Annotated in this window: 219 protein-coding genes, 1 other RNA gene and 1 pseudogene; 108 read left to right on the top strand and 113 right to left on the bottom strand. The window is 70.1% G+C overall.

What is annotated here, in order from left to right:
• Both P0084_RS09135 and P0084_RS09130 read right to left on the bottom strand, forming a co-directional pair.
• Positions 1–744, bottom strand: a 744-nt coding sequence (locus P0084_RS09135; protein ID WP_308916522.1) for a type VI secretion system-associated FHA domain protein, incomplete at its 3' end; no start/stop codon positions are given.
• Between the two features lie 3 nt (positions 745–747).
• Complete coding sequence (locus P0084_RS09130; RefSeq protein WP_308916521.1) at positions 748–1,350, bottom strand: DUF6931 family protein; 603 nt, start codon at positions 1,348–1,350, stop codon at positions 748–750.
• 197 nt (positions 1,351–1,547) lie between these two features.
• On the opposite strand from P0084_RS09130, the gene P0084_RS09125 reads away from it, so the two are divergent.
• The 5 genes from P0084_RS09125 (at position 1,548) to P0084_RS09105 (ending at position 7,753) form a co-directional block, all read left to right on the top strand.
• Complete coding sequence (locus P0084_RS09125) at positions 1,548–3,575, top strand: serine/threonine-protein kinase (protein ID WP_308916520.1); 2,028 nt, start codon at positions 1,548–1,550, stop codon at positions 3,573–3,575.
• Between the two features lie 9 nt (positions 3,576–3,584).
• The gene (locus P0084_RS09120; RefSeq protein WP_308916519.1) at positions 3,585–4,373 is read left to right on the top strand and encodes an FHA domain-containing protein; all 789 of its coding nucleotides are present in this window, start codon (positions 3,585–3,587) and stop codon (positions 4,371–4,373) included.
• Positions 4,357–5,178, top strand: coding sequence for a PP2C family protein-serine/threonine phosphatase (locus P0084_RS09115; protein WP_308916518.1), 822 nt, complete (start codon positions 4,357–4,359; stop codon positions 5,176–5,178). Before P0084_RS09120 ends, P0084_RS09115 begins: the two co-directional genes overlap by 17 nt.
• Positions 5,175–6,068, top strand: a complete 894-nt coding sequence (locus P0084_RS09110; RefSeq protein ID WP_308916517.1) for a hypothetical protein — start codon at positions 5,175–5,177, stop codon at positions 6,066–6,068. Before P0084_RS09115 ends, P0084_RS09110 begins: the two co-directional genes overlap by 4 nt.
• 116 nt (positions 6,069–6,184) lie before the next feature.
• The gene (locus P0084_RS09105; RefSeq protein WP_308916516.1) at positions 6,185–7,753 is read left to right on the top strand and encodes a phosphate ABC transporter substrate-binding/OmpA family protein; all 1,569 of its coding nucleotides are present in this window, start codon (positions 6,185–6,187) and stop codon (positions 7,751–7,753) included.
• 6 nt (positions 7,754–7,759) lie between these two features.
• Here P0084_RS09105 and P0084_RS09100 read toward each other — a convergent pair whose 3' ends face one another.
• The 3 genes from P0084_RS09100 to fsa are packed head-to-tail and all read right to left on the bottom strand — an operon-like array spanning position 7,760 to position 10,092.
• A complete protein-coding gene (locus P0084_RS09100; RefSeq protein ID WP_308916515.1) occupies positions 7,760–8,686 on the bottom strand; it encodes a tyrosine recombinase XerC in 927 nt (308 codons plus the stop codon).
• On the bottom strand, positions 8,683–9,378 hold the full coding sequence (locus P0084_RS09095; protein ID WP_308916514.1) for a DUF484 family protein: 696 nt from the start codon (positions 9,376–9,378) through the stop codon (positions 8,683–8,685). Before P0084_RS09095 ends, P0084_RS09100 begins: the two co-directional genes overlap by 4 nt.
• Before the next feature lie 60 nt (positions 9,379–9,438).
• Positions 9,439–10,092, bottom strand: a complete 654-nt coding sequence (fsa, locus tag P0084_RS09090; protein WP_308916513.1) for a fructose-6-phosphate aldolase — start codon at positions 10,090–10,092, stop codon at positions 9,439–9,441.
• Positions 10,093–10,157: 65 nt separating this feature from the next.
• On the opposite strand from fsa, the gene P0084_RS09085 reads away from it, so the two are divergent.
• Entirely contained in the window at positions 10,158–10,787 is a 630-nt protein-coding gene (locus tag P0084_RS09085) for a LysE family translocator (protein ID WP_308916512.1), read from the top strand.
• A 42-nt stretch (positions 10,788–10,829) separates the two neighbouring features.
• On the top strand, positions 10,830–13,028 hold the full coding sequence (locus P0084_RS09080; RefSeq protein ID WP_308916511.1) for a primosomal protein N': 2,199 nt from the start codon (positions 10,830–10,832) through the stop codon (positions 13,026–13,028).
• On the opposite strand, the gene P0084_RS09075 is transcribed toward P0084_RS09080, so the two are convergent.
• A complete protein-coding gene (locus tag P0084_RS09075) occupies positions 13,025–14,533 on the bottom strand; it encodes an alkaline phosphatase (RefSeq protein WP_308916510.1) in 1,509 nt (502 codons plus the stop codon). The genes P0084_RS09080 and P0084_RS09075 overlap by 4 nt on opposite strands.
• 170 nt (positions 14,534–14,703) lie before the next feature.
• On the opposite strand from P0084_RS09075, the gene hisC reads away from it, so the two are divergent.
• The 3 genes from hisC to P0084_RS09060 are packed head-to-tail and all read left to right on the top strand — an operon-like array spanning position 14,704 to position 17,562.
• Positions 14,704–15,798, top strand: coding sequence for a histidinol-phosphate transaminase (gene hisC / locus P0084_RS09070; protein ID WP_308916509.1), 1,095 nt, complete (start codon positions 14,704–14,706; stop codon positions 15,796–15,798).
• Positions 15,788–16,708 (top strand): prephenate/arogenate dehydrogenase family protein, encoded by a 921-nt coding sequence (locus tag P0084_RS09065; RefSeq protein ID WP_308916508.1) that lies wholly within the window; start codon positions 15,788–15,790, stop codon positions 16,706–16,708. Before hisC ends, P0084_RS09065 begins: the two co-directional genes overlap by 11 nt.
• Positions 16,705–17,562 (top strand): extensin-like domain-containing protein, encoded by an 858-nt coding sequence (locus tag P0084_RS09060; protein ID WP_308916507.1) that lies wholly within the window; start codon positions 16,705–16,707, stop codon positions 17,560–17,562. The genes P0084_RS09065 and P0084_RS09060 overlap by 4 nt, the downstream gene beginning before the upstream one ends.
• Here the strand turns inward: P0084_RS09060 and P0084_RS09055 are convergent.
• From P0084_RS09055 to P0084_RS09005, 11 genes are all read right to left on the bottom strand, one after another.
• On the bottom strand, positions 17,550–19,445 hold the full coding sequence (locus tag P0084_RS09055; protein WP_308916506.1) for a beta-galactosidase: 1,896 nt from the start codon (positions 19,443–19,445) through the stop codon (positions 17,550–17,552). The two genes, P0084_RS09060 and P0084_RS09055, sit on opposite strands and share 13 nt — an antisense overlap.
• Positions 19,446–19,455: 10 nt before the next feature.
• A complete protein-coding gene (locus P0084_RS09050; RefSeq protein WP_308916505.1) occupies positions 19,456–20,313 on the bottom strand; it encodes an SMP-30/gluconolactonase/LRE family protein in 858 nt (285 codons plus the stop codon).
• Positions 20,310–20,912, bottom strand: coding sequence for a 2-dehydro-3-deoxy-6-phosphogalactonate aldolase (locus P0084_RS09045; protein WP_308916504.1), 603 nt, complete (start codon positions 20,910–20,912; stop codon positions 20,310–20,312). The genes P0084_RS09050 and P0084_RS09045 overlap by 4 nt, the downstream gene beginning before the upstream one ends.
• Positions 20,909–21,793 carry a 2-dehydro-3-deoxygalactonokinase gene (locus P0084_RS09040; protein WP_308916503.1) on the bottom strand — a complete coding sequence of 295 codons (885 nt, stop codon included), beginning with the start codon at positions 21,791–21,793 and terminating at the stop codon, positions 20,909–20,911. Before P0084_RS09040 ends, P0084_RS09045 begins: the two co-directional genes overlap by 4 nt.
• A 121-nt stretch (positions 21,794–21,914) precedes the next feature.
• Positions 21,915–24,026 (bottom strand): alpha-galactosidase, encoded by a 2,112-nt coding sequence (locus P0084_RS09035; protein ID WP_308916502.1) that lies wholly within the window; start codon positions 24,024–24,026, stop codon positions 21,915–21,917.
• A gap of 331 nt (positions 24,027–24,357) precedes the next feature.
• Positions 24,358–25,206, bottom strand: coding sequence for a carbohydrate ABC transporter permease (locus P0084_RS09030; RefSeq protein WP_308916501.1), 849 nt, complete (start codon positions 25,204–25,206; stop codon positions 24,358–24,360).
• A 135-nt stretch (positions 25,207–25,341) separates the two neighbouring features.
• The gene (locus P0084_RS09025; protein WP_308916500.1) at positions 25,342–25,692 is read right to left on the bottom strand and encodes an MmcQ/YjbR family DNA-binding protein; all 351 of its coding nucleotides are present in this window, start codon (positions 25,690–25,692) and stop codon (positions 25,342–25,344) included.
• Entirely contained in the window at positions 25,689–25,850 is a 162-nt protein-coding gene (locus tag P0084_RS09020) for a hypothetical protein (RefSeq protein ID WP_308916499.1), read from the bottom strand. Before P0084_RS09020 ends, P0084_RS09025 begins: the two co-directional genes overlap by 4 nt.
• 274 nt (positions 25,851–26,124) lie before the next feature.
• On the bottom strand, positions 26,125–27,105 hold the full coding sequence (locus tag P0084_RS09015; protein ID WP_308916498.1) for a carbohydrate ABC transporter permease: 981 nt from the start codon (positions 27,103–27,105) through the stop codon (positions 26,125–26,127).
• A gap of 113 nt (positions 27,106–27,218) precedes the next feature.
• A complete protein-coding gene (locus P0084_RS09010) occupies positions 27,219–28,469 on the bottom strand; it encodes an ABC transporter substrate-binding protein (RefSeq protein WP_308916497.1) in 1,251 nt (416 codons plus the stop codon).
• Positions 28,470–28,566: 97 nt separating this feature from the next.
• Positions 28,567–29,583, bottom strand: coding sequence for a fatty acid desaturase (locus P0084_RS09005; RefSeq protein WP_308916496.1), 1,017 nt, complete (start codon positions 29,581–29,583; stop codon positions 28,567–28,569).
• Between the two features lie 286 nt (positions 29,584–29,869).
• Between P0084_RS09005 and P0084_RS09000 the strand changes: the two genes are divergently transcribed.
• From P0084_RS09000 to P0084_RS08960, 9 genes are all read left to right on the top strand, one after another.
• Positions 29,870–30,928 carry an ABC transporter ATP-binding protein gene (locus tag P0084_RS09000; RefSeq protein ID WP_308916495.1) on the top strand — a complete coding sequence of 353 codons (1,059 nt, stop codon included), beginning with the start codon at positions 29,870–29,872 and terminating at the stop codon, positions 30,926–30,928.
• 228 nt (positions 30,929–31,156) lie between these two features.
• Positions 31,157–31,978, top strand: coding sequence for a chromate resistance protein ChrB domain-containing protein (locus P0084_RS08995; protein WP_308916494.1), 822 nt, complete (start codon positions 31,157–31,159; stop codon positions 31,976–31,978).
• Entirely contained in the window at positions 31,975–33,279 is a 1,305-nt protein-coding gene (gene chrA / locus P0084_RS08990; RefSeq protein WP_308916493.1) for a chromate efflux transporter, read from the top strand. Before P0084_RS08995 ends, chrA begins: the two co-directional genes overlap by 4 nt.
• A 489-nt stretch (positions 33,280–33,768) precedes the next feature.
• Positions 33,769–34,353 (top strand): TRAP transporter small permease, encoded by a 585-nt coding sequence (locus P0084_RS08985; protein ID WP_308916492.1) that lies wholly within the window; start codon positions 33,769–33,771, stop codon positions 34,351–34,353.
• Positions 34,354–35,646 (top strand): TRAP transporter large permease, encoded by a 1,293-nt coding sequence (locus tag P0084_RS08980; RefSeq protein ID WP_308916491.1) that lies wholly within the window; start codon positions 34,354–34,356, stop codon positions 35,644–35,646.
• A 61-nt stretch (positions 35,647–35,707) separates the two neighbouring features.
• Positions 35,708–35,917, top strand: coding sequence for a hypothetical protein (locus P0084_RS08975; RefSeq protein WP_308916490.1), 210 nt, complete (start codon positions 35,708–35,710; stop codon positions 35,915–35,917).
• 332 nt (positions 35,918–36,249) lie between these two features.
• Positions 36,250–37,509, top strand: a complete 1,260-nt coding sequence (locus P0084_RS08970; RefSeq protein ID WP_308916489.1) for a PQQ-dependent sugar dehydrogenase — start codon at positions 36,250–36,252, stop codon at positions 37,507–37,509.
• Positions 37,509–38,087: a c-type cytochrome gene (locus P0084_RS08965; protein ID WP_308916488.1), complete on the top strand. Its 579-nt coding sequence runs from the start codon at positions 37,509–37,511 to the stop codon at positions 38,085–38,087. Before P0084_RS08970 ends, P0084_RS08965 begins: the two co-directional genes overlap by 1 nt.
• 107 nt (positions 38,088–38,194) lie before the next feature.
• Positions 38,195–39,259 (top strand): TRAP transporter substrate-binding protein, encoded by a 1,065-nt coding sequence (locus tag P0084_RS08960; RefSeq protein WP_308916487.1) that lies wholly within the window; start codon positions 38,195–38,197, stop codon positions 39,257–39,259.
• A 58-nt stretch (positions 39,260–39,317) separates the two neighbouring features.
• Here the strand turns inward: P0084_RS08960 and P0084_RS08955 are convergent, their stop codons facing one another.
• Entirely contained in the window at positions 39,318–39,839 is a 522-nt protein-coding gene (locus tag P0084_RS08955; RefSeq protein ID WP_308916486.1) for an SRPBCC family protein, read from the bottom strand.
• Between the two features lie 13 nt (positions 39,840–39,852).
• Positions 39,853–40,050 (bottom strand): tautomerase family protein, encoded by a 198-nt coding sequence (locus P0084_RS08950; protein WP_308916485.1) that lies wholly within the window; start codon positions 40,048–40,050, stop codon positions 39,853–39,855.
• A gap of 92 nt (positions 40,051–40,142) precedes the next feature.
• On the opposite strand from P0084_RS08950, the gene P0084_RS08945 reads away from it, so the two are divergent.
• Together P0084_RS08945 and P0084_RS08940 are read left to right on the top strand one after the other, a co-directional pair.
• The gene (locus tag P0084_RS08945) at positions 40,143–40,721 is read left to right on the top strand and encodes a TetR/AcrR family transcriptional regulator (RefSeq protein WP_308916484.1); all 579 of its coding nucleotides are present in this window, start codon (positions 40,143–40,145) and stop codon (positions 40,719–40,721) included.
• A gap of 63 nt (positions 40,722–40,784) precedes the next feature.
• A complete protein-coding gene (locus P0084_RS08940; RefSeq protein WP_308916483.1) occupies positions 40,785–42,218 on the top strand; it encodes an exopolysaccharide biosynthesis polyprenyl glycosylphosphotransferase in 1,434 nt (477 codons plus the stop codon).
• 139 nt (positions 42,219–42,357) lie between these two features.
• On the opposite strand, the gene P0084_RS08935 is transcribed toward P0084_RS08940, so the two are convergent.
• Positions 42,358–42,837, bottom strand: coding sequence for a tetratricopeptide repeat protein (locus P0084_RS08935; RefSeq protein WP_308916482.1), 480 nt, complete (start codon positions 42,835–42,837; stop codon positions 42,358–42,360).
• On the opposite strand from P0084_RS08935, the gene P0084_RS08930 reads away from it, so the two are divergent.
• From P0084_RS08930 to P0084_RS08895, 8 genes are all read left to right on the top strand, one after another.
• Positions 42,826–44,127, top strand: a complete 1,302-nt coding sequence (locus P0084_RS08930) for a cytochrome-c peroxidase (RefSeq protein WP_308916481.1) — start codon at positions 42,826–42,828, stop codon at positions 44,125–44,127. The two genes, P0084_RS08935 and P0084_RS08930, sit on opposite strands and share 12 nt — an antisense overlap.
• A complete protein-coding gene (locus tag P0084_RS08925; RefSeq protein WP_308916480.1) occupies positions 44,124–44,969 on the top strand; it encodes a PfkB family carbohydrate kinase in 846 nt (281 codons plus the stop codon). Before P0084_RS08930 ends, P0084_RS08925 begins: the two co-directional genes overlap by 4 nt.
• A complete protein-coding gene (locus P0084_RS08920) occupies positions 44,966–46,318 on the top strand; it encodes a hypothetical protein (RefSeq protein ID WP_308916479.1) in 1,353 nt (450 codons plus the stop codon). Before P0084_RS08925 ends, P0084_RS08920 begins: the two co-directional genes overlap by 4 nt.
• Positions 46,315–47,406, top strand: a complete 1,092-nt coding sequence (locus P0084_RS08915) for a Gfo/Idh/MocA family protein (protein ID WP_308916478.1) — start codon at positions 46,315–46,317, stop codon at positions 47,404–47,406. Before P0084_RS08920 ends, P0084_RS08915 begins: the two co-directional genes overlap by 4 nt.
• Positions 47,407–47,741: 335 nt before the next feature.
• Entirely contained in the window at positions 47,742–48,281 is a 540-nt protein-coding gene (locus P0084_RS08910) for a hypothetical protein (RefSeq protein WP_308916477.1), read from the top strand.
• 64 nt (positions 48,282–48,345) lie between these two features.
• Positions 48,346–49,245 carry a hydroxyacid dehydrogenase gene (locus tag P0084_RS08905; RefSeq protein WP_308916476.1) on the top strand — a complete coding sequence of 300 codons (900 nt, stop codon included), beginning with the start codon at positions 48,346–48,348 and terminating at the stop codon, positions 49,243–49,245.
• A 2-nt stretch (positions 49,246–49,247) separates the two neighbouring features.
• Positions 49,248–50,924 (top strand): cis-3-hydroxy-L-proline dehydratase, encoded by a 1,677-nt coding sequence (gene lhpI, locus P0084_RS08900; RefSeq protein ID WP_308916531.1) that lies wholly within the window; start codon positions 49,248–49,250, stop codon positions 50,922–50,924.
• A 161-nt stretch (positions 50,925–51,085) separates the two neighbouring features.
• Positions 51,086–51,433: a hypothetical protein gene (locus P0084_RS08895; protein WP_308916475.1), complete on the top strand. Its 348-nt coding sequence runs from the start codon at positions 51,086–51,088 to the stop codon at positions 51,431–51,433.
• Between the two features lie 108 nt (positions 51,434–51,541).
• On the opposite strand, the gene P0084_RS08890 is transcribed toward P0084_RS08895, so the two are convergent.
• Positions 51,542–52,198 carry a TetR/AcrR family transcriptional regulator gene (locus P0084_RS08890; protein WP_308916474.1) on the bottom strand — a complete coding sequence of 219 codons (657 nt, stop codon included), beginning with the start codon at positions 52,196–52,198 and terminating at the stop codon, positions 51,542–51,544.
• Between the two features lie 77 nt (positions 52,199–52,275).
• On the opposite strand from P0084_RS08890, the gene P0084_RS08885 reads away from it, so the two are divergent.
• The 5 genes from P0084_RS08885 to P0084_RS08865 are packed head-to-tail and all read left to right on the top strand — an operon-like array spanning position 52,276 to position 55,848.
• Positions 52,276–52,560, top strand: a complete 285-nt coding sequence (locus P0084_RS08885; protein WP_308916473.1) for a DUF3817 domain-containing protein — start codon at positions 52,276–52,278, stop codon at positions 52,558–52,560.
• Complete coding sequence (locus tag P0084_RS08880) at positions 52,560–52,955, top strand: CopD family protein (RefSeq protein WP_308916472.1); 396 nt, start codon at positions 52,560–52,562, stop codon at positions 52,953–52,955. Before P0084_RS08885 ends, P0084_RS08880 begins: the two co-directional genes overlap by 1 nt.
• Positions 52,956–53,009: 54 nt before the next feature.
• A complete protein-coding gene (locus P0084_RS08875; protein WP_308916471.1) occupies positions 53,010–53,972 on the top strand; it encodes an aldose epimerase family protein in 963 nt (320 codons plus the stop codon).
• Between the two features lie 5 nt (positions 53,973–53,977).
• The gene (locus tag P0084_RS08870) at positions 53,978–55,432 is read left to right on the top strand and encodes an NAD-dependent succinate-semialdehyde dehydrogenase (protein ID WP_308916470.1); all 1,455 of its coding nucleotides are present in this window, start codon (positions 53,978–53,980) and stop codon (positions 55,430–55,432) included.
• The gene (locus tag P0084_RS08865; RefSeq protein WP_308916469.1) at positions 55,432–55,848 is read left to right on the top strand and encodes a PPC domain-containing DNA-binding protein; all 417 of its coding nucleotides are present in this window, start codon (positions 55,432–55,434) and stop codon (positions 55,846–55,848) included. The genes P0084_RS08870 and P0084_RS08865 overlap by 1 nt, the downstream gene beginning before the upstream one ends.
• Positions 55,849–55,858: 10 nt before the next feature.
• Here the strand turns inward: P0084_RS08865 and P0084_RS08860 are convergent, their stop codons facing one another.
• From P0084_RS08860 to P0084_RS08835, 6 genes are read right to left on the bottom strand one after another with little or no spacing between them, the layout of a single operon-like run.
• The gene (locus P0084_RS08860) at positions 55,859–56,131 is read right to left on the bottom strand and encodes a CcdB family protein (protein ID WP_308916468.1); all 273 of its coding nucleotides are present in this window, start codon (positions 56,129–56,131) and stop codon (positions 55,859–55,861) included.
• Entirely contained in the window at positions 56,131–56,379 is a 249-nt protein-coding gene (locus tag P0084_RS08855; RefSeq protein WP_308916467.1) for a type II toxin-antitoxin system CcdA family antitoxin, read from the bottom strand. Before P0084_RS08855 ends, P0084_RS08860 begins: the two co-directional genes overlap by 1 nt.
• 60 nt (positions 56,380–56,439) lie before the next feature.
• Positions 56,440–57,384: a 2-hydroxyacid dehydrogenase gene (locus P0084_RS08850; protein ID WP_308916466.1), complete on the bottom strand. Its 945-nt coding sequence runs from the start codon at positions 57,382–57,384 to the stop codon at positions 56,440–56,442.
• A gap of 2 nt (positions 57,385–57,386) precedes the next feature.
• The gene (locus P0084_RS08845) at positions 57,387–57,725 is read right to left on the bottom strand and encodes a tRNA-binding protein (protein WP_308916465.1); all 339 of its coding nucleotides are present in this window, start codon (positions 57,723–57,725) and stop codon (positions 57,387–57,389) included.
• Complete coding sequence (gene proC / locus P0084_RS08840) at positions 57,722–58,519, bottom strand: pyrroline-5-carboxylate reductase (RefSeq protein ID WP_308916464.1); 798 nt, start codon at positions 58,517–58,519, stop codon at positions 57,722–57,724. The genes P0084_RS08845 and proC overlap by 4 nt, the downstream gene beginning before the upstream one ends.
• Complete coding sequence (locus P0084_RS08835) at positions 58,516–59,022, bottom strand: type III secretion system chaperone family protein (RefSeq protein WP_308916463.1); 507 nt, start codon at positions 59,020–59,022, stop codon at positions 58,516–58,518. Before P0084_RS08835 ends, proC begins: the two co-directional genes overlap by 4 nt.
• A 281-nt stretch (positions 59,023–59,303) precedes the next feature.
• On the opposite strand from P0084_RS08835, the gene P0084_RS08830 reads away from it, so the two are divergent.
• Complete coding sequence (locus P0084_RS08830) at positions 59,304–60,077, top strand: SDR family oxidoreductase (RefSeq protein ID WP_308916462.1); 774 nt, start codon at positions 59,304–59,306, stop codon at positions 60,075–60,077.
• 19 nt (positions 60,078–60,096) lie between these two features.
• Here the strand turns inward: P0084_RS08830 and P0084_RS08825 are convergent, their stop codons facing one another.
• Positions 60,097–60,810, bottom strand: a complete 714-nt coding sequence (locus tag P0084_RS08825) for a glutamine amidotransferase-related protein (protein ID WP_308916461.1) — start codon at positions 60,808–60,810, stop codon at positions 60,097–60,099.
• A gap of 357 nt (positions 60,811–61,167) precedes the next feature.
• Between P0084_RS08825 and P0084_RS08820 the strand changes: the two genes are divergently transcribed.
• From P0084_RS08820 to P0084_RS08810, 3 genes are read left to right on the top strand one after another with little or no spacing between them, the layout of a single operon-like run.
• On the top strand, positions 61,168–62,055 hold the full coding sequence (locus P0084_RS08820) for an ROK family protein (RefSeq protein WP_308916460.1): 888 nt from the start codon (positions 61,168–61,170) through the stop codon (positions 62,053–62,055).
• Positions 62,052–63,920, top strand: coding sequence for a beta-N-acetylhexosaminidase (locus tag P0084_RS08815; RefSeq protein WP_308916459.1), 1,869 nt, complete (start codon positions 62,052–62,054; stop codon positions 63,918–63,920). The genes P0084_RS08820 and P0084_RS08815 overlap by 4 nt, the downstream gene beginning before the upstream one ends.
• Positions 63,917–64,582 (top strand): GNAT family N-acetyltransferase, encoded by a 666-nt coding sequence (locus P0084_RS08810; RefSeq protein WP_374213628.1) that lies wholly within the window; start codon positions 63,917–63,919, stop codon positions 64,580–64,582. The genes P0084_RS08815 and P0084_RS08810 overlap by 4 nt, the downstream gene beginning before the upstream one ends.
• Here the strand turns inward: P0084_RS08810 and P0084_RS08805 are convergent.
• Positions 64,575–65,270: a response regulator gene (locus tag P0084_RS08805; RefSeq protein ID WP_308916458.1), complete on the bottom strand. Its 696-nt coding sequence runs from the start codon at positions 65,268–65,270 to the stop codon at positions 64,575–64,577. The genes P0084_RS08810 and P0084_RS08805 overlap by 8 nt on opposite strands.
• A 125-nt stretch (positions 65,271–65,395) precedes the next feature.
• Between P0084_RS08805 and mce the strand changes: the two genes are divergently transcribed.
• Entirely contained in the window at positions 65,396–65,803 is a 408-nt protein-coding gene (gene mce, locus P0084_RS08800; protein WP_308916457.1) for a methylmalonyl-CoA epimerase, read from the top strand.
• Positions 65,800–66,069, top strand: coding sequence for a DUF1467 family protein (locus P0084_RS08795; RefSeq protein ID WP_308916456.1), 270 nt, complete (start codon positions 65,800–65,802; stop codon positions 66,067–66,069). Before mce ends, P0084_RS08795 begins: the two co-directional genes overlap by 4 nt.
• Here the strand turns inward: P0084_RS08795 and P0084_RS08790 are convergent.
• From P0084_RS08790 to truA, 5 genes are all read right to left on the bottom strand, one after another.
• A complete protein-coding gene (locus P0084_RS08790) occupies positions 66,066–66,773 on the bottom strand; it encodes an EI24 domain-containing protein (RefSeq protein WP_308916455.1) in 708 nt (235 codons plus the stop codon). The genes P0084_RS08795 and P0084_RS08790 overlap by 4 nt on opposite strands.
• Positions 66,770–67,363, bottom strand: coding sequence for a nitroreductase family protein (locus P0084_RS08785; RefSeq protein ID WP_308916454.1), 594 nt, complete (start codon positions 67,361–67,363; stop codon positions 66,770–66,772). The genes P0084_RS08790 and P0084_RS08785 overlap by 4 nt, the downstream gene beginning before the upstream one ends.
• 59 nt (positions 67,364–67,422) lie before the next feature.
• The gene (locus tag P0084_RS08780; RefSeq protein WP_308916453.1) at positions 67,423–67,632 is read right to left on the bottom strand and encodes a cold-shock protein; all 210 of its coding nucleotides are present in this window, start codon (positions 67,630–67,632) and stop codon (positions 67,423–67,425) included.
• Between the two features lie 172 nt (positions 67,633–67,804).
• Positions 67,805–70,165 (bottom strand): hypothetical protein, encoded by a 2,361-nt coding sequence (locus tag P0084_RS08775; RefSeq protein WP_308916452.1) that lies wholly within the window; start codon positions 70,163–70,165, stop codon positions 67,805–67,807.
• Between the two features lie 60 nt (positions 70,166–70,225).
• A complete protein-coding gene (truA, locus tag P0084_RS08770) occupies positions 70,226–70,993 on the bottom strand; it encodes a tRNA pseudouridine(38-40) synthase TruA (RefSeq protein WP_308916451.1) in 768 nt (255 codons plus the stop codon).
• A gap of 101 nt (positions 70,994–71,094) precedes the next feature.
• On the opposite strand from truA, the gene P0084_RS08765 reads away from it, so the two are divergent.
• From P0084_RS08765 to P0084_RS08740, 6 genes are all read left to right on the top strand, one after another.
• Positions 71,095–72,492, top strand: coding sequence for a YcjX family GTP-binding protein (locus tag P0084_RS08765; RefSeq protein WP_308916450.1), 1,398 nt, complete (start codon positions 71,095–71,097; stop codon positions 72,490–72,492).
• Between the two features lie 55 nt (positions 72,493–72,547).
• A complete protein-coding gene (locus tag P0084_RS08760) occupies positions 72,548–73,573 on the top strand; it encodes a YcjF family protein (protein WP_308916449.1) in 1,026 nt (341 codons plus the stop codon).
• Positions 73,573–75,222, top strand: a complete 1,650-nt coding sequence (locus tag P0084_RS08755; RefSeq protein ID WP_308916448.1) for an FAD-dependent oxidoreductase — start codon at positions 73,573–73,575, stop codon at positions 75,220–75,222. The genes P0084_RS08760 and P0084_RS08755 overlap by 1 nt, the downstream gene beginning before the upstream one ends.
• Before the next feature lie 368 nt (positions 75,223–75,590).
• Positions 75,591–76,166 (top strand): HdeA/HdeB family chaperone, encoded by a 576-nt coding sequence (locus P0084_RS08750; protein WP_308916447.1) that lies wholly within the window; start codon positions 75,591–75,593, stop codon positions 76,164–76,166.
• 239 nt (positions 76,167–76,405) lie between these two features.
• Positions 76,406–79,423, top strand: a complete 3,018-nt coding sequence (gene ileS, locus P0084_RS08745) for an isoleucine--tRNA ligase (protein WP_308916446.1) — start codon at positions 76,406–76,408, stop codon at positions 79,421–79,423.
• Positions 79,420–79,656: a DUF3253 domain-containing protein gene (locus P0084_RS08740; protein ID WP_308916445.1), complete on the top strand. Its 237-nt coding sequence runs from the start codon at positions 79,420–79,422 to the stop codon at positions 79,654–79,656. Before ileS ends, P0084_RS08740 begins: the two co-directional genes overlap by 4 nt.
• 38 nt (positions 79,657–79,694) lie before the next feature.
• On the opposite strand, the gene P0084_RS08735 is transcribed toward P0084_RS08740, so the two are convergent.
• The 3 genes from P0084_RS08735 to P0084_RS08725 are packed head-to-tail and all read right to left on the bottom strand — an operon-like array spanning position 79,695 to position 81,498.
• Positions 79,695–80,768, bottom strand: coding sequence for a 5-(carboxyamino)imidazole ribonucleotide synthase (locus tag P0084_RS08735; RefSeq protein WP_308916444.1), 1,074 nt, complete (start codon positions 80,766–80,768; stop codon positions 79,695–79,697).
• The gene (purE, locus tag P0084_RS08730; RefSeq protein ID WP_308916443.1) at positions 80,765–81,256 is read right to left on the bottom strand and encodes a 5-(carboxyamino)imidazole ribonucleotide mutase; all 492 of its coding nucleotides are present in this window, start codon (positions 81,254–81,256) and stop codon (positions 80,765–80,767) included. Before purE ends, P0084_RS08735 begins: the two co-directional genes overlap by 4 nt.
• Positions 81,253–81,498, bottom strand: coding sequence for a YdcH family protein (locus P0084_RS08725; RefSeq protein ID WP_308916529.1), 246 nt, complete (start codon positions 81,496–81,498; stop codon positions 81,253–81,255). The genes purE and P0084_RS08725 overlap by 4 nt, the downstream gene beginning before the upstream one ends.
• A 137-nt stretch (positions 81,499–81,635) precedes the next feature.
• Between P0084_RS08725 and P0084_RS08720 the strand changes: the two genes are divergently transcribed.
• Positions 81,636–82,061, top strand: a complete 426-nt coding sequence (locus tag P0084_RS08720) for an Hsp20 family protein (protein WP_308916442.1) — start codon at positions 81,636–81,638, stop codon at positions 82,059–82,061.
• Between the two features lie 47 nt (positions 82,062–82,108).
• Positions 82,109–82,339 carry a DUF1150 family protein gene (locus tag P0084_RS08715; RefSeq protein WP_308916441.1) on the top strand — a complete coding sequence of 77 codons (231 nt, stop codon included), beginning with the start codon at positions 82,109–82,111 and terminating at the stop codon, positions 82,337–82,339.
• A gap of 32 nt (positions 82,340–82,371) precedes the next feature.
• Here the strand turns inward: P0084_RS08715 and P0084_RS08710 are convergent, their stop codons facing one another.
• Complete coding sequence (locus tag P0084_RS08710) at positions 82,372–82,743, bottom strand: response regulator (protein ID WP_308916440.1); 372 nt, start codon at positions 82,741–82,743, stop codon at positions 82,372–82,374.
• Positions 82,744–83,053: 310 nt separating this feature from the next.
• Positions 83,054–84,064, bottom strand: a complete 1,011-nt coding sequence (gene trxB / locus P0084_RS08705) for a thioredoxin-disulfide reductase (protein ID WP_308916439.1) — start codon at positions 84,062–84,064, stop codon at positions 83,054–83,056.
• Between the two features lie 154 nt (positions 84,065–84,218).
• Here trxB and P0084_RS08700 point away from each other — a divergent pair, with 154 nt between their 5' ends.
• A complete protein-coding gene (locus tag P0084_RS08700) occupies positions 84,219–84,719 on the top strand; it encodes an Lrp/AsnC family transcriptional regulator (protein ID WP_308916438.1) in 501 nt (166 codons plus the stop codon).
• A gap of 28 nt (positions 84,720–84,747) precedes the next feature.
• On the opposite strand, the gene P0084_RS08695 is transcribed toward P0084_RS08700, so the two are convergent.
• Positions 84,748–85,926, bottom strand: coding sequence for a phytanoyl-CoA dioxygenase family protein (locus P0084_RS08695; protein WP_308916437.1), 1,179 nt, complete (start codon positions 85,924–85,926; stop codon positions 84,748–84,750).
• A gap of 32 nt (positions 85,927–85,958) precedes the next feature.
• Positions 85,959–86,651 (bottom strand): Hint domain-containing protein, encoded by a 693-nt coding sequence (locus P0084_RS08690; protein ID WP_308916436.1) that lies wholly within the window; start codon positions 86,649–86,651, stop codon positions 85,959–85,961.
• Positions 86,652–86,771: 120 nt separating this feature from the next.
• On the opposite strand from P0084_RS08690, the gene P0084_RS08685 reads away from it, so the two are divergent.
• The gene (locus P0084_RS08685) at positions 86,772–88,838 is read left to right on the top strand and encodes a tetratricopeptide repeat-containing sulfotransferase family protein (RefSeq protein ID WP_308916435.1); all 2,067 of its coding nucleotides are present in this window, start codon (positions 86,772–86,774) and stop codon (positions 88,836–88,838) included.
• 18 nt (positions 88,839–88,856) lie between these two features.
• On the opposite strand, the gene P0084_RS08680 is transcribed toward P0084_RS08685, so the two are convergent.
• On the bottom strand, positions 88,857–89,552 hold the full coding sequence (locus P0084_RS08680) for a COQ9 family protein (RefSeq protein WP_308916434.1): 696 nt from the start codon (positions 89,550–89,552) through the stop codon (positions 88,857–88,859).
• 126 nt (positions 89,553–89,678) lie between these two features.
• On the opposite strand from P0084_RS08680, the gene rpsU reads away from it, so the two are divergent.
• Positions 89,679–89,885 (top strand): 30S ribosomal protein S21, encoded by a 207-nt coding sequence (gene rpsU, locus P0084_RS08675; RefSeq protein WP_308916528.1) that lies wholly within the window; start codon positions 89,679–89,681, stop codon positions 89,883–89,885.
• A gap of 316 nt (positions 89,886–90,201) precedes the next feature.
• On the opposite strand, the gene P0084_RS08670 is transcribed toward rpsU, so the two are convergent.
• Genes P0084_RS08670 through P0084_RS08650 form a run of 5 tightly spaced genes read right to left on the bottom strand, consistent with a single transcriptional unit; the run spans position 90,202 to position 95,209 of the window.
• A complete protein-coding gene (locus P0084_RS08670) occupies positions 90,202–91,620 on the bottom strand; it encodes an MFS transporter (RefSeq protein ID WP_308916433.1) in 1,419 nt (472 codons plus the stop codon).
• 25 nt (positions 91,621–91,645) lie between these two features.
• Entirely contained in the window at positions 91,646–92,251 is a 606-nt protein-coding gene (locus P0084_RS08665) for a hypothetical protein (RefSeq protein WP_308916432.1), read from the bottom strand.
• Entirely contained in the window at positions 92,248–92,388 is a 141-nt protein-coding gene (locus P0084_RS08660; protein ID WP_308916431.1) for an aa3-type cytochrome c oxidase subunit IV, read from the bottom strand. The genes P0084_RS08665 and P0084_RS08660 overlap by 4 nt, the downstream gene beginning before the upstream one ends.
• A 59-nt stretch (positions 92,389–92,447) precedes the next feature.
• Positions 92,448–93,491, bottom strand: coding sequence for an MBL fold metallo-hydrolase (locus tag P0084_RS08655; protein ID WP_308916527.1), 1,044 nt, complete (start codon positions 93,489–93,491; stop codon positions 92,448–92,450).
• 44 nt (positions 93,492–93,535) lie between these two features.
• Positions 93,536–95,209, bottom strand: a complete 1,674-nt coding sequence (locus tag P0084_RS08650) for an acyl-CoA dehydrogenase family protein (protein ID WP_308916430.1) — start codon at positions 95,207–95,209, stop codon at positions 93,536–93,538.
• Between the two features lie 137 nt (positions 95,210–95,346).
• On the opposite strand from P0084_RS08650, the gene P0084_RS08645 reads away from it, so the two are divergent.
• Positions 95,347–96,243 carry an L-threonylcarbamoyladenylate synthase gene (locus P0084_RS08645; RefSeq protein ID WP_308916429.1) on the top strand — a complete coding sequence of 299 codons (897 nt, stop codon included), beginning with the start codon at positions 95,347–95,349 and terminating at the stop codon, positions 96,241–96,243.
• Positions 96,244–96,276: 33 nt separating this feature from the next.
• Here the strand turns inward: P0084_RS08645 and P0084_RS08640 are convergent, their stop codons facing one another.
• A complete protein-coding gene (locus P0084_RS08640) occupies positions 96,277–96,846 on the bottom strand; it encodes a YqgE/AlgH family protein (RefSeq protein WP_308916428.1) in 570 nt (189 codons plus the stop codon).
• Between the two features lie 124 nt (positions 96,847–96,970).
• Here P0084_RS08640 and P0084_RS08635 point away from each other — a divergent pair, with 124 nt between their 5' ends.
• A complete protein-coding gene (locus P0084_RS08635) occupies positions 96,971–97,780 on the top strand; it encodes a protein-disulfide reductase DsbD domain-containing protein (protein ID WP_308916427.1) in 810 nt (269 codons plus the stop codon).
• Here the strand turns inward: P0084_RS08635 and P0084_RS08630 are convergent.
• The 3 genes from P0084_RS08630 to P0084_RS08620 form a co-directional block, all read right to left on the bottom strand.
• A complete protein-coding gene (locus P0084_RS08630; protein WP_308916426.1) occupies positions 97,777–98,052 on the bottom strand; it encodes a hypothetical protein in 276 nt (91 codons plus the stop codon). The two genes, P0084_RS08635 and P0084_RS08630, sit on opposite strands and share 4 nt — an antisense overlap.
• A gap of 22 nt (positions 98,053–98,074) precedes the next feature.
• Entirely contained in the window at positions 98,075–98,452 is a 378-nt protein-coding gene (locus P0084_RS08625; RefSeq protein ID WP_308916425.1) for a hypothetical protein, read from the bottom strand.
• An 81-nt stretch (positions 98,453–98,533) separates the two neighbouring features.
• Positions 98,534–99,292, bottom strand: a complete 759-nt coding sequence (locus P0084_RS08620) for a DUF1013 domain-containing protein (RefSeq protein ID WP_308916424.1) — start codon at positions 99,290–99,292, stop codon at positions 98,534–98,536.
• 134 nt (positions 99,293–99,426) lie between these two features.
• On the opposite strand from P0084_RS08620, the gene P0084_RS08615 reads away from it, so the two are divergent.
• Complete coding sequence (locus P0084_RS08615; RefSeq protein ID WP_308916423.1) at positions 99,427–100,071, top strand: ribonuclease T2; 645 nt, start codon at positions 99,427–99,429, stop codon at positions 100,069–100,071.
• Here P0084_RS08615 and P0084_RS08610 read toward each other — a convergent pair.
• The 7 genes from P0084_RS08610 to P0084_RS08580 all read right to left on the bottom strand — a co-directional run bounded on the left by P0084_RS08610 (position 100,068) and on the right by P0084_RS08580 (position 105,856).
• Entirely contained in the window at positions 100,068–101,246 is a 1,179-nt protein-coding gene (locus tag P0084_RS08610; RefSeq protein ID WP_308916422.1) for a bifunctional diguanylate cyclase/phosphodiesterase, read from the bottom strand. The genes P0084_RS08615 and P0084_RS08610 overlap by 4 nt on opposite strands.
• A 116-nt stretch (positions 101,247–101,362) precedes the next feature.
• On the bottom strand, positions 101,363–101,959 hold the full coding sequence (recR, locus tag P0084_RS08605; RefSeq protein WP_308916421.1) for a recombination mediator RecR: 597 nt from the start codon (positions 101,957–101,959) through the stop codon (positions 101,363–101,365).
• A 4-nt stretch (positions 101,960–101,963) separates the two neighbouring features.
• The gene (locus P0084_RS08600; RefSeq protein ID WP_308916420.1) at positions 101,964–102,308 is read right to left on the bottom strand and encodes a YbaB/EbfC family nucleoid-associated protein; all 345 of its coding nucleotides are present in this window, start codon (positions 102,306–102,308) and stop codon (positions 101,964–101,966) included.
• Between the two features lie 84 nt (positions 102,309–102,392).
• Positions 102,393–102,875: a DNA starvation/stationary phase protection protein Dps gene (gene dps, locus P0084_RS08595; protein WP_308916419.1), complete on the bottom strand. Its 483-nt coding sequence runs from the start codon at positions 102,873–102,875 to the stop codon at positions 102,393–102,395.
• A 117-nt stretch (positions 102,876–102,992) separates the two neighbouring features.
• Positions 102,993–104,735 carry a DNA polymerase III subunit gamma/tau gene (locus P0084_RS08590; RefSeq protein WP_308916418.1) on the bottom strand — a complete coding sequence of 581 codons (1,743 nt, stop codon included), beginning with the start codon at positions 104,733–104,735 and terminating at the stop codon, positions 102,993–102,995.
• Positions 104,736–104,760: 25 nt separating this feature from the next.
• Positions 104,761–105,144, bottom strand: coding sequence for a YidH family protein (locus P0084_RS08585; protein ID WP_308916417.1), 384 nt, complete (start codon positions 105,142–105,144; stop codon positions 104,761–104,763).
• Positions 105,145–105,154: 10 nt separating this feature from the next.
• On the bottom strand, positions 105,155–105,856 hold the full coding sequence (locus tag P0084_RS08580; RefSeq protein ID WP_308916416.1) for a hypothetical protein: 702 nt from the start codon (positions 105,854–105,856) through the stop codon (positions 105,155–105,157).
• Positions 105,857–105,936: 80 nt separating this feature from the next.
• On the opposite strand from P0084_RS08580, the gene P0084_RS08575 reads away from it, so the two are divergent.
• On the top strand, positions 105,937–106,659 hold the full coding sequence (locus tag P0084_RS08575) for a hypothetical protein (RefSeq protein ID WP_308916415.1): 723 nt from the start codon (positions 105,937–105,939) through the stop codon (positions 106,657–106,659).
• Positions 106,656–106,811, top strand: coding sequence for a hypothetical protein (locus P0084_RS08570; protein ID WP_308916414.1), 156 nt, complete (start codon positions 106,656–106,658; stop codon positions 106,809–106,811). Before P0084_RS08575 ends, P0084_RS08570 begins: the two co-directional genes overlap by 4 nt.
• Positions 106,812–106,982: 171 nt before the next feature.
• Here the strand turns inward: P0084_RS08570 and ffs are convergent.
• The 4 genes from ffs to serS form a co-directional block, all read right to left on the bottom strand.
• An RNA gene (gene ffs, locus P0084_RS08565) (signal recognition particle sRNA small type) lies at positions 106,983–107,079 on the bottom strand.
• A 383-nt stretch (positions 107,080–107,462) separates the two neighbouring features.
• On the bottom strand, positions 107,463–107,681 hold the full coding sequence (locus P0084_RS08560; RefSeq protein ID WP_308916413.1) for a hypothetical protein: 219 nt from the start codon (positions 107,679–107,681) through the stop codon (positions 107,463–107,465).
• Positions 107,650–108,411 (bottom strand): hypothetical protein, encoded by a 762-nt coding sequence (locus P0084_RS08555; RefSeq protein WP_308916412.1) that lies wholly within the window; start codon positions 108,409–108,411, stop codon positions 107,650–107,652. The genes P0084_RS08560 and P0084_RS08555 overlap by 32 nt, the downstream gene beginning before the upstream one ends.
• A gap of 6 nt (positions 108,412–108,417) precedes the next feature.
• Complete coding sequence (gene serS, locus P0084_RS08550) at positions 108,418–109,710, bottom strand: serine--tRNA ligase (RefSeq protein ID WP_308916411.1); 1,293 nt, start codon at positions 109,708–109,710, stop codon at positions 108,418–108,420.
• A 167-nt stretch (positions 109,711–109,877) separates the two neighbouring features.
• Between serS and yajC the strand changes: the two genes are divergently transcribed.
• Genes yajC through P0084_RS08525 form a run of 5 tightly spaced genes read left to right on the top strand, consistent with a single transcriptional unit; the run spans position 109,878 to position 113,959 of the window.
• Positions 109,878–110,198, top strand: coding sequence for a preprotein translocase subunit YajC (yajC, locus tag P0084_RS08545; RefSeq protein ID WP_308916410.1), 321 nt, complete (start codon positions 109,878–109,880; stop codon positions 110,196–110,198).
• A gap of 4 nt (positions 110,199–110,202) precedes the next feature.
• Positions 110,203–111,867, top strand: a complete 1,665-nt coding sequence (gene secD / locus P0084_RS08540; protein ID WP_308916409.1) for a protein translocase subunit SecD — start codon at positions 110,203–110,205, stop codon at positions 111,865–111,867.
• Position 111,868: 1 nt separating this feature from the next.
• Positions 111,869–112,831 carry a protein translocase subunit SecF gene (secF, locus tag P0084_RS08535; RefSeq protein WP_308916408.1) on the top strand — a complete coding sequence of 321 codons (963 nt, stop codon included), beginning with the start codon at positions 111,869–111,871 and terminating at the stop codon, positions 112,829–112,831.
• A 4-nt stretch (positions 112,832–112,835) separates the two neighbouring features.
• A complete protein-coding gene (locus tag P0084_RS08530) occupies positions 112,836–113,576 on the top strand; it encodes a sulfite exporter TauE/SafE family protein (RefSeq protein WP_308916526.1) in 741 nt (246 codons plus the stop codon).
• Positions 113,577–113,599: 23 nt separating this feature from the next.
• Positions 113,600–113,959, top strand: coding sequence for an Mth938-like domain-containing protein (locus P0084_RS08525; RefSeq protein WP_308916407.1), 360 nt, complete (start codon positions 113,600–113,602; stop codon positions 113,957–113,959).
• Positions 113,960–114,094: 135 nt separating this feature from the next.
• Here the strand turns inward: P0084_RS08525 and P0084_RS08520 are convergent, their stop codons facing one another.
• Positions 114,095–114,529: a VOC family protein gene (locus P0084_RS08520; protein ID WP_308916406.1), complete on the bottom strand. Its 435-nt coding sequence runs from the start codon at positions 114,527–114,529 to the stop codon at positions 114,095–114,097.
• A gap of 527 nt (positions 114,530–115,056) precedes the next feature.
• Here P0084_RS08520 and thyX point away from each other — a divergent pair.
• A complete protein-coding gene (gene thyX / locus P0084_RS08515) occupies positions 115,057–115,923 on the top strand; it encodes an FAD-dependent thymidylate synthase (protein WP_308916525.1) in 867 nt (288 codons plus the stop codon).
• A gap of 19 nt (positions 115,924–115,942) precedes the next feature.
• Positions 115,943–117,229 carry a hypothetical protein gene (locus tag P0084_RS08510; RefSeq protein WP_308916405.1) on the top strand — a complete coding sequence of 429 codons (1,287 nt, stop codon included), beginning with the start codon at positions 115,943–115,945 and terminating at the stop codon, positions 117,227–117,229.
• Positions 117,230–117,992: 763 nt separating this feature from the next.
• Here the strand turns inward: P0084_RS08510 and P0084_RS08505 are convergent.
• The 3 genes from P0084_RS08505 to P0084_RS08495 form a co-directional block, all read right to left on the bottom strand.
• Positions 117,993–119,264, bottom strand: a complete 1,272-nt coding sequence (locus P0084_RS08505; protein WP_308916404.1) for an NAD(P)/FAD-dependent oxidoreductase — start codon at positions 119,262–119,264, stop codon at positions 117,993–117,995.
• Between the two features lie 290 nt (positions 119,265–119,554).
• Positions 119,555–120,916: a glutamine synthetase family protein gene (locus tag P0084_RS08500; protein ID WP_308916403.1), complete on the bottom strand. Its 1,362-nt coding sequence runs from the start codon at positions 120,914–120,916 to the stop codon at positions 119,555–119,557.
• Positions 120,903–121,601 (bottom strand): type 1 glutamine amidotransferase, encoded by a 699-nt coding sequence (locus P0084_RS08495; protein WP_308916402.1) that lies wholly within the window; start codon positions 121,599–121,601, stop codon positions 120,903–120,905. The genes P0084_RS08500 and P0084_RS08495 overlap by 14 nt, the downstream gene beginning before the upstream one ends.
• A gap of 109 nt (positions 121,602–121,710) precedes the next feature.
• On the opposite strand from P0084_RS08495, the gene P0084_RS08490 reads away from it, so the two are divergent.
• The gene (locus tag P0084_RS08490) at positions 121,711–122,358 is read left to right on the top strand and encodes a CAP domain-containing protein (RefSeq protein ID WP_308916401.1); all 648 of its coding nucleotides are present in this window, start codon (positions 121,711–121,713) and stop codon (positions 122,356–122,358) included.
• Positions 122,359–122,363: 5 nt separating this feature from the next.
• On the opposite strand, the gene P0084_RS08485 is transcribed toward P0084_RS08490, so the two are convergent.
• The 9 genes from P0084_RS08485 to P0084_RS08445 all read right to left on the bottom strand — a co-directional run bounded on the left by P0084_RS08485 (position 122,364) and on the right by P0084_RS08445 (position 129,287).
• Entirely contained in the window at positions 122,364–123,434 is a 1,071-nt protein-coding gene (locus tag P0084_RS08485) for an alpha/beta hydrolase family protein (RefSeq protein ID WP_308916400.1), read from the bottom strand.
• Positions 123,435–123,598: 164 nt separating this feature from the next.
• Positions 123,599–124,930: a glutamine synthetase family protein gene (locus P0084_RS08480; RefSeq protein WP_308916399.1), complete on the bottom strand. Its 1,332-nt coding sequence runs from the start codon at positions 124,928–124,930 to the stop codon at positions 123,599–123,601.
• Positions 124,927–125,733, bottom strand: coding sequence for an ABC transporter permease subunit (locus P0084_RS08475; RefSeq protein ID WP_308916398.1), 807 nt, complete (start codon positions 125,731–125,733; stop codon positions 124,927–124,929). The genes P0084_RS08480 and P0084_RS08475 overlap by 4 nt, the downstream gene beginning before the upstream one ends.
• Positions 125,730–126,614, bottom strand: coding sequence for an ABC transporter permease (locus tag P0084_RS08470; protein ID WP_308916397.1), 885 nt, complete (start codon positions 126,612–126,614; stop codon positions 125,730–125,732). Before P0084_RS08470 ends, P0084_RS08475 begins: the two co-directional genes overlap by 4 nt.
• Before the next feature lie 58 nt (positions 126,615–126,672).
• Positions 126,673–126,831 (bottom strand): type II toxin-antitoxin system CcdA family antitoxin, encoded by a 159-nt coding sequence (locus tag P0084_RS08465; RefSeq protein ID WP_308916396.1) that lies wholly within the window; start codon positions 126,829–126,831, stop codon positions 126,673–126,675.
• A gap of 65 nt (positions 126,832–126,896) precedes the next feature.
• Complete coding sequence (locus tag P0084_RS08460; protein WP_308916395.1) at positions 126,897–127,616, bottom strand: transporter substrate-binding domain-containing protein; 720 nt, start codon at positions 127,614–127,616, stop codon at positions 126,897–126,899.
• Between the two features lie 32 nt (positions 127,617–127,648).
• A complete protein-coding gene (locus P0084_RS08455) occupies positions 127,649–128,416 on the bottom strand; it encodes an ABC transporter ATP-binding protein (RefSeq protein ID WP_308916394.1) in 768 nt (255 codons plus the stop codon).
• An 84-nt stretch (positions 128,417–128,500) separates the two neighbouring features.
• Positions 128,501–128,941: a tellurite resistance TerB family protein gene (locus P0084_RS08450; RefSeq protein ID WP_308916393.1), complete on the bottom strand. Its 441-nt coding sequence runs from the start codon at positions 128,939–128,941 to the stop codon at positions 128,501–128,503.
• A gap of 46 nt (positions 128,942–128,987) precedes the next feature.
• The gene (locus P0084_RS08445) at positions 128,988–129,287 is read right to left on the bottom strand and encodes a DUF1330 domain-containing protein (RefSeq protein WP_308916392.1); all 300 of its coding nucleotides are present in this window, start codon (positions 129,285–129,287) and stop codon (positions 128,988–128,990) included.
• A gap of 123 nt (positions 129,288–129,410) precedes the next feature.
• Between P0084_RS08445 and P0084_RS08440 the strand changes: the two genes are divergently transcribed.
• Entirely contained in the window at positions 129,411–130,211 is an 801-nt protein-coding gene (locus tag P0084_RS08440) for a MipA/OmpV family protein (protein ID WP_308916391.1), read from the top strand.
• Positions 130,212–130,284: 73 nt separating this feature from the next.
• Positions 130,285–131,316: an ion channel gene (locus tag P0084_RS08435; protein ID WP_308916390.1), complete on the top strand. Its 1,032-nt coding sequence runs from the start codon at positions 130,285–130,287 to the stop codon at positions 131,314–131,316.
• 127 nt (positions 131,317–131,443) lie between these two features.
• Here P0084_RS08435 and P0084_RS08430 read toward each other — a convergent pair whose 3' ends face one another.
• From P0084_RS08430 to secG, 3 genes are all read right to left on the bottom strand, one after another.
• The gene (locus P0084_RS08430; protein WP_308916389.1) at positions 131,444–131,635 is read right to left on the bottom strand and encodes a CsbD family protein; all 192 of its coding nucleotides are present in this window, start codon (positions 131,633–131,635) and stop codon (positions 131,444–131,446) included.
• Between the two features lie 74 nt (positions 131,636–131,709).
• Positions 131,710–133,359, bottom strand: coding sequence for a CTP synthase (locus tag P0084_RS08425; RefSeq protein ID WP_308916388.1), 1,650 nt, complete (start codon positions 133,357–133,359; stop codon positions 131,710–131,712).
• Between the two features lie 128 nt (positions 133,360–133,487).
• Positions 133,488–133,838 carry a preprotein translocase subunit SecG gene (secG, locus tag P0084_RS08420; RefSeq protein ID WP_308916387.1) on the bottom strand — a complete coding sequence of 117 codons (351 nt, stop codon included), beginning with the start codon at positions 133,836–133,838 and terminating at the stop codon, positions 133,488–133,490.
• A 134-nt stretch (positions 133,839–133,972) separates the two neighbouring features.
• Between secG and P0084_RS08415 the strand changes: the two genes are divergently transcribed.
• The gene (locus tag P0084_RS08415) at positions 133,973–135,268 is read left to right on the top strand and encodes an adenylosuccinate synthase (RefSeq protein ID WP_308916386.1); all 1,296 of its coding nucleotides are present in this window, start codon (positions 133,973–133,975) and stop codon (positions 135,266–135,268) included.
• 4 nt (positions 135,269–135,272) lie between these two features.
• Positions 135,273–135,518, top strand: a complete 246-nt coding sequence (locus tag P0084_RS08410) for a DUF2842 domain-containing protein (RefSeq protein ID WP_308916385.1) — start codon at positions 135,273–135,275, stop codon at positions 135,516–135,518.
• Here the strand turns inward: P0084_RS08410 and P0084_RS08405 are convergent.
• Positions 135,509–136,129, bottom strand: a complete 621-nt coding sequence (locus tag P0084_RS08405; protein WP_308916384.1) for an inner membrane-spanning protein YciB — start codon at positions 136,127–136,129, stop codon at positions 135,509–135,511. The two genes, P0084_RS08410 and P0084_RS08405, sit on opposite strands and share 10 nt — an antisense overlap.
• Before the next feature lie 36 nt (positions 136,130–136,165).
• Positions 136,166–137,056 (bottom strand): DMT family transporter, encoded by an 891-nt coding sequence (locus P0084_RS08400; RefSeq protein ID WP_308916383.1) that lies wholly within the window; start codon positions 137,054–137,056, stop codon positions 136,166–136,168.
• A gap of 55 nt (positions 137,057–137,111) precedes the next feature.
• Here P0084_RS08400 and P0084_RS08395 point away from each other — a divergent pair, with 55 nt between their 5' ends.
• From P0084_RS08395 to P0084_RS08380, 4 genes are all read left to right on the top strand, one after another.
• Positions 137,112–137,624, top strand: a complete 513-nt coding sequence (locus tag P0084_RS08395) for a DUF1643 domain-containing protein (RefSeq protein WP_308916382.1) — start codon at positions 137,112–137,114, stop codon at positions 137,622–137,624.
• A gap of 343 nt (positions 137,625–137,967) precedes the next feature.
• Positions 137,968–138,234, top strand: coding sequence for a spike base protein, RCAP_Rcc01079 family (locus P0084_RS08390; protein WP_308916381.1), 267 nt, complete (start codon positions 137,968–137,970; stop codon positions 138,232–138,234).
• A 1-nt stretch (position 138,235) separates the two neighbouring features.
• Positions 138,236–139,438 carry a hypothetical protein gene (locus tag P0084_RS08385; protein ID WP_308916380.1) on the top strand — a complete coding sequence of 401 codons (1,203 nt, stop codon included), beginning with the start codon at positions 138,236–138,238 and terminating at the stop codon, positions 139,436–139,438.
• Positions 139,428–142,178: a hypothetical protein gene (locus P0084_RS08380; RefSeq protein WP_308916379.1), complete on the top strand. Its 2,751-nt coding sequence runs from the start codon at positions 139,428–139,430 to the stop codon at positions 142,176–142,178. Before P0084_RS08385 ends, P0084_RS08380 begins: the two co-directional genes overlap by 11 nt.
• A gap of 80 nt (positions 142,179–142,258) precedes the next feature.
• Here the strand turns inward: P0084_RS08380 and P0084_RS08375 are convergent, their stop codons facing one another.
• Positions 142,259–142,531, bottom strand: a complete 273-nt coding sequence (locus P0084_RS08375; protein ID WP_308916378.1) for a metal-sensitive transcriptional regulator — start codon at positions 142,529–142,531, stop codon at positions 142,259–142,261.
• Positions 142,532–142,638: 107 nt separating this feature from the next.
• Between P0084_RS08375 and P0084_RS08370 the strand changes: the two genes are divergently transcribed.
• From P0084_RS08370 to P0084_RS08350, 5 genes are all read left to right on the top strand, one after another.
• Positions 142,639–143,427 (top strand): MauE/DoxX family redox-associated membrane protein, encoded by a 789-nt coding sequence (locus tag P0084_RS08370; RefSeq protein WP_459554088.1) that lies wholly within the window; start codon positions 142,639–142,641, stop codon positions 143,425–143,427.
• A 197-nt stretch (positions 143,428–143,624) separates the two neighbouring features.
• Positions 143,625–144,782, top strand: a complete 1,158-nt coding sequence (locus P0084_RS08365; protein WP_308916377.1) for an ABC transporter ATP-binding protein — start codon at positions 143,625–143,627, stop codon at positions 144,780–144,782.
• Between the two features lies 1 nt (position 144,783).
• Positions 144,784–145,665: a carbohydrate ABC transporter permease gene (locus tag P0084_RS08360; protein ID WP_308916376.1), complete on the top strand. Its 882-nt coding sequence runs from the start codon at positions 144,784–144,786 to the stop codon at positions 145,663–145,665.
• 5 nt (positions 145,666–145,670) lie between these two features.
• Positions 145,671–146,465, top strand: coding sequence for a carbohydrate ABC transporter permease (locus tag P0084_RS08355; RefSeq protein ID WP_308916375.1), 795 nt, complete (start codon positions 145,671–145,673; stop codon positions 146,463–146,465).
• Between the two features lie 25 nt (positions 146,466–146,490).
• Positions 146,491–147,714: an ABC transporter substrate-binding protein gene (locus tag P0084_RS08350; RefSeq protein ID WP_308916374.1), complete on the top strand. Its 1,224-nt coding sequence runs from the start codon at positions 146,491–146,493 to the stop codon at positions 147,712–147,714.
• Positions 147,715–147,843: 129 nt separating this feature from the next.
• Here P0084_RS08350 and P0084_RS08345 read toward each other — a convergent pair whose 3' ends face one another.
• Genes P0084_RS08345 through P0084_RS08320 form a run of 6 tightly spaced genes read right to left on the bottom strand, consistent with a single transcriptional unit; the run spans position 147,844 to position 159,525 of the window.
• A complete protein-coding gene (locus P0084_RS08345) occupies positions 147,844–148,383 on the bottom strand; it encodes a PqiC family protein (RefSeq protein ID WP_308916373.1) in 540 nt (179 codons plus the stop codon).
• Between the two features lie 23 nt (positions 148,384–148,406).
• The gene (locus tag P0084_RS08340; RefSeq protein ID WP_308916372.1) at positions 148,407–151,487 is read right to left on the bottom strand and encodes an MlaD family protein; all 3,081 of its coding nucleotides are present in this window, start codon (positions 151,485–151,487) and stop codon (positions 148,407–148,409) included.
• A complete protein-coding gene (locus P0084_RS08335) occupies positions 151,484–152,122 on the bottom strand; it encodes a paraquat-inducible protein A (RefSeq protein WP_308916371.1) in 639 nt (212 codons plus the stop codon). Before P0084_RS08335 ends, P0084_RS08340 begins: the two co-directional genes overlap by 4 nt.
• On the bottom strand, positions 152,086–152,718 hold the full coding sequence (locus P0084_RS08330) for a paraquat-inducible protein A (RefSeq protein ID WP_308916370.1): 633 nt from the start codon (positions 152,716–152,718) through the stop codon (positions 152,086–152,088). The genes P0084_RS08335 and P0084_RS08330 overlap by 37 nt, the downstream gene beginning before the upstream one ends.
• A 4-nt stretch (positions 152,719–152,722) precedes the next feature.
• Positions 152,723–157,681 (bottom strand): translocation/assembly module TamB domain-containing protein, encoded by a 4,959-nt coding sequence (locus P0084_RS08325; RefSeq protein ID WP_308916369.1) that lies wholly within the window; start codon positions 157,679–157,681, stop codon positions 152,723–152,725.
• Positions 157,681–159,525, bottom strand: coding sequence for an autotransporter assembly complex protein TamA (locus P0084_RS08320; protein ID WP_308916368.1), 1,845 nt, complete (start codon positions 159,523–159,525; stop codon positions 157,681–157,683). Before P0084_RS08320 ends, P0084_RS08325 begins: the two co-directional genes overlap by 1 nt.
• A gap of 135 nt (positions 159,526–159,660) precedes the next feature.
• Here P0084_RS08320 and P0084_RS08315 point away from each other — a divergent pair, with 135 nt between their 5' ends.
• Complete coding sequence (locus tag P0084_RS08315; protein ID WP_308916367.1) at positions 159,661–160,548, top strand: formate/nitrite transporter family protein; 888 nt, start codon at positions 159,661–159,663, stop codon at positions 160,546–160,548.
• A 6-nt stretch (positions 160,549–160,554) separates the two neighbouring features.
• Positions 160,555–160,767 (top strand): hypervirulence associated TUDOR domain-containing protein, encoded by a 213-nt coding sequence (locus P0084_RS08310; protein WP_308916366.1) that lies wholly within the window; start codon positions 160,555–160,557, stop codon positions 160,765–160,767.
• Positions 160,768–160,818: 51 nt separating this feature from the next.
• Here P0084_RS08310 and P0084_RS08305 read toward each other — a convergent pair whose 3' ends face one another.
• Positions 160,819–161,547: a Crp/Fnr family transcriptional regulator gene (locus P0084_RS08305; RefSeq protein ID WP_308916365.1), complete on the bottom strand. Its 729-nt coding sequence runs from the start codon at positions 161,545–161,547 to the stop codon at positions 160,819–160,821.
• A gap of 211 nt (positions 161,548–161,758) precedes the next feature.
• Positions 161,759–162,550, bottom strand: coding sequence for a response regulator (locus P0084_RS08300; RefSeq protein WP_308916364.1), 792 nt, complete (start codon positions 162,548–162,550; stop codon positions 161,759–161,761).
• 110 nt (positions 162,551–162,660) lie between these two features.
• On the opposite strand from P0084_RS08300, the gene P0084_RS08295 reads away from it, so the two are divergent.
• The 4 genes from P0084_RS08295 to P0084_RS08280 are packed head-to-tail and all read left to right on the top strand — an operon-like array spanning position 162,661 to position 166,682.
• Positions 162,661–162,849: a NepR family anti-sigma factor gene (locus P0084_RS08295; RefSeq protein ID WP_308916363.1), complete on the top strand. Its 189-nt coding sequence runs from the start codon at positions 162,661–162,663 to the stop codon at positions 162,847–162,849.
• Positions 162,846–163,415, top strand: coding sequence for an RNA polymerase sigma factor (locus P0084_RS08290; RefSeq protein ID WP_308916362.1), 570 nt, complete (start codon positions 162,846–162,848; stop codon positions 163,413–163,415). The genes P0084_RS08295 and P0084_RS08290 overlap by 4 nt, the downstream gene beginning before the upstream one ends.
• A 29-nt stretch (positions 163,416–163,444) precedes the next feature.
• On the top strand, positions 163,445–165,136 hold the full coding sequence (locus P0084_RS08285; RefSeq protein WP_308916361.1) for a sensor histidine kinase: 1,692 nt from the start codon (positions 163,445–163,447) through the stop codon (positions 165,134–165,136).
• Positions 165,126–166,682, top strand: coding sequence for a phospholipase D-like domain-containing protein (locus tag P0084_RS08280; RefSeq protein ID WP_308916360.1), 1,557 nt, complete (start codon positions 165,126–165,128; stop codon positions 166,680–166,682). The genes P0084_RS08285 and P0084_RS08280 overlap by 11 nt, the downstream gene beginning before the upstream one ends.
• A gap of 269 nt (positions 166,683–166,951) precedes the next feature.
• On the opposite strand, the gene P0084_RS08275 is transcribed toward P0084_RS08280, so the two are convergent.
• The 6 genes from P0084_RS08275 to P0084_RS08250 are packed head-to-tail and all read right to left on the bottom strand — an operon-like array spanning position 166,952 to position 171,380.
• Positions 166,952–167,824, bottom strand: coding sequence for a metal ABC transporter substrate-binding protein (locus P0084_RS08275; RefSeq protein WP_308916359.1), 873 nt, complete (start codon positions 167,822–167,824; stop codon positions 166,952–166,954).
• A complete protein-coding gene (locus P0084_RS08270) occupies positions 167,821–168,168 on the bottom strand; it encodes a hypothetical protein (RefSeq protein ID WP_308916358.1) in 348 nt (115 codons plus the stop codon). The genes P0084_RS08275 and P0084_RS08270 overlap by 4 nt, the downstream gene beginning before the upstream one ends.
• Complete coding sequence (locus P0084_RS08265) at positions 168,168–168,932, bottom strand: DUF4198 domain-containing protein (RefSeq protein WP_308916357.1); 765 nt, start codon at positions 168,930–168,932, stop codon at positions 168,168–168,170. The genes P0084_RS08270 and P0084_RS08265 overlap by 1 nt, the downstream gene beginning before the upstream one ends.
• A gap of 14 nt (positions 168,933–168,946) precedes the next feature.
• On the bottom strand, positions 168,947–170,104 hold the full coding sequence (locus P0084_RS08260; protein ID WP_308916356.1) for an ABC transporter permease: 1,158 nt from the start codon (positions 170,102–170,104) through the stop codon (positions 168,947–168,949).
• Positions 170,101–170,760, bottom strand: a complete 660-nt coding sequence (locus tag P0084_RS08255; RefSeq protein WP_308916355.1) for an ABC transporter ATP-binding protein — start codon at positions 170,758–170,760, stop codon at positions 170,101–170,103. Before P0084_RS08255 ends, P0084_RS08260 begins: the two co-directional genes overlap by 4 nt.
• Positions 170,757–171,380, bottom strand: a complete 624-nt coding sequence (locus P0084_RS08250; RefSeq protein ID WP_308916354.1) for a hypothetical protein — start codon at positions 171,378–171,380, stop codon at positions 170,757–170,759. The genes P0084_RS08255 and P0084_RS08250 overlap by 4 nt, the downstream gene beginning before the upstream one ends.
• 199 nt (positions 171,381–171,579) lie before the next feature.
• Between P0084_RS08250 and P0084_RS08245 the strand changes: the two genes are divergently transcribed.
• Positions 171,580–172,329, top strand: coding sequence for a TSUP family transporter (locus P0084_RS08245; RefSeq protein ID WP_308916353.1), 750 nt, complete (start codon positions 171,580–171,582; stop codon positions 172,327–172,329).
• On the opposite strand, the gene P0084_RS08240 is transcribed toward P0084_RS08245, so the two are convergent.
• Genes P0084_RS08240 through P0084_RS08215 form a run of 6 tightly spaced genes read right to left on the bottom strand, consistent with a single transcriptional unit; the run spans position 172,311 to position 177,806 of the window.
• Positions 172,311–173,192 carry an amidohydrolase family protein gene (locus tag P0084_RS08240; protein ID WP_308916352.1) on the bottom strand — a complete coding sequence of 294 codons (882 nt, stop codon included), beginning with the start codon at positions 173,190–173,192 and terminating at the stop codon, positions 172,311–172,313. The genes P0084_RS08245 and P0084_RS08240 overlap by 19 nt on opposite strands.
• A complete protein-coding gene (locus P0084_RS08235) occupies positions 173,189–174,229 on the bottom strand; it encodes a dipeptidase (protein WP_308916351.1) in 1,041 nt (346 codons plus the stop codon). The genes P0084_RS08240 and P0084_RS08235 overlap by 4 nt, the downstream gene beginning before the upstream one ends.
• The gene (locus P0084_RS08230; protein ID WP_308916350.1) at positions 174,226–174,942 is read right to left on the bottom strand and encodes an RraA family protein; all 717 of its coding nucleotides are present in this window, start codon (positions 174,940–174,942) and stop codon (positions 174,226–174,228) included. The genes P0084_RS08235 and P0084_RS08230 overlap by 4 nt, the downstream gene beginning before the upstream one ends.
• Positions 174,939–175,892, bottom strand: coding sequence for an NAD(P)-dependent oxidoreductase (locus tag P0084_RS08225; RefSeq protein WP_308916349.1), 954 nt, complete (start codon positions 175,890–175,892; stop codon positions 174,939–174,941). Before P0084_RS08225 ends, P0084_RS08230 begins: the two co-directional genes overlap by 4 nt.
• Complete coding sequence (locus P0084_RS08220; RefSeq protein WP_308916348.1) at positions 175,889–176,836, bottom strand: LysR family transcriptional regulator; 948 nt, start codon at positions 176,834–176,836, stop codon at positions 175,889–175,891. The genes P0084_RS08225 and P0084_RS08220 overlap by 4 nt, the downstream gene beginning before the upstream one ends.
• Positions 176,837–176,846: 10 nt before the next feature.
• On the bottom strand, positions 176,847–177,806 hold the full coding sequence (locus P0084_RS08215; RefSeq protein WP_308916347.1) for a Bug family tripartite tricarboxylate transporter substrate binding protein: 960 nt from the start codon (positions 177,804–177,806) through the stop codon (positions 176,847–176,849).
• Between the two features lie 139 nt (positions 177,807–177,945).
• Here P0084_RS08215 and P0084_RS08210 point away from each other — a divergent pair, with 139 nt between their 5' ends.
• Both P0084_RS08210 and P0084_RS08205 read left to right on the top strand, forming a co-directional pair.
• Entirely contained in the window at positions 177,946–178,452 is a 507-nt protein-coding gene (locus P0084_RS08210) for a tripartite tricarboxylate transporter TctB family protein (protein ID WP_308916346.1), read from the top strand.
• A 3-nt stretch (positions 178,453–178,455) separates the two neighbouring features.
• The gene (locus P0084_RS08205; protein WP_308916345.1) at positions 178,456–179,943 is read left to right on the top strand and encodes a tripartite tricarboxylate transporter permease; all 1,488 of its coding nucleotides are present in this window, start codon (positions 178,456–178,458) and stop codon (positions 179,941–179,943) included.
• A 453-nt stretch (positions 179,944–180,396) separates the two neighbouring features.
• Here the strand turns inward: P0084_RS08205 and P0084_RS08200 are convergent, their stop codons facing one another.
• Positions 180,397–180,615: a tautomerase family protein gene (locus P0084_RS08200; RefSeq protein ID WP_308916344.1), complete on the bottom strand. Its 219-nt coding sequence runs from the start codon at positions 180,613–180,615 to the stop codon at positions 180,397–180,399.
• 135 nt (positions 180,616–180,750) lie between these two features.
• Between P0084_RS08200 and P0084_RS08195 the strand changes: the two genes are divergently transcribed.
• Genes P0084_RS08195 through P0084_RS08180 form a run of 4 tightly spaced genes read left to right on the top strand, consistent with a single transcriptional unit; the run spans position 180,751 to position 185,410 of the window.
• Complete coding sequence (locus P0084_RS08195; RefSeq protein WP_308916343.1) at positions 180,751–182,265, top strand: ABC transporter substrate-binding protein; 1,515 nt, start codon at positions 180,751–180,753, stop codon at positions 182,263–182,265.
• Positions 182,266–182,271: 6 nt separating this feature from the next.
• Positions 182,272–183,237, top strand: a complete 966-nt coding sequence (locus tag P0084_RS08190; RefSeq protein ID WP_308916342.1) for an ABC transporter permease — start codon at positions 182,272–182,274, stop codon at positions 183,235–183,237.
• Positions 183,234–184,136, top strand: coding sequence for an ABC transporter permease (locus tag P0084_RS08185; RefSeq protein WP_308916341.1), 903 nt, complete (start codon positions 183,234–183,236; stop codon positions 184,134–184,136). The genes P0084_RS08190 and P0084_RS08185 overlap by 4 nt, the downstream gene beginning before the upstream one ends.
• The gene (locus P0084_RS08180; protein ID WP_308916340.1) at positions 184,133–185,410 is read left to right on the top strand and encodes a gamma-glutamyltransferase; all 1,278 of its coding nucleotides are present in this window, start codon (positions 184,133–184,135) and stop codon (positions 185,408–185,410) included. Before P0084_RS08185 ends, P0084_RS08180 begins: the two co-directional genes overlap by 4 nt.
• Before the next feature lie 107 nt (positions 185,411–185,517).
• On the opposite strand, the gene P0084_RS08175 is transcribed toward P0084_RS08180, so the two are convergent.
• Complete coding sequence (locus P0084_RS08175) at positions 185,518–187,170, bottom strand: ABC transporter ATP-binding protein (protein WP_308916339.1); 1,653 nt, start codon at positions 187,168–187,170, stop codon at positions 185,518–185,520.
• 59 nt (positions 187,171–187,229) lie between these two features.
• On the opposite strand from P0084_RS08175, the gene P0084_RS08170 reads away from it, so the two are divergent.
• The 5 genes from P0084_RS08170 (at position 187,230) to P0084_RS08150 (ending at position 192,820) form a co-directional block, all read left to right on the top strand.
• Positions 187,230–189,149: a CocE/NonD family hydrolase gene (locus P0084_RS08170; protein ID WP_308916338.1), complete on the top strand. Its 1,920-nt coding sequence runs from the start codon at positions 187,230–187,232 to the stop codon at positions 189,147–189,149.
• Between the two features lie 160 nt (positions 189,150–189,309).
• A complete protein-coding gene (locus tag P0084_RS08165; RefSeq protein ID WP_308916337.1) occupies positions 189,310–189,480 on the top strand; it encodes a hypothetical protein in 171 nt (56 codons plus the stop codon).
• A gap of 107 nt (positions 189,481–189,587) precedes the next feature.
• Positions 189,588–191,003 carry a circularly permuted type 2 ATP-grasp protein gene (locus tag P0084_RS08160; RefSeq protein ID WP_308916336.1) on the top strand — a complete coding sequence of 472 codons (1,416 nt, stop codon included), beginning with the start codon at positions 189,588–189,590 and terminating at the stop codon, positions 191,001–191,003.
• Positions 191,004–191,012: 9 nt separating this feature from the next.
• Positions 191,013–191,954 carry an alpha-E domain-containing protein gene (locus P0084_RS08155; protein ID WP_308916335.1) on the top strand — a complete coding sequence of 314 codons (942 nt, stop codon included), beginning with the start codon at positions 191,013–191,015 and terminating at the stop codon, positions 191,952–191,954.
• Positions 191,951–192,820, top strand: a complete 870-nt coding sequence (locus P0084_RS08150) for a transglutaminase family protein (RefSeq protein ID WP_308916334.1) — start codon at positions 191,951–191,953, stop codon at positions 192,818–192,820. Before P0084_RS08155 ends, P0084_RS08150 begins: the two co-directional genes overlap by 4 nt.
• Here P0084_RS08150 and P0084_RS08145 read toward each other — a convergent pair.
• Positions 192,787–193,329, bottom strand: a complete 543-nt coding sequence (locus tag P0084_RS08145; protein WP_308916333.1) for a 2'-5' RNA ligase family protein — start codon at positions 193,327–193,329, stop codon at positions 192,787–192,789. The two genes, P0084_RS08150 and P0084_RS08145, sit on opposite strands and share 34 nt — an antisense overlap.
• A 155-nt stretch (positions 193,330–193,484) precedes the next feature.
• Between P0084_RS08145 and P0084_RS08140 the strand changes: the two genes are divergently transcribed.
• Positions 193,485–194,222: a proteasome-type protease gene (locus P0084_RS08140; RefSeq protein WP_308916332.1), complete on the top strand. Its 738-nt coding sequence runs from the start codon at positions 193,485–193,487 to the stop codon at positions 194,220–194,222.
• A 34-nt stretch (positions 194,223–194,256) separates the two neighbouring features.
• Here P0084_RS08140 and P0084_RS08135 read toward each other — a convergent pair whose 3' ends face one another.
• The 5 genes and pseudogenes from P0084_RS08135 to P0084_RS08115 form a co-directional block, all read right to left on the bottom strand.
• Positions 194,257–195,879: an ABC transporter ATP-binding protein gene (locus tag P0084_RS08135; RefSeq protein WP_308916331.1), complete on the bottom strand. Its 1,623-nt coding sequence runs from the start codon at positions 195,877–195,879 to the stop codon at positions 194,257–194,259.
• Positions 195,880–195,944: 65 nt separating this feature from the next.
• A pseudogene (locus tag P0084_RS08130) lies at positions 195,945–197,051 on the bottom strand (ABC transporter permease); the annotation flags it as partial.
• Between the two features lie 4 nt (positions 197,052–197,055).
• Positions 197,056–198,135, bottom strand: a complete 1,080-nt coding sequence (locus tag P0084_RS08125; protein WP_308916329.1) for a microcin C ABC transporter permease YejB — start codon at positions 198,133–198,135, stop codon at positions 197,056–197,058.
• Between the two features lie 3 nt (positions 198,136–198,138).
• Positions 198,139–199,989 carry an extracellular solute-binding protein gene (locus P0084_RS08120; RefSeq protein WP_308916328.1) on the bottom strand — a complete coding sequence of 617 codons (1,851 nt, stop codon included), beginning with the start codon at positions 199,987–199,989 and terminating at the stop codon, positions 198,139–198,141.
• A gap of 174 nt (positions 199,990–200,163) precedes the next feature.
• Positions 200,164–200,685 carry a c-type cytochrome gene (locus tag P0084_RS08115; RefSeq protein WP_308916327.1) on the bottom strand — a complete coding sequence of 174 codons (522 nt, stop codon included), beginning with the start codon at positions 200,683–200,685 and terminating at the stop codon, positions 200,164–200,166.
• A 104-nt stretch (positions 200,686–200,789) separates the two neighbouring features.
• On the opposite strand from P0084_RS08115, the gene P0084_RS08110 reads away from it, so the two are divergent.
• Positions 200,790–201,638, top strand: coding sequence for a prephenate dehydratase (locus P0084_RS08110; RefSeq protein ID WP_308916326.1), 849 nt, complete (start codon positions 200,790–200,792; stop codon positions 201,636–201,638).
• A 490-nt stretch (positions 201,639–202,128) separates the two neighbouring features.
• Here the strand turns inward: P0084_RS08110 and P0084_RS08105 are convergent, their stop codons facing one another.
• On the bottom strand, positions 202,129–202,389 hold the full coding sequence (locus tag P0084_RS08105) for a hypothetical protein (protein WP_308916325.1): 261 nt from the start codon (positions 202,387–202,389) through the stop codon (positions 202,129–202,131).
• Positions 202,371–203,345 carry an MFS transporter gene (locus tag P0084_RS08100; RefSeq protein WP_308916324.1) on the bottom strand — a complete coding sequence of 325 codons (975 nt, stop codon included), beginning with the start codon at positions 203,343–203,345 and terminating at the stop codon, positions 202,371–202,373. The genes P0084_RS08105 and P0084_RS08100 overlap by 19 nt, the downstream gene beginning before the upstream one ends.
• Positions 203,346–203,574: 229 nt before the next feature.
• Between P0084_RS08100 and P0084_RS08095 the strand changes: the two genes are divergently transcribed.
• Both P0084_RS08095 and P0084_RS08090 read left to right on the top strand, forming a co-directional pair.
• Entirely contained in the window at positions 203,575–204,135 is a 561-nt protein-coding gene (locus tag P0084_RS08095) for a hypothetical protein (protein ID WP_308916323.1), read from the top strand.
• Positions 204,136–204,304: 169 nt separating this feature from the next.
• A complete protein-coding gene (locus P0084_RS08090) occupies positions 204,305–205,219 on the top strand; it encodes an OmpA family protein (RefSeq protein ID WP_308916322.1) in 915 nt (304 codons plus the stop codon).
• 233 nt (positions 205,220–205,452) lie between these two features.
• On the opposite strand, the gene P0084_RS08085 is transcribed toward P0084_RS08090, so the two are convergent.
• The gene (locus P0084_RS08085; protein WP_308916321.1) at positions 205,453–206,202 is read right to left on the bottom strand and encodes an EcsC family protein; all 750 of its coding nucleotides are present in this window, start codon (positions 206,200–206,202) and stop codon (positions 205,453–205,455) included.
• A 368-nt stretch (positions 206,203–206,570) separates the two neighbouring features.
• Here P0084_RS08085 and P0084_RS08080 point away from each other — a divergent pair, with 368 nt between their 5' ends.
• The 5 genes from P0084_RS08080 to P0084_RS08060 all read left to right on the top strand — a co-directional run bounded on the left by P0084_RS08080 (position 206,571) and on the right by P0084_RS08060 (position 209,788).
• Positions 206,571–207,281 (top strand): hypothetical protein, encoded by a 711-nt coding sequence (locus tag P0084_RS08080; RefSeq protein ID WP_308916320.1) that lies wholly within the window; start codon positions 206,571–206,573, stop codon positions 207,279–207,281.
• Positions 207,278–208,735 (top strand): hypothetical protein, encoded by a 1,458-nt coding sequence (locus P0084_RS08075; RefSeq protein WP_308916319.1) that lies wholly within the window; start codon positions 207,278–207,280, stop codon positions 208,733–208,735. Before P0084_RS08080 ends, P0084_RS08075 begins: the two co-directional genes overlap by 4 nt.
• On the top strand, positions 208,732–209,142 hold the full coding sequence (locus P0084_RS08070; RefSeq protein WP_308916318.1) for a pentapeptide repeat-containing protein: 411 nt from the start codon (positions 208,732–208,734) through the stop codon (positions 209,140–209,142). Before P0084_RS08075 ends, P0084_RS08070 begins: the two co-directional genes overlap by 4 nt.
• A gap of 300 nt (positions 209,143–209,442) precedes the next feature.
• The gene (locus P0084_RS08065; protein WP_308916317.1) at positions 209,443–209,613 is read left to right on the top strand and encodes a hypothetical protein; all 171 of its coding nucleotides are present in this window, start codon (positions 209,443–209,445) and stop codon (positions 209,611–209,613) included.
• A 37-nt stretch (positions 209,614–209,650) separates the two neighbouring features.
• Positions 209,651–209,788 (top strand): hypothetical protein, encoded by a 138-nt coding sequence (locus P0084_RS08060; RefSeq protein WP_308916316.1) that lies wholly within the window; start codon positions 209,651–209,653, stop codon positions 209,786–209,788.
• Positions 209,789–210,166: 378 nt separating this feature from the next.
• On the opposite strand, the gene P0084_RS08055 is transcribed toward P0084_RS08060, so the two are convergent.
• Complete coding sequence (locus P0084_RS08055; protein ID WP_308916315.1) at positions 210,167–210,637, bottom strand: GNAT family N-acetyltransferase; 471 nt, start codon at positions 210,635–210,637, stop codon at positions 210,167–210,169.
• A 65-nt stretch (positions 210,638–210,702) separates the two neighbouring features.
• Here P0084_RS08055 and P0084_RS08050 point away from each other — a divergent pair, with 65 nt between their 5' ends.
• The 4 genes from P0084_RS08050 to P0084_RS08035 form a co-directional block, all read left to right on the top strand.
• Positions 210,703–211,311: a flavin reductase family protein gene (locus tag P0084_RS08050; protein WP_308916314.1), complete on the top strand. Its 609-nt coding sequence runs from the start codon at positions 210,703–210,705 to the stop codon at positions 211,309–211,311.
• 61 nt (positions 211,312–211,372) lie between these two features.
• Positions 211,373–212,023: an ABC transporter ATP-binding protein gene (locus tag P0084_RS08045; protein WP_308916313.1), complete on the top strand. Its 651-nt coding sequence runs from the start codon at positions 211,373–211,375 to the stop codon at positions 212,021–212,023.
• A complete protein-coding gene (locus tag P0084_RS08040; protein ID WP_308916523.1) occupies positions 212,023–214,401 on the top strand; it encodes an FtsX-like permease family protein in 2,379 nt (792 codons plus the stop codon). Before P0084_RS08045 ends, P0084_RS08040 begins: the two co-directional genes overlap by 1 nt.
• Positions 214,391–214,874 (top strand): lipocalin-like domain-containing protein (locus tag P0084_RS08035; protein WP_308916312.1); only part of this gene is annotated, 484 nt, incomplete at its 3' end. The genes P0084_RS08040 and P0084_RS08035, both read left to right, overlap by 11 nt.

Here is a 214,874-nt window from a genome sequence, read left to right as displayed (position 1 = left end):
CGCCACCGTGCCCCGCAGGGCCGCCCCGACCTCGCGCGCCAGGGCGAGGGCATCGACGTCGCCGTATTCGCCCGGGTCCAGACCCGCCCCCTCGCAGAAGGCGGCGACCACGGCATCGGGATCGGCGGGCGGACGCGGGGCGGGGTCGGGGGCGGGTGCTGCGCGGGGGGGTGCCTCCGCCGGCGGGGGGCGGAGGACGAGCGACGGGTCGGGCCGCGGCAGGGCGGACAGGGGCGGCAGTTCCGGGTCGACGCCGGGATCGTCGTCCGGCGCGGGCCAGGGCGCGGGGATCGGGGGCGGGACGGGTCCGGGCACGGGGGGCGCCGGGACCCGCGGGGGGGGGGCGCCCACCGCCCAAGGGTCGTCGTCGACGGGCCAGGCGTCCCGCAATCCGTCGCCGCCCGGCGCATCCGGGGCGGGCACCGCCGCGACCTGCCGGCAGGCCAGGATATAGGGCCCGGCCTGGAACCGGTCGCCGGGCTGCAGGCGGTGCGGCTCGTCCAGCCGGTAGGGACGGCCCAGCAGAAACGTGCCGTTGGTGGACACGTCGATCAGCCAGTGCGCCCCGTCCCGGAAGCTGACGTCGAAATGGTGGCTCGACAGGTGGCGCGTGGGGTCGGGCAGCTGCCAGTCCATCGCCGCGCCGCGTCCGACCTGGATGTCGCGCCCCGCGTCGAGCGGCACCGCGACGGGCCCGCCGTCGGGCAGGCGGTCGACGTTGTCCAGGTGCAGCTCCAACGCCATGGCTCAGGCGCCCCGGCAGATCGTCTCGGCCACGGCGATGACGCCCGCCAGGTGGACGGACCGCCGGCCCGACGGCGCGCGGGCCAGCGCGGACAGGATCGCCGACGCGATCGATCGGGGCGCGCGCGCGGGCGGCACGGGCGCGGTGTCCATCGGCGCGATCGATCCGCCCGACCAGCCCACCGCGAGGCCCAGCATCACGGCGGGGCTGCGGGCGGGGGCGAACAAGGCGCGCTGCATCGTGCGGTGGCGCAGGTCGTCGGTCGGGGTGGACGTCCAGGCCGCGACGAGCCCCATCAGGTCGCGGTCGCGCGGACCCACCGCCTGCGGAAGCTCGCGCAGCGATTCGTAGCCCCACCAAATCGCCATGTGCGGCACGGCGGCGAAGGCGGTGAAGGTGACCGCGTCCTCCGGGGTGGTGCTGGACCGGAGCCGCGCCAGATAGGCCTGCGCGTCCTCCTCCCCCCGGGGGCGGTGCTGCGTCAGTTCGGCCAGTTCGGGCAGTGCCGCGTACAGGTCCCGCGGCATCCGGTATCGCAGCGCGTCGACGGGGGGGCGGGTCTTGTCCTCGACGTCGATGGCGGCCTCCCTCGGTGCGGGGCGCATCTTAGCGGTCGGGCCCGCGGGGTGGCAAGCGCGGGCGGGGTCCATCGCGCGCCGCGGTTAACGCGTCCGCGCCGATCCGGTGCCCGCCCCGCATCGGCGGCACGGCACCCACGCGGCGGAAACGTTAACGCGGGTTCTTGAGAATCGTCACCTTTCGGTTAGAACCGTTTCCGACGACCGGGGGGAGGGGTCTGCCGGTGGACCACGCGCGCAGCGACACGGACGGGACCGGCAGGGCCTTCGCGCTGCCCGCGGGGACCGTTCTGGCGGGCGGATCGTTCGCCGTCGAAGGGTTCCTCGCCGCGGGGGGGTTCGGCATCACCTATGCGGCGCGGGACGGCCTGGACCGCCGCGTCGTCGTAAAGGAATGCTTTCCCGCGGCCCTGTGCCGCCGCGCGAACGGACGGGTCGTCCCGCGCGACGACCGCCACGCCGCCACGCTGGAGCGCATCGCGTCGCTGTTCCTCGCGGAGGCGCGCCACCTGGCCCGGCTGCGCCATCCCGGCATCGTCGGGGTCCATCAGGCCTTCGAGGGGAACGGCACGGCCTATATGGCGATGGACCATGTGGGCGGGACCGACCTTCAGGATCTGATCGACGCGGGCGCGCCCGTGGATCCCGACTGGACCCTCCGGGTGGTGCGCGGCCTGCTCGATGCGCTGTCGCATGTTCACGCGCACGGCATGCTGCACCGGGACGTGGCCCCCGACAACGTGCTGGTGGACGGCGACGGCCGCCCCGTGCTGATCGACTTCGGCGCGGCCCGCCACGTCCACGCCCCCGGCGGCGCGGGCGACGCGATGCGGGCCGTCAAGGACGGCTACAGCCCGCCCGAGTTCTATCGCGCGGCGGCGCGGCAGGATCCCACGGGCGACCTGTACGGCCTGGCGGCGACGCTGCACCACCTGATCGGCGGTACCCTTCCCGCCGGGGCGGAGGACCGGCTGGACGCCGTCGCCGCCGGCCGCCCCGATCCCCTGCGCCCGCTGGCGGGGCGGGTGCCGGGGCACGACGCGGCCCTGCTGCGGCTGCTGGATCGGGCGTTGGCGCTGGAGCCGGCGGACCGGCCCCGGCGGGCGGCGGACTGGCTCTCGGCGCTGGACGCCCCCGTGCCGCGGCCCCGCCGCGTGGGTCGCCTGGCCGGCCTGGCGCTGGTTCCCGTCCTGGCGGTCGGGGCGGGCCTGGCCTGGCAGGTCGGCGCGTCCGGCGACGTCGCGGCACCGGGCGCCCTGCGCGCCGCGCCGTCCCCCGACCCCGCGATGGCGACGGTGGTGCAGGTCCGCCGCGACCTGGCGCCGGCGGACGCGGTGGAGCCCACCGCGCCGGAGATCGGCCTGCGCGGCGGGGCCACGGCGCCGGCCCCGCCCCGTGCGTCGTCCGCGCCGCCCTCCCCGCGCGCGGTCCCGGCCCGGTCGCCGTCGGCCGTCCGACCCGTCCCCCTGCGCGCCGCGGGGGTGACGGACGGGTTCGGCGCGCCGCCGCCGCCGTCCGCCGCGCCGCGGCCCGGGACCGTCTTCGCAAGGCCCGCCGTCGTGACCGAACCGGTTCCCGTCCGCGTTGCGTCGCTGCACGGGACCGTCCGTCCGAGCGCGGTTCGCCCCGTCGCGCCGGGCCGACCGGATGGGCCGGCGGGTTCCATCCCCGCAATGGTCCGGGCGGCGCCGGCCGTTCCGGTCGTGCCGCGGGTGGACGGCATGCTGACGGGTTGGCAGGCAATCCTGCCGCCGAACCTGGGGCTCGGCCCCGGCGGCGGCACCCGCGTCGTGGCGGTGGCGGGGCGACCCGCGCCGGACCGCGCCGCCTTCGACGCCGCCGCGCGCGCCGCGGCCCGGCCCGGTCCGGACGGGACCGTCGCCCTCGCGGTGACGGTCGTCCGCCCGAATGGGGCCCGGACGGCGCGCGTCCTGACCCTGCCGGTCCGTCAGCGAACGATGCTGATGAACGGGTTGGCCTTCGAGACGCGGCGCGACGACGGCGTCTGGGTCACGCGCGTCACCCATGTGCCGTCGCGCCTGCGCGGCCTGGTGGCGCCCGGCGACGTCGTGCACGGACGGGTCGCGGGCGACCTGCGCCTGACGGATCGCCTGTCCCTGCCCCGCGTCGTCGCCGAGGCCGCCCGGGCGGGGCGGGCCCGGATGGCGCTGGCCATCCGCCGCGGCGACGCCCTCCACGCCGTTTCGCTGCCCGGCGTGGGCGTCGGGCCCCGACCTTCGACGACCGAGTAGGATAGAGCCATGGGTGTCTTCTCCGCCCTCTTCGGGGGCCGCGCCCGCAAGCGCCGCCGCATCGCCGCGTTCGAGGAGGGCCGCGCCGCCTTCGCCTCCCGCCCAGGCGACGGGGGGGCCGCGCCGCCCTTCAGCCGCTTCCCCGCCCCCGTGCGGGATGCGGCGGCGCCCGGCACCGGGGATGCGACCCCGGAGGCCGCCCCGCGCCGCGACATCTGGGACATGGAGCCCCCCGCAGAAGCGGAGGATCCGCCAGAGGGGCCCGGGGACGACACCGAGCCCCCGTCGGACCACGACCCCCTTCCCACGGCGCGCACCCGCCGCAGCCGGACCCGGCTGATCGGGTTCGACGGGGCGGTGGACGAGTCCGGCGACCCCTTCGCGGCGGCCCCCGTCCTCGGCGGCGCGGGGGCTGCGGCGCGGTTCCCCGTGGGCTGGCTGGTCGTGCGCGACGGCCCCGGCCGGGGCCATGCCTTCGCGTTGCAGGCGGGCATGGCGCAGATCGGGCGCGGTCCCGACCAGGCGGTGCAGCTGGATTTCGGCGACACCGCCATCTCGCGCAGCAACCACGCGGCCGTGGTCTACGACCCCGCCTCGCGCGCGTTCCTGCTTGGGCACGGCGGGCATGCCAACATCGTGCGCCTGAACGGCGCCCCCGTCCTGTCGAACGAGACGATGGCCGACGGGGACCTGATCGCCATCGGCGAGACGGTGCTGATGCTGCGCACCCTGTGCGGTCCCAACTTCGACTGGTCCGAAGCGCCGGCGGAGGGGCGCGAGGATGTGGCGATCGTCTGACGGCCGGGCGCGGTTCGACGCCGCCTGCGGCCTGTCCCGTGGTGCCCGCGCCGTGCAGGAGGACGCGGTCGCGGTGGACGTCGCGCACGGATCCGAGACGGGCTTCGCGGTGCTGTCCGATGGGATGGGGGGGCACGTCGCGGGGGCCACGGCGTCCCACCTGGTCGTGGCGGAGGCGTTCGGCGACCTGAAGTTCCATGCCCCCGGGATCGCCGCCCGCCCCGCCATCGCGCCCGCCTGCCTGGGCCGGGCGGCGGACGCGGCCAACGATGCCCTGGCGCGGCAGGTGTCGACCGACGCGGCGATGCGGGGGATGGGAGCCACGCTGCTGGCCGTGGTCCTGGCGGGCGACCGGCTGCATTGGCTGTCCGTGGGCGACAGCACGCTGCATCTGCTGCGCGGCGGGGCGCTGCGGCGGCTGAACGCGGACCATTCCATGGCGCCCCGGATCGATCGCATGGCCGAGGCCGGGCAGATCACGCGCGAGGCGGCGGCCCGCCATCCGGACCGGTCGGCGCTGACCTCCGTGGTGATGGGACGGCCGATCCCCGCCCGCGACGCGCCGACCGAGGGCATGGCCTTGCGGGACGGCGACGTGGTGCTGCTGGCTTCCGACGGCCTGGCGAACCTGGGCGAGGCCTGCGTCGCGCGCCTGCTGCATCGCGGGCGGCGTGGCCGGGCGGGGTCCATGGTCGACGCGCTCCTGGACGCGACGGCGCGGCTGGGGGATCCGGACCAAGACAACCTGTCGGTCGTCGTGATCCGCGTGCTGCGCGCCGCGCCGGTGCCGGAGGGGGGCGCATGACGGACAGGGTGGGGCAGGCGGCACTGGTGCGGGCGCTGCGCATGGCGGTGATCCGCGGCACGCTGCGCCCGGACGTGCGCGACCGGGCGAAGGGGATGATGGCGGCGCTGCTGCAACCCGCCTCCGTCGCCCTGATCGGGCCGTCGGGCGTGGGAAAGACCGGGATCGCGAACCTCCTGCTGGACGCGCCCCTCGTGCCGGACGGGCGCGACCTAGGCGTGGTGCGCGTGATCCACGGCACCCCGGGCCGCGCCACGCTGACCCGCCCGGACGGGACGCGGGTGCAGGTGGGGGACGTGGGCGCGCTGTTGGACGCGCTGCGCGACGGTCCGCCCGCGATGACCCAACTGGAATCCGATCTGCCCGCCCTGCGGCGCATCACGCTGCTGGAAGCCACCATCCCCGCGGAGGCCACCGCCGCGGGCCGCGCCGTCGCCTGGGTCGCGGGGCAGGCGGACCTGATCGTCTGGTGCACCGCCGCCTTCGCCCCCTCCGAACGAACGGCCTGGTCGCGCGCGCCGGAGGGGGTGAAGGATCGAGCCGTGCTGCTGGGGACCCGCGCCGACCGCCCGGACGCGTGGTCCCTGGACCGCCTCGCGGATGCGGCGGGGGAGGAGTTCGCGGTCGTGCAGACCGTGTCGGCCCACGACGCACGGGCCGCGCGGCGGCGGGACGGGTTGGACCGGGACGCCTTCCGTGCCGCGGGCGCGACCGCCCTGATCACGCGGATCATGTCCGACCTGAACGCCCGCGACGGCGCGTTGCGCGCGCAGGTGGAAGTGTTCCTCCGGCGGGAAGGGGTTCCCATCCACCCCGTCGCGGAGGACGAGGTCCTGACCCTGACCGATCCGCAGGTGCCGGCCGCCGAACGGCCACCCGGTGCGGGGTGATCGCGTGCCGAATACTTGCATTGCGAAAGAATGAGGATGACCCCTCGACTCGGATGGGGGGAGGCGGTTTGTATCGTGCCCGCGCGCGGGGGGTGCGCGGTCTTCCGGGGGATACCATGACGATACGAAAGACGATCGCGGCCTCGCTGCTGGGCTGTCTGGCCTGCGGCGCGGCCTGGGGTCAGGAGGTCACGCTGCAATCGGCCGACGGCGCCGTCGACGTGTCCGGCGCGCTCGTGGCGTTCGACGGCGACACCTATGTGGTGCGGACCGGGCTGGGCGAGCTTCGGGTCGATGCCGACGGCGTGACCTGCACGGGCGAGGCCTGCCCCGACCCCGGGGAGGCGGGGCCCGTCGCCGACGTGACCTTCGCGGGGTCGGACACGGTTGGCCTGGGGATGATGCCGCTGCTGCTGGAAGGCTATGCCGGCGCCCAGACGGCCGAGATCGTCTTCGACGGGCCGGCGGATGCCCTGACCGCCGAGCTGATCGGAGACGACGGGTTCGGCGATCCGCTGGGCACGCTGTTCGTGTCGTCCACCACGTCCGGCCGGGGGTTCGACGCCCTGATGGCGGGCGGGACCGACATCGCCATGGCGTCCCGCCGGATCCGTCCCGCGGAGGCCCGCGCGCTGCGGGACGCCGGTGCGGGCAACATGGTCCATCCCGACCAGGAGCACGTGATCGCCGCCGACAGCCTGGTGGTGATCGTGCATCCCCGCAATCCGATCGAGCGGATCACCATGGACCAGCTGGCCGACGTGTTCAGCGGCCTGATCACCAACTGGTCCGACCTCGGCGGCGAGGACGCGCCGATCACCGTGTTCGGCCGCCCGGAGGGGTCGGGCACGCGCGCCGTGTTCGAGACCATCGTCTTCGACGGCGCCGAGGTGCCGCTGCCGCCCGGCGCGGTGGTCCAGGACGACAACGTCGCGATGGCGGCCGCGGTCAACGACGACCCGACCGCGATCGGCTTCGTGTCCTATGCGTTCCAGCGGGGCGCGCGCGCGGTCCCCCTGGTGACGTCCTGCGAGCTGGTCGCCGTGCCCACCGCCTTCGCCGCCCGGACGGAGGAGTATCCGCTCCAGCGGCGGCTCTACATGTACAATCGCGCGGATGCGACGTCGCCGGCCGCGCAAGCGTTCCTGGACTATACCCAGTCGGAGGCCGCGGACGGCGTGATCGCCAAGTCGGGCTTCATCGACCTGGGCGTCGACCGTCAGCCCCAGCCGGTGGAATCGGCGCGGGGCCAGATGCTGCTGACGACGGATGCGGATCCCTACGAGGGCGGCATCATGCGCGAGATGCTGGGGCTGATGGTCGATTACGACCGGTTGTCCACGACGTTCCGCTTCCGCACGGGATCGGCCCGCCTGGACGAGCGCGGCATCCTCGACAAGCGGCGGCTGGCCCGCTTCCTGCAGGGCGTCCCCGCGGGGTCGGAGGTCCTGTTCGTGGGCTTCACGGACGAGGTCGGGGCCTTCGACAGCAACCGCGCCCTGTCGCGGGAGCGGGCGGAGCAGGTGCAGGGGGAGCTGGAGGCGCTGGGGGTTCCGGGCCTGGAGGATCTGACGCTGTCCGCCGAGGGGTTCGGCGAGATCGCGCCGTCCGCCTGCAACACCGACGAGGTCGGGCGCCGCATCAACCGCCGGGTGGAGGTCTGGATCCGCGACGCCGAGGGCTGATCGGCATCAGGCCCCGTGCGGGTGGGCCTTGGCGTAGACGTCCATCAGATGCACGGCGTCCACGCTCGTATAGGCCTGCGTCGTCGACAGCGACGCATGGCCCAGCAGTTCCTGGATGGCGCGCAGGTCGCCGCCGGCTTCCAGCAGGTGCGTGGCGAACGAATGGCGCAGGGCATGGGGGGTCGCAGTGGCGGGCAGGCCCAGTTGCATCCGCGTCCTGGCCACGACCTGCGACACGGCGTGCTGCGACAGGGGGCCGCCACGGGCGCCCCGGAACAGCGGCCCCACCGGCGCCAGCGCATAGGGGCAGGCCGCCACGTATCGGGCCACCGCGTCGCGCGCGGCGGGCAGGACGGGGACCAGGCGTTCCTTCGATCCCTTGCCCACGATGCGCAGCATGTCGGGCAGGGGGGATTGCGCGGCGGTCAGGGACAGCGCCTCCGAGATGCGCAGCCCGCAGCCGTAGAGGACGGTGACGACGGCCACGTCGCGCGCGGCGATCCAGGGCGTCGGATGCTGCAGGCCCACCGCCTCGATCAGGTCCCTGGCCGCCGCCTGCGGCAGCGGGCGAGGCAGGGGCTTGCGGAACCGCGGCGCGCGGGTGGCGAGGATGGCGGTCGGGTCGAACCCTTCGCGTTCGCACAGCCAGCGGGTGAAGGACTTCACGGCCGACAGCCGACGTGCCACGGACCGTCCCCCGGTCCCCCGACGGCGTTCGGACGCCATGAACGCGCGCATGTCCGGCGTGGTGATCCGGGCGAAGGCGCTGACCCCCATCGGCCCCCCGTGGTGGTCCGCCATGAAGCCCAGGAAGTGCCGCAGATCGGCGCCATAGCCGGTGACCGTCGCCTCCGCCGCGTCGTCGAGCGCGCGCATGTGGTCCGCCCAGGCCGCGAGCATGTCGCGCAGGCCCGGGCTGATCTGCGTGGTCATGCGTCCAGATGGCGGCGCAAGACGCGTTCGGTCGAGGCACCCAGGAAGGCCAGCAGGTCGGTGGCCTGACCGGGGGCGAACAGGTCCGCGTCGCGTGCGCCCAGCGCCAGCAGGCCCGGGCGCCGGTCCGCGCCGAGATCCAGGCCCAAGAGCGCCTCCGACCCGACGGCGCCTCCGGCGGGCCCGTGCAGCACGGGGTCGACCCCGTCGCGGCGCAGGGTCACGGGGCGCAGATCCCGGGCGTGCAGCCCGCCCAGCCGCGCCGCGATGCCGCCGGGCGGCAGGACCGTGACGGACGGATGGGGCGCACCCTCGCCTTCCGGCGCCTCCAGCACCAGGCGCACGGAATGGATGCCCAGGATGTCGGCGATCGGCCCGGCCAGGGCGTCGAGAAGGTCCGCCAGCGTGGGGTGGTCCAGGATCGCCAGCACGCAGCGGTGGATCTGGTTGGTCCCGGCCAGGTTGTCGTAGGCCGCGGCGACGACGTGCCGGTGGGTGTCCGTCAGGCGGTCCAGCCGCGTTTCCAGCCGGTCCATCGCCAGGCCGCGCAGGTCGACGACGTTCTCGCCGCGCTTGCGGTCGTTGGCGTCCAGGAGGACGCGCATCACGGCGTCGTCCTCCAGGATGGCGGTGGGGTCGGTCAGGACATGGTCCCGCACGTCGCGCGGAAGCGCGGTGTCTGTGATGCTCATCTGTGCCTCGTTCACGGTCTTTTGCCGATTGACGAGGACGCTAGCACGCCCCGGGCGGGGTCAGAGGATTTTCTGACCCGTCGATTCCCAATCCTTCAGGAAGGCTTGCAAACCTGCATCGGTCAGCGGGTGATCCGCCATCTTGCGGATGACGCCCGGCGGTGCGGTGGCCACGTCGGAGCCCGCGAGCGCGGCCTCCTTCATGTGGTTGACCGTGCGGATGGACGCCGACAGGATCCGCGTGTCGAAGGCGAAGTTGTCGTACACCTCGCGGATCTCGCGGATCAGCTCCATCCCGTCGAGGTTCAGGTCGTCCAGCCGCCCGATGAAGGGGCTGACATAGGTGGCCCCCGCCTTCGCGGCCAGAAGCGCCTGGTTGACGCTGAAGCACAGGGTCACGTTGACCTGCGTGCCCGCGTCGGTCAGCGTCTTGCAGGTCTTCAGGCCCGCCCAGGTCAGGGGGACCTTGACGCAGACGTTGGGCGCGATCTCGGCCAGGTGGCGGCCCTCGGCCAGCATCGTGTCGGCGTCCAGCGCCACGACCTCGGCGCTGACGGGACCATCGACCATGTCGGCGATCTCCCTCGTGACCTCCTTGAAGTCGCGTCCCGACTTGTGGATCAGCGAAGGGTTCGTCGTGACCCCGTCGACCATGCCCAGGTCGTTCAGTTCGCGGATGGCGTCGATGTCGGCGGTGTCGACGAAGAATTTCATGGCGGCCCCCAGGTCGGATGTGTTGGGATGTGCATACGTCACGCCCCCGCATAGGAAAACCCGCCATGGATCCGACCCTTTGGCTGGCGTTCGCCGCCGCCTCCGCCGCGCTGCTGATGATCCCCGGTCCGACGATCCTGCTGGTGATGAGCTATGCGCTGGGCCAGGGGCGGCGGGTCGCGATCGCGTCGGCCGCGGGGGTGGCGCTGGGCGACGCGGTGGCGATGACGGCGTCGCTGGTGGGATTGGGGGCGCTGGTCCTGGCCTCGGCCACGCTGTTCACCGCGCTGAAGTGGATCGGCGCGGCCTATCTGCTGTGGATGGGCTGGACGATGTGGCGGTCCGCGGGGTCCGCCGCGTTGCCGGGGATGGCGGACGTGACGCCGGTTCCGGCCCGGCGCGTGTTCCGCCACGCCGCGATCGTGACCGCGCTGAACCCCAAGAGCATCGTGTTCTTCATCGCGTTCGTGCCGCAGTTCGTCCGGCCCGACGCGCCGCTGATGCCGCAGTTCGCGGTGCTGACGACGACCTTCGTGACGCTGGCGACGCTGAACGCGCTGGGCTTCGCGTTGCTGGCGGGGGCGTTGCGGGACCGGCTGCGGCGACCCGGCGCGCTGCGGGCGCTGACGCGGGTGGGCGGCGGCGCGCTGATGGCGATGGGGGCGGCGACCGCGCTGACGCGTCGGGCGGCCTGACGCCCCCTTTTCCCCGACTCGCGGCTGCCCGATATGGGAGGCATGACCGCGACCCCCCGCCATTTCCCCGAAGGCGCGCCCCTGGCCGTGCTGACGACCCAGCCGTTGGACGGGCCGCTGGACTACCGCGCGCCCGTGGGTGGCGTCGACCTGGGGGCCTTCGTGGAGGTGCCGCTGGGGCCGCGCAAGGTTCTGGGCATCGTATGGGGGGACGCCGAAGGGGACTGGCCGATCGAGAAGCTGCGCCCCGTCCTCGGCGTGCTGGACGTGCCGCCGATGCGTTCGGGCATGCGCACGTTCCTGATGCGCGCGGCGGAGTACACGCTGACGCCGCTCGTCTCGATGCTGCGGCTGGCGACGCGCGCCCCGGGTCTGGGCGAGGCCCCCGGCGGCCGCAAGGTGTACGGCCTGGGAACGGGTGATCCGGGCCGATCCACCGAGGCACGCGAGAAGGTGCTGACCGTGCTGCGCGACCGGCCCGACGACCTGTTCGGTCAGGCGGAGCTCGCGGGTCTGGCGGACGTGTCGGCGGGGGTGGTGAAGGGGCTGGTCGCCACCGGCGCGGTGACGATGCGCGACATGCCGCGGGACGCCCCCTATCCAGACCTCGATCCCAGCCGACCCGGCATGGACCTGGCTCCCGACCAGCGGGCGGCGGCGGAGGTCCTGCGCTGTCACGTGGCGGCGGGCGGCTACGGCACGACGCTGCTGCGCGGCGTGACCGGGTCCGGCAAGACGGAGGTATACCTGGAGGCCGTGGCGGAGGCCTTGTCGCGGGGCCGCCAGGTCCTGGTCCTGCTGCCCGAGATCGCCTTGACCGCCGAGTTCCTGACCCGGGTGGAGGCGCGGTTCGGCGCGCGCCCTGCGGAATGGCATTCGGGCGTCACCCAGGCCGAACGCCGCCGCTGCTGGCGCCGCGTGGCGCAGGGACAGGCCAAGCTGGTCGTGGGCGCACGCTCAGCGCTGTTCCTGCCCTTCGCCGACCTGGCGCTGACGGTCGTCGACGAGGAGCACGACAACTCCTACAAGCAGGAGGACGGCGTCCTCTATTCGGCCCGCGACATGGCCGTGCTGCGTGCATCCTGCGAAGGCGCGCGCGTGGTCCTGGCCTCGGCCACGCCGTCGCTCGAATCCTGGGCCAACGTCGAGGCGGGGAAGTACGACCGCCTGGATCTGACCTCGCGCTTCGGGGACGCGGCGATGCCCGATCTGCGTGCGGTCGACATGCGCGCGCAGCAGGTGCCGTCGGGCCGGTGGATCAGCCCCGTCCTGCAGGCCGCCATGGCCGAACGGCTGGCGGCGGGCGAGCAGTCGCTGATCTTCCTCAACCGCCGCGGTTATGCCCCCGTGACGCTGTGCCGGGCCTGCGGGCAGCAGGTGGCGTGCCCCCAATGCGACGCGCGCATGGTTGAGCACCGCTTCCTGAAGCGATTGATGTGCCACCAATGCGGCGACACCGCGCCGATGCCCGCCGCCTGCCCGTCCTGCGGGGTCGAAGGGAAGCTCGCCGCCGTGGGCCCCGGGGTCGAACGCATGGCGGAGGAGGTGTCGGCGCTGTTCCCCGACGCCCGCACGGCCATCCTGTCGTCTGACCTGTTCGGATCCGCCCGGTCCCTGAAGGCCAAGGTGGAGGAAATCGCGTCGGGCGGCGCCGACATCGTCATCGGCACGCAACTGGTCGCAAAGGGTCACAACTTCCCGCTGCTGACCCTTGTGGGTGTGATCGACGCCGACCTCGGGCTGCAAGGCTCCGACCTGCGTGCCGCCGAACGGACGTTCCAGTTGATGCGGCAGGTGTCGGGGCGGGCCGGGCGGGCGGACAGGCCCGGCACGGCGCTGTTGCAAACCTATCAGCCCGAGCACGGCGTGATCCGCGCGATCCTGGCGGGCGACGAGGACGGGTTCTGGGCAGAGGAGGCCGCGCAGCGCCGCATGGCGGGGGTGCCGCCCTATGGCCGCATGGCGGGGATCGTCATATCCGACCCATCGGTCGATGCCTGCTTCGACGTCGGCAACGCGCTCGCACGGAAGGCCGATCCGCTGTTGCGGGTGGGCGCGGAGGTCTATGGCCCCGCGCCCGCGCCCATCGCGCGGATCCGGGGCCGCCACCGCGTGCGCCTGCTGGTCAAGGCCCCGCGGCAGTCACCGATCCAGTCCGCCCTCGCGGCCTGGGTGTCGCAGGTCGAGCTGCCCCGGTCCACGCGCCTGAGCATCGACATAGACCCGCAGAGCTTCCTTTAGGTCCGTGCCTCGATCGCACGGCGGCGTGCCCCGACAGACAGGCCGCCGATCCCTGCCAGCAGCATCCAACCGCTGGCCGGCAAGGGGATCGGTGACGGTCCGGTCAGCCCTGCCGCCGCCTTGATCGCTGGATGAACGTCGACGATGTCGAGGTAGCGGCCATCGTTGAAACCCAGCCGCGACATCAAATAGGGGTCCATCCCATCCGCGCGAGCGGACAACTGCTCCGATCCCGCACCATGGGCCCACAAAAGGGTGTTCTCCGACGTATGGCTGCCCGAATGCCAAGCCACGCCAGGCAGCATGCCCCGGCCGTTGTTCTGGATGCCCTGGAACGCGATCGTCGCGGAATCGGGTCCCATCGGCATGCCGTTGCCGTGGTCGGTCAGAACCACCATCAACGTCTCGTCCCAGGACGACTCCGCCTCCACCCAGTCCACGGCCGTGCGGACCGCATGATTGAAGGCGACCTGTTCCTCGATGATGCGGTCGGTCCTGTTTGCATGCGCCATCCAATCGACAGCGCCCCCTTCGATCATTACGAACAGCCCATCGCCATCTCGCGACAGATGGTTCAGAGCGCCCCGCGTCATGGTCGAGAGGGTCGGTACGGTCTCGATGAAATGGTCGCCATCCGTGACGCTCGTCCGATCCTGACGTGGCCCATCGGGGTCGACGTTCGCCCTGCCTTTCCTGCGGTCCGCCTGCAACGTGCCGGCCGCGCGCGCCACCCCGATCAGGCGGCCCTCGATCTGTAGCGTTCCGTCCGCCAACGCCTCGAACTGGTCGCGCCGGTCGATCAGCGTCATCGGCGCGTCGGCCCCGTTCAGGGCGGCCCAGTCCGACTGGGAAATCCATTTGTGGTCGGGACTCGTATTGAGTTTGCCGTTGCGGTCATAATCAGGATGTCCCGCCCCCATCACGAGGTCCAAGGTACCGTCGTGAATCATCTGCGACGCGATCGTGTTGTAGGTATGGCGGCTGTCGCTGTTGGCGCCGAAGGCGGCTGGCGTGGCATGACTGATCCCCACGCTGGTGACGACGCCCACGGCGCGGCCGTCCTGCTTCATTTCCTCGGTGATCGTGGTCAACCTCGTCCCATCCCTGCCGGTCGAAACGCGGCCGTTCTGCGTCCGCTGCCCCGTCGCGAGCGCCGTCGCAGCGGCAGCGCTGTCCGTCGCGTTCTGCCTGATCTTCCGATATCCCTCGAAATGGCTGTCGGTGCCGGTCGGAGTCGCGTCCCAAGCCGCGTCTGGGTGGTACTCTACCGGTGGGTCAGTCAAACGCTGCGTCGTCATGCCGAGCCGGACGTCGAACGCGTCGTAGGGTTGGCGGCCCTTTGCGCCGAACTCCCAATAGCTGGCCATGTCGAACGTGCCCCAGGACGCGCCATCCGTTATCATCAGGATGACGTTCCGAGCCGTCGCGGCCGGGCTCGGTGCGGTCAACGCCAAGACGCCAGCGATGGTCAGCGCCCCGAGGCGCGGCAGGTGAATCGGTGTCAAGGTTCGCTCCATCGTCGGGATCAGATTCCCGCGTCGGTTCGGGACCATGACGCGGCTTCGGCTCCCACGCTTGGCGGAAACTGGTTGATGGATGGTTAACCGCCGGATCGTCCGCCTTTCCCTTCCTCCCTCTGACGGCTACACCCGGCGCGTTCCAACGGGGATCCACCATGACGACCGCACCCGCGCCGCAGCCCGGCATCATGGGGATCGACCTCTATCAGGGCGGCGCGTCGAAGATCGCGGGCCGGGACGACGTGCTGAAGCTGTCGTCGAACGAGAATCCCTATGGCGCCCCGCCTTCCGCCGTAGAAGCGGCCCGGGTGGCCGCGGCCGACATGCATCTGTACCCGCCCACCGACCACGCGCCCCTGCGCCGCGCCATCGCAGAGGTTCACGACCTGGACCCGGAACGCGTCATCTGCGGCGTGGGGTCCGACGAGGTGATCCATTGGCTGTGCCAGGCCTATGCCGGGCCGGGGGATCAGGTTCTGCACACCGAGCACGGCTTCCTGATGTACGGGATCAGCGCGCGGGCCGCGGGCGCGGCGCCGGTGAAGGTGCCCGAACGGGATCGGACCGTGGACGTGGACGCGCTGCTGGACGGCGTCACGGACGCGACGAAGCTGGTCTTCATCGCCAACCCCGCCAATCCGACCGGGACCCTGCTGAACGGTCAGGACGTCACGCGCCTGGCCGACGGCCTGCCGGATGGCTGCCTGCTGGTGCTGGACGGAGCCTATGCCGAGTTCGCCGACGACTTCGACGGGGGCCTGCGCCTGGCCGAGACGCGGGCGAACGTCGTCGCGACGCGGACCTTCAGCAAGCTCTATGGCCTTGGGGGGATGCGCGTCGGCTGGGCGTATGGCGCGCGGGACGCGATCGACGTGCTGAACCGCATCCGGGGACCCTTCAACCTGTCGAACGTGGCCCTGGCCGCCGCGGAGGCGGCCGTGCGCGACCGGGACTTCGCCGCCATGACGCGGGACGGCAACGCCGCGCAGCGGGCGCGACTGATCTGCGGGCTACGCGCGCTGGGCCTGGGATGCGACGACAGCCAGGCGAACTTCGTCCTGGCCCGGTTCGCCGACCGCGCGACGGCGGAGGCCGCGGATGCCCACCTGCAGGCGGCGGGCATCGTCGTGCGCCATCCCGTCGGCTACGGCTTCCCGGCTGCGCTGCGGATCACCGTGGGCGACGAGGCGGGGACGACCCGCGTGCTGGACGCCTTGCGGGCCTTCGCGGAGCGCGACGATGATCTATGACCGCGTCGCGCTGATCGGGTTGGGCCTGATCGCCGGGTCGATGGGCCTGCGGATGCGGCAGGACGGCCTGGCGGGCGAGGTGGTGGGGTATGCCCGCAGCGAACGGACGCGCGCGGTCGCGGCGCGGCGCGGCCTCGTCGATCGGACGGTGGACGATGCGGCCGCGGCGGTGCTGGACGCGGACCTCGTGGTGCTGTGCGTGCCCGTGGGCGCGATGGGCGCCGTCGCCGCCGCCATCGCGCCGCACCTGAAGCCCGGCGCGACCGTCAGCGACGTGGGATCGGTCAAGCGGGACGTCATCGTCGCGGTGGGACCGCACGTGCCGGACGGCGTCCATTTCGTCCCCGCCCATCCCATCGCGGGCACGGAGCAATCGGGACCGGAGGCGGGGTTCCCGGAACTGTTCGACAACCGCTGGTGCCTGCTGACGCCCGCGGCCGACACCGAACCGGACGCCATCGACCGCCTGACCCGACTGTGGCAGGCGCTGGGCTCCACCGTGGACGTCATGGATCCCGACCACCACGACCTCGTCCTGGCGGTCACGTCGCATGCCCCGCACCTGATCGCCTATACGATGGTGGGCGTGGCGGACGACTTGCGGCGCGTCACGGATTCGGAGGTCATCAAGTATTCCGCCGCGGGGTTCCGGGACTTCACCCGCATCGCCGCCAGCGACCCGGTGATGTGGCGCGACGTGTTCCTGAACAACAAGGACGCCACGCTGGAGGTCCTGGGCCGCTTCACGGAGGAGCTGTTCGCGTTGCAACGCGCCATACGGACGGGGGACGGGGACATGCTGCAGGACTATTTCACGCGCACGCGGGCCATCCGCCGCGGCATCATCGAGGCGGGGCAGGACACGCCGGACGCCGACTTCGGGCGCCATCCGCGCAAGGTGCCGTCGTGACCCCGTGGGCCGTCGCCCTCGCCGTGCTGCTGGCCTGGCCCGCCGGTGCCGCGGTTGCACCGCCGCCCCCGTCGGACGCGCTGGCCCAGCCCCGCCCCGAACAGCGGCCCGGCGGTCTGGTCGAGGTCCTGTCCAGCGCAGCCCGGCCGTTGGCCGACGCCCCGTTGGAACGCGCCTTCCGGCCCCAGCGCCGACAGGATCCAGAGGTCGCGGAAGCGCGCCTGGTGCAGGCCATTCTGGCCAACCCTCTGCCCGCGATAGAGGACGACGGCACCGTGCGCCTGTCGGACCGTCCCGTGTTGCGCCAGGCCATGGGCCGCCCCCGTCCCCAGGGCGGCGGCCTGTGCCAGCGCCCCGGCCTGGTGGGCGAGGCCATCGGCGAGGTGACGGGCCGTGGCGCCTGCGGCATCCCCAGCGCCGTGCGGGTGCGCGCGGTGGCGGGCGTCACGCTGTCGCAACCCGCGCGGATGGACTGCGCCACCGCCCGGGCGCTGGACGATTGGGTGCGTGGCGGGGTCATACCCGCCATCGGCGGCACCGGTGGGGGGGTGATGCAGCTTCGCGTCGCGGCCGGCTATGTCTGCAAGACCCGCAACAGCCGTCCCGGCGCGCGCTTGTCGGAGCATTCCTATGGGCGGGCCATCGACATATCGGCCTTCGTGCTGGCGAACGGCACGGCGTTGACTGTGCGCGGCGATTGGGGCAACGGCGCGCGGGGGCGCATCCTGGAGACGATCTGGCGCGCGGCCTGCGGCCCGTTCGGCACCGTCCTGGGGCCCCGGTCCGACCGGTTCCACCAGGGGCATTTCCACGTGGATACCGCGCGCTATCGCTCCGGCTCCTATTGCCGGTAGCGCAGGACCCCCGCGGGGGGCAGGTCGTAGCCGTCGAAGCGGCGCGGCTCGGACGCGTAGTTGAACAGGAACGTGTCCGCCCCCGCCCGGGTGCGGCGCAGGCCGTCGGGCATATCGGCCGTGTCCAGCCCGGCCCCGCGCGCGAGGTCGCCCAGGATGCGGCGCGCGCCCTCCCCGTCGGGCCAGCCGGCCAGGTGCAGGCGGTTCCCCGACCGGATCAGCGCGGGCAGGCCGTCGGAGGTGCGTTCGACCACGTCTGCCGTCGTGTCGAGGTGTTCGATCCACAGGCCCAGCGTGCCGCCCCCTTCCAGCGCACGAGGCGCGTCGGGGGGCAGCGTCTCCACCAGGGTCGCGGTGGCGTCCAGGCCGGGCAGGTCGGGGCCCAGAGCGACGCGCATCGACAGGTCGGGGTCGCGCAGGTCGGTGCGGGGGCCGGTCATCACCAGACCCGGGGCGGCGTCGATGGCCCCTCGCAGAGGGTCCGCCAGGTGCAGCAACGACGGCACGAGGGTCAGCGCGTAGGGCGATAGGTCCGTCGTGCCGGAACCGACGACGTCCACGTCCAGCCCCAGGCTGCGCAGGGCGCGATAGAGGTGGAAGGCCAGGCCGAAATGGTCGAACCCCGCCCCCTGCGGCTGGACCCGCCACGCCCATTGGCTGGGGTAGTCGAAGACAAGGGCCACGGGCGCGGTCCCGCGTTCCACGTCGGGCGCATCGGCCAACTCGGCGGCCACGGTCGCGATCTCGGCGAAGGCGGGGGCTTCGGCGTTGTCGGGGCGTAGCAGGCCCGCGTGGTGGCTTTCCTGCGCGAAGGGGGCCTGCCGCCAGCGGAACGGCATCACCGCCTCGGCCCCGTGGGCGAACGCTTCCCACGCCCAGAGCCGGACCATGCCGGGCAGCGGGGCGGGGTTGTAGGGGGCCCAGTTCACGGGACCGGGCTGCTGTTCCACCACCCACCAGCGTCCCTTCCCGACGCTGCGGTAGAGGTCGTGGTGGAACGCCTGGAAGTCCGGGTCGCCCTGACGGTGAAAGCGGCGGCGGTGGTCGTCGTCCGCGTACACCCGGTCCATCAGGAAACCAAGCGGATAGCTGTCCCAGGACGCGATATCGAGATGCTCGCCCAGGGCGAAGTGATCGAAGTCGGTTTCGCGCCCCATGTAGTTGTGCGCGATGGGCGCATCGGAATGGGCCCGGATCGCGTCCACCTGCGCGCGATCGAAGCGGATGACCTGATCGCTGCTGAACCGCCGGAAGGCCAGCGCATGGGCCGGATTGGGTTCCGTGACCGTCAGGTTGGGCAGGTCGATCTGGTCCCAATCGTCGTAGTCCATCGACCAGAACACGTTGCCCCAGGCCCGGTTCAACGCCTGGGGCGACTGGTACCGTCGCGCGAGCCAGTCGCGGAACGCCTGCCGGGCGGCGTCGGAGTAGCTGAGGACCGTGTCGTGGCAGCCGTACTCGTTGTCGGTCTGCCACGCCTGCACGCGGTCGCCGAACCGTTCGGCCAGGATCGTGGCGATGCGGACGGATTCGTCCCGGTAGCCATCGTGGCTGAAGCAGTAATGGCGGCGGCTGCCGAACCCCCGCGGTCGGCCGTCGCGGTCCACGGCCAGCATGTCGGGGTGTCGGTCCAGCATCCAACGTGGTGGCGTGGCGGTCGGCGTGCCCAGGGCGACGGACAGGCCCGCGCCTTGCAGCGCATCCATCGCGCGGGCCATCCAATCCAGGCGCAGGTCGCCGGGCGCGGGCTCCAGGCGGGACCACGCGAATTCGCCGATGCGGATCCATGTCAGGCCCAGGTCGGCCATGCGGCGGGCGTCGTCGCGCCAGACCGCTTCGTCCCAGTGTTCGGGGTAGTAGCAGGTCCCCAGCGTCCGCTTCATGGGAGCGCCATCACAGCACGACCCTGTGTTCCGGCTGACCGGCCACGTTGAGGTCCACCGCGAAGGTCCGGCCCGCCTGGCCGTGATGCGGTGCGTCCGGTAGGTCGGTCGTCGCGGAGGTGACGAACAGCGTGCGGCGGTCCGGACCGCCGAAGGCGGGGCAGGTGACGCGGGCGGCGGGCAGGGCGATGGAGCGGCGGAACCGCCCGTCAGGGCCGTGGCAGGCGACGCGCCAAGCGTCCCATTGCGCGACCCACAGGTCGCCGGTCTCGTCCACCACCGCGCCGTCGGGGTTCACGCCCACGGCGCTGTAATCGCAGAACATCTCCGGCGCGCCGGACGGCCAGCCCGCGCGGTCGAGGTGCTGCGACCAGATCGCGCCCTTGGCCGTGTCCGCGAAATACGCGAGATCGCCGCCCGGCGCGAAGCAGATGGCGTTGGGGATCGTGACCTGTTCGTAGAGCAGCCGCACCTCGCCCCGGAAGTAGCGATAGATCGCGCCGCGCCCGGCCTCCGCCCCCAGACCCGTCGTGCCGATCCAGAAGCCGCCCAGGGGGTCGGCGCGGCCGTCGTTGGACCGGGTGCCCGGGTCGCCGGCTTCCAACGGCGCGACGCGGTCTCGGATGCCGCTGGCGATGTCGAAGGTCCACAATCCGGTGGCGGTGGCGACGAACAGCGTGGCATCGTCGGTCCACCCGGCGGCCGAGGGATGGTCGTCCCAGTCCCAATGGATCGGCGCCCCGTCACCCGACTGGGACATGAGGCGCTTGCCCAGGATGTCGAACCAGAACAACTGGTTGCGGGTCGGGTGCCACAGCACCCCTTCGCCCAGTGCGCAGGCGCGGTCGTCGTGGATGCGGGGCGTCACGCCAGGGCGTCCCAGGTGGCGACGACCGCCCGGGCGCGGGCAGCCATGTCGTCGGTGGACAGGCCGGGAGCGAAGAGCGCCGTGCCCAGCCCGAAGCCGTCGGCGCCGGCCGCGACCCACTCGCCGAAATTGTCCGCGCCCGCGCCGCCCACGGCATAGACCGGAACCTCCGCGGGCAGGACGGCCTTCATGGCCTTCAGGCCGGACGGGCCCGCCATGGAGCCCGGGAACAGCTTCAGGCCCGTGGCGCCTGCGCGGATGGCGGCGAAGGCTTCCGTGGGCGTGAAGACGCCGGGCCAGGATTGGAGGCCGCGTTCGACGGTACGGCGGATGACGCCTTCGTCCGTGTTCGGAGACACGATCAGGCGCCCGCCCACATGGGCCACCTTGCCGACCTCGGACGGGGACAGGACGGTGCCCGCCCCGATCGTCGCGGCGTCGCCATGGGCGCGCACCATGGCGGCGATGCTGTGATAGGGGTCGGGCGAGTTGAGCGGCACCTCGATCACGGTGATGCCGGCCTCGATCAGGGCGGCGCAGGCATCGACGGCTTGGTCCGGTCCGATGCCGCGCAGGATGGCGATGAGGGGGCGGGTCATCGACATGTCCTCCGTGCGACGGCGAGGCCCGCCAGCGTGGCGTCGGCCGCGGACAGGATGTGGGTGGATATTCCCTGCGACGTCAATGCCTTGTCGTAGGCGGGCGTGGTGGTGGCGGAGCCCGTTATCACGACCTCGCGGCCCAGCCACCAGGGTTTCGTGGCGGCGAGCTCCGCGCCGATCAGTAGGCCGGACAGGGTCGCGCGGGCGACGGCGGCGGGTTGCGCGTGCAACAGGTCGGCGGCGCGCAGCTGGAACAGCTTGGCGGTCAGGGTCTCCGGCCTGGACAGGGTCGCATCGACGGCCTCCGCGAAGGCGTCGTCGTCCCAACCGTCCGGGGCGATGGAATGACGCAGAACGGAATGGCGGGTCAAGGCCGCGAACAGCTCGCCCGTCATGACGGTTCGGAAGCTGACGACCTCGCCCGCCGAAAGGTGGACCCATTTGGTGTGGGTGCCGGGCAGGCAGGCGCAGCCGTCGAAGCCGTCGAGGCGCGTCAGGATGCCGGAAATTTGCGTTTCTTCCCCGCGCATTACGTCCGGGTGGGGGTCGGTCTGGGACAGGCCGGGGAGGATGCGGACGCGCAGGCGGGGATCGGTGCCGGGGACCGTGACTGCGCCGCCAGCGGGGGTGGCGGGCACCGTGCGGTAGGGGGCTTCGTGCCAGCCCTGGCGCGCGCCGACCATGCCGCAGGCGAGGATGTCCGTCGGTCGGTCGAGCCAGTCTTCCACAAGTGATATCAACGCGTTCTGGAACCCATCGCGCGCCAGTCCACCCATGCCCGCGTCGCTTTCGCGCGTATCCCGGGGGGTGTAGCCGTCCATCCGCGTGGCCCGCAGCGTGGAGGTGCCCCAATCGACCGCGATCCAGGGATCGGTCATCGGAACACCGGGGGGATCCACGTCGCCCCGTACGTCGCCCTGCCCGTCGTGACGTCGGTCATGACGCAATCCCCGCACGTATCACAGTCGATCCCCTCCGCATGGTTCCCAGGCGCGCAGACTACAACCTATGCCCTTCGACCACCCACATCGAGTCCGGGTAGGTCCAAGGCAAGACGATCCCGTGATGCATCAGCCACGTTCCGGGCAGATCGACGGGACCGTCCTTCAGGAGCGGCGTCCCCCGGCTGAGGGCGGGCGCGTCGGCGCGGTTCGCGAGTTCGATCCGATAGGTCGCGTCCGGGTCCAGCGCCGTCAGTCGCAGGGGTCGCGGCGCGATCTGGGCGCTCGTGGCGGCCTTGCCCGCGAAGACCACGAAGCGGCCGCCGTCGCGCGCCATCTGCTGTTCGGCCAGCACGGCCGGGTCCGCGCTGTCGAGGCGCAGGATGTCGGCCCCCGTCATCCAGCCGCGGTTGCGCTTCCACCAGGCGGTGACGTCGCGCAGGACGCGAGCCTCGTCCTCGGTCAGTTCGCGCGGATCCATCTCGAACCCCATGTGGCGCTGGGCGGCGACCCAGGCGCGGAAGCGGATGTCGAGCACCCGGCCCGAGGTGTGGCACCGGCGCGGCCCCACATGGCTGCCCGTCACGGCCAGGGGCAGGAACAGTGCGGCGTCGTGCTGGATGCGGAGGCGTTCCAGCGCGTCGTTGCTGTCGGACAGCCAGACGCGGTGGGTGCGGGCCATGATGCCGAAGTCGATGCGCCCGCCGCCGGAAGCGCAGGACTCGATCTCCACCCCCGGGAAGTCGCGGCGCAGGCGGTCGATCAGGGCATACGAGCCGCGCGTCTGGTCGGCGTCGGGCATGGGCAGGACGCGGTTGTGGTCCCATTTCACGTAGTCGATGTCGTGCGCGCCCAGGATCGCGGCCATGCGGGCATGGATGAAGTCCCGCACCCGGGGATTGCCCATGTCCAGCGCCTTCTGCTGGCGGCCCAGGGTCTGATCCGCGGCGCCCAGCGCCCAGTCGGGATGGGCGCGGTGGATGTCGCTGTCGGGGTTCACCATCTCCGGTTCGAACCAGAGGCCGAAGGTCATGCCGCAGCCGTGGACGTGGTCGATCAGGGGCCCCAGGCCGTCGGGATACTTGCGGGGGTCCACGGTCCAGTCCGACAGGCTGCGCGTGTCGTCGTCGCGCTGGCCGAACCAGCCGTCGTCCAGCACGAAGCGTTCGGCGCCCAGGTCGGCGGCGCGGCTGGCGATGTCCTTCAGGACGGGCAGCCGGTGGTCGAAATAGACGGCTTCCCAGCAATTGTAGTGGACGGGGCGCGGGCGGGACCGGTCGGGCCAATCGACGATGCGGTCGCGGACGTGGCGTTGGAAGGCCACCGCGCAGCCGTTCAGGCCCGTCCGGCTGTAGGTCGCATGGAGCGTGGCCGTCTCGAACCGGGTGGCGGCGTGTGTCTCCATCCGGGCGGCGTGGCCCCATTGGATCTGGCGGCGGCCGTCGGGCAGCTCCTCCGCGATCATGCGGTGGCCGCCCGACCAGCCGTAATGGAAGGCGTAGGCTTCGCCTCGGGTGTTCGTCGCGCCCCGGCAGGGGACAAGGAGGCCGGGGAAGTGTTCGTGCCCCGTCCGCCCGGTCCGGTTCTCGCGGTAGCGGATGCCGGGGGACCAGGGGGTGCGGTTCAACTGGAACTCGCCGCACCAGCGGCCCGAGACGTCGATCATCTCGTCCGATAGCTGGGGGGCGGGCAGGACGGGGGCGGCGAGCCAGTGCAGGTGGACGGGGGCGTCGGCGTCCAGGATCGTCCTGGCGGTGACGATGTGGGTGGACGGGTCGGTGGCGAAGCGGAACGTCAGGCGCAGGCCATGGTCCGCATCGGCGTAGCGCAGGTCGAGTGCGTCGCCGTTCCGGTCGTCCGAGACGTAGAGGAATCTGGGCAGGATGGGGGTGCCGTCGCGAGTGCGCAGGATCAGGCCGGGTTGGCCGGGGAAGGTTCGGGCCGCTTCGGGGCAGAGCGACAGGTCCGGGTTCTCGTCCAGCATGCCGCCCGTGACGTCGATGGCGTGGGCGGCGGCGAGCGTCGTCAGGTTCGCGTCCGGGGGCAGGGGGTCGCCCCAATAGACGCATTGCGGCAGGCGGTCGCCGGTCGCGGCGAGGACGAGGGTCTGGCGGGCGGCCGTGCCGTCGTGATCGTCGAGGCGCCAGGTGCGGGGGGTGGGGGTTGTCATGGTTGCGGCTTCTATCTCGCGGATTGGGCGGCAAGCAGGCCCCGCGGCGGACCGGAGGGTTGGCGCTGCAGAGGTCCTGGCTTGGTCGTTTATCGTGCGGCCTGCATCCGAGAGGGTGGCGCGGGTATGCTGACGTCGCAATGCGCCGACCCTGCCGGGCCGGTCCGGGTCCTGCCGAAGGCACGCTTTGCAGCGTGACGGCCCTGCGGGTCTGCGACCCGCGCACCCGCCCCATGGCCTGCGGCCGATCGGATCGTACAACCGTCACGCCATATGGAGGGGGATCCTCGGGTCGAGCCCGAGGATGACGGATCGCGCTTGCGCGGATCCGTCACTTCACGGCCCCCAGCGTCAGGCCCGCGATGAAGTGGCGTTGCATCAGGAAGAACATCAGCACGGGCGGCAGGGCGGCGACGATGCTGCCGGCGCTCATCAGGTGATAGGCGGCGCGGAACTGGCTGTTGAAGGCGGTGATGCCCGCGGTGACGGGCTGGCTGTCGGGGCCCTGGGTCAGCACCACGGCCCAGAAGTAGTCGTTCCAGATGAAGGTGAAGATCAGCACCGACAGGGCCGCGAGGGCGGGCTTCATCAGGGGCAGGACCACGTACCAGAAGATCCGCCATTCGGCGACGCCTTCGACGCGCGCGGCCTCGATCAACGGATAGGGCAAGGCGCGGATGAAGTTGCGCATGAAGAGCGTGCAGAACCCCGTCTGGAACGCGATGTGGAACAGCACGAGGCCCGTCTTCGTGTCGTAGAGGCCCGCATCCACCGTCAGGTCGCGCACGGGCACCATCAGGATCTGGAACGGCACGAAGTTGCCCGCGATGAACATGAAGAAGATCAGTAGGTTGCCCTTGAACCGATAGATCCCCAGCGCGAACCCCGTCATCGCCGACAGGGCCACGGCCCCGATCACGGTGGGCACGGTGATGAGCACGGAGTTAAGCAGGTAGCGCGGCATGTCGGATTCGAAGAAGACCTTCGAATAGTTCGGGATCAGGTCGAAGCTGGTGGGGATGCCCCAATAGTTGCCCGACACGAAGTCGCCCTCGGGCCGGATCGAGAAGGCGGCCACCGCGATCAGGGGCAGCAGCCACAGGATCAGGGCCACGGGCAGAAGCGTCTTGTAGGCGATCTGCGCGGGCTGCGGGCGGGACTGGATCGGGGTGGGGAACATGTCAGCGGTGCTCCTGGGCGGCGCCCCGTAGGGTGGGTGAAACCCACCATTGCAGGACGCTTCGTGTTTCGGCGCGTCTGTTCCGTCCGGGAACGGGCGTCGGAGTGCGGTGGGTTCCACCCACCCTACGGCGCGTCACGTCAGCCCTCCCCGCATCTTCTTGGGCAGGCCCTCCGCCACCGTGCCGTAGCTAACGGCGATGCGGTGGGCAGCCTCGTCCGCGTCGAGCGCTGCCAGGTCCAGCGCGACCCAGGAGCGGTGGAAGTACTTGGCCCGGCCGGCGGCGCCCGCGTCGATCAGCATGGCCGCCGTCTCCACGTCTGGGCATTTTACGGACGCGGTCTCGGTGTTGGCGTCGCGGGTGTCGGCATGGCCGAAGCAGGCGAACATCTTGCCGCCGACCTTCCAGGCGTCGAGCTCGCCGGGGCTGGAGAGGACGGCGCCGGGGTGGGTGGCGCAGAGGGTGTCGAAGTCGGGGCGGGTCATATTCCCAACCCCGTCGTGACGACAGCGACCGCGCACAGGCCAAACATGATCAGCCGGGCTCTTTCCGCGTCACGAAAGATCGAGCGGAAGACCGGATATGGCGCATCTCGGGGCAACATGACGTCGATGATGCCCATCAACACGATGACGATGATCAAGACGATAGAGATCATAGCGTAGGCCGGTCATCATGGACGCCCCGAGGCCGAAGCGCGGGCCGCAGGCCCGCAGGCCTCGCGCCGGTCCGGTCCCGCAGGGCCGGCGCATTGCGACGTCTCATCTGGCCACTGCCGGTCGGAGGCATGTTGCACCATAAAGTGTCAGGCCACGACCGTCCCGGCGCCAACCCTCCGTCCCGGCGCAAGCCCTGCTTCGAGCCTCGACCAGCGAGGCCCCGGCGCAAGGCCGGTGCGGCGGTGCGATGATCGGCGCTCATCGCGCCGCCGCCTTCTCGTCGCGGTACATCGACCACAGGAAGTAGGCGATGAAGACCAGCATCAAGAGGAACAGGACGACGGCGATGGCCGAGCCGTAGCCCATGCGGAAGCCGAACTCCGACAGCGCCTCCTCGAACATGTAGAACGACAGGACGCGGGTGGAGCCGAAGGGCCCGCCGTTGGTCATCACGGATATCAGGTCGAAGGAGCGCAGCGCGCCGATGATGGTGACGACGAAGGCGATGAAGGTCGCGGGCTTCAGTTGCGGCAGGATCACGTACCACAGCATCCGCCAGCCCTTGGCCCCGTCCAGGCGGGCGGCTTCGACCTGTTCGGGGTCCACGGCGTTCAGGCCGGTCAGGTAGAGGATCATGCAATACGCCGTCTGCGGCCAGAGGCCTGCGGCGATGATGCCGTAGGTCGCCATGGACGGGTCGCCCAGGATGTTGACCGGGCCCGCGCCGAACAGCGCCAGGCCCGCGTTGAGCAGCCCCTCGCGCGGCAGGTAGAACCACGAGAAGACCAGTCCCACGACGACCTGGGACAGGACGAAGGGGAAGAAGAACAAGGACTTGTAGATGCGGATGCCGCGCACGGTCTGGTTCAGGAACAGCGCGATGAACAGGCCCAGCGGGATCGCCAGCAGGTAGAGGACGAGCCAGCGGATGTTGTTCCAGAAGCTGACCTCGAACTTGCGGTCCCCGCCCAGCAGGCGTTCGTAGTTGCCCAGGCCCACGAACTCCCCGTTCGCATGCAGGTCGCCCAAGCCGTCCCATTCGTAGAACGAGATGTAGAAGGACTGGAATATGGGGACGATCACGTAGACCGCGAAGAACAGGACGCCCGGGATCAGGAACAGCCAGGGGGTCAGCGCGATCTCGTTACGCTTGTACCAGGACCGGCCGTCGGGTCCGGGTGCGCCGCCGCCCTCCACGGGGGGATGGGTGTCGGGGACGACGGGTGCGACGTTGGCCATGGCTGCGTTCCTCCCCGAAACGGCGCGGTCGGCGCATGCGGAAGCCCATGGGCTCGCGGATGGACCAGCGATGCCGCGCCCCCGCCGATCGGACGGGGGCGCGGGTGGTCAGATCACTCGTAGATGCGCTGGCGGGCGTCTTCGAGGCGCGCCAGGATGTCCTCGAGGTTGTCGGGGAAGACCATGAACTCCTGCAGGCCCTCCATCCCGATGGACGCCATCTCGGCGTCCAGGTCGCGGTCGAAGAACTGCATGATGCCGCCCGGCGCGTCGTTGGACAGCATCTGGAAGCCCTGCTGCAGGAACTCGTCGTCGTCCACGCTGGACCCGGCGTTCACGGGCAGCTGGCCCAGGGCGTCGCCCGCGTTGATGCGGGTCTGCACCTCCGCCGAGGTGACGTAGCGCAGGAACTCCTTCGCGGCCTCGGGGTTCGACGCGTTCGCGGGGATGTGGAACGTGTCGGTCGGCGCGTCCTCCGCCCGCTCGACGTCCGGGGCGATGATCGGGAACTGGTAGAAGTCCAGCTGCTCGTCGCTCAACCCGCCGTCGCGCATGGCCGCGACCGCGAAGTTGCCCATCAGGTAGGACGTGGCCTCGCCGTTGACCATGAAGGGCAGGGCTTCCTGCCAGGAATAGTTCTGGTGGTCGTCGATATAGGCGCCCATGTCGATGAGCTCGCGCCAGTTGCTGAACGTCTGGCGCACGCGCTCGTCGGTCCAGGGCACCTCGCCGCGGGCCAGCTCCATGTGGAAGTCGTAGCCGTTGGTGCGCGCGTTGATGTAGTCGAACCAGCCGCCGGCGGTCCAAAGGAACTTGGTCCCGATCGTGTAGCACTTGCGGCCCGAATCGAGGATCGCCTGGCAGTTCGCCAGCTCCTGCTCCCAGGTCTCCGGCTCCTCGAGGCCCAGCTCGTCGAAGATGTCCTCCCGGTAGTACACGCCCCACTGGTAGTAGGTGTAGGGCACGCCCCATTGGGCATCGTCGATGGTCATGGCGCCCTTCGTGGAGGCGAGCGCCTCGAACTCGGGCTCGGCCCACAGGTCGGACACGTCCATGAACAGGCCGGCGTCGACGTAGGGGCGCATGCGGTTCGCGGCGTACCAGTTGACGAGATCGGGCGCGTTCGCGGTCAGGGCGTTGCGGATCTGGGTCTTCCAGGCCTCGCGGTCGACGACCGTCAGCTCGATGTCCAGGTCGGGGTGCAACTCGCCGAAATCCTCGACCAGTCCTTCCATCACCGCGCGGGGCGCGGGGTTGGACATGTCGGAGATGATGCGCAGCTCGCCGGACAGCTGGTGGCCGTCGGCGAAGGCCGCGCCGGAAAGCATGGTGGTGGCGGCCAACGCCGCGGTCAGGGTCTTCATGGTGTTCCTCCCTTGCGGGCGGCCCTTTGGTGGCCGCTCCTCAGGGCGGAAGGATGCACCCATCTTGCCGTCGGGGGCAAGCGGATCGGCAGGGGCCTCAGGCCGGCACGGCCGCCTCCCTGAACGACACCAGCCGGCGCGCGCCCTCGTCCCACAGGGTCAGCTTCACCGCCGCGAGGCTGTCGCCCACGGTGACGCGGCTCATCCCCGCCAGGTCGGGGTGGTCGGCCAGGACCTCGGGCAGGCGGTAGAAGGGGATGCGCGCCGCGAGGTGGTGGACGTGATGCACCCCGATGTTGCCCGTGATCCAGCGCAGGGGCGCGGGCAGCACGTAGTTGGACGACCCTTCGAGCGCGGCCTCGGCGAAGCGCCATTCGTCCCCGACGGTCCAGTGCGTCCCGTCGAACTGGTGCTGCACGTAGAACAGCCACACCCCCGCCGTGGCCGCCATCAGCGTCGTGGGAAGCTGCACCGCCAGGAACGGCCCCACCCCCATGGCCCAACACAGGAGCGCGGCGGGCACGAGGATCGCGAAGGTGGTCGCCACGGTCGACACCCAGGGCGTTGCGCCCGAGCGCATCAGGCCCATGGGCACGCGGTACTGGCACAGGAACACCCAGGCCGGCCCCAGGCCGAACATCACCGCCGGATGCCGGTAGAGGCGATAGCGCAGGCGGCCCCCGGGCGGCAGCGCACGATACTCGGCCACCGTCAGCGTGGTGATGTCGCCGATCCCGCGACGGTCCAGGTTGCCCGCGCCCGCATGGTGCATCGCGTGCGAGCGGCGCCAATAGTCGTAGGGCGTGAAGGTCAGCACGCCCAGCACCCGCCCCGTCCAGTCGTTGACCCGCCGCGACGCGAACAGCGCGCCGTGCCCGCAATCGTGCTGGAGCACGAAGAGCCGCAGGAGGAACCCAGCCGCGGGCACCGTGAAGAGGAGCCCCCACCAGTGGCCATGCGTCACGGTCCACGCCGCGAGGGCCCAAAGCAGGACGAAGGGCACCACCGTGATCGCGACCTCGCCGAGGCTGCGCCGGAGGCGGGGGCGGGCGTAGGGCCGGAGGCGGCGGGACCACGCGTCGGGGGCGGGCACGGTCTGGGGGGCGGAGCCCATGGGCGGCGTTCCTTTGGGGCGGGGCAGGGGCGCCCGCGGCGACCAGCCGGGATGGACGCGGAAGGCGGGGCGGAGGCGGTGCCTTCGCGGTCCGGTGGGCCGACCTTTCGTCGGAGGAGGTTCAGCACGGGCGCAATCCGATCCGGATGGCGCGGGCTGGCCCACCCCATGTTGGGGCGCGGGGCGCCGTCGTCAATGCGGCGTCCCGCCCGGACGGGGGCGGATCGGGCATTGCAATCCCCGGCCCCTTACCTTTCCCTGGCCGCCGGGGGACGGAGGAGAAGCCATGTCGGGCGTCAATCTGGAACGGGTCGTCAAGCGTTACGGCGAGACGCAGGTGATCCACGGGGTGGACCTGGACATCCAGGACGGGGAATTCTGCGTCTTCGTGGGACCGTCGGGCTGCGGCAAGTCCACCCTGCTGCGGATGATCGCGGGCCTGGAGGAGACGACGGACGGCCGGATCCGGATCGGCGCGCGCGACGTGACCCGCGAGGACCCGGCCCAGCGCGGCGTGGCGATGGTGTTCCAGACCTACGCGCTCTACCCCCACATGACCGTGGCGGAGAATATGGGCTTCGGGCTGAAGATGAACGGCCACCCCCGCCGCGAGATCGACGCGAAGGTGGCGGAGGCGTCGCGCATCCTGAAGCTGGACGACTACCTGGCCCGAAAGCCCGCCGCCCTGTCGGGCGGTCAGCGGCAGCGGGTCGCCATCGGGCGCGCGATCGTGCGCGGCCCGGAGGTGTTCCTGTTCGACGAGCCGCTGTCGAACCTCGACGCGGAGCTGCGCGTGGAGATGCGCGTCGAGATCGCGCGGCTCCACAAGGAGATCGGGGCGACGATGGTCTACGTCACCCACGACCAGGTGGAGGCGATGACGTTGGCCGACAAGATCGTGGTCCTGCGGCTGGGCCATATCGAGCAGGTCGGCGCGCCGCTGGATCTGTACCGCGATCCCGACAACCGCTTCGTGGCGGGGTTCATCGGCAGCCCGGCCATGAACTTCCTGGACGGGACGGTGACGGGCGCCGCGATCGATGTCCCCGCCCTGCGCCGCGCCCTGTCCCCCGCCGTGACCCCCCCGGGGGAGGGGACGGCGGTGTCGGTCGGCATGCGGCCCGAGCACCTGTCGATCGATTCCGCGGGCGACACGCACCGCGTCGACCTGACGGAAGCGCTGGGCGGGGTCAGCTATGCCTATCTGACGTCCGACACCGGCGAGAAGATCGTGGTGGAGGAGCGCGGCGACATCCGGTCCAGCGAGGGGGACCGCGTCGGCATCGTCGTGGAGGACGCCCGCGTGATGGTGTTCGACGCTCAGTCGGGCGCCCGCATCCGATAGCGGCACGCCTTGGGGCGGGGGGCGACCTTCGACCGATGCGAAGGCGTCCCACCGCGCGTTTCCCCATGGTGGTTGCGACCCTCGGACCGTTTTGGCATCTTGTTCCCATGGGGCTCGCGGACGCCTCGTGAGGCTCGGGCCGTGTTTCGCATCCTTCCCATCGGACGGTCCCCGTGGCCGTCGCAACGCCACACGCGCGGGGATGGCCCCCGCGCCGGAGGATGCCCCATGCCATCGCCATGCGAGATCACCGTTTCCCAGCTTTCCCGCCTCGTCGGCACGCCCGACGCGCCCGTCCTCGTCGACCTGCGCATCGACGCGGACTTCGCCGACGATCCCCGCCTCGTCCCTGGCGCGTTCCGGCACGCGCACCACGATCTGCCGTCCCTCGTGCCGCGCCTGCGCGGTCGGCGGGCGGTCGTCTATTGCCAGAAGGGGCGCAAGATCAGCCAGGGCGCGGCGGCCGTGCTGCGCAGCGACGGGGTTCCGTGCGAGGTGCTGGAAGGCGGGCAGTTCGCGTGGCGGGACGCTGGCGCGCCGATGGTTGCTGCAGACGCCGTGCCCGTAGCCGACGTGGAGGGCCGCACGGTCTGGGTCACGCGTCACCGTCCCAAGATCGACCGCATCGCCTGCCCGTGGCTCGTCCGCCGCTTCGTCGATCCCCGCGCGCGCGTCCTCTACGTGCCGCCCGTGGACGTGGCGCTCGTGGCGGAGCGGTTCGGCGCGGTGCCCTTCGACGTGGAGGGCCTGGGCCTCACGCACGAGGGCGACCGCTGCTCGTTCGACGCGTTCCTGTCCCGCTTCGGGTTGAGCGATCCGGCGCTCGACCGCGTGGCGACCGCCGTGCGGGCGGCGGACACGAACCGCCACGACCTTTCGCCGGAGGCGGCGGGGCTCCTGGCCCTGTCGCTCGGGCTGTCGCGCATGCATCGCGACGACCTCGCGATGCTGGATGCGGGGATGACGCTCTGTGATGCGCTCTACCGGTGGGCGCGCGACGCGACGGACGAGGGGCACGACTGGCCCACCGGCGTCGCGCGCGCCCGATGACCGTCGCGCCGGTCGACGGCCGGCCCCTGCCGGGTCCGTCCCTTCGCGACGTCCTGCCGGTGTGGTGGCGCATCGGCTTGCTGTCCTTCGGCGGGCCCGCCGCCCAGATCGCCCTGATCCACCGCGAGGTGGTGGAGGCGCGCGGCTGGCTGAGCGAGCGGCGGTTCCTCGACGCGCTCTCGTTCTGCATGCTCCTTCCCGGGCCGGAGGCGATGCAGCTCGCGACGTATGCGGGCTGGCGGATGCACGGCGTGCGCGGCGGGCTGGTGGCGGGTGGGCTCTTCGTTCTGCCCGGCGCGGTGGTGATCGCGGTGCTGGCCGGCCTGTATGCGCGGCTGGGCGACCTGCCGCTGGTGCAGGCGCTGTTCCTCGGGGTGAAGGCGGCCGTGCTCGTGATCGTGGTCGAGGCGTTGCTGCGCGTGGCGCGCCGCGCGCTGGCGGGGCCGGAGGCATGGGTGCTGGCCGGCGCGGCGTTCGCGGCGCTTCTGGTCTTCGCGGTTCCCTATCCGCTGGTCGTCGCGGCCGCCGCGCTCTGGGGCTGGCTGCGCCTGCGCGACGGGCGCGCGGAGGAACCGGACAGTGCCCCCGCACCGGCGTCCACGGCCTCCACCCTTCGGACCGTCGCCGTGTGGGGCGCTCTCTGGCTCGTGCCGCTCTCCCTTCTGCACGTCGCGGCGCCTGCGGTGCTGGCGGAGGTCGGGCGGTTCTTCTCCGTCCTGGCCGTGGTCACCTTCGGCGGGGCCTATGCCGTGCTGGCCTACATGACCCAGGAAGCGGTGGCGGGGCAGGGCTGGCTGACCACGGGCGAGATGATGGACGCGCTCGGCCTGGCCGAAACGACGCCGGGCCCGCTGATCCTGGTCACGCAGTTCGTGGGCTTCCTGGCCGCCGAGCGCGCCGCGCCCGCGGGGCTGGGCCTGGCCTGGGGCCTCGCGGGGGCGGCGGTGACGCTCTGGGTGACCTTCGTTCCGTGCTTCCTGTTCGTCTTCGCGGGCGCGCCGTGGATCGAGCGGCTGTCGGCGCGGCCCGGGCTGCGGGCCGCGCTGGCGGGTGTGTCGGCGGCCGTGGTGGGCGTGATCGCCAACCTGTCGGTCTGGTTCGGCCTCCACGTCCTGTTCGCCACGGTCGCCTCGTGGGAGGCGGGTCCGGTCCGGCTCGCCTTGCCCGAGGTGACGAGCTTCGATTGGCGCAGCGCGGCGATCGCGACCGGCGCGGCCGTGCTGCTTCTGGGGCTGGGTCGCGGCATCCCCCTGACGCTGGCGCTCTGTTCGGCGGCGGGGGTCCTGCTGGCGGCGGTCTGAGAGGCGGCCCAGGCCTCGCGGTTCGCCCGGGCGATGCGGCCGGACCGACCGCTCCGCCGGCGGCGCAGGGGGTCGGATCCGGGGGACGGGACGGTCGGAAGTTATTTTCCACAGGGTGCGCGATGCGTGGCGCGGAACGTTTTCTCGCGGGATCAACGGGATACGCGATCGCACGGCGGGCGCGGAACCGGTTCATCGCGATTCGTTCCGGATCTTCCGATTTCCGTTAACCTATCGTTAACCGACGTTGCCGTAATCCTAATGCCACGGACCGGGACCACAGAAGTCGCGGCCGTCGAGCGGGACACCAGAGAGAATGCCGGCCTGGACCGGACGATGGTCCTCGCAGGCAGTGCAGGCAAAGCATCGCGCCCTCGCGGGGATCCTCCCACCCGGCGGGGGCGCTTCTGCGTCCGCGGTGCCGTTTCGCGGTTGACGCGCGGCGTCCTGGCACGCTTGGGTGGCCCCGCTGCACGGGGGGAGGGCCGGTTGGGCATCATCGTGGCCATCGCGCGGGCCCTGGGTGCCGCCAACGCCGCCCTCCTGGGCGTCGGACGCTGGCTGGGCGTCACCGCCATCGGGCTGATGGTGGTGGCCATCCTGGTGCAGGTCTTCTGGCGCTACGTCCTGTCGAACCCCTTGCCCTGGCCGGAGGAGGCGGCGCGCTTCCTGATGCTTTGGATGACCGGGCTGGTCGCGCCGACCGCCTTGCGGCGGGGCGGGTTCGTGGCGATCGACACGATCCAGCTGGCCCTGCCGCCGCGGGTCGGACTGGTCCTGTCGCTGGTGCTGTCGGTGCTGTCGGTGGTCGTCCTGGCGATCGGCCTGCGGATCGCCTGGGCGGAGGTGACGGGCTTCTCGGGGCGGTTCGCGACGTCGTCGCTGTACTATCCCTCGGGCGACGGTTGGACGAAGATGCCGCGCAGCTGGATGATGGGGTCCATGGTCGTGGGGCTGTTCCTGCTGGCGACCGTGATGGTCGAGTTGATCCTGCGGCAGGTGGCCGTCCTTGTCGGGCGGGGGGACGACCTGGCGGCCATCCCCGACGCACAGGTCATGGCGGGGGCCGAATAGGTGCTGGTGTGGTTCCTGCCCCTGTTCCTGGTCCTGCTGATGGTGGGCCTGCCGGTCTTCTTCGCGCTCCTGGCCGCGCCCGGCCTGATGCTGTGGCTGAACGGATCGGAGCGGGACTTCGTGCTGCTCTACCGCAACCTCTACAACGGGATGGACAGCTTCCCGCTGATGGCGATCCCGTTCTTCATGCTGGCCGGCGAGATGATGAACCGGGGCGGCATCACGCTGCGCCTGGTCGAGTTCGCGCAGGCCATGGTGGGCCATTTCCGTGCCGGGCTGGCGCAGGTCAACATCCTGTCGTCGATGCTGTTCGCGGGGCTGTCGGGCTCGGCGGTCGCCGACACCTCGGCGCTGGGGTCCATGCTGATCCCGGCGATGGAGCGGGAAGGATACACCCGCAAGTTCGCCGCCGCCGTCACCGCCGCGAGTTCCGTGATCGGGCCGATCATCCCGCCGTCGGGCATCATGATCATCTATGCCTACGTGATGGAGCAGTCGGTCGCGGCCCTGTTCCTGGCGGGCATCGTGCCGGGCATCCTGGTCGGGCTGGGACTGATGGTCGTGACCAACGTCCTGGCCCGCCGCGATCCCGGCGCGATGCCCCCCCTGAACCGCCGCGCGACCTGGCCCGAGAAGGGGCGGGCGTCGTTGAAGGCGTTCTTCCCGCTGCTGACGCCCGTCATCATCCTGGGCGGCATCCTGGGCGGCGTGATGACCCCCACGGAGGCGTCGGCCATCGCGGTCGCCTATGCCGCGGTGGTGTCGCTGTTCATCCTGCGCGAGATGGGGGTCCGCGACCTGCCGGAGGTCCTTTTGCGCGCGGCCATCGCATCGTCGGTCGTCCTTCTGCTGGTGGGGGCGGCGATGTCGTTCAAGACGGTCGTGGCCCTGTCCCACGCGCCCGAAGCGCTGGCCGCGTTCATCCTGTCGCTGTCGGACAACCCCCTGGTCCTGCTGCTGCTGATCAACCTGCTGCTGTTCGTGATCGGCATGTTCCTGGACGCGGGCCCCGCCATCATCATCCTGGGCCCGATCCTGGGGCCCATCTTCGTGTCGCTGGGCGTCGATCCGGTCCACTTCGCCATCATCATGTCCGTGAACCTGACCGTGGGCCTAGCGACGCCGCCGATGGGACTGGTCCTGTTCGTGGCGAGCTCCGTGTCCGGCGAACGGGTGGAGACGATCGCCCGCGCCATCCTGCCCTTCCTGGCCATCCACGTCGTCGTGATCTTCCTTATCACCTACGTCCCCGCGATCAGCCTGGCGGTGCCGCGGTTCTTCGGGTTCCTGTGAGTTAGGATCGTCGTAACGGGCCGTCGGTATCGGTCCGATACGATGGCTTCAGGAGGGTGACGTGTCGAAGCGCCGTGAGGAACGCATCAAGCTGACGGCCACCAGCATCAATACGGTCGGCCTGGGCTTCCTCGGCTTCGCCGTCATCCGTCCGCTGTCGGAGGAAACGTTTCCCAGCGTGGTCGGCTGTCTGTTCCTGACGGTGGCCTTTGCGCTGCATTTGATCGCGCACTATGTCCTTCGGTACATGGACGAGGGGGACGGCCGATGAATCCTGGCGAGATGTTCGCATTGCTCGTAGGCTTGGCAATCATTCCCCTGGCCCTGCTCGGTGTCCGCTGGATCGACTGGGCGGACCGGCGACGGCGGGATCGGGAACGGGACCCGCGTTCGTGAACGCGTCTCCACGCCATTCCTCGAATGGCGCGCGGTCGGCAATTGCCCCAGCCTATCGGCCTGGGCGGAACGACGGTCCCGCGACATCCTGCGCATCCGGTTTTCCGTGCGAAAGTGTTGACAGCCGTTAACCGTTCGTCCGACGCTTTCCGCCAGGCAAGGCGCGTTCGGGGGAGCGGGCGCCTGCCGTAACCGGGAGGACTTCGCATGACGACGACGAGAACGGTGGCCGCGCTCGCGGCGACGACCCTGCTTTCGACCCCTGCCTTCGCGCAGGACAACATGGACAAGCTGACCGCCATGCAGCGGACGGACGCGACGTTCACGCATGTCGCGCAGGACGGCGAGCGTGCGGATGCGCTGCGCGCGATCCTGGAGCACGTGAACGTCCCCGACGGGTTCGAGGTCAGCCTCTATGCCGTCGTCCCGGATGCGCGGTCGATGGCCGTGGCACCGCAGGGAACGGTGGTCTTCGCGGGCACGCGCAAGGACAAGGTCTGGTCGATCGTGGACCGGGACCGCAACCGCGTGGCGGACGACGTGTTCGACTTCGCGCCGTCCATCGCCTTCGACATCCCCAACGGACCATGCTTCTCGCCGGACGGATTCATGTACGTCGCGGAACGCAACCGCGTGCTGCAGTTCCCGGCCGCCGAGTTCTTCTTCGAAAGCCCGGACATCGCAGTGGGCGAGGTCGTGGCGCAGGGCGAGTTGATCCCGCCGGAGGAGGAATCGTTCAACCATTCCGCCCGCGTGTGCCGGGTCGGGCCGGACGGGATGCTGTACATCTCGCTGGGACAGCCGCACAACGTGCAGCCCCCCGAGAAGGTCGAGATATACGACGAGCTGGGCATCGGCGGCATCATCCGCATCAACACCGACGGCACGGGGCGGGAGGTCTATACCCGCGGGGTCCGCAACTCGGTCGGGCACGACTTCAATCCGGTGACGGGCGAGCTGTGGTGGACCGACAACCAGGTCGACGGCATGGGCGACGACATCCCGCCGGGCGAGTTGAACCGCCAGACCGAAGCGGGGCAGCACTTCGGCTTCCCCTGGACCAACAGCCGGGTCGAGATCATGTCCGAGGCGGAGCACCCGCGCCCCGAGGGCGTGACCTTCGTGGAACCCCAGCTGGAGCTGACGGCGCATGCCGCCGACCTGGGAATGTCGTTCTATCGCGGGGACAGCTTCCCCGACGAGTACAAGGGCGGCATCTTCTGGGCGCAGCACGGGTCGTGGAACCGCACGGAGCCGGTGGGCGCGCGCGTCATGTTCACCGCCCTCGACGAGGACGGCAACGCGACCGGCGCGGAGGTCTTCGCGGATGGCTGGCTGAACGAGGCGACGGGCGAGTATCGCGGCCGCCCCATGGACGTGGCCTTCCTGCCGGACGGGTCGATGCTGGTCAGCGACGACTTCGCCGGCGCGATCTGGCGCATCGCCTACGAGCCGCAAGAGGAGTGATGCGCCTCGTCCCGATCGTCGTCTCCGGCGGGCTGACGCTCGCCGGGGGCGTTCCGGCCCAGGCCGCAGACCCGGAGGCCGGGCGCAAGGTGGCGACCATGTGCCGGACCTGCCACGGGATCGACGGACATGCCGTCATGCCCATCGCCCCCCATATCGGGGGCGAGCCGCAGGGTTATCTCGCCGCGCAGCTCCACGCCTACAAGTCGGGCGAGCGGGAGCACGAGATGATGACCATCGTCGCGGGCGGCCTGTCGGACATGCAGATCGACGACGTGGCGGCCTGGTACGCGTCCCACGAGGCGGTGGCGTCGCTGCCCGAGGGGGTCGCGGCGTCGGACGCGCCGGAGGCGTGCACCGCCTGTCACGGGGCCGACGGCCTGTCGCCGGTGGAGGACGCGCCCAACCTGGCGGGCGAGGTCAACATCTACATCGACACGCAGTTGAAGGCGTTCCGCAGCGGCGCGCGGGTCCACGACGTCATGTCGGACATCGCGGCCGACCTGACGGACGCGGAGATCCGCGCCTATGCCGATTGGTACGCCGCCGTGGATCTGGAGATCCGGCCCCCCGGCTGAAACGACGTCGGGTTTTTTGCGCGCCGCCTGTGGACTAGCGGCGCGACATTCCTTCAGATGCCAGCACGAACGGGGGCCGTCCCGAGGCCCCGACAGGGAGGAATCGCATGACACTGAGCAACACCATCAAGGCGCTGGCCTTGGGCGCGGCGGTCGCGCTGCCGGGCGCCGCCTGGTCGCAGGACACCATCACGCTGCGGGCCACGGCCAACAGCAACGAGAACGACGAGGATTACGACGGGCTGGTCGTCTTCAAGAACTACGTCGAGAACGCGTCCAACGGGGCCATCGAAGTCGAGATGTTCATCGGTACGCAGCTCTGCTCCGCCCCGGAGGAATGCATCCAGGGCGTCGCGGACGGGTCCATCGACATCTACATCTCGACATCGTCCGGTCTGGCCAGCGCGTTCCCCTACGTGCAGATCTTCGACCTGCCCTATCTGATGTCGGACGACCGCATCGCGGAGGAGGTGCTGACCTCCACGGGCCTGACCGACGATCTTCGGCGCCGGATCCTGACCGATTCCGGCGATACCGTCCGGCTTATGACCATCGGCAACACGGGCGGTTGGCGCTCGTTCGCCAATACGGAACGTCGGGTTCAAGGACCTGCCGACCTGGAAGGCATGAAGCTGCGCACCGTGGTCGCCGACCTTCCGCAGGAGTTGGTGCAGGCCCTCGGGGCGTCGCCGACCCCGATCGCCTGGCCAGAATTGTTCACCTCGCTTCAGACCGGCGTGGTCGAGGGGACGGCGAACGGCATCACCGACATCATGTCGATGAAGTTTCCGGAGGCCGGGTTGCAGTACCTCACGCTGGATGGACACAGCTACATGGGTGCGCTGTGGATCATGAACAACGCGCGGTTCCAGGAACTGTCCGACGAGCAGAAGCGCGTCGTGGTAGACGGGTTCGCGGCGCTGCAGCAGGCGACCTTCGCCTCGCCGAAGCGTAAGTCGATCGACGCCTACGAGGAGTTCACGGCGGGCGGCGGCGACATCTACGTCCCCTCCCCGGAGGAGAAGCAGGCGTTCCAGGACGCGGCGCAGCCCGTCTACGAATGGTTCACCGAGACGGTGGACGGCGGCGACGAGATCCTCGAAACGTTCCGTGCCGCCATCGCGGAGGCGGAGGAATCCGTGAACGCCCGCCGCGACGCCGAGATGCAGTGACGGTCCTCCGGCACCGGTGAAGCGATGCGGGGCGGCCTTCGGGCCGCCCCGTCCGCGTTCAGGCGACCGCGGCGCGGGCGGCCACGGCCTTGCGCGACCCGTCCGCCTTGCGCTTGCGGGGATGGGGTTGGCCCGTTTCCGCATAGTGCTTCAACTCCTCGGTCGCTTCGCGCAGGACCCGCCCGAACTGCAGCTTCATCGGCAGCCCCATCACCACGTTGAACGGGAAGGCGATGTCGGCGGCGAGCCGCAGTTCCACCCTCGAACCGCCGCCGTCGGGATGGACGGTCCAAGCGTTGACGAGGCTGCGGACGAAACCCGGCATCTTCGCGCCGGTGGCCGAATAGGCGACGTGGCGGCGGGCGGGATCGTAGGCTTCAATCGTTTCCGTGAAGGCGCCCAGCGACGTCTCGCACGTGCGGCCCGCGGCGGGCGCGCCTGGAATGGTCGCGGCCCCGTCCCGTGCGCGGGATACGTAGACCGAACTGGCCCAGTCGCCGGCATGGACGTAGTTCGGGCCCAGGATGTCCCAGACCCTGTCGGGGGACGCGTCGATGCGGAAGGTTCGCGTGATCTTCATGACGATGCCCCCCTCAACCGACGACCTGGCCGCCCATCGCGTAGCCGCCCTCGGCGGTCTCCTCGATGTGGACGGTGACGTATGGGCGGATGTCGCCCTTGCTGGACGCTTGGGCCACGGCGGTCAGGCCGTCGGTCATGCGCGCGACGATGGCGGCCTTCTCCTCCGTCGACCAAGCCGATCGGGGGACGGTGACGCGGATGGTGGGCATGGTAGATCTCCCTGGAACGATCGTTCCGCTGAATTACATCGTACGGTGTATAATACGGCACCGGACTGGTATTGCAATAGGCGTTGCATAAAATGGCGAGACCTAGGAACTTCGACGAGGACGAGGCGCTCGGGGCGATGGTGGCCGTGTTCTGGCACCATGGCTACGACGCGACGACCATGCGGATGCTCGAGGAGGCGACCGGCATCGGCGTGCGGGGCATCGCGAACGTGTTCGGCGACAAGGAGGCGATCTTCCTGCGGGTGCTGGCGACCTATCACGCGCAGGCACGCGGCGTGGTCGGCGCGGTGCTGGAGCCGCCCTCGCTGGACGGCGTGCGGATGCTGTTCGGCTCGCTGGCCGCCCCGGCGGACGGCGACGACGTCCGCAACAGCGGATGCCTCATGGTCAACACGGTGTTCGAGCTCGGGCGCACGTCCGCGCCCGTGCGCGAGGCCGTGGAAGCCTACCGCACCATGTGGCGCGACGCGTTCGCGGCCTGCTGCGCGGCGGGCGGCGTCGACGATCCGCAGGCCCGTGGGGAGTACCTGTTGGGCTTGCTCTGGGGGGCGTTGAGCCAAATCCGCCTGGCGGGCCGGACGGACGCGGCCGCGCCCATGGCGCGCATCGCGGTGGAAACGGTGGACGGCTGGGCGGCGGCGGGCGTCTAAACCCGGCCTTAACGGGCCGCTCGCTAAGGGCGGCGACACCGCATCCACCCGTCGAGGCCCGTCTTGTCCGACCTGTCCGATACCCTGTCCCCCACCGCGCGGCACCTGGCGGGGCGCTATCGCCGCGCGTCGATGTCGATGCCCCTGGTCGCGCTGGTCCTGGGCGCCTCGGACGGCGTCCTGCTGGGGCTGGTCCATTGGTTCGCCTTCTATGCCGCCACGCCCGGGGCTGCCTTCGGCGCCTGGGCCGCGGCCGCGTTCGCGGCGGGATTGGGCGCCGTCGGCGTGGCGACGACGGTCCTGTTTCGGGCCTATGACCGGGGCCGGATCGGCCGGGTCGGTCGCGGCACCCTGATCCTGCTGGCGGCGTCCCTGGGTCCCGCGCTGATGGCGGCCGTGCTGCGGCCCATGGATCTGGACGCGGCGCGGTTCCTGGCCGTGGCGGGCCTGGGAACGGTGATGCTGCCAATCCCGGTCCGCGCCGTGATCGCCAAGATCATGCGCTGGGCCGACGAATCGGGCTTGATGGAACGCCGCGCCGTGCTGGTCGGCGGGGGTGACGGGGCACGCCGGGTGATCGAGGGGCTGGACCGCGCGGGCGGCACGCGGGTCTGCGCCATCTTCGACGACAGATCCGGCGACCGGTCGCCCGACCTGGTGCTGGACGTGCCGCGGATCGGGCGGTTCGACGACCTGGTCGGCTTCGCCCGTGCGGCCGAGATCGATCTGGTCATCGTCACGCTCGACGTCTCAGCGCAGGAACGCATCGGGCAGCTGTTGGAGACGTTCGCCGTGCTGCCCGTGCCGGTCCACCTGTCCGCGTTCTCGGAATCGTTCGACTTCGCGCCCGGCGGCCTGATCTCGTTGTCGGACGGGACGTTCGGGGCGCGGACGCGCCTGCGCAAACGGGCGTTCGACCTGGCGTTCGGGACGCTGGCCCTGATCCTGGCCATGCCGGTCATGGCGCTGGCCGCGGTCGCGGTGAAGCTGGACAGCCCCGGCCCCATCCTGTTCCGGCAATGGCGGGCGGGCTTCTCAGACCGGCCGATCCGAGTGCTAAAGTTCCGGTCCATGCGTGAGGAGGCCGCCGATCCCGATGGACGCGCGGTGGTGACCCGAGGCGACGCGCGGGTGACGCGGGTGGGGGCGTTCCTGCGGCGGACGTCGATCGACGAACTGCCGCAGCTGTTCAACGTCCTGCGGGGCGAGCTGTCGCTCGTGGGTCCGCGGCCCCACGCGGTCGATGCGCGATCCGCGGCGCAGGACAGCTTCGACGCGATGGTGAAGGGCTATTCCCGCCGCCACCGCCTGCCGCCCGGCATCACCGGCTGGGCCCAGATCCACGGCCTGCGCGGCACCGTGGAGGACGCGTCCCACCTGCGCGCGCGCGTCGATCACGACCTGTGGTACATCGAGAACTGGTCGCCCTGGCTGGACCTGAAGATCCTGCTGATGACGCCCGGCAGCTTGGTGATGCGGCGCGAGAACGCGTTCTAGGGCATCCCTATCCCGACGCGGTGCGGGGTCGTCCCCGGGCGCGACCCGGGGACCTTCTGATGCTTGCGCGGCGCTTCAGGAAAGGAGGTCCTCGGGTCGAACCCGAGGATGACCCAGCGCAGACCGGCTACGCCATCGGTTACCGGAACGGATACATCCACACCCTGTAATCCGCGACCAATTCCGTCGCGTGGTCGATCTGGGCGCGGGTCATCTTCTTGACGACCTCCTCCAGGCTGATCGCCGCGTCGGGGTCGCCGCCGATGGCCGACAGGGCGTACCACATGTAGGCCCGTACGAGGTCGGGGGCGGGCATGCCCAAGCCTACCTCGTAGTACCAGCCCACGCCCGACTGCGCACCGGGATGACCCTTCATCGCGGAGCGCAGATACCATTCGAAGGCCCGCACCTCGTCCTTGGGCACGCCCAGGCCCAGGGCGTACATCACACCGATCAACTCCTCCGCGTCGGCGTTGCCGGACCGGGCAGCGGGCCAGAGCGCGTCCCTGGCGTCCGCGAAGCGGCCGGCCTCCATCAGGTCGCGGGCATCCTCGATGTCGGCCACGGCAGGACTGGACAGCGCCAGAAGGACGGCCAAGGTGACGGCATGGGACTTCATCGCATCCTCCTGGCCTTCATCGTGGCCGCGCTTCCCGCGACGGCGCAAGAGGTGACGTTCCTGCCGCACGACGACGCGCGCGCTGCGATCGGGCGCCTGCTGTTCTACGACCCCATCCTATCTGGCAACCGCAACATCAGCTGCGGGACCTGCCACCACCACGACACGTTCAGCGCGGACGCCCTGTCGCTGGGCATCGGCGAAGGGGGTGCGGGCATCGGGGCGAAGCGGAATGCGGGGCAGGGCGACGACGCCATCCGCAAGCGCGTCCCGCGCCACGCGCCGGCCCTGTGGAACGTCGGCGCTGTCGAGTTCACGCATTTCTTCCACGACGGCCGGGTCAGCCGTTCGGATAGCTACGGCAACGGATGGGATTCCCCGGCGGAGGAATGGCTGCCCCCGGGCCTGCCCAACCTCCTGGCCGTCCAGGCGATCTTTCCGCTGGTCGCGCAGTTCGAGATGGCGGGCAACCCGCGCGAGAACGAGGTCGCGGGCGCGGTCCACGACCGCATGGACTATGCTTGGCCGATCCTGGCGAAGCGCGTGCGCACCATCCCCGCTTACGGCGCGATGTTCGTGGATGCCTTCGACGACGTGTACGAGGCGGCGGACGTGACCATCGCGCATGTGGGCGTGGCGCTGGCGGACTTCATGAACGTGGAATGGCGGTCGCTGGACGCGCCTTGGGACGCCTGGGTCGCGGGCGATGCCGATGCCCTGACGCCCGCGCAGGACCGGGGGCGGTCGCTGTTCTTCGGGGGGGCGGGCTGTTCGACCTGCCATTCCGGCCCGCTCCTCACCGACCATGGGTTCCACGCCATCGGGCTGCCGCCCTTCGGCCCGGGCCGGACGCGGCGGTTCGACCCCATGCCCCGAGACGTGGGCCGCATGTCGGAGACGGACGACCTGAATGACGCGTACCGCTTCCGCACGCCGTCCCTGCGCAACGTCGCGCTGACCGCGCCGTATGGCCACAACGGAGCCTATCCGACGCTGGAGGGAATCGTCCGCCACCACCTGGATCCGGCCGGGTCGCTCGCATCGTGGACCCGCGAGGACGCCGCGCTGCCGGACGCCCCCTGGCTGGCGGCCATCGACTTCGTGATCCAGGACGACGAGCGCGAGATGGCGCGCGTGGCGGGCAAGCTGGACATCGCGCCGGTCCCCCTGACCGACGGCGACGTCGCCGATCTGGTGGCCTTCCTGCATGCGCTGACGGGTGGCGACAGCCGCTATGGCAGGTTGGGGCGGCCCGATCGGGTGCCGTCCGGTCTGCCGGTGGACCGATGACGCGGCTGCTCGTCGTGGGGATCTCGGTCCTCGACTATGTCCACCACCTCGACGTCCTGCCCGCGGGCGACGCCAAGCATCGCAGTCACGCGTTCGAGCGGATCGGCGGCGGCTGCGCGGCCAACGCCGCCGTGGGCGCGGCGCGGCTGGGTGGCGCGGTGACGCTGGTGACGCGTCTGGGGACGGACCCGGCGGGGGACGAGTTGGCGGCGATGCTGGGGGGGCAGGGGCTGGACCTGCGCGCCGCGCGGGGCGGATCGCAACCGGTGTCGTCGGTGATGGTCGCGCGCACGGGGGAGCGGATGATCGTCAACTTTCCCGGCGCGGATCTGCCCACGGTGCCGCCGCCCTTGCCGCCCGTGGACGGGGTGCTGGTCGATTGCCGCTGGCCCGAAGCGGCGGAGGCCGCGTTGCGCCACGCCCGCGCGCTGGGCGTGCCGTCGGTGCTGGATGGCGAGCGGTTTACGCCCGAACCCCTGGCGGCGCTGGCCGATTCCGTCGTCTTCAGTACGCAGGGCCTGGCCGACTTCACCGGGCTGGCCGACCCGGATGCGGCGCTGGCGCAGGCTGCGGACCGGTTGCCGGGGCGCGTGGCCTATACCGACGGGCCGCGCGGCGTCGTCTGGCACGGCGGCCCTTCGGTCCCGGCCCCCGCCGTCGCGGCCGTGGACACGCTGGGCGCGGGCGACCTGTGGCACGGCGCGTTCGCATTGGCATGCGCGCGGCGCATGTCCCTTGCGGACGCCTCCGCCTTCGCCAATGAAGCGGCGGCGCGCAAATGCGCGCGGGCCGGGGGATGGGCCGTCTATCCAACGGCCGCAGACCTGGAAAGGGTGCCATGAGGATCGCAATCCTGCCGCTGGCCCGGCCGACCTTCGACGTCGAGTACGCGCGCGAGACGCTGGCCGCGATGCTGGCCGACCTCGATGCGTGGGCGGACGCGAACGGTCACGTCCTTTCGGGACCGCGCGACCTTCTGATGGGGGCGGACGAGGCGGCGTTGCAACCGGTTGCAAACGCGGACGTGTTGCTGATCCTCCAGGTCACGTTCACCGATGCCGCCTTCGCCGCCCGCGCGGTGGCGGGGTTCGACGGACCCGTCGCGATCTGGGCCGCGCGGGAGCCGCGTGCGGGGGGGCGCCTGCGGCTGAACGCGTTCTGTGGGTTGAACCTGTTGTCGCACGCGCTGGGCCTGGCGGAGCGTCCGTTCACCTGGGCCTATGGCGAGGGGGCCGATCTGGACGCGCTGCTGACGGAGACGCCCGATGCGCCGATCCTGGGCAGTCCCGCCGACGCCGCCCCGCGTTCGGTGCCCGCTCTGCGGATCGGCCGGATTGGGGAACGTCCGGACGGGTTCGACACCTGCGCCTACGACGCGCCGCGTCTGCGTGATCTGACCGGCGCCACCGTGCACGAGATGCCGCTGACGGCCCTGTTCGACCGTGCCCGGGCGGTGTCCGACGATGCCGTGGCCCCCTATGCCGCTAAGGCCGCGGCGCTGGTGGGGGCAGGCGATCTGGACGCGGGCGAGATGGACCGATCGACCCGCCTGGCCGCGGCCCTGGACGAGATCCGGGTCGAGGAACGGCTGGATGCCGTGGCGATCCGCTGCTGGCCCGAGACGTTCACCGAATACGGCGGCGCGGTCTGCGGCCCCGTGTCGATGCTGGGCGAGGCGCGCGTGCCGTGCGCGTGCGAGGCCGACGTCTACGGCGCGGTCACGCAGGCCATCCTGCAGGACGTGGCGGATGCGCCGGTGTTCCTGGCCGACCTGGTGGACATGGACGGCGACACCGGCGTCGTGTGGCATTGCGGGCAGGCGCCCGAAAGCATGGCGGCGGGTCCCGCGGGGGCGACGGTCCACACCAACCGCAAGCAGGCGCTTCTGTACCAGTTCGCCCTGCGGCCCGGCCGGGTGACGTTGTTCCGGCTGTCCCAGGCGCGGGGGCGGCATGGGGTCGTCGTCGCGACGGGCGAGGTGGTGGACGCGCCGATGGCGTTCACGGGCACGTCGGGCACGGTGCGTTTCGACCGGGGCGCGGACGCGGTGTGCCGGGACGTCATGGCGTCGGGGCTGGAGCATCACATGGCGCTGGCCTATGGCGACCACCGGGACGCCCTGGCGGGGATCGCGGCGGGTCTGGGCGTGCCCCTGCTGGAACTGGGCTCGCCGCGCGGGGGCGCGTCGTGATCCGTTATGGTCTGATCGGCGCGGGCATGATGGGGCAGGAGCATATCCGCAACATCAACCTCCTGGGCGATGCCGCGGTGACGGCGGTGGCCGACCCGGACGAGGGGATGCGCGCCCTGTCGCTCGCCACCGCGCAGTCGGCGAAGGGCTATCTGACGGCGGAGGATCTGGTCCTGCAATCCGACGTCGACGTGTATCTGGTGGCGGCGCCGAACGACCTGCACGCGGGCCTGCTGCAGCGGCTGATGGCGACCGACAAGCCCATCCTGGTCGAGAAACCGCTGGCCACGACCACCGCCGATTGCCGTGACCTGTTGAACATGGCCAAGGGGCGGCGCGCGCCGATCTGGGTGGCGATGGAATACCGCTACATGCCGCCGATCCAGCGGTTGTTGCAGGCTCTGGACCAAGGCGCGGTGGGCGATCCGCGCATGGTGTCCATCCGCGAGCACCGCTTCCCGTTCCTGCCCAAGGTGGACGACTGGAATCGGTTCAATTCCCGGACGGGGGGGACCCTGGTGGAGAAGTGCTGCCACTTCTGGGACCTGATGCGGCTGATCCTGCGGTCCGATCCGGTGCGGGTTTATGCGAGTGCGGGCGTGGACGTGAACCACCGGGACGAACGCTATGCGGGGGGGATCCCCGACATCGTGGACAACGCCTATGTGGTCGTGGATTTCGCCAATGGAACCAGGGGGATGCTGGATCTGTGCATGTTCGCCGAAGGATCCCATTGGCAGGAGTTCGTGGCCGTCACGGGGCCGAAGGCGCGGTGCGACGCGATGATCCCCGGACCGGCGCGGTTCGCCCCCGACGCCGCCCCCCGGGAAGCGGAGTTCGTGACCAGCATCAGGGCGTTGAAGCGGGAGGTGCGGGAGGTCGTGCCGACCCCCCCCGAGCTGCTGATCGCGGGCGACCACCACGGCAGCACATTCTATCAGCACCAACGTTTCCTGAAGCTCGTGCAGGATGGCGGCACGCCGGAGGTGACGTTGGAGGACGGGTACTGGTCGGTGCTCGTGGGCGAGGCCGCGGAGGAATCGGCGCGGGCCGGGCAGGCCATCGACCTGAGCGGCAGGGGCCCCTGAGGGCACGGAATAGGGCGTACACCCCCCGTACACCCCCCGTGCATACGAAACGTCGGATCACGGGCCTGATCGGACCCCGTCGCGCGCCGTTCCGCACAGGGGGCGGTGTCCGGCGGTCCGCTCGGGCGGACCGCGCTGCGGACCTCGGGTCGACCCGTCCCCGACGGGACCAGCCCTTCGCCCCCGGTACGCCTTCCTGTCGTCCACGGTGTCGTCGCTTGGCCGGCCGGACCCGGCGATGGGTCTTCCGGAACGGGCGGGCGGGTCGCGTGGGGGGATGGCGGCGGGCCGGGGGCGTCCTATGTGCCGGACCGAACGGGACGGGACGGACGGGCATGAACACTTGGATCGGGATCGCGGGGCTGGGGGTGCTGCTGGGGGGCGTCGGACCGGATGGTGGCCCACCGCCGCCGGTGGACCGGGACTGGCCCGCCCTGCGGCTGGCGCAGGCGGCGGTCGGGGCGCCGGACGCGTTCGCCGTCACGGAGGTCGGGCTGGTCGTGCAGGTGGACGGCGTCACGGTGATGGTCGACCCGGTCGGGCCGCAATCGGCGTATCTGCGGTTCGGGCGGCCCGACGTGGTGATCCTGACGCGCGCTGACCCGGCGCATCTGAGCGTCGAGACGATGATCGGGCTGTTGCGCCGCGACACCGTGGTGCTGGCCCCGCGAGCGGTGATCGACCGCCTCCCGGCGATGATCGCGAACAACGTCGTCACGCCGTTCGAGGCGGGAACGACGCAGATGGCGGACGGGATCCGGTTCCGCGCGCTGGATGCGGATGCGGGCGTGCCGGCGGGCGCCCGGGCCTATGCGCGCGAGCGCGGCGATATCGGCGTGGTGATGGAGGCCGCGGCCGGGGCGTTCTTCTTCTGACCGACCGGCTTGCGGCCCGTCCGATCCCCGGCCAGGAAGGCCCGGTCGCGTTGGAGGGTGCCGCATGATCCTGATCACCGAGTTCATGGCCCTGGACTGGGTCGACTGGCTGTCGGCGCGCGGGGACGTGACGTACCAACCCGACCTGCCGGACCGGCCGGACGATCTGGCGCGGCTGGCGCGGGACTGCCACGCGCTGATCGTGCGCAACCGAACGCCGGTCCGCGGACCACTGCTGGATGCGGGGTTCCGCGTGGTGGGGCGCCTGGGTGTGGGGCTGGACAACATCGACGTGGACGGGTGCAGGGAGCGGAACATCGCGGTGATCCCCGCCACGGGGGCCAACACCCTGTCTGTCGCCGAATACGTCGTCACCACGGCCGCGATGCTGCTGCGCGGGGCGTACCTGTCGCGCGACGCCATGCAGGCGGGGGACTGGCCGCGCGGGCCCCTGGGGCAGGGGCGCGAGATCGCGGGCAAGGTCCTGGGGCTGGTGGGCTACGGCGAGATCGCGCGCCGCACGGGCGCGCTGGGCCGCGCGCTGGGGATGACGGTGATCGCGCACGATCCTTTCGCGTCCGACTTCGACGGGACCGAGGCGGTGGACCTGCCCGCACTGCTGGCGCGTGCCGACGTCGTGTCGCTGCACGTGCCGCTGACGGACGGGACGCGCGACCTGATCGACGGGGCCGCCCTGGCGGCGATGCGGCCGGGCGGGGTGCTGGTCAACGCGGCGCGCGGTGGCGTGGTGGACGAGGCGGCGGTCTGCGACGCGTTGCGGTCGGGCCATCTGGCGGGCGCCGCGCTGGACACGTTCGCCGCCGAGCCGCTGGGCGCGGACAACCCGTTCGCGGGCGTGCCGAACCTGATCCTGACCCCCCATATCGGCGGCGTCACGCAGGAGGCCAACGCGCGCGTGTCCGAGATGATCGCCCGCGCGGTGGCGGACCGGCTGGGCCTGTGACGATGCCGCGGGGGGACGGCGCGGGCGGCCTGCTGGTCCACCGCCCGCCCGTCTTCGCCGACGCGCCGGTCCTGGCCTGCGCCGAAGGGATCAGCTTCTGGGGCGGGGTCGATCCCGAGACCGGCACGGTCATCGACACCCATCATCCCCAGCGCGGTGCGTCGGTCGCGGGTACGGTGCTGGCGATGCCGACCTCGCGCGGGTCCTGCACGGGCAGTGCCGTCCTCCTGAGCCTGGCGCTGTCGGGTCTGGCCCCCCGCCTGCTGGTCTTTTGCGAGGACGAGGACGTCCTGACGCTGGGCGCCCTGGTGGCGGGGCTGCTGTTCGACCGGGCGGTGGGTGTCGCGCGGCTGCGCGCGGACGCCTACGACCGCGTGGCCGCGTCGGGGCGGGCCGGGTTCGACGGAAGCGCATTGGTGGCCGACGGGCATCGCATCGCGCTGGGCGAAGGCGGCGGGGACGGTCCCGCCCTGTCGGACGCGGACCGCCGGACGTTGGCGGGCGACGACGGCCCGGCCCCGCGCATCGCGATGGAGACCGTCGTGGCGATGGCGCGCGTGCAGGGTGCCGCCCGCCTGATCGACGTCACCCGCGTCCACATCGACGGCTGCATCTATGCCAACGACGGCAACCTGACCTTCGCGCGCGCGATGCGCGACCAAGGGGCGCGGGTGCGGGTGCCGACGACGACGAACGCGATCTCGGTGGACCGGGCGCGCTGGCGGCGGCAGGGGGTCGCCCCCGCGTTCGGGACGCCCGCGCAGGAACTGGCCGACGCGTATGTCGCCATGGGGGCCGCGCCGACCTTCACCTGCGCGCCCTATCTGCTGGCGGACCGGCCCGCGCGGGGCGAGCGGATCGCCTGGGCGGAATCGAACGCGGTGGTCTTCGCCAACACCGTTCTGGGCGCGCGGACGCCCAAGCATCCCGATTTCCTGGACCTGATGATCGCGGTGACGGGGCGCGCGCCCGAGGCGGGGGCCTATCTGGACGAGGGCCGCGCGCCCGTCGCGGCGCTGGACGTCGCGTTGCCCGAGGTCGTGGACGACGGAACGTGGCCGATGCTGGGATGGCTGGCGGGGCGCGCGTCGCCCGCCGGCATCCCGTTGCTGCGGGGGTTGGAGCGGGCCGGGCCGTCGCACGACGACCTGAAGGCCTTGTGCGCGGCGTTCGGCACAACATCCGCCGCACCGATGCTGCATGTCGCGGGCGTGACGCCCGAGGCGGATGCCTGGTCCGGCGCGTGCCTGCCCGCCATCCGTATCGGGCCCGAGGATCTGGACGCCGCGCGGGACGGCTTCGCGGCGCCCGGCGCGCGGGTGGACCTTGTCGCGCTGGGCAGTCCCCACCTGTCGGCGGACGAATGCCGCCGGTTCGCGGACCTGCTGGACGGGCGCCGCGTCGCGGACGGGGTGGACGTGGTGCTGACCCTGGGCGCGGCCGTGCGAGCCGAGATCGCGGCGTGCGGCACGCTGGCGCGGTTGGAAGGGGCGGGCGCGGTGGTCGTGTCGGATTGCTGCTGGTGCTCCATCGCCCGTCCCCTGTTCCCGCCGGGGGCGAAGGTCGTGATGACGAATTCCGGCAAGTACGCGCATTACGGACCGGGGCTGACGGGCTGCACGACGGTGTTCGGTAGCCTGGCGGACTGCGCGAGGGCGGCGACGCGCGGGCGGGTCTAGGCGTCTGCAGCACCTGCCGATGGGGCTTGGTGAGCCCGAGAGCCCCGCCCCCCGTGGCTCTTCCTTCCGTTACGGAAGTTTTTGTTGAGAATTAGAAGGAAGGATGTTCCAATCCTCGGGCTTCGTTGACGTCGTTTCAATCCTAGCCAAGGGAGAAAGCCATGGACCCCCATAGCACGTCGGGCAAGCGCCGGTACGTCGTCCTCGCCTTCGTGGATGTCGATCCGCACTACTACGAGTTGGGTCGCGAGAAGCGGGTCGATCTGACCCGGCCGCATATCGAAGAGTTGGAGGAGCATCTCAGCGACGTGTCCCTGGTGTCTCTGAAGACGACCGGGCTGTCGCGCGACCGGATGATCGAAATTCTCGAATCCGACTCGCTGGAATCGATCGAGCGGATGCTCGATCGGTACAAGTCCGGGGCGAAGTCCCGCTACGGTCGCATCAGCGAGGTGATCGTCACCGAGAAGGGCATGGTCCGAGAGATGACCGGCGAGCGGGCCAGCTAGGCCGCCGGCATCGTCACGGTCCCTGCGTATCCCTGCCCCGTCCGCAGTCGGGGGTTTCGCGTCCCACCTCCATGTCCTGCGGCGCGCGGGCAGGGACCCACTGCATCGTCATGCCTCAAGGCCCCCCGTCCCCGGCGGGGGGCGTCCCCCCCGGGGCAGTCCGTCCGCCAGCGCGGCGGCGAAGCCGGCGAACAGGGCCTCGGCCTCGGCCATAGGGCGATCTGCCAGCATCGCGCCGAAGAAGTTCACGGAGAACGACATGTACTGCACGGAGGCGAACAACAGGTCGATGTCCGCGTCCGGGGGCACGGCGCCGCGGTCCTGCAACAACCGGATGCGGTCGTGGAAGTTGCGGTCGGCCTTGCCGTCCATGTGGCGCGCGCCGCTCCGGCGGAAGTCGGCGTCGATGGCGGAGCGGCTGACGATCAGTCGGATGACCTCCTCGTCCGCCAAGTCCTGCGCCAGCTTCGCGCGGAGGTACGCGTGGATCTCGGCCTCTAGATTGGGTTGGGGAGGGTAGGGCAGCGCGCCCTCGCGCCGGGCGGCGACGAATTGGTCCGTCAATGCCACCAGCAGCCCTTCCTTGCCGCCGAAGTAGCGGCTGATGAGGGACAGGTTGGCCTGCGCCACCTCCGCGATCTCGCGCAGCCCGGCGGCGTCGTAGCCGCGCCGCGCGAACACGGTCCGTGCGGCCCTGAGGATCCGCGCCTCGGTCGCGGTGCGGTCGCGGGCGCGACCTGCGGCATTCTGCGTGACGATGGGCATGTGGACGATTGTTTACAACCCGCCGGGCGGTCCGTAAAGAAAACGGATGTTTACTTATGTGAGATGAGGGTGATTCCATGACGGGCCTCATGCGTGCCGCCGTGCTGGAGGCATGGACCCTCCTGTCGCTGTTCGCCGTGGCGATGCCCTTGAAGCACGTGTTCGGCGTGCCGGAGGCCGTGTCCCTGGTCGGGCCGATCCATGGGTTGGCCTTCATGGTGTTCCTCTGGTTCGTGGTCCGATCCTGGGCGGAGGGGCTGATCGACTGGATCGGGGCGCTGCGCCTGTTCGCCGGCGCGTTCGTGCCCTTGGGCGGTTTCTTCAACGAACGCTGGCTGCGCCGGCAAGCGGAGATGTCGTGATGCTGTACGAGTTGGCGAAGGCCGCGCATCTGGTTTCGCTGTTCGCGTGGATCGGGGGCATGGTGGTGGTGGCCGTCGCCCTGCGCCATCCGGCGCCCGCGCATCTGCGCCCCCTGAAGGCCTACGACCGCGCGGTGACCACGCCCGCGATGATCCTGGCGCTGGCCCTGGGGATCCTGCTGGGCGTCCTGGGCGGCTGGTTCCAGTCCGCCTGGCTGGGGCCGAAGATCCTTCTCGTGCTGGTCCTGGCGGGGCTGCACGGCGCGCTGGTCGGACGCCTGCGGCGCGCGACGTGGGAAGACGAGGTCGGCCCGGCACGAGGCAACCGCCTGTTCCTGCCCGCGGGGCTGGCGCTGGTGGTGGCGATCGTCCTGTTGGTCGTGCTGAAGCCCTGAAGCACGTCGCCACCCCCCTCGCGTCCGGCGGGGCGGCGGGCTAGGCTGGGCCCCATGACACGACCCACCTGGACCATCGCGGGCCACGGCCTGACCGCCACCTTCACCGATCTGGGCGCGATTCTGCACGACCTGCGCCTGGACGGGCACGATGCGCCCCTGGTGCTGGGGCTGGCGGACCTGGACCATTATCCCGAGCACAGCAGCTATATGGGGGCCACGGCGGGGCGCTGCATCAACCGGATCGGCGGGGCGTCGTTCGTGCTGGACGGGCGGCGGCACGACACGGATCCGAACTTCCTGGGACGGCACACGCTGCACGGCGGGTCCGCGGGTCTGGGCAAACGGGTGTGGGAGGCGACCGAGGTGTCCGCGAACGCGATCACCTTCGCGGTCGAACAGGCCGACGGGGACATGGGGTTTCCGGGGGCCTTGCGGGTCACGGCGCGGTTCGACTGCGCCCCGGACGCGACCCTTCGCGTGACCTATCGCGCGGAAACGGACGCGCCGACGATCTGCAACGTCGGACACCACACGTATTGGTGCCTGGACGAGACCGGCGGGCTGGACGATCATGTGCTGACGGTGCCGGGGGCCGACCGCTACGTCGCGGTGGACGACGACCTGATCCCGACCGAGGTCCGCTCCGTCGACGGCACGCCGTTCGACTTCCGCGCAGGCCGGGTGCCCGTGGGGGGCGGGGACGTCCTGGATCACAACCTGTGCCTGTCGGATGGCCGCGTGCCGTGGCGCGACGTCGCCACGCTGCATTCGCGCGCGTCCGGCGTCACGATGCGCCTGGGCACGACGGAGCCGGGGTTGCAGGTCTATGACGGGGCCAAGCTGAAATCGCCCGTGCCGGGGCTGGCGGGGCGGCCCAACGGGTCCCGGTCCGGCGTCGCGCTGGAGCCGCAGGCCTGGCCCGACGCGCCGAACCGTCCCGACTTCCCGTCCGCGGTGCTGCGACCGGGCGACGCTTACGAACAGGTCACGACGTTCCAATTCTCGAAGGGGTGAAGGCCATGCTGGATGGCGGCTATACGACGTATCGGCGCGAGGCGAACCTGATCGGCGGCGACTGGGTCGGCGCGGACGGGGGCGGGACCATCGACGTGACGAACCCGGTGGACGGGTCCGTGATCGGCACCGTTCCGAAGGGCGGACGGGCCGAGACGGCACGTGCCATCGCCGCCGCCCATGCCGCGTTCCCGGGGTTCCGCGACACCGCGCTGATGGAGCGCTGCGCACTGCTGTGGAAGCTGCACGACGCGTTGATGGACAACCAGGCGACGCTGGCCGAACTGTTGACCGTCGAGATGGGCAAGCCGCTGGCGGAGGCGAAGGGCGAGATCGCCATCGGCGCTCAGTACGTCCGCTGGTTCGCCGAGGAAGCCCGCCGCGCGAAGGGCGAGATCGTGCCTGCCGGCGTGAACGGCCGCCGTATCCTGGTGACGAAGCACGCCATCGGGGTGGTGGGCATGATCACGCCCTGGAACTTCCCGTCCTCCATGCTGGCGCGCAAGCTGGCGCCCGCCCTGGCCGCCGGCTGCACGGTGGTCGCCAAGCCCGCGACGGCCACGCCCTATAGCGGCCTGGCCTGGGGGGCGCTGTGCGAGGAGGTGGGCTATCCCGCGGGGGTGGTGAACGTCGTCACCGGGTCCGCGCGCGAGATCGCGGGCGCGATGATGGAGGCGCCGGAGGTGCGCAAGATCACCTTCACCGGGTCCACCGAAGTGGGCAAGGAGCTGATCCGTGGGTCCGCCGACACCGTGAAGAAGGTCAGCATGGAGTTGGGCGGCAACGCGCCCTTCATCGTGTTCGACGACGCCGATCTGGATGCCGCCGTGCAGGGCGCGATGGTGTCGAAGTTCCGCAACGCGGGGCAGACCTGCGTATGTGCGAACCGCATCTATGTGCAATCCGGCATCCACGACGCGTTCGTGGCGAAGCTGGTGGATGCGACGAAGGCGTTGAAGGTGGGCGACGGGCGCGACGCGGGCGTCGAGCAGGGGCCGATGATCGACGGGGATGCGGTCGAGAAGGTCGAAGGGTTCGTGGCCGACGCAACGGCCAAGGGCGGCACGGTCGTCACGGGCGGCAAGCGGCACGATCTGGGCGGCACGTTCTTCGAGCCGACGGTCGTGACGGGGGCCACGCAGGCCATGGACTTCGCCACCGACGAGATCTTCGGCCCCCTGGCGCCGGTCTTCCGCTTCGACACGGAGGCGGAGGCGATCGCCATGGCGAACGCCACGGTCTATGGGCTGGCCTGCTATGCCTATACGACCAATCTGGGCCGCGCCTTCCGGCTGAACGAGGGGCTGCAATACGGCATGATCGGGATCAATTCGGGTCTGATCACCACCGTGGAGGCGCCGTTCGGCGGCGTGAAGGAATCCGGTCTGGGCAAGGAAGGCGGATCGCAGGGGTTGGAGGATTACCTGGAAACCAAGTACGTCTGCATCGACGGGATCTGATGGAGAGCCGGGGGCGGTTCCTGGCCTTCCGGCTGATGCCGGGAACCGACCTGATCGAAGGCCTGCAGGCCGTCCGGGCGGAGGCGGGGGCGCGAGCCATGGCGATCGTCACCTGCGTGGGCTCGCTGACGCGGTGCCGCCTGCGCCATGCGGACCGGGACGCGGGCACGGCGTATGACGGCCGGTTCGAGATCGTATCGCTGGTCGGCACGGTGGATCCGCAGGGACAGCACCTGCATCTGAGCCTGGCGGACGGGGACGGGCGGGTGCGGGGCGGGCACCTGCTGCCGGGATCGGCGATCCACACCACCGCGGAGGTGGTGGCGGTGTCGCTGGAGGACGTGGCCTTCGCACGCGAGGGCTGCGCCGTGTCGGGGTATCGAGAACTGGTCGTGCGCGGCGTCACCAGTCGGTGAGGAGCGTATCCTAGGCGCGGGTGATGGCGTCGGAATGGTCGTCGAGGTTGGCGATCGGCTCCTTTAACCCAGCTTCTGGAACGGCGGCGATCAGATGGGTCATAATGGTGAGTTCGCGGGTGTCGATCTTGATACGCGGATGCAAGTGAGGCGTCGCGTCTGGAACATCGGCAGGCTCCTGTAGCGGGACGACGGTTCGCGTCTTCGTTCCGTAGACGAAATCGGATTGCACGTCCAATACATGTCGTCCATCTCGCAAGCGGTAGACATCGTATCTTGCCATCAGAGCTTCGTCACCGCGAGATCCGATAGAAGCAACCCATTGCGCTCGACCCACTCGCCCCAGGCCTCGAGCGATCCGCGATTCTCCATCGCCCACCGTTTCCGCCTTGCCCGCCCTTCCGCGCGTTCGACGGCGATGCGCATGCCGTCGAGAACGGCATCGTCCATGTCAACACCCAACTCTTCGGCTCGATCGAGCAAGTCGGCGTCGAGTTGAACTTGAATGCGGCGTGGTGGTTGGGCGTTCATGGCGAACCTCCGTGTATGGCGCGAAGGTATGGTCCCGCGCGGCGTCCGTCAGAGGTTCCGTCAGACGGGGTTCGGCGGGTCGCGGCCTTCGGCGATGGCCGCCGCGTTGTCGAGCGCCATGCGGCCCATGTCCTCGCGCACGGCGAGGGTCGCGGTGCCCAGATGGGGCAGCAGCGTGACGTTGGGCAGGGCGCGTAGGGCGTCGGGGACCCGGGGTTCGCGTTCGTAGACGTCGAGGCCCGCGCCCGCGATGCGGCCCGATCGCAAGGCATCGATCAGCGCGGCCTCGTCCACCAGGTTTCCGCGGGCGATGTTCACCAGATGGGCATGGGGGCGCATGGCGGACAGGGCGCGGGCGTCGACGATGTGGTGGGTGCCCGGCGTGGCGGCGGCGGCCACGACGACGACGTCGGATGCGGCGCACAGGTCCGCGACGGTGGCGACCTGTTCGGCCCCGTCCACCGCCTTGGTGGAACGGTTGTGGAAGAGGACGCGCATCCCGAACCCGTCCCGCGCCCGCTTGGCGACGGCCTGCCCGATGCGGCCCATGCCGATCACGCCCAGGGTGGACCCCGACACGGATCGTCCCAGCATTTGCACGGGGTGCCATCCGGACCAGTCACCCGCCCGGACCAGCCGTTCGCCTTCCGCGGCGCGGCGGGCGGTCATTAGGATCAGCATCATCGCGATGTCGGCGGTGGCGTCGGTCACGGCGCCGGGCGTGTTCGTCACCGCCAACCCCGCGGCGCGGGCGGCGGCGACGTCGATGTGGTCGAAGCCCACGCCGAAGTTCGCCAGCCCCTTCGCGCGAACGGGGCCGTCGAAGGCGTCCGCCCCGAAGGCATCGCCCAGGGTGGGCAGGACGACGTCGTATCCGACCAGCGCCGCGCGGCATTCGGCCCGGTCCATCGGCAGGGTCGTGTCGCGGCAGGTCACGTCGAACCGGTCGCGGGCGGCGTCCATGACGCTGTCGGGCAGGGCACGCGATATCAGCAGGCGGTCCATCGTCAGTGCATTCGCCCGCCTTCGGGGACGGGCTGGTCGGGGGCCAGCAGCACCACCTCGCCCGCGCGGTCGGGCAGGCCGAGGACCAGGACCTCGGACATGAAGGGGCCGATCTGGCGGGGCGGGAAGTTCACGACGGCGACGACCTGCCGCCCGATCAGGGTGCCCGGCGCGTAATGCGCCGTGACCTGGGCGGAGGTCTTGCGCTCCCCCAGTTCGGGACCGAAGTCGATCCACATCTTGATCGCGGGCTTGCGGGCTTCGGGGAAGGGTTCGGCCCGGACGATCGTGCCCACGCGGATGTCGACCGCTTGGAAGTCGTCGAAGGTGATCGGGGTCATCCGCGCAACGCCCTGGACCGGTCGGCGGCGGCGGCGACCGTGCGTTCCATCAGGTCGGGCAGTTCGTCCATCAGGACGGCCAGCCCCGCCTGCGTCGTGCCGTTCGGCGATGTCACGTCGCGGCGCAACTGCGCGGGATCGGCGCCGTCCAGCGCAAGCTTGCCCGCGCCCGCGACCGTCGCGCGTGCCAGGCGCAGGGCCAGGTCGGGCGCCAGGCCCTGGGCGATGCCGGCGGCGGCCATCGCCTCGATTAGGTGGAAGACATAGGCCGGGCCCGATCCCGACAGGCCGGTGACGGCGTCCATCTGCGTCTCGTCGTCCAGGCGTACCACGTCGCCCACGGCGGACAGGAACGTCTGCGCGAGGTCGAGGTCGGCGTCCCCGGCGTTCGCGTTGCCGACGATGGCAGTGATGCCCGCGCCCACGGCGGCGGGCGTGTTCGGCATGGCGCGCACGATCCGCGCATCCGGGCCGAACGCGGCTTCGAACGCCGCGATGGTCGTCCCGGCGGCGACGGAAACGAACAGCGTGTTCCGCAACCCCTGCAGGGCGGGCAGGGCGTCGCCCATCGTCTGCGGCTTGACCGCGATCAGGGTCAGGGCGGGGGTGTCGGGCAGGGGGCCGTCCAGCACCACGCCCGTGCCGCGCAGCCAGTCCGACGGGGCCGGGTCGACGACGTGGACGGCAGCTGGGTCCAGGCCCCCCGCCAGCCATCCGGCCAGCATGGCGGAGCCCATCTTACCGCAGCCCAGCAGGACCAGGCCGCGGCGGTTCACGTCGTCCATCCGCGTCATGCGCGGCCGTAGGCCTCCGCGATGGCGATCTGCATCGCCTCCTGCGGGGTGCGGCCCCCCCAGCAGACCAGTTGGAAGGCTGGATAGAAGCGTTCGCCCGCCAGCACCGCTTCGGCGATGAGGTGGTTGACCTGTTCGGCCTGCGCCATCGCGCCGCCCGCCAGCACGAGGCCATAGCGGAACACCATCAGGTCGTCGCGCGCCCAATAGGTGAAGTTGCCCGTCCAGCATTCGTCGTTGGCGCGGTTCAGCAGTTCGTAGAGGCCGGGCAGGGATTCGTCGGGGGGCGCCATCTCGAAGCAGCAGATCAGGCGCAGCGTCTCGTCCACCTCCGACCAGGCGAGGGTGACGGAATAGGTCCGCCATTGCCCTTCGACGATCATGGCGATCTGGTCGTCGCCGACGCGGTCGAAGTCCCAGTCGTGCGCTTCCGCCACCGTTTCGACCAAGTCGATCGGGTGCAGGTCGCCCGTTTCCGCGAATGAGTTGCGCTGATGGAGCATGGGGTGCGATCCTCCCTGGGTTCGCGACGGGTTGGACGCCGGACAGGGATTGGAATCGCTCGCCCTGCGCCTACCAGATATGGTGGTGCGGTGGTGGTGGGCTGTAAAGGATGGCCTTTCCGTTATCCCCAAGTTTCCGCCCCCGGCCCGGGCGTGCGCGTCCTGCACCGCCATTATGCACAGGCCCGCGTTCCGCCCTGGGGACGATTGAGCTAGGGGGATCCCGATGGCCGCCCGGACGGGGGGCCGGACCGATCGCCACTGCCGAAGGATTCGACGCCATGACCGATCCGACCCGCCCCGACCTGTCCGGACAGGTCGCGCTGATCACCGGGGCCAGCCGGGGGATCGGCGCCGCCGCCGCCCGCCATCTGGCCGATCTGGGCGCGCGCGTCGTGCTGGCCGCCCGTGGCGCCGCCGCGATCAAGGCCCTGGCCGACGAGATCGGGGACGCGGCCTGGGCGCACGCGCTGGACGTGGCCGACGCGGATGGGTTCGCCGCCCTGGTCGACGCGGTGGTGGACCGGTGGGGGCGCATCGACCTGCTGGTGAACAATGCGGGCCTGATCGACCCCATCGCGCGCATCGTCGACAGCGACCCCGCGGCCTGGGCCACGGTGATCGACGTGAACGTGAAGGGCGTCTATCACGGCCTGCGCTTCGTCATGCCGGTGATGGCCCGGCAGGGCGGGGGCACGGTGGTCAACATATCGTCGGGCGCGGCCAACGGCGCGCTGGAAGGTTGGTCGCATTACTGCGCGTCGAAGGCCGCCGTCCTGCGGCTGACCGGCGTGGCCCACCAGGAGGGGCAGGCCCAAGGCATCCGCGTGATCGGCCTGTCGCCCGGCACCGTGGCCACGCAGATGCAACGCGAGATCGCCGCGTCGGGCATCAATCCGGTCAGCCGATTGGACTGGGACGCGCACATACCGCCCGAATGGGTCGCCGGCGCCATCGCCTTCCTGGCGACGCCCGCCGGGGACGCCTGGCTGGGGACCGACTTCTCGCTCAAGACGCCCGAAGGGCGGCGGGCGGTGGGCCTGCCCGTGCCCTGATGCGCCCGCCGCTCGCCGGTCAGCCCCCCAGCATCCGCAGGAAGTTCTCGATCTCGCGCCGCCTGTCGTCGGCGCGGGTGGTCTGTTCGTCCAAGCCGAGACGGAAGGCCAGGTCGCGTCGGTCGGGATCGGCGTCGAGACCGTCCAGGACATCGGCATAGCGACCGACGTCGCCGGCGTCGCCTGCCAGACCCTGGCCGACCAAGTCGTCCGCGGAGGCGCGAAGCGCGGCCGCAATCTCGGCCAGGGACAGCTCGGGGTGGTACTGCACGCCCCAGAACGTGCCCGCCCCGCGCCGGATCTCGGCCGCCTGGACGGGCGTGGCGCGCGTGCGGGCCAAGACGGTCCCGCCATCCGGCATCAGGTCCACCATGGAGGCATGCATCGCAGGTGCATCCCAGGCACCGGGCCGATCGGCCAGGAGGGGGTGGTCCGCGCCGTCCGGCGTGCGCCACACGCCCCGCGCGAAGGCGGCCTCCATCGTTTCGGACCGGGGGCGGACGGACCCGCCGGCGGCCACCACCGCGATCTGCAACCCCGCGCAGGATCCGAACGACGGCAGGCCGGCTTCGTAGACCGCTTCCATGAAGCGCGCCGCGCTGCGGACCTCCGGGGCGTTTTCGTGCATCTGGATGGGTGAGCCGGCGAACACGGCGCCGTCGTATCCGGACAGCGCCGGGGGCGGCGTTCCTTCGACGCAATTGACGTCCGTCAGTCGGAGGCCGGGCCGCATCTGCCGCAGCGTGTCGGCGAAGCTTTCGTGCGAGGCGCCGCCGCTGCGCTTGCGGCGGGCGTCCTGCTGGTCCTGCGTCTCGGAGGAGACGACGAGTATGGAGAGGGATATTCCGGCACCTGTGGGACGAGGGGCGCCACGGCGGGCGCGGCGGGTCGGTTGGGGGGCATGCCGGCCGCGGAGCCGGCCCGCGCTTCCAGTCGGGAGGTAGTCGCGATCACCGTCCGCGCCAACCCGAGCTTCCGTCACGTTCGCGACATCCGTCGCACGGCGGTGCCGGGCATGGGTCGTGGTGCGCCCCTGGCGCGCCGCCGCGCGGCGTGGTCAACGTGTCGCGAACGGCGGCGGAAGGGGCGCATGATCGGGGGCATCGACCTGGGCGGCACGAAGATGGAGGCGCGGCTCTTCGAGGGGCCTGATGCCGCGACCGTGGCCTCGCGGCGCGTGGCGACCCCGCTCGCGTCGTTCGACGCGCTGTGCACCGCGGCGCTGGACCTGATCGCGTGGCTGGATGCCGAAGCAGGCAGGCGCGTGTCCGTGGGCGTGGCGCTGCCGGGGCTCGCGGACCCTCGGACGGGGGCGTGGTTCGCGGCGAACGTGCCCTTGACGGGTCATTTGCCCGCCGACGTCCTGTCGACGGGCGCGGGCCGGCCCGTAACGGTCGTGGGCGACGGCGCGGCCTTCGCCGTGTCGGAGGCGCGGGGCGGGGCCGCCGACGGAGTTCGGGTCGTGATGGGACTGATCCTGGGCACCGGGGTCGGCGGGGGCCTGTGCGTGGACGGCGTGCCGCCCCCCCGCCACGGCGACCTGCCGTTGGAGGTGGGCCACGTCGGAGCGCCTGCCGCCGCGCTGGCCCGCCATGACCTGCCGTTGTGGGACTGTTGTTGCGGGCGCGCGGGCTGCAATGAGGTCTATGCCTCCGGAACGGGTCTGGCACGCATCGCGTCGTGGCGGACGGGCCGTCCCGTCCGGGTGGAGGACGGCGTGCCGGGGGACGTCCTGACGATCTGGATCGACGTGCTGGCGGACGTGCTGCGCGACCTGCATTTGCTAGTGGCGCCCGAAGCCGTCGTGCTGGGTGGTGGCGCGTCCCGGGTGGACCGCCTTACGGAGCGGCTGACGGACGCCCTCCACCCCCGCATGTTGGGGCCGCAGCCGGCGCCGCGCATCCTGCGCGCACTGCATGGCGACAGTTCCGGCGCGCGCGGCGCCGCGCTGCTGGCCGCCGACCGGGCCGCCGCATGACCGCCCGTCTGCACCTGTCCCAGCGCCACGTCGCAGGACCCGGCAACGGCGGGTTCACGTTCCGCCTGCGCAACCTGGGCGACCGTCCGGTGACCGTGGTCCGCCTGTGCTATGCGTCCATGACGCGGCTGGCGGACGACGTGGCCGTCACGGGCGGGCGGGTCCACCGCAAACTGGCCAACCATGTGGAGGTCGCGCTGGACCCCGTGCCGACCCTGCCGCCGGGGCAGGGGGTCGACGTCGCGCTGCACGGGTTGACCCACCCGCCCCTGAACCGGTCGCAGGGGGCGATGGCGGCTTGGGTCGTGGACGCGGACGGCGTCGCCCTGTCCGCCACGGTGGGCGATCTGCAGCCCCCCGACGACCGGCCCCGCGGCCCGGTGAAGCCCTGGCCCGCGGGCCGGGCCGCTGCGCTGGGCCTGCTGCCCTGGCCCGCCCGGGTCGCGGTCGATGGCCTGGGCCCCGCGCCGGTCCTGTCGCCCGCGGCGGATGCCGACCCGGTTCCGTTCGCCGCGGTCGCGGCGCTGCATCGCCGGCTGTTTCCCACGGCACCCGCCCCGTTCGACTTGGGCGAAGGCGGGCTCCCGGTGCGATTGGTCGCAGGGGACGGTGCGCCCGGATCCTATTCGCTGGACTTCGATGACGTGATCACGGTGCGCCACCGTGATGCGGATGGCTTACGGCACGGCGTGATCACGTTGGCGCAGATGGCCCATGCGGCGCGGGGGGACGGCGGCTATCGGTTCCCATCCCGCGGCAGGATCGAGGACGCCCCGACCCACGGATGGCGGGGGTGCCACCTGGACGTCGCCCGCAACATGCGCAGCGCGGGGGAGGTCCTGCGCCTGCTCGACGTCATGGCGTGGCACAAGCTGAACCGGTTCCACTGGCACCTGTCGGACGACGAAGGATACCGCCTTCCGTCCCGGGCCTTTCCCGCCCTGGCCGATATCGGCGCGCGGCGCGGGGGCGACGCGCCGCTGCCGCCGCAATACGCCGACGGTCCGGAGGGGCAGGCGGGCACCTACTCGCAACTCGAGGTCGCCGCAGTCGTGGCGCATGCGGCGGCCCTGGGCATCGAGGTCGTGCCGGAGATCGACCTGCCCGGGCACACCACCGCCATCCTGAGCGCGATCCCCGACCTGGCCGATTCGGACGAGCCCGCAGACAGCTATCGGTCCATCCAGGGGTATCCGAACAACGCCCTGAACCCCGGCCTGCCCCGCACCTACGAGGTGGTGGAGGCGCTTCTGGACGAGGTGTTCGCGCTGTTCCCCGGCGCGGTGATCCATGTCGGCGGGGACGAGGTGGACGCGAACGCCTGGCACGCCTCGCCCGCCGCCGCGGCGTTGGGGATCGAGGGAGCGATGGCGTTGCAGTCCCACTTCCTGCGCCGTGTCCAGGCGATGGTGCGCGCGCGGGGGAGGACCATGGCGGGCTGGGACGAATGCGCCCGCGGCGGCGGCGTGTTCCCGGAGGGGGCGATCCTGATGGCATGGCAGACGCGCGAGCTGACTGCGGAACTGATCGCGCAGGGCTACGACGTGGTCGCGACGCCGGGGCAGGCGTATTATCTGGACATGGTACAGGGGGCGGGGTGGGACGCGCCGGGCACATCCTGGGCCGGCCCGGTCCCGGTCGAACGGACCTACGCGTACGAGCCGACCGCGGGCCTGCCGGACGGTCCGGGGCGCTTGCTGGGCGTGCAGGCCTGCCTTTGGTCTGAGCACCTGTCCGACATGGACCGCTTGCGCGACATGGCGCATCCGCGCCTGTCAGCCGTGGCCGAGGCCGCTTGGACCCCGCCCGGCGCGAAGGACTTCTCCCGCTTCGCCGCCCATGCCCGCCTGATGCCGCTGCCGTGACCGGTCCGACGCATTGGACGCCCCTGGCCTTCGATCCGCCGGACACGATGGCGGGCGCGCGCGTCCGGCTGGAACGGCTGCGCCCGGGCCATGCGGCGGCGCTGCACGCCGCGAACGCGGCGGACGACGCGATGTGGGACCGGCTGCCCTATGGTCCCTTCGCGGACGGCGCGGCGTATGCCGACTGGGTCGCCGGGTCCGCGGCGCAGACGGATCCGGCCTTCTATGCGATGCGGTCGGGGGCGGGGTGGTGCGGCGTGGGCGCGCTGATGCGGATCGATCGCGCCCATGGCTCGATCGAGATCGGGCATCTGGCGTTCGCGCCTACGCTGCGACGGACCCCCGCCGCGACCGAGGCTCTGTTCCTGATGGCGGACAGGGCCTTCGACGCGGGGTTCCGGCGGCTGGAATGGAAGTGCGACGCGGCCAACGCCGCCAGCCGGCGGGCGGCGGAGCGGTTGGGCTTCACCGCGGAAGGCACGTTCCGTCAGCACATGGTCGTGAAGGGCCGCAGCCGGGACACGGCCTGGTTCTCGATCCTGGATCGGGAATGGCCGGACCGGCGTGCCGCGCTGGTCACTTGGTTGGCGCCGGCCAACTTCGATGCGGACGGACGGCAGATCCGGTCGCTGGGCGCGATCCGGGCGGCGGGGGTCAGATGACCCGCCGCTCCAGCGTCCGTGCGGTGACGACGGATCGCAGCCGTTCGCGCAGTTCCGCCGACGGCGCCTTCAGGGATCCGATTTCGCGCAGGAGGCCGGTGTCGTTGCCCGTCCGCGCGAGGCCACGCAGGAAGCCCGCGATGAAGCCCGTGGGCACGGCTTCGTCCGCCAGCATCCGGGCCGCGCTCGCATAGTCTTCCGCCAGGGCCAGCCGGTCGGGGGTGACCGTGTCGTTGCTGACCGCTCGCAGGCCCATGGGGCGACGCGAGGCGGGCAAACGAGACAGGATGGCCTGCTGGAACGCCGCGAGGCTGTCGATGGGCTTGGGCAGGAACCCGTCCGCGCCGGCGGCGAGGGCGTCGGCTTCCGCGGCGTGGCGGTCCACGCCGGAGGTCGCCAGAATCACGTCGGGCCGGTTCGGCGAGGCATGTAGCCTGGCGATCAGGTCCGTTCCGGGTCCGTCGGGCAGTCCGAGATCCACGATGGCGACGCCGGGGGCATAGGTGCCGAGGTGGCGGTCGGCGCTGGCGATGCAGTCCGCGCGGCGGATGCGCGCACCCGACGCCATGCAGAGCAGGCGCACCGCTTCGGAGGCGAAGCGGCTGTCTTCAACCAGAAGGACGGTCAAGCCCAGGAGGGGGCGCTGCGCGGTCGGGGCGGGGCGGGCGAGGGTCGCGAGTTCGTCCATTCTGAGACCTCTGGGATGGCGGCCCTTCCAGGCCTTTGCGTCAAATTGCTCCCGGCCCCTTAACGAGTTATGAATCGTCCGGCCCCCCGCGTGCAGGGGCGGGTTTGCAGAACGGGGTACCCTCCATGATCGGACGATTGAACCACGTGGCGATCGCCGTTCCGGACCTGGAAGCCGCGGCGTCGCAGTACCGCGACGTGCTGGGCGCCACCGTGGGGTCCCCACAGGACGAGCCCGCCCATGGCGTGCGCGTCGTATTCGTCGACCTGCCCAACACGAAGGTCGAGTTCCTGCACCCCCTGGGCGAGGACAGCCCGATCGCGGCGTTCCTAGCACGGCATCCGGCCGGCGGGATCCATCATGTCTGCTACGAGGTGGGGGACATCGTCGCGGCCCGCGACCATCTGCTGCAGCACGGCGCGCGCGTCCTGGGCGACGGGACGCCGAAGATCGGCGCCCACGGCCAACCCGTCCTGTTCCTGCACCCCAAGGATTTCACCGGCACCCTGATCGAGTTGGAGCAGGTCGCATGAGCATCTTCTCCGCCGTCGTCGTCTTCGCCATGGTGTGGGCGATGGTCATGCTGATCCTGTTGCAGACCGGGGTCCGCACGCAGGGGGACACCGGCAGCCGGGTGGAGGGGACGCACGCCTCGGCGCCCGAGTTCGTCGGCCTGAAGCGCCGGTTGTGGCGCGCGACCTGGATCGCGTTCCTGATCTGGGCGCCGTTGGTCTGGTTGATCGTGTCGGGGCTGATCGGGATCGACGACATCCGCTGGATCACCGGGCGGTCCGTCTAGACCCTCCCTGCCGAATCAGGATCGGTGCCGCGCAGACGGTGGAACAGATGCGTGAACGCGGCCGCCCCCACCACCGGGACGAGCAGGTTCAGGACGGGGACCGACAACGGCACGGCCATCAGCACGCCAGTCAGCCAGATGCGTCCGCGGTGCCTGCGGCGGAAGGCACGGGCGCGATCGACGGGCAGGTGCCGGGCCGCGACCATGTGGGCGTATTCCCGGCCCAGCAGAAACCCGTTCACCCCCCAGAACACGAAGAGCGCGATCGGGGCCAGGAAGACATAGGCCACCAGCGCGCCCGCATTGACCAGAATCACCAGGCCCAGAAAGCCCGCGCTCTCGCCCAGCACCTCCCCCCAACCCTGCGACCGTGGCGGGGGCAGGTGGGGGTAGTGGCGCGCCTCAACCGCTGCGGCGATGCGGTCGAGGAACAGGCCCGTGAAGGCCGATGCGACCGGCACCATCAGGAACACGCTGGCAACGAGGGTCAGCGGCAGCACCGCGAAGCCCGCCGCCTCGTCCAGCCAAGTCACGGGACCCAGCCAGGGCAGGGTGACGGTGGGGCCGACCAGCCAGCGCGCGAGCCAGACGGCGAGGGCGACGAACCCCGCCAGCAGCGCCACGGACAGCCCGATCCCCGTTAACAGGACCCCGCGGAAGCGTGGGTCGCCCAACTGGCCCAGCGCCCGAAGGATGTCCTTCACGCGTCGATCCAGGTCGTCAGGGCGGCGACGTCGGGGCGGGGGCGGTCGGGGGGCACCGCCGTTTCGGTCCCTAGGACGACGAAGCCCGCGACCCATTCACGTTCCGACAAGCCGAGCACGTCTTCGAGGAAGGGTCGATCGAGGGCCAAGGTGCCGGACAGCCAGTTGGCCCCGAACCCGCCCGCGGCGGCGGCGTTCAGGAGGCCCAGGCACACCGCACCCGCCGAAAGCGTCTGCTCGACCTCCGGGATGGGGGCGTCGGCCACGGGGCTGGCGACGATACAGACCACAACGGGCGCGTCGCGGAACAGCGACGCCGCCTTGCCGGTGTCCTTCTCGGACGCGCCGAGTGACGTCATCCGCGCCTGTGCCGCATCGGCGAGGCGCGACAGCGCGGCCCCTTCGGCGACGACGAAGCGCCAGGGTTCCAGTTTCTTATGGTCGGGGACGCGGACCGCGAGCGTCAGCATCGTGGTCAGGGCATCGCGATCCGGCGCCGGCGCGGTCAACGACCGTGCGGGGCGGGACCTGCGCGTGGACAGGAAATCCGTGACCTCCGGCCGGGGCCGGAGGGCGTTTGCTTGCGACATGATGGCCCCCGTTATGCTCGCATCGCGATGTGCGATGCGGCCGGGGGCGTTTCAAGTCGTCAGTCTAGCGCGACGAGATCGACGGCGGACGCACGGCCGTCACGGCCTTCGCGCAGTTCGTACTGTACCTTCTGGTTGTCGCGCAGGCCCGTAAGGCCCGCACGCTCGACGGCGGAGATGTGAACGAAGATGTCCTTGCCCCCGTCGTCGGGCGCGACGAAGCCGTAGCCCTTGGTGGAATTGAACCATTTGACGGTTCCGGTGGCCATGATGTGGCCCTCCCATGATGGTCGTCCGCCCGCAGGATCGCGACGGTAGTGGTGGCGCAAAGTTAGCTTGCCGGTGGCTTAGCAGATCGTCGTCACGGAATCGCACATATGCCCCTGACCGGGGACGTCAACCGGATCTTCGTGTCGAAAGGGATGGCGGAAGACCGTCCCGCTATGCACGCGGGAGGCGAAGCACGAGATTGCGGCCACCCCGCTGGTATTGCAGGACCCCATCCCCGATGGCGACCACGCGACCTCGGTCCAGCCTGTCGCCGACCTTCACCTTGACGTACCGGCCGTTCGACATCCGCACGAGGGCGCGGCGCGATCCCGCGCTGCCATAGGTGCCGATCAGGTTCGTCTGGTTCAGGCGCAGGACGTCCCGGTTGGTCGCCGCGCGCGCGACGTTGCCGCCCGCGTCGCGTATCTGCGGCGTGCGCGCGGCCTGCTGCGCGGGTGCCGCGGCGGGGGCCGGCGCCGCTGCGGCGGCTTGGCGCTGCGCGCGCCGTTGCTGCGCGACTTGCGCCGCGCGCCGCTCGACCGCGTTCGAGCGGATCGCGGGGCGGCCCGAACGGTCCAGCGCCAAGCGCGAGACGGGGGCCGCCTCCTCCGCGTTCTCGGCCCGGATCGCGGCAAGCGAGGCGGCGGCGGCCTCCTGCGCGGCGGTCAAGGCGGCCACCTCCTCGCGCACCGTTTCCGGGTCCCGACCGGGATTCACCACGCGGCTGGGGCGGCGCGAGGGGCGCGGCCCAGCCTCGGCGGTCCAGGCCGCCAGCGCGACCGGGGCCTCGGCCACCGATGCGGACGTTCCATCCGGACGCGCCCCGGGACGGGGCAGGGCCAGGGCGGGGTCGACCGGCGCAGCCGTGGAGTCGGCCGCGTCGTCACCCGGGCGCCTGGCCGAACGCGGACGCGGCATCACGTCGGGGCGGCCAGCGACGAGGCGATAGCCCCCCGCAGCGCGGATGCCGTCGGTCGTCGGATCGAGTGCGGCCAGAACCGTGGCGGCGGGTGTGGCGGCGGGTGCGGCGGTCCCCTCCCCCGGGTCGGACGCCGCGATGTCCGTTGGGCCTTCGCCATTGGCGACGATGGCGGGCGCCGGGTCCCCGGCCGCCGCGACGGGGGGGGGTGCCGCCTGCCGGTCGGGTGCCGCGTCGGGCGTCGCCGCTGCGGTTTCGGTCGCCTCCGCCGGCGCGGGATCCAGTGGCTGGATGGGGACGAGATCGGTGACGACGGGCCCGTCCCGGTCTGGTGCAGGCACCGCCGCATCGGGCGCCGCGGCGCCGTCCGCGGTCGCCGCCACCGGGATGGGGCGGGGGGCGTCAGCGGGCGTGGGGACGATCTGCGGCGGCAAGGCCGCCTCGGGGGCGTTCCGCACCGGCGTCGTGGCGGGGGCGCCCTCAGGCAGCATCGCGGCGAGGTCGACCGGGGCGGGCGTCGCTTGGGGCGCCGCCGGTCCGCCCCCTTCGGCATCGTCCGGGGGCAGCGTCGCGATCACCGCGTCCGCCGTCGCGTCGGACGCTTGCGGCGCGTCCCGCAGGAACAGGCCGGCCAGCACCGCGAGGCCGACCATCAGGGCCAGCAGGGCCGCGGTGACCAGAAGCCCGGTGCCCCGGCGGCGCCGGCCGGTCTGCGCCTTCGCGTCTTCGCGCGCGACGCCCGGCAGTGCCATGCGCAGTCCTTCGTCGGCGGGCGCGGGCCGCTTCGCCGCGGCGGGCATGGGCTTCGGATCCGGTCGCGGAGTGGCTGCGGGTCGTTCTTCCGGTCGGGCCGGCGCCTTCGGGGCGGCATCCGATCCGGTCGTGAGCAGAGGTTTGGCGTCCGCCTTCCCATCCCCGGCCACGGGGAGGGCGGTCAAGCGCGGTTCCGCTGCCGCCACGGGCTTGCTGACGCGCTTGGGGGGAGCGGGCGGGCGCGGCGCGGGCGCGGTCGGGTCGGGCTTGCGGCGCGACGAGAAGGCGGGCACCGGTTCGGCCGGCGCGGGCGGTTCCGCCTTCGGCTCCGGAGGAAGGGGGGTGGCGGCGAACCCGCCGTCCGGGCGCACCGGGGCCGGGCCGGACAGGCCGGCGGCGGGCCCAAACCAGGCAACCCCGCCATACACCTTCCGATCCGGATCGGCACAGAAGCCGACCGCGCGGAAGCCGTGTCGCAGGACGAAGCTTTCCGCCTCGGCCAGCGTTTCGCGGGCGACGACCGCCACTTGCAGCCGATCGCCGCGGCGGACGTGGTCGAAGGCCAGATCCTCCACCGCATAGGGAGTTCGCCCCTGCAGGTGCTGACGGATGGTGTCGTCCGGCTTGCGGTCGTCGCGATCGAGGGTCGTGAACAGCAATTGATCGTCCGGCAGGACGACATAGGCGTCCGCCGTGCCGTCCGCCCGGCCCACCGCGATGTCCCGCAGGCGTTCCAGGGTGGCGTCGAACTTGGGATCGTCCAACCGCACGGTGCCGACGCGCCACCACCCGTCGTCGGGCGCGCGCAGCAGGACCGCGATGCCATCGGACGACAGGTCTAGGGCCAGCCTGGGTGTCATGGCGCCGACGCTAGCACGCATCCCGCGGGAACCGGAAGCCACGATTCGCCCGACGAAGCGTCAGGCGAACGGATCGGTCGGATAGGTCACACCCGTCAGCGTCAGCCCGTCGGGGGGCGCCACCGGCCCGCAGGCAGCGCGGTCGCGCGCGGACAGAGCCGCCGCCACGCGCGCCGGGGGCCACGCACCGGCGCCCACGCGTTCCAGCGTGCCCGCGATCGAGCGCACCTGATTGTGAAGGAAGCTGCGCGCTCGCAGGTGAAGGCGCACCTCGAGTCCGTCGGGGCGGGGGACGGACTCGACCTCCAGTGCGTCCAGCGTGCGCACCGGGCTGTCCGCCTGGCAGATCGATGCGCGGAAGGTCGTGAAGTCGTGCCGGCCTAGCAGATGCGCGGCCCCTTCCGCCATCGCGTCCGGGTCCAGCGGTCCCGGCACCCGCCACGCCTGCCCGGCCTCCAACGTCAGGGGCGCGCGGCGCGCGACCATGCGGAACGTGTACCGGCGTTCGATCGCGGAGAACCGGGCATGCCAGTCGTCCGGGACGGCGGCGCAGGCCGTGACCGCGACGGGATGGGGCTTCAGATGCTGGTTCACCGCGCCCGCCAACCGGAACGGATCCCAGGCGCGGACCATGTCGGCCTGCGCGACCTGTCCGGTTGCATGCACGCCCGCATCCGTCCGCCCCGCGGCCGCGACCCGCGGGTCCGCCCCCTGCAGGCGCGCGAGCGCGGCCTCCAGCACGCCCTGCACCGTGATCTGGTCCGCCTGTCGTTGCCAGCCGGCGAAGGGCCGGCCGTCGTATTCGATCCTCAAGGCGTGGCGCGGCATGGTCGGGCCCCTAGTGGCGCGCCGGTTCGCCGTCAAACCGCATCCCTTCCCCGTCTTCGTGGAAACCCCTATCTGGCGCGGACGGCAGGGAAGGGACGCACATGGTCATCGGCAGGGTCGCGGACGCGGTGGGAAGCGCTGTGGGCGGCGCCGTGGATGGCGTCGCCGGCCTGTTCGATCCCGGTCTGCGCCTGGGCGTCACGGGCTTGGCGCGGTCCGGCAAGACGGTGTTCATCACGTCGCTGGTCGCCAACATGATCGACCGGGGTCGGATGCCCGCCCTGACCGCGTCGTCCCGGATCGAGGCCGCGTTCCTGCAGCCCCAGCCGGACGATACGGTCCCCCGCTTCGAGTACGAGAGCAACCTCCACACCCTGACCGGACCGACCCCCCATTGGCCCGACAGCACCCGCGCCGTCAGCGAGCTGCGGCTGTCGCTGCGGGTGCGGCAGGGGGGCATGCTGTCGGGCCTGTCCGGCGCGCGCGTCCTGCATCTGGACATCGTCGACTATCCCGGCGAATGGCTCCTGGACCTGTCCCTGATGGATCAGGGCTTCGACGCCTGGTCCGCCCGCGCTCTGACGCGCTTGGCGACCTGGGGCGTCACGTCCTATGCGGACGCCCTTGCCGGCATCGACCCGGACGGACCGTTCCACGAGGGGGATGCCCAGACCCTCGCCCGGGCCTACACCGTCGCGCTGCACGCCGCGCGGGACGCGGGCGCCTACGACCTGACGCCGGGCCGGTTCCTGTTGCCTGGCGAGATGGACGGCTCGCCCGTCCTGACCTTTGCGCCCCTGCCGCCCGGCACGGATGCCCGCGGCACGCTGCGGCGCGAGTTGGCCCGCCGGTTCGCGGCCTACAAGGCGCAGGTGGTGCGTCCGTTCTTCCGCGATCACTTCGCGCGGCTCGACCGGCAGGTCGTGCTGCTGGACGTGCTGGGGGCCATCCGCCGCGGCCCCGGCGCCGTGGCCGAGATGCGCGAAGCGATGACCGACCTGCTGCGCGCGTTCAGGCCGGGCCGCATCGGTTGGCTGATGTCGCTGGCGGGGCTGCGGCGCGTGGACCGGATCCTGTTCGCGGCCACGAAGGCCGACCACCTGCACCACACGCAGCACGCCCGTCTGCAGGCCATCTTGGAGGCAATGGTCCGCGATGCCCGCGATCGTGCCGACTTCGCGGGCGCCACGACGAAGGCCCTGGCGTTGGCCAGCCTGCGCACCACGACGGAGGAGACGCGCGAGGTCGGCGACGAAACGGTGGCCATGATCCGCGGGCACCTGCTCGACGGCCGGCGGGTGGCCCTGCATCCCGGCGCGCTGCCGGAGGATCCCATGCGGCTGCTGGGACAGGCCCGGGCCGGAGCGGACGGCTGGGGGGACGGCGACTACGACCTCATGGACTTCGCGCCCGCCCCCGGCACCCTTCGCCGCGGGGAGGGGCCGCCGCACATCCGCATGGACCGGGCTGCGGAGTTCCTGTTCGGCGACAGGCTGTGAGGCCACCCCGACGGCGCCACTTGCATCCCCCCCGCCCCTCCATACCTTCGAGCGCATGCCACAGTCCCGCCCGCGCCGCCCCGTGCTGATCGATCTGGACGCCGAGGCGGCGTCCGATCCGGCGGCCGCGCCACCGATCCCCGACGAGGCGCCCCCGCCCGACACGTCTTCGGGCCGCGCCATGCAGACGCTGGCCGTCCTGGCCGCGCGTCCGCAGCGGGGCCTCGGGCGCTGGCTGTGGGGTACGCTGGCCGCGCTGCTGGCCTTCGCAGCGTCGGTCGCGGCCTGGGACTTCGTCACCGGGCTGATCGCGCGCAACGTCGTGCTCGGCTGGATCGCGCTGGCCCTCGTCGCAGCCTTCGTGCTGGCCGCTCTGGCGGTGATCCTGCGCGAGGTGTCGGCCCTTTCGCGCCTGGCGCGGATCGACCACTTCCACGCCAAGGCCGCCACGGTCGCCGACCTGGCCGCCGCCCGCGCGTTGACGGACCGTTTGGCCGCCTTCTATGCGGGGCGCCCGGACACGGAATGGGGGCGGGCCGAGTTGGCGGCGCGCACGGGCGACGTGTTCGACGCCGATGCGCAGCTGGCCCTGGCGGAGCGCACGCTGCTGGTCCCCCTCGACCTCGCCGCCACGCGCGAGGTGGAGGCCGCGACCCGCCAGGTCGCGCTGATCACCGCCTTCGTGCCCATCGCCTTGGCGGACGTCGCGGCGGCGGCGGCCAGCAACCTACGGATGATCCGCCGCATCGCGCTAATCTATGGCGGGCGGGCTGGGACGCTGGGGTCGTGGCGGTTGGCGCGGACCGTGCTGGCGCATCTGGCCGCCACGGGGGCGGTCGCGGTCGGCGACGATCTGATCCATTCCGTCGCCGGCGGGGGCCTGCTGGCCAAGCTGTCCCGGCGCTTCGGGGAGGGGGCCGTCAACGGGGCCCTGACCGCCCGCGTGGGCCTGGCCGCCATGGAGGTGTGCCGCCCGCTGCCCTTCGCCCACGAACGCCCGCCCCGCATCACCGCCCTGCTGAGCCGCGCCCTGACGGGCCTGTTCGATCCCAAGGACGCCAACGCCAAGGACATCGCCTGATGGAAACGCTCGCCGCCGATCTGCGGACCATGGTCCGCACCCCCCTGACCGACGCCCATGTCGAGCGCCTGCGCGCCCTGGGCCGCGAGGTGGAGGTGCCCGCCGGCACCACCTTCGTCCAACTGGGTCAGCCGATGGACCGGTTCCATTACCTGCTGGAGGGCGAGGTGGAGGCCGTCGATTCCGTCACGGGCGGTCGCTATGGCGACGGGGCGACGCTGGGTCCCGGCCAGTTCGTGGGCGAGATCGGGTTCCTGACGGGCGCGAATTCGATGCTGGCGATGCGCACGGTGCAGGACAGCCGTCTGCTGGTGGTGGACCGGGAGCCGATGCTCGAATGCATGAGCCAGGTGCCGGAGATGTCGGACATCATCGTGACCGTGATGGCGGCGCGGCGGCGGCGGCTGATCGAGTCGAACGACGCCTCGCTGACGCTGATCGGCATGGACCGCGACCGCGATATCCGCGCCATCGCCGCCTTCGCCGCGCGAAACCGGATCCCCTTCCGCACCCTGGACGTCGGAGACGGGGAGGCGGGCGAGATCGCGGAGGTGTGCTCCATCGCCAAGCACGAGCCCGCGGTCCTGTTCGGCAAGGATCGGGTCGTCGCGGACCCCACCCCCCGCAAGGTCGCTGCGCTGTTCGGCCTGGATCTCGACTTGGACGAGGCGGTCGTCCACGACGTCCTGATCGTGGGCGGCGGCCCGGGCGGCATCGCGGCGGCCGTTTATGCGGGGGCGGAGGGGTTGTCCGCCCTGGTGGTCGAGGATGCGACCATCGGCGGCCAGGCGGGGACGTCGTCGCGGATCGAGAACTACATGGGCTTCCCCACGGGGATATCTGGCGGGGATCTCTGCTGGCGCGGCGAGGTTCAGGCGATGAAGTTCGGCACCCGCTTCGCGGTGCCGCGCCGGGCCGCGTCGATCGAACGGCTTTCGGGCGGCGCCTTCTGCGTCACCCTAGACGATGGGGTCCGGACCTGCGCGCGCGCTGTCGTGATCGCGACGGGCGTGCAGTACCGCCGCCTGCCACTGGACCGGTTGGAGGAGCTGGAGGGGGCGGGCATCTACTATGCCGCGACCGAGATCGAAGCGCGGTTCTGCCGGGGTACCGATGCCGTGATCGTCGGTGGCGGGAACTCCGCGGGGCAGGCGGCGATGTACCTGTCGCGCCATGCACGGTGCACGCATCTGCTGGTGCGCGGCGACAGCCTTGCGGACAGCATGTCGTCCTATCTGTCCGAGCGGCTGGGAGCCGATCCGGGCATCCGCGTCCGCTTCGGCACGGAGATCGCGTCTCTGGAGGGCCGCGACCACCTGGAGGAGGTGCGCCTGAAAGGCGACGGGGTCGAAGCGGGGGACGACCGCATCGACACGCGCGCGACGTTCATCATGGTCGGTGCCGCGCCGAACACCGGGTGGATCAGCGATCTGGTGCGGACGGACGACAAGGGCTTCGTCCTGACGGGGGAGCCGGTCGGGTCCGACAGCCCCTTCGCGACGTCCTGTCCGGGTGTGTTCGCCGTGGGCGACGTACGCGCCGGCAGCGTGAAGCGCGTGGCCAGCGCGGTGGGCGAGGGATCGGTCGTCATCAGCCGGGTGTGGGACCACGTGCAGACGGTGCTGCGGTCCCAGGACTCGCGGGGTTAGGACCGGCTAGCCGGCGTTCCATGGCCCGAACCGTCGGACGCGTGGTCCCGGCCGGCCTCAGCGCCGCCGCTTGGTGCGGACCGGCAGCAGGAGCGGGGTCAAGACGATGGCGGCCGTGCCGAGGAACGTCGCGACGAGTACGATGGACATGATGCACCTCCCGGTATCGGACCATCCGTCCGAAGGGTGAACATCGCGTTAACGGAACGTGACGGTTTCCCGAAAGCCCCGTGTCGGAGGCGCCCCGTCCCGCATCGACGTCGGCCCGGGTGCCGCCATGGCGCGGGGGCGACGACCGGAGGTGCTTGCATGTCTGTCGCGCCGGTGGGACCGTCGCTCCGACCCCGTCCTGCATCCCGGTGACCGCAATGCGCTATCTCTTCCTTCCGCTGCTCCTCGCACTCGGCGCTTCTCCGGCCACGGCGCAGACCGGCGCCATCGAGGTGCCGGGCAACGCGTCCTGCAAGCGGGTCGTGTCGTCGCAGACCGACGATCCGGACGCGTATCGCGCGATCGGTTTCTGGTTGGGCGGCTTCCTGTCCGCCGCGAACGCCTATGAGACGGAGGTGTTCGACCTCACCCCATGGCAGCCGCTGGAGGTCTCGACCGCCCAGATCGTCAGCTATTGCCAGGCCAACCCGCAGGCCCGCCTGGTGGATGCCGCCGCGGCCTATATCGCGTTCCTGCGCCCCGACGCCCTGACGGAGGAGAGCGGGCTGGCCCGCATCGGCACGGGCGACGATCAGCTCGTACTCTACGAGGCGGTGGTCGACCGCATCCGCGACGCCTTGATCGCCCGCGACCTGCTGCCCGCCGACGCGACCGGATTCGACGCCGATGCGGTTCAGGCGCTGACCACGTTCCAGGGGCGGAACGGCCTGCCGGAGACCGGGCGTCCCGATTCCCAGACCCTGCTGCGGCTGTTCCGCGCCGACGATGGCTGATCGTCCGCCCCTGGACGAGGATCGTGCCCGCGACTAAGGAAGACGCGGCCCGCGCGCCTGCGGGCCGTCTGGGACTTCGGCACGGCATGACGCGGTACGGGCATCGATACGGGACAGGGGACCGAATTCCGGTCCCGGTCGCCTGACGCCAGCGCGCGGGCGGCCGGGTCCGCAGGCGCCGATCCGCATCGCGCCGCCGTCGCATGCCCCCACCACGCCCGCCCGAGGACGCCGAGACCATGAGTGCCGACGACACCACGACCGCCCCCGACTACAAGGCTACCCTGAACCTGCCGCGCACCGACTTCCCGATGCGCGCGGGCCTGCCCAAGCGCGAGCCCGGCTGGCTGGAGCGGTGGGCCCGCATCGGCGTGTACGACCGCCTGCGCGCGACGGCGGGCGACCGTCCGTCCTTCGTGCTCCACGACGGCCCGCCCTATGCGAACGGGCACCTTCACATGGGGCATGCCCTGAACAAGACCCTGAAGGACATGGTCGTCCGGTCGCGTCAGATGATGGGCTTCGACAGCCGCTATGTCCCCGGCTGGGACTGCCATGGCCTGCCGATCGAGTGGAAAATCGAGGAGGCGTACCGCAAGAAGGGGCGCGATAAGGACGCCGTTCCGGTGATCGAGTTCCGGGGGGAATGCCGTGACTTCGCCGCCCGGTGGGTCGACGTGCAGCGCGGCGAGTTCGAGCGCCTGGGCATCACCGGCAACTGGGCGCATCCCTATCTGACGATGGACCGCCACGCGGAGGCCGTGATCGCCGCGGAGTTCCAGACCTTCCTGATGAACGGGCTCGTGTATCAGGGCTCCAAGCCCGTGATGTGGTCCCCCGTCGAGAAGACGGCCCTGGCGGAGGCGGAGGTGGAGTACCACGACCGTCAGACCGATGCGGTCTGGGTCGCGTTCCCCGTCGTGGACGCGCAGTCCGATCTGTACGACGCGGAGACCGCCATCCCGCAGGAGGAGGAGCGGCAGGATGCCCGGGCCGACATCACGGCCGCCAACCTGGGTCGTCAGGAGCAGTTGGAGGCCGCGCGCGTCCTGATCTGGACCACCACGCCCTGGACCCTTCCGTCGAACCGCGCGATCTGCTTCGGCCCCGACATCGAATACGGTTTGTACGAGGTGACCGACCGGCCGGTGGAATGCTGGGCCGAGATCGGGCAGACCTACCTGATCGCCGACGCGCTGGCGCCGCAGGTCATGGCCGCGGCTCGCCTGGACGATACGATGTACAGGCGCCTGCGCCCCGTGCAGGGGGACGAACTGGCCGCGATCATCTGCGCCCACCCCCTGCGCGGGGCGGAGGGCGCGGAGGGTGAATGGGACTACGACGTGCCCCTCCTGCCGGGCCACCACGTCACCGACGATGCGGGGACGGGGTTCGTCCATTCGGCCCCGTCGCACGGCGACGACGATTATCAGGTCGTCCTTGCCCATCGCGACCGGTTCGACGGCGATCCCATGACCTACAACGTCGAGGCCGACGGCACGCTTCGCGCGGACCTGCCCTTCTTCGGGGGCGAGGCGATCATCCGGCCCGACGGCAAGCCGGGGAACGCCAACAGGGCGGTCATCGACAAGCTGGTGGCGGTCGGCGCGCTGCTGGCCCGGCAGCGCATCACCATCAGCGACGCCCATTCCTGGCGGTCGAAGGCGCCCGTGCTGCGCCTGAACCGGCCGCAATGGTTCGCCGCCATCGACGCCCCCGTGGGTGACGGCAAGGACACCTATGGCGAGACCGTGCGTGCCCGGGCTCTGACGTCGATCGACGAGCTGGTGGAGTGGACCCCTCACACGGGCCGCAACCGCTTGCATTCCATGATCGCCGCGCGCCCCGACTGGGTCCTGTCGCGTCAGCGCGCGTGGGGCGTTCCGCTGACCTGTTTCACCAAGCGGGGCGCCAAGGCGGACGATCCCGACTTCCTGCTGCGCGACCCCGCGGTGAACGCGCGCATCGTCGAAGCGTTCGAGGAACAAGGCGCCGATGCGTGGTACGAGCCCGGCGCGAAGGCGCGGTTCCTGGGCGACGACCACGACCCCGATGCATACGATCAGGTCATGGACATCCTGGACGTGTGGTTCGATTCCGGCTCGACCCATGCCTTCACCCTGCGCGACCGGGACGACGGCACGGGCGACGGGCTGGCGGACGTCTATCTGGAAGGGACCGATCAGCATCGCGGGTGGTTCCATTCCTCCATGCTGCAGGGCTGCGGCACCATCGGGCGCGCGCCCTATCGCGCGGTCGTCACGCACGGCTTCACGTTGGACGCCAAGGGCGTGAAGATGTCGAAGTCGCTAGGCAACATCGTCGCCCCGCAGAGCATCGTGGATCAGTACGGTGCGGACATCCTGCGCCTTTGGGTGGCACAGGTCGACTATACCGCCGACCACCGCATCGGGCCGGAGATCCTGAAGGGCGTCGCCGACAGCTATCGCCGCCTGCGCAACACCCTGCGGTTCATGCTGGGGTCGCTGTCCAACTTCGACCCCGCGCTAGCGGCCGACCCGTTGGAGATGCCGGAACTGGAACGTTGGGTCCTGCACCGCCTGGCGGAGTTGGACGACCTTGTCCGGGACCGCTACGCGGTGTTCGACTTCGCCGGCGTATGGCAGGCGATCTTCCAGTTCTGCACGCTGGACCTGTCGGCCTTCTACTTCGACGTCCGCAAGGATGCCCTGTATTGCGACGGGGATTCGTTGCGGCGTCGGTCCGCCCTGACCGTGCTGGACATCCTGCATCGGCGCCTGACGACGTGGCTGGCCCCCATCCTTCCCTTCACCACCGAGGAGGTGTGGCTGGAACGGTTCCCCGGCGACGAAGAATCAGTCCACCTGCAGGACTTCGCCACGCCGAAACCGACGTGGCGCGACGAGGATTTGGCAGCCCGCTGGTCCCGCGTGCGCGCCGTGCGCCGCGTGGTCACGGGTGCGCTGGAGATCGCGCGCCGCGATAAGGTCATTGGCGCCTCGCTGGAGGCCGCGCCGGTGGTGCACGTCGATGCCGACACGAAGTCGTTGCTCGACGATCTGCCGTTCGAGGATCTGTGCATCGTGTCCGAGATCACCGTGACAACCGATGCCGCACCCGACGATGCGTTCCGGATGGAGGGCACCGAGGGCGTCGCGGTGGTGTTCGCGCATGCCGAGGGCGGCAAGTGCCTGCGGTGCTGGAAGGTGCTGCCCGATGTCGGTCAGCATGGCCACGACGGCGTCTGCGGGCGCTGCGACGCCGCCTTGGGATGACAGACGCCGCCATCGCCGCCGTCCTCCATGCCCTGGCGGCGGAGCGGACGGGCCGCACCTTCTGCCCGTCGGAGGCCGCGCGACGCTTGGCCCCCGACGAATGGCGGCCATTGATGGACGACGTGCGCCGCGTGGCGGCGGCGGAAGGCCTGCGCGCGACGCAGGGCGGGGCGGTGGTGGACGTGCGCACGGCGCGGGGGCCGATCCGGTTGAGCGCTGTGCCCCGGCTCTGAGACGGATTGTCGGAGCAATCGCGTTCGGGCGGAAGCCGTCACGTGATCGTCGGATAGCTCAGCCAGTTGACGTGGCCCATCTTGCGGCCGGGGCGGGCCTCGTCCTTGCCATAGAGGTGGACCTGCGCGTCCGGCTGCTTCAGGATCTCGGGCAGTTGGTCGATGTCGTCGCCGATCAGGTTCTGCATCCGCACCATCAGATGCGCCCGTTCGTCGCCTAGGGGCAGGCCGCATATGGCGCGGATGTGCTGCTCGAACTGATCGGTGGCGCAACCCGCCTGCGTCCAGTGGCCGGAGTTGTGGACGCGCGGCGCGATCTCGTTCACGCGGATGCCGTCGTCGGACACGAACATCTCGACCGCCAGCACCCCGACATAGTCCAGTTCCTTGGCCACCGTGCGGGCCATCGCCATGGCCCGGGCCAGCCTCGCCGATGGCAAGGTCGAGGGGACGGTGGATTCGCGCAGGATGCCATTCCGATGGACGTTGTCGCTGGGTGGATAGATGGCCTTCTGCCCATCTTGCCCGCGCGCGACGACGACGCTGATCTCCCGCTCGAAGGCGATCCGCTCCTCCAGGATGGCCGGGGCGCCCTTCATGCCCGCATAGGCTTCCGCCGCCTCGTCCATAGAACGGATCGTGACCTGCCCCTTGCCGTCATAGCCCATCGACCGGGTCTTCAGGATCGCCGGTGGCCCCAGATCGGCCAGGATCGCGTGCAGCGCCCGTTCGCTGGGCACGTCCCGGTACCTTGCGCAGCGCAGCCCGATCCCCGTCAGGAAATCCTTCTCGCGCAGGCGATCCTGCGCGATGGACATGGCGCGCTTGTCGGGGAAAACGGGAACGACCTTCGACACGGCAGCGATGGCGCCGAGGGGCACGTTCTCGAACTCCGATGTGACGACGTCGCAATCGCGCGCGAAGGCGTCCAGGGCGACCGCGTCCGAATACGGCGCCTGCGTCCACCGCGTCGCGACGTCCGCGGCGGGCGCCGGGGCCTGAGCGAAGACGTGCGTGCGATAGCCCAACCGCGCCGCCGCCATCGCGAGCATCCGCCCCAACTGCCCGCCGCCGAGGATGCCGATGGTCGCGCCATGGGGCAGGGGTGTCATTCGGGCCGCTCCGGTATCGATTCGCTCAGCCGGTCGCGCCATTGCCGAAGGCGGGCCGCCAGCCGCGTATCGGAAAGCGCGAGGATCTGGGCAGCCATAAGGCCGGCGTTCGTCGCGCCCGTGGCACCGATCGCCATGGTTGCCACGGGGTATCCGCGCGGCATCTGCAGGATCGAGTACAGGCTGTCGACGCCCGCCAGCGCCTTGGTCTGGACCGGCACGCCGATCACCGGCAGCGTGGTCTTCGAAGCCATCATGCCCGGCAGGTGCGCGGCACCCCCAGCGCCCGCGACGATTACCTTCAGCCCCCGCCCCGCCGCATCGCGGCCATAGGTCCACAACCGATCCGGCGTGCGATGGGCGGACACGATCGCGACCTCGTGCGGGACGTCGAGTTCCGCCAGGATGTCGGCGGTCCCCTGCATGGTCGGCCAGTCCGACTGCGAACCCATGACGATCCCGACCAACGTCGCCTCGTCCACGGTCATGCGATGATGTCCGGGGTCAGGTCGTCCTCGATCCTCGCGATGCGGTCGCGCAGCCCGAGCTTCTGCTTCTTCAGGCGACGCACGGTCAGCATGTCGGGGCGGGGCTGCGCTTCCAGGGCGGCGATGGCGTCGTCGAGGTCGCGGTGTTCCTGACGCAGGACGGACAGGCGGACACGCATCACGTCCTCCCGCGACATCTCGTCGGGCGTGTCGGTCACGAGTGGGCCCCCCTTCGGTTGCATGGACCGATACACGCCGGCGCCGGGCGGGCCAAGGTGGCGCGGTTGCAACCGGCTCCGTCCATCCCCACATCCGATCCGTTGCGGTGCCGAATTCGGGCCGCGGCCGAACGGATCGCTTGACGGCAAGGACCCGCGCCATGACCAGACCGACCTTCGGGACGCACCCGTTCCTGTTGGGCTTCGAGGAACTCGACCGCCTGGTCGAACGCACTGCCCGGACTTCGGACGGGTACCCTCCCTACAACATCGAGCAGACCGGCGAGGATGGCTTCGTCATCACGCTGGCCGTGGCCGGTTTCGCGGAAGGCGACCTTTCCATCACGTTGGAGGATCGGCAGCTCGTCGTCCGCGGACGGACCGGTGATGCCGACGAGCGTGTCTACCTGCATCGTGGCATCGCCGCCCGCCAGTTCCAGCGCGCCTTCGTGCTCGCCGAAGGGGTGGAAGTGTCCGGTGCCACGCTCCGCGACGGTCTGCTGCACATCGCGTTGCAACGAACGGTGCCCGAGAACGTTGTGAAGACGATCCGCATAGAGGCGGGGCCCGAAGGCGGCGGCGCATGAAGCGCGTGTCACGTCGTCGAGCCAACACGAACATGGAGAACGGTCGGATGTCACAGGAATGGAACGCCGACGCGGTCGGCAGTGGAACGGTCTATGTGCGCAAGGTGCAGGTGGACGAACTGCCGGAGGCGGTCCAGAACGAAGCCCGCGAGGGTGGTCTGGACGAACTCTATGCATTGTATCGTTCCGACGGCGAGCAGGTCGCCCTGGTCGGTGACCGCAGGCTAGCCTTCACGCTGGCGCGTCAGAACGATTTGAACCCGGTCAGCGTCCACTGACCGGGCCCCGAGGCACAAGTTAAGAAGGGTCGTCAAGCGATCGGTCTGTGAACGGCCTGCGTCAACCCGTCGACGACGTCGGAGGGGCGGGATGGCTTCATGAGGATCGGCACGTCGATCCCATAGCGCGCACGCAACTCTGCGAGGTTGGCCCGGCCCGTATGGAACACGAAGGGCGTTCCATCGGCCTTCAGACGATCGGCCAGCGGGAACACGGCCTGCCCTCGCAGATCGACATCGAGCACGGCGGCGTCCAGCTTGGCCCCCGCCTGCGCTTCGAGGGCGGCGTCGAGCGTCATGCAGGGGCCCGCGATGGTCGCGCCCTCGTCTTCCAGCGTCATGGATAGATCGATCGCGAGCAGCGCTTCGTCCTCCACGATGAGTATGTTCAGATCGTCCAACATAGCACGGTCCCTGCCCGGTGCCGCCTAGCGGCAGAAGGGCGTTTGTTATCGTACCGGGTCCATCCCGGCTTGCAGGCCCAACCCCGATGACCGGGGCCGGTTCCGCCGACTTTTTCGGCGGTGATGCTGCGTTGGGCATCGTGATGCGATCGTGTCACGTTCGGGGCGACTCGCCGATCGCCGAAAAACCAATGATCCTGGTGTCATAACGGATTTTGGGCGGCTAGTGCCGCAATTCCGACAGGCCAGCACTCAACCGGGGATGGATTGCGGAATCCGGCATTGCATTCGTGCAATCCATCAGGCGTCGTCACTCCGCCGCATCGACGGGCGCGCCATAGCCCAAGGGTTCGGTCAGATCCTGGGGCGGACCGGCATCCTGTCCACGCTCCGCGAGGAACCGTTCCGCTTCCAAGGCCGCCATGCAACCCATTCCGGCCGACGTCACCGCCTGCCGGTATACGTGGTCGGTCAGGTCGCCCGCCGCGAAGACGCCCGGAATGCTCGTCGCCGTGCTGTCGGGCTTCGTTACCACATAGCCGCCGTTGTGGAGGTCGAGCCAATCCTTCACCAGATCCGACGCCGGTGCGTGGCCGATGGCGACGAAGAAGCCATGGATGGCCACCTCCCGCAGAGCGCCGGTGCCGACATGGCGCAGACGCAGCCCTTCGACGCCGCGGGGTTCGTGTGCGCCCAGGACCTCGTCCACCTCGTGGTTCCAGATCACCTCCACCTTGGGGTGCTTGAACAGGCGATCCTGCAGGATCTTCTCCGCTCGCAATGTGTTGCGGCGGTGGATCAGCGTCACCTTGCTGGCGAAGTTCGTCAGGAACAGGGCTTCCTCGACGGCGGTGTTGCCACCTCCGACTACGGCCACGTCCTTGCCACGATAGAAGAACCCGTCGCAGGTCGCGCAAGCCGACACGCCGAACCCCTTGAAGTGTTCCTCCGACGGGAGGCCCAGCCATTTGGCTTGCGCGCCGGTGGCCAGGATCAACGCATCGGCGGTATAGGCCGTGCCGCCGTCGGACGTGGCGGTGAAGGGGCGCTCGGATAGGTCCAGGGATGCGATGTGGTCGGACACGATGTCGGTTCCCATCGCCCTGGCGTGTGCTTCCATCCGCTGCATCAATTCGGGACCCATGATGGCGGTGTCGCCGGGCCAGTTCTCGACGTCCGTGGTGATCGTCAGCTGCCCGCCCGGCTGGATCCCCTGAACCAGCACGGGCTCCAACATCGCGCGGGCAGCATAGACGGCGGCGGTATAGCCCGCAGGCCCCGAGCCGATGATGAGAACCTTCGAATGACGTGTCTCCGGCATGGCGGCCCCTTTGTCTGCCCCGGACCGATATAGGCGCGGCGCACGGGCGACGGAACCCAGTCGAACACGCAACGATGTTGCCCTTTGGTGAAACAATCTTGCGGGTTCGGAGGCCATATGGGACATGTACGGGGCCATCACGGGTGGAACGACCATGCCCCGACACGTCTTGGACCAGATCGACCGTCAGATCCTTGCCGAACTGCAGGGGAACGGTCGCATGACCAACGTCGAGCTCGCCCGCAGGGTGGGCATCAGTGCCCCGCCCTGCCTGCGTCGCGTCCGCGCGCTGGAGGAGACGGGCTACATCGATGGCTACCATGCCCATGTCAACGCCCGCGCGCTGGGGTTCGAGGTGCAGGTCTTCGCCATGGTCAGCCTGCAGCGTCAGGCCGAAGCCGACCTCGCCGCGTTCGAGGATCGGGCCCGGTCCTGGCCGCTGGTCCGTGAATGCCACATGCTGAACGGCGAGATCGACTTCATCCTGAAATGCGTCGCGCCGGACCTGTCGACGTTCCAGTCCTTCCTCACGGGCGAACTGACGGCGGCGGAGAACGTGGCCAGCGTGAAGACGTCCCTCGTGATCCGTGCCGCGAAGGACGTCCCCGGAGTCCCGTTCGAAGTGATGGAGGAGCGGCTGAAGCAGCCCGCCTGACGACCCGGCGTTACGTGCCCCGGCATGGTCAGGGTCGATCGGCCTCCGCCATTCGGTCCAGCGCGCCGGCGAACCGGTCCGCCCCCCAGTCCTCCGACAGCGCCAGCCGCATCACGTCGCGGGGCGAAGGGGGCGCCATGCCGTCCCTGGGCGGATTGCGATCCAGGTTCGTCGGGAACGGATAGCCTTCCGATGCGGCGCAGATCACGTTCTCGGTCCCGCTGCGGCCCAAGTCCGCACTCAGCTCCGACAGGGCGGGGAACACGGCCTTCGCGATGGCCGTGCGGTCGACGCTCTCGATGGCCCGGCCGAATGCGCTGGAAACCTGGAACAGGTTCACCATCCGCCTGCGATCCGACGTCCGGTTGGTACCCGCGCCGTGCATCACGGCGGGGTTGAAGAAGACCGCATCCCCCATGCGCATCGGAATTTGTACGTGATGACGGGCGAAGACGTCCCGGAACGCAGGATCGTGGAACGCGAGATAGCCCTCGGGTACCTTCTGCGAATGGGGCAGCAGCATTGTCGGGCCCATCGCGGCGTCCATGTCGCAATGCGCGATGGCCCCCTGTAGCGTCAGGGCCGGCGACAGGGCATGAGCCTGCGCCGGCCAGCGCGCGGCTTGGGCAGCATCCATGAATCCCAGGTGATAGTCGCGATGCGGGACCTGCGCCGCCCCACCGGGGTTCACCCGGTTGACCTGTGCCGTGACCTGATATCCCGGACCCAACCACGCCAGGGACGCCAACGCCAGCGCATCGCAGGCATAGTACCGCGCGAAGTTCGCGGGATCGGTGAAGGCATGCTTCTGCACCGCGTTCCACACCCGGTCATTGGCTCCCGGTTTGGCGAAGTGGTCGCCCCCACCCGTGCCCGCCGCGCGTTCCGCATCGATGATGCGGTCGAAGACGTCGCTGGCCGCGTCCACGACCGCTCGTTCAGCGGCTCCACGGATGACGACGATCCCGGGGCCTGTCAGGAACGCGGTGGCCCATTCCGCCGCCATGTCGGCGCGGGCCTCCTCCCGCGTGGGGATGGCATCCCCCTCGTAGACGGGAATGCGACCCAGCGCGACCTCCGTCGCCAGGGGCCAGTCTCCCGCCGTGACGGGGGTGGTCACCAGCGTCTCGAACGCGGCGGCGTCGCGGGGGCTCGTATCCCACCAGACGGCACGCCGGCGGTCCGCGATGCGGCTTGCGATGTCCATGATCCGTCCTCCCCCCAAACGACGTTCGGGGTTCAGCCTAGCATCGAAGGTGGGGTCCTTGGCCAGGGTTCTCGAAGGCCGGCCGCCTCCGCATTCGTCAGGTATGGGATCCGTGCGGTCGCGAACGCGGCGCAGTCCAGGGGCGGCACCAGGTGCGCGAGGCCACGCCCGCTTGCACCGGTCTGCGCGGGATGCCATGGCGCGACATCCAGGCCCAGCACGGCGATCGGGGCTTGGTCGCCTGTGGCCAGTGCCACCAGCCCGGGCGGGCGCGGCGGGCGCACCGCGGCGATCCGGACCCCGTCTGCAAGGGCGGCCACGGGGGCATAGGCGGTCGTTCCGCCGATCAGCGGCTGCAAGCGGGGGTCCGACAGCCGCAGGAACGCGGCGCGACCCAGCACCACGTCCGACTGTGGGCGGCCCGGTCCGAAGGCGCCGGCCCGGACGCGCCAAAGCGTCTCCCCGGTGGCGAGGGGTCGTCGTCCCGACCAGATGACGCGGCGCGGACCGTCCGGTCCGGTCAGGATGCGGCCGGCTCCAACCTGGCCCGCGGCTACCGCACCGGACGGACCGATCAAGGGCGTATCGTCCGTGAGGATCGCCAACATCGATATCGCAGTATCGCCGGCGGCGCTGGCCGGTGCCTCCGCCCAGAGCGCGTGGCCGCGTGCGTCGATCCACTCGATCTGCGCGGACGGCATCGGCACGGGGCGTTGTGCGGTCACGGCGCGTCCCTTTCGTGGACGCCGTCCTAAACGGACTGGAATGCGACGGGCAACGGCGATGCGGGAAACAGGCCGTTCTCGCTCTCGCACAGCGATGTCCGGCATGGTAGCGGGCGGCACATGTCGGATTTTCCCAGAGACCCCGCCCTCATCCGTCGCCTGCTGGATTCCGGTCGCATCCTGACCGCACGCGCGGCCGTCGACGCCGCCCTGCACGATGCGCCGGACAACGTCCGCCTGCTGCAATTGGCCGGGCGGATCGCGATGGTACAGGACGATGCGGCGGCGGCAGCCATCCTGCTCGACCGGGCCCTCGAGCACGCCAAGGGCGATGCGGTCCTGTGGGTCGACCGCGCGCTGGCCGCCGGGGCCATGGGGGAGGCGAAGTCCTTCGGGCGCGTCCTGAAACGGTCCGGAATGCCCCCGCACTTCGCCATCGCGCTGGGCGACCTGGCCACGGGTCGCGGCGCGTCCGCGCGCGGCTTGGGTGCTGCCGACGCACGGACCGTCAGGCGGGCGGAGGCTGCCCTGGCGAAGCGCGACTTCACCACCGCCGAGGGTGTGTTGCGTCCCGCCCTGGCCAAGCCGGGGGCGAAGGTCCTGTCGCTCCTGGCCGCCGCACGCCGCGGCAAGGGTGATCCACGGGGTGCCGCCCAGGCTTTGACCGCCGCCCTGAAAGCCGAGCCCTGGGCGGCCGAACTCCGCACCGCCCTGGGGGAGGCGACGGCGCGGATCTCGGGGCCCCTGGCAGCACTGCCGCATGCCCTGGAAGGCGTTCGCCTCGCTCCGCGCAGTGCACCCGCCCTCCTGTCGGCTGCCCGCCTCGCCCGCGCTGCGGGCGTGGAACGCCATGCTGGCCCCTTGGCCGACCGCGCATTGGATCTGGCGCCCTCGGATCCCCTGGCCCGCCGCCTGGGGGCGGAGGCGGCGCTAGTCCGCCACGACGGGCGTTCCGCCATTCGCCTAGCCTCGAAGTTGCCCTCGACGTGGTCCGACCGCACTCAGGTCCTGTTCCGCGCCCATGCCGCGGCCCGCGATGATGCCGCCGCCCTCGATGTCCTCGCCGACGCCACGGACACCGTCGCCCTGACCCTGCGGGGGCAGTTGCGGCAGTCGATGGGCGACGCCGAGGCGGCGGAGGCCGATCTGCGTGCCGCCATCGCGGCGGAGCCCGCGAACGGGACCGCGCATCGGGCGCTGGCCTATGGCACGACGCTCGCCGAAGACGATCCGGCTCTGGATGTCATGCGCGCGCAGGTCGACGCGAACCCGAACGCCCGCCTTGTCCGCTATGCGCTGGCCCGTGCGATCGAACCCTATGATCCCGACGAGGCCTTCGATTACCTTGCGCGGGCGAACGACTTGCAGGCGAAGGCCTTTCCATACGATCCGAAGGTGGACGATGCGGAATGGGCGCGTCTGTCCGGCCCCCTGTGGGACGCGGTTCGGACCGCCCCCGAGGGTACGGCCACTGTCGATCCGATCTTCGTCACCGGCTTGCCTCGGTCGGGCACCACGCTGGTCGAATCGGTCCTTGCGGCCGCGCCCGGCATAACGGCGGGCGGCGAACTGAGCGTGCTGCAAGGGGCGTTGTTCCCGTATTACGACGCGCTGGAGGCCGAGTTGCGCCCCGACGGATCGACGGCGGCGGCGGCCTACGAGGCGGCGGCCCGGCGGCGCAGCGGGGCCGAGGGGCGGTTCACGGACAAGTCGATCCACACCTTCCTGCATCTGGGCGCCCTGGCGGCGGTGATGCCGCAGGCGGCCATCGTCGTCGTGCGCCGCGACCCGCGCGACGTCGCGCTATCGATGTGGCGCAACCATTTCCCTGACGGCACCCAGCGCTATGCCGCGACCGTCGACGGCATCGCTCGGCACATCGCACTGTTCGACCGGGTGCTGGGTTTCTGGCGAGACGCCCGGCCCAATGCGTTCCACGAGATCGCGTACGAGGATCTGCTGGACGACACCGAAGGGCAGGCCCGCGCGCTCTATGACGCGACGGGTCTGGAATGGACCCCCGATGCCTTGTCGTTCCATGAGAAGACGCGACGGATCGATACCCTCAGCTTCGCCCAGGTTCGGCGCCCCGTCTATCGCGACAGTCGAGGCGGATGGCGCAAGCATGAAGCGCGCATCCGTCCCTTGCTGGACGCGCTAGAGGCGCGGAACCTGTTGCCGGACTGAACGCGGTCGCATCCTTCCTCAGACGTCCTCCGCGGGGTTCCGCCATCGGCCCGGCAAATCGTTCGGTGCCGCCCGCAGGGGCGCTCGGATCCGTGACAGCAGCATGTCCGGCCCCGCCATCAGGCGTGACAGGACCGGAGACGACCGGACGCGGGCCTTCGCCTTCTCGATCTGCATGATTCCGTCGATGCGGCGATCCAGGAAGGCCCAGGTCTCGCGACGATCTTCCGACTCGTCGCCCAACCAGTACAGCACCGTCGCACTGTAGACGCTCGATAGGGTGGCGCGCTTGGTGTACCAGTTCACGTCGTCCGACGTGTCGCCCAACGCGTTCCAGATCGCGTCCACCGTCCCCCACATCGCGCGCAGGCCATCCGCGGCATGCATGGGCAGGGCGAACAAGGTCATGCCGCGGCGGACTGCCTCGCGGTTCTCCTCCGCGATCTCCAGGCGGGTGCGGACGGCATGGGCGACCCGGTCGCGATAGCGCAGGTTCGCGGTGTCGCCCTCGTTCAGGCGGCGGACCATTTCGGCGTCGCCCGCACGGTGGAAGTGCAGTGCCAGATCGACGGCGCCCCGCGGGCAAGCGGCGCGCGCTTCGGCCGGAGTGATGCCCGCATCGGAGACCGCAGCGCGGAAGGCGGGTTCGGTCCATCCGTCGAACGGCACGTGGGGCAGGGCCGCGTCGAGCAGCCGGTCCTTGATGTCCTGCATGATCGTTGCGGTCCCTCCGGATGTCTGGCGCGTGCGGGTCTGACGCTGGACAAGCTAGCGGCGTCCGTCTATTGGGCCACCTCCTGCATCACGAAACTCTAGCTTGGAAAGGTGGTGACAACCACAATGCAGGTCAGCGTACGCGACAACAACGTCGATCAGGCGCTTCGCGCTTTGAAGAAGAAGCTGCAACGCGAGGGCGTCTTCCGTGAGATGAAGCTCCGGCAGCACTTCGAGAAGCCGTCCGAGAAGCGCGCCCGCCAGAAGGCGGAAGCGATCCGGCGTGCCCGCAAGCTCGCCCGTAAGAAGGCGCAGCGCGAGGGTATGATGTAAGTCGCACCCCGTCCGGTTCCCCATGGGACCGACGCGATGTGGACCCCCGGCGCGATGGCGGCGGGGGTTTTCCTTATGGAACATCAGCCTATCGGCGTTGACGCGAACCTTTGCGTAGAAAAGCCCGCACGCCCCGCCGAAGTGACAACCAAGCCGGGATAAGGCAGGCATAGACCGCGAAGAAACCTGCCGGCATCCACCAAGTGTGGTTCATCGCCAGCATATCACCCAGGATGAACGCACCGAAGAACGCGGGCACTGCCAGCAGCGAGACCGCGACCGTGTCGAAGAGAGCCGACGTTACGCGCCGCATCGATCAGGCCCTCGCCCGTTCCACCATTCCCCAAGCGATCCCGGCGGACAGCGCGGCTAGCGCCGCCCCCACCCAGGACGCCGTCGCGAAACCCGCGATCAGGTCGTCGGCCGCGCCCAACATCACCAGGCCCAGCAGGGCGGTGGCGACCAGGCCCCCCACCCGGCTGATGGCGTTGTTCACGCCCGACGCGACGCCTGCGCGGTCGTCGCCCGCCGCGTTCAGCACCGCGCCCGTCAGGGGGGCCACCGCCAGCGACATGCCCAACGCAAGGGCCACCAGCCCGGGCAGGATCGTCGTGGCATATCCGCCGTCTCCACCTGCCAGCACCGCGAACAAGACGAAGCCCAACGTCACGCCACCCGCGCCCGCGGTCAGCATGGACCGCGCGCCCCAACGGTCGGTCAGGGCACCCCCCGTCCAGCGGCTGAGCACGCCCAGGAGCAGCGGGAATGGTAGGATCGCGGCCCCCGCCGCGGTCGCGTCGTAGCCAAGATCCCGGATCAGGACGTAGGGCAGCAGCAAAAGCAGCCCGCCCAACGCCGCATAGAGGAAGAACGTATAGAGCGAGAGGCCCGTGAACCCCCGGTCCGAAAACAGCGTCAGGGGCACCATCGCATGGTCGTGCTTCGCCCGTTCGACCACCAGGAACCCCGCCAGTAGGACCGTCCCCGTTGCGGCAGCCAGCATCGTGGCGGGGGTTGCCCCCCGCTCCGGCAGGGCGACCAGCGCCCAGATCGCAGCCAGCAGACCGCCCGCCGCCAATGCCGCACCCGCCCAGTCCAGCGGCGCGCGTTCGGAACCCTTGGCCACGCTTTCGCGCAATCTGGTCGCGCCGAGCCACATCGCCAGTACGACGAGGGGCAGGACGGCGACGAAGCACCAGCGCCAGCCGACGGCGTCCACGATCACGCCGCCCGCGACGGGGGCCACCGCGCCCGCCGCGGCACCCGCGCCGGCCCAGGTCCCGATGGCCGCGCCCCGCGCGCGCCCCGTGAACGCGTCCGACAGGATGGCGAGCGAGGTGGGGGCGATAAGCGCCGCGCCGATTCTCTCCAGGACCCGGCCCGCCAGGAACGTCTCGAACGTGGGAGCCACGGCGCACACGACGCAGGATGCCGCGAAGACCGCGAGGCCCCACACGAAGACCCTCCGCCGGCCGTAATGATCCCCCAATGCGCCGCCGATCAGCACGAAGGCCCCGAGCGGCAGCAGATAGGCGTTGACGATCCATTGCGCACCGGCCGCGTTCACGTCGAACCCGTCCTGCATCTGCGGCAGGGCCACGTTGACGATGGAGCCCAACACGAAGACCAAGCTGGATGCGATGACCGTGGCGGTCAGCGTGGCGCGGGGGTTGGGACAGTCTGCGTGGTCGGCGCGCGGGGCGTCGTGGCAGGGCAGGGGCAGCGCGTTGGCCATGATTCCCTGCCGCCCCTCGCCCGGATCAGCCTTCGAGGGCCGGGATGGGTGTCCGACGCTCCGGGGAATAGGCATCCTCGGTGTCGTCGAACAGTTCCGTCCGGCGGACGCGCGGCACGTCCTGGAAGTCGTTCATGATGCGCGCCGGGAACCAAGATCGCTCGACTTGGGTGAAGCCCAACTCACGCAGGATGCCCGACACCGATTGCCCACAGGTCGCCTTCGATGCGGACCCATGCGCCTGCACCAGTTGCAATGCCCGTTCGGCGGTGGCCGGGGGGACCGTCACCTCCTGCATGACGACGTGATAGGTCGGACGCGCGTGATAATCCTTGTAGTACTCGTACATCAGGGGCGTCATGCCGAACAGGACGTCGCCACGTTCCGGCACCGTGGGATGGCGCCAGGTGCCCGCGGGGTCGAACATCACCCGTTGGCTTCCGTTGACCAGCAAAGCCGAATGCCCCCCCTCGCCGGAGCGGTTGTTGATCGCCGTGACCAGGGTCAGCGTGGCGGGTCCGGGATGCGCATAGGCGCGCGCCGCGACGTCCGTCAGCGGGTCGTAGCGATGCTCGGCGGTGCAGGCGCCCAGGGCCAGCAGTGCGGCCAGCGCCAGCCCCAGGCGGATCATGTGCGGAAGAGCGCCAGGAAGACCAGGATCGCGATTATCACGATCACGGCCCACTTCGTGAACGTGACGAAGCCCGCGAAGGTCTTCTCCTGCTCGGTGGTGTCCATCTTGCCGTGTTCGTGCTCGGGCTCGGCCATGGGGGATCCTCCTGCGGACGTTCGGGTCGCGGGGTCCATAGCGTGGCCCGCGGGGGGTGTCACGTGGCCTGACGCCAGAGCCAAACGCCGTCGCCCCGATCCGTGCGCGTGGCGCGGCCCGTCAGCCAGAGATGGTTCAGATGGGCCGCCGTCTCGAAGAAGGCCAGGCCATAGATCGCATCGTCGATCGGGCGCTTGAACAGAGGCGTGAAGCACTCGCCGCCCGTGCGCGGGGTCGCCAGATGGTCTTGCAGGCGGTCCAGCGCATGCACGTGGTTCGAGCGCAACGAGGCCACCCGTGCGGGCAGGCCCCGGAAGGGTCGCTTGTGTCCCGGCAGAACCAATTGGTCGTCGCAGGCCGACGGGGCCAGGCGATCGCAGGCCGCCAGCCAGTCCCCCACCGGATCGCCTGTGGGTTCCGTCGGATAGAGGCCCAGGTTGGGCGAGATGCCCGGCAGCAGTTGGTCGCCCCCCAGGACGAGATCGTCGCCCCCCACCTCGAACAGGACGGCATGCTCGGGTGCGTGGCCGTCGCCCTGATGGACGTCCCAGGTCCGACCGCCTAGTTCGATCCGATCGCCCTTCCGGATGCGGGTATAGCCCACGGGCAGGGGAGCGCAGCAATCGGCGAAATTGAAGGGACGCTCCCCCTTGCGTCGGTCCAGGACCCCGCCGTCCATCCCGTAGGCGCGGCAGAAGGCGACCGTTTCGGACGTCGGCCGGTCCTGCACGTCCAGGATCAGCATGCGAGCCAGCAACCACGCGGTGCGCGTCATCAGCAACTCGGCCCCGCCCCGCACCAAGTCTCCGGCCAAGCCGACATGGTCCGGATGGTGATGCGTCACCAGGACGCGGACGATGGGATCCCCACGCAGTGGCCCCGCACGCAGGCGATCCAGGATCGCCCGCGTCCGGCGGCAGGCGAAACCGGTGTCCACCATCGTCCAGCCGTCCCGTTCGCGCAGGAAGTAGACGTTGACGTGGTCCAGCGCCATCGGCAGCGGAAGGCGGGCCCAGAGGACTCCGTCCGCGATGGGTGTGACCTCGCCTTCCGGCGGGGGCGCGTCCCAGGGGAAGCGCAGTCCGGCATTGCCATCCGGAATGGGGTCGCCTTCGAACGCGGCGCCCCCGTCGTCGGCAGGCGTGGTCACGCGGCAGCCAGTTCGTCCGTGGTCAGGGCGTACAGTTCTTCCGCCCCCGCGCGGGCCTTCGCCATCTCGGCCAGGGCTTCCGGCAGCAGGCAGGTGGCGGCGAAGCGGGCCAGACGCGAACGGTCCGCGTCCGCCGCCGCCGCCCGCAGGTGATAGTGGACGGCCAGCACCCGCGCGAAGGCCGCCAGATAGGCGACGGAGCCCGCGAGGCGGTCCTGCATCGGTTGGTCCAGCATCCACTGGGTCAGGGTGCGTAGCTCGATCGCGGCTGCGCGCAGGCCGTCGTGATCGGTCTGTTCCACCTCGTCCAACAGGGCGAAGGCCGCATCGCCGCCGTCGGCCAACTTCCGTCCCACAAGATCCATAGCCTGGATCCCGTTCGTCCCCTCGTAGATGGCGGTAACGCGCACGTCCCGCAGGAACTGGGCCGCGCCCGTCTCCTCCACGAAGCCCATGCCGCCGTGGATCTGGATGCCGTCGCCCGCGACCCCGATCCCCGTATCGGTGCCATAGGCCTTGGCGATGGGCGTCAGGAACGCGCCACGCGCCCTCATCGCAGCGTCACCTTCCGCCCGCCCCAGGTCCAGCGACACCGCGCAGTCCAGGCACATCGCACGGACGGCGAAGGTACGGGCCTTCATGGACAGGATCGTCCGCCGCACGTCGGCATGTTCGAGGATGGAGCCATCGGGGACGTGGGACTTGCCCTGCTTGCGATCCAGCGCGTAGCGCAGAGCGTGCTGCATCGCGGCCTCCGCGATGGACAGCCCCTGCACGCCGACGCCGACGCGGGCGTTGTTCATCATGGTGAACATCGCGGCCATGCCCTTGTGCGGCTCGCCCACCAGCCAGCCGGTCGCGCGGTCGTACTCCATCACGGCCGTCGGGCTGCCGTGCAGGCCGAGCTTGTGCTCCAGCGACACGACGCGAAGGGCATTGGGATCTCCTGCGCTGCCGTCGTCCCGGGGCAGACGCTTGGGCACCATGAACAGGCTGATCCCCTTCGTCCCTTCGGCCCCGTCCGGCAGGCGCGCCAGGACGAGGTGGCAGACGTTGTCGATGAAGTCCGCATCCCCCCAGGAAATGTAGATCTTCTGCCCGGACACCGCATAGGTCCCGTCGCCGTTGGGTTCGGCCTTGGCGCGCAAGGCGCCCACATCGGATCCGGCCTGCGGCTCGGTCAGGTTCATGGTGCCGGTCCATTCGCCGGAAATCAGCTTAGGCAAGTACAGCGCCTTGAGGTCGTCGGAGGCATGCGCCTCGAGCGCTTCGATCTGGCCTTGGGTCAACAGGGGGTTCAACTGCAGCGCCAGGCAGGCCGAACCCATCATTTCGTTCACCGCCGCCGTCAGGGTGAAGGGCAGGCCCATGCCGCCGTGTTCCGGGTCGGCGTTGATGCCGATCCACCCGCCGTCGGCGATGGCGCGGAACCCTTCCGCGAAGCCGGGCGCGGTCCGGACCACACCGTTCTCCAACGTCGCGGGCTGCGTGTCGCCGGGGCGGTTCAGGGGGGCCAGCACGTCCTCAGACAGCCTGGCGGCCTCCGTCAGGATGGCGTCCACAGTGTCGGGCGTGGCTTCGGCGAAGCGGTCGGTCGCGGCGACTCGGTCGAAGCCCACGACATGGTCCAACACGAAGCGGATGTCGTTCAGCGGGGCGCGATAGGACATGGCAGGCTCCTGTGGTGCTGGCGACCCGGCGACGCTATGGCGGGGTCGGTTTGGCGGAACCTAGGGTGCAGAGGCGCATGGCATCAACTGGAACACGACGTCACGGGACGGGCTTTACCGCCGAGGCGGGGGGCGCCTTGATCGCCCGGGGCGGCCTCGTCGCCTTCCCGACCGAAACGGTCTATGGCCTCGGGGCGGACGCGACCGACCCGGCGGCGGTGGCGCGGATCTATGCTGCGAAGGGGCGTCCGTCGAACAACCCCCTGATCGTGCACGTCGTGGACCAGATGGCCGCGGAACGCTTGGCCGTGTTCGACGCGACCGCTCGCCTTCTGGCCGCAGTGTTCTGGCCCGGCCCCCTGACGCTCGTGCTGCCCCTGCGGGACGGACACGGCTTGGCCTCCGCGGTGACGGCGGGGCTGTCCACCGTGGCCGTCCGGGTCCCCGCGTCGCCGCTGGCACGGCGGGTGCTGCTGGCGGCGGGGGTGCCCGTGGCCGCACCGTCGGCCAACCGGTCGGGTCGGATCTCGCCCACGCGAGCGGATCACGTCGCGGCAGGCCTGGGCGAGACGGTCGATGCGATCGTCGACGGCGGACCCTGTCCGGTGGGCGTGGAATCGACCATCGTCGCGACTGACCCCCTGCGCGTGCTTCGCGATGGCGGCATCCCGCGGGAGGCATTGGCCCTGGCTTCAGGCACCGCCCCGATGGCCGACACCGCCCCCGCCGCGTTGCAGGCGCCGGGGCAGTCGGCCTCCCACTACGCCCCGGTCCGTCCGGTCCGCCTGGACGTGCGGATGCGAACGGATGATGCGATCCTGATCGGCTTCGGTGACGTAGAGGGAGAATTGACGCTGTCCGTGACCGGCGATCCGGCGGAGGCGGCCGCGTCCGTCTTCGCGGTCCTCCACGACGCCGATGCGCTGGCCGCACGTCTGGGTCGGACCCGCATCGATGTGGCCCCGGTTCCGGAGGACGGCCTGGGACGCGCGATCAATGATCGGTTGCGACGGGCGGCGGCCCCGCGGGCGTGAGGCTATCCTAGCCCGTCCACCCCTGCCGAGATCTCAAGCGTGCCCTGCCGCCCCCGAAAGCGCATGCGCCTCGACCCCCAGGGCACCCGCGGCTGCGTGCCACTTGCGATCGTTTGGCAGGTCGAACGTGATCGTCGGATCCGCCGGGGTGGTCAACCAGACGTTGGCCAGCATCTCGCGTTCCAGTTGACCGGGGCCCCACCCAGCATAGCCGAGTGCGACGATCCGGCGCTTCGGAACTTGGCCACGCGCCACGTCCTCCATAGCCTGGGACGTCGCGGTCAGGCTGTGGCCGCCATCCACGCGGAGAGTGGTGTCGCCCAGATCGTAGGACGGGGGATGCAGCACGAAGGGGCGGTCCACCTCTGCCGGGCCGCCGAAATGCAGCGGCTGCCAAGCCTCGATCACCGACGCCCCGGCCTTCATCCGCAAGCGCGTAATCGCCCTATCGGCGGCCGGACGGTTGATGACCAGTCCCATCGCACCCTCCGCCGAGTGGGCGCAGAGCAGGACGACCGCGCCTCGGAACTGCGTATCGGCGATGGCCGGCATCGCGATCAGCAACTTGCCCGTGAGGCTGGGCGTCTCGTAGTCAGAGGACATGGTCAGGTCCTATGTCAGCCGCGTCTGACACTCAATCGGTCACCGCGTCGCAGGGCGCGGACCGACGGGGTGACGACGACCTCGTGATTTTCCATCCGTGCACCATACGGCTAGATGCGGTCGCATGCATTCGACCCCCTTCCTCGCCGTCGTCATCGCGCTGATCGTTGCCCTGTCGTCGGGCGGACCCGGCGTCGCGCAATCGGACAAGGCCCTGGGCACCCTCGTCCAAGTGGGGGTGATCGCGGGTGGGCGTGGTTCGGACGGACGTCATTACGCGGGCCTGTCCTTTCAGCTCGCGGCGGGCTGGAAGACGTACTGGCGCAGCGCGGGCAGCCTGGGGATCTCGCCCCGGCTGGACTGGCGGGGATCCGAGAATCTGTCGCGGGTCGATCCCGTATGGCCCGCCCCCCGCGTGTTCGCACAGGGCGCAGGGCAGTCCATCGGCTACGACCGCGACTTTGTCCTGCCGTTGGCCATCGCGGTACGCGATCCGGCCCGCCCCGTTCGGTTGGACGGCTCGATCGACATCGGCGTCTGCGCCGAGATCTGCGTCCCGGTGCGCTTCCGCGTCCGCGCCGATCTGCCCGTCCGATCCGGCATCCCCGGGCCAGTGCGTCAGGCCTTGGCACGGAGGACCCCGGTCAGCGACCGGACGGCGACCTGCGTCCTGAGGCCTGATGGCAAGGCGATGTCGGTCACCGTCCAATTGCCGGCACTGCCCCTGTCCGACATTCGGGCCGTGGCGATCGAGGCGGGCGACCCGTCCCTGTGGATCGAGGACGCGACCCTCACCCGCGATGCGGGGCGCATCGTCGCGCGGGCGGACGCGATGGCGCGGCGGGGCCCCGTGGCCATCGCGCGGGGCGATCTGCGAATCACCGCGATCGGCACGGATGGCGCCATAGAGTTGGCAGGGTGCGTGGGCGGCTAGCGGCGGTTCTGGGAAGGGCGACGGGGAACGACCGGCTTCACTGGGCAGCCCGCCAAGCGCGAGGTCACGCGTGCCGCGCGCCTCGTGACCTTGGGACGCAGCCGACGGGCGGTGCGCGCGGCGGCGTCCCGAACGCTGGCGGAGCCGATCGACGTCATCATGGCCATGAAGCCCATTCCGAACAGAACCGTGATCGCGGCCGGCCCGGCATTCGCCGACATCACCACGGCTGTGCATGCCATCAGGGTGGTGAACGTCAGGAGGGCACGCACGGTCGGTCCGATCCCCGCACCGTCAATCGATCGGAAGGCCAATGTCGCGGCCGTTGCCGCGGTTGTTCTTGACGCCGACGCCGACGCAGACCCGCTTGCCCGTGGCGATCACGACCGCGCTGATCTTCCTGCCACCGCACGTATGATCGTCGTCATCGTCAATCGGGTCGGCGTCCGCGATCGGATCGCCGTCCGCCGTCGTCTGAGTGTCGTCCACGACGGTCCGCTCACCCGTGATCTCGGCGCGCATCACGTCGCTGATGGAACCGGTCGCGTTCACCAGCACCGCGGCCGTGGCCAGGGCCGTGACCGTCGCGCCGAACGTCAAGACGGTCCAGTCGACCTGGACCGTTCCTGATTGCTCCCGCAGATAGCGGTCGATGATCGGGGCGAGATGCATGACCCGACCCGTATCGCCCGGGCCCGTGTCCGGACCATAGCGGAATTCCGGCAGGGCGGTGGCGCATCGCGCGACTTGCGCCTATCGGTTCTCGGATGCTTCGTCCTCGTCCTCGCCGTCGTCGGGCAGGTTGAAGAAGCTGTCCGCATCCGGCGTGCGGCCATCGTCCGACTTGTCGGGCCCGTCCGACAGCGTAAACGTTTCCAACCCCGACATCGAGGACGGCATCCGCGGTTCGCTGTCGTCCATCCCTAGCGACTGCTCCGTCGACACCAGCTTGCGCCGTTCGTCGTCGGACATGACCGCGCCCTCCTTGGCCTTCTGCTGCGCCGCCTTCTGGACAGCGGCATCCAGTTCGGTCTGCTTGCACAGGCCCAGCGCAACCGGATCGACCGGCTGGAGGTTCTGCATGTTCCAATGCGTGCGCTCTCGGATCGACTGGATCGTGGGCTTCGTCGTGCCGATCAGCTTCGAGATCTGGCTGTCCGCCAGTTCCGGATGGAACTTGACCAGCCACAGGATCGATGCGGGCCTGTCCTGGCGCTTCGACAACGGCGTATAACGGGGTCCGCGGCGCTTCTGCTCGCCTTCGGCGGCCGGATTGTGCTTCAGCGTCAGCCTGCGCAAGGGGTCCTTCTCGGCCTTCTCGATCTCCTCACGCGTGAGTTGATTGTTCGCGATCGGGTCGAAGCCCTTCACGCCCACGGCCACGTCGCCGTCCGCGATGCCCTGGACCTCCAATTCGTGCAGGTCGCAAAATTCGCCGACCTGTTTGAACGTCAGGGTCGTGTTGTCGACCAGCCAGACGGCGGTGGCCTTGGCGTGGAGCGGCTTGTTCATCTCGGGGCCTCCTGCGGGCGATTGGCATGCCTTCCCCGATCGCCGTCCCCGGCGGCAGGCGCAGCCTGCGGGTTCTCGCGTTCGGGAAACTTGGCGTGCCATATAGGGAAACGAACCGGTGGGGGGAAGTGCGGATGCGCGGAGCGGTCTTGGTCTTGGCGATGACGATGGCGGCGGCTGCCACAGCCCGTGCGGAGGGGGAGCGTGCGGGCGTCTTCGACTATTGGGTCCTGGCGCTGTCCTGGTCTCCGTCCTGGTGCGCGGCGGAGGGATCGGCACGGGGGTCGCCGCAATGCGAATCGGGTCGCGGCCATGGTTGGGTGCTGCACGGCCTGTGGCCGCAATACGAGCGGGGGTGGCCCGCCCATTGCCCGACCGTGGAACGCGCACCGTCAGGGTCCGACACCGCGGCACTGGCGGATCTGTACGGGACCTCTGGATCGGCGTGGCACCAATGGAACAAGCACGGAACCTGTTCGGGGCTGGCGGCGTCCGACTACTATGCGCTGTCGCGACGGGCCTACGACACGGTGACCCGCCCGCCACTGCTGCGCGAGCTGGATAGGGCCGTGACCCTTCCCGCCGCGGTGGTCGAGGATGCCTTCCTGGAGGTGAACCCCGATCTGTCCGCCGACGGGCTGACCGTGACCTGTCGCGAGGGTCGCATCCGCGAGGTGCGCATCTGCTTGGATCGCATGTTGTCCCCCCGTCGCTGCGGCGCCGACGTGATCCGCGACTGCACATTGCGGGACGCGGCCTTCCCACCCATCGCCCGCTAGAGGAGCCTTCCGGCCCAGTACGCCGCCGGCCCGGGCCGCCCCAGGAAGTACCCCTGTCCCCGCGCCACGCCCATCGCCGCGATTCGATCGCGGGTGGCGGCATCCTCCACCCCCTCGGCGACCAGGACGAAGCCGGCATCGCGCGACAGATCGACCATCGCGCGAAGCATGGCGTCCCGGACGGTGACCCGGTCCCCGCGAGCCAGGAAGGCGCGATCCAGCTTCACCAGGTCGGGGGCGAACGTCAGGATGCGATCGAGGTTCGACAGGCCTGTCCCGAAATCGTCCAGGGCCACCCAGGTGCCCAACGCGCGCAGGCGGTCGAGTTGGCCGATGCGGACGTCCGATTCGACGAGGACCGCGCTTTCCAGCAGTTCCAGAGTAATGCGGTCGGGGGGCAGGCGGTCGTGCAACAGTACGTTCAGCCAAGCATAGGCTTGGCTCTCGGTCCGCTCCAGCGCGGAGGCGGTGATGTTGAACGCGACGTGGAGCGGTCGGGACGCATGCACGAAGGGGCCAGCAGCCTCGACCGCCAGATCCAGGAACAACTCGGTCACGTCGTCCGGCAGGCGGTCGAGCCAGTGCATGAACTGTCCGGGGCGGACCTGGGTGCCGTCCGGCATCTGCCATCTCAGCAGCGCTTCCACGCCCACGGCGTCGCCCGTGCGCAGATCGAAGACCGGTTGGACGTGATATCCCAGTTCGCCGGCCCGCGTCGCGGTCTGCAACGCGTCGATCCCCATCGCGTCGGGATCCTGCAGATCGGCCACGACCACGCGGTCCCCGCCCATCGCCTTGCAACGGCGAAGCGCCTCCTCCGCCCGCAGGATCGCGCGCGACCTGCTCTCGTGACGGTGCAGGGGTATCAGGGCGGCGGAAAGGGGCCTGCCCAGACGCTCGCCGTCGATCTCGACGTTCGATCGGATGGCGGCGATGCGGAGGCCCTCGACCTGATCCAAGACCGCGTCGAGCGTCCCCCGCTCGAAGCGCAGCAGGTACCGCCCGCCCGGCAGGGATTCGTGGACCACGCCGTCCGGTACCGCGCCCGTGATAGACGACTCGATGCTGTCCAGCAGCCGGTCGCCCGCATCCAATCCGTACCGTTCGTTGAGGCGCCGCAGCCCATCGACGTCCAGCAGGGCCAGGAAGCCTGCCTCGGCGCCGATCGCCGTCATCGCCTGTCCGACATCCGCCGGCCGATCGGAGGGGGCATGGGAAGGACTCGGATCGCGAGCGTCATGCCACCGACCATGGGCAAGTGTCTGTCGAATGGAAAGGACCTAACGGGGGTTCAATAGCTGTGGCGTGATGCGAGGGCCGCACGCAGCGTTCCGTCGTCGAGATAATCCAGTTCGCCGCCTACGGGCACGCCCTGGGCCAAGCCGGTGACGCGCACGCCCGCGCGGTCCAGCTCGCGCGCGACGTAATGGGCGGTGGTCTGTCCATCGACCGTGGCGTTGAGCGCCAAGATCACCTCCTCCACGCCTTCGGCTGCGACGCGATCGCGCAGTCGCGGGATGCGCAGGTCGTCGGGGCCGACGTCGTCCAGGGGGGACAACGTGCCGCCCAGCACGTGATACCGACCCCCGAACACGTTTGCGCGTTCCATCGCCCACAGGTCGGCCACGTCCTCGACCACGCAGACCTGTCCGTTCGCTCGCTTGTCCGACGCACAGATCTCGCAGATGTCTTCGGATGCGATGTTGCCGCAGTTCAAGCATTCGCGCACGCTGCGCCCGACTTCGTCCATCAGGGCGGCCAGGGGACGCAGGGCGGTGTCGCGCTTCTTGACGAGGTGCAGGACCGCGCGGCGCGCCGACCGCGGTCCCAGGCCGGGCAGGCGGGCCATGGCCTCCACCAGGCGCTCGATGTCGCCGCGGGCGGACATCGGATCAGAACGGCAGCTTCATTCCGGGCGGCAGGCCCATGCCCTCCGCCATGCGCTGCATCTCGGATTGGGACCGGTCCTGCGCCTTGGCCTGCGCGTCCTTCACGGCGGCCAGGATCAGATCCTCGACCATCTCCTTCTCGTCGGGCTGGAAGATCGACGGGTCGATGTCGAGCGCGGTCAGCTCACCCTTCGCGGTGGCGGTGGCCCGAACCAGACCGGCACCGGATTCCCCCTCCACGGTGATGGTGCCCAGCGTCTCCTGCATCTCGGCCATCTTGGCCTGCATCTCCTGGGCCTTCTTCATCATCCCGGCCATGTCGCCGAGCCCGCCCAATCCCTTCAGCATGACGCCGTCCTCTCCGTTGGATCCTACCCAGGCAGGTAGTGGTCCGGGGGCCTTGGGGCAACCGGACCGGACGGACCGGGCCCGTCAGTCGTTCGGGGCGTTCGCGCCGATGAACCAGGCGTCCTTGTCCACCTCGCGCGACACTTCGGTGAACAGATCCTCCGTGTCGGCGTCGCCCGCCTCCGACGCTTGCTCGATGGCTTGGCGCAGCTTCGCGCCATGATCCTTGAAGCGCGACACCAGTTCCGCGATGTGCGCCTGGATGTCGGTCAGCTCGACGGGATAGGGGGACAGCGTCGTGTTGCCGTGCGCGGCTTGCAAGGTGCCGCGGGCGTGACCGCCCATGATCGCGGTACGCTCCGCCATGAGGTCGGACTGCTCCCGCAGCCGATCGGCCACCTCGTCCAGAAGCTCGTGGACGCCGATATAGCCGCGACCCCGGATGTTCCAGTGCGCCTGCTTGACGGCAAGGGTCAGATCGGTGCTGTCGGCCAGCCGGGCGTTCAGCAGGTCGATCATCTGGGATTGGGTCTGGTTGTCCAGGCCGCTGACGAAACTCTCGGGCATGGCGGTATCCTTCGCTTGTGCCCGTGCGAAACTAGGAAGGGACCGATTCGGTTGCGTGCGTCGGATGGCTTCGGTCGATCGTCCGCGCCCCGGGGGCATCGCGCATGCCGCCGACCCTCATTCCTCCGCGAAGGGATCCCAATCGTCGGGCGCTTCCTCCAACGCCGCATCGGCAGCGTCCTGGGTCGCGTCCACCGGCCCGCGGACCTCCAGCAAGGTGGCGCCGGGAAAGGTCTGCAGGACGGCCTGCGTGAGCGGGTGGGCCAAGGCCTGCGCTTCCGTGTCCGCCTTCTCCGCGGCGCGGACCTCCGCGATGGTGGGGGCGCCACCCTTGCCGATGGCGACGCCCCACCGCACGCCGGTCCAGCCCTGCAGGCGGCCCGAGATGCGCTGCGCGAGGTCGGGGGCCGCGTCGGGGGCCGGCTCGAACTCGATCCGGCCGGGCGCGTAGGAGACCAGCCTGACGCCGTTCTCGACGTCCACCAACAGCTTCATGTCGCGGTTGTCGCGTATAAGCGCCACCACCTGCTCGAACGAGGCGAAGCGGTCGAGCACGGGGTTCCCCGTCGGCTGCGCCACCGCGGCCACCGCCCGCCGGCCCGCCGCGATGGGGATGGGCGGACGCGAGGCCCTGGCCTGGGGCGCGGGCATGCGCGGCGCGGCCAGACTGCCGCCGCCGGCGTCCGGCAGGGCCGGCGCATCGCGCAGCTTGCGGATCAGCTCGTCGGGGGAGGGCAAGTCAGCGACGTGGGTCAGACGGATGATCGCCATCTCGGCGGCCATCATCGCGCCCGGGGCCGTCGCGACGTCCTCCAAGGCCTTCAGAAGCATCTGCCAGGCCCGAGACAGGGTGCGGACGGAAAGGGTGGCGGCCATCTCCTGTCCCCGGGCGCGTTCGTCGGGCGTGACGGTCGGATCGTCCGCGGCGTCGGGGGCGATCTGAACGACGCTGACCCAATGGGTCACCTCCGCCAGGTCGCGCAGCACGGCCAGGGGGTCCGCCCCGTCGTCGTACTGGGCCCGCAACTCGCGCAGGGCGCCGGCCGCGTCGCCGCGCATAACGGTCTCGAACAGGTCGAGGACCCGCCCCCGATCGGCGAGGCCCAGCATCGCGCGGACCTGCCCCGCTTCGATGGTGCCGCCCGCCGCCATGCCGATGGCCTGATCCAGCAGGGATAGGGCGTCGCGGGCCGATCCTTCGGCGGCGCGCGTGATCAGGGCTAGGGCATCCGGATCCGCGGCCGTGCCCTCGCGGTCGCAGATGGTGCCGAGGTACTCGATCATCGTTTCGGGGGTGAACCGCCGCAGGTCGAACCGTTGGCACCGCGACAGGACCGTGACCGGGACCTTCCGGATCTCGGTCGTGGCGAAGATGAACTTCACGTGGGCGGGCGGTTCCTCCAGCGTCTTGAGCAGCGCGTTGAACGCGCTGGTCGACAGCATGTGGACCTCGTCGACGATGTAGACCTTGAACCGCGCCGACGCTGCCCGATAGCGGACGGAGTCGATGATCTCCCGCACGTCGTTGACGGATGTGTTCGACGCGGCGTCCATCTCCAGCACGTCGACATGGCGCCCTTCGGCGATGGCGATGCAAGGTTCGCAGATGCCGCAGGGATCGGTCGTCGGGCCGCCCGTGCCGTCGGGGCCGACGCAGTTCAGGCCCTTGGCCACGATGCGCGCGGTGGTCGTCTTACCGGTCCCGCGGATGCCCGTAAGGATGAAGGCCTGCGCGATGCGCCCCGATTCGAAGGCGTTGCGCAGCGTGCGGACCATCGCGTCCTGCCCCACCAGGTCGGCGAAGGTGGCGGGGCGGTACTTGCGGGCCAGGACCTGGTATTCGGATTCGCGTTCGCTCATGGACGAGGTGATACGGGAAGCCCCCTCACAGGGTCCAGAGGACGTAGCCGACCGCGACGCACGCGATCGTCAGGACGACCGCGGCCACGGTGAACAGGCGCGACGACTGCGCTTCCGCGTCGTGGGTGCTGAGTCGGACCTGTGCCTTGGCCGCTTGGTTGCGGGCGGCCCAGAAGATGCCGACCGCGATGGCGATGAACACCAGCGACACCACGCGCGGCAACCAATCCGGGTCGGCCTCCCGGAAGACGGCCTTCAGGCCCAGGGCCAGCGCGACCGACGCCATGCCGGTACGCATCCAGCCGGCGAAGGTGCGCTCGTTGGCCAGGACCGTCCGGTCCTCCGCCCAGTCGGTGCGCCATTCGGCCCAATCGGTCTTCTTGTCCTGGTCGTCGCTGTGGCGGTCCATGGCGGATCAGCTAGCCCGACCGACCGGCCCGGCCATGCAGCGCGCGCAGCATGTCGTCCACTTGGGGCAGCAGATCGTTCGCGACGGCATCCGCCGCCCGCGCGCGCAGGCGGGCGTTGGCCGCGTCCGAACCCCAGGTACGGGCCAGGCCCGACAGATCGGACGTCGCGCCCACCGTGCCGTAGGGGTATCCGTTGCGCACGTCCACGAAGGCCGCCGCGCCGATGCCGGTCGCCTGGGTCGTGCGCGTGGGCAGCAGGAGGCCGCCGACGATCGTCACGTCCGCCAGGGCGAAGGGGGTGTCCCCGGTCGGACCGCTGCGTGCGCCCAGCTCGTAGACGAGCAGATAATCTAGGTGCTGCCGGGCGGCGGCGGTGCGCATCGTTTGGATCAGGGAAGAATCCCGCCGCGTCTCTACCATGCCCGCCACCAAGGGCGACAGCGGGACCCATTCGCCCATCCCCGCATGGCGCGGCGAAGTCGGCGAAGCGCAGGCCTCCCGCGGCGGGGCCTGGGTGAGCGCGCCGTTGACGATCCGGGCGATCCCGATTCGGGCGGGGAAGCGGAGGTCCGGCTCGACCGCCGCGGCGGCTCGGATGGCCGGATCGGCGATCGGACCGCGCGACAGGTAGTCTGCACCGGAAGTGGTTTGGATCGTCGGCTGACATGCAGCCGATACCAAGATGGCGAGGAGGGCGAGGGAGCGGATCATTATGGGCCTCTAAGATGTGTAAAAAGCACATCTCATGATACCGCTCGACGGTCAAGGTGGAATGTGCTTATTGCACATCCATGCAGATCGCCGATGTCCTGACCCGTGCCCTCGTGCCCCTGGCTCGCTTGGCCATCGGTCGTGGTCTGGGCGTCCGTGACCTTCTGGATCCCTTGAAGCGGGCCTTCCTCGTCGCGGCCGAAACGCAGGGCGTGCGGCAGACGGACTCGGCCCTGGCGCTCGCGACCGGGCTGCAACGCCGCGACGTCGTGCGCCTGCGGGACATGGCGGTCGCCCCCCGGATCCCGTCCGCCCCCGCCCGCCTGATCGCGCGATGGCCGGACGCGGCCGTCCTGCCCCTGCGCGGCGGGGACGACAGTTTCGACGCCCTGGCCCGGTCCGTGCGCCGCGACGTCCATCCCCGAACCCTGCTGGACGCATTGGTCGCCGCGGGGTCCGTGACGGAGGAAGGCGACACCGTGCGCTTGGTCCGCCGCGCCTATGCGCCCGGTGGCGGATCGCCCGAGCAACTTCTCTATCTGGCGGACAACCTGCACGACCATGGGGCGGCGGCCGTATCGAACGTGCTCGCGGATGCGGGCTTCTTCGACCGGGCGGCGCATTTCGACGGCCTCGACGAGGCGGCGGCCTCCGCGCTGGCGGCCCGGTTCGCGGCAGGGCAGATGGCGGTCCTGCGGGACGTGGCCGAGGCGGCCCGGGGGTTGCAGGACGCGTCCGGCGACGGCGCGGTGCGCGTGCGGTTCGGCGGTTACGGATACTGGACGGAAGGGGAGGAACGATGATGCGACGTTACCTGACGCTCGTGGCCCTGATGCTGACGCTCGCGGCGTGTCAGGGCGGATCGACCCGCGCGGTCGAACCCGATGGCGGCATCGGCGGGACCGGGGCGCGTGACGATGCGACCTGCGTGGAAGGCGTGACCTGCCTGCCCTGATGTGGCGGTGAAGGGCGGGCGGGGCGGTGCTGCCGAACGGATGGAGCGTGGCGGACGCGATGAACGGCGTGCGTCGCTTTCGGTCGAGATGTGCGTCTGCTGGCCCCCCTCCACGCATTCCTGCGGGATACGCTGCCGGGGCGGCGCGCGCCGCCTGTGGTGGCACGCTGGGGTGAGGGGCTGGACGACGACCCGAACGGGATCCGTTGTGGCTGCTGCCTTTCGGCCCTGACCAGGTTGGCGGAGCGTTCGCCCGTGCCAACCCCTCGTTGGTTCAGGTACAAGCGCAGGCCCTTGATTGCAAGTACCACCGGAAGCTCGCCTACCCTTGCTGGTCAGGTCGATAGTCTGATCGACAATATATCCCGAGGATACATCAAGACCAAGCGAGACAGGAGAATCACTAATTCTTAATGTTGCAGTGGCCAAAAAATCTATTCTCACCTAAATGTCCAATACCAGAGATATGGAACAAGTATTAATCCGACAATCAGTCCAACGTATGCTCGCAGGAGATTTTGTAAGTCTCCGTCATTCGCCCCAAGGATTATGATCACTCCGAATAACCAGAAGAGAGTTATAAATAGCGTAACGACAAGACGCCCCCTCATACCATCACCTCATTGTAGTCCATCAAAGTTCTAACATACACTAAGTGCGCCATACGATGCGCGTAGATTTGCCTTTAGTATGCTGACCACTACGAGAGGCGTTGGCCATAGTGTTCTGCTCGGCCACGCCCAACGCCAGATTGCCATATTCGTAGCCGCGATCCGCAAGGTATTCATAATATTCGTTCAGGCCGTCCTGACCTCGGGCCTGGAACCCCCGCAGGGCTTCAACGTCCGTCGCGTTCAGCAGCTGCGCCATCAAATTGTTCCTCTAATAGACATGCTGTAAAATTCCGTGTCCGCGTGACAATGGCTGGAAGCTGGTCGAGAACGTCGCGGTCGAAATCAGTTTCCGCAAAAACGGGTTCGATTTTAATATGCAGTTCACATTGCGGGTTGGGGTACTTCGCAAGTGTGGCGCATTTCACAATTTCGGTAACATCGCCTTTTGTGTCGAACCGCGCCCATGCCTGCGGCGCGTCCGCGCTACGATCTGCGCCGGGGTAGGTCACGCCAAGAAAACCGTCAGGCAGATCGCGCCCTGTTAGTTCGTAGTCTTCCCATACCCAGTATTCGACGTTGAGGGCGTCCCGAGTGAGAAGACGCTCGTTCCAGGGCTTGTTGGCTAAGTGTGGAAGGTTCGATGCGAGAGGGAAGAGATCGACGCCACCAATGAGGATACGCAGTTCGTCCTCATCAAGCGACGACCCCCGGAACGGCAGCCCAGTGGCGAGTGACAGCTCGAACACCTCCGCCACCGTCGGCCCCGCCGACGTGCCGCCGAAGGCTGCGGCGCCTTGCGCCTCGTAGGCAGGGTCGTAGCGGATCTGCTCGGGACGCCGCTCTTCGATGCCCCGCGCGCGGTACTGGCTTACCAGCAGGTCGCGCTCCACCAGCGGGCCGTGGCGATAAGCGGTGCAATCCATCGCCACAGCAGGCTGGACGATGGCGACAAAGCCGAGACAGACCCCGACAGTTCGGATCATCATCGCGGCCTATTCTATGGCCCCATCCGCCCCGATCCGGGTCTTGCCGCCCAAATAGGGGTGTAGGACCGCGGGCAGCACGACGGACCCATCTGCCTGCTGTCCATTCTCCAACACGGCGATCAGGCAGCGGCCGACGGCAAGGCCCGATCCGTTCAGCGTGTGGACGAAGTCGGGCTTGCCCCCCGACGCGGGCTTGAACCGGGCGTTCATGCGGCGGGCCTGGAAGTCGCCGGTGGTGGAGCACGAGCTGATCTCCCGGTACTTGTTCTGACCGGGCAGCCAAACCTCAATGTCGTGGGTGCGGCGCGCGCCGAAGCCCATGTCGCCCGTGCACAGGACGACCGTGCGATAGGGTAGGCCCAGCCGTTCCAGCAGGTCCTGCGCCAGCCCCGTCATGCGGTCCAGCTCCGCCCGGCTCTGGTCCGGATGGGTGACGCTGACCATCTCCACCTTCTCGAACTGGTGCTGGCGCAGCATGCCTGCCGTGTCGCGGCCCGCCGATCCGGCCTCCGAGCGGAAGCACAGGGTGTGGGCGGTCATGCGGCGGGGCAGGTCCCCCTCGTCCAGCACGTCGCCCGCCACCGAATAGGTCAGCGTCACCTCCGACGTGGGGATCAGCCAGAAGCCTTCGCGCGTCAGGAAGCTGTCGTCGCCGAACTTGGGCAGCTTGTCGGTCCCCAGCATGGCATCGTCGCGGACCAGCACGGGGGTGACGTGTTCCGTCAGGCCGTTCTCGCCCGTGTGGACGTCAAGCATCCACTGCGCCAGCGCGCGGTGCAGGCGGGCCACCGCGCCGCGCAGCACGACGAAGCGGCTGCCCGACAGCTTGGCCGCCGTGGCGAAGTCCATGCCCGGCTTCACGCCCGCGATGTCGAAATGCTCGACGGGGGTGAAGTCGAAGGCGCGGAGCTCGCCCCAGCGCGCGATCTCGACGTTGTCGTCCTCGTCCGCGCCGTCGGGCACGTCCGCGTCCGGCAGATTGGGGATCTCCAGCAGAGCATCGCGCAGCGCAAGATCTTTCTCGCGGGCCTCGTCCTCCAGCCGCGCGCCTTCGTCCTTCTTCGCGGCGACCAGGTCCCGCAGACGGGCGAACGTGGCCTCGTCGCCCGACGCCTTGGCCTGACCCACCTGCTTGCTGGCCGCGTTGCGTTCGGCCTGCGCGTCCTCGGCGGCCTTGATGCAGGCGCGCCGGTCCGCATCCAGCGCCAACAGGTCGGACGACATCGCGGACAGCCCCCGGCGGGCGAGGGCGGCGTCGAAGGCGGCCGGATCGTCGCGGATGGTGCGGATGTCGTGCATGGGTCTGGCCCCCTGGGATGGATGCGCGGGCCAATGCCACAGGTGCGGCGGTGGGGCCAGCCCGCGCCTTGCGGCCCCCGCTTGCGCCCCCCGCCTGCCGCAAATAGGGTGCCGCGACCTCAAAGACGGGGCCCGCCCCCGCCCACGATGACAGGGACCGCTTCACGATGTTCGTAACCCCCGCCTACGCCCAGGATGTCGGCGGCGCCGCCGGTGCGCTGGGCTCCTTCCTGCCGCTGATCCTGATCTTCGCGATCATGTACTTCCTCCTGATCCGCCCCCAGCAGAAGAAGGTGAAGGAGCATCGCGCCATGGTCGAGGCCCTGCGCCGGGGCGACCGCGTCGTCACCCAGGGCGGCCTGATCGGCAAGGTGACCAAGGTGCGCGACGACAACGAGCTGGAGGTCGAGATCGCGACGGGCGTGAACGTGACCGTGGTCCGATCGACCATCGCCCAGGTGCTGTCCAAGACCGAACCGGCGACCTGAACCCATGCTGCAGATCCCGCTCTGGAAGCGCGTGCTGATCGCGGCGGTCTGCGTCATCGGCATCGCCCTGGCGGTGCCGAACCTGTTCTACGACCGGGTCGAGCGCCACAACGACGCCCTCGCCGCATTGCAGGCGGGGGCCATCGCGTCGCCCGAGATCGAGGACGACCTGTCGCTGTGGCCGGAGGTGCTGCCGTCGCGGCTGGTGAACCTGGGGCTGGACCTGCGCGGGGGCGCGCACCTGTTGGCGGAGGTGCAGCTGGCCGACGTCTATGCCAGCCGGATCGACGGCTATTGGCCGGAGGTGCGCGACGCGCTGCGGGGCCTCCGCGACGAAATCGGCACGATCCGCCGCCAGGACGGTCCCCCGGACCGGCTGCGGGTCCGCATCAGCCGCCCCGAGGGGATGCCGGCCGCGATCGCCGCCGTCGAGGATCTGGCCCGCCCCATCGCTACGCTGACGGGCGTGGGCGCGCGCGACATCGCGGTCGAGGGACAGGGTGACATCCTCACCGTCACGCTGTCGGAGGCCGAGCGCGCCGCCACCGACGAGCGCACGATGCAGCAATCGTTGGAGATCATCCGCCGGCGGGTGGACGAGGCGGGGACGCGCGAGCCCACGATCCAGCGCCAGGGGCAGGATCGTATCCTGATCCAGGTGCCCGGCATCGGATCCGCGCAGGAGTTGAAGGCCCTGATCGGCACCACGGCGCGGCTGACCTTCCACGCGGTGACGGGCGTGACGGAGGACGCGACGAGCCGCGTCGACGCCGATCAACTGCTGCTGCCGTCGCTGGACGAGGCTGGCGTCTTCTACGTGCTGGAGCGCACGCCCGTGGTGTCGGGCGACGACCTGACCGACAGCCAGCCGGGCTTCGACCAGAACAGCCTGCCGGCCGTGACCTTCCGGTTCAACCCGTCGGGCGCGCGCGCCTTCGGGCAGTTCACCGGCCAGAACGTCGGCGCCCCCTTCGCGATCGTGCTGGACGAGGAGGTCGTGACCGCACCCACCATCCGCGAGGCGATCACCGGGGGATCGGGCCAGATCACCGGCAACTTCGACGTGGAGGAGGCGAACCGCCTGGCCATCCTGCTGCGCGCGGGTGCGTTGCCGGCCGAGATGACGTTCCTGGAGGAACGCACCATCGGCCCCGAGCTGGGGCAAGACAGCATCGACGCGGGCCAGGTCGCGGCGCTGGTCGCCATGGCCGCGGTCGTCGTGTTCATGGTCCTGTCCTATGGCCTGTTCGGGGCCTTCGCCACCGTGGCGCTGGGCGTGAACGTGGCGTTGATCTTCGGGGTGCTGGGCCTGATCGGCGGCACGCTGACCCTGCCCGGCATCGCGGGCATCGTCTTGACCATCGGCATGGCGGTGGACGCCAACGTCCTGGTCTTCGAACGCATCCGCGAGGAGATGAAGACCGCAAAGGGCCCCGCGCGGGCCATCGAGCTGGGCTATCAGCGGGCGCTGTCGGCGATCATCGACGCGAACATCACGACGTTCATCATCGCCGCCATCCTGTTCACCCTGGGCTCCGGCCCCGTGCGGGGCTTCGCGGTGACGCTGGGCATCGGGATCCTGACATCGGTGTTCACGGCGATCTTCGTCACCCGTCTGCTGATCGTGGCGTGGTTCGAGCGCCGCCGCCCCCGCACCATCGAGGTCTGACATGCGCCTTCGCCTGGTCCCCCAGGACACCAACTGGGACTTCATGCAGTACCGCCACTGGACCTTCGGGGCGTCCCTGGTGGCGATGGTCGGCGCCATCGCGATCTGGCTGATCGTCGGGCTGAACTTCGGCATCGACTTCCTGGGCGGCACGACCATCCGGACCGACAGCACGCAGGCGGTGGACGTGGGCGCGTACCGCGACGCGATCGCGCCCCTGGAGCTGGGCGACGTGGTGATATCGGAGGTGTTCGATCCCACCTTCGCCCCCGACCAGCACGTGGCCCAGATCCGCATCCAGGCCCAGGAGGGCGCGGAGTCGGTCACGCCCGAAACGATCGCCGCGGTGGAGGCCGCCCTGCAGGGGGTGGACCCCAGCATCACGTTCCCATCCGTCGAATCCGTGGGGCCCAAGGTGTCGGGCGAGCTGATCACCACCGCGCTGATCGCGGTGGCGGCGTCGCTGGGCGCGATCCTGATCTATATCTGGCTGCGGTTCGAGTGGCAGTTCAGCGTGGGCGCGATCGCCGCGTTGATCCACGACGTCGTGCTGACGATCGGGGTGTTCAGCCTGTTGCAGATCCGGTTCGACCTGGCGACCATCGCGGCGATCCTGACGATCATCGGCTATTCGATCAACGACACGGTCGTCATATTCGACCGGCTGCGCGAGAACCTGATCAAGTACAAGAAGACCCCCCTGATCGACGTGATGAACCGGTCCGTGAACGAGACGCTGAGCCGGACGCTGATGACGTCGGGCACGACCCTGCTGGCGCTGGTGGCCCTTTTGGTGCTGGGGGGCGACGTGATCCGCGGCTTCGTGTTCGCGATCTTCTGGGGCGTGATCGTGGGCACGTACTCTTCGGTCTACGTGGCCAAGAACGTGGTGCTGATGCTCGGCGTCGACCGCGACCCCAAGCAGCCCGACGCTGGCACGCAGTTCGGGGCGGTGGACGCCTGACGTGATGGACGCGGTCCTGGCCCTGCCGGGACTGCCGTGGCTGCTGCTGGCGGCGTTGACCTGCGGTGTAGTCTATGGCTTCGCGGGGTTCGGAACGGCGCTGATCTTCATTCCGGTCGCCGCCGCGATCCTGGGCCCCGAGGGGGCGGTCGCGGCCCTTGCGGTGATGGGTTTGGGATCGGTGGTGACTATGCTGCCGCGGGCCTGGGCGCAGGCGGACAAGCGCACGACGCTGCTGATGGTGGGGGCCGCGACGGTGACGATGCCGGCGGGCATCTGGATGCTGGCCCATGTCGACCCCACGCCCCTGCGCTGGGCCATGTGCCTGCTGATCGCGGGAACCCTGGTGGCCACGGTCGCGGGCTGGACGATACGGTTGGGGGCCGGCATGGGGCCGCGCCTCGGGGTGGGGGCCGTGGCCGGCGTGCTGGGCGGGGCGACGGGGCTGCTGGGGCCGGTCGTGATCGTCACCGCCCTGGCCTCGGGCGACCGGGCGGTGCGGATGCGGGCGAACCTGGCGAGCTTCCTGACGATCCTGAACGCCGCGCTGCTGCCGATGCTGTGGGTCCAGGGCGTGCTGGACCGGACCGCGCTGGTGGCGGGGGCGGTGCTGATCGGGCCGTATGTCGGGGGCACGATGATCGGGATGGCGCTGTTCCGGCCGGGGGCGGAGCGGGTGTACCGGGGGATCGCCTATGCCGTCGTGGGGGCGGCCGTGGTGGCGGGGCTGCCCTTGCTGGACTGAGGCGCGCGGCCTAGGTGCGGGGCATGGATCTGAGCGAGCCGAGCTATGACGGGGTGCAGCCCTTCGACGGGTACGGGCCGGGGTTCTTCCGCATCGGGGGGCTGGTCCACGGGGGGCCGCAACTGGTGCACGGGATGACCGTAACCCCTTGGGACGGCACGGCATCCGCCCTGGTGGCGCTGGCTGGGACCGTGGACGTCATCCTGTACGGCACGGGGGCGGAGATCGCGCATCCCCCCGGCGACCTGCGCGTCGCGTGCGAGGATGCGGGCATCGGGTTGGAGGCGATGCAGACGCCCGCCGCGTGCCGCACCTACAACGTCCTGGTGGGCGAAGGGCGGCGGGTGGCGGCGGCCGTGCTGCCGGTCGGGGAGGCGGGTTAACGGACGGTTAACCGCCATTTTTTTTGGCGTCGTCGCGGAGACCGCTTTGGGGATCGCCACCGGGCGGGTCCGGGCGGTGCCCGGGACGGGGGCGCCGACGACCCGCCACGTTGGGGCGGAGCGGTTAAGCCCCCGTTACCAGTGTCCCGTGTTCTCCATGCTGGCCCAGGGCTCCTGCTTGGGTTTGGGGTCGCCCTTTTGCAGCAACTCGACCGACTGGTTGTCGGGGCTGCGCACGAAGGCCATGTGGCCGTCGCGCGGCGGACGGTTGATCGTCACGCCCGCATCCATCAGCGCCTGGCAGGTCGCATATATGTCGTCCACGCGGTAGGCCAGATGCCCGAAGTGCCGGGAATCGCTGGGCAATCCGTCGTCGCCGTCCCAGTTGTAGGTCAGCTCCACGTCGGCCCGACCGTCGGCCTGATCGGGGGGGCACAGGAAGACCAGGGTGAAGCGCCCGCCCTCGTTCTCGGACCGGCGACGTTCGACCAGGCCCAGCATCGTCCAGAAGGCGAGCGCCGCGTCCAGGTCCTTCACGCGCAGCATGGTGTGGAGGTATTCGATGGCCATTCCGTGTCCTTCCGTTGCGGATCGGACACGGAATACACGGGCCGGGGTGCCCGCGGTAGGGGCGGTGATTCCGTGCGCCCGCGCGCGGAGCGGGAGGAATGTGCCGCCGCCCCTGCGGAAATGTCGATACACCCCCCGTACACCCCCCGTGCACCCCCCGTACATACGTTCGGGCACATCCGGATCGCGCGTTGCGTCGGGCTCGTGTCGCGGGACCGTTGCGTGCGGGGGGTGGTCCGGCGGGCCGCTCGGGCGGCCCGCGCTTCGGACCCCGGCCGGGTCCCCCGGATCGTCCCGTCCCTGGCGGGACCGGTCCTTCGCCCCCGTGCGGATGCGGGGACGCCGCCCCGGCTGTCGCCGTCCTGCCGCGGGGCGGGGAAACCGGGGGGCGGAACTCCCGCGGGACTCTCCGAATCGGGGCGGGCGCGCTAGGGTGTGGCACGGCAACCGATGGGGGCAGGGCCATGAACACGCACGCGAAACCGAACGCCGATGCCGCGACCGCCGGGGTGGACGACGCGGCCGCGATGCGCGCCGACCCGCAGCCCACCCTGCGCGCGACCGCCCCGGGGATGGAGGCGCATCTGTACACGCCCCACCCCGTGCTGGACCACGGCTTCGTACGGGTCGTGGATTACATGGGCGACGACGCGGCGATCTGCCAGGCGGCGCGCGTCAGCTATGGACGCGGCACGAAGTCGGTGCAGAACGACACCGGCCTGATCCGCTACCTGATGCGGCACTGGCATTCGACGCCGTTCGAGATGTGCGAGGTCAAGCTGCACGTGAAGCTGCCCGTCTTCGTGGCGCGGCAATGGATCCGCCACCGCACCGCCAACGTGAACGAGTATTCCGCCCGCTATTCGATCCTGGACCGGGAGTTCTATATCCCCGAGCCTTCGCACCTGGCGGCGCAGTCGGTGGTGAACAACCAGGGCCGGGGTGCGGCGTTGGAGGGGGCGGAGGCCGCGCGCGTGCTGGACTGGCTGCGCGAGGACGCGGATCGGGCCTACGACCATTACGAGGCGATGATCTCCCAGGACGGGCAGCAGGGGCTGGCCCGAGAGCTGGCGCGCATGAACCTGCCGGCCAACGTGTACACGCAATGGTACTGGAAGGTGGACCTGCACAACCTGTTCCACTTCCTGCGCCTGCGCGCGGACGCCCACGCGCAGTACGAGATCCGGGTCTACGCGGAGGCCTTGTGCGGGATCGTCGCCGACTGGGTGCCGGCGGCGTACGCGGCGTTCGAGGATTACCGGTTGGGCGGGGCGCAGCTGTCGGCGCGGGGGGTGGAGTGCGTGCGGCGGATGGTGGCGGGGGAAGAGGTGACGCAGGAGACGAGTGGGATGAGCGTGGGGGAGTGGCGGGAGTTTATGGGGGTGGTGGGGTGACTCACTATTCAATAACGGAATGATTTTCTCGCGAAGATGGGCGCAGGAAGCGCTTAATCAAATTGATATTCCTTCTGAGAATAAGCACGATCTTATCAGTCGTCTATCTTATTTATCCAATGCGGACGGTGTTTACAGCGCTCTATGGGAGTTAGCAGTTATCTGGAGTATTTCGCAATCAGCTAACATATCAGAGCCGTATCCTTCATGGATGGCTCGATCGGTGCCGGAAGCATGTTTTGACATCAATGGAATAGCTGAACCTGTCTTGGTAGAGGTGAAGACTATTTTTGGACAAGTGCTCACCGATGAGCAACGATTGCTGAGAGCGTTGAACATCATTGAAAACTATATACGCTCAGAGAAGTTAGCTCTCCCCGATCTATACATTCGGGCCAATAGCTACCTTGAGTGGCCAATGAGATACTCGGGTATCACCGGCGAATTCGAATTGGATCAAGAAATAAGAGACCATTTATATAGGTGGGTGGAGAATGGCGCAAGTGGTTCGATAGACATTAATAAAGGTAGGAATAGACTGACTCTATCAGTTCGCCCTAAGAATGTAGGAAAACTGCATGTCGATATGCCCGATGAGGTATGGGACGCCGAAAGGAACAGGCTCTATCAAGCGTTGAAGACCGCAGGCAGGCAGATGGAAGGAGCCTGGGGATCATTTGTGAAGATTGCTGTGGTTTGCGACGGTGGCTCAGAGTGGATTAAGAAGCCGTTCCGGCGTTCTCGCGCAGTGGATGTTTACGGGCGGAAGCCTAACCGTGGCGGTAGTTATACCCCGAAGGATGTAGCCGAACACTATCTACGAAAAAACAAGTCTTTGGATATTATTGTTTTTATTTGGGTAGAGGAAGGTTTCCGTGAGAAGAGAAAGCGCGAGGTATCAATTAACATATTGTGCCGGGAGGGCGTTCCAGATGAATGCTGCTTGTTAATAGAGCGCGCATTGCACAATCTACCCTCTGTATCGTACGGGCCTTATCAATCTTCCAACTCTACCCTTGCGGGTGAGTATAAACCGGAGCGAAAAATCAGACATTCAGAGGTTAGACAATCTATAAAATCCTATTCCGGAGATCGTCAGACCGCGGTAGTGAGTAGAAATGTTCTCCAGCGTTATCTAGCAGGAGAAATCACATTTGAAGAATTTAGAGAAAAGACAAGGTTACCAGAGAATACAAGAAAGCGGGTTATAGTTGGGGTGGACTACGAATGCTCTGGCGTTCAGGCTGATGACGATAAGGTGTTAATCCACTTCGGCGACGATGCGGCTGGAATGAATTTCTCCTAGCTGTAGCTTTGTATATTAACGATTAACTGTGATTAGGCGTAGGGTGGGTGAAACCCACCGTCGTCTGATATCTGGAATGCTGAGATTTGGTGGGTTGCACCCACCCTACGGACGTCTGGCGTGTTCCGTCGCGAGGCGTCGTGTTCGGTGGGGCAAGGCCCCGGCTCGGGGCCGGGGCGTGGTGGGCTTGGTCGGACGGATCCCGTGACGCATGGAGGGCGGGGTTTACCCCGCCGTGATCGGTTGGTCCGTGCGTGCCTCGCTCACGGCGGGGTGAAACCCCGCCCTACCCTTTGGTGGTGTCTCGATGCGCCGTGATGGCGCGCTCGGTTGATCGAGGCCCCGGCTCGAGGCCGGGGAGAGGCGTGGGTTTGGGTGGCGTCGTGCCCTGATGAGGAGGGCGGCCCCCGGCCGAGGTGGGGGTGAAGCCCCCGGCCCTACCCTTTGGTGTTGTCTCGATACGTCGTGATGGCGCGCTCGGTTGATTGAGGCCCCGGCTCAAGGCCGGGGAGGGGCGGGCGTTCGGCGTCGCGTCATGCCCCCGGCATGACGGTCGCCTCACCCACCCGGGGGTCCCCCGGGCGCGTCCTTCGTTTGGGGCGCCTGCGGCGCGGGGCGCATGGTGCGGCGGGGGCGCGTCGCGGTGGGAGGTCCTCGGGTCGAGCCCGAGGATGACGGCGCATGGGGCGTAGGGTGGGTGGAACCCACCGCTGTTCGACATTTCTCACGGCGGGATGCGGTGGGTTTCACCCACCCTACGGCGCTACAGCCGGTCCATCACCGCGCCCCAGACCATCCCCGCCTGCGCCATCCATGGGCCCAGCACGCGGCCCCCGGGAAGGGCGGGGACGGGGAGGGATGCGCCCGCGTCGAAGGCGGCGCGGTCGCCCGTCGCGGCGTCGGCGCAGAGCTTGCCCCACAGGGCGGACATCGCCAGGCCGTGGCCGGAATAGCCCCCCGTCGCGAAGACGCGGGGGATCGGCTCGGCGAGGTAGGGCAGGCGCGTGGCGGTGACGGCCAGGGTGCCGCCCCAGGCGTGGGTCAGGTCCACCCCCGCCAGGGCGGGATAGACGCGGGCCAGGTTGCGGCGGACGCGGTCGCGGATGTCGCGGGGGAAGCGGCGGCCATAGGATTCGCCCCCGCCATACACGATGCGCCCGTCGCGGGTGGGGTGGAAGTAGTTCACCACGAAGCGGTCGTCGGCCACGGCCAGGGGGCGGGTCATGGGGCTGACGCCCGGCCCGGTCACGGCGATGAAGTTGTTGATGGGCAGGACGCGGGCGGCCTGTGCGCCCAGCAGGCGGTCGTAGCCGTTGGTGGCCAGCACGACGTGGCGGGCGGCGACGGTGCCGGTGGGGGTCGTAACGGTGCCGGTGGCGACGTGGGTGGCGCGGGTGCGTTCGTGGATCGCCGCGCCGGCCGTTTCGGCCGCGCGGGCCAAGCCCAGCGCATAGGCCAGGGGGTCGATCCAGCCGCCCTCCGGTTCCACGACGCCGCCTGCATAGGCGTCGGAGCCGATGGCGTGGCGCAGGGCGTCGCGGTCCAGCGCCTCCGCCCCCGGCGCGTCCCGCCGCAGGGCGCGGAACGCGGATTCGGTCCGGGCCGCGTGCAGGATGCCGGGGCGGAAGTCGGCCTCCGGCGCGTGGGCGGCGATCAGGGCGCGGGTCAGGGGGATGGCGCTCGCCCCCAGGGCGATGGCGGCGTCGGCGCGGGGGCCCAGCCTGGCGCGCAGGGTGGCGTCGGACCAGTTGAAGCCATAGCCCACCTGCCCCCCGTTGCGCCCCGACGCGCCCCAGCTGGTGCGCTGGGCGTCCAGCAGGACGACGGACAGGCCGGCCTGCGCGGCGTGGAGGGCGGCGCTGAGGCCGGTGATGCCGCCGCCCACGACGCACAGGTCGGCGCGGGCGTCGCCGTCGAGCGGGGGGCGCGGCGGGGGCAGCGCCTTGCCGTGGGCATAGAACGTGGCGGGATAGGTGCCGTCGTCGCCGTTGGCGTGGAGCCAGGAGCGGTCGCCGTTGGCGTGGGACGAGGTCATCGAGCGGGTCCCCGCATCCCGGGCTCGACCCGGGGCCCCCAGGGGTCGTGCGGACCGGTTCGATCGAGATCGTCGCGGCCCCGGGTCGAGCCCGGGGCGTGGTGGGAGCAGGCCGCGCGGCGGACCGGAGGGGTGGCGCCGCGACGGTGTTGGCCTGGTCGTTTATGGTGCGGCATGCATCCGAACCGTGATGTCCGCGGTGAGGTAGCGATCGCGCCGACCCTGCGGGCCGGTCCGGCGCGGGGCCTGCGGGTCTGCGACCCGCGCACCGGCCCAGAGGTATTCGGGGTTCATACGTTCAACAGCAGGTGCTCCCGCTCCCACGGCGAGATGACCTGCAGGAAGGCGCCGTTCTCCATGCGCTTCACCTCCGCGTAGATGCGGGCGAAGTGGGGGTGCAGGACCTCGTGTATCTCGGTGGCGGCGGCGAACAGGTCCAGCGCGGTGGACAGGTCGCGGGGGATGCGGCCCCCGCTGTCATAGGCGTCTCCGGTGAACTGCGCGGCCGGGTCGATGCGGTTCACCAGGCCCAGGTACCCGCAGGCCAAGCTGGCCGCGATCCCCAGATAGGGGTTGCAGTCCATGCCCGCGATGCGGTTCTCGACGCGCTTGCCTTCGGGCGTGCTGACGGGGACGCGCAGCCCCGTGGTGCGGTTGTCGCGGCCCCATTCCAGGTTGATGGGTGCGGCGAAGTCCCGGACGTAGCGACGGTAGGAGTTCACGTAAGGCGCCAGCAGCGCGATGACGCTGGGCAGGTGGCGCTGCATGCCGCCGATGAAGTGGAGGAAGGCGGGCGTTTCCAGCCCCCCCTCGTCGGTGAACAGGTTGCGGCCCGTCGCGGTGTCCACGACGGAATGGTGGATGTGCATGGCCGACCCGGGCTCGTCCTGGTGGGGCTTGGCCATGAAGGTGGCATAGCAGTCGGCGCGCAGGGCTGCCTCCCGGATCAGGCGCTTGAAGTAGAAGATCTCGTCGGCCAGGCGGACGGGGTCGCCGTGGCGGAGGTTCATCTCGATCTGGCCCGCGCCGCCTTCCTGCAGGATGCCGTCGATCTCCAGCCCCATGGCTTCCGCGAAGTCGTAGATGTCGTCGATCACGGGGCCGTACTCGTCCACCGCGGACATGGAGTACGCCTGGCGCGCCGCCGCCCGCCGCCCGGACCGCCCCAGGGGGGGCTGCACGTCCTGGGTGGGGTCGATGTTGCGGGCGACGAGGTAGAACTCCATCTCCGGGGCGACGATGGGGGTCCAGCCGCGCGCCTCGTAGAGCGCCACGACCCGGCGCAGGACGTTGCGGGGCGCGACCGGATAGGGGTCGCCCGCCTGGTCGGCCATGTCGTGGATGACCTGCACGGTCCAGTCGGCCGTCCAGGGCGCGGCCCGCGCGGTGGTATAGTCTGGGCGCAGGATCATGTCGGGTTCGGTGAAGGCCGCGTCGCCGTCGTCGGCCCAGTCGCCCGTGATCGTCTGCTGGAAGATCGTGGCCGGCAGGTGGAAGTGCGTCTGCGTGGCGAACTTGGCGGCGGGCATGGCCTTGCCTCGGGCGATGCCCGACAGGTCGGCCACGACGCACTCGACCTCGTCCAGGCGGCGGTCGCGCAGGTAGTCGCGGGCGTGCTGCGGGGCCTGGGCGAGCCAGTCAGAGGGCGGCATGGACGGCCCTGTCCTTCAGGAAGGCGGCGATGGCGGCGGCGATGCGGTCGCTGTCCGTGCCCTCGGCCCGGCGGGCGGTGGCGATGGCCTGGTCGATCATGCCGGGGGGATAGGGGCCGTCGCGGCGTTCCTCCGCCAGGTCGGCGGTGAAGTCGTCCGTGAACTCCGGGTGCGGCTGGATCGTCCAGGCGCGGCGGCCATAGGACAGGATCGCGTTCTCGCAGAACGCGCTGGACCCGATGGGGGTGGCGCCGTCGGGGCGCGCGACGACCTGGTCCTGGTGCCAGGCGTTCAGGCGCAGGGTCCCGGCCGCGGTGTCGTAGTCCCGCTTCCCCGCGACCCAGCCGCCCGGATACTTCACGACGCGCCCGCCCAGGGCCTGCGCGATCAGCTGGTGCCCGAAGCAGATGCCCACGATCGGCACGTCGGCGGCGACGCAGTCGCGCACGAAGCGTTCCAGCGGCGGGATGAAGGCGTGATCCTCGTAGGCGCCGTGCCGGGATCCGGTGATGAGCCAGCCGTCGCAGTCGTGGACGCCGTCCGGGAACCGCATGCCTTCCACGTCGTAGCCCACGCAGTCGAAGCCATGGCCGTCCAGCAGACGGGCGAAGGCGTCGCGGTAATCCCCGTAAGCGGATTTCAGCCGATCTGGCGGGTGACCCGCCATGAGGATGCCCAGGCGCATGGATGCTCCGTCGCGATGCGTTAACCTCGTCGTATTCGCTGCGATTTGAGCGGGCAAGGCGCGGTTTCGCCTCCATTCCATCGACCCGTCGTCACGGGCCAACGGCAAGGTGACCGCATTGCTTACGTCATTTCAGATCGCCGGTGTTCCCATGTCCCTGCGCAGGTTGCGTTCCATCCTTCTATCGATCGCCGTGGCGCTGGTGCCCGCCGCCCCGGCCATCGCGGCCTCGCCCTTCCAGCTGGCGCACATCCCCTTCAGCCTCGGCAAGGTCCAGGCGACGCGGAACCTGACCTATACCAGCCTGTCCAGCCGCAGCATGATCGAGGCGCGGATCTCGTCGGGCAGCGGCGCGACCGGCGTGGCCCGGGCGGCCGATTCGGGCGATGCACTGGCCCGGGCCAGCGCGCAGCGCCGCGCCCACGGGTTGCCCGCCCTTCGCGCCGACCATCGTTTGAAGGCGGCAGCCCAAGCCCATGCCGACTGGATGGCGCGCAACGGCGTGATGTCCCATCGCGGAAAGAACGGGCAGCGGTTCGTCCACCGCATGGCGCAGGTCGGTTACGGGTTCTGCTTCGGGGCGGAGAACGTCGCGTACGGCCAACGGTCGGGCGCCGCGGTCGTGAAGGCCTGGATGCGGTCGGCCCCCCATCGTCGCGCGATGCTGGATCACCGTGCGCGGGACGCCGCCGTGGCAAAGTCGGTGGACGGCAAGGGCCAGACCTATTGGGTGCTGCTGGTCGGCGGCCCCTGCTAGGGCGGTCATTCGTCCGGGGGCAGCGCCGCGTCGAGGAAGGCGCCGATCCGGTCCGCCAGCGCGGCCTGGATCGCGGCGCGGGGACGGCCGGTCCCATCGCGGCACAGGGCATCGGGTTCGCCCTCCGCCCGAAGGACGGCCGCGCCCCCTTCGGTGCACGTCCCCAGGAACGAGAAGTGGTCGGCATCCGGCACGGTCGCGTGGGTGGCGCCGGGGATGGACTGTGCCAGGAGGTCCGCGCGCACGGCGGCGGGTACGGCATCGCCTTCGCCGAGGTTCACCAGGAGGACGGGCACCGCGACCTGCGCCAAACTGTCGGCGGTCAGGGTCGGGGCCAGGCCCGGATCGACGGCGACCGCCGCGCCTAGGCGGGGATCGGTCCCGTTTCGGACGGCGGCGGACAGGTCGAGCGCATGCAGGTCGACGCCCCCCCGCGCCAGGTACGCGCAGTCCGACAGGCCCGGGGCGCCGTCGTCGCAGAACGTCGCCAAGCGTTCCGGATCGATGCGTGCCCCCACGAGCGACAGGGCGGTGGTCCCGCCCGCCGAGAAGCCCAGCACCGCGATGCGGTCCGGGTCGATGGCGGGATGGGGGCCCGGACCGTTCAGCAGCGCGTCGATCAGGGCCGTGACGTGGGGCGGGCGGCGCCAGACCTGCACGACCCGTTCGGGCGAAGCATCGCCCGTGGTGCTGCCGGGGTGGTTGGGCAGGGCCACCGCATAGCCGCGCCGCGCCAGCGCCGCCGCGATCCAGCCCATCTGCCCCGCGTTGCCGCCGCCGCCATGCGACACCACGACCAGGGGGAACGGTCCATCGGGCCACGGCGCCCCCTGGCGCGCGGGGGTTCCCCGGAAGACCGCGTTGCGTCCGACGACGGTCGCCATGCCACCCGGGCGGGCGGGGTACCACAGATGGTATCCGATCGCGGGGCGGTCGCCCGCGGCGGGGATCCGTCCGGTGTCGAAGCCGGGCGGTTCGGGGAGGTCGGACGCCGCGCCAGCGGGCAGCGACAGGGCGAGGGACAACGCGGCGGCGCGTCCCACGAGGCGGACGCAGCGCGCGAGGGTATCGGTCACGGTCGGCATGGTCGGTCCTTTCCTGATCTGGATGGACCGACCATGCGACGGGGCCGCGGCCCCGGCGTCCCGTATCGGGATCGAGGACGTCCTGGATCGGGTTATCGGAAGGGGCCGGAGGGGTGCCGGACCGGCGATAGGGGGTCCGGCGGCGGATGCCCGCGTCAGACGACGTCGAGATACAGGGCCGTCACTTCCGCCTCGTCCAACTCGGCGATGCCCCGCATCTCCTGCCGCTTGGTGCGGGCGAGGTTGTCGATCAACAGGCGCGGCAGCAGGCGTTCGGTCCAGGGGTCGGTCGTGAAGCGGTCCAGCGCGTCGGCCCAGGTCCCCGGGATCCGTGTCAGGTCCATCCCATAGGCGTTGCCCGTCACGGGGCGGGGCGCGTCGGCGGCGTCCTCGATCCCCTGGAGGGCGGCGGCCAGGATCACGGCGATGGTCAGGTACGGGTTCACGTCCCCGCCCGCGATGCGATGCTCGATCCGCCGGGCGGCGTTCGCGCCGGATGGGATGCGGATCGCGGCCGTCCGGTTCTCGTAGCCCCAGGCCAGGCCTGTGGGGGCGTGGCTGCCGGGCACCATGCGGTCGTAGCTGTTCGCGTGCGGCGCGAAGATTAGCGTGGAGGCGGGCGCCGCCGCCAGGCATCCGGCGACCGCGTGGCGCAAGAGGTCGGATCCCTGCGCGGTGCCGTCGTCGAAGACGTTGTCGCCTTCGGCATCGAGCACGGAGAAGTGGATGTGGAACCCGTTGCCGGAATGGTCGGGATAGGGCTTTGCCATGAAGCTGGCCGCCATGGCGTGCCGCCGCGCCAACCCCTGCAGCAGCAGCTTGAACAGCCAGGCGTCGTCGGCAGCCTTCAGGGCGTCCGGCTGGTGCATCAGGTTGATCTCGAACTGGCCTAAGCCCGTTTCGGAGGTGGCGGCGTCTGCGGGAATGTCCATCGCGTCGCAGGCGTCGTAGATCTCGGTGAAGAAGGCGTCGAAGCTGTCCAGCTGCTTCATCGCCAGGGTCTGCGACCCCGGGCGGCGCTTGCCCGATACGGGCGAGACGGGCATCCGGAGTTGCGCCGCGCTGTCGTCGACGAGGTAGAACTCCAGCTCGGTCGCGACCACGGGGGTCAGGCCGTGCTTGGCATAGCGGGCCAGCACGGCAGCGAGCGCGTGCCGGGGGTCGCCGGCGAAGGGGCGCCCGTCGTCGTGGTACATCCAGAGCGGCAGCAGGGCCGTGGGCGTGCCCAGCCACGGCATCGGCACGTAGCCGCGGCCCGTGGGCTTGAGCAGCGCGTCGGCGTCGCCGGATTCGAACACCAGGGGGCTGTCGGCGATGTCCTCGCCCCAGATGTCGAGGTTCAGGATGCTGAAGGGAAAGCGCGTTCCGTCCTGTTCCAGCTTGGCGGCGGTGCGGCGGGGGAACCGCTTGCCCCGTGCCTGTCCGTTCAGGTCGCAGGCCGCGGCGCGCACGGAATGGATGTCGGGGTTTTCGAGAAGCCAGCTCATCGTATCAGGACCGGTCGGACGCGCGGGCGTGCGCGCCGTTCGGCCGGCAGATGACGGTTCAGGCGGCGGTTCACCAGACCCATCGCGCCGATGATCCCCAGCGTCAGCACGATGAAGTAGAAGGCCAGGATCGGATAGGGGACGAAGGGGTTGAACGTCTTGTCTGCGAAGTAGCTGGCATAGTAGAGCGCGTCGCCCTTCTGCTGCCGCGCGGGGAAGCCAGTGAAGAAGACCAGCGTGGTGGCGTGGAACAGGAAGATCGCCTCGTTGGTGTAGGCGGGCCAGGCCAGGCGCATCTGCGTGGGCCAGACGATGCGGCGGAACTTGTGCCAGCCCGTCAGGCCGTAGGCGTCCGCGGCCTCCAGGTCGCCCTTCGGCACGGACATCAGGGCGCCGTGGAAGATGTGGCCCGAATAGGCGGCCGTGTTGCAGAACAGGACGACCAGGGCGCCCAGGGCCGCGCCCGACAGGGGCGTGAGGGCCGGGACCGCATTCTTCAAGGCCAGGAAGGCGAAGTATGCGAAGAAGAACTGGATGAAGAGCGGGCTGCCCCGGAACACGAACACGAACCAGTCGGCGGGCTTGCGGATCAGGGGGTTCGCGGACGCCTTGCCCAGCGCCAGGACGTTGGCCAGCGCGAAGCCCGCGAACAGGGCCAGGACGCCGAAATACACGTTCCAGATCATGCCCGATCCGATCAGCGTGAACTGCTGGCAGAGCGTAAAGTCCGTGCGCGGCAACAGGCGCTCGCCGTAGCCCAGGGAGCGGAACGCGTAGTCGGCGACGGTCTGCGCGCAGCTCATGCCATGCCCTTGCGCAGCGCCTCGCCCCCCGCGGTGGCCTGGCCACGCGCGAGGTTGGCGGTCAGGCGGTCGATCACGACCTCCGACAGCTTGGTGAAGCACAGGTAGAAGACCAGCAGCACGGCGAAGTACCAGAAGGTCCAGTCGCCGTGGGGATAGCTGCTGAAGCGCGGCGTGACCGCGCCGCCGAGTTCGCGTGCCCAATAGACGATGTCCTCCACCCCCAGGAGGAACAGGAGCGGCGTGGCCTTGATGAGGATCATCCACAGGTTCGCGAGGCCCGGCAGCGCGAAGGTCCACATCTGGGGCACGATCACGCGGCGGAAGGTCTGGCCCGGCGACATGCCGTAGGCGGCGGCCGTCTCGACCTGGGCCTTGGGGACGGCGCGCATCGCGCCGTAGAGCACGTTGGCCGCGAAGGCGCCGAACACGATGGCGAAGGTCAGCACGGCCAAGGCGAAGCCGTACGCCTCGTGCACCCATTGGGGCGAGTCGCCGAGCGGCATCTTGGCCTCGTTGCAGACCAGGAAGTCGCTGCCCTGGCGCACGGGTTCCGTCCATTCGGGGCACAGCACGACGTGGCGCAGGTACTCGATGCCCTGGTCCAGCGCGATCACGAAGAACAGGAAGAACGCGATGTCGGGCACGCCGCGCACGACGGCGATGTAGCCCTTGCCCAGCCAGGACAGGGGCGCGATCCGGGACCGCGCGGCGATGGCGCCCCCGAAGCCGAAGAGCAGCGCGGTGGGCGCGGTGACGGCCAGGAGCAGGAACACGGTCCCGAACGCCCAATAGAAGTTCTGATGCTTGCCGGTGGTCAGGTAGCAGGCGAACCAGCGGACCGGGTCCAGCGTGTCGGGGTCGGCGCAGAAGGCGAACACGGGGGTCAGATGCCGCCGCGGGCGGGAAAGATGCCGAACTCGGGGCGATACCGCGCCACTATCTCGGTTCACCCGTATCGGTCATGGTTTTCCGCGCCGCTTCGACCGCTTGGATGGGTGCGGCGTTCGCGATCGCGGACAAGTCCATGCCGTAACGACCGGCCTTCTCCAATTCGTCCGCGTCGATCTTGACGTCCACGGTCCTGGTCTCAGCCATGTGTCAACTCCTCGGTCTGGGAAGACCCGCCCGGCGATCGCGCCGCGCGGATCTCCCCGGCACGTTCAGAACGTCTTGGCGTCCTCGCCGAACCATTCGACGATCATCTCGTTGAGTGATCCGTCCTCCTTCATGGACGTGATCGCGGCGTTCAGCGCGTCGCGCAGCTCACCGTCGGATTCGCGCACGCCGATGCCGATGCCGCCGCCCAGGGGCACGTCGTCGCCCACGAAGGACAGCTCGCCGCCCGATTCCTCGACCGTGGGCGCTAGGGCGTCCTTGTCGGCGAACACGGCGTCGGCCTCGCCGGAGCGGACGGCGGCGATCGTCTCGTCGTAGGTCGCGAACTCGAGCAGGGTGGCGCCGGACTCGGCGACGTGGCCCGCCTGGATCGTGTTGATCTGCGCGGCCACGACGCCGCCGGTCAGGTCGGCGTCCGGGTCCATCGACACGTAGGCGGAGGCGGCGGGCGGGAAGTAGTTCTGCGTGAAGTCGATGACCTCGTCACGCTCGTCCGTGATGCTCATGCCGGCGATGATCGTGTCATAGTTGCCCGAGGTCAGGTTCGGGATGATGCTGTCCCATTCGTTCGTGACCCATTCGCAGGTCAGCTCGGCCCGGGCGCAGACCTCGTCGCCGACGGCACGCTCGAAGCCGTCGACCTCGCCCGCGTCGTTGAGGAAGTTGTACGGAGGGTAGGCGCCCTCGGTGCCCATGCGGACGGTCTGGGCGTGGCCCGCAGCCGCGATCGCGGTCAGCGCGGCGGCTAGGATGATGGTCTTCATGGTGGTGGTCTCCCGGTTGGTTGGTATGGCCCTCACGCCGCGGTGGCGTTCAGGAATTGGCGCAGTCTTTCGCTGCTTGGTTGCCCGAAGAGCCGGTCGGGCGGCCCTTCCTCCTCGATGCGGCCCTGGTGCAGGAAGACGACATGGTCGGACACGTCGCGGGCCATGTCCATGTCGTGCGTCACCAGCAGCATGGTCCGCCCTTCGGCGGCCAGGGCCTTGATGACGCGCACGACCTCCTGCTCCAGTTCCGGATCCAGGGCGCTGGTGGGTTCGTCGAAGAGCAGCGCGCGCGGCTCCATGCACAGGGCGCGGGCGATGGCGGCGCGCTGCTGCTGACCGCCGGACAGCTGCGCGGGCCAGGCGTCGCACTTGTCGCCGATGCCGACCTTCGCGAGGTAGTCGCGCGCCGCCGGCTCGACCTTGGCGGGGTCGCGCCGCAGCACCGTGACCGGCGCCTCCATCACGTTCTGCAGCACGGTCAGGTGGGACCACAGGTTGAACGACTGGAACACCATCGACAGGTTCGTGCGGATGCGGGTGACCTGACGGGCATCGGCCGGGCGGCGGGCATGGCCCGTGCCGGCCCAGCGCACGGATTCCCCCTCGAACGCGACGTCGCCCCCCTGGCTGTCCTCCAGGAGATTGGTGCAGCGCAGCAGGGTGGACTTGCCGGACCCCGAGGAGCCGATCAGGCTGATGACCTGGCCTGGCATCGCGGTCAACGACACGCCCTTCAGCACCTCCAGGCTGCCATAGGACTTGTGCAGGTCGGTGATCTGGATGACGGGGTCTGGCACGATGGCGGGGCGCCTTGGGCTGCGATCCGCACGCTTACGCCGCAAATCCCCGCGGAATGCAACGGGGCATGCGGGATCGGACGATCAGGGCCCCGTATCGACCGCCTGGCGCGCCAGGGCTGAGTCGCGGTCGTTGATGCCCAGCAGGTTGGCGACCAGCCGCAGGAAGCCGTCCTCCTCCGCGTCGCGGTCGCCGTCGGCCAGCGCGACGGCCCACAGGGCCTTCATCACGGCGATGCGGTCGTCCAGGGGCACCCCGTCCTTGATGGCCCGGGTGAAGCGGACCGTGTCCGGCGCCTCCGCCTCAAGGTCCTCCGCTTCGCCGCGCAGCTTCGCGGCCTCGAAGGGGGACAGTCCGTGGCGGTGGACGAGGATGCGGTCGATGCGCGACGCCTCCACCGTGGCGTAGTCGCCGTCGCTGCGCGCCACGCGGACGAGCAGGGCGGCGAGCGCGAGGCGCGCGTCCGGTTCCGGCAGGGTTTCGGGTTCGGGGGCCGTCATTCGGCGTAGGAGGTCTGCGAACATGGGCGGGATATAGGCGCGCGATCCCCGTCCGCCCAGACCCGCGTCGTCACCCGTCGGGATCGTAGCCCTCGCAGATGACCAGATCGGACGCGCTGATGCCCTGCCGCAGCGCGATCGCCGCCCGATAGGCCGGACTGTCGTAGCAGGCCAGCGCCGCGGCGTAGCTGGGAAACTCGATCACAACGGTGCGGGGCTTGGCCTCGCCTTCGCGCAGTTCGCGTGCGCCGCCGCGAACCAGGAACCGGCCCCCGTACCGGGCCAGGGGTCCCGCGTTCGCCTGACGGTAGAGGTCGTAGGCCGCGGGATCGTCCACCCTGCCATGCGCGATCCAGTATCCCTTGGGCATCACTTCCCCATCACGTTTGCGCCGATGCAACCATTCCGCGTTGCCCGGCGTAGTCTTCGTGATACCTGTCGTGCCGCAAAGGCACCATAGTCCCACCGACCCTACCGGACGAAGAACCACATCATGATCCGACCGATCGCCCTGTTGCTGATGACCGCCACCGCCGCCACCGCGCAGCAGGCGGCGGACGCCCCCCTTTCCACCACCGTCGCGACCCAGGGCGCCGGATCCGCGATCGGGTTCACGCTTCGCGCGGGCGTGGCGGCGCGGCCGGACTATTTCGGTTCCGACAGCGCGGAGGCCGCGGCGGATCTGGGCTTCTCGCTGAATTATCTGCGCTTGGGCGGGCTGGAGTTCGGGAACCCCGATCCTCTGTACGTTCCCGAAGGGTTCCGCGTCACCGGTTCGCTCCGCTATGTCGGCGACCGCGACGACGACGACAACGCGGAGCTTGCGGGCCTCGACGACGTCGATGCGTCGTTGGAGCTGGGTGCGGGCCTCGCCTATGGCACGCGGGACTATCAGGTCTTCGGCGCGGTGCGCTACGGCGTGATCGGCCACGAAGCCTGGGTCGGCGAAGTGGGCGGCGACGTGTTCTTCCGTCCGAACGATCAGTTGACCCTGCGCATGGGGCCGCGGGCCTTCTTCGGGTCGAACGATTACGCGGACACCTATTTCGGGGTGTCGGGCGCGGAATCCATCGCCAGCAACGGAAACTTCACGTCCTTCGATCCCGGCGGCGGACTGATCTCCACCGGGGTGGAGTTGGGGGCCGGCTATCGCTTCAACGAGGATTGGGGCGTGGACGCGGCCGTGCGCTACGACCGGTATCGGCGCGACGCCGCGGACAGCCCGATCCTTCAGGACGACGATACCGTCAGCGCCCGCATCGGCATCACGCGTCGGTTCACCTTCGGGTTCTGACCGCGGACGTGGCATGGGCGGCCCCTTGCCGGCTGGCAAGGGAACCCCTACCGCGTTGTCGCGCTTCGTCTGCATGCGGATCCTTCTCTCTTTCGCCCTGACCGCGGCCCTTACGACGGGCGTTGCGGCCCAGACCGTCACCCCGGTCGCCATCGGCTTGATCGATGCGCCCCCGTTCGCCATCGAAGGGGCGGGGGGATCCTGGACGGGCCTCGCCGTGGACCTGTTCCGCCTGGCGGCCGACGATCTGGGACTGGCGCCCGTCTTCACGGGCGTCGACGACGTGGCCTCGGGGCTGGAGGCGGGCATGGACGTCGTCTTGCCGGTGGAGGCTTCGCCCGCGCTGGAGGCTGCGGCCGATCTGACCCACCCGGTCTATACCGCCACGCTGGGCGTCGTGTCGGAACGCGAGGGCCGCATCCTGTCCGTCGTCCGGGGGTTGGCCTCCTGGGAGTTCGTGCGCCTGATCCTGGGGTTGTCCGTCCTGCTGCTGGCCGTGGGCGCCGCCGTGTGGGCGATCGAGCGTCGATCCAACGAGGACATGTTCCACCGCTCGCCCGCCCGCGGTCTGGGCGACGGATTCTGGTGGGCCGGGGTCACGCTGACGACCATCGGGTACGGCGACAAGGCGCCCGCGACGTTCTGGGGCCGTGCGGTGGCGATGCTGTGGATGCTGATGGGGCTGGCCGTCAGCGCGTCGTTGACCGCCGCGGTCGTGACGCTCGCGAATGCCGGCGACGCAGCCCTGTCCCTGCCCGAGGATCTGCGCGACCGGGACGTGGTGGTCGCCCGCGACACCGCGGCCGCCGCCTACGCGGAACGGCAGTCCATTCCCGTGCGAGTCGTGGCCGATGCGGCGGAGGCGGTCGCCCTCGTGCGGGACGGGGCGGCGGAGATGGCGTTGGGCTCCGCGCCGGTGCTGCAGCATGCCGCCGATGGGGCGGGACTGGCGATCACGACGACGCAGGTGGATCCCGTGCTCGTGTCCTTCGCCGTCCCGACGGCCGATCCGCTGCGGGAGGACCTGAACGCCGCGTTGCTACGCATCATCGCCTCCGAGACGGGACAGGAGATCGTGCGTCGATACGTCGGCTCGGAGGAGTGAAGGGCATAGGTCGGTTCGACCGGTCGGTCCCGACCGTTGCCGGGTCCCGACAGGGATGCACGTTCGCGCCCGAGTGGACGCGGAGGGGGCCGCCCCCGCCACCCGACGGGAGCGGCGATGCCGGGGCTCAGTTGCCCTTCAGCGATTCCTTCGCGTCGCCATAGCCCTTCTGGACCTTGCCTTCGGCTTGGTCGGCCTGGCCGTCGTGCTTCATCTCGTCGTTGCCCGTCAGGTCGCCGGCCTCTTCCTTCACTTTGCCGCCGAGATCCTTGGCCTTGCCTTTGGTCTGATGTTCGTTCGCCATGGTGTCGTCCTCCATTGCTGTGGAGGGGAAACGGATTGGGAGAGTCGCCGGTTCCGTGCCCATCCGCAGGACCGGCGTCCCGTCGCCCGTCACACCAGGCGGGACTGGTCCTTCGCGGCGCGCACGAAGTCGGCGAACAAGGGGTGGGGCGCGAAGGGCTTCGACTTCAGTTCGGGGTGGAACTGGACGCCGATGAACCACGGATGGTCGGACCATTCCACGATCTCCGGCAAACGTCCGTCGGGCGACATGCCCGAGAAGCATAGGCCCTGGTCCTCCAATTGCTCGCGGAAGCGGATGTCCACCTCGTAGCGGTGGCGGTGGCGTTCCTCGATCGACGTGGTGCCGTAGACTTCGGCCACGCGGCTGCCTTCGGTCAGCACCGCGTCGTAGGCGCCCAGGCGCATCGTGCCGCCCTTGGCGTCGGTCTTCTTGCGCGTGACCTTGGCGTTGCCCTTCACCCATTCCTTCAGGTGATAGACGACGGGGGTGAAGTCGTCCGTCTCCACCGCTTCGATGTCGGCGAACTCCTCGGACGCGGCGTCCTTCAGATCGGCGGTGTTCCGTGCCGCCTCGATCACGGCCATCTGCATCCCCAGACAGATCCCGAGATACGGGACCTTGTGCTCGCGCGCGTACTGGGCGGCCTTGATCTTGCCTTCGGTGCCACGTTCGCCGAAGCCCCCGGGGACCAGGATCGCGTGGAAGCCTTCCAGATGCGGGGCCACGTCCTCGCGGTCGAAGGTCTCGGAGTCGATCCATTCGGCGCGGACCTTCACTCGGTTCGCCATGCCGCCATGGGTCAGGGCCTCCGCGATGGACTTGTAGGCGTCTTCGAGCTGCGTGTACTTGCCCACCACGGCGACGCGGACCTCGCCCTCCGGGGCGCGGATGCGGTCGACCACGTCCTCCCACCGGGTCAGGTCGGGACGGGGCGCGGGGCTGATGGCGAAGGCGTCCAGCACGGCCTGGTCCAGCCCTTCGGCATGATAGGCGAGGGGGGCCTCGTAGATGGATTTCAGGTCCTGCGCGGCGATCACGGCGTCCGCGCGGACGTTGCAGAAGAGCGCCAGCTTCTCGCGTTCCTTCTTGGGGATGGGCCCCTCGGAGCGGCAGACCAGGATGTCGGGGGCCAGACCGATGGACCGCAATTCCTTGACGGAATGCTGCGTGGGCTTGGTCTTCAACTCGCCCGACGCCTTGATGTAGGGCAGCAGGGTCAGGTGCATGAAGAGGCACTGGCCGCGCGGCTTCTCCTGCGCGAACTGGCGGATTGCCTCGAAGAAGGGCAGGCCCTCGATGTCGCCCACCGTACCCCCGATTTCGCAGAGCATGAAGTCGACCTCGTCGGCGCCCACGTCGATGAAATCCTTGATCTCGTTGGTGACGTGGGGGATCACCTGGATGGTCTTGCCCAGGTAGTCGCCGCGGCGTTCCTTCTCCAACACGTTGGAATAGATGCGCCCGGAGGACACGGAATCGGTCCCGCGCGCCGCGACCCCGGTGAAGCGTTCGTAATGGCCGAGATCCAGATCCGTTTCTGCCCCGTCGTCCGTGACGAAGACCTCGCCGTGCTCGAAGGGGGACATCGTGCCGGGATCGACGTTCAGGTAGGGGTCCAGCTTGCGGAGGCGCACGGTGTAGCCCCGCGCCTGCAACAGCGCGCCCAGGGCCGCGCTGGCCAGGCCCTTGCCCAATGACGAGACCACCCCGCCGGTGATGAAGACGAACCGCGCCATATGCCCGAAGCCCCGTATCTGGCGCCGTTCCGTCCGGGACGATCCCGGATCCGGCGCACACCCACGGGGGTCGCGCTTAGCACCGGGCCGGGCGCCGCCGCAACCGGGTGCGCGGCGTCAGCGCCGGATCATTCGCCGCGGGGCGGCAGGAGCGGCTGGTCGCCCGTGGACGGCGGCAGGAGGGATTCCCCCGACGGCACCGCGGGGGCGGTCCCGTCGGCCGTGGGCGGCAGGAGGTCCACGACCGACCCGCTGGCCCCCTGCTGCGCCGACAGGATCGTCAGCGCCACCGACGTGGTCAGGAAGGCCACCGCGAAGAACCACGTCACCTTGGTCATCGCCGTCGCGGCCTGGCGCCCCGTCATCACGCCGCCACCGCCGCCCATGCCGAGCCCGCCCCCTTCGGAGCGCTGCAGCAGCACGACGACGATCAGCACGATCGCCAGGATGAGGTGTACGACGAGGACGACGTTCTGCATGGCGCGGGTCGCTTCCCTGGATTGGCCCCGACCACGTAAAGGGTGCGGGCGTGGCCTGCAAGGCGGGGCCGGGCTTTCGCGCGGCCGCCTTACGGGCTAGGGGGCGGCGGCATTTCCGAAGGGGACCCGTGCACATGGCGAACGTGGTGGTGGTCGGCGCGCAGTGGGGCGACGAGGGCAAGGGCAAGATCGTGGACTGGCTGTCGGAGCGCGCGGACATCGTGGCGCGGTTCCAGGGCGGCCACAACGCGGGCCACACGCTGGTGGTGGACGGGACCGTCTACAAGCTGCACGCGCTGCCGTCGGGCGTCGTACGGGGCGGCAAGCTGTCTGTCATCGGCAACGGCGTGGTTTTGGATCCCTGGCATCTGCTGTCCGAGATCGCGACGCTGCGCGATCAGGGGGTCGAGATCACGCCCGACACGCTGATGATTGCCGAGAACACGCCCCTCATCCTGCCTTTCCACGGGGCGTTGGACCGCGCGCGGGAGGCCGCGTCGCAGGCGGGCACGAAGATCGGCACGACGGGGCGCGGCATCGGCCCGGCCTACGAGGACAAGGTGGGTCGCCGCGCCGTGCGCGTGGGCGATCTAGCGGACCGGGACGTGCTGGCGGCGCGGATCGACCGGGCGCTCGTGCATCACGACGCGCTGCAACGGGGTCTGGGAATGGGGCCGGTCGATCGGGACGCGTTGATCGCCGACCTGCTGGCGATCGCGACCGACGTCCTGCCCTTCGCGGGGCCGGTCTGGAAGCGGATGGACGATGCCCGCCGGGCGGGCCGGCGGATCCTGTTCGAGGGCGCGCAAGGCGCGCTTCTCGACATCGACTTCGGCACCTATCCGTTCGTCACGTCCTCCAACGTCATCGCCGGGCAGGCGGCCACTGGCGTGGGGCTGGGCCCGGGCGCCATCGATTTCGTGCTCGGCATCGTGAAGGCCTATACGACTCGCGTGGGCGAGGGGCCGTTCCCGACGGAGCTGCTGGACGAAGACGGGCAGCGGCTTGGCGAGCGGGGGCACGAGTTCGGCACCACGACGGGGCGCAAGCGCCGTTGCGGCTGGTTCGACGCGGCCCTTGTGCGGCAGACCGTGGCGACGTCGGGGATGACGGGGATCGCGCTGACGAAGTTGGACGTCCTGGACGGATTCGCGCGGCTGAAGCTTTGCGTGGGCTACGACCTGGACGGGACGCGGCTGGACCACCTGCCCACCGCAGCGGAGGCGCAGGCCCGCTGCGTCCCCGTCTACGAGGAGATGGAGGGATGGTCCGACAGCACCGAGGGCGCGCGCAGCTGGAACGACCTGCCGGGTGCCGCGGTCAAGTACGTCCGCCGCGTCGAAGAGCTGGTGCGCTGTCCCGTCGCGTTGCTGTCCACCAGCCCGGAGCGCGAGGACACGATCCTGGTGACCGACCCGTTCGAGGATTGACGCGATGGCCCTGAGCTACAAGGCCCGGAAGCGCTGGGCGTTCTTCATACTACTGATAGGGATGCCGGTCTACGTCGTGGTCGCCGTCACGGTCGCGACGTGGATGGGCGCCAGCGACTTTCCCGTCGCTGTCGAGTTCGTGATGTACGCGGTGCTTGGGATCGCGTGGGTGTTCCCGTTCAAGGCCATCTTCCGGGGCACCGCCAAGCCGGATCCGGACGCCCCCCCGGAGGACGACGGTCAGGCCTGATCGTCCGCCTTCCCGTCCTCGGGCAGGGCGTGGCGCTTCATGACGCCGACCTGCGCGAACAGGAAGACGAAGATCGCCACGGGCATGTCGAACGTCTTGAACGTGACCCAGACGTCGGTGGACAGGAGCCGCCACACCAGTTCGTTCGCCGCCGCCAGGGCCAGGAACAGCCAGACCATGCGGCGGGTCAGGACGATCCAGCCCTCTTCGGTGAGGGGCATGGCCTCCGACAGGATCATGGATAGATAGGATCTTCCCTGGACCCACAGGCCGAAGCCCAGGATCGCGGCGAACAGCAGATAGATGAGCGTGGGCTTGATCTTGAAGAAGCGCTCGTCGTTCAGCCAAACGGACAGGCCGCCGAAGATCGTTACCAGCACGGCGGTGAAGATCTGCATCGCGCTGATCTTGCCGGTCAGCGCCCAGAGGATCCCGGTGCAGACCAGGATCAGCGGGATGAAGGCGGCCGTGACCGCGACGAAGCCCGTGTATTCCGTGCCGCCGACGACATAGACCTCGTCCTTCAGGAAGAAGTAGGCGACGAAGAACAGCAGGACCGGCCCCAGCTCCAGGGTGGTCTTCAACCAGTTGGGGACATCGCGCGTTGCCATGAGGCGTCCTTACGGCGTGGCGGGGACCGGGTCCAGTCAGCCCGCGAACTCCACGATCAGGGCGCCCGCGGCGATCAGCGCGATCAGCCCAAGGCGCGTCGGGCCCATCGGTTCGCGCAGCCAGAGCCATCCGATCAGGGCGGCGAATACGGTCGACGTCTCGCGCAGGACGGCGGCCTCGCCCACGTCGTCGAGCCGGGTGGCCAGCATGATCGATCCGAAGCTGCCCCAGGCGACCACCGCGCCGATCAGGCCCAGCCGGACCAGTCGGAGTGTCGGACGGAACCGGCGTCGCGCGATGGCAGCGGCGGGGAAGTCGATCGCGGTCAGCAGGAAGAACCAGGCGAGGAAGGTGAACGGGTCCGGGGTCGTGCGGATCCCATAGGCGTCCCAGGTGGTATAGACCGCGACCATCGCGCCGGTCGCCACCGCGAGGACCAGCGCAGGCACGAGGGTCGCCCGGCCCGCCGTGACGTGCCGCATGTTGTAGGCGGACAGGCCGAACAGTCCCGTCAGGAGGACCGCCACGCCCATCCATTGGAGCGGCGCGAACCGTTCGCCGAACACCAGCCCCGCGCCGATCACGGTGAACAGGGGGCCGGTGCCGCGCACGACGGGATAGACGACCGTGTAGGCCCCGCGCAGATACGTCTCCGCCTGGAGGATCTTGTAGATCGTGTGGATCACGACCGCGCCCGCGAGCAGACCCCATTCGATGCCCCGAGGCGGGGGGACGAGGAACAGCGCCACGGGCAGGGATAGGACGAACAGGCCGGAGTCGATGGCGGTGCGGGCCGCGTATGGAGGTACCCCGCCTTTCTGGAGGGCGCCGAACAGGGCGTGGAGGAACGCCGCCGCCAGCGCCAGCCCCATGGCGGCGGTCGACGCGGCGGGCGTGCCTTCGATGGCGGCGATCCATTCGGTCATGGGCGCGGCCTAGGCGCTCTTGCAACCGGTTGCACGGGTGCGGCACAGGAGCGGAATGCAAAGGCGGGACCATCAGAAGGGCGATGCGGCCTCGACCGCCCTCTATTCCGACGACATGACGTACCGCTACGACCTCGTGCGGGTCTGGGATCCCGCGGGCGGGCGGGTGAACTTCCTGATGCTGAACCCGTCCACCGCGACCGAACTGGCGAACGACCCTACCGTCGAACGGTGCGAGCGGCGGGCGCGGGCGTTGGGGTTCGGTGCGTTCCGCGTCACGAACATCTTCGCGTTCCGCGCCACGGACCCGAAGGTGATGCGTGCGCATCCCGAGCCCGCGGGCCTGCCGGAGAACGATCGGGCCATCGTGGAAGCAGCCGCTTGGGCGGACGTCGTGGTCTGCGCATGGGGGACGCACGGGGCGCATCTGGACCGGGGGCCGGCGGTCGAGCAGCTCCTGCGGGCGGCCGGGGTGCGGCCGATGGTGCTGGGACTTTCGAAGGCGGGGCATCCGAAACACCCGCTGTATGTCCCCTATGCGGAACGGCCGGTCCCCTGGTTCAGGTGAAATCACGACAGTTGGACGCGTTCCGGTAAGGATGCGGCAAGGGTCGGACGGTTGACGAAAACCGCTCGTAAACTTCTGGGGCCCGGGCAGAGGGATTCGCCGGACCTGTCGGTCGGGTTGCGAGGCCGTTAACGCCCGCGCGCCGTACGGTGGTCCGCTTCCCGCGCCGACGGCGATTGCGGGGCGCTCTGCTCGGACGGACATCTCCGGGGGTCGAACGGCGCATCCCATCGGGGTCGCCGGACCTTCCCGCGAGGATGCCGGTCCAGGCCGTTCCCCGACATCATAGAACCCGGAGGAGCGTCCAGCCCCGGCATCCTGGCGCCCCTGCAGGAGACCGCCGATGCCGATCCAAGACACGTTCAAGACCCGCGATGCCGGTCTGACGAGCCCGCTGTCGAACATGTTCAACGTCGTCCCCGACGACCAAACGGACCTGATCCACGTGACCCGTGCGCTGTACGTGGGCGCGGGCGGGTCGTTGTCGATCACCACCGCGGGCGGCCAGACCGTGACGATCCCGGAGATCGCGCCCGGCTGGCATCCGCTGCGCGTCTGCCGGGTCCATGCGACGGGCACCACCGCCACGGGCATCGTGGGAGGCTGGTGAGATGATCGGCGTCGGATCCGACGCGGTCGTCTCGTGGATCGGCACCGGCCTTTCCGGTGGGATCTCGCCTCCTCCCTCCTCGGCTGGGCTTCGGTTGTCCGGGTCGGATGGGATCGGTGGCCACATCCAGGCGACCGACGCCGGCGCCGACGTCACCATCACGACCCCCCAGCGACATGCCGGCACCTATGCGGTGTCGCAGGCGGACCTGAATTCGGGTGGACCCGTCTGGCTGGTGCCGCCGAGCGTGGCGGCGGACGGCCCGGGCGCGTGGATCGTGGACGATCCCGGCATCCTGCTAGCCCCATCCGACGATCGCCCGATCATCGTGATGCAATGGCTGCGCGACGGCGACGTGGACGGTTCGGGTACCCGTCACTCGATCACTGCGGAGGGACAGTACTCCCGCATCGAGCTGCGCGCCCGGGCGGTCAACGACGCCAGCGGACCTTCGGGTCGGATCGCGACCGCGCTGGCCCAGGCATCCACGTTCCACGTGGCCCGGCGGTTCCATGGGACCCGCCTGATCGCGAACCTGGAGGAAGTGGGTCCGACCCTACCGGACCTGACCATCGGGCTGTGGCATCGGTCGAGCGACGGGTCGAGGCTCGATGCCTTGCGCACGTTCTATTGGGACGAGCACGGTGCATCGCAGGTCGGCTTGCAGATGATCGTCCATAGCAGCCGGTTGCAGTTCCTCTATTTCGCGCCCGATGGAGATGGGACCATCGCGCGCAACAGCGCGACCCTACATTTCGATCGGAACATCGTCGCGGGCACGGACGTGCTGGTGGTGGCCCAGATCGAGGGCGCCACCGGAACGATGGAGGTCCACGCTTCGATCGACGGGGGGCCGCGGCAGTCCACCAGCCGCACCTCCTCCTACTCCGGAGGGGTCCATTTCGATCAGCATTCGATGGACCTGATGATCAACTCGGATGTGCGGGCCGAGTTCAGGCGCCTGGCCTTGTGGCCCACCGCGCCGGACCTGTCGGACCCCGCCCTGTGGGTTGAACTCATGCAGCAGGACGGGGGCATGCGATCGCACGACCGGGCGAACACGGTCCTCGGGGTGCCGCTCTACGACGTGAGACTGGACGGCCAGACCCTCGACGACCTGACGGCCGGCACGAATCCGGGGACCGGAGGCGACTTCCATTTCACCGAACAATCCCCTTTCCAGGAGTTCGCAGATGTCGACTGAATTGACGGTCCTGCCGGGCCTGCCGGAAGCGGCTGGAACGATCCTGACGGACGACGGAGTTCCGGGACGCGTCAGCCGTCCCGCCGGAGTGAACGTCGTCCTCCTGGGATCGCATTTCGTCACGAGCGTTTCGCTCGCCCGTCCGCGGATGAACCTGGTGTTCAGCGTCCGATCGGCGAGTGGAACCGAGATCGAATCCCCCGACATCCGGCATTTCCATACGCTCCCCGCGGGTTGGGCCAACGGGGGGCGGATCGACGTGCTCCGTCCGGTTAACGGCGCGGTCGAGGAGATCGGGACGTTCGACATCGTCGAGACCCGTGTATGCAACATGCACATTCGTCCGGATAACGGCATGAGCGCGGTGGGCGTATCGACGGCACATGTCGGCACGCGCAGCACCTATCGGCCCAACTCGCGTGTCTGGTGGGCGGTGGCCAGCATCGAAGGGAACCGCCGGTCCGCCTTCTCGGCGCCCGTGCCTTTCGATCAGGGGGACGACCCGGTCGAGGATGCGAGCGCCGCCGTGAAAGGGGACTTCGTCGATGCGCCCAGGAAGGACCCCCGCGAGTACACCGTCGACCCGGACCTTCCGGTGCCCACGGGCGTCACGGTCACGCCCACGGACGATGGCAACACGTGCCGCGTGACTTGGGACGAGGTGCCGGGCCGCAACTGCATCGTCGTGTTCTGCGACGAGCCTACCTTCGATACTCGGTGCGGCATCACGGTGGATGCGAGCGTCGATCACCTCCGACCGGACGACATCTTCATCCTGAAGAAGACATTCGACGCTCGGACCCCAAACGAGACGCGGGTCTCCGACTACGTCTGGGAAGCGTCGGGGCAATCGCCGATCGACCAGTTGGGGGAGTTCTACTACGGCTCGTCCGAACCGGATCCCGGTCAGTACGGCGTCAACTTCGTCGAGGAGGACGGCCGGGAATTCATCCGCACCACGATCGATCCCGACGGGCGCAATGGGTGGTTCGTCGAGAAACCGTCGGCAGGCGCGGATCAGTCGTTCTACGACGTGAATCTGCCCGGGGTGACGTACCGCATCACGGTGGTCGTCCGGAACATCCGATCCACACCGGTCGCGTTCAGCTTCGATTACGACAGCATGAACGACCTGGATGCGCGCTCCCGCACCATTCCGGCGAACTCGGGCTGGGTGACGCTGACGCATGACGTGCGTCGCGATACGTTCAAGTCAGGCGGAGGAGTCCAGTATGCCCATCTGCGGTGGGATGGGGATCTGGACATCGACAGCGTGGTGATCCGCCAGGCGGATCTGCCGCTCGAACGGATGTTCCCCAGCGAGCTGGAGGACCTCGACAGCGCCAATCCCGGGCTCGTGCGGTTCCATGCCCACTGCAAGAGCGCGCCATCGGGATACCGGCTGCAGGATTTCCTGCAGATCGCCAACGGTTCGATGGCGCGTATCCTGCACCTGATCAAGCGGGAAGGGCACTGCCGCCCCTGGTTGCAGATACCTTGGTACTGGACGGAGGAGGACTACGACGGCCTCGCCGAGTACCTGTGCGACCCGGACGTGAACGATCCCGTGAACAAGCCGTGGGCCTATCTGCGCGGTCAGCAGGGGCAGGTCGTGCCGTGGCAGGACGCGCTCGACGATTGGGTCGATCCGGTCACCGGACGAACGGAAGCGATCAAGTGGTGCTTCGAGGTCGGCAACGAGGGGTGGCAGACCGGCGCGCGGCCCGAATTCTATCGGGTGCCCGACAGCAACGGCTATTCCCGCGGCGCGGTGAACGGGATGCTGCTGGATCGTCTCGCCAGACGACTGGAGGCGAACCCGCATTTCCGTCTGGCGGATGCGGACTTTTATGTCGGCGGATGGCAGGTCGATCCGAAAGGCTGGACCCGCGACGGCATCGAGGCGAGCCAGTACGCGACCTGCAGCGGAAGCGCGGGCTATACCGGCGGCTGGGATGCGGAGAACGGTGCCGTCAACGACGGTCAGGCGGAGGCGTACCAAGTCATCCTGGACACCCACTTCCTGGGCCGGGACTGGTTCAACAACACCACCATCGCGGAAATCTGCGACGACAACGCCATCTTCGCGCGGCAGTACGAGAACGGGCCCGGATACAGCATTCCGAATGCGAACTACGACGAGGTGAAGGCAGCCAGCCAGGAACGCGCGGTCAAGAGCGTGGCGACAGGCACGTCGATGATGATGGGCTGGATGCACGCGCATTCGATCGGCATCGTGGACCATAGCTATTTCTTCGTCGCTTCGGGCAACAACTGGACGTCGCGCACGCGGGAGGATCAGGGCAACGGCGTCGTCCCGGCCTATCAGTGGATGGGTCTGATGAACCGGTACATGATCGGCGCGACGACCCGTCTGTCCCGGATCCTGGACAGGACGGAGTTGCGCGACGTGCACCCGCGCTGGGGGTCGGTGCAGGAGATCGACGGCATGACGCGCGGCTATCGCGTGACGGCGCCGACCCACACCACCTATGTGCTGGGGAACCTGTCCAGCGTGGACAGCGAGAACATACTGGTCCGGCGGAAGGGCGATCCTTCCGAAACGGTTAGGCGGTTCACCATGACGGGCGACATGCAGACCCACAACACCACGACCGAGACAAAGGACGACGTGTCCATCGTGTCGGAGGTGGTGGCCGTCGACGGTGACATCCGCACCACCCTCGGGCCGGGGATGCTGCAGGTCTTCGTGGTGACACCAGGCGACGGCGGAGGCTGAAGGACGCTTCCGGTCCGTTCCATCATGGACGGACCGGGGCCCGCGGTCCTTCCCCGCGGGAGGGATGACGATCGCGAACGTCAGTCGCGCGCCCGGTCGAGCAGTTCCAAGAGTTCCATGAACTTGGCGCGTTGGTCGTCGGCATCGCCGGAGGCCAGCGCGTCCTCGATGCAATGGGCGGCGTGGTCATCGATGACCAGCCGTTCCACCCCCTTCAGCGCGGCGCGCACGGCGGCGATCTGGGTCAGGACGTCGACGCAATAGCGATCATCCTCCACCATGCGGGCGATGCCACGGACCTGGCCCTCCAGGCGGCGGAGGCGCTTGAGCGTGGTGTCCTTGTTGGCGTGCATGGGGCCGTCTAGCGAAGAAACGATCGGATCGCCAACTCGACCGTCCTGCATCTTGATTCAATACCCGTGGGGGGTATATTGCAGGGCGCGCCGAATTGGAGGTTCCCTTGCCCAAGGATACACGCGACGCCGTCGATGACATGACCGACCCCGCCGTCGCGGCGACAGGACGTCGGGCCGTCCTGTATCGGATGGCGCTGCCGGATCATCTGTGCCCTTCCGGCCAGAAGGCCCGGTGGCTGCTGGAGCGCCAGGGCTTCGAGGTGGACGATCGTTTGTTCCGCACGCGGGCGCAGGTGGATGCCTTTAAGGAATCGCAGGGGGTCGCGACGACCCCCCAGATCTGGATCGAGGGCGAGAGGGTGGGTGGTTATACCGACCTGTGCGAACGGCTCACGGGGTGGGATCCGAACGCCACCACCTATCGGCCCGTGATCTATCTTTTCGCGGTTGCCGCCGCGACGGCGCTGGCGCTGTCGATCGGCGTCCTGGGGGCGGTGGGATGGCAGACGCTGGGTTGGTTCGTCGGCATCTCGATGATTCTGCTGGGAATGCAGAAGCTGCGCGATGTCGAAGGGTTCGCGACGATGTTCCTGAACTACGACGTCCTGGCGCGGCGCTGGGTGCCCTATGCCTACGTGTATCCTTGGATCGAGACGGGGGCGGGCATCCTGATGACCGGGATGCTGCTGACGTGGCTGGCCGCACCTGCGGCCTTGATCGTCAGCGCGATCGGCGCCTGGAGCGTGTTCAAGGCAGTCTATCTGGAGGGGCGCACGTTGAAATGCGCCTGCGTCGGCGGCAATTCGAACGTTCCATTGGGCTTCGTCAGTCTTACCGAGAACCTGATGATGATGGGCATGGCCGTGACCATGCTGGTCCTGTTGGCGATCTGAGGCCTGCGGCGAATCCGCCATAATCCGCGAACAGGTAGAAATTGGTGGCGGCCCGCTCGGCTTGCGACGATGTTGGCCTTCGATGCGGAGACCATCGAAAGCACGCCAAAGACGATGACGGACGAGGTTTCCCTGTGGAGTTCCCGGTCGGGACGTATCCCGCATGAGCGGCCGCGCGGCCATCGGCTTGCATCTCGATGACGGAACGTTCTGCGTGCGGCTTGACGGTGGAGGACTTGACGGTCCGCTATGGCGAGACGACCGCGCTGCACGGTATAGGCTTCGTCGTGGAACCGGGTGCGCTGGTGTCGATCCTGGGGCCATCGGGTTGTGGCAAGTCCACGCTGCTGCGCGCGATCGCGGGACTCGAGCCGGTAACGTCGGGGCACGTCGCGGTGGGCGGACGCGACGTGGCGCCCCTGCGTCCCGCGCAACGTGGCGTGGCCTTCGTGTTCCAGTCCTACGCGCTGTATCCGCATATGACGTGTCGAGCGAACCTAGCCGCGCCCCTGGTTATGACCGAACTGTCCGCGCTGGGGCGGGTGCCGCTAGCGTGGCGACTGTCGTCCACGGCTCGGCGGACACGTCATTCCATCGCCGCCCGGGTGGAGCGGACGGCGGCAATGTTGGAGATTGAGCCGTTCCTGGACCGGAGGCCCGGCGCGCTATCGGGCGGGCAGCGCCAGAGGGTCGCGCTGGGCCGCGCGCTGATCCGGGAACCGGACCTGTTCCTCCTGGACGAGCCGCTGGCGAACCTGGATGCCGCCCTGCGGCAGACCACCCGTGCGGAGTTGCGTGCGCTGCAGCGCCGGCTGGGGGCCACGACGCTGTTCGTAACCCATGATCAAGCGGAGGCGATGGCGATCTCGGACCGCGTCATCGTGATGTTCGACGGACGCATCGCGCAGGTCGGCACCCCCGACGACCTGTATCGCACACCCGCCACCCTCCAGGTCGCGCGGTTCCTGAGTCAGCCGCATCTGAACGAGATCCCGGCGGACGTCCTGCGCGACGCCATCGGCATCGCGACGGCGGGGCGACCGATCGCGGTCGGCGGCGTTCCCCTGAGGGGGGCGACCGGCATCGTCGCCGTTCGTCCGGAGCACGCCGAGATCCGCGAGGCTGCACGCCCCGGTCTGCCGGGCTTGCCCGTCACAGTGACGGAGGCCGAGCATGGCGGCGCCGACAGCCACCTGTACTTGCGCGATGCGGGCGGGCGGCGGCTTGCCGTACGGCTCCCGTCCGAACGCTTGCCGGACTGGCCTGCGGGCAGGGCCGGGGTCTTCGGCTTCCGCCTGGATGCGGCGCGGGTGTTCGGGGATGCGGGCGGACCATCGCGCGCGATGGCGTCCTGAGTTGGCGACCGCACCCGAAATCCGCCATCGGCGACGCCTGGGCGCGGCGTTGGCGCTGCCCGCGGCGCTGACGTTGCTGGTCCTGGTGATCGGGCCGTCGCTGGCGGTGTTGGGACTTTCGGTCACGGATTACCGACTCGGCATGCCCGGGGCGAACTGGGTGGGAGCGGCGAACTATGCCGCCCTGGCGACCGATGCGGGGCTGCGCGGCAGTCTGGCGAACACATTCGCCTTCGTGGCGGTGGTCGCACCCCTGGCGGTCTTCGGCGGCCTATGGGTGGCGATCCTCGTCGCAGGGGCGGGCCGGGCACGAGGCTTGGCGCAGACGGTGTTCTTCCTGCCCGTTACCGCCACCCTCGTCGCCATGGCGACCGCGTGGGAGGTTCTGCTGCACCCGTCCTTCGGCATGGCGAACGCTCTGCTTGGGGTTCTCGGGCTGCCCGCGCAACGGTTCCTGTCCGATCCGAACCTCGCACTCTGGACGCTGGCCGTGCTGGCGGTGTGGAAGCTGCTTGGATACAACGTGCTGTTGTTCCTGGCGGGTCTGGCGACGATCGACCGGACGCTGTACGAGGCCGCGGCCCTGGACGGCGCGGAGGCCGGCTGGCGACGGTTCACCCTGGTGACATGGCCGATGCTGGCCCCCGTCACGCTGTTCGTGACCGTCATCACCCTGATCCGCACCTTCGGCGAATTCGAACTGGTCGTCGTCCTGACGAACGGCGGTCCCGACGGCGCGACCGAGATGGTGCTGTTCACCCTGTATCAGGAAGCGTTCCGATACTTCGACATCGGCCGGGCCTCCGCGCTGGCCGCGGTCTTCCTGGTGTTCGTGATGGCCCTGTCGCTGACACAGATCTGGATCGCGGAGCGGCGGCGGTGAGGACGATGGCCTTTATCCTAGTGGCGGCGGCGACGTTGGCGCCCTTCGTCGTGATGATCGCCACGTCCCTGGCGGGTCCGGCGCAGATCTACGAGGGTGGCATCCTGCCCAGCCCGGATCTGAACGCCGCCGTCGACAACTATCGTGCCGCACTGACGGAAGTGCCCCTGCTACGGTACATGGCGAACGGTGCCTTCGTCTGCGCGGTGATCCTGGTCCTGCAGGTCACCATTGCCGCTCCTGCGGGATACGCGTTGGCGAAGCTGCCGTTCCGGGGACGACCGCTGATGCTGGCGGGCGTGGTGCTGGCACTGATGATTCCCATGCAGGTTCCGGCCATTCCGCTGTTCCTGGGGGTGGCGTCGCTGGGCTTGTTGAACACGTACACGTCGCTGATCGCGCCGTTCGTGATCTCGGCCTTCGCGCTGTTCCTGTTCCGGCAGTTCTTCCTGTCCTATCCGGACGAGGTGCTCGATGCCGCACGTCTGGATGGGTTCGGCGAACTGTCCATCGTATGGCGTCTGATGGTGCCCGCCGCGTGGCCCGCGGTGGCGGCGTTCGCCACGATCAGCGTCATCAACCATTGGAACGACTTGTACTGGCCCCTGGTGGTCATCACCGACACGGACATGATGACCCCGCCCCTGGGACTGGTCGCCTTCCGCGCCACCGCCGAATCCTCCGGTGACGTGGGTGCGCTGATGGCGGGCGGCGTGATCGTGACAGCGCCCCTGGTGGTGGCCTTCCTGTTCCTGCAACGCAGCCTGATGCGCGGCCTCTCCGCATCCGCGCGCGCCTGATCCACCACTTCAAAGGGAGACCCCGATGCGAAACACCATGCTCACCGCGGCCCTTCTGGCCACCGCAGTCCCGGCCGCGGCCCAGACGGAGATATCCGTGTTCCACGCCTGGCCGCACCACGCCGAATGGCAGCAGCGTCTGGCCGACGACTTCATGGCCGCGAACCCCGACGTGACGATCCGAATGCTCGCCCCGTCCACCGATTACGACGAGGGGCTGGTCAGCGTGATCCGGCAGGACATGGCCGGCACCGCGCCCGACCTGTTCCTCGTCGGCAGCCACCTGCTGGCAGAGGTCGCGGCCCGTGACCTGGCCCCCCCGATGGACGACCTGTTGGACGGGCGCGACATGGACGCGCTGGGCTATTCGGACGCCGCGCTGGCCCTGACGCAGGTGGACGGCGTGCAGGTCGGCCTGCCCTGGACGTCGTCGACCCCAGTCATGTTCTACAACGCCGAACTGGTGCGACAGGCGGGCGGCGACCCCGCGGCCATGCCCACGACATGGGACGAGGCCATCGCCCTGGGCAAGGCGATCGAGGCGTTGGGCGATGACATCGAAGGATTCTATTACCCGCCCGGCGACGATGACTGGATGGTCCAGAACCTGCTGGCGACCGCGAACCTGGCGCCGCTGTCGGACGGCACTATCGCGTTCGACACGCCCGAAGGCCGTGATGCGCTGGCCCTGTTCGAGCGGTTCCACGACGAGGCGGGACAGGAGGCGATCCCGAACTCCGCAGCGCGCCAGATGATGTACGCGGGCAAGCTGGGCCTCTACTTCAACTCGACCGCCGCGGTGCGATCCTTCGCACGCGAGATCGAGGATCGGTTCGAATGGGGCACTGCACCCATGCCGCGTCTGACGGAGGACGGCGGCGTGGCGTCGGGCGGGATGGCCGCGGTGATCCTGACGGACGATCCGGAGAAGCGGCAGGCGGCGATGGAATACGTCCTATATGGAACGGGGGCCGAGGGGCAGGCGACCATCGTGCAGGCGACGGGCTACATGCCGGTCAACGATGGCGCGGAGGCGTTGCTGGCGGACTTCTATTCCGACAACCCGGCCTGGCGGACATCGGCCACGCAAATGGACCGATCGCTGCCCTGGTTCGCCTGGCCCGGCCAGAACGGCATCCGCATCAGCCAGGAGGTCGTCGATACGATCACCGCGGTCGCCAACGACCGATTGGATACCGCCGGCGCGGCGGAGCGTCTGACGTCCGAGATCGGGGCCCTGCTGCCCTGATCGTTCCTCGGGCCGCCCGCCAAGGGCGGCCCCCTTCGATCCGATGGTCACGATGCGGGCGTCCGTTTCCGAACGCATGCCGCTTCGACGACGCATCGTCGTTCCGCCCGATCGCCGGGCCGATCCGAGCTAGAGTTGTGGGGCGATCTGTTCGGCCAGGGCTAGCCAGACGGCTTCGTGCGCCGCGATGATGCCGGTATATCCGGGCACCGTCACCGGAGCGAAGAGGGTGAACGTCTCGATCCGCCCGCGGCGGCTGACGTCGTTGCGGATGGCATAGCTGCCCGTGAACCGCAGCCGTCCATCGACTTGCACGATCATGTCCTGGACCGTGACGGTCACCTCCCGGTCGGGGAAGCCTGTCAGCGGCCAGGGCTCCACGGCGACCTGCGCATCGGTGATCGTGTTCAGGTGGCGGGCCAGCGATACCTGCAGCGCCCGGTCGGGAAGGTCCGCCCAGAGGCGATCGCCGTCCGTCGTCAAGCTGCCGTCCGGCTGCTGGATCGGTATCTCCTGGTTTATCGCGTATTCGGGCATGGACACCTCGTTCACCATCACGGTGGACGCGGCGACCGCGATGCGCGTGTCCGTCGTGACGGGGGGCGGCGCGAAGTACTGCGTCTCGCCGCATGCGATCAGGGCCAGTGGCAGGAGATATGGCAGTCGCATGGTCGAGGTCCTTCGTGGCGGCCCTAGCGGCCCAGGAGGAGGGAGTTCGGGTTCCGCTCGATGGTGCGCGCGAGCGAGCTGACGTCGTCGGCGGCGCGGGTCGCGGCGCGCAGCGTCGCGAACAACTCCTGCGCGACGCGACTGTCGCTGTCATAGGTGGACAGGACCGTGGTCGCTCCGGTGGTCAGCGCCTGCAGGCGGTTCACCAGCGCGGGCAGGTCCGTCGCCGCCACCCGGATCGAGTCAGCCGCCCCCGATGCGGAGGACAGCGTCGCGTTCAGATTGTCGAGCGTGCCGCCCGTGCGGATCTGCTCGATCGTGGCGCGAACCTCCTGCAGGGTCTCGGACAGGACGACGGGCACGTCGCCCGCCTCGTCCGACGACAGAAAGGCATCGGCGGTCTGCATCAGGTCGGTCGTCGCGTTCACCAACTGATCCAGCGCGAGGCCATTGGCCTTGGTGGTCAGGTCATTCAGGTTGCGTGCGAGCACCTCCACCTCCGCGGTGACGCGCTCGGCGGAGGCGGAAAGGGCCGGTAGGTTCGCCGTTCCGTCCGCGATGGAGGTCGCGGCGCGTTCCGCGGCCTGCAACGTGGACGTCAGCGCAGCCACGGCCTGTGCCTGGGCCAGTTCCCGGGTGATGATCCGGATATCCTCCGTGATGGCCGGCAGGTCGGTCAGCACGGCCTGGATCTCGGGCGTGGCCAGAAGGGCGCGGGCGTCGCCGATCAGTCCGTCCGCGTTCGAGGCGATCCCGCCCAGCCGGTCGGGCAGGGCCTGCAGGGACGGATCGGTCAACAGCGTCTCCGCACCGCCCACGGCGGCGTCGATCGACGCGCGCAACGTGGCGATGTCCGCCGTTCCGGCCGCGAGGTCGCGTGCTGCCGCGTCGACGTTGGCGAGGGCCGTTTCGACCTGCGTCAGGATGGGCCCCTCGCTCAGCCGGGTGGCCACATCGCGCAGCGCGCCGGTGATTCGGGGCACGTCCGCCAGAAGCGTCCGAATCTCGGGGGCGGCCACGATGGCGCGGGCATCGCCGACGAGGCCGTCGGCCCCCTCGGCGATGCTGCCGATCCGATCGGGCAAGGTCTGTAGGGCGGCGGCGTTGATGAGCGCGTCGGCCCCGGCGGCCGCGGAATCGATGGATGCCCGAAGGGTCGCGATGTCCGCGGTGCCGGTCGCGACGTCGCGCGCCGCCGCGTCGATGCTGGACAGGGCGGATTCCACCTGCGTCAGGATGGGACCCGATCCGATGCGATCGGTGAGGGCACGGATCGACGCGGTCGCCGCCGCCGTATCGTTCAGGATGGCTGCGATCTCGGGTGCGGCCAGGGCCGCGCGGCCCGCCTCGACCGCCGCATTCAGGTTCTCGGGGATCGCCTGCGTCGCCTCCGACGCGATCAGGCGCCCGGCATCGTCGAACAGCACCAGGGCGGTGTTCGACAGATCTTGCAGGTTCGCGGTCCCCGCCGCGATGTTCGCCGCGGCCGCCGAGGCGCTGTCGAGCGTCCCGGCCAGTGTATCGCCCAGTTCACGGGCGGCGATGTCGGCGGCGATGCCCCGCAGGTCGGCGGCGATCGATTGGACATCGGCCAGCGTGGACGCGGTCTGCGGCGAGGACACGATGGCGCGGGCGTCGCGGACCAGACCGCCGCCCTGTTCGAGGGCCGCGAGGGCAGCACCCGGGATGGCACGCGTGTCGCTGTCGGAGGCGATGCGGTTGACGTTGTTCAGAAGGTCGGTCGCGGCGAACAGCAACTCCTCAATCGGCAGGTCGTTGATGCGCGACAGCACCCCTTCGGCGGAGGCGGCGATCGACGACGTCTCCCCCTCGATGGTGGGGATCAGCGGGTTGTCGGCGATCCCGATCTCCAGACCCTCCGCGGGCGCATCGGGCGCGTCGACCAGTTCCACCGCCAGGTCGCTGCCCAGGAGCGAGGTGGAGACGAGTTGCGCGCGAAGGCCGGATTCGACCAAATCGCCAACGAAATCGATGCCCTCCAAATCCGTCTGCATGTCGGACATGCCCATGCGCGATGGCTGCAGCGACAGGACGGCCAGCAGTTCGGGCTGGGCCCCCGGTCGATCTGGACGGATGAAGCCGGTGATGGACGACACCGCGCCCACGCGAACGCCGCGGAAGCGCACCGGGGCCCCTTCGACGAGGCCCGCCGCCGCGGACGGGAACAGTGCCGAGAACCGGACCGACCGCGTGGCCGGGGCTTCGAACGTGGAGGTGAGCGCTGACTCGCGGTCGTCGAAGATGTCGAAAACGTAGCCTTCCTCGATCGGCTGCCCCCCGGACACGAGCGTGTCGAAGACCAATCCGCCCTCCAGGATCGCAGCGAGCGAGCCGACGTTCAGCTCCACCCCGGAGCCACCCAGGCTGACGGAGATGCCGGACGAGTCCCAGAACCGCGTGGCCGTGGTGATCTGCCGGTCGTAGGGCGCGCGGACGAACGCATCGATGCGGATCTCGGACCCGTCGCCCGACAGGCGCGGGGTCGCGACCTCCCCGACCTCGATCCCGCGATAAAGGATGGGAGCGCCCGCATCCAGGCGGGCGGAATCCGCCGCACGCAGGACGATCGGCGTGCCCTCCACCCCTGGCGGCACGATCGGCGCGCGCTCGTTGCCTCCGAACAAGCTGACGCGGTCGCCGATCACGCTGTCCCAGGTTCCCTCGATATAGGTCCCCGACAGGATGGTTGTCAGGCCCTCGACGCCGCGGGCGGAAACCTCCGGCCGCACGATCCAGAAGCTCGCGCTCTCGTCCAGATAGGGGGCGATGTCCGCGTTCACGCGAACATAGACGTTGACCGAATCAAGATCCGCGCTGAAGCCCACGTCCTCCACGATGCCAACGGCGACCTCCCGGTAGCGGAGCGTGGTCTCGCCCACGGTGACGCCGGATGCGTCGGGAAACGATATGGAGATCAACTCGCCCCGGTTCCGATAGGATTGCCATGCGATCGCGCCGGCCACGAGGATCGCGACGAGCGGCACCAGCCAGACGGCCGACAGGATCGGACGGCGGCGGCGTTGTTCCAGCTTTGGGGCGGGAGGCGTCGCTCGTGTGGGCGAAGGGGGGGGCGTGTCGGTCATGGTGCGGCTGCGTCGATCCTATCCCAGAGGCGGCGGCTGTCGAAGCTGAGGGCGGACAGCATCGTGAAGATGACCGAGGCGGCGAAGCAGATGGCCGCCAGGCCGGGGTTGATGGACGCCAGCAGGCTGAACTGCACGAGTGCGGCCAGGATGGCGACGACGAAGACGTCGATCATGGACCAGCGACCGATGAATTCGACGAACTCGAACAGATGCAGCAGGGGACCGGGACGGTGGCCGCGGGGAAACTGCACCGCGAGGGCCAAATACGCGATCGCGATGAACTTGCCCACCGGAATAAGGATGGAGGCGACGAACACGATGATCGCGACGACATAGGCCCCGTAATGCCACAGCTCGATCACGCCGCCGATGATCGTCGCTTCCTGCGCGCGGCCCACGGTCGACGTGATGAGCATCGGCCACACGTTGGCCGGAACGAAGAACAGGACGCCCGCGAGCCACCAGGCCCAGACGCGCTGGAGCGACGTCACGTCCCGGCTGGCCAAGGGCGCGCCGCAGCGAGGGCACAGGGCGTCCTCCGGCGCGCAGGCGCGCGTGCAGGTGCGACAGCCGATCAGGCCCGCCTCGCGCGCGGTCAGCGCGTGGAGCGCGCCGTGTCCAGTGCCGTCCATATCGAGTGTCGACTCAGCTGCGTGTCCTGGAATGCCGTTATGGCGACGATCGCCGCAAAGGACCAGAAGGCGGGTCCCATGGTCAACGTCGCGAGGTCGGCCAGCTTCACGAGTGCCACGGCCACGCCGATCATGAAGATCTCGGCCATGGCCCAGGGACGTATGCGTTCGGCCCAGCGCAGCGCGAAGCGCGCGCCGGGCCACGGGCTGGTGCCGAAGGACAAGGGCCCCAATGCCCAGATCAGGAGCGTCAGGCGCCCGACCGGCAGGACGATGATGAACAATCCCACCGCGAGCGACAGGGGCGCCATGACGCCTTGCGAGAACGACATCACCGTGTCGAACACGGATGCCTTGGCGGTGAACACCCCCTGCCGCAGTTGCAGGAACGGGAAGAAGATCACGATCGTCATCAGGATGAGCGAGGCGGAAGCCAGGAGCACCACCCGCATCATCGCCTCCGGGCCGCCGCTCGACAGGACCGTGTTGCAGCGGATGCAACGGGCGCGCCGACCCTCGGGCGTGGCGTCCAGCGTGTGGAGCGCATCGCAGACCGGGCAGCAGACCAGATCGTCGCGGGGCGCGGCGGAGGTCATCGGATCAGTAATCCCGCTCGAAGAACAAGCCCACCGACGCTTCCCCGTCCGCGCCGGTGGCACCGCGGACCGTCAGGTTCGGCGTCACGTCGATGTTCAGGCTGATGGCCGCCTCGCCCTGCTGGTTCACCTGGACGTCGGTATAGACATTGTCGCTGATGTACTTGCCGGCTCGGACGGCGGTGTTGCCGTCGGCATCGGTCGTGACGTCGAGGTCGTCCAGCCCGGCCGATCCGCGCAGGCGTTCCAGCAGGCCACCGCTTCCGCGTCCCGCCAATACCGCGACCGAGTTCGCCAGCTGAATCGCTTGCAGCGGCGATAGTTCGGAAAGGTCGCGGCCGAAGAAGATCTGGGCCAGGATCTCCTCCTGCGGAACGTCGGGACTCGATTCGAAACGGACCTCGGGCTCCGTGGCGGGACCTTCGACGATGATCGACGCCGTCAGGGCGTCGGTCTGGGTGATGGCCACCAGCCGAATGAAGGGTACGAGATCGCCTTGGAAGGTGATCGACCCCTCGTCGAGCGCGAAACGCTGCTGAAGGATGTCCAACCGTCCCCGCGCGAGCTCGAACCCGCCGGATACGACCGGCGCGTTCGTCGTGCCGCGCACGACGATGTCCCCGCCCAGTTCGGCATCCAGACCACGACCCCGCACGAAGATGCGGTTCGGCGCCGTGATGCGGATATCGAGGCCATAGCCTGGACCACCACCCCCGCCGCCCGCCGCGCCGCCGCCCTCCGGGCGCTGGTCCAGGTTCGCCAGCGCGAGGGTGCGACGGACGGGACGAGGGGTGTTGACGTGGGTCACCGGCGGCAGGTCGCCCACGCCGGTCAGGCCGGAGGACGGGACCGAGATCTCGGCCCCGTCGATCAGGATCGTGCCCGCGATCCGTGCGCCGCCGGTCAGGGGACCTGCGACGGAAAGGTTGCCCTGCAGATCGGCGGTGTAGAGGTTGGGATCCGTCGCGGTCACGTCGAACTGCACCGCAAGGTTCGCGTCGAATGGCGCGGTCAGGCCGATGGGGCCCGTCACGGACAGACGGCCCCCCGTCTCGACCCCGGCGGACAGGGTGACCTGCGCCCGGCTTCCCGACAGGTTCACCGTCGCGTCGATGCCCATCAGCCCATTGCGCAGCGTCGGCAGCGACAGGGCCGCCCCCGTGGTGGCCACGGTGCCCGACAGGTTCTCCAGTGCGGGGGCGCCCCGCAGGGCCAGGTCGAACCGGGCGGTGCCCGTGATGCGCTGCGGCGCGATGAAGGCATTCGCCAACCCCAGGGGGGCCTGCCCGTCGATGGTCAGGTCCATCGAGGCACCGGCGGTCCCCGCGACCCGCGCGGTCGTGCCCCCGGGTCCGTCCAGCGCGACGTCGACGGCCCACACCTCGCCCTGCTGGCGGGCGGTGCCCCGCGCGCGCAGGGGACCGTTCAGATCGGGTACCAGGGGGGCGATGTTGGGCACCGACAGGTCGAACGTCGCCTCCGGCGCACGGCCGGTCAACTGGCCCTCGGCCGACAGGGTCGCCCCCAGGGGGCCGCTGGCATCCACGTCGAAGGCATAGCCGCCATCGTTCCAGAACAGCCGCCCGTCGGCGTCCAGAGGACCCGAAAGCCCCGGCGCGAAGGGGGACACATCGGCGGCGTCGATGCTGACGGTCAGGTCCGCATCCTCGCCCGTGGCGATGCCCTGCACCGTCACGCGCAATCCCTGCGCGCCGGATGCGTCGGCCTCCACGCGCCAAGCGCCGTCCACCTGCTCGGCGGCCACGTCGAAGTCGATCGCACCCTGCAATTGAGGGGTGAACTGGGACGGGTCGGCCAAGGTGCCGGTGGCCTGGATCACGGGCCCGCTTTCCGGAAGGCGCGCGACGGCCCGGTCCAGGGTCACGCCGAAGGGCGCGGTGCCGGACAGGATGACTTCCGGGCCCGTGTCGGGCAGCCGGGCCGTGCCGGTGACGTCCAGTCCGCCCCGCACGGCGGGGACGAAGGCGGACACGTCCGGCGCGATCAGGGCGAAGTCCGCGGTCAGCACGCCGTACAGCCGCGCATCGACCCGTGCGCGGACCGCTTGGGGACCGCGGGCGTCGGCGACCAGCGCGAACCCGGCCTCGGTGTTCTCCAACCGGCCGTCGATGGAAAGCGCGCCGTTCAGCCCCTCGACCCCGGGGGCGAGGTCGGCGAACGCGGCCAGGTCGGCGACGGTGACGGCCAGCGCAAGGTCCAGAGCGTCGTCGCCGGTCAGGTCGCCACGGGCGCGGGCGGTCAGCCCCGCCGGTCCATCGACGCTGGCGTCGGCGGTCCACGCGCCATCCGTCCGTTCGACCACGGCCTCCAAGATGGCGGGGCCCTGCAGCGCTTCGATCGATTCGAGCGCGGGGACGTAGATACGGATGAAGTCCCGCACCTCCGGCACCTGCGCGTCGATCGCGACCCTCGGCGTGGAGCCCGTGACCGGACCGTCCACGGCAGCGGTGATGCCGGAAGCTGTCCGCAGCGACAGGTCGACGACGATGGCGTCGTCGGGCTGGGTGACGCGGCCCGTCAGGTTGGCGGCACCCGTCAGGGGCGGAATGTCGCGCAGGGCATCGGCGAAGCCTTCCAGCGCGGGGACGTCGGCCGCGACGGCCAGATCCAGGGGGGCACCCAGGACGACGCCTTCCGTTTGCGCGACGATGCCGGTTTCGGTCGCCATGACCGTATCGACGGACCACACCCCGTCGGCCTGCGACAAGGTGCCGTCCAACCGAACGCCGCCCTGCAGCGCAGCGATGTCGGCCGTGGCGGGTACGGGGGCTGACAGGTCGGGCAATTCGGCGGCGAAGGCGATCCGCGGGGCGTCGCCCGTCACCGGCCCTTCGATCCGCGCAGTAAGGTCCCAGGGGCCCGCGACGTCGGTCGCCACGTTCCAGACTCCGTCGCGCTGGAACGCGCGTCCCGACAATCGCGCGCCACCGGGGATGTCGGGAACGAAGGCCGCGATGCGGGGCACGGTAGCGTCGAACGTCACATCGGGCGCGTCGCCCGTCAGCGTGCCCTGCGCGGTGACGGCCACGCCTTCGGGCGCGGTCAAGGCCACGTCGCCCGCCCAGACGCCTGCGGAGTCCTGCGCCACGTCCGCGTCCAGCGCGATCTCGCCGTCCAGGCGCGGGTCGATCAGGGTTCCGTCGAAGATCCGTGCCTGGATCACGGCCTGCCCGGTGCGACCGTCTTCCCGAACCGCGTCCTCGCCGAAGATGGCGACGTCGGCGGCGGCGCGCATCTGCTCGTTCTCGATACGGAACCCGTCGAGGAACGACCCCTCCGTCGTGCGGCGCGCGTTGCCGGCCACCGTGGTGCGCCCGGCCAGGAGCGGATCCACCTGCGCGATGCCCAGGCCCAAGTCGTCGGTCGCGGCCGACAGTTCCAGATCGAACGTCGCCCCGATGGGGTCGTAGGTGCCATTCACCTGTGCCTGCGCCGCGCCGCTCAGATCCAGCCCCGCCAAGGCCGCGAATTGCGCCAGGCGCTCAGCGGAAGCGGACAGGTCCAACTCGATGGGCAAGCCCGTCTCGGCGGTGACGTCGACCACGACGTCGCCGTCCAAACCGTATCCCGCACCGGCGACCGTCAACCCCGACAGCGTGACGGGTCCGCCTTGCCGCCAGTCGACGTCCGCGGACAGATCCACGCGGTCGCCCACCGCGCCCGCCGTGCGCTGATCGGCGAAGGATAACCCTTCCAACGCCCCTCGGATCACCGCGGTCGCGGCCTGCACGGTGCCGCCGTCGCGGGCGATGACGCCGTCCGCGGTCAGGGTCGCGCGGGCGAGGTTCACCTGATCGGTATCCAGACCCGCCGCCTCCAGGGACAGGAGCCAGTTGTCCGACGCCGCCGGATCGTAGGTCAGGGCGAAGTCGGCCGAGGCCAGCTCGGTCCGCGCCTCCAGCGGCAGGAGCACGGGGCTGCCATTGGCGGAAGCCAGGCGCCCGGTGACGTCGAGAAGTTCCGGCCAACCATCGGGGCCGAGGCGCACCTCGCCCCGCAAGACCAGCGCACGGGTCGTCAGATCGAGGTCGTCCAGCACGATCCGCCCGTCGTTCCCCTGCAGCCCATTGGCAACCAAACGCACGTCGTCGCCGAAGAACGATTGGTACCGTGGCGCGAACAGGGCCGTCACGTCGCCGCCCAGATCGACGTCGAAGCGGCGCCCCTCGTCGGTCCCGTTCAGCGCGACGCGCCCGTCCAGTCGCGGAACCCCGTCGGAGGCCAGCGCGATGTCGGCGGCGAAGGCATCCAGCGGACCCTCGCCCGCGACGGTCAGTTCGATGGCGGGTGCGCCCGGCAGGTTCAGCAACGTGGCCGCGATGCCGCCTTCCGCTTCCCGGACGTCCAGGTCGATGGCCAGGGCCTGTGTCTCCGCATCATAGCTCGCGGCTATCGAGAAGGTGCCCACGCCATCCAGACGCTGTGCCTCGATCGTCGCGGCCCCCGATCCGTCGGCCAGCCGCGCCGACGCGGCGAGCGACAGCGCGACCTCCTGACCCAGGACGGTCTGGCCCAATTCGATGCGTTCGGCTCGCAACGCTTCGACGTCGATCGAGACGGGAAGCTCCGGCAGGCTGAATCCCGTGGCCGCGGCGGCGGGGGGTTCGACCCCTTCCGCCGGCAGGGGAAGACGTTCCAGACGGATGGTCTGGGCTGACAGCTCCTCGACCTCCAGGCGTCCGCGCAGCAGGGCGGACCGGTTCCAGTCCAGGACGACGTCCTGCATGACCAGCCATGTGCCCTCGTCGTCGGCGATGCGCAGTTCCTCGACCGACGCGGTCGACGATAGGGCTCCGTCGAACCCGTCGATCTGCACGTTCAGACCGGGGCTGTTCAACTGCTCCTCGATCAGGCCGGCCAGGAAGCCGGGATCGCGGTCGTCCTGTGCCCAGACCGGTACGGCCAGCAGTGCGGCAGTGGCGAATGCGACGGGACCCCGCATCAGAACGCCTGCCCGATGCCGATGTAGATCTCGACGCCGTCGTTGTCGCTCGGGCCGCTGACGGGAACGCCGAGATCCACCCGTATGGGGCCGATGCCCGTGTCGTAACGCACGCCCACGCCCGCGCCGACATGGTCCGTGCCGCCCGTGAAGTCGACGTCAGCGCTGATCCAGCCGGCATCCACGAAACCGACGAGGCCGATCCGTTCGGTGACGGATTGCCGCAACTCGCCCGAAAGGCCCAGGAACGAGCGTCCGCCGGTGCGCCGATCGTTCGGCTGAACGATGGCGAGATCCTGGAACGGCTGCCCGCGCACGGTGCCCCCGCCGCCGGAGAAGAACAGCCATTCCGGGGGAATGTCCTGTAGATCGGGGCCGAACACCGCGCCCAGTTGAAGGCGTGCGGCGATCACGGTGCCGCGTTCGGCACCGAACCCCTGATAGCCTCGCAGGTCCGCCGAATAGCGCGCACCCGTCCCTGCCGTCTCGAACCCCTGGAAGGGCTCCAATCCCATCTCGACGTAATATCCGTCGGCAGGGTTCAACGGATCGTCCCGACGGTCGTATTGCGCCGCAAGGGGCAGCGACAGGATCGAGAAGTCGCGCCGGCCGAACGCGTCCTCCGTGCGGGAGTAGGAGTAGGAGACGCCGTACTGGTACTGGAACTCGTCGCTGACGATGCGCCGCGCGGCGGCGGTGGCCTCGAACCGGTCCGACGTGAAGTCCGGCTGATCGAGGCGCTCCAACTCGGCGCCGAGCAGCAGGTCCGTCTCGCTGTTGAACGTGGCTGGGCGGACATAGTCGACGCCGATGCGGTAATCGGCGCCCCCCGAATCCCCGCCGATGCCCGAAACCTCGCCCTCGACCCGGAAGTTGTCGGCATAGCCGGTCAGGTTGCGGTGCAGCCAGAACGCCGACAGTGCCAAACCTTCGGTCGATCCGACCTCCGCGCCGAATCCGAACCGGCGGGGCAGTCGTTCGATGACGTCGACCTGCATGTCCAGCGTCCCATCGGGGTTCGCCTCCTCGGCCTCCGTGATGGTCACGGACCGGAAGGCGTTCGTGCGCTGTAGCCGCCGCGCGGCCTGTCGGATCTCCTCGGGGTCGAAGACCTGGCCGGGGCGCAGGTCGACGATGCGGCGTATCTGACGTTCGAGCACCGCCTCGTTCCCGTCCACCCCCAGGCCGCCATAGCGCAGCTGCGGACCCGGGTTCAGGCGCAATGCCACGTTGACCCGGTCCACCGCATGGTCCGCCACGATATCCTGCGACGCCAGTTCGGCCTTCGCGTGGCCGTCGCCACGCCAGGCATCGATGCCCGCCGCCGTCGCGTCCCGGAGGACGTCGGTGCCCGCGGGCTCCCCCACGGCGAAGCCGGGCGGCAGCTCGGTCCCCGGCGGAACCGGCCCGATCTGGGCCTGTCCGAACAGGTAGCGCGGCCCCGGGTCCACGGACACGACGACGGTGCCCACCGGCGCGTCGGACCCGATGGCGGGGAGGGCCGCCGCCTCTACGCCGTCGACGAGGATCGAGATGACGGGTCCGAAATGCCCGGCCTCGAACGAGGCGGCCAGCAGACGGCGGTAATCGGCCTGCGCCGCAGCCACGATGTCGCGGCGGGGAGCGTTCGGATCCTCGTCGATCGTTTGCTCGAGCAGCGACGCGGCCCGCAGGCCGTCGCGCAGATCGTCGTCCCCACCCAGGCGCAACTGCAACTGCGCCGCGTCCGCCGCGACCGGAACGAGCAGCCAAAGGGCAACCGCAGCGGCCGATCGGTGCAATCGGGCGCGGGCCCCCCGCTGGGCGGGGGTGGTGGAAACGGGGTGCAACGCGCGATTGTCCATCGTTCCCACCAGTTAACGACGATGCGGGGGGAGGCAAACCGATTTTACGCGCCGGGGCCAGGCGATCGCGGTCGCGGCGGAACGGGACGGCGCCGGGTGTCGTTGTGATCCTGCATACCACCGGGGGCCAGCTGCATGACGATGACGACCGGGTACGCCGTCGACGCCGCGCGTGCGGAGGCGGAGCGCGCCGAGGACGCCCATGCGGAGGTCGAGGAGCAGGCGATAGAGGATGCCGCCAAGCTGGCACCGAAGCTCCTCTACGAGGTCGTGCGCCGTGATGGCGAGGAGGAGATGACCCGCCCCCTGCGGAGCTTGGTCTATTCCGGCATCGCGGCGGGCATGATGATCTCCATGTCCGTCCTGGGCGAAGCGGTGTTCCGCACATACCTGCCCGATGCCGGATGGTCGTACCTGGTGGAGAACCTGGGCTATTCGCTGGGATTCCTGATCGTGATCCTGGGGCGGATGCAGCTGTTCACCGAGAACACCATCACCACCGTCCTGCCGGTCATCGCCGAGCCGTCGCGCGGCATCGTCATGCGGATGCTGCGCCTGTGGGGCATCGTGCTCGCGGCGAACGTCGTGGGATGCTTCGCCATCGCCGCCCTGTTCGCGCTGACGCCGGCGATCGATCCCGTGTTCCATCCGGCCATCGACAGCCTGTCGGTCCATGCCACCGGGTTCCCCCCGGGCGAGGCCTTCTTCCGGGCCATCCCCGCGGGCGTGCTCGTGGCCGCGTTGGTCTGGATGCTGCCGCAGCGCAACTCGGGGAAGTTCGCCATCATCCTGACCTTCACGTGGTTGATCGCGGCCGGTGACTTCACCCATGTCGTCGCCGGTTCGGTCGAATGGGGCTGGTTGGTCTGGCGGGGGCATACAGGATTCGTGGAAGGTCTCCTGACCTTCTTCCTCCCGGTGCTGGCCGGGAACATCGTGGGCGGCACGGCGATCTTCTCGCTGTTGGCGCATGGTCAGGTGAAGGACGAGATGCACCGCCGCCCCCTCTACAGGAAAGGCTGAACGACGATGGGTATCCAAAAGGGCGACACGGTCGAATGGAACTGGGGCAACGGCACCGGATCGGGCAAGGTGACGGAGCGTTTCACGGACAAGGTGACCCGCACGATCAAGGGCAACGAGGTGACGCGCGATGCGTCCGACGACGAGCCGGCCTTCATGATCGAGCAGGACGACGGCGACCGTGTCCTGAAATCCGAGTCGGAGTTGAAGAAGAAATAGGACCCCGCCTGGACGGACCTTCCGTCCCAGGGCGTAGCACCCGACCCTTGGTCACAACAACGGTCGCGGGGGCGGGTCATCCGTCCCGACCATTCCGATGGCCGCGAGCGTGTCCAGGTCCGTGACGCTGAGTTGTCCGTCCCGCCAGGTGGCGATCTGGCGTTCGCGGAACTTCGCCAGGGTCTTGTTGGTGTGAACGAGGGAAAGGCCCAGCGCATCGGCCAGATCCTGCTGCTTGAACGGCAGGTTCATCGCGCTTCCGTCGATGAGAAGCAGGGCGCGCGCGCGCTTCCAGACCTTGACCAGCGCCCAGGCGACCGCCTCCTCCGCGGTGCGCTGTCCGACCGTCGTCAGAGCTTCGCCGAGGAAGTGCTCCTCCGTGGCCGCGATCCACGTCAGGTCGTAGGCCCGGCTCGGCGCGTGCTTCAAGAAGTTCCACAGGGCGGCGCGATCGAAGACGCAAAGGCGCATGCGGGACCGCGCCTCCACGGTATGGGTCATCTCGGCCATCACGGCGCCCTGCAGGCCGATCAGATCGCCGGGGAAAACGAACGACAGGACCTGGCGCCGCCCATTCTCCAAGGTGCTGTAGCGCAGACCCAGGCCCGACAGCACGGTGAAGAGCTGTGCCGAATGGGCCCCCTCGGTCAGGATCGGCGTGCCGGCTTCGACCGTCAGTTCACCCACCTTGAATCGCTGGGTCTGACGCACCTCGTCGTCCGACATGCCCACGAAGAGGTCTCGCTTCCGAAGGGGGCAGGCATCGCAGCGTGTGACCATCGCCGTTCGTCGCTCCCGTCGTGCGTTCCGTAACGTCCGCATACGTCGCAGTTAAATGCGTGCGGCCAGACCTAGCCCTAGGTCGGCCCGAGGAAAAGGGTCGGCCCCATGGCTGCCCGGACCTCCCGGCGGTGGTTCCCCAACGCCGGTGCAGGGGAGGGCTTCGGTCGCCGTGGCGGAACCCGGCGTGCCGAAGTCCGACCGCGTCCCGTCAGTTGAGGGTCTCGGTGGACGCGAAGAACATGGCCTGGCTGACGGCGGAACGAACCTGTTCCTGCGTGTAGGGCTTGGCGATCAGGAACGCGGGCTCCTTCCGCTCGCCCGACAGCAGGCGTTCGGGGAACGCGGTGATGAAGATCACCGGGCAGGTGCCCAGATCGCCCATGACCTCGTTCACGGCTTCGATGCCGCTGGAATTGTCCGCCAGTTGGATGTCCGCCAGGATGAGGTCGGGCATCTCCTCGCCGGCGAGCGCGACCGCCTCGCGATGGGTCCGTGCGACGCCGGTGACCCGGTGCCCCATCTCGACCACCAGGGCTTCCAGGTCCATGGCGATGATCGACTCGTCCTCAATGATCATCACGCGTCCGGATACGGCGTCCGCCATCTCGCGGCGTGCGAGATCGACGAGTTCCTCGGCCTCCGTCTGGGCGATGGACATGATCTTCGAGATGTCGGTGTAGCTGAACTCCTCGACGGTGTGCAGCAGCAACGCCTCGCGCGTGTTGGGCGTCAGCCGGGAAAGGTGGCGTTGGGCCGCCTTGCGGGGGGCATCGTCCTCCTGCACTTCGATCTGTGCCCCGGATGTGGACCAGATGCCGTGGAACGTGCGGAAGAGATCCGTCTTCGTCGAACCGGTTTCGCCAAGCAGGGTGCGGTCCGCGAGGATCGCCTCCAAGGTCGCGGCGGCATAGTTGTCCCCGCTCGATTGCGCCCCGGTGAGCGCGCGCGCGTATCGGCGCAGATAAGGCAGCGCTTGGCTGATCTCCGCGGTGGTATCCATCGAATGTGTCTGTCCGTCTCAAGGTTGTGCGCGGAACCAACTATCCCCCGTCGTGTTGTGTTCCAACGAAAGATCTAAGCCGACCGGTTCCGCAAACAGGCAAACAACGCATGGACACAGACGATGAAAATCCCAAGGTCGACAAGCTGATAGATGCGAATCTCAAACGGGTGTACGACTCCGTCCTCCAGGAGGATATCCCGGACCGTTTCGCACAGCTTCTGTCTCAACTCGAAAAGGGAGAGGTTCCGCCGACCGTCGACGACGCACCGTCGAACCGTACCGGAGAGGAAGCATGACGAAGAACGAAGCCGCGCCAGACCCGCGGAAGGAAATCGTCGAGCATCTACCCGCCATGCGGGCCTTCGCCGTATCTTTGACCCGCAACGCGTCGCTCGCCGACGACATGGTTCAGGACGCGCTGGTGAAGGCTTGGTCCAATCTGGACAAGTTCCAGCCCGGCACGAACATGCGCGCCTGGTTGTTCACGATCCTGCGGAACACGTATTATTCGAACCGGCGCAAGGCCAAGCGTGAGGTTCCGGACAGCGACGGCGCGATCACGGCGTCCTTGTCGCGCAAGCCGGACCACGATGGCCGATTGAACCTGATGGATTTCGAGACCGCGTTCGCGAAGTTGCCGTCCGAACAGCGCGAGGCGCTAATCCTGGTCGGCGCGTCCGGCTTCGCCTACGAGGAGGCGGCGGAGACGTGCGGCGTGGCGGTGGGTACCATCAAGAGCCGCGTCAACCGTGGCCGCGTTCGTTTGTCCGAGTTGATGGGAATCAACGACGAGGATGCGTTCGAGCTGACGGACTCGGCCACGATGGCCGTGGTCTCGTCGCTCCAAAACGGCAGCATGTAATGATCGAACGCGCGTGGCGAGGGCGCAGCTTGACGCTACGCGTCCTGATGCTGTTGTCGCTCGCCCTGCTTCCGCTGGGCGCGATCGGCATATGGCAGACGCAGCGCATCGCCGCGCAATCGGCCATCCAGCTGGAAGCCTCGCTGCTGTCGTTGACGCAGCGCGCCGCGAACCCGCTGCAGGACGTCCTGCAGCATGGGTTCGGTGCGGCGCAGGCTTTGTCCCAGCGCGTGGCGGAGCTTCGCGACGATCCGGCCGCCTGCTCCGCTTATCTCGGCGCCTTCGTCGAGCGGGTCGACGGGTTCTCGTATGCGGCGTTCCTCGGGACGGACGGGATCATGGAATGCTCCGCCGACGGGCGGCGCTTCGACTTTTCGGAGTTCCCGAATTTCGAACGGTCCATGGTGGACCCGCAGCCGAGCGTGTCGGTGAACGCCGATGCGCCGTTGAGCCGGCGCGCCGTGGTGCTGATCAACCAACCCATCCGGTCGACGAATGGTGCGTTCGCGGGAATCCTTACGCTGTCCGTGCCCCGCGCCCTGCTGGACGCGCCCGAGATCGAAGGCGCGAGAGCCCCGTTCTCATTGGTGACGTTCAATGTCTTTGGCGACGTACTGACGTCGTCCAGCGACGAGGCGATGCAGGACCACCTGCCCGCGGACGTCGATCTGCGGACGCTGCCGGGCGCGGGATCCCGGGCGTTCAGCGCGCCCGACATGGGGGGGGAGGAGCGCGTCTTCGCGGTCGTGCCCATCGTCGCTGACACGGCCTATGCGCTGACGTCCTGGCCCCGCGCGGCGGTGGAAGGGGGCGCGATCGACCGGTTCGTGGTGACCAGCGCCCTTCCCATCCTCATGTGGGTCGCGAGCCTGCTGGTCGCCGTCATGGCCCTGGAACGGTTGATCCTGCGCCACATTCGCGCGCTCGGGCGGCAGATGCGGGCCTTCGCGCGGTCCCGCCGGCTCACGTCCCGACCGACCATGGACGATGCCGGCATGGAGCTGGAAACGATCGAGACCGAGTTCCGGGAGATGGCGCGAGCCATCGTCCAGGACGAGGCGCTGCTGGAGGACAACCTGCGCGAGAAGAACATCCTTCTGAAGGAAATCCATCACCGCGTTAAGAACAACCTCCAGCTGATCTCCTCGATCATGAACATGCAGGCCCGGCGGTTGGAGTCGAAGGAGGCCCTGGACGTCCTGCGCCGGGTCCAGGACCGCGTGATGGGCCTGGCCGCCGTGCATCGCAGCCTGTACCAGACGCCCGATCTGAACCAGATCGATGCGGGCGCGATGATCTCCGACCTCGCGCGGCAGATCGCCGTGACCGGCACGGGTGGGGCCGGGTCGGACTTCGACGTCTCCGCCGATCCGGTGCATCTGACGACCGACCGTGCGGTCGCCCTGTCCCTTACGGTGTCGGAGGCCATGACGAACGCCGTCGAGGAAACGCGCCGCGCCGCGGATGCGGGCCTGGACGGACGCATCGTGCTGTCGCTGACCCGTCCGGACGCACAGACCGCCCGCCTGACGGTCGAGAACCCCTGCGTCGATCCCGACCCCGCCGGCGATCGCAAGGCGGTCGGTCTGGGTCAGCAGCTGGTCCGCGCGTTCGCGCGCCAGCTGGACGGCGCCCTGTCCACGCGACGCGAGGGCGGGCGCTATGTGATGGACCTGACCTTTCCGATCCGCGCAGATCAGGACGAACCCCGTGACTACTGAAACCAAGCGATACGAACTGGAACCGCTGATCACCGCGGGGGAGGCGTACCCGGCGCTGGAGCGCCTCGTACTCGAAGCGCGGACCGAGATCGTGGCGGGGTTCCGCATCTTCGATCTGTCGACCAGGCTGCGGACGGATCAGGCTCGGACCGTCGGGCGGGACTGGTTCGATCTGCTGTTGGACGCGCTCCGGCGGGGCGTCTCGATCCACATGGTGATCTCGGACTTCGACGCGGTGGTGGGCACAGATCTCCACGGCTGCACGTGGCGTACGGTCGAGCAGGCCACCGCCATGCAGGAGCTGGCCGGTCGAGGCGCGGGTCGCCTGACGGTCGTCCCGTCGCTGCACCCGGCGCGCGTCGGCACGCTGGCGAGCCTCGTGCTGTGGCCCCGCGTCGATCGGATGCTGCGGGAGAAGACGTCGCGCGTGCTGTCGCTGGACAAGCCGCGGCGGCAGCGCTTCCTGCGGCGTCATCCGCACCTGTCCCGGTTGCTGATGACGGATCAGGCCATCCCGGGTCCCCGTCGGTGGCCGGTGCCGCCCCTGGCACCGGTCACGCACCATCAGAAGGTCGCGACCATCGACGGCAAGGTCCTCTACATCGGTGGCCTGGACCTGAACGAGCGGCGGTGGGACGACCGGAATCACGACCGCCCGTCGGAGGAGACGTGGCACGACGTGCAGGTGATCCAGCGCGATCCCCGCGCGGCACGGGCGGCGCGGACGCATCTGCTAGAGCTGCCGGCCGTCATCGCCGCCGAAGCGAAGCCGACCGATCTGGGCGGCGCGATCCTTCGGACGATATCGTCCAAGCGCCACCGCGGTCCCCTGGCCCTGTCGCCGAAGCCCGTCCTGCGGGAGCTCGCGGATGCCAACTTCGAAGGGATCCGGTCCGCCCGGCGCCTGATCTATCTGGAAACGCAGTTCCTGCGCGACCGGCGCATCGCCGCCGCGCTGGCGAAGGCGGCGAAGCGGCACCCGGCGTTGGAGCTGATCCTGATCCTGCCGGGCCGTCCGGAGGACGTGGCGTTCGAGGCATCGCGCCGCGACGACGCGCGGTACGGCGAGTTCCTGCAGGCGCTGTGCATCCGGCGCCTGCGGCGCGCCTATAAGGGCCGGGTGTTCATCGGTTCGATGGCGCAGCCGCTCACGGCGCAGGGGCAGGGCCTGAACGTCCTGCACGGGGCGCCGCTGATCTACGTGCATTCCAAGGTGTCGATCTTCGACGATCGAATGGCGATCGTGTCCAGCGCGAACCTGAACGGGCGCTCGCTGGCCTGGGACACCGAACTGGGCACGTCGACCCGCGATCCGGCCACGGTCGCGCATCTGCGGGAACGCTGCATGGACGGCGTCCTGGGGCCGGGGATCGTCACGCCGGACTTCTGGACGCCGGGCGCCGCGGCGAGCACCTGGCAGCGGCACGCACTCGGCAACGCCCGGACCCGCCCCGAGGAGCGACGCGGGTTCATGGTCCCCTATCTCAACCGCCCCGCCGCACGGTTCGGGCGCCGGTTGAAGTCGGTTCCCGAGGAGATGGTCTGACGGCCGTACCCCTTTGCTGCGGTGCGGCGTAAATCTCTTCGGTTCGGGCGATCCGTGGGGCTTTGCTGGACCACAGTCTGACCGGGAGCGCGACGCCGATGCAAGTCCGCGGCATCCCCAATGGAGACTGGGTCTCCGCGGAGATGGACGCCGGGCACCGGACCCATCGCGGCGGCGCATGCGATGGGCCGCGGGGCGTCCGGCGGGTGTCTGCCTTCCGTCTGCTCCGCGTCTGCCCCGCGTCCGACGGGTCGGTGATTCGGCGCGCGTCAGCCCCCCGCCGCGATGGCGGCGCCCAGGGCGGCCATGCCGTCCCGCAGGCCGGTCACGAAGTCGCCTTCGGCGGGCGGCGTCGCCATCGGCGGCAGCACGACCTGGGACAGTCCCAGGGCGGCGACCGCGTCGCGGGCTTCGGTCGGGGGTTCCGCCTCCCAGATCAGGATGCGCGCGCTGGTCCGATCCGCGCGCGATGCGAGGTCGGCGAGGGCATCCGCGTCGGGTGCCGCCCCGGCCTCCCAATCGAGCGCCTCGACCGCGAGACCGTAGGCCCGCCCGAAATATTCGTATCGGGGGTGGCTGACGATCACCGGAACCGTCCGGCCGCCCGTCAGGGCGTCGCCCGCCGCGTCGAGCGTGGCGAGGTCCGACAGCAGCGCGCCCAGCGACGCATCCACCGGGGCGTCCGGCAGGGCACGCGCCATCGCCGCCGCCAGGGCCTCCGCCTGCCGGGCGGCGAGGGCGAAGTCCAGCCAGGTGTGCGTGGCGACCCCTTCGTGGCTGTGGCTGCCTTCCTCGCCGTGGGAATGGGTGATCGTTTCGGTGGCGATCCGGTCGTCCGCCAGTCCGCGCCCGGTATCGACGGTGCGGGCGCGGGGCAGAGCCGCGCGGGTGGTCCAGTCCGACAGGCCCGATCCGTTCAACACGATCAGGTCGGCGGCCTGGATCGCGACGACGTCGGCCAGGCCCGGACGCCAGGACGACGGATCGCGGCCGTCCGGCACGGACAGTCGCACCTCCGCCGCGTTTCCGGCGAGGCGTTCCGCGAAGTAGGCCATCGGATAGCTGTCCGCGACGATCACGGGTCGGTCCTGCGCCCAGGCGGGCGCGGCCAGCAGGACTGCGGCCAGAGCCGCGCGGATCACGACCCGCCCCCGCTGTCCAGATCGGAGGGGGTCAGCAGCCAGTACCCTTCGTGGTCGTCGTCCGTCGACACGGTGATCGCCAGCCCGCCCGCCGCGGCGTCCCGATCCAGGGGGAAGCGGGCGGCGCCGTCCTGCAGGGGGTAGGTCGCGAGGACGGTGCCCTGCGCGTCCTCCACGCGCACCTCGCCCAAGGCGGGGATGCGACCCGTGGAGAACTTGGCCTCGACCAGCACGACCTCCGTGCCGTCCGCCGCGTCCTGCACGGACGCGAAGACGTTGACCCGGTGGGCGGATGCCGGCCCCGCGAGGGCCAGCATCAGGGCGGCTGCCAGGAGCGGACGCATCAATCCTCCCATTCCTCGAAGTGGACCCAGATCACGGCGCCCAGTTCGACGGCCTTGGCCTCGCCTTCGTGGTCCATGGTCTCGGGCGCGGTATTGAGCGCGGCGAAGCCCCACCACCCGTCCGCGTCCGTCGGCGCGGCGTAGGTGAACACGCCGTCCGCATCGGCCTTAATCGTCTGCGTGATCATCAGATCCGACGGCACGGAGGCTTCCTGCCCCTCGTTGTAGAACTCGACCTCGACCTCGGCATAGGGGACGGGCTCCCCTTCCAGGTGGACGATGCCCTGGAACACGTTGCCCGCCCAAAGGCCGAAGGGCTTTGACAGGGGCACGATCTCCGTGCGCAGGCCCAGTTCCGCGTCCCAGCCTTCGTCGTCGCCATAGGCGGAGACGTAGGTCTTGGTGAAGTGCTGGATGAACGCGTCCTCCGCCGGTTCCCAGTACGGCACGGGCGTCATGGCGAAGACGTGGGTGCCGGGGCGTTCCAGGGCGTGGGTCATCGTGAAGCCCGGCTCGCCCATCACGGTGGCGTCGGACAGCTCGCCCAGCAGGTCGGTCGTTTCGCCGTCATGGGTGACGGTGAACGCATCCGGGCGTTCCAGCACCATGCCGTCCTCCTCGAACGGGTGGGAGAACGAGACCGTCAGGTCGACCGAGCGCCCTTCGTCCTGGGCGAGCATCGGATCGGATGGGATGATCATGCCGTAATGCGCGGCGGCCGGCGCGGCGGCCAGCAGGGCGGCGAGGAATATCGGGCGGTTCATTGGGTTTCTCCGGTCTAGGTTCCGAGGGCGATGAGACGTGCGGCGATCATGGGTGCCTGCGATTGCACCGCGATGACAAGGGGCGTCGCGATCACGATGGCGCCCGCGACGATCAGAACGATCTCGGCCAGGGCCAGTTGCGCGATCATGCCGCGTCCGGCGCCCAGGGCGTGGGCGGTCCGCATCTCGGGCGCGCGCAGCCGCCAGGACAGGAACAGCGCCAGGCCCAGCGCAAGCGCGGCGGCCAGACCCACGACGACCGTGACCGCGTCGACCAGCGACGCGATGCGCAGCAGCCGCGCGACGAGCGCGTCGATCACGTCCGCGGGCACCACCGCCTGGACGGGTTCTTCGGCGTCGAGATAGCGACCGCGCAGGATCGTGGCGGACCGCTCGTCGTAGGGCGCGACCACCACGGCCGTCACCGGATAGCCGGCCGGATCGCCGTGGAAGTGGAAGCTGTCGATGTTCTCGGGCGTGATGCGGGCGAACTGCACGGCGCGGGCGGCGGCCGCGGCGGCGTCCTCGCCCTCGACCAGGATGTCGTCGTGCCCGTGGCCGATGCCCGCGATGACCCAGGCGGTCTTGATGTCCACGAAGACGGCGTCGTCGTCGGGCGTGCCGGTGGGGGCCAGGACGCCGACCACGTCCATCTGCAGGGGATAGGCCCCGTCGAGGTCGAACAGGTTCTCCGGATCCGACAGGATCGCGTCGCCGGTCCCCATCGCCAGACGTGCCGCCGCACCCGCGCCGAGCACGGCCTCGCCCAGAAGGGCGAAGGGGCGCCCGTCGGCCACGGCGAGGCCGCGCAGGTCGAGATAGTCGAGCGTCGTCCCCACGATGCGCACGTCCCCCGTCGTGAACGCGGTGTGGAGCGGGGCCGGGATGCCCAGGCCGGACTCCCACACCGCATCGGCCGCGGCCATGGTCGTGGGCTCCGGCAGGTCGTCGGTAAAGTAGGCGCCCGCCATCACCAGGTCGAGCCGGCTGCCGCGGGCGCCCAGCAGCAGGGGCGTCGAGTCCGCCCGGGCCGTCAGCGCCGCTTCGCCCTGCGCGAGCAGCGCGCGGGTCAGGACGGGCACGGCGAGGACCAGGGCCGCCGCGGCGATCAGAACCAGCGTGCGGATCCAGTGGAACCGCAGGTTCGCCGCCGCGAGATAGACGGCGTTCACGCCGCCACCGCCAGAGCGGCGAAGTCCACGACGCGGTCGAAGCGGGGCAGCAGCTCGTGGTCGTGCGTGACGCAGAGCAGGGCGGCCCCCGTGTCGGCGGCCTGCGCGAAGAGCAGGTCCAGCGCCGCTTCCTTGTTCGCGGGGTCGAGGTTGCCCGTCGCCTCGTCCGCCAGGATCGCCTTGGGCCGCGTGACCAGGGCCCGGGCGATGGCGACGCGCTGGCGTTCCCCCTGGCTCAGCTGGTGGGGGCGGCGCTGCGTCTTGGCGCCCAGGCCGAAATCCGCCAGCAGCGCGCGGGCCCGGTCGCGGGCGGCGCGGTCCAGCCGCAGCCCCGTTCCGACGCGGTAGGGGTAGAGGACGTTCTCCTCCGCCGGCAGGTAGTCGACGAGGGCGAATTCCTGGAACACGAAGCCGACCCGCGCGGCCCGCAGGCGCCGCCGGTCCCGGTCGGACAGCGCGCCGACCGCCACCCCGTCCAGCACGACGTCGCCCGCATCCGCGACGGCGATGCCGGAGACCAGGTTCAGCAGCGTCGTCTTGCCCGACCCCGACGGGCCCACCACCGCGACCCGTTCGCCCGCCCCCACGGAGAGGGCAGGGACGTGGAGCGCGAAGCCCCCCCCATAGGCGAAGCGCAGGTCGCGGACCTCGATCATCCCGGGGGCGCTGCCGGGACGGCCCCGTCGCCGTCCGGGGGGGTGGTCAGGGTGCCCGCCTCGGTCCGGTCGACGTCCGTCAGGCGGAAGTCCGTCATGCGCCACGCGCCGGCGGCCGGGGCGATGGTCAGCTCCGCCCCATAGGCGTTGCCGCGCATGTGCGTGTGCTCGTCGTGGCCGACCTGCGCCAGCACGGCCCAGCGGATGTCCGCGGTCATCGCCCCGTCCGCCATGCGCCACGTGCCGTCGATCAGGTCGAGTTCGTGGACCACCTGGTCGGGCAGCCCCCCGGTGGCCAGCGCGCCCGCGCGTTCGAGGTACAGCGCTTCCAGCGCGTCGCCCGCCGCCACGGTGGCGAGGCCGTCGTAGATCGCGGCCTCGTCGGTTTCGGCGAAGGCGCCGTAGACGGCGTTCAGGATCGCGATGGTCACGCCGTATCCCTGGCCGCGCAGGCCGTCGGCGTCGACGGGTGCGGCGAGGCCGGGGGCGGGCAGGGGCGTCCGGCCCGCGGGGCGGGACTGCCAGAATGCCGCCGCCGCCACGACCGCGACCGTCGCCGCGGCGAGCCCGAGGAGGGTCGTGGGCGCCGTGCGGCGGGGCGGGGCATCGGGCTGCGACATGGCGCGGACCGTATCACCCCCCGGACCGGCCGCAATGGCGATCCCGCCCGTTCCGCTGTCCGCGCGCGGGCTTGTTCCCCCCGCCCTGATCGTGGAGTGCTGGGCCTGCCGTCTGACGCCGTCGGGACCCGTCCGCCATGCCCAGGATCACCGCCCGCCCGGACCGCCGCGGCGCCCGACCGGTCGGGGCGGCATCGGCTTGACCGACCTGCTGCCGACCTTCGGACCCTGGTCGCTCTGCGCCCTGGCGGTGGTCGTGGGCACCGTCATCCAGCGCCTGTCCGGCGCGGGGTTCGGCATGGTCGCGGCCCCCGCGATGACGCTGGCCGCGCCGGACTGGGTGCCGGGTACGATCCTCCTGGTCGGGCTGGCGGTCGGGGCCGGCGCCCTGCTGGGCACCCGCGACGCGGTGGTGCGGTCCGACCTCCCGCCCGGGTTCGCGGGGCGGACCCTGGGGGCCGTCGCGGCCGCGTTCGTCGCGGGCGCCGTGGTGGGGACCGCGCTGCTGCCCATCGTCGTGGCCTGCGTCGTCCTGCTGGCGGTGGTCCTGTCGCTCGCGGGGCTGCGGGTGGCGATCACGGGGCGCTCGCTGTTCGGGGCGGGCGTGGCGGCGGGGGTGATGGGCACCCTGACCGGGATCGGGGCGCCGCCGATGGCGATCCTGTACGCCAACGTCGAGGCGCGGCGGTCGGCGGCGACGCAGAACGCGTTCTTCGGGTTCGGCATGGCAGTGTCCATCGCGGCCCTGGCCCTGGCCGGGCTGATCCGCGCGCCGCACCTGCTGCTGGCGGCGACCCTGGTGCCGTTGGTCCCCGTCACGCTGCTGGCGGTCCGTCCCCTGGCCGCGCGGTTCGAGCGCGGTGCGATCCGGCCCTGGGCGCTGGGCCTGGCGGCGGCCTCGGCGCTGGTGCTGCTGGGCCGTGCGCTGCTTCAGGCCGGCAGCCCATAGACGCGCCGCGCCGTGCCCGCCATGACGGCGTCCACGTCGCCGCCCGCCGCCTCGACCGCAGCGCGGGTGCAGGCCAGCACGTCCGGGTAGGGGCGGGCCAGCGCTTCGACCGGATAGTTCGAGCCGAACATCGTGCGCTCCGACCCGAACGCGTCGAGCAGGATTTCCACCATCGGCGCGATGGAGGCGGCGGTCCAACCCGTGTCGTACATCCCCCAGCCGGACAGCTTGACGAAGGTGTCGGGGCGCGCGGCCATCGCGGCGACGGCGTCGCGCCAGGCCGCGTCCGGCCCGTCCACGGGGCAGAGCGCGTGGTTCACGACGACCCGCAGGCCGGGCAGGGGGGCCAGCGCGTCGAGCGCGGCCGTCGCCTGGTGGGGATACATCTGCAGGTCGAACGACAGCCCCGCCGCGGCCACGGCGGCGAGACCCCCGCGCCACCCCGCTTCCGCCAGCAGGTCGCGCGGCGCGAAGGTCAGGCGCGGGCGGTCCGGATGGACCGCCACGATCTGCCGGATGCCGCGCAGCTCCGGCCATTCGCTTAGCGCAGCCAGCCGGTCCCCGACGTCCGGCGCGGACAGGTCGCACAGCCCGACGATCCCCACCGCGTGGCCGACCGCCCGCGCGCCCCGGGCGGCGAAGGCCACCTCCGCCAGGGGGTCGGCGGCGTTGTCGGCCTGGACGTGGACCGACGCGGCGGGCTGCCGGGCGTCCGCCAGGAACTCCGCCCAGAGGTAGTCGCGCTGGATCGGCGTTGGGTCGCCGAACGGCTTGGGCGCGCCCCTGTCGCGCAGCCAGCCGTAGCCGATGGCGTCGTCGGACGGCGCCCAGACGTGGTGATGGGCGTCGACGTGGCCCGTCACCGCCAGACCCCCTCGCACACCCGGGCCCAGTTGCCGCCCAGCACCCCGCGGACGTCGTCGTCCGACCAGCCCGCCCGCAGCATGCACTCGCACAGCTCCAAAACCTGCTCGGGCTGGGCGAAGGCGGCGCGGGTCCGGCGCACGCCGGGGCTTTCGGGCCACATGTGGGGGAACGCCTCCACCCAGTCCCAGAACTTGCCGACGTCCAGCACGAAGTCGAGGCCCAGGCCCAGATGCCGCGCCCCCACCAGCCCGGCCATGTGGTCCAGATGCCGGAAGATCCCCTCGGACGTGGCGTGGGGGTCGTCGAGGAACTCGCCCAGCCCGTTGACGCCGATCACCCCGCCGGTGGCGGCGCATGCCTCGATCTGGTCGTCGTGGATGTTGCGGTAATGGGGGACGACGGCGTGGGCGTTGCAATGGGTGAACACGAACGGCGCGCCGCGGTCGGCGCACAGGCCGATGGCGTCCATCGTGGTCGCGTGGCCCGAATGGGTGCCGTCCACCAGCATGCCGGTGCGGATCATCTCCTCCACCACGGCCACGCCCCAATGGGACAGGCCACTGTCCTGACGCTCGCCGCAGCCGTCGCCCACGCGGTTGCGGCTGTTGTAGGCGAGAAGCGCGTGGCGCACGCCGAGGTCGTAGAACAGGCCCACGAGCGACAGGTCGCGGTCGAAGTGCTTCGTTTCCTGCAGGTTGTAGATGATCGCCAGCTTGCCGTCCGCCCGCGCCTGCCGGATATCGGCCATCGTGGCGCAGCGGACCATGTCGTCGCGCGCGTCGATGGCCGCCTTGACGCGGGCGAAGTGGACGATCGTGTCGGCCAGCGGACGCTCGGGGCCCATCACCGTCAGCGAGATCACGTCCGTGCCCGCCCGGTGGAAGCGGGGCAGGATGCGGTCCGTGTGGACGTAGTCGGGCGTCCAGGGCAGCGTCATGTCCCAGACCAGCGCGTCGTCCACCAGCGCGCGCGCTTCGGGCGACACGGCGGCCCGCACGGCGTCGAGGTCCAGGCTCTCGTTCAGTTCGGTCAATGCAGCGCTCCGATGATGCGGTCGAGGGCGTCGAGGTCGGCGGGACCGTCCGCGCGGGCCCAGCCGATCAGGGGCGCTTCCCGGCGCTGCATCTCGGCCACCGCGTCGGGCAGGGCGTCCAGCGCGTCCGCGGGGATGCGGACGGCGCCGTGGCGGTCGGCGTGGATCAGGTCGCCCTCCGCCACCGCCATCCCCAGGACGGTCGCGCCCGCGCCCTGGTCGACCCAGCGCACGAAGTGGTGCGACGGAGCCACCTTGCCGCCCAGCAGCAGGAAGCGTCCGTCCAGGTCGTCCAGGTCGCGGATCACGCCGTTGGTGACGGCGCCCCGCGCGCCCAGCCTGGCGTGGACGGCGCTGTTCACCTCGCCCCAGAAGGCGCCGACGGGTCCGTCGCCCGTGCCGTCGTCGAGATCCTCGATCGCGACGACGCAGCCGGGCGAGCCGGCGACGCGGCGATACCATTCCGAACGCACCGCGGGCGCGGAGCGCTCGCCCGGATCGCGCGCGCGGATGCGGGCGGTGACGGCGGGGCCGCAGATCGCGCGCCGACCCTTTCCGTCCCAGGACGTCCCCCCGGCGGAGGCGGTCGAGACGAACCCCCGATGCGTCGCGCCCACGCCGCGCAGATCGGCCTGCACGACCTCGAGCGCATTGCAGATCGTGGGGGTGTCGAACCCTTCGAGGTGATCGAGGATGGAGCGGGACGCGGTCACGGCAGGACCTCCGGATTGGCGAGAAGGGCGGGGTCGAGGCGTCCGTCCAGGCCGTTCAGCGCGTTCTGCGCGGTCAGGCGGGACATCGCCTCCGCGGTGTCCTCCGTCAGGGCGGCGGTGTGGGGCGTGGCGATGACCCGGGGATGCGACAGCAGGGGGTCGGCCGGGTCCGGCGGCTCGCGGCGCAGCACGTCGAGGCCGGCGCCCGCCAGATGGCCCGAATCCAGGGCTGCGATCAGGGCCGCCTCGTCGATCAACTCGCCCCGCGCGGTGTTCACGACCCAGCCGCCGGGCGGCATGGCCGCCAGCGCGTCCGCGTCGATCAGACCGTCCGTGGCGGGGGTGTAGGGGGCATGGAGGGACACGACGTCCGCCCGCGACAGGCCATCGGCCAGGGTCGGCGCGCGCGCGACGCCCGCGTGGTCCGGCGCGGCGGGGTCGAAGGCCGTGACCCGCATCCCGAAGGCACGGGCCAGATCGGCCACGCGCGTCCCGATGCGCCCCAGCCCGACCAGCAGAAGGCGCCGGCCCCGCAGGTCGAAGGTCGGCCAGTCGGGATCGACGATGTAGCCGCCCGCCCGCGCCCGCGCCTGATACTGGGGCAGACGACGCGCGAGGGCCAGCATCAGCAGCATCGCGTGCTCGGCCACCGCGCCGGCATTCGCGTCCCCGATCCAGGCCACGGGAATGCGCCGCGCGGTCAGCGCGTCCATCGGCAGGTTGTCCAGGCCCACGCCGTGCTTGGACACGACGGCCAGGTCGGGCGCCGCGTCGAGCAGGTCCGCGGGCAGGGGCGTGTTCTTGATGCACACGGCGTGGGCGTCCGGCAGGTGGCGCGCGATGTCGTCCCGCGTGGGCGCGTCGATTCGCACCACGCGCAGGTCGGAGCGCGCCGCGAAGAGGTCCAGCCCGGCGGGGCGCAAGGGCTTCAGGATCAGGACGGTCTTCATAGGGTCATCACCCGCGGCATGGCGCGCACGTTGGTGTCGTAGCGTCCGTCCGGCCAGCGCGCGCAATGACCGATGGCGGCCTCCACGAAGGTGGTCGCGGCGGGAGAGATGCGATCGGGGTCCCACACCATCAGCGTGTCGAGCGTGGCGTCCACGTCGCGGATGGGGCGGAAGGCGACGCCGCGGCGGAACACGTTCTCGATGCAGGCCGGGTACACGGTCACGCCCACGCCCGATGCGACCAGCCCCAGCACCACGGACGTGTCGGGCCCTTCGGCCACGATCTCCGGGAAGGCCTCCGCGCGGGTATAAAGGCGGCGGACGCGTTCGCGGTACGCCTGCCACCCCGCGCGGTCGCCCAGCACGTGAGGCCGGGCGGCCAGATCGGCCAGCGCGACGTCGGGTCCCGCGACGAGGGGGTCGTTCTCGGCGGCGACGGCGCAGTAGCGGTCGCGCCAGACGGTATGGCGGTTCAACCCGTCCGCGACGATCGGGCCGATCAGGAAGCACACGTCCACCCGGCCGCGGCGCAGCAGGCGCAGCTGCTCCTCGGTGCCGGCGCGCTTCAGCTGGACCCAGATCCGGTCGTGTTCGGCCCGGAAGGCCTGGATCACGTCGGGCAGCGGGCCGCCGATCGCGAAGTCGTTGTAGCCGATGCAGACCTCGCCCATGCGGCCCTGCGCCGTGCGTGTCGCGGCGTCGATGGCCAGGTCCATCTCCTCCAGCACGCCGCGGGCCTTCGCGGCGAACACGGTGCCGGCGGGGGTCGGCTCCACCCGCCGGGTCGTGCGCGCGAGGAGCGGGAAGCCCAGCTCCGCCTCCATGCGCGCGATGCGGCGCGACAGGGCGGGCTGGGCCACGTTGAGACGTTCGGCGGCGCGGGCGAAGCTGCGCTCCTCCGCGACGGCCAGGAAGGCGCGCAGGTCCCTCAGCTCGACGGGCATGGCCCCCGCCTCACTCGACGGTGATGCCCGCGGCGTCGATGACCTGGTCCAGCATGGCGGACTGCTCGTCCATGAACGCGGCGAAGCCTTCGGAATCGAGGCCCGCCGGGTCCATGCCGCGCGCCCGCAGGAGGTCGAGGAACGCCTGATCCTGCATGAGGGCGTCCATCTGCTCGTCCCACCACGACACCACCTCGTCGGGCAGGCCGGCGGGCCCGGCCAGGCCGAACCAGGTGCGCATCTCGACGCCGTCGACGCCCTGCTCGGCGAAGGTGGGCAGGTCGGGTGCCATGCCGATGCGGTCGGGCGAGGCGGCGCCGACGAACTTCATCGTGCCGTCCTCGATGTTCTGGGTCACGGTGCCCGGTCCGAGGAACATGATGTCGATCTGGTCGTTCTGCAGGTCGTTGATGGCCGGCGCGGACCCCTGATACGGGACGTGCACCAGCTCCACGCCCGTGGCCTGGTTGAACATCTCGGCGGCGATGTGCGCGGTGGAGCCCACGCCCCAGGTCCCTACGGTCAGGCCGTCGCCCTCGCCCGCGGCGGCGATCACGGCCTCGGGGCCCTCGGCTTCCAGCCCCGGACGCGTGACCATCGAGAAGGTGAGCGTGGCGGCCAGATAGATGGGCGTGAACGCCTCGTAGCCGTCGTAGCCCAGGTTCGAGCGCAGCAGCGGCGCGATCGTGTGGCTGTCCGCGGTCGCCATCATGAGCGTGTAGCCGTCGGGGTCCGCGTTCGCGACCTGCTCCGACGCGATGGCGGCGCCCGCCCCGGGGCGGTTCTCGACCACGATCTCGGCGCCGGTCCGCTCGGACACCGCATCGGCGATGAAGCGGGTCACGAGGTCGGTGCCGCCGCCGGCGTTCCAGCCTACGACCATGGTGACGGGTCGCTCCGGATAGTCGGCGAATGCAGCGGTCGCGGTGCCCAGCGTCAGGAGGGCGGCTGCAGAAAGGTGTCGGATCATCGATGTCTCCCAGGATCGGTTCTCGGCCCGCCGCCCCTGCCGGACGGCATCGGTGCCATTCTATTCATGCCGTGGAGGCGTCCGTCCAAGGCCGTCCCAGTCTGTACCCATAACGATACGGCATCAATCGCCTGCGCCGTTGACCGTCGGCCCCCGCAAGGGCCACGACTGGGGCATGGATGCCGCCCGCCCTTCCCGCCTCGACCTGTGGATCGGGCTAAGCGCCGTCGCCGCGTCGATGGCGCTGATGGCGGTGGTGATCCCGATCTGGGTCCCGGTCTTCTCGACCCCCCGGCCCCTGGGGCTGGCGCCCTGGCTGCTGCCGCAGGCGTCCGCGGCGATCCTGGGGCTGGCCGGGGCGGCGCTGGCCTGGCGGGCGCGGCGGGGGTCGGACGCGCCGGAGCGGACGGTGTGGCGGGGCCTCGCCCTCGCGGTGGCGGGGGTCGGCGCCTATGTCGTGGCGATGCCCCTGCTGGGCGCGATCGGGACGGGCGTCGTCCTGACGGTGGCGCTGGTGCTGGCGCGCAAGGGGCCGCGGGCCTGGCCCGCCGCGCTGGCGACCGCGGCGGTCGCGGTGGGTCTGGCCTGGGCGATGTTCGTGGCCCTCGCGGGGACGCCGCTGCCGCGCGGTCCCTGGGAGATCTGACCGGTGTGGGAGGACATCGCCGCGGGCTTCGCCCTGTTCGCCACCTGGCAGACCGTGGGCCTGTTCGGACTGGGCATCGCGGTCGGCATCGTCATCGGCGCGATCCCCGGCCTGTCGGTGACGCTTGCCGTGTCGCTGGCGTTGCCGCTGACCTTCGCGATGGACCCCGCGCTCGCGATCATCTTCCTGGCAGGGATCTACAAGGGCGGCACGTTCGGCGGGTCGATCACCGCGATCCTGATCCGCACGCCAGGCACGCCCGCCGCCGCCTGCACGCTGCTGGACGGCTACCCCCTGGCCCGGCGGGGCGAGGCGGCGAAGGCGCTGGACACCGCGCTCTATTCGTCGGCGGTGGCGGATTTCTGTTCCAACCTGGCGCTGATCTTCCTGGCGGGCATCATCGTGCTGTTCGCGCGGCAGTTCGGCCCGGCGGAGTACTTCTGGCTGGTCTGCTTCGCGCTGACCACGGTGGCGGCGGTGTCGGGCGATAGCCTGGCCAAGGGGTTCATCGCGGTGGGGATCGGGCTGCTTCTGTCCACCGTGGGGCGGGACCTGTTCTTCGGATCGGACCGCCTGATGTTCGGGCAGCGCGAGCTTGCGGGCGGCGTCGCGCTGATCCCGCTGCTGATCGGGCTGTTCGCCGTGGCGGAGGTGATCTCGCACTATGCGTCGAAGCCCCGCCCGCGGGAGCGGTTCGAGGGCACGGGGGAGGGGCTGACCTGGTCCGAGTTCCGGCGTCTGCTGCCCACCATCTTCCGCGGCTCGGCCATCGGGGTCGGGGTCGGCGCGATCCCGGGGACGGGCGGGGGCATCGCGTCGTTCCTGTCCTACGGCGAGGCAAAGCGGGTGTCGAAGTCGCCCGAAACGTTCGGCCGCGGCAACATCGAGGGGGTCGCCGCCGCGGAGGCCGGCAACAACGGCGTGGCGGGCGCGACGCTGATCCCGCTGCTGGCGCTGGGCGTGCCCGGCGACGTGGTGACGGCGATCATGCTGGGCGCATTCATGATCCACGACATCGCCCCCGGCCCGGGCCTGTTCGAGCGTCACGGCAACATCGTTTATGCGATCTTCTTCGGCCTGGCGCTGTCGCCCATCTGGCTGCTGGCGCTGGGCAAGCTGGCCTCGCGCGGGTTCACGCGGATCAGCCGGATCGATCCCGACCTGTTGATGCCCGCGGTGCTGCTGTTCTGCGTGCTGGGCAGCTATTCGGTGAACAACTCGATGTTCGACGTCGGCCTGATGGCGGTGGCGGGCGTGGCGGGCTTCGCCATGCTGCGGCTGGACATCCCGCCCGCCCCCCTGGTCATCGCCTTCGTGCTGGGACCCCTGGTGGAGGACAACTTCCGCCGGTCCGTCCGCATCGGCCGGGGGCGGGCGGAGTACTTCTTCGAGGACCCGATGTCGTGGGTCTTCATCGCGCTGACGGCGCTGTCGATCTTCGCCATCGTCCGGCAGCGCCGCCGCCAGGCGCGGCTGCTACGGGGGCGCTGACGGCTCCCCCGCGTTCGATATCCGCCATAGACGGGGGTTGTAGGGCCGAGCGGGGGCGGGCCGGAGCGGAAGAATAGGTCGAATTGCGCGCGACGGGATTCAGCGTTCGAAATCAACGCCGTTGCGTGGGTCGCCCGGATTCGAGGCAGTCCGTTCGGGACGGATCGTCGCATGCACCCCCCGTACACCCCCCGTGCACCCCCCGTGCATACGGCGGGACATATCGGCACCGCGCGTTGCGTCGGGGTTGCAGAACGGCGGCGTTCCGTGCGGGGGGTGGTCCGGCGGGCCGCTCGCGCGGCCCGCGCTGCGGCCCTCGGAACGGTCCCCCGGACCGTCCCGCCCCTGCGGGACCGGTCCTTCGCCCCCGTGCATACGCGGTGGCATACGCTGTCGGCGCGTGGCGGCCGGCTCGACCGCGCGCACCGTTCGGTGCCTCGGCTCCCGGCATGGTCAGTCCACGTCCTCGCCCGCCGCCCGCTTGCGGTCCAGCGCGGTCTTCGACAGGCCGCCGCGGCCCCAGTTCTCGGCCGGTTCCTCGCGGATCAGGACGGCGACCGTGGGGGCGGGCACGCCCAGGTGGCGGACGACCACCTCCGTCAGGTCGGCGATCAGGGCGGCCTTCGCGTCCGCGTCGCGCCCCGGGGCGATGTTGACTTCCAGGAAGGGCATGGACGACCTTTCGATTGATGCCGGATCGGTCTTGGACAAGACGCCAGGAGCTTTCCACGCTGCGACGAAGCCATCGAGTTGGGGAGTCCACCTATGCCGTCCGCGCCGTCCATACGATCTGCCGTCCTCGCGGCGATGCTGGCAACCCCGTTCGCAGCGCCCGCGCTCGCGCAGGAGGGGACGCTGACGATGGGATTGTCGGTGACCCCGTCCTCCTTCGATCCGCAGCTCGGCGCGCTGGGGTCCGACGAGACGTACTATTCCCACGTCTACGACGCGCTGTTCATGCGGTCGCCCAACCTGCAGCCGGTGCCGAAGCTGGCGACCGGATACACCCTGGTCGACGACCTGACCTGGGAGATCGACCTGCGCGAGGGCGTGACCTTCCACGACGGGTCCGCCTTCGACGCGGACGACGTGCTGTTCACGCTCGAACGCCTGCCCACGGTGGAGGGGTCGGACGGCCTGAACACCGAGAAGATGGCGCCCATCACGAACGTGGAGGTCCTGTCGCCCCACAAGATCCGCGTCACCACCGACGTGCCGGTGCCGAACTTCATCTCGCAGCTGTTCACGATCTTCATCATCTCGGACGAACTGGACCCGGGCGTCACCACCGCCGACTTCAACGACGGCACGGCCGCGATCGGAACGGGGCCGTATCGCTTCGTCGAGTGGCGCCAGGGCGAGGAGGTCGTGCTGGAGGCGAACGAGGACTACTTCGACGGCGCCCCCGCCTTCGAGCGGGTCGTCCTGCGCGAGATGCCCAACGACGGCAGCCGCGTCGCGGCGCTGCTGGCGGGCGACGTGGACTTCATCGACGCGGTGCCGCCGCTCGACGTCGGGCGCCTGCGGGACGCGGACGGGGTGAGCGTGGTGTCCGGGCCGTCGGCGCGGGTGATCTTCATCCAGTTCCAGTCCGATCCCGCGCCGCACCCGGACGTGACCGACGCGTCCGGCACGCCCCTGGACCCCAACCCCCTGTCGGTTCCCGGCGTGCGCCAGGCCCTGGCCGCCGCCGTCGATCAGGATCTGATCGCCGACCGGATCATGGACGGGCTGGCCACGCCGGCCACGCAGGCCGTGCCCGCGGGCTTCCTGGGCCATGCCGACGACCTGGAGGACGCGGCCGGCGACGCGGCGGCGATGCTGGCGGAAGCCGGCTATCCCGACGGCTTCGCCCTGACCCTGTCCTGCCCCAACGACCGCTATGTCAACGACGCGGCGATCTGTCAGGCGGTGGGCCAGATGTTCACCCGCGCGGGCGTGCAGACCACCGTCGACACGATGCCGCGCTCCGCCTACTTCACGCCGATGCGGGAAGGCGAGTTCGGCGCCTGGATGCTGGGCTGGGGCAACAGCCAGGGCCATGCCGGATCGGTCCTGCCGTCGGTGTTCCGCTCCGGCGGGTCGTGGAACGGCGGCACGCTGATCGACGCGGCCGACCCGATGATCGACGAGTCCATCGCCGTCATGGACACGGATGCCCGCGGCGAGGCCATGGCGGAGGCGATGCGCCTGCTGTCGAGCGAGGCGGCCTACGTGCCGCTGCACGCGCAGGCGGTCATCGTCGCCCTGCGGGAGGGGCTGGACTATACCATCATGGCCGACGAGACGAGCCTGGCCGTCAACGTGACCACCACCGACTGACTCCCGGTGGGGGCCTACCTGCTCAAGCGGCTGCTGGAGGGGGCGATCGTGCTGGCGGTCGTCTCGCTCCTGGTGTTCGTGGGGGTCTATGCGATCGGGGATCCCGTGTCGCTGCTGTTGTCGCCCGACGCGAACGCGGAGACGGAGGCCGCGCTGCGCCGGTCGATGGGCCTGGACCTGCCGCTGTGGCAGCAATACGCGGTCTTCGTGGGCAACCTGTTCCAGGGTGAGTTCGGGCAATCCTTCACCTTCCGGCAGGACGCGATGGACGTGATCCTGATCCGCCTGCCCGCCACGCTGGAGCTGGCCTTCGCGGCCATCGTCCTGGCGGTGGCGATCGGCGTGCCCCTGGGCCTGATCGCGGGGGCCCGGCCCTATTCCGGGGTGGACCGGGGCCTGGTGACGGCGTCGATCCTGGGCTTCTCGATGCCGACGTTCATGGTGGGCCTGGCGCTGATCCTCGTGTTCTCGGTCTGGCTGGGCTGGCTGCCGTCGACGGGGCGGGGCGAGGTCGGCACGGTGCTGGGGCTGTCGTCGTCGCTGTTCACGCTGGACGGGCTGCGCCACGTCCTGCTGCCCGCGCTGAACCTGGCGCTGTTCCCCATGGCCTTCGTGATCCGCCTGACGCGGTCCGGCATGATCGAGGCGATGGACCTGGACTTCGTGCGCTTCGCCCGCGCGCAGGGGCACCCGGACGGCTGGATCATCCGCAACCACGTGCTGAAATACATCGCCATCCCCATCGTCACCGTGGTCGGCATGCAGTTCGGCCTGCTGATCGCCTTCGCGGTCGTGACCGAGTCGATCTTCGCCTGGCCCGGCGTGGGCCGTCTGATCATCGAGGCGATCCAGCGCCTGGACCGGCCCCTGGTCGTCGCCTACATCATGGTGGTGGTGACGCTGTTCGTCGTCATCAACATCGCGGTCGACCTGGTCTATGCCCTGCTCGACCCGCGGGTGCGGCCGCGATGACCGACGCGGTCGCCGTCGCCCCGCCCCCCCGGGGGATGCGCCGGGTGCTGCGCGACTTCGGCCGCGCGCCGGGCGCGGTGCTGGGCGCAGTGGTCTTCGCGGCGATCGTGGTCCTGTGCGTCTTCGCGCCCGTCTTCGTGATCCACGACCCCTACGACCTGTCGGCCTTCTCGATCATGGATGCCCGCTTGGCCCCGGGCGAAAGGGACTTCGCGGGCGTCGCGCATCCCCTGGGCACCGACGAGCAGGGGCGCGACCTGTGGTCGGCCATCGTCTATGGCCTGCGGATCAGCCTGATCGTGGCCGCGGTGGCGTCGGCGGTGTCCTTCGTCATCGGCACGGCGCTGGGCCTGATCGCGGCCTATCGCCGGGGTTGGGTGGACGCGCTGGTGATGCGGGTCGTGGACATCCAGCTGGCGATCCCGTCGATCCTGGTGGCGCTGGTGCTGCTGGCGGTGCTGGGGCGGGGGGTGGACAAGACGATCATCGCGCTGGTCACTGTGCAGTGGGTCTATTTCGCGCGCACGGTCCGGGCCTCCGCCCTGGTCGAGATGGAGAAGGAATACGTCCAGGCCGCCAAGCTGATGGGGTTCTCCGGTCTGCGGATCCTGATGCGGCACGTGCTGCCCAACTGCCTGCCGCCCCTGACCGTGGTGGCCACGGTCGAGGTCGCGCACGCCATCACGCTGGAGGCGACGCTGTCCTTCCTGGGCGTCGGCCTGCCGGTGACGGAGCCATCGCTGGGGCGGCTGGTCTATAACGGGTTCCAGTTCATGCTGAACGGGTTCTGGTGGATCAGCGTGTTTCCCGCGCTGGCGCTGCTGGTCCTGGTCTTCTCGATCAACCTGGTCAGCGACCGCCTGCGCGACCTGCTGAACCCGCGCAGGCGGCGGGGTTGAGGGCCGTCACCACCGCGCAGCCGCCCGCCACGGACGCCGCCGCGGCGGTGCTGCGGGACGGGGGGTCGGCGGCGGACGCGGCGATCGCCGCGGCCTTCGTGCAGTCGGTGGTGGACCCGATGAACGCGGGTCCGGGGGGCTTCGGCGCGTCGCTGGTCCACCGCGCGGGGCAGGGGGTGCGGGCCTGGGTGTTCCCCGCGCGGCGACCTGCTGCCGACATGCCGGCGGCTTGGGCGACCGGATACCGGGGCCGGTCGGCGGACGGGTTGTCCCACGTCGTCCAAGGGGACCCGAACGCCCGCGGTCCGGCCGCCATCGCCGTGCCCGGCTGGCTGCCCGGCCTGCGCGCGCTGCACGAATGGGGCGGGACCATGCCCTGGGGCGACCTGATCGCCCCCGCGATCCGTTCGGCGCGGGACGGCTTCGCCATCTCCGCCGACTTCGCCCGGCTGGTCGCGTCGGGACCCTATGCCGACCGCATGGCGTCGGCCCGCGCCGTCTTCGGAGCCGCCCGGGCGGGACAGGTCTGCCGGAACCCCGCCTATGCCGCGACCCTGACCGCCATCGCCGGGGGGACCGATCCGGCCCCGCCCCCCGGCGCGTCGTGGTCGGCGGCGGAGGTCGTTCCGGCCGAGGTCGTCGCGCCCGCGACCTGGGGCGACTTGCACGCGACGCCGCACCCGACGGCGGGCGGCATCGTGCTGGATGCGCTGCGGCACGGTGCCTCGCCGGACGCCCTGCGCCGCGCCTGGGCCGCCGCGTCGCGGGAGCCCGCCGCCGCCGGGACCACCCATATCTCCGTCGTGGACGGAAACTGCGCCGTCGCCCTGTCGTCGTCCCTGGCCCTGCCGTCGGGGGACTTCACCGGGGGCCATTTCTGGAACGGCTGCATGAGCGGGTTCGACCCCCGCCCTGGTGGGTCCGCCCCGGGCCAACCGCGCCTGTCGGCCCTGGCCCCCGTCCTGGCGGTCACGGACGGTCGCCCCACCCTGGTCGCGGGCGCGCAGGGCGGCGCGCATATCCCCGCGGCCCTGGTCCAGGTGCTGGCCGCGCGGCGGGCGGGGCAGGGATTGGCGGCGGCCATTGACCGACCGCGCTGGGGCCTGGACGGCGACGGCGTGGCGCTGGACCCGCGCGCGGATGCGGACCTGCGCGCGGCCCATCCCGATGCGGCCATCGCCGCCGCCCCCCGCCCCTTCGGCGCGGTCCACGCCATCGACCCGGACGGCCCCGTCGCCGACCCGGCGCGGGGGGGGGCGGTATGGAGAGGATAGACCCCGCCCATCGCTCCCCGGACCCGGTCCGGGGCCTCGGTGGCGCTGCTCCGACGGTTCCGCGTCGAACATCCGCGTCTTGGGTCGAGCCCGGGATGCCCCACCCCCTAGCGGCCCGCGCCCTGTGCCTGGAACTTGGGCATCAGGTCGCGCAGGCGGCGGGTGTAGGGATGCGCCGGCGCTTCGAAGATGCGTTCGGTGGGGGCCAGCTCGACGATGCGGCCCTTCTCCATCACGGCGGTCCGGTCGCACATCTGGCGCACGACGCTGAGGTCGTGGGAGATGAAGATCAGCGCCATGCCGCGTTCGGCCTGGAGGTCCTTCATCAGGTTCAGGATCGACGCCTGGACGGAGACGTCCAGGGCCGATGTCGGCTCGTCGCAGATCAGGACCGTGGGTTCCATCACGAGGGCGCGGGCGATGCAGATCCGCTGGCGCTGGCCGCCCGAGAAGGCGTGCGGGAGCTTGCCCAGCGCGTCGGCCCCCAGCCCCACGCGTTCGAGCAGGGCCGCCGCGCGGTCGCGGCGTTCGCTCCGGGGCACGAGGCCGTGGACGGTCATCGGCTCCAGCAGGCAGTCGAGCACGGATTGCCGCGGGTCGAGCGAGGAGAACGGGTCCTGGAACACCATCTGCAGGCCCAGCGACGCGCGGCGCACCGCGCGGTCGGTGCCCCGGGCGGTCACGTCCGCGCCGTGCAGCCGGACGGTGCCGGACGCCTTGGGCGCCAGTCCCGCCACCGCGCGCACCAGGGTGGACTTGCCGGACCCGGATTCGCCCACGATCCCGAAGCTTTCGCCCCGTGCCACGGCGAAGGCCGCGTCCGCCACGGCCACGAGGGTCCCGAAGCGGACGGAAAGGTCCGTCACCTCCAGCGCGGCCTCGGCCCCCGCGGGCGCATCCGCCCGCCGCGTCGCGGGGCCGGACGGCGCGGCCTGCGCGTCGTCCACCCCCTCGAAGCGGTCGAGGCGACGGTCGGACGGGGGGACGGCGGCGATCAGGCGGCGGACGTAGGGGTGCGTCGGCGCGGCGATCAGGTCGCGGCAGGGCCCGGCCTCCACGATGCGGCCGTGGCGCATGACGGCCAGGCGGTCGGCGGTCTCGGCCATCACGGCCATGTCGTGCGTGACCAGGATGACGCCGATGCCCCGGTCCCGGCACATGCCTCGCAGCAGGTCGAGCACGCCCTTCTGGATCGACACGTCCAGCGCGGTCGTGGGCTCGTCCGCGATGATCAGGTCGGGGTCGCCCGCCAGCGCGATGGCGATGACGACCCGCTGCCGCATCCCGCCCGACAGCTGGTGCGGATAGCGGCGCATCTGGGCGCGGGCGTCCGGCAGGCCCACCGCGTCCAGCAGTTCGGCCGCCCGGGCCCGCGCCGCCCCGCCGCGATGCGCCGTCACACGCTCCACCGCCCAGGCGACCTGGCGCCCGACGGTCAGGACCGGGTTCAGCGCGGTCAGCGGATCCTGGAAGACCGCGCCGATCCGGCGGCCCCGCAGGGACCGCATCGTCGCCGGAGCCGCGGTGGCCAGGTCGGTCCCGTCCAGGAGGAGCCGTCCGGCGGCGATGCGCCCGGGCGCGTCGATCAGGCCCAGGATCGCGGCGGCCACGGTGGACTTGCCCGCCCCGCTCTCGCCCGCGAGGCCCAGGATCTCGCCGCGGTGGACGTCGAAGGACACGTCATCGACGGCCCGGAACGTGCCCGTCTCGGTCGGATAGTCGAGGGTCAGCCCCTCCACGCGCAGAAGCGGTTCGGTCATGTCGCCACCTTGGCACCGATGCGCCGCACCGCAAAGACAAGGGAGGTTGCCCGTTGAGCATGGATCACCCCGTCGCCCGCACCGACACCGTGTGGATCCCCATGTCGGACGGCACGCGGCTGGCCGCGACGCTGTGGCGGCCCGACGGCGCGGGGCCCGTGCCCGCGATCCTGGAGATCGTCCCCTATCGCCGCCGCGACGTGACCTGGGCCCGGGACGCCACGATCCACCCCCGTCTGGCCGCCGCGGGCTTCGCGTGTCTGCGGGTGGACATGCGCGGGTCGGGCGACAGCGAGGGGCTGCTGTCCGACAGCGTGAAGGTCACGGCGGGCGCCGACACGGAGGAGTGCATCGCCTGGATCGCCGCGCGGGATTGGTGCGACGGGCAGGTGGGCATGGTCGGCATATCCTGGGGCGGGGCGAACGTGATCTTCACCGCGGCGCGCAGGCCTCCCGCGCTGAAGGCCGCGGTGGCGTGCTGCTTCAGCCACGACACGTATCAGTTCGGCATGTTCTATCGCGGGGGGGCCATCCTGAACCGGGTGTTCGGCTGGGCCACCACCGTGACCGCGCTGAACGCCCGCCCGCCCGACCCGGACGTCGTGGATGACTGGCGGGGGGTCTGGCGCGAACGCCTGAGCGACCTGACGCCGCAGCTGGACGGGTTCCTGCGCAACCAGTCGCGCGGCCCGTACTGGGACAACCGCCTGATTCGGGACTGGTCGAAGGTGGACATCCCGCTCTGGCTGGCCTGGGGGCAGCACGATCCCATGTTCGCCAACGCCGCCGCGGACCTGCTGCCCCGCCTGCACGCGCCGTGGCAGGCGTGGCTGACGCCGTCGATGCACCGCTATCCGCATCAGTCGTTGCCGGGGCCGTCCTTCGACGCGGTGGGCGAATGGATCGCGTTCTTCGGCCGCGTCTTCGCGGGCCAACCCGCCTTCGACCGCCCGGGCGAGGTGCGCGCGTTCCGGCGGGAAGGGATGCCCCCCGGACCGATGCCCCATCCCGAAACGGAAGGAACGTGGGTCGCCGCCCCCGCGCTGGCGCAGGCATGGGATGTCCGTACCCTGACCCCCGCCGACGTGGACGGCGGGATCGCGGCGGGCGTGGACGGGGGCGAGGTCATGCCGTGGTGCGCCTTCGCGACGGGCCCCGAGCTGCCCGCCGAACAGACCCCCGCCGACGCGGAGGCGACGGTGTGGGACTGGCCGGTGGACGCCCCGCTCGACCTGCTGGGACGGCCGGTGGCCGACCTGAGCGTGGTCCCGGATGCGCCGGTGGCGCAACTGGCGCTGCGCCTGATGGACGTAGACCCGTCGGGACGCGCCACGCGGATCGGGTTCGGCGTCGCCTCGCTGAACCGGGCGGACAGCGACCGGACGCCCCGCGCGCTGGTCCCGGGGGAGGCGGTCCGCGTGAGCGTGCCCCTGGACGTGACCGCCTATCGCCTCCGGCGCGGCCACGTCCTTCGATTGTCGGCCACGACCGGGCATTGGCCGCAGGTCTGGCCCGCCCCCGCCCCGGTGCGCCTGCGGGTGGACGGCGTCCTGCGGCTTCCCGTCGCATCGGGCACGCCGATCGCGCCGCCGCCGCCGCCGCCGCCGAACCTGCCCACGGGCCGCGTAGAGGTCACGCCTCCCCGACGGACGCGCGAGGTGGATGCAGGCCCGCCCGCCCGCGTGACGGTGCGCGACGACATGGGCACCTGGCGGATCGAGGATCACGGTATGACCTTCGCCACCGTGCAGCACGAGGACTGGACCGTCGTTCCCGCCGATCCGACGACCGCGACAGCGCGTGTGTTGATCGAATGGCGTCACGCGAAGGGACCCATGGATGCGCGCGTGGTGGTGGAGGCCTATCTCCAAGGTGATGCCGACGCCTTCGCGTCCCGCTGCACCGTCCATGCCACCGACGGAGGGGGGGACGTCCACCGCGACGTCTTCGAGTCCGTGATCCCGCGGGAATGGAATTGAGGCCGCGCTTACCGGGCTTCGATCGGGACGAGAACCCCCCGCCGGGACGCCCTTAGCCCGGACGCCCCGCGGCCTGATCGCCGGGCGTTTGCCTTTTCATTGCGGGAACTCGGCAGTCACCCGGGGGTTGCATTGGCGAACAGACCCTGGAGACCGGACCATGACTTTCGAGATATTCCTCGCCGGCCTCGCCGGCATGACCTTCATCGCCGTGATGATCTTCCTGATCACCAGCAAGAAGAAGACGGAGGATCGGAAGGACGATCCCGATGCCCCGAAATCGTCGCTGGCGAAGGACGGGCCCGGACCGCGCGGCGGGTCGCAACTCTGACCGGGTGCCGGGCGGACGGCCCGTCCGTCGGGCATTCCGTGCGCCCGCCGATCCCGGCTGCGCAACGAACGGTTGCGTCCACCTGCCGCAACCTCCATCGTCCCCCCATGAACTTCGATGAGATGGGCGGCCCGGACGGCACCGTCCGTGACCCCTATGCCGCGCTCGCGCAGTGGTTCGAAGCGGAGGATCCGGCCCGGTTGCGATCCAAGGCCAGGGAGGCGGACGAATTGTTCCGCCTCATGGGGATCACGTTCAACGTTTATGGCGACCCCGACGCTTCGGAACGGCTGATCCCGTTCGACATCGTCCCGCGGATCCTGTCGGCGCGGGAATGGGTCCGGTTGTCGCGCGGGATCGAGCAGCGGGTCCGCGCGATCAACGCGTTCCTTCAGGACATCCACCATCGGCAGGAGATCGTGCGCGCCGGCCGCCTGCCCGCCGCCATGGTCGCCCGAAACGAGGCGTTCCTGTCCCCGATGATCGGCGTCACGCCCCCGGGCGGCATCTGGACGCATATCGTGGGGATCGACCTCGTCCGCACCGGCCCCGATCAGTTCTACGTGCTGGAGGACAACGCCCGCACCCCGTCCGGCGTCTCCTATATGTTGGAGAACCGGGAAACGATGCTGCACATGTTTCCCGAATTGTTCGAAGGGAACCGGGTGCAGCGCGTCAACCGCTATCCCCAGGCGCTGCGCGACAGCCTGGCCGCCTGCGCGCCGGACGCGACGCGCGACGAGCCCGTGGTGGCCGTGCTGACCCCCGGCATCCACAACTCGGCCTATTACGAGCATTCGTTCCTGGCCGATCAGATGAGCGTGGAGCTGGTGGAGGGCCACGACCTGCGCGTCGTGGACGGTCGCATCGCGATGCGCACCACGCGGGGCTATCAGCCCATCGACGTCCTGTACCGCCGCGTGGACGACGATTTCCTCGATCCGCTGAATTTCAGCCCCGAATCCCTGCTGGGCGTGCCCGGCATCTTCGACGTCTATCGCGCGGGGGGCATCACCATCGCCAACGCGCCGGGTACCGGCATCGCCGACGACAAGGCGATCTATAGCTACATGCCGGAGATCGTCGAGTTCTATACCGGCGAGAAGCCTCTGCTGGAGAACGTCCCGACCTGGCGCTGCTCGGAGGCCGACAGCCTGGCCTACGTCCTGGACAACCTGTCCGACCTGGTCGTCAAGGAGGTCCACGGCTCGGGCGGGTACGGCATGCTGATCGGTCCCGCCGCCTCCAAGCGGGAGCTGGCCGAGTTCCGCGCCAAGCTGGAGGCGCGGCCCGGTAACTACATCGCGCAACCGACCCTGTCGCTGTCCACCGTTCCTATCTTCACCAACAAGGGGCTGGCCCCGCGCCACGTGGATCTGCGCCCCTTCGTGCTGGTGTCCCCCAGGGGCATCGAGATCACGCCGGGCGGGCTGACGCGGGTGGCCCTGAAGAAGGGGTCCCTGGTGGTGAACAGCAGCCAGGGCGGCGGGACGAAGGACACGTGGGTGCTGGAAGATGACTAGGACCCCGTCGTGCTAGGCAAGACCGCGGGCGGGCTGCTGTGGATGTTCCGGTATCTGGAACGGGCCGAGAACCTGGCCCGGCTGGTCGACACCGGCCAGCGGATCGCCCTGACGCGTCCCGATCGGTCCAGCAGCGAATGGACGTCCGTGCTGCACACGGCCGCGACGAAGCACGCGTTCGACGCGAACCACGATGCCGTGACGGGCGAGGCCGTGATCGACTGGATCCTGCGGGGGCGCGACAATCCCGGCAGCGTCGTGTCCTGCATCGATGCGGCGCGCATGAACGGGCGCCTGGTCCGCACGGCCCTGACCCGCGAGGTGTGGGAGGCCGTGAACGAGGCGTGGATGACGGTGACGTCGCTTCTGTCGCGCCGCATCGCGACGCGCGACCTGCCCGCCGTCCTGAACACGATCCGCCAACGGTCCGCCTTCGTGCGCGGGACGTTGCACGGCACCATGCTGCGCGACGAGGCGTACGATTTCAGCCGCCTCGGCACGTTCCTCGAACGTGCGGACGCGACCGCGCGCCTGCTCGACGTGAAGTACTACGTTCTGCTGCCGTCGGCGGCGGGGGTGGGCTCGCAGCTCGACAACGCGCAATGGGAGGTGATCCTGCGCGGCGTCAGCGCCGAGGGGTCGTTCCGCCAGACCTATGGCCAGCAGCGGCGTCCGGCCCTGATCGCCAAGTTCCTGATCCTGGACAACAGGATGCCGCGAAGCCTGGCCTTCTGCTATTCGAAGATCGCGGGGAACCTGGATTGGCTGCACCGCGCGCACGGCCTGCGCCTGCCCAGTCAGGATCTGTCGCAGGACATGGCGAACCGCCTGTCCCGCGCGACCATCGAGTCCATCTTCGACGAAGGGCTGCACAGCTTCCTGCAGGACTTCATGCACCGCAACGCGTCCCTCGGGGCGCAGATCGAACGGGACTATCGGTTCAGCGCATGACACGCCTCCGCATCCGCCATTCCACGACCTATCGCTACGACGCGCCGGTCCCCTATGGCCTGCTGCAGACGCGGCTGACGCCGAAGTCGCGGGCGGGCCAGCAGGTCCTGTCCTGGGCGACGGAGGTGGAGGGCGGGGCGGTCCAGACGCAGTTCGACGACCAGAACGCGAACCGCGTGCAACTGATATCCCACGAGGCGGAGAGTACCGAGATCTGCGTCACCGCGGAGGGGGAGGTGGAGGTGGAGGACCGCGCCGGGGTGATCGGCGCGCATGGCGGCTATGTGCCGCTGTGGATGTTCCTGCGCGCGACCGACCGCACGCGCCGCGGCCCGGGCACGCTGGCCCTGGTGCGGGACCTGCGCGGCCAGGACGACCCGTTGCGCCAGATGCACGCCCTGTCCGCCGCCATCCGGGAGGCCGTGACCTATGCCACCGGCACGACCGACGTCGGCATGGCCGCGGAGGAGGCGGTCGCGGCCGGCACGGGCGTCTGCCAGGACCACGCCCACATCTTCGTCACCTGCGCCCGCCTGCTGGACCGCCCGGCCCGTTATGTCAGCGGATATCTCCGAATGGACGGCCGCGACGAACAGGACGCCACGCATGCCTGGGCGGAGGCGCATCTGGACGGCCTGGGCTGGGTCGGGTTCGACATCTCGAACGGGATCTCGCCCGATGCGCGCTACGTCCGGGTGGCGACGGGCCTCGACTATGGGGAGGCGGCGCCGATCCGCGGCCTGCGCCTGGGTGGTGCGGCGGAGGCGATGACCGTCGCCCTGAACGTGTCGGCCGGGCGCATGTCCCAGTCGCAATCGCAGTCCGGGACCGGTCAGCAGCAGCAACAGCAGATGTCGGGCGACTGAAGTCGGTATCCGGCGAAGGCGTGGGTCGCGCAACGCTCCCACGGGCCGCCGCGATAATACCACAGGTCCAGCCCCATGGCCCGCCCCGTGAACGGGGCGAAGCCGTCCCGCAGCTCCGCCAGCGTGGCGGCGGCCGTTTCCGGGTCCACCTTGTTCTGCACCGTCACGTGCGGCCTGCGCCGTCCGCGATCCTGCGGGATGAGGTCGAACCCCGCGCCGATGCGGTTCCGCAGGGCGTCGAACCCCGGCACGTCCAGGCGATAGGCCGCCCCGCGGTTGGACAGGGCCATCACCTCCGTCGCGGTGAACGGCAGCACGGGCGTCAGGGCCGCGACGTCGCGGAGGCGGGCGCGGACGCGATCCTCCCGGTCCCCGGGAAGCTGGTTGAAGAGCGTCACGTGGGCCGGGATCCTGTTCCGCTCCGGCGGGAAGTGGCGACGCCGCAAGCGGTCGAACCGGGTCGCGTTCGCCTCGTCCAGTCGCAGCGTCGCGATCAGCGGGTCGGTCATGCCCCGGACCTAGGCCGTGTCCGCCGGCCGTCATCCGCGGGGCGCAGGGGAGGGGATGGCACGCGCGCATCGGTTCCCCACCTCCGCGGCGTCACGCGTTGCCCGGGCCGCGGGGGCGTGGCACAGGGGCCCGAACCCACACGGACGGCAGCCCCATGACATATTGCGTCGGCCTTCAGACCAACCGTGGGTTGGTCTTCATGTCCGACACCCGGACCAATGCCGGGGTCGACAACATCTCGACCTATCGCAAGCTCTATACCTGGGAGGTGCCGGGCGAGCGGGCCCTGGTGCTGATGACCGCGGGCAACCTGGCGACCACGCAGGCGGTCGTCAGCCTGCTGGACGAGCGAAACCTCGCGCCCGACGACCGCAACCCGTCGCTCCTGACGGTGCCCAGCATGTTCCAGGCCGCGAACCTGATCGGCGACACGCTGCGGTCGGTCATCGTCAGCCGCCTGGAAGGCGGGCGCGAATCCACCACGACGTTCAACGCGACGATGATCCTGGGCGGGCAGGTCGCGGGGTCGCCGCCGCGGCTGTACCTGATCTATTCGGCCGGCAACTTCATCGAGGCGCAGACCGACACGCCGTTCTTCCAGATCGGCGAAACGAAGTACGGCCGTCCCATCCTCGTGCGGGCCTACGACCCCGACATGGACTTCGCCCGCGCGACCAAGCTGCTGATGGTCAGCTTCGATTCAACCATCCGCGCGAACCTGTCCGTCGGCACGCCGCTGGATCTGCAGATCCTGGAGACGGACACGTTCCGTCTGGGCCATTCGCGCCGGATCGAGGACACGGACCCGGACTGGCGTGCGGTCTCGGACGGCTGGTCCGATGCCCTGCGCACGGCGTTCGAAAGCCTGCCCGACGTGGACGTCCCCGCCTGAGGGAAGGCCCCGGTCCGGGGCGCAGGCGGCCCGTCTATTCGCCGGCCATCCGCGCATCCGTGGACAGGCCGAAGGCGGCCGCCATCAGTTGGCGCGTATAGGAATCCTTCGGGGCGTCGAAGATCGGACCCGCGGGACCCTGCTCCTTCACGTCGCCGCGCTGCATGACGACGACGTTGTGGGACAGGGCGCGCACCACGCGCAGGTCGTGGCTGATGAACAGGTAGGCCAGGCCGTGCCGGCGTTGCAGGTCGCGCAGGAGGTCCACGATCTGCACCTGCACCGTCTGGTCCAGCGCCGAGGTGGGCTCGTCCAGCACCACCAGCTTGGGGCGCAGGATCATGGCGCGCGCGATGGCGATGCGCTGGCGCTGCCCGCCGGAGAACTCGTGCGGGTAGCGGTCCATGGCCCCGGGGTCGATGCCGACCTCCCCGAGTATCTCGGCCACCTGGTCGCGGTGGGGGCGCGGGTCGCCCGTGTCGTGCAGCGCCAGCCCCTCCGCCACGATCTGGCTGACGTTCATGCGGGGGCTGAGGCTGCCGAACGGGTCCTGGAACACGATCTGCATGTCCGACCGCAGGGGGCGCATCTGCTTGGACCGCAACCCCTGGATGTCGCGCCCGAGGAACACGATCCGCCCTTCGGACGAGATCAGCCGCATGACCGCCAGGGCCAGCGTCGTCTTGCCGGAGCCGGATTCGCCCACGATGCCCGTCGTCTCGCCCGCGCGGACGGACACGGAGGCATCGTTGACGGCCTTCACGTGGCCCACCGTGCGCTTGAGGACGCCGCGCTGGATGGGGAACCAGACGCGCAGGTTCCGGGTCGAGACGATCTCGGGCGCGTCCGGGGCTACCGGGTCGGGCATGCCGGTCGGCTCCGCCTCCAGCAGCATGCGGGTATAGGGATGCTGCGGGTTGGCGAACAACGCCGCCGTCGGCCCGTGCTCCACGATCTCGCCCTGGCGCATGACGCAGACCCGGTCGGCGATGCGGCGCACGATGCCCAGATCGTGCGTGATGAACAGCATCGACATGCCTTGCTGCCGCTTCAGGTCGGCCAGCAGTTCCAGGATCTGCGCCTGGATCGTCACGTCGAGCGCCGTGGTCGGTTCGTCCGCGATCAGCAGATCCGGGCCGTTCGCCAGCGCCATCGCGATCATCACGCGCTGCCGCTGCCCACCCGACAGTTGGTGGGGATAGGCCGACAGCCGGCTGGCCGGGTCGGGGATGCCCACCTGGTCCAGCAGTTCGAGGATCCTGTCGCGCGCCGCCGCACCGGACAGGCCCTGGTGCAGGCGGATCGACTCGCCCAGCTGCTTCTCGATCGTGTGCAGAGGGTTCAGGGAGGTCATCGGCTCCTGGAAGATGAAGGAGACGTCGTTGCCCCGCACTTCCCTCAGGGTCCGCGCGTCCGCGCCCACCATTTCGCGCCCGTCATAGGTGATGGACCCGGACAGGTCCGCGCTGTCCGGCAGCAGGTTCACGGTGGACAGGGCCGTTATCGACTTGCCCGAGCCGGATTCGCCGACCAGGGCCACCGTCTCGCCCTGACCCACGTCGAAGGACACGCCGCGGACGGCATGCGTTTCCGCTGCGCCCTGGCGGAAGCGGACGTTCAGGTCGCGAACGGACAGGATGGGGGCAGCGGCGCTCACTGGTTCCCCTCCGCCGCGACGCTTGAGGCCTGACGGACCGTCCGCACGGGGGCCACGGGCTCCGCGGTGAAGGTCTTGCGCGGGTCGAACGCGTCGCGCACGCCTTCGAAGATGAAGACCAGAAGCGACAGCATGATCGCGAAGGTCAGGAACGCGGTGAAGGCCAGCCAGGGGGCCTGGAGGTTCTGCTTGGCCTGCAACGTCAGCTCGCCCAGCGAGGGGGCCGAGGACGGCAGGCCGAAGCCCAGGAAGTCCAAGGACGCCAGCCCCCCGATCGTGCCCGTGACGATGAAGGGCAGCATGGTGATGGTGGCGACCATCGCGTTGGGAAGGACGTGGCGGAACATGATCGTCCCGTTGCCGACCCCAAGCGCACGCGCGGCGCGGACATACTCGAAGTTGCGCGCGCGCAGGAACTCGGCCCGCACGACCCCAACGAGGGCGGTCCAGCCGAAGAGCGTCATCAACCCCACCAGCAGCCAGAAGTTCATGGGGATGATCGCCGCCACGATGATGATGATGTAGAGGCTGGGGGTCGATCCCCACACCTCGATCACGCGCTGGAAGATCAGGTCGATCCACCCGCCGAAGAACCCCTGCAGCGCCCCCGACGCGATGCCGATCACCGACGTCAGCAGCGTCACGATCAGCGCGAAGGCGACCGACAGCCGGAAGCCGTAGATCACGCGCGCCAGCACGTCGCGGGCCGTGTCGTCCGTGCCGAGCCAATGGTCCCCGTCCGGCGCGCTGGGCGCCGCCCCGTCGATGTCGTTCACCGTATCGTAGCTATAGGGGATGATCGGCCAGATCAGCCAGCCCTCCTCGACCGCCGTGCCGCCATAGGCGCCGGTCGCCTGGACCTCCTCGATGACCTCGAAGGGGAGGTCGAAGCAATCCTCCAGGCCGCCCGACACAATCAGGCACTGCACCTCCGGATCGCGGTAGGGGGCTTCCGTGCGGAAGTCGCCGCCGAAGGCCGTCTCGGGATAGAAGGCGGTGACGGGGGTGAACAGCTCGCCCCGATAGCTGACCAGGAGCGGCTTGTCGTTGGCGATCAGTTCGGCGAACAGCGACAGGCCGAACAGCACCGCGAAGATCCACGTCGACCACCAGGCGCGTCGGTTCGCCTTGAAGTTCGCCCAGCGGCGGCGGTTCAGGGGGGACAGGGCCATCAGGTCACGTCTCCCGGCTTTCGAAGTCGATGCGCGGGTCGATCCAGATATAGGTCAGGTCGGTGATCAGACCCATCACCAGCCCGATCAGGCTGAACGCGAAAAGCGTGCCGAACATCACCGGATAGTCGCGCGACACGACCGCCTCGAACCCCAGGCGTCCCAGCCCGTCGAGCGAGAAGATCGTCTCGATGATGAGGCTGCCGCCGAAGAACACGCTGACGAAGAGCGCGGGGAACCCGCTGATGACGATCAGCATCGCGTTGCGGAAGACGTGACCGTACAGGACCCGGTTCTCCGCCAAGCCCTTGGCGCGGGCGGTCTGGACGTACTGCTTGCGGATCTCCTCCAGGAACGAGTTCTTCGTCAGGAGCGTCAGGCCCGCGAAGGCGCTGATGGTCGATGCCGTGACGGGCAGCGCGATGTGCCACAGGTAGTCGCCGACCTTTCCCAGAAGCGAAAGCTCCTCGAAGTTGTCGGACGTCAGGCCGCGCAGGGGGAAGATCTGGAAGTAGCTGCCGCCGGCGAACACGACGAGGAGCAGGATGGCGAACAGGAAGCCGGGGATGGCGTAGGCGACGATCACGATGCCCGACGTCCAGGTGTCGAAGCGGCTGCCGTCCTTCATCGCCTTGCGGATGCCCAGCGGAATGGAGATGAGATAGGCGATCAGCGTGGACCAGAGCCCAAGCGTGATCGACACGGGCATCTTTTCCAGCACGAGGTCGAAGACGCTGATCGACCGGAAGTAGGATTCCCCGAAGTCGAAGCGCATGTAGTCCCACATCATCGACAGGAACCGTTCCAGCGGCGGCTTGTCGAAGCCGAACTGGATCTCCAATTCGCGGATGAACTCCTCCGGCAGACCGCGCGCGCCGGTATAACCCCCGTCGCCCCCGTCGTTGCCCAGTTCAGACCCGCCGCCGGATATGCCGGCGAAGACGTCGCCCTCGCCCTCGATGTTGGCGATGATCTGCTCGATCGGGCCGCCCGGGACGAACTGCACCAGGAAGAAGTTTATGACCATGATCCCGAACAGCGTCGGGATCATCAGCGCCAGCCGCCGTAGGATATAGGCGCCCATCGGTTAGATCGGGGCGCCTTCGGCACGCAGTTCGTCGTGCCGTTCGGCGTCGTACCACCAGAAGTCCAGCAGGCCGACGGACAGCGGCGGCAGTTCCTCAGGACGGTCGTAGATGTCCCAGTACGCGACCCAGTCGGTCGGATTGTACCATTGCGGGATCCAGAACCCATGCGCCCGCAGGGCCCGGTCCAGCGCATTGGCCTTCGCCGTCAGGTCCTCCAGCCCCTCGATGGTGCGGAAGTTGTCGACCAGCGCGTCGATGCCCGGATCGGCCAGCGCCATCACGTTGCGCGACGAATCCTCCGCCGTGTCGGAGTGGAACCACTGCTTCAGCGTCACCAGGCTCGGCTCGTAGCCCTGCGTCGGCTGGTGCGTGGTCATGTCCCAGTCGCCGTCGCGGCGCCGCTGCACGTACTGGCTGACGTCCACGCGCCGCAGGCTGGCATCGACGCCGATGCGGCGGAGGTTCTCGACATAGGGGTTCACCACCCGGTCGAAGAGCGCCGAGAAGGTCATGATCTCCAACGACAGGGTCCGGCCGTCCTTGCGACGAAGGCCGTCCTCGCCGGTCTCCCATCCGGCCTCGTCCAGCAGGCGGCTGGCGGCACGCAGCATCCGGCGGCCCGGCGTGGTGCTGTCGGCGTCGTTCTCGAACGGCTGGCGGGCCTCGTTGGTCAGGATGGACGCGTCCAGCAGACCGTCGGCCACCAACGGTTCCAGCAGCGCCAGTTCGGCCTCCGAGGGGGTGCCCGTCGCCTGCAGGTCGCTGTCCTGCCAGAACGACGTGGGCCGCTCGTAAAGGCCATAGAACAGCGTCTCGTTCGACCATTCGAAGTTCATCATCATGGCGATGGCGTCGCGGACCCGCGCGTCCTGCCACGTTTCGCGCTTCAGGTTGAAGACGTAGCCCTGTGCCGCCTTGATCGCGCCGTCGGGCAGTTCCTCGCGCACGATCCAGCCCCGCTCCACGGCCGGGATGTCGTAGCCCGTGGCCCACAGCCGCGAGGTGTTCTCCTCCCGCGCGGTGTAGACGCCGCCCTTGAACCCCTCGAAGGCCGCGTTGCTGTCGGCGAAGACCTCGTAGCGGATCGCCTCGAAGTTCCAGCGTCCGACGTTCAGCCAGTGGTCCGCGCCCCACCAGTCGGGGTCGCGTTCGTACACCACCCGCCGACCGAAATCGACGTCGCCCACGACATAGGGACCCGTGCCCAGGAACGGACGCTCCTGCGTCTCGTCCAGCCGCAGGCCGTTCTCCTCGAAGTGGGTCTTGGACAGAACGGTCAGGCCGCCGACGAAGGTGACGCGGTCGTTGACCGGCGCGTCGTCCGTGAACGTGTAGCGGACCTGCGTGGGCGACAGGACCTCCACCTCCGATACGAAGGTGCTGACGACGTTGCGGTACTCCGCGATGCCCTGCTCCAACCCCAACTCGAAGGTGAACTTGACGTCCTCGGCGGTCAGCGGGGTGCCGTCGCTGAAGGTCACGTCGTCGCGCAGGTTGAAGGTCACGGTGGAGCGGTCCGCGGGATACTCCATCGTCGTGCACAGATAGCAGTAGGCGGCATAGGGATCGTCCGCCGTGGCCTTCAGGATCCCCTCGAAGATCAGGTCGGTGAAGCCGGGCGCGCTGACCCCCTGACGGGTATAGGCGTTGAATCCGTCGAAGGTGGACTGCGACCATTGGCTGATCTCGCCGCCCTTGGGCGCGTCCGGATTGACGTAGTCCAGATGCGCCGCGTCCGGGCCGTAAGCCGGTTCGCCGAAGTTCACGTAGGCATGGGTGACGATGGTCTCCTGAGCCAGCGCAGGCGTGAACGACAGCGCGGTTGCGGCCGCGGCGACAAGTCTGAACATGGGCAGGACCCCTCTTCCCGAACGGCCGGAATGTGCGATTCGGCGCGGGGATGCGCAAGGGCGTGCCGCACAAAGTCGCACACGCGGGCGTGAGCGAATGCGTGAGATAAAGGTGGCGCGGCCCGCGCGCAGGTCAACGAAGGGCCGCCCGTCCGCGGGGCGGCCCCGCGGATGTCAGCCGCCCGTCTCGTCCAGATAGGCGATCAGGTTCGCGCGGTCCTCGACCTCGGCCATGCCGCGATAGGCCATCTTGGTGCCAGGCGCGTATTCGCGCGGGTTCAGCAGGAAGCCCGACAGGTTCTCCGGCGTCCAGTCCTGCCCGAGCCCCAGAAGCGCGTCGGAATAGTTGTACCCGTCGACCGACCCCTTCTCGCGGCCCACGACGCCGTTGAGGTAGGGGCCCGTCGCGTTCGAACCCTCCAGGTTGTGGCAGGCCGAGCACTGGCGCCACAAACGCTCGCCCTCCGCGGCCGACGCGCTGGCATAGACCTCCTCGAAGGGAACTTCGGGGGCGGCGTCGGCTTCCGCCACCTCGGTCGGATCCTCGACCACGATCTCGTAGCCCATCGCGACCTCGCCGCCATGTCCGTCGTGGCCCACGTGATACAACCCTTCCGCGGCCCAAAGGCCCAGCAGGAACACCAGCAAGGATGCGCAGAGCGCGCCGCCGGCCTTGGTGATCGTCATCGTATCCATGGACTGTCTCTCTCGTGGCGGATCGGGCGGCGTGTATCGGGTTTCGGACCGCCGTGGCAAGATATAGGTCCCGCGACCAAACGCACCAGCAACGGGATCGTTCGATGGCACCCCGCATCGCGTTCCAGGGGGACCTGGGCTCGTACTCGCATCAGGCCTGCGCCGCGGCGCTGCCGGACCACGACCCCTTGCCCTGCACCACGTTCGAGGACGCGCTGGCCGCCGTGCGGGACAGGCGGGCGGATCGGGGCATGATTGCCATCGAGAACAGCACCTATGGCCGGGTCGCGGACGTGCACCGGCTGTTGCCGGACTCGGGCCTGCACATCGTGGGCGAAGCGTTCGTCCGGGTGCGTATCGCGTTAATGGCGAACGAAGGTTCGCGGTTGGAGGACATCCGTCGCGTGCGGGCGCACCTGGTGCTGATCCCCCAGGCCCGGGCGTTCCTGGACGCGCACGGGATCGCGGCGGAGGCGGCGGCCGATTCGGCGGGGGCGGCGGCGGCTCTGGCGGCGGCGCCGCAGCGGGGTCAGGGGGTCCTGGCTTCGTCGCTGGCGGCACGGATCCACGGGCTGGACGTGCTGGCCGAGGGCATCGAGGACATGGCGCACAACACCACGCGGTTCATCGTCATGGCCCGCGAGCCCCGCGCCCCCGCCCCCGGATCGGGACCCGTCAAGACCACCTTCGTGTTTCGCGTCAGGAACATACCCGCCGCGCTCTACAAGGCGATGGGGGGGTTCGCGACGAACGGCGTGAACATGACGAAGCTGGAATCGTACATGGTGGACGGACGGTTCAGCGCGACGCAGTTCTATGCCGACATCGAGGGCCATCCCGACGATCCCCCCGTCGCGCGGGCGCTGGAGGAATTGGGATACTTCACCGACCGGCTGGCCGTGCTGGGGGTGTATCCCGCGGATCCGGAGCATTTCGACGGGGGTCACGACTGATCCGCGGCGGACGCAACGGGCACCGTATGGGGAGCGCCCTCTGTACGCCCCCCGTACACCCCCCGTGCATACGCAGAGGCATCGTCTTCGGTCGACGATGCGCGACGCACGAGCGTTCCGATCGGGGGGCGGTGCCCGGCGGTCCGCCGTCGCGGATCGCGCCTCGGGCCTCGGATCGATCCCTTCCCCTGACGGTGCTTCACCCCATGCATCGGGACGGCGCATCCCTCGGGCCTGTCACGACCCGGGCGTGCCGCCACCGAGATACCGGACCGGGATGGACGGGTCCTCGTTCCGCCGTTCGGGTCGCGGTCACGATCGCGGCGGCAGGGCGTCGAGGTCGTTCGCGTACCAGCATCGGACGAGCCGCGGACCCGCTTCGTACGCGCTTGGCCCCGCCACCCCGGGCGTTCCCCGAAACAGGGACCGATATCGTCGGAACTCCCAAACCGTTCAACCTCGACGTCCCGACGGGTTGCACCTCGACGGGCTAGGCAGCTCGCTGCGACACTCGTTTGCCTCGTACCCCCGAGACCGTCATCAATGCGAGCGCTCCCGCGCCGCAGGCGGCGTAACCCAGGAAGATCGGCACCAAAGTCATATCGAAGCTCAGCCCGATCACCGCGGCAACGGCGATGCTGACGAGTGTGAGGATCGACGCGGTGATCGCCGCAGCCAGACCTGCGACATGGCCGAGACGTTCCAGTGCGATCGCGTTGCAGTTGCCGAAGGTCAGTCCCAGCAGGAACAAGGCCGGACAGTTCGCCGCCATGAACGCCCAGAGCGGCGGCAGCGTCCCGAACGCTGCCAGAAGGCCAGGACGAACAGGGACCAGACGAGGAGCGATCCGACCGCCCACATGCAGATGCGGTCCATGGCGATCTGCCCGACCATCCTGGCGTTCGTCAGCGTGGCGGCGGAGATGAAGGCCGCCGCCGCTCCGAAGAGAAGCGAATAGGAGTCGCCCGCCACGTAGGTTTCCTGGAACAGCTGCTGGGACGAGTTGACGTAGCCCATCAGGGCCCCGTAGCAGAGTCCACCCGCCATCGTGAACGCCATGGCCTTTCCATCGCGCAGGACCTCGGCGACGGCATCCGCGAACGGCCCGATGCGGAACGGACGGCGTTCGGGCAGCGTCTCCGGCTGGCGGAGCAGGAGCCACGCCGTGCCGCCGACGCAGATGACCGACAGGAGCGTGAAGAGATCCCGCCAGTCGAGGATGCGCAGCAGACCCTGCCCGACCGAGGGGGCGAGGACGGGGACCATGATGAAGACGCCCATGATGATGGACATGATCCGACCCATGGCCGCCCCTTCGAAGCGATCGCGGATCAGCGCCACGGTCACGATCCGCGGTCCCGCCGCGCCCACGCCCTGCAACAGGCGGCCGGCGATCAGACCTTCGAACGTCGTCGCCGTCGCGCAGACCGCACCGCCGATGGCGAACAGCGCGGCGCCGGCCGTGATGGCGGGGCGGCGACCGATCCCGTCCGACAGGGGACCGAAGATCAGTTGGCCGAAGGCCAGCCCGAGGAAGAGCGCAGCGATCACGAACTGCCGCTTGTTGTCCTCTACCCCGAACTCCGACGCCATGTCGCCGAGCGCGGGCAGCATCACGTCGATCGCCAACGCGATCGTCGCCATGGGCACCGTGGCGATCGCGACGAATTCGGGGCGGGACGGCTGCGTCGCGGGGCGGGGGAACATGATGCGACGGATCGTACGAGAACCGGTCGGACTACGCATGTGGGCAATATGCCTGCGCAACCCGTGACGTCCCGCGAGTATGCCCTAGCGATTTGGCGCGCGCTGCTGGACAGAACCCGGCTCGTCCGTACGAATGGGTCATCCGGCGGTCGCCCATCGGGATTAGGATGACCTCACCGTCCGTGCTTGAAGAGACGCTCGTGGTGGTCTGCCGTATGGGAGCCACGTGATGATCCATCGAGAAATGGTCTGGTCCCTCGCAGCCGCGGTTTCGTTGGCCTCGCCCGCATGGTCCGACGATGCGTTCTGCGCCGACTGGAGCCGCGCAGAGGTCGCGCGGGCCGTGGCGGGCACATGGAACGGCACGACCACCGTTACCGTCACGGCGCAGGGATACACTCAGGTCATGGGTCCCGGTCCGAGCACGATCACGCATCAGGGCAGCGCCGATGGCGGGACGTTCACCGTCGCCGACGCCGCCCCGCCGATGCCGTCGACCTACGAGTGGACGTTCATGGACACGTCGCTGGCTGCGGACGACCTCGTGGCGAAGGGAAGCGCGCCGATCGGCGTGACGCTGGACGAGATGGGCCTCGTTCTGGGCTGCGATCCCGAGGACGTGCCGCAGCTCTATACCGAGATCGAGGTCGCGACCGGCGAGGTTCAGGTCAGCGGCTGTTTCGTGACCCTCGTGTTCTCGCCCTCCGCCATCGCCACGGTTGGAACTGTGGACATCACGAGCAGCGATGGCGTCATGACGCTTTCAAGTCAAAGCGCCGGTTCGCGCTAGACGGGCGCGGCGCAGGTGACGGCTTCTGAGGCCTGCGTCGTCCCATGGTCGGCCGTACCGCGGCGGAACGCTCGATCGCTTCGAACGGGGCGCGCGACGTGCGCCGATGTTGACGCGCGGGCAGGCGAACCGCTTCAATGCGTGGAGACAGCCCTCCGGAGACCACCCCATGCGCATCGCCCCTCTCGCCACCCTCCTCACCCTGACGTCCCCCGCCCTCGCCCAGGACGTCTTCGACATGGCCTTCCCTGGCGCCGAGGTCGCCTTCGAGGAGGCGGAGGGCTACGCCGAGATGCGGGTGATGACCGAGGCCCACGATTATCGCGACGCAGAGTCCCCGCTGGAAACCATCGGGCTGGAGGGCGAGACCCGGCGCATCGCCTACGAGATCCCCGAGGGGCGCTCGACGCTGGAGGTGATCCGCGCCTATGGGCAGGCCTTGGAGGCGGCAGGGTTCGCGGAGGTCTTCAGCTGCGACGGACGCGCCGAATGCACCAACTTCGGCACGTTCGGCGACGCGCATGCGGCCCTGACGGCGCCCAAGCGCCCCCATTTCCGGACGGCGGCGGACATGCGCTACGCCAGCTTCGAGCGGGTGGCGGACAGTCGCCGGGAACTGGCCGACGTGATGGTGAGCTTGGGCAGTTCGACGCACACCGCCGAGGTCCGGTGGGGGTCCACCGAGGCCGAGGCGCTGGAGTTGGAGCGCCTCGACGCGGAGGGCATCGCCGCGGCGCTGGCGGCGGAGGGCGCGGCGGCGATCTACGGGCTCGAGTTCGAGACGGACAGCGCAGTCCTGCTGCCCGCTGCTGACGCAATGCTGGAGCAGATGGCGACTTACCTCCGCGACACCGACGTCTCCGTGCTGCTGGTGGGCCACACGGACAACGTTGGCGACCTCGGCTACAACATGGACCTGTCCGCCCGCCGGGCGGCTGCCGCCCGTGCCGCACTGGCCGAGCGTTTCGGCATCCCCGGCGCGCGGATGGAGGCGCATGGCGTGGGCTTCCTCGCGCCCGCCGCGCCCAACGCCGATGAGGACGGACGTGCCCGAAACCGACGGGTCGAGATGGTCCTGCGGTGATCCGGATGAAGGCGATGAGCTAACCCCCGCCACGGATGCGAACGCCGCCCCACATATGCCGATTCCGACGCCGCTCCGGGGCGCCCGGTTCGACCGCCCGGCCGGGTGCGATTGGGTGACATGACCGTAACCGACCCTCGCGAGACAGATCGGCCTGCCGCGGGGCCATAGTCCGACGGAACGTCCCCTCGCCCGACCCGATGGCGCGGGGTCGCGGCGAACGGGGCCGAAGCCTAGACCAGGCGGGCCTTCACCTGGTGGCCCAGGCTCTCGATGCTTTCGCCCGTGGCTTCCGAAAGGCGCATGAGGCCGAACTGCACCTTGGCCATGTCCTGATAGTAGGCGGTGAAGACGTAGTTGATGGCCGCCCCCGCCGCGGCGCCGATCACGGGCACCATCTGGGCGGCGACCTTCTGGCCCAGGGGGACGGCCAGCCGGGGCGCGACCTTGGCGATCAAGCCCTGCACGGTGCCCCCGGTGACCGACAGGCGCAGGGTGAGGAAGGACAGGTCCGCCTCCTTCTTCTCGTCGAGGGGGCCTGCGGCGGCGAAGACGCGGATGCAGGCCGCGCGTGTGTCGGGGTGGTCGCTGTCGAACCCGTGCTCCTCCGCGGTAGACAGGATCGCCCGCAGGATCACGGTGGTCGTCACGGGCAGCTCCGCCAGCGCAGTGCCGATACCGCCGAACCCGCCCGCGGCCCCCGTGCCCAGCGTGATGGCGCGGGTCAGCCAGTCCGACGTGTCGGGGATGCGCCCGCCGCGCGACGCCTTGGCCGCGGTCAGCGAATAGTCGAGCGCGCTGACGGTCGCCTTCTCCAACCGGGCCTTGGCGCCCTTGGGCAGCATGTCGAGCAGGTTCTCGGCCTGCGCGCCCACGAGGTTGAGGACCTGGAAGCCCGCGCCCTGCGCGTCCTTCAGGATCCCGGCGATGCGGTCGAGTTCCGCATCCCGGTCGAGCGGGGGGAAGACGGTCTGCTGTTCCATGGGGGTGATGTTGGTGCGGGGACGGGGGAGGGCAAGAGGGGGCGACGAGCGGGATGCGGACGCCTGCCGCTGCGATCGTCGATGCCGCCTGGGGGGGCGAACCGGATCCGCAGTTCCGGGATGGATCGCTTCCCCACGACGTCCCCCGTCGATGTCGAGGACATGCCGTCCGTCCGGCGGGGGTCACGCCGATGCACCGCGGCCGGGGACCGTGCCGGCCAGGGTCGCCGTCGGGATGCCCTACCCGGTCGGGCCCGCATCGCCGGTCGGGCCGATTTCCGCCGCGATCGTCCCGGAGGGGATCCGTCGCTGGCGTTGGGAGGCGTTCCTTCGGTACGCCCCCGGTCGATTGTTGTGGGCCTTTCCCCGTGCTGACATTTTCCGATCGGCAGTTCGAGACGTTCCGAGACACGGCGCGCGGCAGATGGGTGGCCGCGCGGGCCCCACATCTGCACGCCACGTTCGCCGGGCATTACGGCGCGCACGGCGTGGCGGCCGATGTGCTGGGCCCCGTAATCGAGGCGGTGGCCGCATGGGCGCAGGCGCGGGGCATCCGCGCGGAGGCCGACGTCATGCGCCTGTCGGTCGTCGCAGCGTCGTTCGGCCACCGCTTCTGGATGGACCCGCGCGCGGCGTCCCTGGTGACGGGGGCGCTGGACGACGCCATCCCCCGCAGCCGCGTCGCCCTGACGCTGGTCAAGGCAGTCAAAACGTGGCTGGAAACGCTTTGGCAGGGGGATGATCTGACCGGCTTCGCGAATCGCCTGACGCACGCGATCCGCATGGGCGCCCCGTTGGAGCGCGATACGCTGCAGGCCGTCCTGCCGGGCCATTGGCGCGTCCTTTCGGACGAAGACAACGCGCGACTCCTCCGCTGGCTCGTGCCGCGGCTGCCCGCGACGCTGACCGAGCGTCCGTCCCACGCCCTGGCCGCGACCGCATGCGCCCTGGTCCATGGCACCGGCTGGCTTTCCGATCCGCAATATCCCCGCCTGCAGGCGATCGTGACCGCGGACGACACGCCGGCCGATCTGGCCCGCGGGCTTCACGCGCTGTACGCCGACGTGGCGGGACGATGAGCGGCCCGCAAAGCCCGGCGGGTTTCGCGAGCGCGGCGGACGGCGCGACGGCGCATGGCTCCGCCGCGATCGACGATCCGACCTGCCTGTGCGACGACAACTGGGTCAAGATCCGCTACGAGCATGCGGATGGGTCGGGCGTGGCGGGCGCCAGCTATATCGTCCAGACCGTCACGGGCGACGCCACCGGCGAGGTCCTGGCACAAGGCGTCACGGACGGGAACGGCGACGCCGTGGCGACCCTGCCTAGCGGGATCGAGGAGGTGGAGTTCTACTTCTTCGACGATCCGGAGGGGGAGCCCTACGAGGATCCCGAGGCGCGTGCGCCGGTCGAGGAGCCGGAGGAGGGGTTCTTCGCGCGCCTCTGGGACGACATCGCGGAGGCGGGGGACTGGGTCTGGGGCGTAATCCAGGGCGATTTCAACGAGGACGCCAGCACCAGCCAGATCATCGCGCGCATGATCCTGACCATGATCCCCGGCATCGACCAGCTGGCGGACGCGCAGGACATCGTCAACATCCTCTACCGCCTGATCTGGCGGCGGGAATGGGACGTCCCTGCGCACTGGATCCTGCTGGTCATCACCCTGATCGGCCTGATCCCGACCTTCGGATCGCTCGCGAAGGGCATCCTGAAGATGGTGCTGCGGCGTGCCGGCGACATCGGCGCGCTGCGCTCGCTCTACGGCGTGTTCAACTTCTTCGGCATCGGCAACGCTCATCGCTGGCTGAAGGAGTTCTCGCGCCGGCTGACGGGGGACATCCTGGACTGGGCGGTGGGGGAGCTGAACCGCCTGTTGAACCGGGCCGCCGCGTACATGGACTGGGCCAAGACGCGGCTGGGCGGCGTGACGGGCTGGAACGCCCGCCTGAACGACGGCATCGCCCGCGTCGGGGCCTTCCGTGGGGTGGCGACGGAGAAGCTGCGCGAGGCCGCCACGACGCTTCAGCGCCGGCTGGCGCAGACGCTCGCCGCCGCCATGAGCCGCATCGGTCGCGGCGGGACGCGCAACGGCAAGGCGCATACGGTCAAGCAGAACGTGGAGGCGCCGCCGGCAAGGGTGCCGCGGCATCCCAGGACGCAGGACGAACTAGACGATTTGGCCCGAGACCCGTCCCACGGGGGGCGGATTTCACGAAGCAGCGAAGCGGAACGTGACGTCGGCCTCGGACTGGAAGAGCGGGGCGAGGTCCCTGGACCGATCAGACGCGATCCAACCGGGGGGGCAGAGTTCATTGACGCAGATGGCGTCGAATGGGACGTTAAGGCCTATAACTCCAACTTCCCAAACGGCTTCGACCCTGCCCGTGTGGAAGAGCAACTGGATCTATCTCGCCGCCTGGGAGAGAACGTAATGATCGATACCCGGAACATTTCAGCAGCTGACATGAACACCTTGAGGCAGATCGTCGGTGACAATGGGTTTGGGGAAATCGTCAGGTTCTGGCCATGATCGAAGAAATCCACGAAGTCCCAGCCGCTTTTCAAGCGCATGCAGATTGGCTCCGGACGAGGGGGCAAGCCGGGCGGCGTTTCAACGGGCAGCACTTGGATATGCGGAGTATCGACCTCAGCGGAGTGGATCTCAGCGAATGCGCTCTGGGCTATGCTAATCTTTCCGGGATGGATTTGAGCGGGTTCGAGTTCGTCGGCGCCCATCTGGTCGATTGCGATTTCAGATCGTGCAATCTTGCGGGGGCATCGTTTCACAAGGCGACCTTGGATGGATCGGACTTCAGGGGCACTTCCGTCGAGGGCACTCGGTTCACCCGTGCCAGCTTCATCGGAACGAACATGAAGGGCGTCGACCTATCGAAGGCTCTGATCGACCGACGGCGGCTCCTCTACGCTATCGTTTGATGCGCGAGCCTCACTGGATGCGGGATACAAGATTACTCGAGTGCCCCCCGTCTCATTGGACAGCCTGGCCGGGGTTGAGCGCTGATCTGAACCCGACCAGCAAGCGCATACCTATCGCGATCGGGGACGATGGGATCGACCTATTCGCGGACTTGCGGATCGATACCGTTCTCGACCGTGTCTCGTTCGAGCCGATCGTTCACGGCCATGACGACAGATGAAACTCACGGAGAAAATTGCGGTCCGGAGAGAAGGGGCATCCGATGCGAGGAAGACCGCGTCGTCGCGACGACACGGGGCATGGGACGCATGTGCGGCAAGCTGACGTTCGAGTACGTGTCGGGCGGTCCGTCCGAGAGTAGGGAATGGTACGAGGTGGACGGGACCGATTTCCCGGCGGTGCGCGACGGCGAGATGACGGGGCGTGACCTTCCGGCGAATACGGTCTCAGCTGGTCACGTGCCATCGTGACGACCGGCGACGTCACCTCGTTCCTTCCCGCGATGCGATGCCCGAACGTCTGTCCCTTCGCCGCGCGCTCCATCCGCTCGAAGCCTTCTTCGACCGCCTGCCGTACGACATGTTCGAGCGAGCCTTGGAGAACTTCGTGGAAGGCATCGGCCACAATCCCGAGCGCACAACGTGATTCCTGCCGGGTAGAATCGCGGCGGGTACCGGCATTCCAGAAGGGCAGATCGGACATATCGAGTGGGGCCGACTCCGTCGTCCTCCTGCTGAACGGCGAGACGCTCCTCCGATGACGACATTGTGTCGGCATGCGCCGGGTGCTTGGGTCCGTATCACGGCGGTATCGGTGTGGATTGGGTGCCGACAGCCATGGCGGGGGTTGGACGATCCGCGGCATGATCGATGGTCCGAAGGACGTCCCCGCCGCCCTGGGCGGCCATGTGGCATGGTTGGTTCCCGTCGGGCGGATCGAGGGGGCGTCGATATGCGGGACGCCGTGATCGACGGGCACCGTCCGAACCAGGCCATCACCTGGGCCAAGCCGGATGCACGCGTCCTAGGCTGCGCGTTCCACCGTCCCCGCGACTCCCTCCCAGTCCCAGCAGCCCAGGACGCGGTGGGGGTCCGTGGGTGGGGGCATGGTGACGTCCGGGAGGCGGGCGAAGCCGAAGCGGCCGTAATAGGGGGCGTCGCCGACCAGGAGGACGCGGGCGATGCCGGCAGCCCGGGCGCGGTCGAGGCCCGACTGGATCAGCACGGCGCCCACGCCCTCGCCCTGCCGCGTGGGGTGGACGGCGATTGGCCCGAGCAGCATCGCGTCCCAGCGCCCGCCCACGCGGACGGGCCAGAACCGGATCGCGCCGGCGAGCGCCCCGTCCTCGCGCGCGCACAGGCACAGGTCGCGGGCGGGGGGGACGCCGTCGCGCAGGCGATAGGACGACAGCGCGGTGCGGCCGGGGGCAAAGCAGAGGTCGTAGAGCGCCTCGACCTCCCACAGGTCGTCGGGCCGTTCCCGCAGCAGTTCCATGGCGCCCGCGGTCGCACGGCGCTAGAGGGGGGTCAACACGCCACGACGCCGGGACGCCGCCCCCCATGTTCTATCGCCCCGCGGACGGGCACGGCCTGCCGCACGACCCGTTCAACGCCGTCGTCGCCCCGCGCCCCATCGGCTGGATCGCCACGCGGGGGGCCGCGGGCGATAACCTGGCGCCGTACTCGTTCTTCAACGCCGTGGCCTACGTGCCGCCGCAGGTGATGTTCGCCTCTACCACGGCGAAGGACGATCGGGACGGCACGAAGGACAGCCTGGCCCAGATCCGCGAGACGGGGGTGTTTTGCATGAACGTGGTGGCGCATGCGGCGCGGGACGCGATGAACGCGACCTCGGCCCCGCATCCGGCGGGGGTGGACGAGTTCGCGGCCGCGGGCGTGGCGAAGGCGGAGTGCCGGGCCATCGACTGCCCGCGCGTGGCGGACGCCCCGGCGTCGCTGGAATGCCAGCTGACGCGGATCGTGACGCTGCCGGGCGCGGCCAACCTGGTGGCCTTCGGCGAGGTGGTGGGCGTGCATCTGCGCGACGACTGCTTGGTGGACGGCCTGTTCGACCCCGCGCGGTACGTGCCGTTGGCGCGGATGGGGTATCGCGACTATGCCGCGGTGGAGCGGACGTTCCCCCTGGCGCGGCCGGGTCAGGGAAGCTGAAGGGGGGGCTGCGGCCGCGCTTCCGCTTGAAGCGGGCCGCCCCCCGGCTACCCTGCGATCCATGCTCCTGTCCGTCCGAGACGTCACGAAGTCCTTCGACACCGGCGAAGGTCCCATCCGGGTCTTGGACGGGGTGTCCTTCGACCTGGCGGCGGGGCAGACGCTGGCGCTGACGGGCGAGTCGGGGTCGGGCAAGTCCACGCTGCTGCACTTGTGCGCGGGTCTCGACACGGCGGACGGAGGCGCGGTGGTGGTGGACGGCACCGACCTGACGACGGCGGCGGACGGAGCGCGCGCGGCGCTGCGGCGCGGGTCTGTGGGGCTGATCTTCCAGCAGTTCAATTTGATCCCCTCGCTCGACGTGGCCGCGAACCTGTCCTTTCACGCGCGCCTGGCGGGCCGGGCGGTGGACCCCGCGCCCATCGCGGAACGGCTGGGCCTGTCGGAGCATCTGACCAAGTGGCCCGAGCAGCTGTCGGGCGGGCAGCAGCAGCGGGTCGCCATCGGGCGGACCCTGGCCGCGTCGCCCAAGCTGGTCCTGGCCGACGAGCCCACGGGCAACCTGGACGAGGCGACGGGCGACGCGGCGCTGGACCTGATGGTGGACATGACCCGGCAGACGGGGGCGGGGCTTCTGATGGTGACTCATTCCGAACGTCTGGCGGGGCGCCTGGACCGCCGGCTGCGCCTGCGCGCGGGGCGGGTAGCGTGATCCGCGCCGCCCTGCGCGCGCTGCTGGGCCATTGGCGGCGGCACCCGGTGCAGCTGCTGACGCTGGTCGTGGGGCTGGCGCTGGCGACGGGGCTGTGGACGGGGGTGCAGGCGATCAACGCGCAGGCGCGCCAAAGCTATGCCGATGCGGCCGCGACGCTGGACCGGGACACTCTTCCCCGGCTGGAGGGGGTGCTGACGCTTGACGACTTCGCCGCCGCCCGCCGGGCCGGCTGGCCGGTGACCCCCGTGGTCGACGCGGCGCTGCCCGGCACGGGGCTTCGCGTCTTGGGCCTGGATCCGTTCACCGCGCCGCCGGGGCCGGCTTCGGCCGCGGTGGGGGAGGCGGAGGTGCTGACCGGGTTCCTGCTGGGGGCGGTCGTCCTGGTGGAACCGGGCACGGCGGCGCGCGTGCCGGACGGGATCGCCGCCCGCGCGGTGGAGGGTCTGGCGCCGGGCGTGGTGGTGGCCGACGTCGCGCGGGCGCTGGATCTGGCGGGGACCGACCGGCTGGACGGGCTGCTGCTGACATCGGACGGGGTGGGGTCGGTGCCGTTGGACAGCTTGTTTCCCGACGCCCGCCTGGTCGCGCCTTCGGGCGATGCTGGGATCGGGCGGCTGACGGACAGTTTCCATCTGAACCTGACCGCCTTCGGGTTGCTGGCCTTCGCGGTGGGGCTGTTCATCGTCCATGCCGCGATCGGCCTGGCGTTCGAGCAGCGGCGCGCCTTGTTCCGCACCCTACGCGCGCTGGGCGTCCCCTTGGGCGTGCTGATGGGCTGCCTGTCGCTGGAACTGGTGGCGTTGACCCTGTTGGGCGGCGGGCTGGGGGTGGCGCTGGGCTACGTCGTCGCGGCGGCCCTGCTGCCCGGCGTGGCGGCGACGTTGTCGGGGCTCTACGGCGCGGGGGTGTCGGGGTCCCTGTCGCTGTCGCCGGCCTGGTGGCTGTCGGGTCTGGGCATGGCCGCCCTGGGATTGGTCGTGGCGGGCGGGCAGAGCCTGTGGTCCCTGGCCCGCCTGCCGCTCCTGGCGCCCGCGCAGCCGCGCGCCTGGGCGATGGCCCGCACCGCGACGCTGCGTCGGCAGGCGGTGGCGGGGGCCGGGCTGCTGGTCGCGGCCGGGGTGCTGGCGGTGGTGGGCGACGGTCTGCCGGCGGGGTTCGCGCTGCTGGGCGCGCTGCTGCTGGGGGCCGCGTTCCTTCTGCCCGCCGTCGTGACCGCGGTGCTGGCGGGGGGCGCGCGGCTGGCGCGCCGGCCGGTGGCGGAATGGATGTGGGCCGACGCGCGCCAGCAGGTGCCGGGCCTGTCGCTGGCCCTGATGGCGCTGATGCTGGCTTTGGCGGCCAATATCGGCGTCGGCACGATGGTGGGCAGCTTCCGCGGGACGTTCACCGGTTGGCTGGATCAGCGGCTGGCGTCCGAGATCTACGTCACCGCCGCCGACGTCGCGGAGGCGGAGGCGATGCAGGCGCTGCTGGCCGACGACGCCCGGGTGACGGCGATCCTGCCCATCGCATCGGTCGAGGACCGGCCCGGGGGCGCGGCGGGGCAGGTCTATGCGATCGCGGACCACGCGACCTATCGCGACAACTGGCCCCTGCTGGACGGCGCTCCGGACGTCTGGGACCGCATCGCGGCGGGCGAGGCGGCGCTGGTCAACGAGCAGCTGGCCCGCCGGGAAGGCCTGTGGACGGGCGCGACCGTCGATCTGGGCCGCGGCGGGACCTGGCCCGTGGCGGGCGTGTATTCCGATTACGGCAACCCCCTGGGGCAGGCGATGCTGGGGCTGGAGGTGTTTCGGGCGACCTATGCGGACGCGCCGATCACGCAGTTCGCCCTTCGCGTCGTGCCTGGGGGCACGGAAGGGGTGATCGCGGACCTGACGGCGGCGTTCGACCTGCCCGGCCAGCGGATCGTGGACCAGGCGTCGATCAAGGAGTTCAGCCTCGCGGTGTTCGAGCGGACCTTCGCGGTGACCACCGCCCTGAACGTGCTGACGCTAGGGGTGGCGGCCTTCGCGCTGTGGGCATCGCTGACGACGCTTGCCGAGATGCGCCTGCCGCAGATCGCGCCCCTGTGGGCGCTGGGCCTGACGCGGCGGCGGATCGCGCTGGCGGATCTGGGCCGTGCGCTGGGCCTGGCCGCCTTGACGGCCCTGCTGGCGGTGCCCGTGGGGGTCGCGCTGGCCTGGGCCCTCCTGGCGGTCGTCAACGTCCTGGCTTTCGGGTGGCGGCTGCCCCTGCGGGTGTTCCCCGGGGAATGGGCGCTTCTGGGACTCTGGGCGATGCTGGCGGCCGGCCTGGCCGCGGCGCTGCCCACCGCGCGGCTGTGGCGGATGCCGCCCGCGCGCTTGGTGAAGGTGTTCGCGCATGAACGGTAGAGCCCTCGTCCTGGCCGGGATCCTCGCAACCGGTTGCACCGCCGCCACGGCCCAGGGCTTCGCGGGCCTGGGGCAGGGGGGCGAGGGGTTCGCCCTGCCGCGGGACGGGACGGTCCTGCGCTTTCCCGCCGACCACGGCGCGCATCCGGACTATCGCATCGAGTGGTGGTACCTGACCGCCGTGCTCGACGGTGCGGACGGGCGGACCTACGGGGTGCAGTGGACGCTGTTCCGGTCCGCGCTGACGCCCACGGGTCCGCAGGTCTGGATGGGGCATCTGGGCGTGACGACGCCCGACGCGCATTATTCGGGCGAACGGCTGGCCCGCGGCGACGTGGGACAGGCGGGTGTCGTGGCCGATCCGTTCGAGGCCTGGATCGACGACTGGTCCAGGGCCGGGCCGTCCCTGGACGTTCTTCGCCGCCAGGCGGGCGGGCGCCCCACCAGGCATACTTCCACCCGCCAAGACCAAC

The sequence above is a fragment of the Jannaschia maritima genome, assembly GCF_030973515.1.
GTDB lineage: Bacteria > Pseudomonadota > Alphaproteobacteria > Rhodobacterales > Rhodobacteraceae > Jannaschia > Jannaschia maritima.
This window is presented reverse-complemented; position numbering and strand designations above follow the sequence as displayed.

Bases quoted from the DNA above. Each gene is read 5' to 3' on its own strand.
- P0084_RS09130 (WP_308916521.1), bottom strand. From the start codon at position 1,350: ATGCGCCCCGCACCGAGGGAGGCCGCCATCGACGTCGAGGACAAGACC.
- P0084_RS09120 (WP_308916519.1), top strand. From the start codon at position 3,585: ATGGGTGTCTTCTCCGCCCTCTTCGGGGGCCGCGCCCGCAAGCGCCGC.
- P0084_RS09115 (WP_308916518.1), top strand. From the start codon at position 4,357: ATGTGGCGATCGTCTGACGGCCGGGCGCGGTTCGACGCCGCCTGCGGC.
- P0084_RS09110 (WP_308916517.1), top strand. From the start codon at position 5,175: ATGACGGACAGGGTGGGGCAGGCGGCACTGGTGCGGGCGCTGCGCATG.
- P0084_RS09105 (WP_308916516.1), top strand. From the start codon at position 6,185: ATGACGATACGAAAGACGATCGCGGCCTCGCTGCTGGGCTGTCTGGCC.
- P0084_RS09100 (WP_308916515.1), bottom strand. From the start codon at position 8,686: ATGACCACGCAGATCAGCCCGGGCCTGCGCGACATGCTCGCGGCCTGG.
- P0084_RS09095 (WP_308916514.1), bottom strand. From the start codon at position 9,378: ATGAGCATCACAGACACCGCGCTTCCGCGCGACGTGCGGGACCATGTC.
- fsa (WP_308916513.1), bottom strand. From the start codon at position 10,092: ATGAAATTCTTCGTCGACACCGCCGACATCGACGCCATCCGCGAACTG.
- P0084_RS09085 (WP_308916512.1), top strand. From the start codon at position 10,158: ATGGATCCGACCCTTTGGCTGGCGTTCGCCGCCGCCTCCGCCGCGCTG.
- P0084_RS09080 (WP_308916511.1), top strand. From the start codon at position 10,830: ATGACCGCGACCCCCCGCCATTTCCCCGAAGGCGCGCCCCTGGCCGTG.
- hisC (WP_308916509.1), top strand. From the start codon at position 14,704: ATGACGACCGCACCCGCGCCGCAGCCCGGCATCATGGGGATCGACCTC.
- P0084_RS09065 (WP_308916508.1), top strand. From the start codon at position 15,788: ATGATCTATGACCGCGTCGCGCTGATCGGGTTGGGCCTGATCGCCGGG.
- P0084_RS09055 (WP_308916506.1), bottom strand. From the start codon at position 19,445: ATGAAGCGGACGCTGGGGACCTGCTACTACCCCGAACACTGGGACGAA.
- P0084_RS09045 (WP_308916504.1), bottom strand. From the start codon at position 20,912: ATGACCCGCCCCCTCATCGCCATCCTGCGCGGCATCGGACCGGACCAA.
- P0084_RS09040 (WP_308916503.1), bottom strand. From the start codon at position 21,793: ATGACCGATCCCTGGATCGCGGTCGATTGGGGCACCTCCACGCTGCGG.
- P0084_RS09035 (WP_308916502.1), bottom strand. From the start codon at position 24,026: ATGACAACCCCCACCCCCCGCACCTGGCGCCTCGACGATCACGACGGC.
- P0084_RS09030 (WP_308916501.1), bottom strand. From the start codon at position 25,206: ATGTTCCCCACCCCGATCCAGTCCCGCCCGCAGCCCGCGCAGATCGCC.
- P0084_RS09025 (WP_308916500.1), bottom strand. From the start codon at position 25,692: ATGACCCGCCCCGACTTCGACACCCTCTGCGCCACCCACCCCGGCGCC.
- P0084_RS09015 (WP_308916498.1), bottom strand. From the start codon at position 27,105: ATGGCCAACGTCGCACCCGTCGTCCCCGACACCCATCCCCCCGTGGAG.
- P0084_RS09010 (WP_308916497.1), bottom strand. From the start codon at position 28,469: ATGAAGACCCTGACCGCGGCGTTGGCCGCCACCACCATGCTTTCCGGC.
- P0084_RS09005 (WP_308916496.1), bottom strand. From the start codon at position 29,583: ATGGGCTCCGCCCCCCAGACCGTGCCCGCCCCCGACGCGTGGTCCCGC.
- P0084_RS09000 (WP_308916495.1), top strand. From the start codon at position 29,870: ATGTCGGGCGTCAATCTGGAACGGGTCGTCAAGCGTTACGGCGAGACG.
- P0084_RS08995 (WP_308916494.1), top strand. From the start codon at position 31,157: ATGCCATCGCCATGCGAGATCACCGTTTCCCAGCTTTCCCGCCTCGTC.
- chrA (WP_308916493.1), top strand. From the start codon at position 31,975: ATGACCGTCGCGCCGGTCGACGGCCGGCCCCTGCCGGGTCCGTCCCTT.
- P0084_RS08970 (WP_308916489.1), top strand. From the start codon at position 36,250: ATGACGACGACGAGAACGGTGGCCGCGCTCGCGGCGACGACCCTGCTT.
- P0084_RS08965 (WP_308916488.1), top strand. From the start codon at position 37,509: ATGCGCCTCGTCCCGATCGTCGTCTCCGGCGGGCTGACGCTCGCCGGG.
- P0084_RS08960 (WP_308916487.1), top strand. From the start codon at position 38,195: ATGACACTGAGCAACACCATCAAGGCGCTGGCCTTGGGCGCGGCGGTC.
- P0084_RS08955 (WP_308916486.1), bottom strand. From the start codon at position 39,839: ATGAAGATCACGCGAACCTTCCGCATCGACGCGTCCCCCGACAGGGTC.
- P0084_RS08950 (WP_308916485.1), bottom strand. From the start codon at position 40,050: ATGCCCACCATCCGCGTCACCGTCCCCCGATCGGCTTGGTCGACGGAG.
- P0084_RS08945 (WP_308916484.1), top strand. From the start codon at position 40,143: ATGGCGAGACCTAGGAACTTCGACGAGGACGAGGCGCTCGGGGCGATG.
- P0084_RS08930 (WP_308916481.1), top strand. From the start codon at position 42,826: ATGGGACTTCATCGCATCCTCCTGGCCTTCATCGTGGCCGCGCTTCCC.
- P0084_RS08935 (WP_308916482.1), bottom strand. From the start codon at position 42,837: ATGAAGTCCCATGCCGTCACCTTGGCCGTCCTTCTGGCGCTGTCCAGT.
- P0084_RS08925 (WP_308916480.1), top strand. From the start codon at position 44,124: ATGACGCGGCTGCTCGTCGTGGGGATCTCGGTCCTCGACTATGTCCAC.
- P0084_RS08920 (WP_308916479.1), top strand. From the start codon at position 44,966: ATGAGGATCGCAATCCTGCCGCTGGCCCGGCCGACCTTCGACGTCGAG.
- P0084_RS08910 (WP_308916477.1), top strand. From the start codon at position 47,742: ATGAACACTTGGATCGGGATCGCGGGGCTGGGGGTGCTGCTGGGGGGC.
- P0084_RS08905 (WP_308916476.1), top strand. From the start codon at position 48,346: ATGATCCTGATCACCGAGTTCATGGCCCTGGACTGGGTCGACTGGCTG.
- lhpI (WP_308916531.1), top strand. From the start codon at position 49,248: ATGCCGCGGGGGGACGGCGCGGGCGGCCTGCTGGTCCACCGCCCGCCC.
- P0084_RS08895 (WP_308916475.1), top strand. From the start codon at position 51,086: ATGGACCCCCATAGCACGTCGGGCAAGCGCCGGTACGTCGTCCTCGCC.
- P0084_RS08890 (WP_308916474.1), bottom strand. From the start codon at position 52,198: ATGCCCATCGTCACGCAGAATGCCGCAGGTCGCGCCCGCGACCGCACC.
- P0084_RS08885 (WP_308916473.1), top strand. From the start codon at position 52,276: ATGACGGGCCTCATGCGTGCCGCCGTGCTGGAGGCATGGACCCTCCTG.
- P0084_RS08880 (WP_308916472.1), top strand. From the start codon at position 52,560: ATGCTGTACGAGTTGGCGAAGGCCGCGCATCTGGTTTCGCTGTTCGCG.
- P0084_RS08875 (WP_308916471.1), top strand. From the start codon at position 53,010: ATGACACGACCCACCTGGACCATCGCGGGCCACGGCCTGACCGCCACC.
- P0084_RS08870 (WP_308916470.1), top strand. From the start codon at position 53,978: ATGCTGGATGGCGGCTATACGACGTATCGGCGCGAGGCGAACCTGATC.
- P0084_RS08865 (WP_308916469.1), top strand. From the start codon at position 55,432: ATGGAGAGCCGGGGGCGGTTCCTGGCCTTCCGGCTGATGCCGGGAACC.
- P0084_RS08860 (WP_308916468.1), bottom strand. From the start codon at position 56,131: ATGGCAAGATACGATGTCTACCGCTTGCGAGATGGACGACATGTATTG.
- P0084_RS08855 (WP_308916467.1), bottom strand. From the start codon at position 56,379: ATGAACGCCCAACCACCACGCCGCATTCAAGTTCAACTCGACGCCGAC.
- P0084_RS08850 (WP_308916466.1), bottom strand. From the start codon at position 57,384: ATGGACCGCCTGCTGATATCGCGTGCCCTGCCCGACAGCGTCATGGAC.
- P0084_RS08845 (WP_308916465.1), bottom strand. From the start codon at position 57,725: ATGACCCCGATCACCTTCGACGACTTCCAAGCGGTCGACATCCGCGTG.
- proC (WP_308916464.1), bottom strand. From the start codon at position 58,519: ATGACGCGGATGGACGACGTGAACCGCCGCGGCCTGGTCCTGCTGGGC.
- P0084_RS08835 (WP_308916463.1), bottom strand. From the start codon at position 59,022: ATGCTCCATCAGCGCAACTCATTCGCGGAAACGGGCGACCTGCACCCG.
- P0084_RS08830 (WP_308916462.1), top strand. From the start codon at position 59,304: ATGACCGATCCGACCCGCCCCGACCTGTCCGGACAGGTCGCGCTGATC.
- P0084_RS08825 (WP_308916461.1), bottom strand. From the start codon at position 60,810: ATGCGGCCCGGCCTCCGACTGACGGACGTCAATTGCGTCGAAGGAACG.
- P0084_RS08820 (WP_308916460.1), top strand. From the start codon at position 61,168: ATGATCGGGGGCATCGACCTGGGCGGCACGAAGATGGAGGCGCGGCTC.
- P0084_RS08815 (WP_308916459.1), top strand. From the start codon at position 62,052: ATGACCGCCCGTCTGCACCTGTCCCAGCGCCACGTCGCAGGACCCGGC.
- P0084_RS08805 (WP_308916458.1), bottom strand. From the start codon at position 65,270: ATGGACGAACTCGCGACCCTCGCCCGCCCCGCCCCGACCGCGCAGCGC.
- mce (WP_308916457.1), top strand. From the start codon at position 65,396: ATGATCGGACGATTGAACCACGTGGCGATCGCCGTTCCGGACCTGGAA.
- P0084_RS08795 (WP_308916456.1), top strand. From the start codon at position 65,800: ATGAGCATCTTCTCCGCCGTCGTCGTCTTCGCCATGGTGTGGGCGATG.
- P0084_RS08785 (WP_308916454.1), bottom strand. From the start codon at position 67,363: ATGTCGCAAGCAAACGCCCTCCGGCCCCGGCCGGAGGTCACGGATTTC.
- P0084_RS08780 (WP_308916453.1), bottom strand. From the start codon at position 67,632: ATGGCCACCGGAACCGTCAAATGGTTCAATTCCACCAAGGGCTACGGC.
- P0084_RS08775 (WP_308916452.1), bottom strand. From the start codon at position 70,165: ATGACACCCAGGCTGGCCCTAGACCTGTCGTCCGATGGCATCGCGGTC.
- truA (WP_308916451.1), bottom strand. From the start codon at position 70,993: ATGCCGCGCCACGCCTTGAGGATCGAATACGACGGCCGGCCCTTCGCC.
- P0084_RS08765 (WP_308916450.1), top strand. From the start codon at position 71,095: ATGGTCATCGGCAGGGTCGCGGACGCGGTGGGAAGCGCTGTGGGCGGC.
- P0084_RS08760 (WP_308916449.1), top strand. From the start codon at position 72,548: ATGCCACAGTCCCGCCCGCGCCGCCCCGTGCTGATCGATCTGGACGCC.
- P0084_RS08755 (WP_308916448.1), top strand. From the start codon at position 73,573: ATGGAAACGCTCGCCGCCGATCTGCGGACCATGGTCCGCACCCCCCTG.
- P0084_RS08750 (WP_308916447.1), top strand. From the start codon at position 75,591: ATGCGCTATCTCTTCCTTCCGCTGCTCCTCGCACTCGGCGCTTCTCCG.
- ileS (WP_308916446.1), top strand. From the start codon at position 76,406: ATGAGTGCCGACGACACCACGACCGCCCCCGACTACAAGGCTACCCTG.
- P0084_RS08740 (WP_308916445.1), top strand. From the start codon at position 79,420: ATGACAGACGCCGCCATCGCCGCCGTCCTCCATGCCCTGGCGGCGGAG.
- P0084_RS08735 (WP_308916444.1), bottom strand. From the start codon at position 80,768: ATGACACCCCTGCCCCATGGCGCGACCATCGGCATCCTCGGCGGCGGG.
- purE (WP_308916443.1), bottom strand. From the start codon at position 81,256: ATGACCGTGGACGAGGCGACGTTGGTCGGGATCGTCATGGGTTCGCAG.
- P0084_RS08725 (WP_308916529.1), bottom strand. From the start codon at position 81,498: ATGCAACCGAAGGGGGGCCCACTCGTGACCGACACGCCCGACGAGATG.
- P0084_RS08720 (WP_308916442.1), top strand. From the start codon at position 81,636: ATGACCAGACCGACCTTCGGGACGCACCCGTTCCTGTTGGGCTTCGAG.
- P0084_RS08715 (WP_308916441.1), top strand. From the start codon at position 82,109: ATGTCACAGGAATGGAACGCCGACGCGGTCGGCAGTGGAACGGTCTAT.
- P0084_RS08710 (WP_308916440.1), bottom strand. From the start codon at position 82,743: ATGTTGGACGATCTGAACATACTCATCGTGGAGGACGAAGCGCTGCTC.
- trxB (WP_308916439.1), bottom strand. From the start codon at position 84,064: ATGCCGGAGACACGTCATTCGAAGGTTCTCATCATCGGCTCGGGGCCT.
- P0084_RS08700 (WP_308916438.1), top strand. From the start codon at position 84,219: ATGCCCCGACACGTCTTGGACCAGATCGACCGTCAGATCCTTGCCGAA.
- P0084_RS08695 (WP_308916437.1), bottom strand. From the start codon at position 85,926: ATGGACATCGCAAGCCGCATCGCGGACCGCCGGCGTGCCGTCTGGTGG.
- P0084_RS08685 (WP_308916435.1), top strand. From the start codon at position 86,772: ATGTCGGATTTTCCCAGAGACCCCGCCCTCATCCGTCGCCTGCTGGAT.
- P0084_RS08680 (WP_308916434.1), bottom strand. From the start codon at position 89,552: ATGCAGGACATCAAGGACCGGCTGCTCGACGCGGCCCTGCCCCACGTG.
- rpsU (WP_308916528.1), top strand. From the start codon at position 89,679: ATGCAGGTCAGCGTACGCGACAACAACGTCGATCAGGCGCTTCGCGCT.
- P0084_RS08670 (WP_308916433.1), bottom strand. From the start codon at position 91,620: ATGGCCAACGCGCTGCCCCTGCCCTGCCACGACGCCCCGCGCGCCGAC.
- P0084_RS08665 (WP_308916432.1), bottom strand. From the start codon at position 92,251: ATGATCCGCCTGGGGCTGGCGCTGGCCGCACTGCTGGCCCTGGGCGCC.
- P0084_RS08660 (WP_308916431.1), bottom strand. From the start codon at position 92,388: ATGGCCGAGCCCGAGCACGAACACGGCAAGATGGACACCACCGAGCAG.
- P0084_RS08650 (WP_308916430.1), bottom strand. From the start codon at position 95,209: ATGTCCTATCGCGCCCCGCTGAACGACATCCGCTTCGTGTTGGACCAT.
- P0084_RS08640 (WP_308916428.1), bottom strand. From the start codon at position 96,846: ATGTCCTCTGACTACGAGACGCCCAGCCTCACGGGCAAGTTGCTGATC.
- P0084_RS08635 (WP_308916427.1), top strand. From the start codon at position 96,971: ATGCATTCGACCCCCTTCCTCGCCGTCGTCATCGCGCTGATCGTTGCC.
- P0084_RS08625 (WP_308916425.1), bottom strand. From the start codon at position 98,452: ATGCATCTCGCCCCGATCATCGACCGCTATCTGCGGGAGCAATCAGGA.
- P0084_RS08620 (WP_308916424.1), bottom strand. From the start codon at position 99,292: ATGAACAAGCCGCTCCACGCCAAGGCCACCGCCGTCTGGCTGGTCGAC.
- P0084_RS08615 (WP_308916423.1), top strand. From the start codon at position 99,427: ATGCGCGGAGCGGTCTTGGTCTTGGCGATGACGATGGCGGCGGCTGCC.
- P0084_RS08610 (WP_308916422.1), bottom strand. From the start codon at position 101,246: ATGACGGCGATCGGCGCCGAGGCAGGCTTCCTGGCCCTGCTGGACGTC.
- recR (WP_308916421.1), bottom strand. From the start codon at position 101,959: ATGTCCGCCCGCGGCGACATCGAGCGCCTGGTGGAGGCCATGGCCCGC.
- P0084_RS08600 (WP_308916420.1), bottom strand. From the start codon at position 102,308: ATGCTGAAGGGATTGGGCGGGCTCGGCGACATGGCCGGGATGATGAAG.
- dps (WP_308916419.1), bottom strand. From the start codon at position 102,875: ATGCCCGAGAGTTTCGTCAGCGGCCTGGACAACCAGACCCAATCCCAG.
- P0084_RS08590 (WP_308916418.1), bottom strand. From the start codon at position 104,735: ATGAGCGAACGCGAATCCGAATACCAGGTCCTGGCCCGCAAGTACCGC.
- P0084_RS08585 (WP_308916417.1), bottom strand. From the start codon at position 105,144: ATGGACCGCCACAGCGACGACCAGGACAAGAAGACCGATTGGGCCGAA.
- P0084_RS08580 (WP_308916416.1), bottom strand. From the start codon at position 105,856: ATGATCCGCTCCCTCGCCCTCCTCGCCATCTTGGTATCGGCTGCATGT.
- P0084_RS08575 (WP_308916415.1), top strand. From the start codon at position 105,937: ATGCAGATCGCCGATGTCCTGACCCGTGCCCTCGTGCCCCTGGCTCGC.
- P0084_RS08570 (WP_308916414.1), top strand. From the start codon at position 106,656: ATGATGCGACGTTACCTGACGCTCGTGGCCCTGATGCTGACGCTCGCG.
- P0084_RS08560 (WP_308916413.1), bottom strand. From the start codon at position 107,681: ATGGCGCAGCTGCTGAACGCGACGGACGTTGAAGCCCTGCGGGGGTTC.
- P0084_RS08555 (WP_308916412.1), bottom strand. From the start codon at position 108,411: ATGATGATCCGAACTGTCGGGGTCTGTCTCGGCTTTGTCGCCATCGTC.
- serS (WP_308916411.1), bottom strand. From the start codon at position 109,710: ATGCACGACATCCGCACCATCCGCGACGATCCGGCCGCCTTCGACGCC.
- yajC (WP_308916410.1), top strand. From the start codon at position 109,878: ATGTTCGTAACCCCCGCCTACGCCCAGGATGTCGGCGGCGCCGCCGGT.
- secD (WP_308916409.1), top strand. From the start codon at position 110,203: ATGCTGCAGATCCCGCTCTGGAAGCGCGTGCTGATCGCGGCGGTCTGC.
- secF (WP_308916408.1), top strand. From the start codon at position 111,869: ATGCGCCTTCGCCTGGTCCCCCAGGACACCAACTGGGACTTCATGCAG.
- P0084_RS08530 (WP_308916526.1), top strand. From the start codon at position 112,836: ATGGACGCGGTCCTGGCCCTGCCGGGACTGCCGTGGCTGCTGCTGGCG.
- P0084_RS08525 (WP_308916407.1), top strand. From the start codon at position 113,600: ATGGATCTGAGCGAGCCGAGCTATGACGGGGTGCAGCCCTTCGACGGG.
- P0084_RS08520 (WP_308916406.1), bottom strand. From the start codon at position 114,529: ATGGCCATCGAATACCTCCACACCATGCTGCGCGTGAAGGACCTGGAC.
- thyX (WP_308916525.1), top strand. From the start codon at position 115,057: ATGCGCGCCGACCCGCAGCCCACCCTGCGCGCGACCGCCCCGGGGATG.
- P0084_RS08510 (WP_308916405.1), top strand. From the start codon at position 115,943: ATGATTTTCTCGCGAAGATGGGCGCAGGAAGCGCTTAATCAAATTGAT.
- P0084_RS08505 (WP_308916404.1), bottom strand. From the start codon at position 119,264: ATGACCTCGTCCCACGCCAACGGCGACCGCTCCTGGCTCCACGCCAAC.
- P0084_RS08500 (WP_308916403.1), bottom strand. From the start codon at position 120,916: ATGCCGCCCTCTGACTGGCTCGCCCAGGCCCCGCAGCACGCCCGCGAC.
- P0084_RS08495 (WP_308916402.1), bottom strand. From the start codon at position 121,601: ATGCGCCTGGGCATCCTCATGGCGGGTCACCCGCCAGATCGGCTGAAA.
- P0084_RS08480 (WP_308916399.1), bottom strand. From the start codon at position 124,930: ATGAGCTGGCTTCTCGAAAACCCCGACATCCATTCCGTGCGCGCCGCG.
- P0084_RS08475 (WP_308916398.1), bottom strand. From the start codon at position 125,733: ATGAGCTGCGCGCAGACCGTCGCCGACTACGCGTTCCGCTCCCTGGGC.
- P0084_RS08465 (WP_308916396.1), bottom strand. From the start codon at position 126,831: ATGGCTGAGACCAGGACCGTGGACGTCAAGATCGACGCGGACGAATTG.
- P0084_RS08460 (WP_308916395.1), bottom strand. From the start codon at position 127,616: ATGAAGACCATCATCCTAGCCGCCGCGCTGACCGCGATCGCGGCTGCG.
- P0084_RS08450 (WP_308916393.1), bottom strand. From the start codon at position 128,941: ATGTTCGCAGACCTCCTACGCCGAATGACGGCCCCCGAACCCGAAACC.
- P0084_RS08445 (WP_308916392.1), bottom strand. From the start codon at position 129,287: ATGCCCAAGGGATACTGGATCGCGCATGGCAGGGTGGACGATCCCGCG.
- P0084_RS08440 (WP_308916391.1), top strand. From the start codon at position 129,411: ATGATCCGACCGATCGCCCTGTTGCTGATGACCGCCACCGCCGCCACC.
- P0084_RS08435 (WP_308916390.1), top strand. From the start codon at position 130,285: ATGCGGATCCTTCTCTCTTTCGCCCTGACCGCGGCCCTTACGACGGGC.
- P0084_RS08430 (WP_308916389.1), bottom strand. From the start codon at position 131,635: ATGGAGGACGACACCATGGCGAACGAACATCAGACCAAAGGCAAGGCC.
- P0084_RS08425 (WP_308916388.1), bottom strand. From the start codon at position 133,359: ATGGCGCGGTTCGTCTTCATCACCGGCGGGGTGGTCTCGTCATTGGGC.
- secG (WP_308916387.1), bottom strand. From the start codon at position 133,838: ATGCAGAACGTCGTCCTCGTCGTACACCTCATCCTGGCGATCGTGCTG.
- P0084_RS08415 (WP_308916386.1), top strand. From the start codon at position 133,973: ATGGCGAACGTGGTGGTGGTCGGCGCGCAGTGGGGCGACGAGGGCAAG.
- P0084_RS08410 (WP_308916385.1), top strand. From the start codon at position 135,273: ATGGCCCTGAGCTACAAGGCCCGGAAGCGCTGGGCGTTCTTCATACTA.
- P0084_RS08405 (WP_308916384.1), bottom strand. From the start codon at position 136,129: ATGGCAACGCGCGATGTCCCCAACTGGTTGAAGACCACCCTGGAGCTG.
- P0084_RS08400 (WP_308916383.1), bottom strand. From the start codon at position 137,056: ATGACCGAATGGATCGCCGCCATCGAAGGCACGCCCGCCGCGTCGACC.
- P0084_RS08395 (WP_308916382.1), top strand. From the start codon at position 137,112: ATGCAAAGGCGGGACCATCAGAAGGGCGATGCGGCCTCGACCGCCCTC.
- P0084_RS08390 (WP_308916381.1), top strand. From the start codon at position 137,968: ATGCCGATCCAAGACACGTTCAAGACCCGCGATGCCGGTCTGACGAGC.
- P0084_RS08385 (WP_308916380.1), top strand. From the start codon at position 138,236: ATGATCGGCGTCGGATCCGACGCGGTCGTCTCGTGGATCGGCACCGGC.
- P0084_RS08380 (WP_308916379.1), top strand. From the start codon at position 139,428: ATGTCGACTGAATTGACGGTCCTGCCGGGCCTGCCGGAAGCGGCTGGA.
- P0084_RS08375 (WP_308916378.1), bottom strand. From the start codon at position 142,531: ATGCACGCCAACAAGGACACCACGCTCAAGCGCCTCCGCCGCCTGGAG.
- P0084_RS08365 (WP_308916377.1), top strand. From the start codon at position 143,625: ATGACGGAACGTTCTGCGTGCGGCTTGACGGTGGAGGACTTGACGGTC.
- P0084_RS08355 (WP_308916375.1), top strand. From the start codon at position 145,671: ATGGCCTTTATCCTAGTGGCGGCGGCGACGTTGGCGCCCTTCGTCGTG.
- P0084_RS08350 (WP_308916374.1), top strand. From the start codon at position 146,491: ATGCGAAACACCATGCTCACCGCGGCCCTTCTGGCCACCGCAGTCCCG.
- P0084_RS08345 (WP_308916373.1), bottom strand. From the start codon at position 148,383: ATGCGACTGCCATATCTCCTGCCACTGGCCCTGATCGCATGCGGCGAG.
- P0084_RS08340 (WP_308916372.1), bottom strand. From the start codon at position 151,487: ATGACCGACACGCCCCCCCCTTCGCCCACACGAGCGACGCCTCCCGCC.
- P0084_RS08335 (WP_308916371.1), bottom strand. From the start codon at position 152,122: ATGGACGGCACTGGACACGGCGCGCTCCACGCGCTGACCGCGCGCGAG.
- P0084_RS08330 (WP_308916370.1), bottom strand. From the start codon at position 152,718: ATGACCTCCGCCGCGCCCCGCGACGATCTGGTCTGCTGCCCGGTCTGC.
- P0084_RS08325 (WP_308916369.1), bottom strand. From the start codon at position 157,681: ATGCGGGGTCCCGTCGCATTCGCCACTGCCGCACTGCTGGCCGTACCG.
- P0084_RS08320 (WP_308916368.1), bottom strand. From the start codon at position 159,525: ATGGACAATCGCGCGTTGCACCCCGTTTCCACCACCCCCGCCCAGCGG.
- P0084_RS08315 (WP_308916367.1), top strand. From the start codon at position 159,661: ATGACGATGACGACCGGGTACGCCGTCGACGCCGCGCGTGCGGAGGCG.
- P0084_RS08310 (WP_308916366.1), top strand. From the start codon at position 160,555: ATGGGTATCCAAAAGGGCGACACGGTCGAATGGAACTGGGGCAACGGC.
- P0084_RS08305 (WP_308916365.1), bottom strand. From the start codon at position 161,547: ATGGTCACACGCTGCGATGCCTGCCCCCTTCGGAAGCGAGACCTCTTC.
- P0084_RS08300 (WP_308916364.1), bottom strand. From the start codon at position 162,550: ATGGATACCACCGCGGAGATCAGCCAAGCGCTGCCTTATCTGCGCCGA.
- P0084_RS08295 (WP_308916363.1), top strand. From the start codon at position 162,661: ATGGACACAGACGATGAAAATCCCAAGGTCGACAAGCTGATAGATGCG.
- P0084_RS08290 (WP_308916362.1), top strand. From the start codon at position 162,846: ATGACGAAGAACGAAGCCGCGCCAGACCCGCGGAAGGAAATCGTCGAG.
- P0084_RS08270 (WP_308916358.1), bottom strand. From the start codon at position 168,168: ATGCGTCCGCTCCTGGCAGCCGCCCTGATGCTGGCCCTCGCGGGGCCG.
- P0084_RS08265 (WP_308916357.1), bottom strand. From the start codon at position 168,932: ATGAACCGCCCGATATTCCTCGCCGCCCTGCTGGCCGCCGCGCCGGCC.
- P0084_RS08255 (WP_308916355.1), bottom strand. From the start codon at position 170,760: ATGATCGAGGTCCGCGACCTGCGCTTCGCCTATGGGGGGGGCTTCGCG.
- P0084_RS08250 (WP_308916354.1), bottom strand. From the start codon at position 171,380: ATGTCGCAGCCCGATGCCCCGCCCCGCCGCACGGCGCCCACGACCCTC.
- P0084_RS08225 (WP_308916349.1), bottom strand. From the start codon at position 175,892: ATGAAGACCGTCCTGATCCTGAAGCCCTTGCGCCCCGCCGGGCTGGAC.
- P0084_RS08220 (WP_308916348.1), bottom strand. From the start codon at position 176,836: ATGCCCGTCGAGCTGAGGGACCTGCGCGCCTTCCTGGCCGTCGCGGAG.
- P0084_RS08215 (WP_308916347.1), bottom strand. From the start codon at position 177,806: ATGATCCGACACCTTTCTGCAGCCGCCCTCCTGACGCTGGGCACCGCG.
- P0084_RS08200 (WP_308916344.1), bottom strand. From the start codon at position 180,615: ATGCCCTTCCTGGAAGTCAACATCGCCCCGGGGCGCGACGCGGACGCG.
- P0084_RS08195 (WP_308916343.1), top strand. From the start codon at position 180,751: ATGCTGGCAACCCCGTTCGCAGCGCCCGCGCTCGCGCAGGAGGGGACG.
- P0084_RS08185 (WP_308916341.1), top strand. From the start codon at position 183,234: ATGACCGACGCGGTCGCCGTCGCCCCGCCCCCCCGGGGGATGCGCCGG.
- P0084_RS08175 (WP_308916339.1), bottom strand. From the start codon at position 187,170: ATGACCGAACCGCTTCTGCGCGTGGAGGGGCTGACCCTCGACTATCCG.
- P0084_RS08170 (WP_308916338.1), top strand. From the start codon at position 187,230: ATGGATCACCCCGTCGCCCGCACCGACACCGTGTGGATCCCCATGTCG.
- P0084_RS08165 (WP_308916337.1), top strand. From the start codon at position 189,310: ATGACTTTCGAGATATTCCTCGCCGGCCTCGCCGGCATGACCTTCATC.
- P0084_RS08160 (WP_308916336.1), top strand. From the start codon at position 189,588: ATGAACTTCGATGAGATGGGCGGCCCGGACGGCACCGTCCGTGACCCC.
- P0084_RS08150 (WP_308916334.1), top strand. From the start codon at position 191,951: ATGACACGCCTCCGCATCCGCCATTCCACGACCTATCGCTACGACGCG.
- P0084_RS08145 (WP_308916333.1), bottom strand. From the start codon at position 193,329: ATGACCGACCCGCTGATCGCGACGCTGCGACTGGACGAGGCGAACGCG.
- P0084_RS08140 (WP_308916332.1), top strand. From the start codon at position 193,485: ATGACATATTGCGTCGGCCTTCAGACCAACCGTGGGTTGGTCTTCATG.
- P0084_RS08125 (WP_308916329.1), bottom strand. From the start codon at position 198,135: ATGGGCGCCTATATCCTACGGCGGCTGGCGCTGATGATCCCGACGCTG.
- P0084_RS08120 (WP_308916328.1), bottom strand. From the start codon at position 199,989: ATGTTCAGACTTGTCGCCGCGGCCGCAACCGCGCTGTCGTTCACGCCT.
- P0084_RS08115 (WP_308916327.1), bottom strand. From the start codon at position 200,685: ATGGATACGATGACGATCACCAAGGCCGGCGGCGCGCTCTGCGCATCC.
- P0084_RS08110 (WP_308916326.1), top strand. From the start codon at position 200,790: ATGGCACCCCGCATCGCGTTCCAGGGGGACCTGGGCTCGTACTCGCAT.
- P0084_RS08100 (WP_308916324.1), bottom strand. From the start codon at position 203,345: ATGTTCCCCCGCCCCGCGACGCAGCCGTCCCGCCCCGAATTCGTCGCG.
- P0084_RS08095 (WP_308916323.1), top strand. From the start codon at position 203,575: ATGATCCATCGAGAAATGGTCTGGTCCCTCGCAGCCGCGGTTTCGTTG.
- P0084_RS08090 (WP_308916322.1), top strand. From the start codon at position 204,305: ATGCGCATCGCCCCTCTCGCCACCCTCCTCACCCTGACGTCCCCCGCC.
- P0084_RS08085 (WP_308916321.1), bottom strand. From the start codon at position 206,202: ATGGAACAGCAGACCGTCTTCCCCCCGCTCGACCGGGATGCGGAACTC.
- P0084_RS08075 (WP_308916319.1), top strand. From the start codon at position 207,278: ATGAGCGGCCCGCAAAGCCCGGCGGGTTTCGCGAGCGCGGCGGACGGC.
- P0084_RS08070 (WP_308916318.1), top strand. From the start codon at position 208,732: ATGATCGAAGAAATCCACGAAGTCCCAGCCGCTTTTCAAGCGCATGCA.
- P0084_RS08065 (WP_308916317.1), top strand. From the start codon at position 209,443: ATGGGACGCATGTGCGGCAAGCTGACGTTCGAGTACGTGTCGGGCGGT.
- P0084_RS08060 (WP_308916316.1), top strand. From the start codon at position 209,651: ATGCCCGAACGTCTGTCCCTTCGCCGCGCGCTCCATCCGCTCGAAGCC.
- P0084_RS08055 (WP_308916315.1), bottom strand. From the start codon at position 210,637: ATGGAACTGCTGCGGGAACGGCCCGACGACCTGTGGGAGGTCGAGGCG.
- P0084_RS08050 (WP_308916314.1), top strand. From the start codon at position 210,703: ATGTTCTATCGCCCCGCGGACGGGCACGGCCTGCCGCACGACCCGTTC.
- P0084_RS08045 (WP_308916313.1), top strand. From the start codon at position 211,373: ATGCTCCTGTCCGTCCGAGACGTCACGAAGTCCTTCGACACCGGCGAA.